This is a genomic window from Flavobacterium sp. KH_035, assembly GCF_057839565.1.
Window position 1 is genome coordinate 5,131,548 of sequence record NZ_CM174492.1, and the last position, 230,686, is coordinate 5,362,233.

A 230,686-nucleotide genomic window follows, 5' to 3' on the forward strand; every position below is an offset into this window, starting at 1 on the left:
CAGCATCTGGTACAAAATTAGAATCAATTTTACCTGCCATATTTTGTAACATATTATCAACTCCAATATAATTTTTTGAAGTTAATAACGAGGAACTAATCCTTTTACTAGAAAAATCACATAAATCACGCAGTTTTTTACTATCTCCCTTAACTGCACCAATTATGTTTTTAATATTTTCTCTTAATTCTGAGATTCTTTCATTCGCTTTTTGCTCTTGCATTTCCAACACTTCAATTTCAGAAACTATTTTTTCTTGAATTTTAAGCGGTGGTACTGGAATTTTAAAATCCAATAAATCAGTTTTTGATATGTTATATTGAACACTTCCAAAACCTAATCGTTTAAGCTGTTCTCGACTAATACTTGATTTTAAAATTATATTTAAATAATTGGGAGAGATAACCTTTAAATCAAAATTAATAAACTTACCTACTCGCTGGTTTAATAAAAAACTATTACCTGTATTATTTTTAAAAACCGTAGGTATTGCAAGTAAATTTAATTCACTATTCATATCGGTCATTGCTATAATCACATCATTATCACATAAAAGGTAGTCTTTATATTTTCTTTGAAAATCATCGGGAAGAAATGTTTTTTTATATTCTAAATCTAAAACACCTCCAAGTCTAATATTCGCTTGTCTAAAATTCAATGTGTCTGATTTTTCAATATAATCAGAACTTTTAAAAGCAAATCCATTTTGAAGATCAACAAATTCTTTAAGAGATCTCACATCCCATTTACTTTCAATTTTTACTTTTTTTTTAACGGACAGCGAAATATTTTTTTCAAAGTCCACACGGTCAAACGTAAACATATCTACCAAATTATGATAGCTAAGATTTTTTTGTAAATTTTCTGGAAACTGTAAATCAAACTCCCCTAAAAACGCTTTATAAATATAAGTGCTCGCTTTTTCGGCATTAGTAAAACTATCGGCATCAAACAATTGAGTACATTCATCTATACTTTTACTTCGCTGTATGGCGTGAATACCTTCACTACCTCTACGGTTACTAAATTCGTAACCGAGAAATCGTTTTTCTTCGTTTTTTTCGCCTGTTTTTACTAATACTAATTTTTGAGGATAAGCCAAAATAAAATAAAGCAATTTATCTTGCTCGATAGCTAAAATAGCAGTCCAAAGTTCCTGTTCGTTTTTGGCTTTTATTTTCTTGATATATTCCTTATAAATTTCGTGTTGCTCGACGTTCTTATTAGGCGATCTATGCAACAGTGTTTTATAATCTTCGAATGAAATGGAGTCCCAAACGTGAGCTACATATTTTTTAAGCGGTTTTTCAATGCCGTTTATAGTTACATCTTGCAAGTTTACAAAACACTTTTTAATCGCTTCTTCTATATTATATGCATCTGCATTATTTCTGCGTCTTAAAAACAACGTTACGGTATTTGTTCCTGTAGCCATAAAAGTATTGGAACCTAATTCGGCAATACCTAATATTTCAAAATACTTTAAAAGGATTTCTCTTGTCTGGGTATAAATACCAGTATTACTCAAAATACTACTTGGCAAAATGATTCCTGCAACACCTCCGTCTTTTAATAGTTGTTTGGTACGTTCAATAAACAAACATTCTATTTCAGAACTTTGATCGGTTAATCTATTGTATAAATCAAATGCAAGCCTAGATTTTTCTTCATCCATCAAACCCTTGAAAGCAGAAACTGAATAAGGTGGATTTGAGATTATAACATCAAATTGCTTGTTGTCTTGCGGATAGGTTTTGTCGGTCTCCTTCAATAAATCCTTAAACTCTTTTGAAGTTCCAAAATCACCCAAACCATCTCCGTGAATGACTTTAGCCAAACCATCTCCGTGTAAATAACAACTTACTTTTGCTGTTTTTACAAGTCGATAATCTTTTTCAATACCATAAACGTAAGACTCCGCCCAATCAAATTGGTCAACTTTCCATTTTTCAATAGCTCTTTTGGTAGTAGGACTAAAAGAACTTTCATCTAGGCCGTCAATATAATTTTGAACTACTTCCATTGACTCTGTGATAAAATGACCACTTCCTGCCGCATAATCAATTATTGTCGGTAGCAAGTCATTTTTATTTCCAACCTCAATTTTTTGAGCTGTAATTTCTTGAAACGGCAAACTTTTAATTATAAATCGAGCAATAGGAACTGGTGTAAAAAACTGCCCAGATTCTTGTTTCAATCCTGTCGTCAAAAGTAATTCAAAAAAGTCACTTAAAAACTGTTGGCGGTAATTATAGCGTATTTGATATACTTGAAGTAGTTCCACCACTTCTTTTACTACCTTTGCATTTTCCTCAAAAGAAGCATCATCATATACTTCCTTAATTGCAAATTCATTGTTCTTTTTAAGACGTATTTCAGTTAAAATTTCTTTGAATTTATCTTTGTATTGAGATTCAACTTGTAAAAATTGCTTATCAAATTCGCTGTCACTTACATCCGTAACCTTCTTTTCCAAAAGCTCAAGCATTCCTCTATTATACAGATCAGTTAGTCTTTTTTGAAATGAAATATGATCATCTTCTCCTTCAAGCCACTGGAAATGCAATTGATCACTTGTATTTCTGTTTTCATCAACAATTTTACAGAGGAAAAGTGTAAATATTTTATTGAAAGCGTTAGGCTTATCAGAAACGACATTATGTCTTAATATTTCCAAGAAACGATTGAAAATAAAACTACTGTCTTCTTGCCTTAATACTTTTAAATCATTTTTGGTTAATGCCTTACTTTGAAATTCATAAGGCGATACCCAACTATCAAAAACGCCATTTGTCTTTGGTAGTTTATTCCAACGCTCAAAGAAATCTTTCACATTTCCCGCTTGGCGATAATCTTCTTCAATTTTTACAATTGTATTTTTATACTCAACCTTTTTACCGTCTAATTTTGAAGCATATAGCATTAGAACATCAGCATTTTTGTCTTGTTGAAAATAAGTAAATAGTTGACCTCCGTTTTTTTCTAAATTTTTAAGCTCTTTCTCAAACTCAGCTCCCCAAGTCTTGCATTCAATCATTAAATAGGCAGAATTATCCTCTTTAGAAATCAAAATATCTAATCTTCCACTTGTACCGTGTCCAGTTTTCCAAGTTTTTTCTAAAGTAATATTTTGAGGCTGATATCCCTTTTCCAGTAATCTGTCCACACATTCTACAACAACCCAGTTTTCAGCTTGAGAGAAATTTTGAGTAGTTTTACTTTCTCCTTTTATTTTATTACCAAAATTGATAATTTCTTTTTCAAAATCAATTTCAATAGCATAATTATTTGAGTTAGAGTATTTTTTTCGAAAAATCCCAACGGTATTTTCTTTAGGTGTAAATCCTAATGAGAGTATAAGTTTCTTATTATCCATATTTATTAGAATTTTAGTTCACCTTGTTTAACATTCTTATTTTTTAAATATTTTGATTGGTTTTCTGCTACAGCAAAAACAGCATCTGAACAGTTGTATTTATGAGCTTCTTCAACCAACTTGTCAGCAACATATAAATTTTTTAACTCTAAATAGTCTTTCTCTAAAAATTCAGCAAGTGATTCAAGACTTGCAAACGGAAATTTTTTCTTTCCTGTTTCTATTTTAGAAATCTCAGTCATAATAATACCGAAAGACTGTCCAAATTCACTTTGATTCAATCCTCTCTTATTTCTCTCCCCTCTCAAAAACTCTCCAAATGTTGCCATAATTAATACTTGCTAAAATTACACTTGCCAATATATGGCAAATATAGTTAAGATTTTGAACGCTACAATTTTTTTTATCTTAAAGTACAAGTGCAAATGTGCAAGTTTTAATTTTCACGTTATTTTTAATTGGCCAGCTGTAAGCGCTTTTTCTGTTTTCACGTTATTTTGCATTTCTGCAGCTCATTCCTGGTTCTCGTTTTCACGTTATTTTGTACTTCTGAAGAAAAGATCCGGAACGGCTTTTCACGTTATTTACTTATCTACGTAAACAATTCTTTCCATAATACTCTAGAAAAGAAGCCACATCGTACTTAAACTCAAAAGTTGCTTCGATAAACTCTTTCCCCTTTTCATTGTAAAATTCTTTCATTTCCTTATATGAATTAAAAAAATCTTCTATAGCTTCTTTTATAGTTTTCCCAGTTCCATGAATTCCGTAATTTAATGTACTATTTTCAATATACACGCCATAAGTTCCATCATTACCTATTTCAATAAATGCAATGTTTGGTTTTATTTTATTATACATTGTTTGAGGTGTACCAATAATAAGATGTACGTCTTCGTAACTCTTAACTATACTAGAAACTTTATCCAATTCTAAATCTTCATCAGGGGTTAAAAAAGCAAAACCACCTTTTTGGGTAGCTATGTTTAATATCTCATTCATTCTTTTTTCAGCTACTTCAAATTCTTTATTTAACATCTTTTTCAGTTTTTAAGGATTGCACAGTTTCATAACTCATTCAAAAAATCTTTAGCAGGAGTAGTTTTCAAATTACCTTTTTTAGATTGTTTCATTTCCTCCAATCCCTTTTTAATATTTTCTAGAACATCTAATTCAAGTATTAGATAATGTCTGTCTTCATAATCTTTAATTAATAAACATAAAATTCCTAGTTCATCATCTTCAGGTGTATTTGGTTCAGCGTGAAAAATCTCAATAGCTCGTATTACAGCTTTATTGTAATCTTCTTCGGTTTCTATTGCTTCCCATTTCATAAATGATTCTTTTAATTACTTTAAAAATTAGTAGTTCAAGCAAAAAAATCCTACCGAAGCAGGACTTTAAATTTTATTTTAATAAAATGGCAATAAATAAACCAAATATCATTAATGAAACGATAATAAATATGCCTAGCATCCATCTTAATCGTTTTTCTAATTCTTTCTTAGTTACTAAGTCGCTCCTATTTTGCTCTACTTCTTTGTCTATTTTTCGTTCAATGTAAGAAGTCAAACTTAAAGCTGTTTCTTTCCCTACTTTTTCAGACAATAAAGAGTAAAGTTCTGTTAATGTGATACTACTCATTGTTTTATTTTTTTAATTATTTTTTTCAATGTCTAAAGTGCCAATAATTTAAGACCTAAAGATTACAAGAATATTACAATATTCAGAGAATCCGTCTCTTTTATAACCGCTTAAATTCTACGCCTAGTTTTTTTAAAAAAGCTTGTACAATATGCCGTTTATCTTCAAACTCCCAAGTAATGAAAGTCTTTCCGTGAAAGAAGTCAACAAAATTGTCATATAAATATACTGTTTCTCCTTTTTTTATCATTTCTAGTTCCTCTTTTGATAAATTAAAAATATCACCTTTTATTACCAATCTCTCTTTGTCAGATTGTTGTTTTTGTATAGTTTTTTCTATTTTCTGACTTTCTTTATCTAGATTAAAATCTATTGAATTGAGGAACTTTTTTGGCAGAGTGCGAATCATATTCAAATCTATTTTATTTTCAAACTGAATTTTTTTATGAAAAAATTCTACAAGCCCTTTGTATTCAAACCACTCTCCTTTGATTTGATAGTCCTTGAACAACACTTTTAAGGTGCTTTCAAATTGACCAGAATCATGAAAAATATTTGAATAAATCTGATTATCAGGATAGCCTCCAGCATTTTGAATAGTCACTATTCTTTTTTTTGCATTCTCTGAAATGCCAACTTTTATTTTTTGTTGGTCTAATATTTTTACAAAGTATAAATCCATGTTTTTAATTGTTTATGTTCGTTTACTTATTCAGATACAAGATAGTACGTTACTATTCTGTTAGTATAACGTTCGTCGTAGAAACTAAATTTAAGTGTTTGTCTTCCGTCCTTGTAGCTGACAAAAACATCAGTAAGTTCTAAAAGCTCACTTTCTTTTTCTCCTTTGTGAAATATTTCCATAGAAATAGTTTTTTTTGCCTTGTCATAGATGTAATTAAAATAATCGTCAGAAGGCTCTAAGGCATTGCTACAAATATCAGAACCATCAGCCCAAATTCCTTTGTTACCATTGTTAAATGAAAAAGTATCATCAAAACGACAATAGCCACGGTCTTTTTCTTTACTCATATCTGTATTAGCAACTCCATCGTTGTCTAAATCAACAGGTAAATCTGTTATAATTGATTCAATTTTGTAAGAGCCTGCTAGTTTTGGCTCTAAAACATCTACTTCTTTGGTGCAAGCCATTAAAGAAAATATTATCATTAACATTCCGATTTTTCTAATATTTTTTTTCATCTTTATTATATATAATTATATTGTTTATTTAATCTATTTAATTGGTATAATATCTAAGTCCAATTCCTGCAAACGGAACAAATTTTCCCAAATCGGAATTAGCGTGATAATACTCGTTTACTTTTATAAAAAACGTTGTTCTATCATTAATAAGGTAGTCAAAGTCTAATCCCGCATAAGCCCCATAAATGAATTTTGATTCATCCAAAATCAAACTTCCATTGCTTAAATTCAAGTCTTTATTATCGTTGACTATTTCGTAGCCAAGTACTACACCGCTCCCTAAGACAATCCCGAATTTTCTGTTTTGAGTAAGATACAAGGGGACAGAATATCCCAAATTAAGTGTTGTGTCGTTGTAGCCGACTCTATCATCTCCGATTTTGTATTTAGCATCGGTTACTAAAATAGATGCTGAAATTGAGTTGTCTCCGTGAATAAAGTAATTATGACTTAACATTACACCATAACCGTCCTGTGTTGCCCCAATGCCAACACCAAAAGCATTTTTGTAGGTTTGGGAATAACCTTTTGTAAAAGCTGATAGTAATAATACCCCAAGAAATAATTTAGTTTTTTTCATTTGTAATTGATTTTAATTTATAAAAATTGATTTTGAATAATTGTTTTTAACTTGATATAATTTCTTTGCATTCTGCAATGATTTTATAGTAGTTCTCTTGCATCATGCTATCGCTTATTGGTAGCTTTTGATTGATATATTTCCCTTGTATCTCGTCTCTTAAAAATTGAGTTTTTAAAAATTCACGGGGAGTGCCTTCGGCAACGAGACCGTAGAACTCTCCTTGTGCCAAATTGACTATGTCGCTAATCTTCACTCGGTTTCGCTCCTGTATGTTTTCGCTAGTTCCTGAGCTGGTATTACTTCCTAGATGTACAAATTTGCCACTTGTTCCGTCACCAGAACTTTTTGATGTAAATACTTCATCTTTTTTACTGAATAGATTTTGAACCATTTCAGCGGTCTTGTAATTTGTCGTTCTTTCGAAAAATTGATTCCCTAGGTTTGAAATAATAACTTGAGCTTTTCCTTCGCCGTATTTATCTACTAATTGAGCATAATCTTGGACTCCAAATATTGTAGCTATTTTATTGCTCCTTGCAGTAGCGGGGATTTGTTCAATATTTGGGATGAAAATTGTTGGAGCTTCGTCTAATAACACAACTGATTTTTGCTGATTCGGTTGATTCATTTGCCTAAGCGCTACTGAAATAATAAGCGAGATTGCAGGAGTGTAGACGGTAGGTAATGTACTGTCATTCCCAATACATAGAAATTGAGGGTTCTCGGGATTGTTTAAGTGCAAATCAACATCGTTGCTTGAGAGAATCCAAAAAATATCAGGAGCATTAAGAATAGATAAAGCATTTTGAAGGGTTGCAAGCATTCCTGCAATTGTACGGTCTGCATTTCTATCAATAGATTCCTGTAACGCAGCTAACATACCTCTTGCTTCGGGATCTTCCGATATCTTTTGAACTAAAACATCAAATGAAGTTTGAACTATAAATGATATCACATGTGGTAGCGTACATATATCGGGATGCTTTTGTCTTAACCACCAAATGACAGATACTAAAATATTCTTAGCACTACCAAGCCAAAAATCCATTTTCCGAATTGATTCAGGTAAAAGATTGTTGATAATAACCTGACTATAATCATTTGCTATGGCAATTTTGGTTAAATATTTTGGATGTATAGGATTTACTCTGTCACTCAATAAAGGATGCTTAAAATCAATATTCTTGACTTTGATCGAAGTGTTTTCATAACTTAAATAAACTTTTTCGGTTAAGTCCCCTTTAAAATCGTAGCATATTCCCGTAAATAGCTTTTTTGACAATTGCAGTATAATTCTTTCAAATATTGAAGCGCTTTTCCCAGAGCCTGCGCCACCTTGAACATAAATTCCTCTGTAAGGATTTTCTAAGCTTATTTCTCCTTTATTTGTTTTAAAAGTGAATCGGTCATCTTCTTTTTTGGACTTTTCTTTAACCTTATTGAATTTTTCGGTTTGACTCGGTTTGATTCTATTCTTAAACTTTAATAGATAAAGAGCATAAAGAATAGGAGTTATACCGATTATTGTTCCAAAATTTCCAATAAGTGTGCTTAATAATTTCCCTAACATTGCAATCAAAAAGACTATTAAAATGTTGTTGATTAAAGTGCTAATAATTATTCTAGGAAATCGCTTTTGTTTCGCATGATAAAATGAAACATAAACTATCGAGGGAATACATAAAATCACTCCAAAATTTGCCCAATATGGCATCTTACTAGCTACAAATTTTGAAAACAGATACAAGAAGTTATTATATCCATTTGCAAAGTAATTTGGCTTTAATTCCTTTAATTGAAAATTATAAGAATCAGTCCACAAATTAGTTATAGAGAACCCAAACAAATGGGTTTCCAAAAGTATTACACTTGACACTACAGAAATAAGAAAAATTGCTTTCAAAATTTTACCAATAATACCTACAAGTGTGTTTGCTTCCCCGATGCTAAAACCATGATCTGCCATGTTATATCGTTTTAAATATTAATATTAATAGAATTGAAAACAGTAAGATTATTGTCAAAATCAGTAAAATGTATGTTCCTAATCTTTGTTTTTTGTTTTCGTTATCTTGATTATGCTGTAACTCTTGAATTTGATTTTTTTGAGCTGTAAACAGCTGATTCCAGTGCGATATAATTTCTTCAAGACGCTCAGTTCTGGGCTGTATTTCAATTTTTTTCGCTTTTTCCATACAGATAGAAAACTCCTGTACTAAACTTGATTGCTCCGAAACTAATTTTTCTAGTTTTTTAGTTTCATCAGCAATGATTTCCGCTATGATTTCTATGTTTTTCATCTATCTAATTCTAATTTTAAATTATTGTTTGGTTTTTCTATTAGAGAGTCTTCAAGTTTTTGAAGGTTTTTTGCGTATTCAATGTCTTTTGAAATTGAGTCTAAACGTTCTTCTTCAGTATTTTTCATCTCGACTTTTATCAGTGGATTCTGTACATCTTTTATATATTTAAATTCCTCTTTAGTAATTTTCTGTTTTCCTAATACTTGAGCAACTGATTTAGTTCCATTCCTACTGAATTGACTTATTTCTTTTTTAATTTGTTTCGGAATTGTGTTGACTAAGTTTTTATTGGAATGGCTTTTTGATATCTGCTTTCCTTGTACACGTTTCAGAGTAGTATCGAGATTGTGATTTAAGTCGTTTTTTAAGCCACTTTTTATTAAATTGCTACCCGACATAGAGGAATGGATTTTGCTTGCCTTAAACTCTTTATTTGTTTTTAAATCTTTTACTCTAAATCCTTGGATTTCATTTTGGCGATTAATTGTTGGCGTAACTTCAAGTCCCTTTGCTTTCATTTGAGTAATCCAATCTTTCAAGGTTTCCGTTTGTTTTAAAACTTCTTGATGTGTTTTAAATATTTCAGCCTTTAATAAATTATTTGAAACCATAACTTCTTTTGCAGATACCAAACCCATCTCTTTTGCAATTAAATGTGCTTTGTGACTTGTTTTTTTTCCGATGAAAGAGTCGTTATAAGCTTTTCCTCTACTATCTATTCTGTTTATATAAAGATGGAGATGTACATGCTCGCGATCTCGATGGGCAAAACAAATGTGCTGATGCTCTTTTAGGTTCATCTTTTCAAGATAGCTTTCGGTGATCTTTTTAAAGTCTTCGTTTTTTAATCTTCGTCCATCCTCAGTCTCTGGACTTAACACCACTGAAATAGTATTGAATTTTGCATTTGATAGATTTTGATAAACCTTAAACTCATTTTCTATTTCTAGCCCTGTAGTTCCAATCACATTATGTCTTGATATTTCTTCCGCATTCATTTTGTCTTTTCCATAATCAATCGCATTTGATGTATGAGCAATGCTTTTAGCTTTCCCTACCATTACTGAAAATTTTTAAAATTTTATCTGTTTCATTTACCGTCTTCATTACCTGATTGGCAAACAAAGAATCTTTATCTCTTAATAGATTAGTGATTTTTACAAAGCTGTTTCTTATGTAATGTAGATTCTCAAAAGCGACCAATTCTGCCTCTGTAAAAACAGATTTATTTCTTCGCTCCAAAGCAACCATTCTGCAAAAACTAGCAGTATTCATTTTTCTGCTTTTTGCTTTTTTTTCAATTATTTTTTTCTCAATGTTCGTACATCTGAACATTAAAGATTTAGTTCTTATTGGATTCATTAGTTGTTACATTTTGAAATTGTACTTTCATTTTTTTGACCATCGGGATTAAAAAATCAAGAAAGTTTTGAGCGCGACAGCATGCTCTAAACACATCTTGAAATTCTAAACTTTGCGTATATCACTATGCGCGTATAAATTGGGTTAAATCTTTGAAACAGTTTGGTTAACTTCCATGCCGTAGGCTGTGAACCATTCGTTGTAATCCTTAAAATTGCTATAGAGTTGGGAAGAATCTTTCGCATTTGGAAACGTTTCTAAAATTGATTTTGTAGCTCTGAAACCAGCATTGTCTCTGTCAAAAAAGACTTTGATTTCATTAAAGCCTTTTAACTCTAATTTTGCTTTTTCTAATAAAGCGATTGAGTTTAAAACCAATATATTTTCCTCAAATTTTGGATTCATTTCGGCATAGCTTAAAAAGTCCATAAAACCTTCAAACAGCAAAATGATATCTGATTTATTAGGAGATTTTATCAGAGTTATATCTTTCTTTAAAATAGACCCTTTATAGAAGCTATTGCGTAGTTCAAACCCCTTTGATTGATTCTCGAATCCGATAGCATATAAATGTTTTGTGGCGATTGTAAATTTTACTTCTTTTAGGTAATTCCAATTTTTACTCGAAATACCACGCCCTATTAAGTACTTTTTTAAATTGTAATTTTTTAAATCACTTATTTCTGTAATTTCAATATTTTTTTGAGTCGTATTTTTTTGCTGATCAAAAGAAAAAGAAAACTTTTTTTCACTAGCCCAGCCTAATGCCTCTCGAACATTACATTTTAAATACCTTATAATAAAATCAGTGTTTTTCCCACCAATACCTTCAGAAAACAAATACCATACGTTTTTGTTTCTATCAACTTTGAAAGAGGCTTCGGTTTCTATTCCGAATGGATTAAGAAACCAAGCTTCTTTTTCATTGCTTTTGACTGGATGGTGTCCGAGTGAAGCAAGGACATCTTCCAATCTTATTTTTTGATTTAACTCTTCACATTTCATACTCATATTGTTTTATAGCTTAAATAATTTTCCTTTTTTTCTTTTTCATAAGCAAAAAATCTAAACTGTTTTTTACGTTTTCTACTTACCTACTTACCCAAGCCAATAGTAGTGGGGGTGGTAAGATTTTTTTCTCTTTACTTTATTCTTACCCATCCTACCCATAAATCAAATAAACCATTGATTATATGCCATTTAATCTCCTTGGGTAAGATGGGTAACTTTAGGTAAGAACATCTATATTTTAAGTTACCCAAGAAAGCATCAATGATTTATGGTGTTCTCAATACTTTGGGTAAGTTGGTAAGAAGAAACCAAGTTTTTCTATTTCTTTTAGTTTGTTGGAAATAATGGTAAAACCGAAACTGTATATCCGTAAACACGCCTTTCCTTATCTTTAATGCGTTCAAAACCTAAAGAGATCATTGCTTTACCAATATTTATATGATTTAAACGCTGGTACTTTATAGACAAATAGTGCATAATATCGCTTGAAGTCATGAACTGTTCTTTTGAACTCTTTTCTGGAATTAAAAAATATTTACTAATAATTTCATATTCTACCGACAATGTTGTGTATTTGGAATTTCTCTTTTCATTCTCTTGAACATCTTGAAATGTGAGTTCACAATCAAAATCACTCATTGCCAAGGCATATGCTTGTGCCCAAACAGCATTTATGTCAACTTCTGTTTTATAGGCAAAGTTTATTGGCTTTATGAGTTCAAAACAGAGCCAGCGAACACTACCAGTTTCATCGTTTAAAAATGTTGCCATATTGGTTGAACCAATAAACGAGCATACTCGTGATAAGATGCTGTTTTTACGATCATAAGGAAGTCTTTCGTTAATATGTGTTTTTGAGAAATATGATTTCAGTTGATTTATTTCTTTTCGACTTAAAACCGCTAATTCATCTAGATTTAGAAGAAAGTTCTTAGCTAATAGGATTCTAGCATCTTTGTCACTACTAATATCTTCAGCTATATAATTTGCCAATGCAGGAGGACACATAAACCGACAAAAAGTTGACTTTCCACTACTTTGTCCTTTGTGAACCAGTATAAAAGCCTGCTTGTTAAAATAATCGTCTAAGAATACACATTTCACACTTCGTACACACCATTTTACAAAATGATATTCGAATTGTTTTTTATCTAGAGTTGTTAGATAGCTCGCTAATTTCTCGATATGAGCTGTTCCATCCCATTTAGGCAGTGATAAAAAATATTCTTTTATAGGATTAAAGTTTGTTACGAAATCACTGCGCAAAATTGCTAAGAGATTATTTATAGAAATTTTTATTCCTTTTTTCTGTAACTCGATGTATAACGAATTCTCGTTTAGTGCTCCCCATTTGCCAGAGTTTATTTTTTTACATTCAATTTCTAGTGCAATTTCATTGTATCGAAAAATATATCTTTTGGCTAAATATATTTCTGTCATATCAAATATATTCTGTACAAATTCTTTGGGTTCTTCCTGTTTATTTTCCATTGTAATATGTTTATATGGAAAACTTTGCGTAAATTCGCATCGTCTTCAATTAGAAAATTATCATAGACGTAAAAAGCTTTTAGCGAGGTGTTTTTACGTCTTTTTTCTTTTACTAGTTTTCGTCGTTTAAATTGTTCGTTATTGCTTTTCCGTAAAGAATAATAACAATACAGTTCAGAAGCATTAATGCTGGGACTAAGGGAAAAGGTTTATATTCATAGTTAAACAAGAAGAAAATTTGAACTATTGCAAGCGTAAGAAATATGCTCAGAAGTACTAATAATTTGATTGATTTAGTTTCCATAAAAAAAAGATTTTAGATTAAACAAAAAAGACAAGCATAGAAATCACAGTTTCTATGCTTGTCTTTTATATTTTAAAGATTTGATTTGATTCAGAGAATCATATAATTCAGAGTGAGAAATCAAAATGCGAGTGCGCGCACCCATCTGTTCCGCTTTTATGCTCCCTTTTTTAATATAGTTACTAATTGTTTGAGTATCTACATTAAAGAGCGCGGCTGCTTGTTTTAAAGTATACTTTTTTTGAGATAAATCTTCTTTAGGTTCAGTAAGTAGCTGAGTAACTAAACCTTTTAATTCCTTCAATTCTGATTGAATTGTTTCGAATGGATTTTGCATAACATTGTCGTTTTAAATTTCGACAATATTATTATTGTTTATGGTTGAGTTTACTTTATAAAGTATAATAAAGTAAGATAAAGTGGCTATTTGCCAATATGTTATATATCTTTAGTTATAAGAATTTTTAAAAAATCATTATACAGTTGATAGTATAGTGAATTCTGGTTCAATCGAAGAATATTATTATTCTTTTTATCAAATTCGAAAAGATCTTTTTTAATATTTGAAAAGTAAGATTCTGTAAAGTCAATTTTATCTCTAAATTCTTTATCTCCTAATGAAAATCCGTTTTTAAAATTTTCTTTAAAAGCCAGTAAAAATTTATTTTGTGGTACATTGGAAAACTTATGCTTATGAGAATCAAATTTTATAACACACAATATTACTGCCAATTGTGTTTTACTCTCAAAGCTATAACGCTCTAATCCAAAATTTCCTTTTCCTTTTTTATAAATTTCATTCTCAGAAAACATTTCAAAAATTCCCGTCATCAAATTATCCTCATTATTGCTATTTTTTTGACTTTCTTCATTAGATTCAACTTTATATAATTCATCAGTTATTTTATATTTTTTGTTTTTAATCCATGAAACAAAATAATATGATAATACAAATCCTGCAAGCCCAGACAGGATAAGAAAAACTTCTACCCATATATTGATGTTTTCTGTAAAAAGTACAGAGACAAGATAAATCGAACAAAACAGGAGTAAAATAGGCATTAAAAATAAAGTTACTTGATAATATATATTTTCAACCTCCTTATGAAGTTTACTTATATTATCTGCAAAACTATCTATGTGAAAAAATTTAAAAAAACTCATAACTATACAATTTTCATTTTAAGGTCAATATTAAACACTTCGTCCATTGCTTCTTTTTTTTCATCATCATTTACCTGATAATATTGATTCAAAGTTTTCATGTCATTGTGACCTGTTATAGAAGCAATAAGTTTATCGCTTTTACCTTGTCTTTTCATCATAGTAATAAATGTTCGGCGAGCAGTATGGGTACTTATTCTGTTGTAAAAAAACATATCTTCTTTGATATTCTCTTTTCCTTTCGTTGTTACTTTTTGCACCATGTTAGTGTATTCCATTTCTTGAAAACAATCTTTGATATACTTGTTCTGTTTTTGGTTTGCAATAAGAGGCAATTTATAATTATATTTCAATAAAATATATCTTGAAAGATTTGTTAAAGGTATTTCCCTTGCTTCCTTTGTTTCGTCTTTATCTTCTTTCAGCATAATGCATTTTTCTGAAACATTACTTTTTGAAATTAAAGATAATTCCCCAAAACGCATTCCTGTAACACAAGCAAAAACAAAAACATCCCTAACTCGCTCCAAACTTTCGGTTTTAAATTTATGTTGCATTAAGTTGTTAAGATCGTCAATAGTCAATGCAATTTGATTAGTGATAACTTTTGGAACTTTCTTAAATCCTAGAAACGCATTGTTGAATGTGTATTTCTTTTCAAATGACCAGTACATAAATGATTTAAACAACGTCAAATTTCTTGCGTAAGTATTATTGATATGCTTCAAATCTCCCATACAATAAGAAGTAAACTCATCATGAAACGTCTTGTTTATTCTGCTGTAAGTAAGTTTGTATTTCCTGGCTTTCTCAAAGTTTTTGAGTATGTTCTTGATATTATCATATCTCTTAATTGTCGCTTTTGCCCATGCTTGTTGCTTTTTCTTCTCTGCCATAAATTCATCGAAAGCATCAAAAAAAACATTCTTTCCAGAAACTGTCTTTTTAAATTCCTCGTCGAATACCTTTTTTAAAATAGTTGAAGTCAAAGTCTCTCCAATTCTTTTATAAAGGCTGTAAGTTTCAAGAAACAAATCAGAATAGCGGTTTAATTGCCGTTTGATGGTCTCAGCTGTCTTTCCCTTTTTACTCCCCGAAATAAACGGAAATTTATTTTCCTTATCCCAATATTTTGGGAGTATAGATTCTCCAGTTGAGTAAACGAACTTTTTATTCTCCTCTTTAAAACTACAAGTAAACAGGATTAATGTTTCTTTCTCTGAATTGGGTTCTTTAAGTTTAAAAGTGTACTTCATTTTGAGGAGTATTTGAGGTCAAAATCGTTGCCGTTTTCGTTGCCATTTTTGTCAAAAAATAATCAGTTGCCGTTTTCGTTGCCGTTTTTTTTATAACTCGTTATAATTACTTTATTGTAACAAATATAAAAATTTCATTGTTTACAAGGTACTTATAGAAATAAATATTAATTAACAGCAAAATATATAATAAGAAGTTCAAGAACCGGCGACTCCACAAAAAAGCCTGTAAACCTTTTGTTTACAGGCTTTTTTCATACTTAATATTAAACCATCAAAAGACAAATCAGGCGTTCAACAATAGAAAATCCCTCAACTGTAATCTCTTCAAAAAATACTTTCAAACTTAATTTGAATCAAGATATTCTTTAAACACTGCATTAATCTCTCCAAATATAAATGAATCACACACAGTTTTTTTTTAAAATCAAGTAAACTCAGAAATAGTCCATTATATTTTCAAGCAAAACAATTCGAAAAGTAAACAAAAGAGTAATCTCACGTTCTAAAGATCCAAGTACAACAAAAAACTACTACTCAACATTCTCTGTAACTTTTCACATTAATCTTCATCCATTAAAAAAAAGTAAATCCCGACCTGCTTTACAAATCATTTAACCGATTTCTTTACAAATAAATTTTCTATCTCATCAATAATTTTTAATCCTTCAGCAATCTCTTTTGTTGTATGAGATTTTTTTACATTTGTTTGAAGTGACAAAAACTCAATTTTACTTTTATAAAATTCTATTTGCTCTAATAAAAAATCATTTTTTTCTTTCAGAAGACTATTCTCCGCCATTATCATTTTACTCTCTAATTCCTGATCCTGGGCCGCACTTTTACGATCTTCACTTTTACACGCGTTAATTTCAACCTCATCAGAAAGCAGATACTCGAAACCTATCCCGAATAAGTCATGCAACTTAACTATAAAATCAAGTTTAGGCATAGTCCGCTTCCTGTAATTACGAATGTTTGTCTCGCTTGTATTCACCGCTTTAGCAAAAGAACTATTATTCCCCTTAAATTCCCTAATTGCTATTTCATCAATCTTCTCATTTATCGTGCTCATCTATACAAGTCTTACGAAATAATATCTAAAAGAATTCGATATTCGTTTCGGGTTATTAACAAATTTAAAAAAATAATAGGATATAGCCTTCAAAAAGAAATCAAATTACTTTCACGCTATACCTTTCCGCAAACCTCTACATCATCGTATTAACACGAATACTAGCTTTTATAAGCGCCAATGCCGATATTTTGGAAATATGAATATCCTTTGACTGATGATGCGAATTTTGACTTACCAATTTCACATACTCCAAACCCAGATCAGATTTCTGAACATACTTTACCGTAATATACTCTTCCCAATCATTCAATTTTACACTCAAAAGATACATCTCCCCAAAGAAAATATTTTCAAATTCAGTTTCTTTATACAAAATAATATCTCCGGACTTCAACAATGGATACATACTATCCCCTGTTACCGAAATCGCACCGTCGCATTTAGGCAAATTCGGAATTTTTATAGTATCCAAAACCCTACGCGACTCTGCACTGTTAAACAATTCTCTAAGTCCAGCAACAGCTTCAAGATCATACAATGGTATTTCCTGATTTACACAAATAGAATCTACCGTTTTTCTGTCATTATTCATAATCAATACACTTGTATTATCTTCCTTTATCATAGGCCCATTTCCCGTCAAAAGCCACTCTGAATTAATTTCAGGATATTGATGTAAAATTTTACACGCCTTATCCGTTCCCATATTACTACTATTATCTAAAAATTTGTTTGAAAAACCCAAGTCAATACAAAACCTATACCTGCTAATCCCTTTGTAATCAAGATACTCCCTTACTCTTTCAGTTGACCCCATAAAAGCATGTATTTTTTTACGTTAAAAATTTGTTTTAATGTATTATTTTACATTACATTTGCAAAGGAAAGAAAAATAAAATTCAAAAACAACAGAAACACCAATAAAATCATATGACTCATGGATTATAGACACAAAACAAATATAAAATACCTACATATTAGACAGAAATAAAACCATCAAAACCCATAATATCAACCTACAAACATAAAACCTCCTGTTCAACACCTAACAAATACCAAAAGATGAAAACAAATCCAAGAAAAAATTCAATAGCCAAAAAATCAACTTATCGAGAAACCAAACAGCCCTAAAAAAGTGCAATGTAACCTGATATCGAACAAAAAAATCTCAATAAACAAATCATGAATAAAAATCAAATCGAAACTCGCATAGCTCAATTGTACCTCGCACTTCAATATTGTTCCGAACGAACAAAAACTTTTACACCCGGTGAAAGAATCTGTATCAATCAAGAGCGTTTTCAATGGATGCATATCCTGGACGACGAAACCATTACTCCACGACCTGTTCCTCAAAATATTGAAAACAAATTAAAAGAAGTTTCCAAACTTGCGGCCAAATACAATTTCAAACCTTATTATGGTGATCCATTTAAAGATGAAATTGTACTACACAACTAAATTACATTAACCTAAAAATAAAACTATTATGATCACACCATTAACAAACACAATCAACCCTACTATGGATTTATCACAATTTTCTGCGCAAGAACTAAAAGAAGCATTGAGCCGAATTGAAAACAAAAAAAACGAAGAAAGGGATGCTTATAAAAAATTGGTAGCTGAAACTATCCCTAGAGCACTTTCAAGACTACACGAAACCTCTGAAATGATGAGAATCGCCAAAACTGAAACCTTCCAGCTATTTGAAACTATTCTGGATTTAAAAAATCAAGTTTACGGTTTTAAAGAAAAGCAAATGTCACATACTTTCTCTAATGACAACGAAGAAATTACAATTGGGTATCGCATTAATGAAGGATGGGATGACACCGCAACCATTGGGATTGAAAAGGTACAAAATTACATATCATCGCTTTCAACCAGTAGAGAAACGGCAGCATTAGTTAAAATTGTTTTTAATCTACTAAAGAAAGATGCCAAAGGAAACCTAAAAGGGTCAAGGGTTTTGGAACTTCAAAAACTAACAAAAGAATTCAACAATGAAGAATTTACCGATGGCGTTGAAATAATCGCTTCATCTTTTAAACCTGTTCGTTCAAGCTGGTTTATTGAAGCAAACAAAATTGATTATAATGGAATAAGAACCAATATACCATTATCGATGTCATCCGTTGATTTTTTACAAGGATATGCTTTTGATTTCTTTAACCAGTCAAATAAACAAAATTATGCAGCCTAATAATGATATCTATGCTTCAGCTCTATTAACATTCTTACTTATTGCAACCAATTGGAAACCAATTCTAATATTTCGAGAATGGTTAAGCTTTAAAATAAACACAAGATACAAACAATATCAAAACGAACGCAAAAAGAAAACTAATATCTAATCTTAAATACCACAAAACGAATAATTGCAATTCATATTCTGCAACCTTTTCTAAAAAAAAGACCATCTTTAATCATTTAATTCATCTTTAATCATTTTACTATGCCAATATCTAATCAAAGAAGCCTGGGAATTCAGAAAAACAAATTACTCCGATATAAACTAATAAAAGAGCTATATCAAAAACACAAAACAGAAGACATCCCTACAACGGTAGTCTGGCGCAAATACGTATATCCAATCTATCCCATTTCCAGAACTACATTATACGAAATCCTCTGTACTCCTATAACAATCGAACTTAAAAAAATCGAAGAGCTATACCAAAAAACAGCTTCGTAACTTATAATATCAATCAATAGCTAAACCTATCTAGCTTAAGTTTCCTGAACAAGATTGTAAAAACATCGAACATTAATGTTCAATCACCTGTCATGCATTTTTATTAAGCATTATATCCTTCCATCTTTACCTTCTCAAATTTAAATTAAAAACTTAAACTCAAATTTCCTGTATCATTCAGACTTGCTAAATCAATAAAACAATTTTCAAAAGAACATTCAAAAGTTCTAAGCATCTTAACGAAATTATCACAAAAACAAAAAGCCTGTAAATAGACAATTACAGGCTTTTTATTCCAAACGATTTATATTTCATATTCAACTTGTTTTTTTTTGAATAATCAAATGTTAAATAAATAATAAAGACAACTTAAAATGCAAAAAAAGAAAATCAAAAACTAGTACACCCAAAGCAGCCTCCAGCAATATAGACATTTCAATTAAAACTCACTTTTAGCTGTGATTTACAAAGAAAAAACAAACATTCTTTCACTCTAAATGCAAAAAAAGCAAAAACCAAGCTCTAATTGCAAATGTTAATTTTCAAACCAATTCCGAGAGATGAGAGACCTAAAGAAAATAGGTTACGGGAAACCTCAAATATTGGACGCTGAATATTACGAATTTTATTACTTAATCTATAAACATATAACCATGCTTACTAAAAAACAAGAGTACATAAAATTATTGCGGAAATTATTCCTGGAAGGAAAAATCAGTATCGAATTATTGGAAGTTTTATTGATCTGCGAAAAAGAATCTTTAAACTGATTTTATTACAGAAACATTTCAAAAAACTAAAATAGTTTTAGCCCATCCATAAATTTCTTTTGCGATCTGGGCTTTTTCACATTAATTCAGGATGGCAAAACTTCACTAATCAACCAGTCCTATATACCTGAACCAAAAAACAATCTCAAACCAAATGAGATATTTTCCTGCTTAATTTACCAAAACTAGCACAGGCTCACAAAAACGAAACATTTTTCGATAAAACATTACGCCCTACAAAAATAACCGCTCCAAATTAGTTAGTTTTTATAAATAGCAAGCAATAATACGGCAAAAAATAAAAACTAATGTGCACATAATTAACTTTTAAAAACAAAAAGTTAAAAAACAAATAGCCTACAGAGTAAATCGAAAAAAGATTCGATTTATTCTGTATATTCGAAATAAATTTCGATATTTGTAAGAACTTACAAATATACTTTCGAAAAAATGCTATACATTTTTATATCTCATGACTCTAACTACGAAAAAACTTTTTATTAATCATAAATATAAATCCAAATGACTATTTCAAAAATTATTGAAAAGATACAGGTACTAGAATCCTGGTTAATTAAAAACCCAGCCAGTGTCGAAAGAAACCTTATCGAATATGATCTAAAAAAATTACAAACTATTTTACAATTACGACAAAATGAATCAAAAGCAAATTAAAGAGCGGATCGCACAACTTTATATCACACTTCAGTTCTGCTCCGAAAAAATCAGAACATTTACAGCCGGAGAACGTATTTGTATCAATCAAGAACGTTTTCAGTGGTTTCATATTCTGAACAATCCTGAAGCTGAACCAAGACCCGTCTCATTGCTAATTGAAAGTAAGATCGGAGAAGTGACCAAACTTATCAGCAAGTACCATTTTACGCCTTATTATGAAAACCCATTTATTGAAGAGGACGAACCCGCATCTATTTTAGAAAATACTATGTCCTGATTTAAGCTCAAAACATATCCAATTAATTACCAAAATAACCCAAAAATCTATAAATCAATGCATCCAAACAATGATATTTATGCCTCTTTACTTTTAGGGGCCCTATTAATCGCAACAAATTTAAAACCTATAATTACTTTTCGTGAATGGATGAATTTTAAGATCAATTCAACTTTCAAACAATATCAAAATGAGCGTAAAAATAAACCTCATCACAAATTCTGAAAATTACAGGGTTAACATAGTATTGAAATAGATTTCATCTAAAATTGTTTTTAAGAATCTTTTATCTTCTATAGAAAGAAGTCATTCTACATTTTAATTGTTTTCAAATGTAAATCTATTCATTGAATACACTGTGCTACCCTTAACAAAAAAAACTCCTGTTTTTCTTAAAAGATAAAGAAAAACAGGAGCCAAAAAAGCGGGCGCTTACTGCCCTAATCAAATAACTCAAAACCATTCTTTTTCCCGGAATGCTCCAGTGTTTTATCACTCTGGAACAAAATTATTGTGCGGACTCTGCAGACTTAAATTATTAAGTTCTTTTTGCAGAATGACTTCAGGACGAAGTTCCGGACAAGCTCGGCATTAGAAGAAGAGTAGCCATTGATATATAAGGATCAAATGGTTTTGGTTATCTGTGATAAAATTTATAATTACTTATTTATGCCTCTAATGGCAATATTGCTTTTACATAAAAACAATTCTTTTAATCATTCTCATCTTTCTCATTATGGCAATCTCAAACAATAGAAGTCTCGGAATCCAAAAAAATAAACTTTTACGCTATAAGCTTATCAAAGAATTGTATCAAAAACACAAAACCGAAGATATTCCAACTACTGTGGTTTGGCGCAAATATGTCTATCCGGTCTATCCTATTTCCCGTACTACTTTGTACGAGATTCTTTGTACTCCGATTACCTCTGAACTCAAAAAAATTGAAGAACTGATGTTGAATCAAACTAAAACATCGTAAGTAGTTAAACTTGTTTTAACAACTACATTTGATCTGAATTGCTTTGCAAAGATGTGTCTTTTTTTACTTAAAAAAAGGCACATGTTCGTTCACTGAACAACTCTGTAAAGAACCAGAATACAAGTGTTTAAGCACCTATCATTTGTTTTTTTTACTGCTTTTTTAAGACAATCTTTGTACCCACAAAAGGAAACAACCACAGCGCTTATAACAGAAAATTAAGTCCCATTTTCTTAAAAATCAACACTCCAAAAAGCTGTTTCACCGAAAACAAAATTCAATTCTAACATATATTTTTAACATTAAATGGAACAGTTTTTATACCCCACTCTAACCGCATTCTTCGCCGCATTTATCACATGGTTTTTCTCAATGAGAAAATCATTAGCCCAAGACAGAGCCGCCGAACTCGACAACACTGTTAGCGCTGTAAAATATTACCGTGACTTACTCGATGATCTTACCGCCCGGTTAACTACAGCAACCGAAACCATAAAAAAAATGGAAATACAGCACAAAGAACTCATGCTAATCAATCAGCAGTTGGTTGATGAACTACAAAAATTTAAACAACTAAACGGAAAACAACAATGACATTAGCCCAAAAAACCTTAGAAATTGCAATTGCTCAGGTTGGTGTTGAAGAAATGCCACGAAATAGTAATTCCGGTCCTGAAGTCGAGATTTATTTAAGAAGTGTCGGACTCACAAAAGGATATCCCTGGTGTATGGCTTTTGTTTACTGGTGCGCTCAAAAAGCAGCATTACAATTAGGAGTAAAAAATCCTTTAAAGAAAACTGGCGGTGTACTAGACCAATACAATTCAAGCAAACCTTTGGTAAAAAAGGAGCCACAGCCCGGTGACGTTTTTATCCTGGACTTTAAAAACGGAACAGGTCACACCGGAATTGTAGATAAAGTCGCCGGAACTCTTATCTACACCATTGAAGGAAATACGAATGACATGGGAGGTCGTGAAGGCTATAAAGTAGCCCGAAGAAAAAGAGAAATTAAAAGCGTTAAAAGTTTTTTAAGACTCTAAAAACGAACAATAATCAAATTATAACTTATGATGAATAATTTCAAACGTCTTGTTTTTTTGTTTTTTTTAGTCTTAGTTCTGGTTTCGTGCAAAAGCCCGAAACCGGTTCTAAGTGAAGAAAAAGCAAAAACTATTACAATCAAAGAAACAGTACATGATACTGTTTTTAAAATTCAGAAAGACAGCAGCTCTTATAGGGCATTGCTGGAATGTCAAAACGGAAAAGTAGTTGTTAAGAATGTTACTCAGGCCGAACCAGGGCGTAACTTAAAAAGCCCAAAGGTTCGTCTTGAGAACAACAAACTAAACGTAGACTGCGAACTCAAAGAGCAGGAACTCTACGCCCGCTGGAAATCACAACAGGTAAAAGAAACCGAAGTAAAAACCATCAACACCACCAAGTTTGTAAACTACTTGACTTTTTGGCAAAAGGTACAGATTTGGCTGGGGAGAATTTTGCTTTTGGGGTTGGTTTATTATGCTATCAAACCCATTGCCAGATTCTACAGGTTTTTCTAGAATCAGCTAAACAATTTAAAAAATAATTCACTCTAAAATTTTCAAATGAATTTTAGGATTTAAAAACAAACCTATGTCAAAAATATTTTTTTTCACAAAAGAGAGTTCGATAGAAACGGATCAATTAGCAGAATTAGCTTTTGGACAACAACCCGACGTTGGGAATGTTGAAAAATACAATTTAGATAATAATTTTTCTGTTTCTGAGAATGCTCCTGCTTATGCCATTACAAAGTCCTTAGTACTGGCAATGCCAAATGCTAATCCTGCATTGTTAAACATCGCATTACTCCCATTAAATACTTACGTTAGTGGCTTCCCCGCAAAAATATTCATTTACAGAGGAATTAAAAAATCCTCATTAGTCGATAATCTCGGAAATATCCCTGAAACAGATGGCTCGTGGGATTCTAGTAATATTCTTAAAGTAATAAAAGAGATACAGAATAAACTAAATGCAAAAAATAGTACCACTTTAATTGCTAAGTCAGATTGCTTAGGTTTAGGTTTTTCAAACCTTCCCGATAGTACTTTTGTCGAAAAAATTTTCTTCGATGATACAGACAATTTCCATCCTTTAATCGTAGAAGGCGGGTGTCAAATTGGAAAATTTGCCGGTGGATCAACTCTCGCAGGAATCGAAGTCATATTGGATATGATTGGTTATGAACCAACCTTAAAGTTATTAAAAGCTTCTAACCACACTCTTGAAATTGAAAAGTTAAACATTGGCAGTACTTTAACCGAAGTTGAAAAACTTAAACTAAAATTCAACAATAGATTCAAAAAAGAAGAGATCTTAAGTTATCTTGACATCACAGCGCTCTATGGTGCTACAAAAAATCAAGGATTAAGAGTAAAAGGAGCCGATAATGGTAACAACTTCTTACAGAAATTTTACAATAAAAATACTGTTTACGTCGACATCAGAGACGATTGGGGTTTCTCATACAATCACTTCTTTAAGTTCAAAGACGACCTAAAAGTTGGTTTTTATTCTGCAGATAGTAATATAAAGGATGCTGTATATACTGATATGAACTATTATACCAATTGGCCTATTCTAAAAATTACCAATCAAACTTATAATAACAGTAAAAAATGGTTTCATGTCAAAATTCCTATTGGAATTGGAAGCCCTGTAAATGCAAACTTTTTATCTTCTTATGTTGGTAAGATTTCAACAGAAAAGGATACTACTCAAAAAAAACATTTCATAATTGCTAGTGATGACAATACTAATTCAATAGAATTGGAACAATCAGAAGCTATAAAATTAAAGAACTGGAGATATGATGATAACAAATTAGGTGCAAATTATTATCTCTTAAAAAAATCAACAAAAGGAAATAGAAATGACAAAAAAAACATTTCATCAATATGGAATAATTTTTTCTCCTTAAAGATGAACAATATTTTTGGTTTTGATAACCTTCGCGATGGCGATTTTAGAGTCTATACTTATTCTTCTATAAATTCACCAGTCATTATTGATTCATCAAAAGGCGAAGCATATTTACCCACTTCAGGTATTGCAGTTGACAAAAATCACGTAACCTTCTTTAGTTTCAAAGATAGTACTCTTTATAAAAGCACCAAAAACAGGCCCGATAGCCCAATTTCATTAATCGGAAAAGGAAAATTTAATTTAAGTTTCAAAACATCGGATTATGACTATGAAAATACTACAAATCCACACATAGGATTTTTAAATCAGATCGTAAAAACTTCAAACAATTTAAACTTCGAATTACGCAAATTTTCAATTCCAGATCCTCAAAATGAAAACAATATATTCAAATTTCTTTCTTATTCAAGATCAGGGGATTTAAGTGAATATGATTCTATTTTTCAAACCTTTGAAGCTATTACTTTCACTCACAATGAGTACAATGCTTTAAAAACATATCAACAAACAGAAGGCGAATTTCCTAGTCATCCTTTATATGTAAAATGTAAGGAACATACCTATCAAAATTATGAAAAATATACTTTGGAGAACTATGTTTTAACATTAGGAACGCCCGTTTTGGTGGAAAATGAGGATGCTACATTGTTTTACTTAGATATTTCAAATTCTACAAATGACATCACGTACAATAGTTTACCTATTAGTTTAACGAGTGCAAATTAGGTACAAATTCAAAAAATAATAAAATTTAAACTATGCCAATATATATATCAAAAGATGCTATACGTAATATTCCATTAGCAGAACAAAACCTTGTCAATAGTAATAATGGAGGTACCCTTCAGAATGTAATTTTTCGCAATAATCCTTTTTTAGTAAGGCTTGCAAAAAATGATACAATAAATAGTCCATTAAAAATAGGAGTTGAAAATGAGGCTGTAAAATTAATCAAAGTCGCACTAAATTTTATCAATGAGCGAAATGATATATATCCTAATTATGTCATTACTAAATTGGATACTAATACATTTAAATTTGACTTAAATTTAAAGGATGCTATAGAGAAATTTCAAGACTGGGACGGAATCCGAAAAACAGGGACAGTAAATTCTGAAACATTACTTGCAATTGACCGAAAATTTTTTGGTAATGAATTCTTTGATGCAGAAAACAAAAAATACATCGGAAGCTCCTCTAAAAAACAATTAAATTTCAAACAATCATTTAATAATAACAAATATGAATATTTTGTTTCATTAAGCGAAAATGGTGAAATGCTAAAAGTTGTAACTGATTCTGTCATTACAGGGTCCGTTGTACACAAAGATGGTAACGATAATAAGATTACAATAGTAAATCCTTCTCACAAAAGTAGAAATGAACTTTTAAAGAATCAACAAATTCAAAAATTTATCCAAGAAAAAAAAATTGACAATTCTGAACTAACAGTTGGTTTAAAAACTATAGACACTAACCTTGAATTTTCTAACACAGAAATTCCTCTCGTACATTTTTCTTTAGAAGAAGAAAATACGCCTCCTTTATTATTTGATGACGATAATGCTAAGTTACATAAAGTAGAGAAAGGCGATACTCTTTCACAAATCGTAATAGACAATTACTATAGCGGTGATCTTAACGGATTTCCTATAATAAATCCATACGATAATTCAATTATTTTCACATTACCTAAGAGAGAATTATTTCCTAAAGATAAAAGAAGCGAAGATGCTCGATATCAGTTTTATCTTAATCTGATTTATTATTATAATATAGAACAAGTAGGAGAAGAAGTAAAGGAATGGGGAGTAATAGGAGACAATGGCTATGAAAGATATAAAATTAGTCATCTTGACGATGTAAATATTTTTAATGTTAAAACAACTGATTCTGAATCAGCTCTTCCAAATTACAATCGCTTTTTAAAAAAAATGGAAGGTTTGAATCCAAAGGCCAAAATTAATTTTGATACTGAAGGAAATACTACTTCTTTTAAAATGGTTGAGGGCAAAAATATTAGAATCCCCTCAAGACAGTTTGCAGATTCAATGTTTTATTTTTTAAGTTTTAGATATAATGAAATGTTAGTTCCTGTTGTTTTACCTCCTATATTTCCGGGGGCTCCTCCGACATCAATAATGGATTATGTTGTTGATCATGGGTTAGATATTCTTATTGACAGTCTCTCTTCTGTAATCAATGAAGTAAAAGATGACGCTAAAAAATTATATGATGAAACTCTTGCCTTTTTTAAGTCTGCTTACAATTTTGCTGTTTCTGTAGCTAGTAAATGGCCCAGAGGGCTCGGTGGTGTACTCGATGCTAAAGCAAATGCTACTTGGGGGCTTCCTATTAATACTAAAGGTGAAATTGAAAAAAGCCTTAAACGTGAGATAACTGATCGAGAGGAACTTAAAATAGTTTACAAAGTAAAATCTACACTAGGCGTTTCTTTAGATGAATATCAGGGATACACTGTAAAGTTAGGCCAAAGGTTTGGACATGGAAGATCTAGAAGAAAATTTGAAATCGGGACAGGTGTTAGTGCTAGTGTTGGTATAGATTTCAGTTTATCGACAGAGTATACTTTTCCAGTAAGAAAAGATGAAACGGCATTATTGACAATGATTATGAGTGTTTTTGCAGGATCAATCATAAGTTCTTTGGCCAAAGTTTTAAATCATTTTGAAATACTTAATCTTGATCCAAATCAATATTTAACAAATATGGAGATTGGAATGGATCCTAGTGTCAGTGCGGGGCTTCTTGCAAAAGTAGGACCAAATAGCGAGAATGCCCTCAGAATGCCTACCGAAAATTCAGAACATCCTGAGGTACAAAATACAAATAGAAGTTATGGAGAGGCTGGCAATATTTTAAATAAGTTACCAAGTTTAAGCATTGATACTAATTTTAATGCAGGTGTTTCCTTAAGTTTTAAAGCAGAATATGGTACAATGCCCTATACCAGTGAAGAAAAGCATAGGGTTTTCGAAAATATTGAAATAGATTGCAAAAACTATGTTAAAGCTGTTCTAGATACTGATATAAAAATGGGACTTCTTAATAGACTTTTCGCTGGAATTACCCCAATTGGAGGCGTAACATCTTTTATAACTAATCTCTTATCATTTGACGTGGGATTAATGTATGGAATAAACTGGAAACTTAATAGAAAATCAAGTCCCAACTTAATAAATGCATTAGATTTTGCTTTTAATCATATAGATCTTGATGCCATTACTTCAACAAATAATAGATCTCTCAAATATAAACGAAGTGATAATTTAGATAATAATGTTGAAACCGAGGTATCAATATATTTTGCGACTTATACTGGTGATGTAGACAGTCTTTGTCAACCAGGTACAGAAGTAAAATATAATATTGACATGGGGGTTCTATTCGATATGTTTAAAGGAGGAGCTAGTCATGATTATAATTTTGAAAGTATTTTTAAATTGGTTAAAAGCATTGAATATCACAAAAAAATTGGGTATTTACATGATAATAGAGGAAAAAAATTATTAGTTGAAAAAGTTGTCAATGATAATAGTCTTACAAATAGGACTGTTGACGCATATAATTCAGGGGATAAAGGAAATACAGAAATACAATTGACTACAACCATATTAAATGCAACCCTAGAGAACATAAGTCCCGATAATCTTTTCGTTATAGCTGGTTTAGGACTTGATATGAAAATGGAGATTAATCCAAGCTTAATTCGTCAAGTTGTTGAATTTAATTTAAAAAAACTATATTTAAAATACATCGTTAACTCGGAGGTATCTGATCAAAAGAAAGTTGATGCAGATATTTTAAAATACAGAATTCAAATCGAAAATGCTATCAAAGATTATAATAAAAATGAGAATCATAAAAAAAAGATAGATGGTGAATTATACTACACCTATCTGTATGGGAAAGATCGAATTCCCGGAAGCCAGATCAGAGGTCTTTTATGGAAAATAGATAGAATGATTGACGATGAAGATGACAGCAAAAAACCAACAATTAATACATATTTGAATGTTTTTAAAAAATATGTTAAAGGTGTAATAGATGCCAATTTGTATATGGATGGAGAACAGCCAAAAGATTTAGATTACAATACCTCTGATATTATAGACTTTTTTAGTTTCATTAGCGATTTAGGAAAACTTGATATAACACTGGAAGGCACGCTAGGTGGTGGATTTGGTGGAGTTGTAAAAGGAGGCGGAGCACTATTAACCGCTGGTGTTGGACTAGATGCATCCGCAACATTAACTTATGAAGCAAAGTTATATGAAAAAGGTGCAATTTCTTATTTCAAAGAAGACGATCCCTTACGTTTTATTTATCAAAACATTCGCGATATATTCGTACCATCAGGTACCAATGCCCGTATAGAGGGAAAAAAAGTTTTTAAACGATTAGAAGAATAATCTCAAAAAATCATTAAAAAAAATGAGCATAAAATCAGGTTAATATCTTTATCTTTAAATAATTAATACTACATTTATAAAAAAACCAAGACGATATTTATGAAATTTTTGCTTTCAATTTTGTTACTCAATATATTACTATTCCCAATTAATGGTAAAGCACAATCTAAACGAGAATATAGCAGTTTACTATCTGAAAAAAGAAATGATTATACCGGTCAAAATCTAAAAGATTCCGTAAAAGTTGTTTATTCAAAAATGGATGTTGCGAAACAAAACTTAATAGAAGCTGAGAAAAGTGACTTTTTGCGTAATAATGATATCCATGGTTATAAATATATACACTTTGATAGACTTGGCCGAATCAAAGAAAGGCTCGGGTCTTCCTTAAGTGAAAACTATGTAATTAATTTCGATAAAAAGAAATTAAAATCTTATGAGTATGATGAGAGCGATTGGATAGAAAAAAACAAGTATAAAATATCACTAAAACAATATATTCCAATACAAAATCATAATTTACTTCAAAAGTTAAACAAAATCAATGTCCCTAAAGATACAGTAATTATTGGAGATAAAATATGGCAGGAATATGATGTAGATGTTTATAATTACATCTATGACAAACAAGGACGAATTCAAGAAGAACAATCTTTTTGCGTTTATCGAGTGGCTCCAATAATAGATGAAAAAAAGCCAAATGATGGAGATTTAAGTACTCGGAAATTGTTTATTTATGATAGAGATGGTCTTGTTATAAACCAAAAAATAATTAGGGGTTCTTTTAGTAAAAACATGGCTTACACAGATATGGGTACAGAAAGTCCTTTTTGCGACGACTTACAATTACAGTATAAATACGATAAGCAAGCTAGGATAATACAAGTAACCATGTATGGTTGTGAAAAAATTGTAGCTAAAGATGAATATATTTATCATCCAACCAAAGATTACGTAGAAAAAGTTAAATGTCTCGTTACCGGACCTGGAGAAATTTCCAATCCAACCAAAAATTTTATACAGATTTATAACGAGCAAGGAGATCTTATACAAAAAGAATTTGTCCCTGACAATCCAGAACAAAACCTCGCAGTAAAAGTTCGTTACTACACCTACGAATACGACAGCCACAACAACTGGATAAAATGCAATATGTTCCTTGAAGGAACACCGAGTGGTGAGCCCACTTTGGTTGCCGAAAGAAAAATCGAATATTACAACTAATCTTTTACAAGATACTATCCCAATACTGCGCTTAAAATAAAGCGCAGTAAAAGGTAGTTTTACTTAACTTAAAGCACAGACAGCTTTTCTGACGTCATCTTTCCGTAAGCGCATTTAAATTCTTATTTCAATTGAGATTCATATCTCTAACTCTTTAAAAAAGCGCTCAATTCGAGCTCACAATCTCAATTTCTAAATATTGAGAAATTCCTCTTTTCTTTTCATTAAAAGACTACCTTTTTCACCGTCCAAAAAGTATAGTTGTTCACTTTCTGTACAACTCTGTCAAGTATTACAATACAAGTGTTCAACAACCTTGCAGTCGTTTTTTAAAGCACTTTTTTTTGTGAATCTTTGCAATATCAAAAAGAAACAAACAGCTAATTAAGAGCTTCATGCATCAAAAAATCTACTTACATATTAAGTAGTAAAACAAATTCAAAAATACTTTTCAAAACCTTTCCTGTCCTCTCTTTCACGAGAGGAATACAGCATACTTATGTCTTTTTCAAAAGACATATTTTGAATCGTAATCTACAAACCACTAACAAAGAAATAAATTTAAAAATATGTCAAATCAAATAATGCACCCGTCATTAAGCCAATTATTACCATTGGACAAGATTCCAAATGAGCTAGAGGCAATTAGAGATGCACTTGCCAGTCTTTTTGATTCTGTATTTGTAAAAAATCTTATTGCCAGTCAAAGCTATGATAATTCCTCTGGCTTTTATAGCATGACATTAACCACGTACAATTCTCTAGGAATTGATATTCCTATAGCGCAGGATTTAAAGTTAGTTTTGAACCCAACTGTCGATGGCAACACTGAAATTCCAATCAGTTTTGATTATTCCTGGATTATTCTAAAATATATCAATGATTTCAACTTTGAATCATTTGATAATACTGTTGAATCTGTTTTACGAATTCTTTTTGAATTAGCCGAAATCAACGAAAAAACATTTTTAAATGAACTTATCAATACATTTTACCCGGGTGCAAATGCACTGGTTGATTTTGTTAATCAGTTTAATAGTGTACATACAGGTGCTTTAGCAACTTTAAATGACACCAATGCATCTTTTGACAATCAGGTAGAGCACTTATCACAGCAAATTGGAAGTTTAGACATTGACTTGCTAAAATTTGCTTACGATAATCTTTTAAATGTAGGCAATGAAGGATTAGATCGTTTAAAGAAATTATTTGCACGCTATTTTGACAATATCGAAAAAAATATCAAAGAAGCTTTAACGCTTCAGTTTAGAATGGCTATTAACGAAATTAGCGTAGGTCTTCAATTTCCTCACAAATGGCTACAGCCCGTTTACACAGGTACCGAAAATGTTACCGGAATAGCACTGGATGATCCATTACCGGAAAACTATTTTAGTTATTTAAAGTTTGATGTTGGAAGCTTAGAATATTCTTCTAATCGCGGATTTATCTTTAATAATATCTCCAGTTTTAGTTTAAACAGATCTATGATTGGAAACACTGGATTGATTGCAGAGTTTTCGGGATTAAAAATAGATTTAAGCAGAGATAAAAATATTCCTGAAGCTGATGCTGACGGAAGAGGAGCTGCATTTAGAGGAGTGTATGCTGAAAAAGCAACAATTAAATTACCTGGAAAATGGTTCAAAAAAGAAAATGATGCTTCACTGCAAATTACTGGAAAACAATTATTAATTGGTACTGAAGGCGGAATCTCCGGAACCATTGGATTAGAATCCTTAGTTGCAACAAACCCTGTTCTTGAAAAAGATTATATGTGGTTCAAATTAGCGAACAGTTTCAAAGTTGGTTTTAATAAGTTTGATATTTCTTTTAAGCAAAACAGAGTTGTTTCTTCTAACATAAAGGGCGCGTTAGAAATTAATAAATTAAAATATCCTAAAGATCATCCATTAGAAAATAAACCTTTTCGTGTTGACATTGAAGGACACTTATACGACGACGGAGATTTTAACTTAACCGCCTCTTTTGATAAAGCGAGCGAACCTAAAGCCAATTTATTTGGCTTGGTAAACTTTGATTTTCATAGTTTCGAACTAGGAAAACAAGATGACGATTATTACGTAGGAACTTCCTGTTATGTTTCATTCCCACAGGATACATTAATGAACAAACTGGCAAAAGGCCAGGGCTTTGATGTAGAGAAACTTCGTATTTACAGCGATGGAAATATTGAAGTCGAAGGCGGTTCGATTCCGATTCCGATTAGTTTGTCTGTAAATCTTGGACCGGTTCAGATGGCGGTGAGCAATATCAACTTTGGTTCAACTCAAATTAACGAGCGTAAATATAATTTCTGGGGATTTGATGGTGCTATCAGTGTCAATCCATTAGGATTAGATGCTCGTGGTGAAGGTATTAAATATTATTATTCTACAGATAATATAGATGGCGACGCTGACAAAAAGCCCGTTTCTTTCATCAGGATTCAGACTATCGAAGTCGATTTGATGATTCCGGGAACGGCTTCTGAGGAATCTGCTATGGCTATCATTCACGGTATGATTTCACTTCCTGAGCCAGGGGTTTCACCGGAATTCATGGGAGAGGTTTCTTTAAAATTACCAAAGCCTAAAATTTCAGGAAGTGTCGGAATGCGTTTTGCTCCAAAATACCCTGCTTTCTTAGTTGATGCAAGTATTGAATTACCAACAGGAATTCCGCTTGGATTTATTTCGATTACCGGTTTTAGAGGTTTACTAGGATTTAGATACGTAGCAACCAAAAAAGCTGCCGGATTAAAAACGGATAATTCCTGGTATGAATTCTATAAACACCCAAAAGCGGGTATCAACATTAGAAAATTCAGCGGTCCGCCGGATTCTTTACAATATGATTCCCCATTTTCAATCGGAGCTGGAGCAACATTTGAAACAACAGGTGGAAGTATCCTGACACTTCGTGCAATGCTATTGCTGTCTCTGCCTACCTTATTTTATATCGAAGCAGGATTAAATGTTCTTGGTGACCGACTTGGTCCTATTGAAAAAGATCAGTCTACTCCTCCATTCTTTGCCATGGTTGCCTTTGGAGATAACTCTCTGGAAATGGCAGCAGGAGCCGATTTTCAAATGCCTAAGCAAGGTGGAGAAATCATTCAGTTACACGCTTTATTAGAGGCTGGTTTTTTCTTTAAAAACCAAAAACCATGGTACATCAACTTAGGATCTAAAAAAGATCCAATCACGGCCAGAATACTGACATTATTTACTGCGAAAGCATTTTTAATGTTGTCTGCTCAAGGTATCGAAGCAGGTGCCAGATTAGATTTTAAACTCGAGAAAAGCTTTGGTCCTGCAAAAGTTAAATTGTGGGCCTATCTTGAAATGGGCGGAAAAATTTCATTCAAACGTCCACAAATGGGTGGTTATATTGCTGCCGGTGGAGGAATTCAGATTAAAATCTGGATCATCAATGTTGAAATTGTTTTAGATACTATATTCTCTGTAGAATCATTCAAACCATTCCTGATTTATGCAAAACTGGAATTAAGTGTACGTGTCAAAATTGCTTTTGTCAGAGTTCGTAAGACATTCTTAATTGAGCTTCAGTGGGATATTAACCGAATTGTTGACCGTACACCTTATAGTCCACTTCCGATGGGAACTCATGGAGACGTTAATGATAACAGAACTGCCGATTCTGTAAAAGGAGTACACATGCTTACCAATGAAGCTTTCTTGCTGAATTATTTTAATACTATGCCTACTCCGGGTTCAATTTGTAAAGTAATCCCATTAGATACCTACATTGATATCAAACTGGCTAAAGGAGTCTTGCCAAATGACAGTCTTTCTAAAATAATTGGAGGATACACGGCTGATGCAAAAAATTATACCGATTTAATGCCTCCTGAAGCGACATCGAAATCAGGTAGAAAACTTCGTCAGGTAAAACATCAATATTCGATTGAATCGATTGAATTGAGCTCTGCGAATGGAAACTCCTGGGTGCCTTATCATCCTTTTAAAGCTGTTGTTGATTCAGATTCCAGAGGGCTTGTAGAGAATTTACCCTGGGCACAATGGCAAAAAGTAGTTGATCAATATGATAGTATTCGTGTTTTGGCAACTAATCCATTTTCATATCTAAGCGCAGGAGAACCAGGCTGGCATGTTCCGGAACAATTCGGAATCACTCCTTCTAAATTGTTCTGTGTATCCGATAAAATTGAGGCGGAGACTGTCAATTTCTTAAACAAAAGAATTGGAAAACGTTATTATGTACCAACTCAATACGAAGCAGACAAGATTAATGGATTGTACTTTAAACTTGTTGGCGAAGTTCCTGAAATTGTAGATGGCGAACTTATTAATGGGGATTTTATGAGTATATCTACAGAAAGTAACCCTTTTCGTTTTAGAAGATCTCTTTCATTCAAAAATTATAACAAACTTGAAATTGTTTTCCCTGAATCTGCAATTGAGCCAAGCCTAAAACTAACAACACATGCCAAACAGGTAAAAATAAGTGCCTATACTTCTGTTTTTAAAGATGGGGACAAATTACCTGGTTATAAATTAGTTCAAATGAGTAAAACTGTCGGGGGAGCAGTTTCTAATGAATTGACCTATACTAAAGCTGAATTGCAAGCGGCTATAACTTTATATGATAGCCAAAGCGATGTTTCATTAAAAAATAAAATTGATAAGATTATAATTAGTCCTGTTGCTGCGAGAGCTGATGCCATTTTAGATGTGAGAAATAAAATTGCAGCCTTATTTAGTCAGTCATACGCTTCAAAGGATGGTGAGTTTATTATGACTGAACCTAGTAATTTAGAAGAATACAATAAATTGTTATTGCAATTGGCTCAATTAAAAACTGATGCCGGTAATGATAATCCGACTGGAGCTCCTACCCCATTAACGTTTACACGTTTCTATGGATACAGAGGAAATGCAATTTATGCCTTTGACAAAATTTTAAAATACGATGACACTTATTTAATTTCATTTCATCCAACTCCAAGCACTACTGTAATTGCACAAATTGATGCTAAAGGACATCTGTTAAGAGAACGCAGGTTGAATGGCTTAGTGACATCAATGCAGGTTGTAAATAATAATCTATTAATTACTCAGGCTTTAGATGCTAATCAATGCAAAGGAATTGGTGAGGCAATTATTGATGATACTTTTATCGTAGGTTGTGTGGCTCCTGCCAAAGCAACTGCAATTATTGAGCTTGATTCTGAATTAAACAAAACCTTCGGAACACAGTATATCAATACTTATTCTACAAGTTTCAACAAATTACTGCCACTACAGAATAACGAATTGCTTTGGATTAATGCATTAGAAAATGGAACTCAAATTAACTGGATTAATGGTACTGACCGTTCTTTTGTTCATCGCATAAAGATTGACGAAGTAGCTCATAAAGTTCTTCAACATGATAATACTGATTTTAGCCTGATTACAAAAAACAAAAAAATCATCCGTATTCGTATTGACCTAAATACAAAAGCAATTGAAATTAAGGATACCAAATTAGTTTCTGAACCGTCAATTTCTGAGATTACAGATGCAGTACTTGCAAATGGTAAAGTTCTGCTTACTGTTAAACTGGCAAACGGACAATTCGGATTGGCTCAAATTGATGGAACTACTATTACTGTTGTTAAAAACGATGTGATTTTTGATTCTGCAATTCATTTGACTAATAATACTCTGGCTGACAACTCGATTATTGCATACAATCAAAAATATCTGTTTGTGTTTAATACTTCATTCGAACTTACAAGACTTATTGAAAGAGGAAGTGCAGACGATAAAGCAACTATTGTTAACATTCAAAACGAACCATCAGCGAATGAAATTCTAATGCTTTCTTCTAAACCAAATGAAAAAGGAATTTATTTTTCACTGTTTAATGATCAATTCGCTAATTGCTCTTTACATCCAATAACGACTGTTTCGGTTGTGTCGTCTACATCTACTTTAACAGGTTCAACTGCAAATCTGGCCGAATTAGACAGCGTAGTTCAATCGGAGTACCTAAAAACAGTCAAGTCTTCGAGATTATTAAGGATTAACGCTGTTGTATGTTCAGCAGGAGGAAATCCAGATGAGGACAATGAAGCAGATTACACTACTTATATTCAACAAATCGGATGGTTAACAAAAGAAAGCGCTGAGCATAATCTAACTATTCCTGGTAGTGAAGCTGTTGCTGAAAACAATAAAGCAATGGGGGCTGCGATTCAAAATACGGTTCAGCCCATTTGGAGACCAAATTCAACTTACTGCTTAAAATTTACTTTAACAGATAAAGTAGACAATAATCCTCCAGTTAAGTTCGATTATTATTACGGATTTAAAACATTAGGTCCTGTTGGTCACTACCCTGTTCCTGATGAAAAACTTGCTGTTGGTCAAAAACCTTCGGTTAAAAATGAATTGACCGAGTTGTCAAAATCGCCACTGACTTCGTTAAGACAGTATTTAGATTACAACCGTTCTTATCCAAATGCTGATGGAAGTTTGTTATTATCTAAACCTTCATTCTACGGAAATGAGCAGTGTAAAGTCTCAATGTTCTTCAAAAATCCTTATGTATACCACATGCTTACCGATTGGGAAGATTATGGAGCAGGCAGACCAAAAATTAAAGGTGTGATGAATCTGATTATTAAAGATCCTTTAAATGACGTTCTTATTCCGTATCCATTACCAACAACAGTAACTAGTTATCCAAAAGCAGAAGAAAGCAATACAAAATGGGTTGACGATAATGATCCTAGAATTCCTTTAAATATTGAAATGCTACAAAACATGATTAAAGGAAGTAGGCCTGAATTGAGATGTTCAATTCAGATTGGAGACATCATTAAGCCAAAATCCTATGGATATGAGGTAAAACTAACCGATTTAAAACCTTCAAAACTATATACCATTTTAGTGAAAAACTATTTTGATGAAAATCAAGATAATACTCCAACTGACAAAGAAAATGTATTGGTACATCAATTTGGATTCCAAACATCCCGATACAGAGACTTTGCAGAACAGGTGAATAGTTATAAACTAAGTGAAGAGCCAGTGCGTAAAGCATTATTTGATGTTCCGTTAAGTTTAAGTGAAGACCAGATCACCTCTTTAAACAATGTAATTCTTGGCGTGAACGATCCGTTAAGCAATGCTTTTGCTTTGAAATATCAGCATTTATTTGATCGCGCTGTAGAGGGAATTTTAAAAATGTCTCCTTTAGATCCTGCTCAGTCTACGGAGGTTAACCGAATTATCAATACTAAAACTAATGAGGTTGTAGCACTTTTAGTTCGTAACCCTGAACCGTTTAATATTCCTAAAATTCCGTTAGACGAAATTAAGAATACTGTTGCAGTGGTCGACAATGCTGGTATGGCTAATACAAACTACAAAGTATTGTATTCTAAAGATTACGCTCAGATGTTAATCATGAATGACAATAAAAAAATTACTGAAAACAGTTTAAAACTGAAATTTGAATACAGAATGTGGAATAACAACGGAAGCACTGGACAACATGCCACCGCATTAACAGTTCGTGTTGGTGAACCGGTAATCTTAACTGTAGAAAATATAAATCTTTAAAAAACAAAAAAAAATGAGTTCTATAAATCTTCAAGAAAGCCAATCCTCAGGTTGCGAAACATATATCGCTATCGTTGTCGATGAATCGGGTTCGATAAATGGTAATGAAGCGCAGCAAATACGTGAAGGGCTGGGTTCATTTATCAATTCTCAGGCTCAGAGCAAAATTACGCTTTCGTTAATCGGAATGTCGAATAGCGACAGCAATTCAAGATCGGAGCATGTTATTCAAAAAAGAATTTCAGGAAATGCATCCAGTTTTTCAAGTTGGATTGATCGTTTTAGTTTAAGATCTGTCGATCCACAATCTGATCACTGGGCATCTGGTTTAGAAGTTGTAAATAACTTAACTGTAATTCCAGACGTCATTGTAGTTGTTACTGATGGTTTGCAGGCAAATGACAGCGATTTACTAAAAAACTTATATCAAGATCTAAATGACAAATCACATATTTTTGTTTACGGTGTAACCAGCACCGTAAACAATGCTTCGGAACTGATAACTCCAATCACTTCTTTTTTAGGGAAACCGCCTGTCGTAAAAAGCAATGGTCTGTCTATGCTAAATACAGATTATATCAGAGTTCCTGACTTTAGTACTTTAGGAGCGGAATTAAATCAGTTAAGTATTGATTTATCAAACGCTCAGATTGGGTGTTTGCCAAATGTGAGTATTACTCAAAATAAATTAGTTTATCCTGTCTTAAGGAAAGGTCTTGCGGTTAATCAAAATGCTGGTTTTTTAACCCTCAGAAATAAAAGCCGTGTTCCTCTTACCCTACCCGCAGGGACAAGAATTCATAATGAGAGCAGCTTAAAGGGACTTGTTTTTACACTTGAAAATACAGTTGTCATTCCTGCTCTTGCAAATGTAGAAGCTGCAATTCGTATAGAGGGAACACCTGCTGCTTTAGGCGACTACAGTGCTAAGATTTTTTTACCGAATGTCAGCAACCTTAAAGGATTTCAAATCAGTTTTAATGTAACTAAAGAAATTCATGTTGTTGACCTTAATTCAGCTAAAACTGCTTTACAATCTACCAGTTTACAAATCGCAGCGGCAGGGTCAAAAGGTATTGACAGTACAGGAGGAATTCATTTGAGATGGCTCTTAACTGGAGAATTAGGGACAAATCATCTTCCAAAAGGAGATTTATATACCGGAGCTAATTCTCATTCTAATTTTAACAAACCTGACGATTTTGTAAAAGTATATAGAGCTGCTTATACCAAAGTTGTCCATAAATTAGACTTAAGGGACAAACCACAATCAGTAGATCGTCAAAAGGCGTTATGGATTTATAAAACGGCAAATCTGCAAAGAGCCATTTATGTTCACTTTAAAAACAAAGCAAAATATTTGCAAACAAGAGCGAGTATTAATCCGATGGAAGATCCATCCGGTTTTATTCGGGCTTATGGTAATGAAATTATTGAAATTGAAAACAAAAGTGAATTATATTTTGCTGCAGAACTTAAATTTAGCGCTGCAGCTAACTCAGGCAGTGTTAAATTAGAAACATTGTCTGTTGCCGAAAACACCATTGTGGCATCAAAAAGGGTTACGAATCGTAAGACCTACTCGTCAGCTCAGATAAATACAATACGTGTGGTTGCTGAGAATGGAAGAAGCATTCGATTTAAAGCAAACGACTGTCTGTTAAACGAAATCAATTTTGAATTTTATGGCGATTTTATTCAACATGCAAATACCAACGGGGTTTGGGATCTAAAAGGAAAATATGCTTTGACTCTTGACGATAATAAAGCATTTGAACAATTAGAGCCAAAATTAAATGCTGTTCACGGAAAATGGTTAAAATTCAATGATGATGAATATGTAAACGTAAACAATTATAAGGATAAATGGAAGCGTGTAACCAATCAGGATGATAAAAACATTAAGCAAGTTGTTAAAAGTTATATTGACTTAAGCTTTGATGGTACAAATCCAACTGCACAGGAAACGATTAAGTTCAAAGATAATATTCCAGTCAATGATCCTCAACCAGGAGAAGAAGCAAAATTTGCTGAAAATTCAACACAGATATCAAATCTGGATTTATTAAACATTGCTGCAAATGACTACCATATTGCCCGAATGTTAGGTTTAGGATGCATTGATATTGATGAAACTGTTCTTTCAGGAGAATACATCTATTTAACAGAATACATAACGTTTAAGAACTTAGAAGGAGGTTTAAATACAAAAGAAGTGCGACACCTTTCTATGAGTATTCCTACTTCTGTAAACACAGAACGTTTATCACTTCCTGTACAATTAAGTAGTTTTTTACCGGGACTTAATGCAGGTTCAGATGAAGATGAACAAACTTCAAAAATCACTGATCCTGATGGATATAGTTTTGATGGTAAGAAAAGATATGTTAGCTTGTTTATGAGTGACATCAAAGATTACAGTGTAAATACTGCTTTCTTTAACTCTACAGAAGAATACGACGGAAGCTCTTTTACATTCCCTATTTACGTCGGGGTAGATTATAAAATTAAAGGTGATGTCAACTGGCAAAAACCGGAATTATCATCGGACACAGCGTATTCTAATGTCAAAAAAGATAGGATTACTCCAGGTTCTTTTGAGCCGGCTCCGATTATTATTCCGGATTCAGGGAAATCATTTTTAAATGTTCGTCAGGAAAAAACGGGCTTACAGACCTATGTTTATCAAGGATATGGAATTAACATCTTCTCAAGAGCAACATCCGGAAGCCAATTAGAAATCACTTCTCATATCAAACCAAAAAATACCTTAATGCCCCCAACCGGTATTAATTCCTTATTGATTACAGAAGAAAATCCGTTGATGTTCACCTCAGTGAGTGAACAGCTTAAACTGAAAACGCTTTTAGACGATAAACTCATAAAAGACAAAACTTATATTAGACTCCTTTTCGAATATTACGCTACCCAGGAATTATTAAACTATACTATTCTTGATGGAGTAAGTAAGGAGGATGCCTTACTTGGCGATAAAATTTTTCCGGATAATGAAGAACTGTTTGCCGATTATTTTAAACTTTATTTCAGGGATAGTCTTCCTCAAATTGAGCATGCCAAAATTGATGATATTTCAAACAGCCTTACAAATGAACTTACTTCAATTATTAGAATTAAGGAATACAAAATCCTTAGTAGCGGTGAAGAAATTAAGATTAACTTAACTGATGCTAATAAAGACAGATTTATTGGAGGTATCTTAACAATTGGGGAGCAAAATTATATCATTCAGAATATTAATGTTTTTACTACTGGTGAAAAATTTAGTTATGCCAATGTTGAAGTACTAAAAAAGGAAGTGACTGACCGTCTTATTTCAGATGGCGATGCTACAATCAATTCTGAACAAATTAAGGATATTAAAAAACCGATAAACGAATTATGTTCTTTAGTTGAGAATATGCTGACACCAGAAAACTGGAACCAGCCAAGTCCAATTGGTTTTAAGGTTCAATTACCTGAAGCTTTAAAAGCTGTTCACAGAGAAATTGTGCAGCAAAAAGACAGTCAGGGCAATGATTCTTTACAAATAGAAAAAACACGAGGAATATGGAATAAAAATGTCATTATCGAAAAAGTTCTGGAAGATGCTTTTCAGGTAGATCAAAAAGGAGAATATGTATTAGATTCAAAAGGAAATCCGATTCCTTTACCTACAACTGAGCAAAAACATTTTGGTTTATACAAACTTACTTTTAGAGGACTAAAATTAGGGCAGCATCCTCAGTTCAATCAAAACAATGGAAATTCTGTTGAATGGATGAATGGTACTGTTCGTTTATTTACTAAAAGTTGTTTTAATGGATCCAATCCTATTCCCGTAAAATCACGAAAAGATTTTAAAGTCGTTCGTGCGGATAATATTGGAACAAATCAAGATTTAATATTAACTATTAATGACCCTCATTTTAAAATTAAAAAAGACGGCACTCAGGAAATGGATCCGGCTTATGATCATATTATCATTGAAAAAAATGAAGAACAGCAACCAAAAGAACAGGAAGTAAATTATTATCCAAATTACAAAGTATATCTTTTTGCAGATCCTACAAACGGAATCACGTCAGCAAAAATTCAGCCTAGAGCAGGAGAAAACACACATTATTCAATTTTTGGAATTAGCAGTCATTCCAATTTATATGGCTTTGATTCTAAAATTAGTGTACCAAATCCAATGTATGCGGTTAGGATTGAAAAACCTGTTAAACCTGAAGATGTTAAAGGACCTCTTTATGCTACAAGACCCGATTTTTTTAACAGATCGACCTACACCTTTACAAGCAGATACACACGCAAACCATACGGAATGCTGCATTACAGGGCAAACGATGATGCTTTATTAAATGCTTTATATGAGACCACAACAATTAAAAAAATTCGCGAGAATCTAAGCAAACTTGGCGGAAACAATGAAACTTATTTTACGAACAGATGGGAGAATTTCTTAAATTTTAACGGGCTTCAAAAAGCAGCGAATTATGCAATTTATCCTCCTGAAAATGTTTCTGCAAAAAATTACCGCTTCCCGGTTCCTGACAGTGTCCTGTTAAAAAATGAAATTAATGAATTCATCAAATGGCATAATACCACACAAAAACAAAATGTTTCGGAGATAGGGGCTTTAACTGCACTCAATCAAATTATTATACCTAAGAGTGCAGGGATAGAAAAAGATCTGCTAGCAATTCACTTTATTGAGCAGGCCATTCATGCCGTTTTTGTACCGCTCACTGAAGTACCAGTGATTTATGAATACATTAAAGACAATAGTTATGTTCCTGTCAATAAAAAACAAACCATTAAAGACAAAAATGGAAATATTCTAAAATACCCTAATCCGGATCTGGACATTGCTCCAATGATGAAAATCACAAAACCTGAAGAATTCAGAACACAATTTACTGATTTTAATCTGGATGGTAATTCACAAAACATTTATTTCTATGGCGTTCGTGAAATGGATATTAAAATGAATTTCAGCGAGTTTAGTACTTTCCTGGGGCCGGTGAAACTAGTGCCTTCAAATCCGCCACAGACACCGGAAATCAAACGAATTATGCCAGTTTTAGAAAATCCGATTTTGGGAATCAAACCTGCTGTTCAAATAGAATTAAACTCTTATAAACCGGAGTACAACATCAGAAAAATAAATATCTATCGTGCAAAAAATGTGCTCGATGCACAATCGATCAGAACGATGACTGCTGTCAAAGAAATTTTGATCGATGAGAATACTTTATCTACTGATTTTGATAGTGTCTGGACTGTTTATGATGAATTTGAAGACTTAGAAAGTGTTCCTTATGGTGATGGTCTTTTTTACAGAGTTACTGTTTCCAGAGAAATTGAATATGCTGACCCGAGTTCGACCGAACTTAATCCAATCATCAATATCGATTATACACCATCGCAGCCATCAAAAATTACTGCCACCGTAATTGCTGATAATGTTGCTCCAAAATCTCCAGTTTTAAAAGCTTCCGGCATTCCAACAGGAGCAAATGAATCTGTATTAAAACCAATTGTTTTCAGTTGGGAAAAAACAGTCCATAATGGTAAATATCATTTGTATAAGATGAATAATCAAGGAAACTGGGATAAACTTCAGGAGAAAATCTCTAATGAAAAAATCGTGACATTGCCTTTACTGGAAACCAAACTGGGAACAGATCAATTGACTATTAAAAATAATGATGGCGAAAAAATTTACCATCATTTCAAAGTACTTGCGGAAAACTCTTCAGGTATGTACAGCAATGAAGAAAAAATTCTAACACTTTAATTTTTCAATGAATCCCAATGAAAATTATTCATTGGGATTAAAAATCAAGCTAATCAAAAATAATATTTACAGAAAGAAAATAAATTTCAAATAACATGGCAACAGACAGAACTAACATTGGCTACAAATTCGAGAACGGCGATATTCCGTCACAGGGAGACTTCCAAGAGGTTTTTAACAGTTTCGTTCATAAAGACGAAGACAAGGCCAATTTTCAAATGGTCGAAACAGGAACCGATGATCAACATTATGTAACACCTGCCCTTTTACGTACAGGTTTACAAAACATTGGCATCATTACCGGAAACAGCTACATGCCTCTTAAAGAATACTTTAACAACTTTATAGACAATAGTCTACGTCTGGACAAACCACCAGTTAACTATAGCGTGAAAGTATTTAAAAACGGACAGTTATTACTGGAAGGAAAAGATTATACTATAAATTACGACACTGCAGTGATCACTTTTGCAGCAAACATTGACAATAGAAATATTGAAGTAGATTATTGGTATAAAAATTTAAGTCCAAATCCAGGTGGAGGTTCCGGCCAGCAAATTGACTTCACCAGCTTTTTGCATACCTCAGGAAATGAAACCAAAAATGGCATCTTAACTTTTAACAACACTACTCCAACTTCAACGAGCGGAATCGTGTTAACCAACAGCGGAGCCGATACCGGTGCAAAAGTACTGGATGTAACTGTAAGTGGAGCTGGAAGTGGAGTCTCTGTTCAAAATACGGCAGCAGGAACCGGCATTAAATTATCCAATACCGGAGCAGGAACCGGTGTACATTTAAACTCCTCGGCAGCAGCAACCGGTGATCCTTTAAAAGTAACTAAAGATAATGTTATAAAAGCCAAAATCGATTCAGAGGGAATTGTAACCGCTAAAAGATTTGTTAGTGAAGAAGGGACAGATGCTAAATTTGTTAAAGGAGATGGTTCTCTTGATCCTACAACTTATGCAGATGATACTAAAGTACTTCATAGACTTGGTAATGAATCTAAAGATGGAGAATTAAAATTAACGCATGATACATCAGCGGATACTGTTTTAACCATTACTAAAAACAATAGTGCTAACTGCTTAAAATTGGTTCAGAACTCCAGTTCTAATGCAACTACTTCAACTATTGATACCAGCACTGATAATGTTAATAGAAAAGCAATCAGTATTCGAAAAAAAGACGTAGAAAAAGCGTTCATTACGCACGACGGGAATGTATCCGGAACCTCTTTTACTACATTAAACGAAAAAGCAGATATCACAGATGGCTTTTTAACCCTAGCCGGTTCTGCTCCTTCTGATCCTGCTCCAACGGCAACAGCAGGTCACGCAAAATTATATGCAAAAACAGCCGGTACTACTGATTTCTATGTTATGGGTAGTGATGGTGTGGAGAAGAAGATTGGTGGTGAAGTTGATTTGTCAGGCAAAGAAAACACTATTACTCCTGGTAATAATACTCAATACTTTAGAGGTGATAAAACTTGGCAGACTCTTGATAAAACGGCTGTTGGACTTTCTAACGTTGACAATACTAGCGATTTGAATAAACCTGTCTCTACTGCTACTCAAACGGCTTTAAATGCTAAACAAGCAACATTAGTTTCAGGTACAAATATTAAAACCGTTAATGGAATTTCTGTATTGGGATCTGGAGATATTTCCATTCCTGGTGGAGGTCTTACAATTAGTGGATCCAGTGGTCGGGTAGCTAAGTTTAATCGATCAGGTAATAATGTCACAGACTCAAATATTACTGATAATGGTTCTCTAGTTACTTTTAGCACACCTGTCTCAATTGACAGTGGTACAGATGGAAATAGTGGGCTAACATTAAGTAAACTTACTTCATCACCAGTGGCTGTAGTATCCACATTTGCTACAGCGGTAGGTACAGTTGGAAAAGGTATAAGTTTGATATTTAAAGATGGAAATTATTATTCAGCAAATCAGGACGGGAATATCTACAAGACATCTAAGTCAACAGGCACTACTACTATTTTCTCTACAATAGGTGGTAATCTAATGTATTTATGTTTAGCAAATGATGGCAATATTTACGTTACCAGACTTGACGGAAAGATATACAGAGTTGATCCTAGTGGAACAGCCACCCTAATTAAAGCAGGACTGGCTCCAAATCTTTATGGTATAGTACAAGGAGTAGATAGCAATTTATATGCAGTTGAACTACATGGCACTATCTATAAACTGACTCTATCAGGTGACCTAACAACCCTAACAACAGTTGCTAATGCGTATGACATTTGTAACGGTATTGATGGTAACTTATATGTAATGAATACAAATTCAGGAGGCATTTTATATAAAATCACCTTAGCTGGAATAGTTACCACATTTGCAACTAACGTTTATGGAGATTCTGGATTTACATTTCCTATAGCTAAATTATCTGATGGATCTTTTGTATCCAATACAAACAATAAGGTTGTAAAGATAAGTAATACTGGAGTTGTTACCACTATTTCTGCTGCAGGGTTGAACTATTCAAATACTATAGTAGTAGATTCAGATGATACTTTTTACTCACTTAGTCAAACTGGTAATATCCAAAAAACATCATTACAATCTTCAAAAGTACTTAAAACGGATAGTACCGGATTAGTGGTAAAATCAACTTACTTAGAAGATGTTCAATATTTGAAACCTTCTGATGTTGATTTATCAAATCTTGTAATTAAAAATAATCTTAAAACCATAAATGGCGTATCCCTTCTTGGATCTGGTGATATTGTTACAACATCAACAGCCGTAGAACCAACACAAATTACCATTACTACAACTGCGAGTATTACGACTGATACGTTAGATACCAATGGAAAAAAACAGCTCGGTAAAAACGTAATCATTAGTAATGGAGCAACTGCAATAAACATTACTGTAAATGGCGGTACGGACTTTAATGCATCGTACTTAAAACATGGTACAGGTGCAATAACATTTGTACAAGCAGCAGGTAGAACATTAGTTCAGGTTAATGCAACTGCAGCACTAAACGGAGCTCCTGGAAGTACTGCCACAATTTCGAGTATCGGAACCACAGATTATTTAAGAATTTCAAACGTATAATTATGAATCCATTATTATTTTATGAATATGGGTTAAGCAAACCCGTTGGTCTTCCATTTATTTCTACTTGGAAAACTGATAATGTTTCAACAGGTTCCAGTAACGCATCCCAAATAAAACTGCCTTTGATTAGCTCTGGTACTTATTCTTTTAATGTCGATTGGGGTGATGGTATGTCAAATTCCATAACTTCATATGATCAAGTTGAAATTATGCATACATACGCTACTTCTGGTACTTACACGATTACGATCACAGGAACTTGTAAAGGCTGGAAATTTAATAATACGGGAGATAAATTAAAAATATTAACCATTTCTAAATGGGGAACATTAAAACTAGGCAAAAATGAAGGAGGTTATTTTAATGGATGTGCAAATCTTACTTTATCATCAGTTGAAGACATATTAGATTTAAGTGAAACCACCTCGTTATCTAATGCATTCAGTTCCTGCACAATACTTTCAACTATAAATAGAGCAAATGAATGGAATGTTAGTACAGTTACTGATATGAGTTCTTTGTTTTACAGTGCAAAAGCATTTAATCAAGACATCTCAAACTGGGATACTAGCTCTGTTACCAATATGAGTGGCATGTTTTTACTTGCGTTCGTATTCAATCAACCTATTGGAAACTGGAATACTAGTAAAGTTACAAATATGATAGAAATGTTTCATACTAATGGTGAGTTCAATCAGCCTATCGGAAATTGGAATACTAGTAATGTTACAAATATGAGTGGTATGTTTGGCTCTTCATATGTAAATTTTACAAAATTCAACCAGGATATTGGATCATGGGACACTAGTAATGTTACAGATATGTCAAGAATGTTTTATCAAGCATTTTCATTCAATAGCCCTATTGGAAATTGGAATACAAGTAAGGTTACAACAATGTATAGCATGTTTGAAAATGCCAATGTATTCAATCAAGCTATAGGAAATTGGGATACCAGTAAAGTTACTAATATGAGATTTATGTTCTACTCGGCATATGCATTTAATAAACCTATAGGAACCTGGAATACATCTTCAATTACTAACATGAGTTATATGTTCACAAATGCTAAAGTCTTTAATCAACCTATTGGAACTTGGGACACATCTAAAGTTACTGATATGACAGCTATGTTTAGTCAGGCATCTGCATTTAATCAACCTATCGGAGATTGGAATACAGGAGCATTAACTAATATAGATCAAATGTTCTCTAATTCACGTACATTCAACCAGCCTATTGGAAACTGGGACACAAGCAAAATTACTAATATGGCACGTGTATTTAGTTCCAGCAGCAATTTTAATCAAAATATCGGTTCTTGGAATATATCGAATGTCACTAATTTTTCAGATTTTATGTATGGTAAAGATACTACAACTTTATCTTCCACAAATTTAGATGCCATTTACAACGGATGGAGCTCCAGACCAGTAAAACCCTCAATATCAATTACATTTGGAGCTGCTAAGTACACGTCAGCTAGTGCAGCTGCCCGAGCAATTCTTACAGGAACTCCAAACACTTGGAGAATTATAGATGGAGGAATCGTAGCATAACATTCATATTTCTAACAATTTTAATAAAAACAAAAATCTAAGTAATAAAAAATGGAAAACGTAACAATCAATAAAGAAGAAACAAAAACAATCAACGCAGAACAATTAAAGAAATTACAGGACTTTAATCTCTTTATGGATAAGGCCAGATTATCGTTGGGGGAATTGTCTATTCAGTATGAATTTCAAAAAGCGGATATCTTAAGTCAGATCGCCGTTCAGCAGCAGAACTTCAATGAACTGGAAAAAACAATTAAAGCCGAATACGGAGATATTCGTGTAAACATTGAAACCGGTGAAATTGTAAAACAAGAACAGGAATAATTCTTGAAAATAATTTTAGAACAGTTAACAGGAACCACAAATTTGTCAGTCAGCCTTACGTGGTTCCTCTTAACTTTTATAGGTGCTTCAACGACGATCTTGATTCGGGCAAAGTTGAAGTACAACTATAGCGATAGAACTCCCTATCGTCGGTCTTGGCCATTATTGTTTCTGGACAATCTCCTTAATTTAATTATTGGCTTTTTCATCTCCTTGACTTTTTTTAGGTTTTCAAACCTATTCTTAAAAACAGAATCCATTATCTGGCTTGCTGCTTTGTTTGGTTTTGTCAGTAATGAATTGGCCATTCTATTGGTGAAGTTCAGTTTTGCAAATAGAAAATAATTTAAATAAGTACTTCAAAAAGGTATAAGCAACAAATTATCTACAAAAAACAATTTGGCTTTTACCTTCTCGAAATTAGCTCTTTGACTGAATAAATCTTCGGCATGAGCTAAGCAAATCATAATCAATTATAAATAAACTATGGAATATTACAATACAGCCAGGTCTTTGACTGCGGCAAAAAATGATTGCGCTGCCGGAGTCATGGGAACTTCCGTCGAACTTACTGCAAATGCCAATCGGTTTGTATCAACTATAAGTGTCGAAGATGCCAATGCAAAAGCAGATGCCTGGTTGGCAGCAAATGTGCAGGCTTATGCCAACAATGCGGGTTCCTGCAGAAAAACAGTTTGGAGAGGAATAAAACCTTCCTGTGTCATTGAACCTACCGTAACACTGTCACCTTTTAACTATATGATTATTAGATACAAATGGGCATTAGGGGCAGGACAGGATTTCGATACTTATACCGGAATCATCAACTCGGGAACTTCTCTGGACAACAAATGGATGGGCTGGAACCACGGATTTAATAATGAGATTCCCGTCAATGCTAATGCTGCCAATTCCTACATTATGTGGGCCGGTGATAATAGACAGACAAATGGTGTCGAAAGCTGTCTGGTAAATTTCAGTAAAATCACAACAGACTATCCTACTTTAAATACCGTTCAGATAAGAATGGCGGGATCATGGTATACTGCTGTCGGAACAGGAAATATCGATGTTGAAATAGTAACCTATATCGGTGGAAAAATGGAAAAATCAGGATACGACATTATTAACGTTGGCGGGACTCTGGTTGACAAAAAAAACTTCTCTAAAAAAGTGCCCGTACAAGGTACCAATTTGCATAGAAATATTGAGGCCGTCACTAACCTTGGATACATTACTTACATCAAAAACTCCTCTACAGGACAAATCGTAATTAAATATTAAAAAACAAAAATATGGGAAATACAGGATATAAATCTTTTGCAGAGCTCGAATTGTATTACGATGACGGAACTCCGACAGGACAGCCAACAAAACCAAATGTAGTTACAGATCCGGATTACATTGCTCCCGTTTTGGATACAACTACCTGCGTACCCAGCACAAGGTATTATAGTGAAGAAAGAAAATTAAGCGCGAAAAGAAATAACTGTGAGAGAGGATATAGTGGAAGTACGGTTGTATATACTTCTTATCCAAATCAATTTTTCTCTACCATAAGTCTGGCAGATGCTAATACTCAGGCAGACGACTGGTTAGCGGCTAATGTGCAAGCGTATGCCAATAACGCCGGAAATTGCGAAATTACCTACGTACCTCCGACTGGAGGTGGCGGTAGTGGCGGATGTCTTGTTGAAGGTACACTTGTCACATTACCTGATGGTTCAAGAAAACCAATTGAAGAACTTACACTGGACCAACTATTACTTTCTGCCGAAATTGAAACACTCAACGATACCAATAATGCTGAAGAGTTGTATAAATGGTCTTGCAGCTATTTGTCTGAAAACCGAATTACTTCTCCAATAACAAAACTTACACACAAAGTTGCTTATAAAACTATTATCGTTAATGACGGTTTATTTGAGGCTACCCCTACTCACCTGCAATTAGTTCAGCGCGATGGCTATTGGAAATTTATTGCATTAGGGGATATTCTTGTTGGAGATCATTTATATACAATAGACAGCGAAATTATACCAGTCACTGCTGTAACAATTAACTTGGAAAAAAGAAACATCTACCCGATGACGTTAAATCCATTTCACACCTTTTTTGCAAATGGAATTTTAACCCATAACTACAAACAAGCAATGTAAACTGATTTTTAAAACAGAAAATCAACTTGACAAACAAAAATAGTTTCTCTTTTTAAAAACTTCACATCACTTTAATCCAAATTCCACAAAAAAAATTATTCTTTTTTATTGACGATCAGAAAATCTTTAGAAGAAAAAAACAATAGGGAATTTGGATTTACGTGTTGAATGATTTTCAAGAAAAAACTTCAAATAGTTTATAATCTAAAAACAACAACAGATGGACACTAATCATAACAGAATAAAAATGGCAGATTTAGAAAAAAATCTGCCCAATAAATTTTTAACTACAAACAGCAAAGGGGAACTAGAATTTAGTGACATCAACACTATTCAGGTAGAAGGTTACAATGCGCTTGATTATGTTGCTACGGGAAAAGTTCTGGATGCAAGACAAGGAAAAGTCCTAAAAGATTTAATCGATGATGTAAACCTTTTGGTTGCTTCTGATAATATCGGTCTTAATACAATTCAGAAAATAGCCGATGCCATCGAAACAGGGCGTATTCAGTTAAATAAAGTACTACTAACAGTTGCTTCCGATAATGTCAATCTTAATACGCTTCAGAAAATAGCGGATACTATTGAAGCAGGACAAGCTTATTTAAATACATTATTATTAAACGATTTAAGTACCGGTGGTACAGCAAAAGCATTAACTGCTGAAATGGGGAAGGTTTTGCAAAATAACAAAGTAGAGAAAATTGCTGGTAAAAGTTTACTTTCTGATACCGAAATTGCGCGACTTGCAGCAGTGTCTAACTATACGCATCCTGCTAATCATCCACCAGAAATTATTTCACAGAATAGTAATAATAGATTTGTAACGGATACTGAAAAAGCAAATTGGAACTCAAAAGCAGATTTGCTTTCACCTTCATTTACTGGCGTACCAACAGCTCCAACCGCCGCCTCAGGATCAAGAACAACACAATTAGCGACAAATGCTTTTGTAGCAAACGCTGTTTTAGCGCTTTCTAATGATACCATTTCTATATATGGCAATCAGAAAAAAACTGGAGTTCTTTCCTTTGATAATGGTCCTAGTCAAGGTTTATCTCAAGGTATACGAACAAATTCCGGAGCGAATACACTTAGCGTGGGAGCCATCTTCGACGCTGCAGGTGGTACAGCAGTTTCATCTACTATTGCTTATGGAGCAACCGGATATAAAATAGACACAGAAGGAACTAATGGTATATTGATAAATTTAAAAGCACCATATATAAATCAAACGGGAATTAAGGTAAATGCTACTCCTGAATCTACTGCTATTCTTTATAGAGGTCAAAACAATGGAGTCGATACTTATACTGTCAATAAAACCGGAGACATCATCGCCAATACATTTACCGGGGGAGCAACCTTAACAGGAGTTCCCACAGCTCCAACTGCAGCACCAGGAACAAATACTACCCAAATTGCAACTACTGCTTTTGTTCAAAGTTTTACCAGACCCTATAAAGTATATACCGCTTTGTTAAGTCAGTCTGGTACCAATCCTCCCGTTGCAACTGTATTAGAAAATACTTTAGGTGGTCTACCAGTTTGGAGCAGAGCTGGTTTAGGCAGTTACTCCTGCACGCTAACGGGAACTTTCGCATCAAACAAAACAGTCGTTTTTGTCACTCGAACAGGGAATGTTAATACTTTATCAGCTTCACAAAATACAGCAGATAGCGTTTCATTAAGCTGTTATAATTCAGGAGGAAGTTCAGCTGAAATGAACTTAAATTTAGTATCATTTGAAATCAGGGTTTACAATTAAAAACACAACTAACATACAGTATCTTATTTTTTTTAAAAACTCATCATTACAAACAACGTTCAAAATAATTTATAATCGTACCCCAATCTTGATGAACAAAAATAACTCCTCCTTTTAAAAACTTTCAAGTATTCAATCCAAATTCTACAGAATAATTATTTTTTAAAATTAATGATCCAAAAATCTTTAGTCAATAGAAATAATGTGGAATTTGGATTTACTTGTATATAATTTCCAAGAAAAATTTCAAATAATTTATAGTTACCCAAAAACAAAAAATGAACACTAATCATAACAGAATAAAAGTGGCTGATTTAGAAAAAAATCTGCCCAATAAAATTTTAACGACTAACAACAATGGCGAATTAGAATTTAGCGATATCAACAATATCAAAATAGAAAGTTATAACTCCCTGGATTATATTCTTCCAGGTAAAGCTTTGGATGCAAGACAAGGAAAAGTCCTAAAAGATTTAATCGATGATGTAAATGAATTGCTTGTTTCTGACAATATCGATTTAAACACACTTCAAAAATTAGGTGATGCAATTGAGGTGGTCCGCAATTCTTTAAGCACAATATTGGTTAATGATTTAACTACCGGCGGCACCGCAAAGGCTTTAACTGCCGAGATGGGTAAAAGTTTGCAAAACAGTAAAATTGATAAAATTGTCGGAAAAAGTTTGCTTTCTGATAGCGAAATTGCCCGTTTGGGAACACTTTCAAATTATGCACATCCCGAAAGTCACCCTGCCAGTATCATCACTCAGGACCCTGCTAATAGATTTGTATCAGATGCTGAAAAAATTTCATGGAATTCTAAACAGTCTGCTTTGGGTTATACTCCTGAAAATACATCTAACAAAAACACTGCTAACGGTTATGCCGGTTTAGGTTTGGACGGAAAATTAATTTCGTCGCAACTTCCTTCTATTACTGTAAATGATACTTTTGTTGTAGCATCACAAGCAGCAATGTTAGCTTTAACTGCAGAAACTGGTGATATTGTGGTAAGAACCGATTTAAACAAATCTTTTATTTTAAAAGGTCAAAATTCAGCTATTTTAAGTAACTGGCAGGAACTATTAACTCCTACCAGCGAAGTGACAAGAGTTTTCGGAAGAAATGGTGCTATTACTTCACAGGCTGGCGATTACAACGCCGATCAAATTACTGAAACTACATCAAGAAAGTTTCAAACTGCAAGTCAGCAGGTTTTTAATGATGCTACAAGTTCAATTCAGACGCAATTAAACTCCAAAGCTTCTACAACAGGTTCGGGAGCTTCTGGTACATGGGGAATTAATATAACAGGGAGTTCCAGTTCTTTAAATAACGGATCTACTAATATTACTTTACAGGACGGGTGGGCCAGAAATCAAACACAATATGGTTACATCGATTTTGGCCCTACAAATAGTAGTCATGGGCACATTTACACTGACAGACCAAATTTTTATTTTAACAAAGAGCTATTGGTTCTAGGAAATACTGTTTGGCATTCAGGGAATGACAGTTCATTACTAAAGGGTTCCCCAAACAGCAGTACTCCGATTAATTCAAACTTTGCAATTGGAACTAATTCAGGTCGAAATTTCATACAATCCCATAATGGAAATCCTCTTGATATTAATCCATTAGGAAATGCCGTCACGATAAATGGAAACACAGCATTGCATTTTGGAAATTTCAATCCAGATAATGTAGTCCAGGGCAAGAATGCAAGAGGCCGTTCAATATCAAAAAACAATGAAAATGCAAATACTTCAAACGAAGCAAATCCATCAGGTTTCTTCTATGGAAATACCGTTACCGGAATGCCTAATAACGATTGGTGGAATTGGATTAACATCGCAGGCTCTGACTGGTCAGGTACTGATGGTTATGGCTTTCAAATTGCTAACTCTTTTTGGAATGGTAATTTATTGAGCAGAAATATGACCTCTGGTTCCTGGTCAGGTTGGAGGACTATTATGGATACTGAAAACTTTACTAATTATGCAGCTAAACTAAATGGCTCTAATGCCTCAGGAAATTGGCCAATAAGTGTGACCGGTAATTCGACTGGTTTTCCTTTTCAACCAGGAAACCAAATAAATACTTTGACAGGTAATATTTCGACAATTATCAGAGAAGAACAGCCATCATCCGGATATTACTATACCTCAACATTGCATATGGGTTCAGGTGATGGTAGACAACAGATGACTATTGCCAGAGATGGCAGCGGCATGAAATTTCGAGGTAGTACTACTCATAATAGTGCTACAGACTGGACATCATGGAAAACTGTGTTAACAGATATTAATTATTCTGCATATTCGGCTTTCTCTGGCACAATTACAGGTTCTTCTTTAACCGTTACTGGAGATGTTACTGCTTTTTCGGATGCCAGAGTTAAAGAAAACATCAGACCTATTGCAAATGTAATTGAGCGAATTCAGGCTTCAAGAGGGGTCTTATATGATAGAATAGATAATGATCAAAAAGACACCATTGGATTTATTGCTCAGGAACTTGAAGAAACTTTTCCTGAATTGGTAATTACACGCGAAGATGGTACAAAAGCTGTTAAATATCAAAATGCAGTTGCTGTACTATTCGAAGCGGTCAAAAAACAACAGATACAAATTGAGGGTCAAGATAAAAAAATGAAACTTATTCTTAAACATTTAAACTTAAAATTATAATGGCACTCTCAACAGCCGGCGCTCTTTCAATGGGAGACATAAATGTAGAATTAGGTCGTTCCAGAACAACATCTATATCTTTAGATGCAGCCGAAAATGGTAGTTATGCTACTATTAATCAAAATAGTAATTCGAAACCCTCCAGTTCAAATCCAGCCACAATTAGCGAATGGCGTGGCTATAATCATACAGCCGTTTCTTCTGGAGGTGGCTCTAGCGGAGGTGGAACCGTTAATACTGGTGTAATATGGAATAATACAGGGCGTACAATTAGCGCAACATATATGGCGATTAAAGCAAATGGTACTAATATTGTTTATATTACCTTACCTACATTAGCCCATGGGGATAGTTTTAAATTTAGTACTTCATATACTAATTTAATATTCTCGAATGGCACATTTGTTATGGATTTATATACACCCACCGTAGGACTAAATTCATCAAACTATTTTTACATGACTGCCGGATCAAATAGTACAAATGGGTACTTTTCAAATACGGGAAGTAGTTTAAGAGCCACTGTTACCTCATCTGGGCCGCAATACAGTATCATTATATATATAAAATAAACAGATGAAAGTAATTTACAGTTACTGGGAAACCGGTAGTGGATTAAAGAAGCCTGGTAACTGGTTTAACTCGAGATTTATGCTATCATCCATGGTAGCATCTGTTCTCAATAGCTATAAACATTATGGCAGAGTTGAAATGGTCACAGATAGTACCAGTAAGGTATGGATAGAAAAATTAGGACTACCATTCGAATCCATTAAAACTGATCTTGATGAATTGGACCGGTATGATAAAAACTCATGGGCATTAGGAAAAATCAAAGCGTACAGTATTCAGAAAGAACCTTTTTTACATATTGATTTAGACGTCATTTTGTTCGAGCCTTTTTCTAAAGAACTCCTTATCAACGAGCTTTATGTTCAAAACATTGAACCATTTTATATAGATTCCTACCATAAAACCTATATGCCTTACATTGAATTACTAGAAAATCTTGGAACAGATTTACCACTTGGATTCTCTGATAAAAAACATGCCGTAAATCTTGGAATTTATGGTTGTAACAATCTTGAATTTAATAAATTATTCTGTGATTCTGTATTTACTTTTATGGATCGTAACGAAAAAAAGCTCAAATCTCTTGTACCGCTTCATAAATTATGCGTTATCTGGGAACAATACTTTTGGGCCGTTATTGCGGATAAATTAAAAATAACCGTAGGTACAATAATAGATCCTTACTACAAATTAGCAACAGAAAACGGATATATGCATTTATTAATTGATAAATACAAGGAAGAAGTAGCTCATAATTTTAATGAGTATGTAAAAAACATATATCCAGCTTATTATCAATCAATAGATACGATTTTAAAATTAAAACATACATAGTAGAAATCTATTCAGATTAGCAACTACATAGCTCTTTATTTATAAATCAATAAAGCCCACCTTAGAAAGTAGAAGTCTTAATTTACGGACTTTTATTAATCCAAAAAAAAAACTTCGCACCTATCAATTCTATAATCTTATCATAAATTGCTATATTCTGATGAACTCCTGATAAATCTCTCAATCCCCGCTATGTAAGCAAAAAACAGGAATTACAAATAAGATTATTGATACTGGAACTTCCGTTTACAATACCTTTTTCGATACTTCCGATAATTAGAGGTAATCTTCCAGTTTATTGATCCACGGTAATGATCACTAGTATTTCCAGCTTCATATGTATAAATTCCATTACCTGCCTGAGTAGTTTATCAAAATCCCGCATTTCCATAACCTTATATTCTACATTATTCCAGAGAGATGAAAACTTCGTTTAATCCAATGGTAGTGTAAAGTATGACAATGTAATGTAGAACATAAATGTGTTTTACTTTAATAATTTAATGTATAAAACATCATGACAGACTTATTAGTAAAAATCGATACTAAAATTGAAGAACAACAAAAAATTAATAATAGTCTTAATGAAAAAGCAAACAATATTCTTGAACATTTAAACTTAAAACAATAATGGAACTACCTCTAAACGGACCTATAACAATGAACCAAATTAATAGTGCATTTGACAAGCCTTCTGGTTCTACAATTTCCTTAAATAGCGCATCAACGGGTGGTCTTGGTACTATAAATACCAATTCACCATACAGGCCAAATGGATCTGCACCACATGCAATGTCAGAATTCCGAGGCTACAATACTGCAGCAACTGCTCGTTCTATAGTCATTACCGGGTTTAGTGGAGGATACCTATATTTCACGGTCAGTGGGACGGGATATAATCCCTCAGAACTAACCATTAGCACAAGAACCGGCTCACAAAGTGGTCCTTGGACAGATAGCAAAGGTTCTTCAACTTCTCCCAGATTTGTCGGAATTCCATCAACCGATAGTTGGTACCAAATATTCGATCTGTCCATTCGAGATCTTTTTTCAAATACTTTTTTTGTAAGCGGTCTAGATACAACAGCACCAAGCGTCCCAACTGGATTAACTTGCGGATCTGGATCGGGTAACCCTCAAACTTCAATAGCCATAGAATGGAATACCTCAACAGATAATATTGCAGTAGCAGGTTATCAACTGCAAAGAAGAGTAAATTCTACCGGAACCTGGTCAACAAGATATACCGGAACCAATTACTATTATCAGGATACTGGTGCTCGTAATACATATTATAATTATCAAGTCCGTGCATTTGACGCTGCAGGAAATTATTCAAATTTCTCTACAATTGCGGGTTGGCAAACTGAAGGAGGTATCTCGTGTTTTGTTGAAGGTACTTTAATTACATTATCAGATGGTACTCAAAAAGCAATTGAAGCATTAACTATAAATGAGTTATTACTTTCTGCTCAAATTGATACTTTAAAAGATACGAATGATACTGATAAATTATATAAATGGTCTTCCGATTATCTAACAGAGAATCGAATTACATCACCCATAACTCATATAGAACCAAAAATTGCACAGAAAATAGTCGTTATTAATGATGGATTACTAGAGGCGACGCCATATCACTCACAATTGATTCAACGTGATGGCCTTTGGAAGTTCATTCCGATAGGTAATGTCATAGTAGGGGATAATTTGTACGGAATTAACAAAGAGATTATACCTGTAACCTCTGTACATATCCATTCGGAAAAAAGAATTATCTACCCTCTGTCAATGAGTCCTTCTCATACTTATTTCGCAAACGGGGTGTTAACTCATAATATAAAACCTGCAGATCCAAAATGAATTATGTAATTAATCGTGATGATCTAAACAATATAAAAATAACAGTTAGTAAAAAGATCTTAACTGGAACGCTAATTGGTATTTGGCTCACTGACAAACCCACGAGTAAAAACTCCAGGTATTTATTCCAAGAGCAGATGGTTAAAGCATGGTGGGAAACAGATGATTTAGGAAGATACTGTAATCATTCTTTCACCCCCAATACCACTGTAATTTTTCAGAGAAATAAATTAATCCTGAAAGCGAACAGACAACTTAATTATGGGGAAGAGATATTGGTTGATTACAGAAAAAGCACAAATCACATAGGATATATCCCAAAAATATTTTTTTAAACGTTAAAAAAGCAAAACAAATGAATACCAATCACAACAGAATAAAAGTAGCAGATTTAGAAAAAAATGTTCCTGAAAAAATCCTGACTACTAATAATGATGGAGAGTTAGAATTTACTGACATCAGTACTCTTAAAATAAATAGTTACAATGCACTAGATTACAATGTGGAAGGAAAAGCACTAGATGCCAGACAAGGTAAAATTTTAAAAGATTTGATTGATAGTATTAATAGATTATTAGTCTCTGATAATGTTAATTTAAAAAACATACAGGAATTAGCTGATGCTATTGAGACAATCCAAAATTCACTAAATAACATTTTAGTAAATGACCTTACTTCCGGGGGAGCGACAAAGGCTTTAACAGCCGAAATGGGGAAAAATTTGCAAAATAATAAAGTTGATAAAGTAAATGGAAAAAGTTTGCTCTCTGATACAGAAATTGCGCGTATTGGAACACTTTCTAACTATGAGCACCCTGAAAATCACCCCGCTACCATCATTTTACAAGATCCAAATAATCGATTTGTAAGTGATCCGGAAAAAGCCATCTGGAACGCCAAACAATCTTCTTTAGGTTTTACTCCTGAAAATATATCTAATAAAAATAGTGCTAATGGATATGCAGGACTTGGTGTTGATGGAAAGTTAATTGCGTCTCAACTTCCTTCTATTACAGTAAACGACACATTTGTAATTGCTTCGCAAGCAGCAATGTTATTGTTAAAAGCAGAAACAGGGGACATTGCTGTTAGAACGGATTTAAGTAAATCTTTTATTCTTAAAGGTTTAAATTCGGCTACTTTAGCTGACTGGCAGGAATTGCTAACTCCTACTAGTGCCGTGACAACAGTATTTGGTCGTAATGGAGCCATAACTTCTCAAACAGGTGATTACTCCGCTGATCAAATTGCAGAAACAACGAGCAGAAAATTTCAATCAGCAAATCAACAGCTGTTTAATGATGCTACAAGTTCAATTCAAACACAATTAAATTCTAAAGCTTCTGCTACAGGTTCTGGCGCATCTGGAACTTGGCCTATTAATGTAACTGGAAATGCAAATACCACCGGAGGACTGGCCGTTCACTCTTCAACAAATAACGAGCCGAATAAAATTGTCAGAACCGATAGTAATGGTTACATTCAGGCCGGATGGATTAATACAACTTCTGGCGATAATGGAACAAATGCAATTAGTAAAATTTATGCATCAGACGATCAATATTTAAGATATTATACTCCGGCAAATTTTATAAACACTTTAGGATTGGCAACAAAATCTGCTACAATTCCTTCAAACATTTATAACGGAACTCCTGTTGCAACTTATTTTATTACTAACGGAGCTGTAGGTGGCTTAAAAGTAAAATTACCATTCGCTTCAAACTCAGGTAAAATGGTTTCATTTACCGTTCGACTGTATCAATCATACGAAGCATATGATATTCAGTTTTCAGGTTATTTATATGAAACCATTAACAGTTGGTATTCTCCGAAAGCCGTTATGATATGTGGTACTAATCCGATAAATGTAATCATGGGTACAGATTCAGACGGAAAGGCCTATGTTTGGCTGGCAGGAGGAAATTATTCAGGCGCAGCAGTCTTAGACGTAGTAGGTGGATATAACACCGCCGATTGGAATAATGGATGGACAATAACAAATGATTCGTCAGTCCCTAATCAGACATTAAATACGACTGTTTATCCTGCAATAAACACAAATAGTTACAAATATTACTCAGCATTTTCTGGAATTGTCAGCTCAGGAAATGGTTTTCAAACTGCTAATTATGCTACTAATACAAGAAATAGAATTTGGTCATTTGGAGATGCTGACCAACATGGCTTAAGCTACTTTCAGGGGACTTCCGGTCAATATGGTACCGACTCTATAGGAATACATTTTGGCAATGCTACAAATGCCACATCAAGATTTATTTTTGCTAGTAATGGCGATTTAAAGACAACTGGATTAACATCCAGTTCGGCTTTTGGAGTTACACAAACAGATGGCTCTGGTCAAGGCCTCTCTCTATATGCTGGTGCTGTAAATGGTAAACCAGCGTATGGCTTAATGTTTGCGACAACTTCTAATTACGGTGGGTACGGGGCTGTTAATGGAGATTGGGCAACCTATCTTACAATGGATGGAGCTACAAATCGAGGATGGATATTCCGCTCCATTAATACAAATGTTGCAAGTATTAGTGCAACTGGCGCATTTACAGGGTCAAACTTTATTGGACCATTATCTGGAAACGCCAGCACATCAACTTTATCTAGCCAACTAAATTGGACCAATTACGGAGGTAGTCATACCATTTTCGATGCATCATCATCATTATCACCTTCAGGTACATCTGTAAACAATGCAAATTCTCAAATTGCCTGGACCGCTACTTATCCTTCACTTATGGGATGGAATGGATCAAATACGTTTGGAGTAAGAGTAGATTCTTCTAGAATTTCAGACAGATCGACACGGGCAAATGGCAATTTCTACATTGATGATAATTATGGAAACGGAATCGTTGGAGTATATTCCTCAATAAGATATCAAGGGATTTATGCTATGGGAGATGCCTATAAGTTAGCGGCAGATGGTTCAGCTACAAATGATTGTTATGGACTAGCCTGGACACACCCTAATGTTGGCGGCCAATCAAAGGCGGGATTAAGTCATCAGTTATTGGTAATGGAGGCTGGAACTACAAAAACGGCAATTGGTACCGGAATTTGGACTTCAGGATCTGTTACGGGATCCCGATTTGCTGCTGGATTTGATGCTGGTGTCGCAAACTCATTTTCTTGTGATGGCTGGTTTAGATCTGGAGGTTCTTCAGGCTGGTATAACTCTTCTTATGGAGGAGGAATATGGATGCAAAACACTACAAACGTAGAAATCTATGGAAATAAACAACTTTTAGTTAATAACAATATAACAGCTACCGGAGACATAATAGCATATTATTCTGATGAGAGGCTAAAAACAAGAAAAGGCAATATCATTAATGCTATTGATAAGATTAAGACTTTGAACGGTTTTTATTACAAAAACAATAGTTTAGCAAAAAGTTTTGGTTATAAATGTACCGACTTGCAAATCGGACTCTCCGCTCAAGAAGTAAAAGAAATTTTACCTGAAGTCGTCACTATGGCACCTTTTGACAGAGAAATCACAGAAAATGGAACTGAGATTTCTAAATCTGGCGAAAACTATTTAACTGTTAATTATGCTAAAATTGTGCCTTTACTGGTTGAAGCAATAAAAGAACAGCAATCTCAGATAGATTATTTATTAACAAAAATAGGCAAATAGGTCGTTCTGCAATAATCTCGTCAAGTTCATAAAAAAGGGAAGATATTTAAACATATCTTCCCTTTTTTATACCTGTTTATTCTATTTTAATTAAAAACAAATTGTAACGACCTAAAGATGTTTTTTAATATAGTCAATAATATCTTTAATTATTTCGTCTACTGCATTTGCTTCAGGGTTAAATGTACTTCCGTCAAAATATCTGGCATCAGTACCATTTCCAGTAGGAGAACGATGATGCACATCAATAGAATCTCTCCAAAAATTAGCATGATTTTTCCATTCTTCCCTATTTACCAAAGCTGGTTCTGTGAACCACAGATTCCATGACAACGTATTTCCCGGCTGAAGCATATTCCCTGAACCAAGATTAAAAGCTTTCATTATTAATTGATTAAAACCATCCACTACTTTATCTTTGGTCAACTTAATATCTCCAATTTCAACTGCAAGGTAGGCCGTGGCAAATGCTTTATCACCATGTAATGCAAACGGAGGATTTTCGAATTCAGGGTTTAATCCGTGTATTACTTTAAAAATCGGCTGATCAGGATTATTCTGCTCATGTGTAGTAACTCTTATTGCGTTCTCTTTATTCAACGGGAATTTTGGAAAACTATATTCCAATAAAGGCCAAATTTCTTTTATCTTATCCCCTTGCTGTTCATTTGGTGTCAACCAAATTTTACCTTCAACAGTCATATCTATTGCCACCTCTTTTGTCACTTCATTGACCCAACCTCTTTGGCCGGTAACGGTGACCTCAACATTTATACAAATTTCGTCTTTAAGCCAGACTCCTTGTTGAGGACAGATAACAGAATATACTCTTCCTTCATCAGTATAACCCGCTCTGGAAATATAAGGCGCAAATTGCTGATAACACCTTTTCGGATTAACGCTACCTTTTTGCGTTTCCCAACTAAACTCCGGCCACTTTACACCAAGCTGACGTTGTAAAAAATTAATATTATCCATATTACCTAACATTGGTAAAGAGGAAAGATCTCTCGTTGGATATAACATAGGGGAACCTGCTGGTGGAAATCCACCGACCCATCCGAGTGGAATGGGTGTATTTTCATTGTTTTGCATAATTGTTGACTATTTAGGTTTAAGTAATAAATCTAACCCAAAATAAAATCTTGCATCTACGTATAACTACGTGATTTTTAAAAATGTAATATTTAAGCTATAAAAAAGTCAAGAATTGAGTACTTTGAAAAGCAAACTCTTTCTAAAACAACTTTAATAAAACTCCAAACTTCTCTTACTATACTGACGAATTTTAACAAAGAAAAACAAGGCCTCAAAAAAAGATAAGCCGTATTGTTTTTCATATACCTATATTATTATTTTTACACGGATTACTAAATCAGTATTATTTAGGTAAATGCATTTTTTGAATGAATAAAATTATGAAAAATTGGCTTCTATTAATTTCCTTACTATCCTCTTTCTTTTGTTTGGCACAAACTTCAATGCAATCCAATAAAAGAAACAAAATTGTTACAACTGAAAACATCAATATCAAAAATGCAGTTGAGACGGCAGCAAGTAAAATGATTAAAAAACCTTTAATTCATTCTACTTCAATAGGAGTTCTTTATCATGGAAAAGAGTTTATTGGTCATTATGGAGAACTAAAAAAAGGGAATAATAGCCCTCCCAATAATGAAACCATTTATGAAATTGGTTCATTAAGTAAAACTTTTACAGGAATACTGGCAGCAAAAGCAGCGATTGATAAAAAACTAAATATTGAAGATGAAGTTCAAAAATATTTACCCGAAGATTATCCAAATCTAAAGTATCAGAACCAACCAATTCTTATAAAGCACCTGCTCTCACATACCAGCGGATTCCCAAATATGCTTCCGTTTGAGGCCAATGAAATTTTACAGGATTTTACAAATCATGATACCCCGGGAAAGATCAATAAAGTCTATAAGAATTACGGCCAAGAAGACTTTTTAAAAGATCTTCATAAAATTAAAATTGATACAATTCCAGGTTACAAATATTCTTATTCGAGCACAGGAACAGAGCTAATTGCCTTTATTTTAGAAAAAGTTTACAACACTAAATTTGAAGAGCTACTAAAAGATTATGTATCAAAAAACATTTCGATGCAGCATACTAAAATCACTTTGTCTGATAAAGAAGCTAAAAAACTAACGGTAGGCTATCACAGTGACAATAGTGTAATTACCACTCCGATGCCAAAACTCCCCTGGGGTGCGTCCGGTAACATAAAATCTACGATTCCGGACATGATGAAGTATGTTGCATTTCAATTGAAAAACAATAAAATTGTTGCCAAATCACATCAAACAATAGTCAAATTTGACAATGAATTTAGTATCGGATATTTTTGGAACATAGCTACTGATGACAAAAAACTGGGAACCTTTTTCCTGCATCACGGTGGAGTACCGCGATCTCAATGTTATATCTACATTATTCCAAAATATGACTTAGGTGCATTTATTATTACAAATCAAAGTGGTGAAAATACAGCCAAAATTATGGAAGATGCATTAACAGAAATATTTGATAAAATACTAAAAAAATCAAAATTATAAATACTAAAAAAGCCCTTCAAAGTGGGATACGCTCCATTGAAAGGCTTTTTGTTTATAGAGACTAATTCAACTATAATTCGGTAATTTCAAGGACAACGCTTGTTTCAACTTTAGAAGAGGAAACTCGTAATCCCACATTCATTAAGTAATCTCCTTTAAAAGATTCTCCGGATTCATCCAAAGATTTCTTTGCTTCGGCCATTAGATTGATTTCTTCCACTTTGTAGGTTTTATTTGGATCTAAGCCCTGAAAACGAACGGAATTATATTGCGGATCGTAAAGTGGATGTAGAGTGTACGAAAACAATACAGCCTTACTTTTTGACTCGTTCACATACATTAATACGGCACGACTTTCGTCATAAGGAGAAATGATTCGGTACAGATCGCCATGCCAGATTACCGGGCTCAGTCGTTTATAGTTGGCCACTGCGTCCTGACAATACTTCAATTCTTTTTCTTTGAGTTCTTTCACATTAATATCAAAGCCCAGCTTACCCATCATCGCTACATCGGTTTTGAATTTAATCGATTGATTTCCCCATGATGTTACGTGATTACAAATCGAGAAAGCCGGAAAAAACTGTGAATAGCCCCATTGTATAAATACTCTATTAAAAGGATCAGTATTATCACTTGCCCAGAACTCCGTAAAGTACTTCAACAATCCGTAATCAGTTCTGCCTCCACCTCCGGCGCAAAGCATCATCGGTAAATTTGGGTATTTCGTTTTAATTCGGTCCAAAACTTTATAGAGGCCTTGCGTATACTCAATAAATAAATGTGATTGCTGGTTTTTTAAATAGGTCGAATATGCATTGGTCATCATTCGGTTGCAATCCCACTTAAAAAAAGCTACTCCTGAATTTGTCTGCATAATATCATCTACGGTTTTGAATACAAAATCCTGTACTTGCGGATTGCATAAGTCCAAAACCAATTGCGTACGGTAATAACTTTCAGGTCTGTTAGGCAATTTCAACACCCAATCCGGATGTTTTTCATACAATTCACTTTTAGGATTAACCATTTCGGGCTCTATCCAGATTCCGAATTTCACTCCTGTTTTTTCTGCTTCCTGCATGAGGAAACCTATACCATTTGGCAATTTTGTTTTAGTAGCCTGCCAGTCTCCAAGACCTGATTTGTCACCACTTCTCGGATATTTATTTCCAAACCAGCCATCATCCAATAAAAACATATCAACGCCTAAAGTTTTGGAATCGGCAAACATGTCTGTCAATTTCTTTTCGTCAAAATTGAAAAAAGTAGTTTCCCAATTGTTCAATAAGGTCAAACGTGATTTTTCGCCATCTTTGACCCCGTATTTTTTAGCCCATGAATGCAAGTTTCTACTCGCCTGCCCTTTTCCTTTATTTGAGAAAGTATAGATAAAAGAAGGAGTTGTAAATACTTTTTCGGGCTGAAGATTATATTCGGAGGCAAATGGATTCATTCCTGAACTGATTCGAAGCGAATTTTTATTATCCAATTCAAAAGCAAACTTAAAATTTCCCGACCAGGCAATTGTCCCGGCTACAAGTTCACCCGAATTTTCATTGGCTTTGGAATTAAGAGACAAAAAGAAAACCGGCGTTTGGTACATGTCGGTACGAACTCCTAATTTTGAGTCAATTACTTTAGTACCACTTGTTAATTCGCTTTCCTGTATACGGGCTTCTTTGGCCCAGTCTCCGTGAAATTGGGTCAACCAATACTTATCGGCATCAAAATGCAGCATCGATGACGCATAATTGTATAACATGACCGGCTTTTTTTCGTGATGCACAATTTCCGTCCACTGCTCAATTGTATTTTCATTAAAAAATGCTTTATAATGCAGCGTAACTTCTACGGGATATGCCGGATCTTTAAGTTTTATAATCGTTTCGGTAGTATTGGCATCTATTTTTTGCGAACTATGACTTACATAATTTAATTCCAAAGAGGGGTTTCCGTCATTATGAGTCATTCTAATTGCTGGCTCAAACAAGTTTTCTGTTCCGTAGGTTGGATAAGCCTGATGCCTTAAATTAACCAAAGGATTTCCATCGTTTATTACAAACGTCTTTGCAGTCTCTTTTGAAACTACAGCATATCCTGAGTTATCTTTGAGTTTCGTTCCTAAATAGGACTGATAAAGTAAGCCATTCTTTCCCACTTTTAAGATCAAAGCTGTATTTTGGGTCTCGATCTGGATTTGTCCCTCTTGCGCGTTAGCTCTACAAAAAAAGATTGTAAGAGCTAATAGAAATAATAGTTTTTTCATAAAATTGTTTGCTAATAGTAAGTGGTTCTTTCTTATTTATGATTTGCAAAATTTGTTGGTAATCCCCCTTCACTCCTTTTCATCCTGAGATCCTTATTGTGAACTAGTGCTTTCTAATTGCACCACTCATTTATTAAAAATGAGTTCCAAAAGTATAATAATAACACGTTTCTCCATACCAGTACCTACCAGTTTATTTCGGTGCATTGTAAAAAGTAGTTTGTTCAAATAATATTAAATTTTTAATTCTAATACTATATTATCCACTTTTGACTGTCAAAAAGGTTAATCTTATCATTAAAGCAAAAAATCTAATGCAATATCATTTTAAAACTTTCTAAAAGAAAATAAACTTTTTTGGCCTTAAAAATTACTCTTTCACAAATCCGGAAAAGGGCTTTATAACAAGAGCATTTTAATATTTCATATCAGATATTCCTTACTTTTTAATTTATCCTGAAAACCACCTCTTTTTTTCTTGTTGCAGGACAATCCAGTCACCACAGGAGCAATAAAAACAAGGAAATTCCTCGATCACAAATGGTTCTAAATTTTATGCTTTATATTCATATATTACCCACTTTACTTTTCATATTAATTTATTTTAAAACATTTTTATAAACATATCGCAAAAAAACTGGTAGGTACTGGTATGTAAAAGTATCGAACATTTATACTTTTGATTTTCACATTGCTCTCTTTTTCACAAACAGACAACAAGTACTCCACGCATCTTGTTCGTTTTTAAAAAGAAAAGAAAGTGATCGGATAGTGCAAATTAGAGAACTCATTACTAACCAAAAAACCACCAAGAAAACCATGAAATTATTAACCAAAGACAAGCCAAAAACCGATTGGCTTACCACTGAGATCTGGAAGGTTACCAAACTAACATCGGGATTTCTATTCGCTATGACCTTACAGGTTTCGACTGCGGCGGAATCTAAAGAAACCAAATTTTCTTCAAAGTTTAATTGCACTCCACTTATTCAGGGTAATGCAACCAACAGAAAATTAGCTATTGCCGGACTAAACACAACCAACAGTTTAGCTCTTTTATTCACAGAACAAAAAACAATTAAAGGAAAAGTAACCGGTACAAAAGGGGAGCCATTACCGGGGGTTAACATTACGATAAAAGGAACCCAAACTGGCGTAACTACAGATTTCGACGGTAATTTTTCAATAGACGTTCCGGATTCTAACAGCATACTGGTTATTTCATTTACCGGTTTTGTAACAAAAGAAGTTAGCGCAGCTAATGCCTCAAATATTCAACTTGAAGAACAAAATCAAACTTTAAATGAAGTAGTTGTTGTAGGATACGGGACCCAGAAAAAAGGTACTACAACCGGAGCAATTGCTTCTATTAAGGGATCGGCTCTGACACAAAATGCTTCCGCAAACGTTTCAAACGGTCTTGCCGGACGTGTGTCGGGAGTAATTGCCAACAATCGTTCGGGAAGACCAGGTGATGACAGTTCCAGCCTTTTGATTCGAGGATTTAATTCCTTTGGAGGAGGTACCAGTCCACTTGTAGTTGTAGATGGTATTCCGGATCGTGATCTGAACAGAATCAATCCCGATGATATTGAATCGGTTACTATCTTGAAAGACGCATCGGCTGCAATCTATGGAGTTCGTTCTGCCAATGGAGTAATTCTTGTTACCACTAAAAGAGGTAAAGTTGGAAAACCAACGATTAAAATTGATGGTTCTTACGGTATTCAACAATTAACAAGAATGGATCAAAGGGTTAACTCCTGGCAATACATGACTTACTACAACGAATTAAATGCTCATAAAGGAACAACATTTCCTTATACGCAATCCGATATAGACAAATATAAGGCAGGCAACGATCCGAATTACACGAGTACAAACTGGCTAAAACAGGTGTATCGCAAGGATGCTCCTCAGGCAAACGTTTCTCTTTCTGTAAATGGAGGTAATGAACAGGTAAAGTATTTCTTTTCTGGTCAGTATTTAAATCAGGAAAGTAACCTTAGAAACAGTGACGAAAGATACAAACAGTTTAACTTAAGATCAAATATTGATGTTAATATCTCTTCCAATTTAAAAGTTAACCTGGATATTGCAACCCGCAAAGAGGATCGAAATTACCCGGCAGTCAGTATTGGAAGCATCATGCACGAAACGGTAAGTATGTACCCTTTTATTCCGGCTTACTGGAAAAATGGTTTGCCATCTTCAGGAATTGCAAACGGAAGAAACCCAATCTTAATGTCTTCTTCGGCGGCGGGTTATGACAAAGTAATAAACTTAATCGTAAACCCAAAAATAGGATTTGACCTAAAATTGCCAAAGATTACGGAAGGACTTTCTTTGAACGGTTATGCTGCCTTTGACTACAATGTTCGCAGTCAGAAAAAGTTCACCAAACCATGGGATGCTTATTCTTACGATAAGACAAATGACAGTTACAACAACATAAAAAACAGTACAAGTATAACGAGTGTATTGCAAAACGAGCAAATTACGAATCAAAATACTTACTTCTTAAAGTTAGCTTACGATCGTAAATTCAACAAACATGCTTTTAATGCATTTGTGGGATACGAGCAAACTACTACTGACAAGACCGAAACAATTGCTTATAGAAGAGACTTGTTAAGTGATCAATTAGATCAAATTTTTACAGGAGGTACCAAAGGACAAAATGCAACCGGAAGTGCTTATCAGGATGGAAGAGAAAGTTACTTAGGTCGTATTGCTTATAATTATGACAATAAATATTTTGCTGAAATTTCTTCTCGTTACAACGGATCTTTCAACTTCCCTTCTGCAACCCGTTGGGGATTATTCCCTGCCATTTCAGCAGGCTGGAAAATATCTGAAGAACCTTTTTTTAAAAACAATATCAAAGCGATCGATCAGCTTAAATTAAGAGCTTCCTGGGGAAAAATGGGTAATGATGATTTGGGTGAATGGATTAACGGTGTGTTTTATCCGAACCAGTATCTTTTCTTAACAAGATATCAATTAACTACAAACCAGCAGAATTATAGCTATTTTGGTTCAGATTATACCTTAAACAACAGCATCTATCTTTCGGCTACACCTAACCCTAATATTACGTGGGAAGTACAGCACTCTACAAACATTGGTCTTGACTTTGGATTCTTAAACAACAAATTAACAGCCACATTTGACTATTTCAGTAACAAAAGATCTGATATTTTAACAGCTAGAAATGCGTCTGTGCCTTTATACACCGGATTAGCGCTTCCTAAAGAAAATATCGGAGAAACGGTTAACAGAGGTGTTGACTGGTCTCTAAATTATGCAGACACAAGTAATCCATTCAAATACAGTGTTGGTTTTAATCTTACCTATGCACAAAGTGAAGTACTGTTTCGTGACGAGGCTTCGAACATTCCTGAATGGCAAAAATCAACCGGAAAAGCAATCGATTCCTGGTTAGTTTACCAAACAAACGGAATTTATCGCACTCAGGCAGATGTGGACAATTCTGCTCATTTTGAAGGTGCAAAACCGGGGGATATTTGGGTAAAAGATACAGATGGTGATGGTAATATAACTTCAAATGATAAAGTTAGAATTCCTCAATCGGCTACGCCAAAAATTGCTTACGGTATTCCGATGAGAGCAGAGTATAAAGGTTTTTCTATTGATTTACTGTGGACAGGGCAATCAAAGGCCAAACAAATGATTCTTCCACAAGGACAAGGAGCAATCGTAGCACCGCCAACATGGTTGTACAATGACAGATATACAGCAGACAATCCGAATTCTAAATATCCTATAGCATTTAATGACTCTGATAATAAAAATAATATTCCGGCCGATTTTTGGCTGAGAGATGCCTCTTTCTTTCGATTAAAATCCTTAGAAGTATCCTATGTTTTGCCTCAAAATGCACTTTCCAGATTTGGTGTATTGAATATGAGAATTTATGCGGGAGGAACTAATTTGTTTTCTATCGATCACATGAAAAAGTACAATCTTGATCCTGAAACAAACAATACAACAGGAATCAATTATCCTCAAACCCGTATCTACAGAGTCGGTGTAACTATTGAATTATAATGGTGCAACAAAAAAAATATCTAGACATGAAAAATTATAAAACCAATACACTAATCACTATAAAAAAGAAGACGCTTATCCTTGCCTCTTTTTTTATCACAATCGCCTCTTTTACTTCCTGCAGTGAAGATCCGCTGGACAAAGTACCTTTGGATTCGTATACCGATGCAACGGTTTGGAATGATCTGAAACTTGCTGAAGCTTTTGCAAACAATCTGTACAATGTTTTACCGAGCACGCAACACAACTGGAACGACAAAACAAACCGCAGCTGGATTTTGTCGACTGCCTGTGACGAAGCTTTTAATAATTTTAACGATTATGACATCTGGAACCTAAATTCAGGAGCGCTGACACCCGATAATGCAAGTGATTTTGATATCTGGAAACCTACCTATGCTACAATTCAAAACTGTAATATCTTTTTGTCCCGAATTGATATCGTTCCGGGTGACGAAGCTGCCCGCAACAGATTAAAAGGAGAAGTGACTTTTTTAAGAGCTTACGCTTATTTTAAACTAACAAGCGATTATGGCGGAGTTCCGTTGATTACAACTCCTTTTGATTTAAACAGTAATTTTAAAGTGGATCGCAGTACCTATGAGCAATGTGTTGATTTTATCGTTACCGAATTAGACAAATCTGCTGAACTATTACCATTAGCTACTTCAAGTCTTGGAAGAATTACAAAAGGTGCCGCACTTGCTATTAAATCAAGAGTATTGCTTTATGCTGCAAGTCCGCAATGGAATACTACTAATGATCTTTCTAAATGGAAAAAAGCATCAGATGCGGCAAAAGCTGTTATTGACTTAAACATCTATCAACTTTATGATAAAAAGTATGAAGATCTTTTTACAACTAATAATTCAGAGATTATCTGCTCTCGTTTGTCCAGCAAAGATCCACAATGGAGTGCTTTTAATGGTGTCGAAATGTTTAATTCTCCGAGTGGTTTTCACGGTTGGGCCAATTTTGCGCCAAGCCAGAGTCATATTGACGCTTACGGAACTGCCGATGGAAAAGACATTACCGATCCATCATCCGGTTATAATCCTCAAAAACCTTATGTAAACAGAGATCCCCGTTTTTACAAAAACATTGTGTACGACGGACGTGCTTATGGAAAACCTGAATTTTTCAAAGATCGTTATGATGTCGGAAGTTCAAATAAAGCCGAGTTTTATGAAGGCGGATTAGATTCTCCTCAAGGTTGGGATACCTGGAATGCCAGTAAAACGCGTTACACGTTTCGTAAATATTGTGACACCACATACAATTACAATAACGAAACACAAACAAACAAATCCTGGATTATTTCCCGCTTAGGTGAAATTTATCTGAATTATGCTGAAGCGCAATTCAAACTGGGCAATGAAGGTACGGCAATACAATACTTAAATGCAATCAGACAGCGTGCCGGAATAACAAATCCGTTGACAGGTTTGACCGGAACAACTTTAGAGAACAAAATTCGCAATGAAAGACAGGTTGAATTATGTCTGGAAGGATTTCGCTATTACGATGTTCGTCGTTGGAAAATTGCCGAGCAGACAGAAAATAAACCTTTGATGGGAGTCGTAATTACCAAAAATGGCGACGGGTCAAAAACCTATACTTATACAAAAGTACAGGATCGTTTTTTTAAACCTCAGCATTACTTATTACCAATTCCGAGGGATGAAACAAACCGAACAAATCTAACTCAAAACCCGGGTTATAATTAGATTTTGTGATTACAGCATCTCTCTAAATATAATTTATAAAAGTTTAATTAAACACATAGAAACATAGGTTTCACTCTTCGTAAAAAAGAATACAAAATTTATATTTCTATGTGTTAAAAAATATTAGGTAAAGGAATTAAAGCATTTTAATAAATTATCAGTGTCATGGTTATAGTCGATCGAAAAAGCTGATAATGCTGCAAACCCACTCTGCAAATTGTGTGGGTTTGCTTTTAAAATTGTACTCCTAATGGTAAAACCAATCCAAATAGAAAATAGAAAGCTCCCCACTCAATCGCGAATTATGTTTTCCTGAAATTACGAAACGATACTTCTGAACAATAAAAAAATTACCGCCAGCCACAAAAAAGATGATAACGGAAATTCCTATACATTTGTTGATGTCCCGCTAGATTCAGGACAAAAAGCGACTGCATCTTTAAAATAATAATAAAACAACTAAAAAATTTATCTGACAAACAACACAAACAAATACTACTAATACGATAAATAATAAGCTGCTGGCGGTAGTTATTTTAAAACACATAGAAACATAGATTTTAACACCCGAAGAAAGACGTTTTACTTAATTAAAAATACAGATAGATTAACTATGTGAAAGAAATGTATTTCTTTAAATACTCTTTTAATTAAAAATAAATACTATGTTTCTAAGTGTTTAAATTAAATTTTACACCTTATAAAAACAACGCACGAAAAACCTTAATTTCAAAATAAACTAAATGATGAGATCCTTTCAAAAAAGACGAAAACACCTTTTATTTGCCATTGTCGCTTTTTGCTTCATGACAAGCAGAGCATTTTCGCAAGAAGACCGTCGCTGGCTAATCGATCAGGATGGTTCTATTTCCTGGCAAATAAACAACAACATTCCGCACGAAGATCATATTGAAATGAGCGGTAAAAAAGTTTCCTGCGTTCTAAGATACGGTGTTGCGGTTGATGGTTCTTTCCACGCTACCCGCAGTTTGGTCTGGCCAATGCTCAGAACAATTCCGAACAATACCCATGCCAGCTTAACACGCCAATTTGCACAGGATGGTTTTAATCTGGTAACCGTGAATTATAAGCCTATTGCAGCAGAAAAAGTGGTTTCGCTAACCCTTAACGGAACATTGCTTGTTAAGAGTAAAACCGGCAATACACTTGAATTAACCAGACAATTTTTCCCATCAACCACTTTGGCAGGGTATTGTGAAATTTATACCCTAAAAAACATCTCTGATAAAAACTGTGTCGTAGAAATTCCAAAATCGAATGCGGTTTATACCACAGATCCGGCAAAAGGAACGGAAGGCAGTTATGCTCTGCATGTAGATCTTTCTAACTCGGGAAACTATACTCTTAAAACAAATGAAACCGTTAGTTTTTCTGTTTTCTACTCGGGTGTCAAAGCAAACGACGAAGCTCCTGTTGCTAATATTGACGAAGAAAAAAACAAACGCATTCAATTTACCAATGAAATATGGAGTAAACTGATCTTAGAAACACCCGATCAGGTTTTGAATACAGAATTTGCTTTTGCCAAAATCAGAGCTTCAGAGAGTATTTTTGAAACCAAAGGTGGTCCTATGCACGGTCCGGGAGGGGAATCTTATTATGCGGCCATTTGGGCAAATGATCAGGCAGAATATATCGGTCCTTTCTTTCCTTTTTTAGGATATGAATATGGCAATCAGGCCTCATTAAATGCTTATCTGCAATTTGCAAAATTCATGAACAAAGAGTACAAACCCATTCCGAGTTCGATTATTGCCGAAGGAACTGATATCTGGGCCGGAGCCGGTGATCGTGGCGACGGAGCTATGATTGCTTACGGAGCTGCACGCTATGCTCTTTCGAGAGGAAATACAGATGAAGCCAAACAATTATGGCCTTTGATTGAATGGTGTCTGGAATATTGTCATAGAAAACTAAATTCTGATGGCGTAGTCACTTCAGATTCTGATGAGCTCGAGGGGCGTCTTCCTGCCGGAAAAGCCAATCTCAACACCTCATCTTTGTATTATGATGCTTTGAATTCTGCCGTTTATCTAGGTAAGGCTTTAGGAAAAAACGAAGCGCAACTGAAAACCTACAAAGCAGAGGCTGAAAAATTAAAAGCAGCTATTGAGAAGTATTTCGGGGCTAAAGTCGAAGGTTTTGAAACCTATAAATACTACAAAGAAAATGATGTTTTAAGAGCCTGGATCTGTACACCGCTCACAATGGGTATGTACGATAGAAAAGAAGGAACTATAAACGCCCTATTCTCGCCACGATTATGGACCAAAGATGGCCTTGCCAGCGTAGCCGGTGATAAAATTTTCTGGGATCGTTCGACTTTATATGCCTTACGAGGAGTTCTGGCTGCCGGAGAAACAGATAAAGCCCTGGATTTTTTACATTATTATTCCAACCGTCGTTTACTGGGAGATCATGTTCCGTATCCTGTAGAAGCCTATCCGGAAGGCGATCAGCGTCACCTTTCGGCAGAAAGCGGTTTGTACTGCAGAATTTTTACAGAAGGATTATTTGGTATCCGACCAACAGATCTGCACCGTTTTGACTTCACACCACGTCTTCCTAAATCCTGGTCCATTATGAAAATGCGCCATATCAACGCATTCGAAAAAGATTTTGACATCACCGTTGAGAGAATTGATAAAAAACTAAAAATAACGGTCTCTGAAGGCAAAAAAATAATAACCAAAACAGTTATTGAAGAAGGAAGTACAGTCAATATCAATCTTCGATAAAGTAAGCCCCAAATTACAAACGACTTCTTATTTTACAAAAACTTTGATGTACCGATCAGATTTCAACTGCTGGTTTTTAGTTCTAATTAATGTTTTGCTATTTAATGTCAGGTATTCATTCTGCCTGAATTGCAAAACATTAATTAGAATTGGTGCATCAAACTATATGAACATCAAAAGAGAAAACCCTACCATCTTATGTTTTTTCTAAATTATTTACAAAAAAATTAACAAGCTAACCCGTCAAATAAAAATATCTTTGTCGTCAACTATGACAAAAAAGTTCTACATACTGCTATTCGTTACGCTTGGTTTCCTTATGGGACCAACGTTTACTTATGCACATGGAACAAAAAAAGAAATGTCATGTTGTAAAAAAGAATCTACGGCAAAAGACTGCTGTAGCAAAAAAGATACGAAAGACAAAAAACATGGCTGCGATAAGAGCTGTATGGGAAATTCCTGTACGCCAACCAGTAGCTGTGGATTCTCGCCAATGGCAATCTTTCATGTAGAAAACCATTCTCTTTTTGTTTTTTCTGAAAAAAAACAAACTTACTTTTATTCAGAAATCTTTATTTCTTCAGATTTCCGTTCGATCTGGCTTCCACCTAAGATAAGCTAGATTTCTTTTCCTGACAGCCCTAGGTCTGTCTTATCCAAAGGGCTTTTTTAAAGTCCACATTCAAAACTATTTTTTAATCCCAATCTGTATCAGAAATAGCTGTATTTGCTATCGTTTCTGCTATACTTTAGGATTAATTCATCCAAAAAAAATTACATACAATGAACTCAATAACAAAATTATTGATGGCAATGTCTCTATTGCTATCAGTTACTTTCGCCAGCGCTCAAATCAAAAATAAAACAACCGAAAAGGTAAAAATAAGCGGTAACTGCAGTATGTGCAAAAAAGTTATCGAAACTGCAGCAAACGTCAATAAAGAAGCAAAAGTAACCTGGAATGAAACCACTAAAATGGCTACTATTACTTATGATGCTCAGAAAACAAATCTTGATGCTATTCTAAAACGTGTTGCGGATGCAGGATATGATAATGAAAAATTTACTGCATCAAATGCTGTCTATGATGAATTGCACGGCTGTTGCCAATACGATAGAGAGGCAAGCGATAAAAAACAAAACAATTCATCATCACATCATTAAAACCAATTTGTTCGTAATGCAGGTACTTAAAACCTCATTACGAACAACTATTAAAAAAAATATCATGTTGAAAATAAAAAATATAATCACCTTATTCACGCTTATTGCAACTGTTTCTATAACAAATGCACAAATAAAAGTAGGAGATCATTTTCCGGATGTTCAGCTTCAAAACAACAAGAATGCTGTAGTTAAACTAAATTCTTTTAAAGGCAAAACAGTCTTAGTAGACTTCTGGGCTTCGTGGTGCGCTCCTTGTCGACTGGCTAATAAAAATTTGGTTAAAATGTACAATCAGTACAAAGGTCAAAATTTTGAAATCGTAGGAATATCGATAGACAACGACAAAACAAAATGGTTAAAGGCCATTGAAAAAGATAAAATGAAGCACCAGCAATTAATTGATCCGAAAGGTTTTGATGCCAAAACGGCCATCACTTTTGGAGTTGATGCCCTGCCTTCTACTTTTCTTTTTGATGCATCAGGAAAACTGATTGCCATAAATCCAACAGAAGCTCAAATAATTGCTCAAATCAAAAAAAACAACAAATAAAATGAAAACCTTACATATAAAATTCATAGCCCTTACACTTATTTTCTTATTAGCAGGTGTAAAATCGTATTCTCAAATTACAAAAGCCGAAATAATGGCTACAGGATTAACCTGTTCTATGTGTTCGAATGCCATAAACAAACAATTAAAATCTTTTACAGAAGTAGATAGCATTGGCACTGACTTAAACACAAATACGTTTACCGTTTATTTCAAAAAAGATAATTCACTGGAACCTAAAGTATTGAAAAAAGCAGTCGAAAAAGCCGGTTTCTTTGTGGGTTCTATGGTTTTAACGGCAAAGTTTCATGTAGATAAAATTGAGGATAATACAACGCTGAAAGTCGATGAAGCCACTTATACTTTTATCGATATAAAAAAACCTGTAGCACATGCAGAAGCCAAATACAGAGTTTTGGACAAAGGTTTCGTAACTCAAAAAGAGTATAAAAAACTCCTTAAATCGTACGCGAAATATCCTGAGTATGCTACAGAAAATGAGAATGATTATTATTTAAAAGCCCTTTAAAAATGAAATATCTATCAATAATCTTCTTATTCCTTGTTTCTTACCAAATAAACGCACAAGAATTATTTGTAGTAACCGAACCCGCCAGTAATGCTCCGGCGGGTTCTATTGGAGTTCGTGTTGGACAATCCTTAATGGAAAAGAAACTTGAAAGCGGTTCCATGTACAATTTAACCCCGGAAGTTACCTGGGGAGTAAATAAAAATTTGATGGTTCGTACCTCAGCTTTTTTAAGCAATCAGGATAACGGACTGGGACTAAAAGGTGGTGGTTTCTATGCAAAATACAGATTCTTTTCTGTAGACGATTTACAAAGTCATTTTAGGATGGCTGCCTTTGGGCGATACAGTTACAATAACTCCTATTTTAATCAGGAAGCGATAGACTTAGCTAACGGAAATTCGGGTTACGAAGCCGGTTTGGTAGCCACTCAGTTAATTCATAAAGTAGCCCTAAGTTCTTCCGTAAGTTATGTACGTGCATTAAACAATGCCGATTACAGTTTTCCGGATATGCTGGGTAAAAATGCCATAAACTACACCTTCTCTGTAGGTAAATTGATGCATCCTAAAAAATATACGAGTTACAAGCAAACAAACATTAATGCCATGTTGGAATTTACAGGACAAACCATAACCGAAAACGGTAGATCATACCTGGATGTAGTTCCTTCGATTCAGTTTATCATCAACAGTCAGGCGAGAATTGACTTGGCTTACAAAAAAGAGTTGTACAGTTCTATGCAGCGTATGGCAACCGATGGTATTTTTCTGAAACTGGAATATACTTTTTTCAATGTAACGAAGTAAATAAATCCCATTACAACCGGAACAAATCGTTCTGATTAAACCTATAAAATGAAAAAAATAATTTATTTATTATTCCTGTTTCTGGCTTTTGCCAAAATACAGGCACAGATTATAAATCCTGTGAAATGGGAAGCTTCGATCGAGAAAAAATCCAACTCGGAATATCAGCTTTCTTTTAAAGGAACAATTGAAAAAGACTGGCATGTATACTCACAATTCACTCCTGAAGATGGGCCTCTTCCTGCCGAATTCCTCTTTCATGATATAAAAAACAATTATGAACTCGTTGGAAAAGCAACTGAAAGCGAAACCAAGCGAGAGTTCAATGAAATCTTTGGCGTAGATGAAATCTTCTTCTCGGACAAAGCTGTTTTTACCCAATTAATCAAACAAACCAATCCGAAAAAAGAAGTCATACAAGTAGAGCTTTCTTATCAGGTATGTAAAGAGAATTGTATTAGCGAAACCAAGTACTTTGAGTTTAATCTTAAAACGCTTGAAGCAACAGAAATACAGGCTGCCGATATTACAAACGAAAAAACTGAGAAAACAACAGTAAATCCCACCATAGAAAAACAAACGGAATCTGAAAAAACGGATTCCAGTTTGTACATGATTTTCATTATTGCGTTCTTATCCGGTTTTGCCGCACTGCTTACCCCTTGTGTGTTTCCTATGATTCCCATGACAGTGAGTTTCTTTACCAAACAAAGTAAAACGAAAGCTAAGGGAATTAAAAATGCTATTATTTACGGAATTTCAATCATCCTTATTTATGTATTTCTAGGAACTGTAATTACGCTAATTTTTGGTGCCGATGCCCTAAACGCTTTGTCGACCAACGTATGGTTTAATATTATCTTTTTTGTCTTACTTGTCGTATTCGCTTCTTCTTTTTTAGGCGCTTTCGAAATCATGTTGCCCAATTCGTGGGCCAATAAAGTAGATCAGCAGGCAGATAAAGCCGGGATCATTGGAATCGTATTTATGGCATTGGCTCTGGCAATTGTTTCTTTTTCCTGCACGGGACCAATTATAGGAACTCTATTGGTCGAAGCAGCTTCTAAAGGTGGAATTGCACCAATTGTGGGAATGTTAGGTTTCTCATCGGCTTTGGCATTACCTTTTATGCTTTTTGCCATGTTCCCGGGCTGGTTAAATACATTGCCAAAATCTGGTGGCTGGCTCAATACCGTAAAAGTGTTTCTAGGCTTTCTGGAATTGGCTTTGGCATTTAAATTTTTATCTAATGCCGATTTAGTGCTACAGCTGCACTGGTTTGAAAGAGAAATCTTCCTGGCCATTTGGATCGCTATATTTGGTACGCTGGCTTTCTATTTATTTGGAAAAATAACCTTGCCACATGATTCTCCTACATCATCCATTTCGGTAGGCCGTTTAGGTGTTGGATTAATCGTATTGACATTTACCATTTATCTGATTCCCGGATTGTGGGGCGCTCCTTTGAAAATAATTAGCGGATTCCCTCCTCCAATGACCTATAGCGAATCTCCGTATGGCGTAGGCGGATCCGGTAAAAACACCTCATCCGCTGAGAAAGCATTACCAGACGGAGCTCATAATGGTCCTCATGACATCATGGCTTTCACGGATTATAAAAAAGGACTGGCCTACGCCAAAAGTGTAAACAAACCTATCCTTTTAGATTTTACCGGATTTGCCTGTGTGAATTGCCGAAAAATGGAAGATTATGTATGGTCTGATCCTCGTATTTTGTCCATCTTAAACAATGAAGTCGTCCTAATTTCTTTATATGTTGACGACAAAAGAGAATTACCTCTTGAAGAACAATATGTATCTAAAGAAACCGGCAAAAAGATTACAACCATAGGAAATAAATGGAGTGATTTTCAAATTACACGCTACAAAGCAAATGCACAGCCTTACTATATTTTATTAGATACGAATGAGCAAAAGCTGAGCAAACCTGCAGGATATACTCCTGACATTACTGAATATGAGCAATGGCTGAAATCCGGTATTGCTAAATTTCAAAAATAAAAGTACCATTTTTTTACATCTGTGCATTTTTTAAACGTTGTGCACAATCGTGGTCTGTGGTTAAGGCCACAACAAAGGGAGATATTCAGGTATCTCCTTTTTTTATTATTACAGATCATCAAACTACAAAACAGAAATTTTATTACAATTTCCCACACGGAGTTGAAGTGTACGAACACATTTTAAAACTATAATTATTATTTTTTTGTACCTAAATATTAATATTATTTTCGATAATTTAGCTTTGATGCAGATTCATAAATTAACAGTTTTGATAAACTCTAAGGATTCCTGTTACTCCCTTTTATCTCTGTCAAAAGAACAAATTTTTAACTTCTAAAAAATAAGTATGGAACAAAGGCATATCAGAAATAGACTTTATATTAGCCCGGAAGAACAGGAATTAATAAAAAACACTCCGATATTATTAGGCGGAGCAGGTATAGGAAGCGCTATTGCTGAATGTTTATTGCGATTAGGTTTTGAAACCCTGACCATTATCGATGGTGATGTTGTCGAATTGTCCAATTTAAACCGACAAAATTATACCGAAAACAATATTGCACAACCCAAAGTAGAGGCACTTAAAGAACGATTATTATCGATCAACAGTCAGGCAAAAATCACGATTCATAACTGCTTTTTAACACCCGAAAATGTTGGCGATTACATAACCGATCATAAAATTGCGATCAACGCACTGGATTTTACTTCTGATGTTCCGCTTATATTCGATTCAATTTGTCAGCAAAAAAACATTCCGGTTTTACATCCCTACAACCTCGGATGGGGCGCATTGGTGTTAGTCATTTCAGAGGATGAAGGTTTAGAAGTTTTAAAAAAGCCAAATGAAAAATTTAGTGAAGTCAATGTGGTCGACTATGTTTTAGAATATATGAGGTACTGGGAAAATCCGCAAAAGTGGCTCGAAGAAATACTGGACAAATACAAAAAGGAAAACAAGAACCTCTCTCCTCCCCAACTCCCTATTGCATCATGGCTGGTAGCGGGAATGTGCACCCACATAGCATTTGACATCGCCACCAACACCCCCGTAAAAACATTCCCGGAGTTTTATCTGACTTCGCTTAAATAGCGAATTTAAAGGAATTTTATCTTTATTATAAAATTTAAAAAAGCTGTATTCAAAATTTTGCTTTTGAATGCAGCTTTTTTAAATCCTTTAACTTATATAATCCTAACTACTAAATCTTTTCTACACCCTTTTAATTGTTTTAAACATCAAATAATTTAACACCGTTGCTTATTATATGCGGTTATTTTACAAACAAAAAATTAAGACCTTTGTTACTTCAATGAAAACAATATCAGCTTGATGAAAACTGTAAAAAAAGAAAAGAACTGGAAAATCCCATCAGAAATTGAACTGATTTATAAAACCAAGATAAAAGCCTCACAACGTCCTCATATCACCTCTTCTGCCACTGCATATAAAGTAGCCATGGAAATCTGGAATCTGAATACAATAGACTTTTTTGAACAGTTTAAAATTCTGCTTCTCAATCAGTCCAACAAAGTACTGGGAGTTTACCAAGTGGCTTCGGGAGGAATATCGGGAGCTTCGATAGATCTTAGGCTAGTTTTTGCCGCAGCGCTCAAAGCAAATGCTTCGGCTCTTATCATGATACACAATCATCCTTCGGGCAAAACACTGCCTTCTCTCGCCGACAAATTGATTACCCAAAAAGCCAGAGATGCCGGCTCTCTTTTAGACATCGCTGTAATTGATCATTTGATTATTACCTCAGAAAGTTATTATTCGTTTGCTGATAAAGGGAATTTATAGCTCTTCTTTAAGTTTTGGATATAAAACAAAAGCTATTCTAACCATCAGCTTTTGTTTTTATAATTATCCGTGCATTTTACAACTATCGAAATAACCACTTATAAATTAAAAACCCTCTTACAAAACCGTAAGAGGGGCTATATCTATACATTTTACATTTTACATCTCACATTTCACACCCTACTTCTTAATAAATTTCTGAACATAATTCGCTTTGTCGGTCATTATATTGATGATGTACATTCCATTGGCAAAATCGCTAACATTAATCTGATTGTTACTGATCTGAGCGTTAATTGATTTACCCGAAATATCATAGACAGTTACTTTTAACACCTCGTCTTCTGTTCTAATATTCAATACGTCAGAGACAGGATTAGGATAAACTGCCAGTTCTAATTTCGTGAATTCACCGGTTCCTAAAGTGCTTGTTGTATTTACGATAATTGATTTTTCAACCAGTTTCCCATTTGAATTAAAACGTATGACAACTGTCGCATTCCCTAAAGCTTTTGGTGTCAAAACCAATTCATCATTGACATTTATGATTGCCGAAACGATTTCCGTATCTCTAACTGACTTTATTGATTTTACAATTGCTGACGACAAATTATCGGCATCCGAAACAATGCTTTTTAAATCGATTACGGCTGGTTCTTTTATGGACACCTCCGAAGGCAAAGTGGTACTCACTACCGGTGCTGCTTTATCCGGAAAAACAGTAATTGCCGGAAACCAATAATAATCATCTAAAACTTTTGTCTGGGTTAAGCTCCCCGTAGTATCAAAAGTATGAACCCAGTTTTTCTGAAAATGTGCTCCAAATCCGTTTTCTGTGGTATTGAGAATCAACTCATCTGAAACTGGATCGATACGCAGGGCCGCACCATAAGGAATCTGCTTAAAAGCATCTGTCTGCCCTGGAATTGTTGCAAAATTCTCATTAAAGCTTTTTGAAGTAACATCAAACTTGACAATTTTTGTTCCTGAAGTAAAAGAGCTTACAGCGTTTATCCAATACAAAGCATTCTGCTGATTGCTGTACGTAAAACTTCCCGCATTCCACGCTCCCCAGGATCCTAAATATTTAGTGGTAGGAATTGCATATTCTGTTAGTGTAAAAGCTGTCGTATTAATATTGATTAATTTCTGATCCTGAATTCCCCATACACTTCCGTCTTTGGCCTGAGCGATCGAGTGAAATTTTCCTGTAATCGTCTTAACCAAAGTATTATTGTTTGGATCAATTACCAGAACTCCTCCATTTTGTGAGACTGCAAATACGTACTGAGAGGTACGAATCATATTGCCTATTTGTCCAACAGTGCTTGTACCTGTTATGACGGTTCCTACCTTTAAGTTGGCGATATCAAAAAGAAAAATTCCCTTTGAGGTACCAATATACCCTGTATTTTCGTTAACCCCTACAAAAGAACGTCCGTCACCTCCACCGATATTGGCGAATCCGGCAATTTTCTTCATGTTTTGTGCATTGGCAACAACTAATCTGCCGCCGGGGCTGAAATTCTGATCTCCTCCGCTTGCAGCCTGTTTTGAAATAAAATAAAATTTATCGCCGTAAATTGTTCCATAACAAGTCGTAACACCAAAAGTTTCATTGTTGTTTGCATTACTATAAATTCGGTAATTAACGCTACCGTTCTTATTGATAAAATTCACGGAACCATTAGTGTGCCCAAACCAGTCTTCGTTTACCATAAAATAACCGTTGGTAAAATCAGTCGCCTCTACATAAGGTGCAACGGGGGTAAAAGTTCCAGCAATAGGCAATACATTCTTCGACGGTGCGTAATTCCAAACATCCCAGGAACCATTCTCTAAAATACGAGTGGACGCTCCTGTGCTGACAGTCCCGAAATTAGAATCAGCAGGATTTTTTCCCCAATAGGACCATTCTCCATTCGTCCATCCGGATTGCCAATGATCGTTTATATCTATTGCTGTGTAGCTGTCAAAATCATAAGCGGTCGTATTCACAAAACCATTTGTTGGATACAGAGGATAAGCATAATCTGTGCCTTTATAAAGTCCGATCGTTTTTACTCCGTCCAAATCAAAGCCCAATCCTCCTACCGAAGATCCCGTTTGTGTTCCTTTATGCAACAGCGCGAAAAAACGACGATCTGTTTTTAGTATGGCTTTTAGCATGTCTTCACCTGTCGCATTACCATCCCATCTGAATCCCCAGACTAAAGCATCGGTATTTTTACCATCATTCCACTGCACTACAAATGCTGCCTTATTAGAACCAGTACCTACCCAATACTGAATATCATCAAAAGTTGCCGCAACCCCCACACTTCTACCAACCTCATTTTTTGCTGCTGTTCTTTGTTTACTAGCATAAAGGGATCTGCCCTCCGGTATTACCTGCCCACGCATTAAAAATGCAAAAAGTAACATCAACAACAAGTAATTTTTCTTCATATTATATTTAATTTAAAATTCTATTATTTAAGGTACAGGTCATAAGCTCCGGCCACATCTGTAGAAACTTCTCCCAGCCAGCCAGCTTCCTGATTGATTGCGGTATGTATTTTAACAAAATCGATTCCCGGAAGTTTTACATATTTTCCGTTTTTGTCTACGGCCCATGAAATATCAATATTAGAGCCTTCATCGCCATTTGGTGCATTATCGGCATAACCAAAATCAAAACCTTTGCCTACCCAATAACTTCCTGTACCACTTTGATCGTAATAATTGTCTTTAATTTTGGTTCCTTTGAGCGTATAGGAAGCCTCTGTAATCCATAGTGGGTAATAGCTTTGTTCATGAAATCCATTTTTAGTTTTGTATCCTGAACTTCCCTGATTGTCTTCCCATTTAATGTACTGTACATCCGTTTGCCAAAAGTCCTGACCTGCTACAGGCAGCTTGTTAGGATCCGGTTTCAAATAGGTGATACTGTAATTCTTCACGGTGGTGTTTTTAAAATACTCGCTTCCGGCTATTTCGTACCATTCGTCTTCATCGGGTTTTCCGTTTTTATTTTTATCGTAAGCCACCTGAATAATTCCGGGTTCGCAAGATCCTGAACGCCCTTCAGCAGCATCGTTAGCCCAAAAAGCATTTCCCATAACTTTAAAATCGCGGCCATTCATATTTGGAATCGTATGATCAAAACCAAATACAACATAACCTCCAAACCCTCCTAAAGAAATCATTGACGCGTTTGAACCTACAAGTGATTTCTTAGCGGCATTAATCAGATTGCTTTCGGTATTTCCGGGTGCATACAGCGGAAGTTCATTAGTAAACTGACCTACTCCGGGACGAAAATCGAACACATTAGAAATGTACTTGTTATAATTCCCAGCCTCTTTTGTTACATTGATAGAAGATTGATATGTTTTTACAACTCCATTCGTTTCAACTTTTAAGGTTAAGGGATAACTCTTTAAATACGGACTTATAAAATCCAGTTGAAGACTTTCTGAAATGACAGAATCTTTAATGCTCCAGGTTAATTTTGAATTAGCGGACATTTTCAGATCGATGTTCAGCACTTTAAAACGATCGATCGTATAGGATTCTTTTAGGGTTTCTCCCTGATTTTCATTTCCAGAATCATCTTCCCGATCGCTTCCGCAGGAGATAAATCCCAGTAAGAGGGTTAATACTAACGTACTTTTTAAAAGTGCAAAAGGGACTCTTTTCATATTTTTTTATTTTTATTCTTTAATGACACATTATTACTGAGGTACAACAAAATAAATTTCCAGTGAGCGTAACATCTAATTCTTCACTCTTTACTCTTTACTCTTTACTCTTTACTCTTCACTCTTTACTCTTTACTCTTCACTCTTTACTCTTTACTCTTTACTCTTTACTCCTCACTCTTTACTCCTCACTCCTCACTCTTCACTCTTCACTTTTTAGTTATAAAAGCAATATGAGCAGGAATATTTCCGGCTGTAGTCTTCCATTTTAATTTTCCTTCGGGAGTAAAACAGTAGATATAACCTGTTACCACATAATTTTGGGCATCGGTGACATATATTTCTTTTGTTTCGGGATTTACCTGCAAGCCATAAGGAATCATGATCTGTTTGTCGGTACCATCCGTAATGATTTTATTATTTATGACTTTTTTGGTCTTTGTATCTAATATTCCATAGGAAACTTTATTGCTATTGGTGAGATAACTCCATGAGACACTGTAGTAATAAAGCAAATCATCGACGAGACATGTTGCCGAAACCGGAATATCAAGCTGCATTTTCTTCTCGTCTGTTTTTGTATCGATCACAAAAAGATTAGAAGGAGTGTTGTAATAATCGCCTCTGGAACTTACGTAGATATCTCCCCTGCTGTCTACCTGCATGCTGTGGAGATTGATCCCCACATCTATTTTTTTTATTTCGGTAAAAGTTTCAAGATCGATTACCGATACAGTTCTGTCATAATTAGGCACTCGGTAACCTCCTGAATTGGCTACATACAATTTTCCGTTATGTACCACCATTTGTTCCGGCTGATAACCAACGGTCACTTTGCGTTTTATTTCTAATGAAGTCGTATCTATTTCTGCTACAAATCCAATTTCGGCATTTGGATCAATGGCAACGGGACCTGAATACGAACTTACGTAGGCTTTGTTTTTGTAAAAAGTGACATACCGACAATTCGGAATGTCTATTTTTTTGATTCGTTTTGCGGACCATTTGTCAATCACCTCCACTTTATTGGAACAGTTGATTACCGCGTACACTTTATTCCCATAAATTTTAATATCGTTCCCTACGTCACCCAGTTCTTTTACTACTGTTGGGTTGCGTTCTGAGTAAATATCGGTGGTATAATTTCCAGTTCTGTAATTGAATACATCAATACTGGCACGGTTCATTCCCATATTGCCTTCGTTCAAAAGATAGAATCCTTCTATGTTGCCATCACCTCTGGGCGCGGCTACGCTTTTATCTGAGGACGGAAAAACAGTTTCTTCTTCCCTGCAGGAAACCAAAAGAAGGGCTACAAATAAAGTAAGCAGGAATTGGGTAGTTCTCTTTTTCATAACGCAATACTGATTATAAATTTTAGTGTACGGCCCGGCATCGGATAGTTGTAAATTACTTCGTACTGCTGGTTGAGGGCATTGTTTAATTCGATTGCCCCTTTTATTTCATGACCCTGAAATGAAAACATTTTCTGAACGGATAAATCGTGTGTATACCAGGGTTGCACCTCATTAATTCTAATGTTATTTACATTTCCGTTGTATCGTTTTCCAACATAGATAAAACTGTAGTTAAAATTCCATGACTTATAATCCGCATTTAGAATTCCGGATCCGCTATGCCATGGGGTGTAAGGAATCTGATCTCCATAAGACGACAATTCTAAACCGGCAAACTTAGTATAATCCCTACTCTCCGAATAAGTATAGCTCAAATGGGCGGTCAGATTTACATTGCTAACATGCATTTTCATGTTAACAACCGATTCGATTCCTTTTCCTTTCACCTGTCCAATATTCGTCATCATCCAGCGGAATAAATTTCCAGTTGGGGCTGCTATTATTTTATCTTTGGTATTGGTGTAGTAGCCATCGACCTGAAGAGAAAACTGGTCTAATAAACCGCTTTCAAATGGTATGTTGTAGGTAAATCCAACATCGTACTGATTCATGTATTCGGGTCTTAAGGTACTGGAACCGACCATCGTATAATACAAATCATTAAAAGTGGGCATTCGGAACATACGTTTCGCAAAAGCTCTTACATTAAAATCGTAGTCTTTAAAGGGTGTATAACCCAAAAATATGGCCGGAGTAAATTCTGTTTTATCAGGAGCTTTGGCATTGTAACGCACTTCTTCCTGCACGTGTGTTCCCACAACGCTTCCCAAAACTTTAAAGCCATCCAGTCGGTAAGAACTTGCCAACGAGAACAAAGCGGTGTAGCGCTCCGGATAAGAGAACAGGGTCTTTATCCCTTTTCTGGTCGCATTAAGCCGGTTATACTGAAAATCAGTCGACAACGAAACGTCCCAGGTGGGTAGAATCTTGTACAGATTAACTGCTGAAAAATAATATTCCTGTTGGTAATAACTATCGTCAGATTGAGCGCCTTCGGTAACTATTTCTCCCAGCACATTAGTGGTATCTCTGGCTACATAATGGGTATAATCATAGGCATATTTTGCCTTAGCCTGAAATTTATATCTTTCGCTAAGGTCTTTTATAAAAGTACCCTGTGCAAAAAAATTCTTGTCGTACTGTCTAAAACCATCCGAAAATTTATTTTCTACAATAGCTCCTGGTGCTCCTCTTTCGGAACCATAATAATACACTTTGGCATCCCAGGTACCGTTCTTCATTTTCCCGTACAGACCAGACTCAAAACGAAATGCTTCTATATCGCTATTGTGCCTGACGGCTGAGGTATCGTAAGCCACAGTTCCGTCAAGATTATTTCTTTTGTATCTGAATTTGTATTCTCCGTTAGATTTTATGTATTCAGAACTCGCGCTCAGACTTATTTTATCACTTAATTTTTGTTCCCATCTAAAAGAAAAATCATTGTAATTGATAGACATGGTTTTATAGCGCAGCAATAGGTTGTTTTTTTTATTATGCTCAAAAACAGGACGCTTGGTACGCAGATAAATAGTAGAAGCTGCTGCAAAGTCTTTAGCTGACTGAAATATTTCACTCTTCTGACCATTATACATGGTGAGCGATTCCATATCATCCAGGGAATATTTTCCCAAATCTGTAACTCCGTTTTGAGCATTTCCCAACTGAATTCCGTCGTAAAAAACGCCCACATGATGGGTACCCATATTTCGTACATCGACCGTTTTGAGTCCGCCCAAACCTCCATAATCCTTGATCTGTACTCCGGCAAAATAACGAAGCGCATCGGCAACATTGTGACTGGCTAAATTTTCGAGTAGTGTTCCTGAAAGGCTTTGTACGGGAATTACTTCCTGATACGGTTTTGCTTTTAGCAATACTTCTTTCAAAACCCGCAAACTGTCCTTAGTAGTTTGAGAACGAAGTACAATAGGAACAAATAATAGAATAAGGAATAAAAGTATTTTTCTGGTATTACACATCACTGATTTGATTAAATAAACTCCGAGGTGTATTAATCAAAAAAGCAATAAGATAGAGTCCTGTTACAAAATAACAGGTCTGTTTATTGTTCTTCAACTTTATTCCACGAAAGTCTTAAACTATGTGACTATGGCAGGTCTCCTGACTTGTTCCATCTTTAAACAACCTTCTCATCCGCCGCGGCGGACAATGGCATTAGTAACGTTTAAAGACTTATATAGAACTTACAGTAGCGGGTCTGTTCAGGATTTACACCTGATTCCCTTTTAACTATTTTCTCTCAAGAAAAAATAGACCAAAATCTGGCCGTAAAGATAGAGTTATCTTTATAAAAACACGAATTATTTAATCTTATTACAGTTTTGACAATAAATGAGACTATATCTCAATAATTAACTAAAGAAAAGCTTTTCAGATCTTGTACACTATTATCAGAAAACTTATAGTCTCGTAAACTTTAAGAAGAAAGTAATCTGAACAAAATAAATCTTGTTAAATCACTAATTATCAGATTATAAAATTCAATTATACCACAAATTAAAAACTCAGATTGGTTTATTTCTTAAGAGATTGAATAACTGAAATAAAATCGTCTAAAAATGCATTTGATTTTATTAATAATGAAGTGAAACAGAAATATTAAAAGTAAATTAACAAATTCCGAGATTTTTGCATCTTTATAATTGTTAAATTGCGCCCCTGTAATTGAAGATGCCCCTCGTACTACATATTCTTCGAAAAACTCTTGTAAAATGGACTGGAGAAAGGTTTTGGGCCGAAAGTCAAAATAAAAAAAACACTAAAAGAGAAACAAAAAAATCAATGAATACAACAAAAGCTTCCATTATTGCTATTGGAGGATATGTACCGGAAACGGTTTTAAGCAATACAGATTTAGAAAAAAGAATAGATACTACAGATGAGTGGATCACTTCACGAACAGGCATAAAAGAAAGACGAATACTAGACGACCCATCACTGGCGACCTCAGATATGGCTTCTTTCGCCATTAAAGATTTAGTAGAAAACTATGGTATAAATCCGCTGGATGTTGATTGTCTTATACTGGCTACTTCAACACCCGATCATATTCTTACTCCCGCTGCCAGTTTGGTATGCGAAAAAGCAGGCCTGAAAAATGCCTGGGGATTTGACCTTAATGCTGCCTGCAGTGGCTTTTTGTACGCTCTTTCGGTAGGCGCAAGTTTTATTGAAAGCGGCAGATACAAAAATGTTATCGTGGTGGGTGCCGATAAAATGAGTTCGATCGTGAACTATGAAGATCGAAACAGCTGTATTTTATTTGGTGATGGCGCAGGCGCCGTACTTTTACAGCCCAATACTGAAGGACACGGTATACAACAGAACATTTTCAGAACGGACGGAACAGGTGCTGAATTCCTTTCTGTACGTGCCGGAGGTTCTCTTTTATCGACCACTGAAGAAACAATCCAAAACAAACAGCACTTTGTACATCAGGAAGGAAGAACTGTTTTTAAACATGCTGTTAGAAACATGAGCGGCACGTCTAAAGAGCTAATGGAAAAAGCTTCATTGACTCCGGATATGATAGACTGGGTAATCCCACATCAGGCTAACTTAAGAATCATTCAGGCAGTAAGTGAAGAAATTGGTATTGGTATTGAAAAATTTAAAGTAAATATTCAAAAATACGGTAACACTACAGCAGCAACTATTCCGCTATGTCTTTGGGATTTCAAAAAAGATTTTAAAAAAGGAGATAACATTGTTATTACAGCTTTTGGAGCAGGATTCTCATGGGGCAGTATGTACATCAAATGGTAAATATTATATAAAAAACATTACACTATATCCTTATGATGAGGTGTCACCTGTCATAAGTTCAAAATCGATTTCAAACAAAAAAACAATCAGTACATTTTGTGCTGATTGTTTTTTTGTTTGAAATTCAGATTAAATATAAAATCCAAACCATTATTCTTTCGCAGGCAACTGTATCTGTTCTGGTCAGCCTATTGACGGTAAGAAATAGGCTTTCAAGTTTTTTTACAAACCGGTCATTTGTCCTGCTATCATTTTACCGTTAAAAAACACCCCTTCTCTTTTTGGTAAGCGGGCTACTGCTTCGGCTGAGCAGCTTGCTTTTACCAAAATAAAGTGAGCATCATCCCCCGCTGCCGGCCATACGCGTACACCTGCATCGTTAAGCGGCAACACCTCGTTTGTGGTGGCGATATGCAAAGCACGGCTCAAATTGTACTCATCTGTCCAGCCATAAAGCTGTGCGCATAATTTTGCTTTTTCCAACATATCACAGGTTCCAAAAGGCATCCAGTGGTCTACAATACTGTCGGTTCCCGTCATCAGTTTCACGCCATACTTCTTTAAAGTCGGAATGGGCATGATGGTTTTTCCGATCGGTACTGTCGAAATAACTCCTATTCCAAGAGCTCCCATCTTTTCGGCTATTCCCTCTAAATCTTTCGGATCCATTCTGGCCAGTGCAAAACCATGACTGATGTATGTTTTTCCTTGTAATTGTTTGTTCTCTTCAGTTCTTTTGATGATATATTCTATAGCGGCTTTTCCTGAAGGAGGCGATTCGTGCAAATGAATATCAATCCCTTTATTATTGTCTATTGCGATCTGGAACATGCTGTCAAGTGATTTCTCCATATTTCCGTCAACCGTTGTAGGGTCAAGACCGCCAATAAAATCTATCCCCATTTTTGCAGCTTCTCTCAGTAAAGGTTCTGATTGTGAATATAAAATTCCATGTTGTGGAAAAGCCACAATCTCCCATCCAAAACTGTCTTTATTATTCTCCAAAGCTGCCAATAAATGCTCCAGACTTTTTAATCCGCTCACAGGATCAATATTACACTGACAGCGCGCAAAATAGCTCCCCTGACTTTTCATCAGCTGAATAGCCTGCTCCGCTTTATATTGAGAATCAACAAGCAATTCCGGAATTATTTTTTGCTCCAGAGTAATCATGTCTTTTACTGTAAATCCTTTTCTGGGAGCAGCATTCCATTTTCCACCGTAAAAGGTTTTGTCGATATGTATGTGCATGTCACGCAATCCCGGAAGCATCAAAAGACCTTTTGCATCTATTCTTTTTAATTTACCATCAGGTTTGGCAGTTGTAATATTTTTAATTTTCCCATCTGCAATGTGTACATTGTACAAACTCGTTTTAGTCGCAATTACTTCTTTTTTTTCATTGTACTCAAAACCATCTTCCAGTCTTACATTGGTTAAAATATATTCCTTCGCACCGGCTGTGATATACTCCGGTTCCTGTATAGAATGTGCCATTGCAGTACCGCCTATTCCGGAAAACAAGGCTGCTCCAGTTGCTGCAGCTCCCATTCTTAAAAATTGTTTTCGATTTATCGTATTGTCGCTCATTGGTTAATAGTGTGAATATCCCCGAGAAACTAGTCCTCAAAAATAATGGTGAACTGCAAAATTCACCTAATTTTTTAAAACTAAAACAGGAAGATTAATGATAAGAATGGTACAGATTATAATTTTCCTTAAAATCAGTTGGTGTTTTCCCTATATATTTTTTGAATACTTTGGCAAAGTAGCCATTATCATTAAAACCCAACTGGTAAGCAATTTCTTTTACCGACAAATCAGTACTGATCAACAATCGTTTGGCTTCAAGAATGGTTCTTTCTTTAATAACATCGCCAGCCGATTTGTTCAGGAATTTTTGGGAGAGAATATTCAGATAATTAGAAGTGACATTCAACTCACCGGCATAAAAATTCACCGAGAATTCTGTTGTAAAATGATCTTCAATCAGTGTCTTGAACTTTTTTATAATTTTTTCTGATTTGGCCGCAACATCATGATCCGGAAATTGCAGGACATAATCTTTTTGTAATAATTTAAACAGCAGATGCAATCTCAGCAGCACTATTTCTTTGGTCAGTAAATCATCTTTAAGCAAATCTGATTCAATTTCTTTCAGATGGTTTTTGATTATCTGAAAACTGCTTTTGTTCAGGGAAAGACAAAAGGGCGAACTCTGTCCGAAAAATGGCAGCTGCGATAAGTTCGAAAAAACAGTCATAATCTCTGGAGAGATCATCAGCTGAAAACCATTAGTATTTACATCAAGTGACCAATTGTGCACCTGTCCGGCCCCTACAAAATGAATCTGATAATCCGCTACCTTCGTTTGTTTAAAATCTACACTATGAAATCCTGAACCATTCTCTACTATAAAAACAAGATAGAAATCATGTTTATGAGGCTGCTCAAACTCATTGCGCCCTTTTACACTGTGCCGAAACAAGGTAATACCAAACGTTTGCTCGCCAAGTATATTTAAAACAGACAAAGTTGGAATTGCATTTTTACTCAAAGGAATCGATAGTGTTAGTTAGATCTTTTCAAAATTATGTAATTAATCCATTAGGTAACCTGTTGTGCTAAATTATTTGTTGCTCATTCTTTTCTGTGATAATTGTTTTAACACATAGAAAAATAGATGATGTAACTTAAACTAAGACGTTTCACTTTAAATAAAAGACATAGCTCTATGTAAAAGAAATGTATTTCTTTTTGACATTCTTTTTAATCTATAAAAAACTATGTTTCTATGTGTTGCATCATTTTTTCACGCAGATTATTTGTTACACATTCTTTTTTTGTGATAATTGTTCTAACACATAGAAACATAGATAATGTAACTTAAAATAAGACGTTTCACTTTAAATAAAAGACATAGCTCTATGTGAAAGAAATGTATTTCTTTTTGACATTCTTTTTAAGCTATAAAAAAACTATGTTTCTATGTGTTGAATCATTTTTTCACGCAAATTGCTCCGCCTGTTCGCTATTCCTCGGGTTAGCAGATTTTTGCTAATCATTTTAATCCTTTAATCTGTAGCTATTACTTCAGCACCTATAAACCTATTTTTTATGGTTTTGACAAAATTCAAAATCACATTTTTACTCAGTCTCCTAAACTGAGCTGCTCGAAACCTTCATTAATTCTATAAAAACAGACTCTTTACACAAATTTGAAAGTTTTATGATAAAAACTGAAAGACGGTTTTAAATCTCAAATCTAACTTCGCTTCAGCAAAGCATTAGAACAAACAGATTATAAATCTAAAAGAGTAAACAATGAAAAAAAAACTAAGCCTATTACTAGCAATCTCTGCTATTACCATAAACACGTTTGCCAATCTCAAACAAGAAGATCCTTCTTTGGTTTGGTTTAAAAAAACAACCGAAACCATTCGCTTCCAGTTAAACAAAGCGGCACAAACTTACAAACCGGGGAAAAATCCGCGTTCTGTAAATCCAAATGGAACTGTGAGATTAGCCGGTTTAACAGACTGGACTACCGGTTTTTTTCCGGGAAGTCTGTGGTACGGCTACGAACTCACGGGCGATAAAGTTTTGGCTGAAGAGGCTAAAAAGTTTACACTTGCTTTAGATTCTATACGGAATATAAAAAACACACATGATGTAGGTTTTATGCTTTACTGTTCTTATGGAAATGCTTACAGAATTACCGGTGACAAGACTTACCTTCCGGCACTGGCTGACGGGGCAGCAAATCTTTATGCCCGTTTTAGTCCCACAGTAGGAGCCATTCGTTCCTGGGATTTCGAGTGGTTGCATTACCCTGTGATTATCGATAATATGATGAACCTTGAATATTTGTATTGGAGTGCCAGCGCTTTTAACAAACCGGAATACGCCACCGCAGCCAATTCTCATGCTCTGACCACCATAAAAAACCATTTTAGAAAAGATTTCAGTTCGTATCATTTGGTTGATTACGATCCAAAAACAGGTAAGGTATTGCGTAAAGGAACACATCAGGGCGTTACTGACGATTCGGCCTGGGCACGAGGTCAGGCTTGGGGATTGTACGGATATACCATGTGTTATGCTAATACCAAAAACCCGAAATTTTTACAACAGGCCGAAAATATTGCCGCTTTCCTTATGAATCATCCGCGTATGCCAAAGGACAAAATACCGGTTTGGGATTTTGATGTGCACAACGCTCTGGACACTGCTGAACTTGCTCCCAGAGATGCTTCGGCAGCAGCCGTAATTGCTTCGGCATTGCTTGATTTAAGTACTCAGGTTAAGGATGGAAAAAAATATGCCAACTATGCCGAAGCCATTTTAAAATCTTTATCATCTGACACTTACCTCGCAAAACCCGGTGAAAACAATTATTTTTTACTGAAACACAGCGTGGGTGCCTTTTTATACAATTCAGAAATTGATACACCGCTTGACTATGCCGATTACTATTATCTCGAAGCTTTAAAAAGATATGCATCTCTCAAAAAAATTGAAATCTGAAAGTAACCGTTATTGCAATAATCCGTTTACGAAAAGAAAAAAATAGGAAGTTATTTAATTTAGAAATTATACAAAAAGTATTGCCCAAACAATTAACCGTTTGCCGAAAAACACTTGTAGCAATATTTTCCGAAAATAATTCCTAACCAAATAACTCCATTTCAAGCCCGCAAAACCTCCGATTCTAACTTCCGGAAGTTTTGCGGGTTAGTTGCTAAGAATATAATACACAATAAATTACCAACCACTAATCTATTAATAACCACTCTTATGCACAAAAAAGTACTTTTATCCGTCGGGCTAATGGCCTTAGTTTTTAACTTCTCGTACGCTCAGTTGAATGTTGTAAACGAGATTGCAGTCAAATATCGAAACTGGCTCACGGGCGAGAATCTCGATTATTCTAAAACACAGGTCAACGAAAGATACAGCCGTTATCTGAGTAATGGTATAGCTGCCAAAAACCTCTCGGCATATGACTTTGCTAATCCTGGACCAGCATGGAATTTTACCGTCAGTGCCGATCAGACTTCCTATCAGGTTTTGGTTGAACAAAAGCTAATCCGCTTAGTCTTTTTGTACCAATTAAAAGGGTCGGCCAGCAGCCCTAATCCCGATTACCACAGCACTGCATTGCGAGATTCTATTTTGGCACTTTTCAACTATATGAAAGCAAAAGGCATCAGCAGTACTACTGATTTTGCTTATCTCTCTATTCCTGCCACCGAAGAAGTGATTACCAGCGGTCACGGGATATGTTTGCGCTCCTCAGGATATGCGACTGCCGTTTTTTTGATGAAAGACGAACTGGTTGCAGCCGGGGAATTTACCCATCATCTAGGAGCTCTTAAAACCTTAACTGCTTTTATTTCTCCTGATTACCCAAATTTCAATTTCACCAATCCCGGTTTCAATTCCGATATTATCCGTTCTTCAATTCAGCAACGATTTTGTTACGTACTGGCTCAGGATGACGCTTCGAGCACAAAAGTGACCGATATGGATTTCCTGAAACGATTTATCGACAATGCTCTCAAAATAAGCAACGGCTGGAATGATTGTATTAAACCTGATTTTATTACCTACCATCACAGAGGTGCTTACTCGAACTCGTACGGTGTGGATGCACTACATCAGTCTTCGATTATGAATATGATGCTGAAAAACACTTCTTATGAATTAAATACCGAAGCACAAAGCAATCTAAAAAACGCCATTTTAACCTACAGTAAATTCAGTAAAGGTTTTGAAATGCCTTTAGGTCTTGCCGGAAGATTTCCTACCAACACTGATGCACTAAACGATTTGAGGCCTGCACTGGCTTTTTTATATGTAGCCGATCCGATTGCAAATCTGGAAGCAGGAAGAGAATTCGTCAGACTCTGGGGGCTCTCTGCAACTGCCAACAGCGCTTTACTAAGACAAAATGCCTTATCAATCACACTGGTTTATACGCCAGGTGGTGTGATGGATCTGCTGCAGACTTTAAATGCAGGAATTAGTCCGCTTCCTGAAATAACAGAAGGACAGTTTAATTTCCCTTTTGCTGGTTTGAGCGTTCACAAATACAATGGTTATCAGGCGAGCATCAAAGGAACCAGTAAACACATCTGGCATTTCGAAGATTCGGCCACAGAGAACGTTTTTGGAAGATATACCTCTGCAGGCGCTATGGATTTACTGACCACCGGAGTTCCAGTGACTCGAATCTCAAACGGTTATATCGAAAATGGCTGGGATTGGTCGCATCTTCCAGGAACAACAGTTGCTTACCTTCCATTAAACATACTTGAAACAGGTAATATGAGAGAGATGAACGGAAAATCATTTCTAGCAGTAGGTTCTTTAGACCATAATGGTGTTTTCGGTATGGATTATAAAGATTATAATTCGGCTACCGGAATGACCGCTTTAAAGTCTAATTTTTTCTTTAAAAATATGATTCTCTGTCTGGGTTCTAATATCAGAGATACTAACGGAAACTATCCTATTCATACCACTTTGTTTCAAACAGCACTGGCCAATACAACAACAGCAACTTATGTAAACGGTACGGCCATTACAGGCAATACTTATACACTTACCCAAACAGGAGCCTTTTGGGCAACAGATGCCTTAGGAAATGGCTACGTTGTTCCAGGTAATTCAAGTAATACTGATGCGATAACCATTAACCGATTGGAGCAAAACTCCCGCAACAACAGCAATACGGCTAATACTTCGGGTAACTTTACTAGTGCCTATATCAATCATGGTACTGCTCCGGTTTCAGCCAAATTTCAATATGCGGTTGTACTACAGGGCGGGCAGACCGCTACGCAGCAACTGGCGGGTAATTTTGCCTCCTACTTTAAAATTTACCATCAAAACAGTCAGGCGCATATTGTACAGTACCTCCCGGACGCCATATTTGGTTATGTTATTTTTACTCCGAATATTGTATTTACTTATGATGTAGTGATAAGCGTAAACAAACCGGCTGCCGTGATGACTCAAAAAACAGACAACGGTAACAAATTAAAAGTCAGTCTTACTAATCCAAACTTAGGTCTTTTGGCTCCCAATGAAACGTACACCTGGAGTCAGATCAGCAGTCAGAACTCAATTCTAAACAGAGTGGCACAAACAGATCCGGTAAAACTAACGTTGGCGGGTCAGTGGGAATTGGCCGCACCAGCCTCAAACATAACTACCACTATCAATGGCGCTAATACAGAAGTTACTTTTAATACACTTAACGGCCTCACGATTCAAACCGACTTAGTAAAATCATCCTCATTGGGTATTAATAATCCGGCGGAACAAGCTGCTAAAGATTTGACAGTAATTGTAGCTCCAAACCCTTCGCAAGCCGATTTTAAAATCAATGTTACAGGTGAACCCGGACAGACTATTTTTGTAAATGTGTTCGACACTTTGGGAAAACGCATCTGCAACCTAAAATCAAACTACGGACAAACAATTGTTCTGGGCAGTGACTGGAGTCCCGGAATATACCTTGCTGAGATACGTCAGGGCAACCAAAAGAAAACCGTTAAATTAATGAAACGATAAACTGAATTTGGAATAAAAAAACAATAACTTAATACTAATGAAAAACCTAAAAAAAACAGTAACCATATTGCTGCTATTTACAACCGTTTATTTTACTCATGCGCAGGAAAAACAGCTCACAAAAGAAAGCTTTGATGTTGTAAACCTCCGCTATCCGGGCTTAGAGAACGTAAATCAGCTTTTTAATTCTGGTAAATATGATGAAGCAGCCAGAGCATTGCTCAATTATTACCGCGAGCGAAGAAACATCAAAAATCCCGATTTTAATGTAGGGGATGAAACCCGATTTAGAGGAAAAGATATCGGAAAAGCCAATCAGTTAAAAGCCGATAATGCTTTATTGCACCAATTTCAACCTCACAAAGGTTATAGCTATTTTGATTACGGAACAGATATTAACTGGGATTACTGGCCCGTAAAAGACAATGAAGTACGTTGGCAGCTGCATCGTGTAACCTGGTGGCAGCCAATGGGAATGGCATACAGAAGCAGTGGAGATGAGAAATATGCCAAAGAATGGGTTTTTCAGTTTCGCGATTGGGAGAAAAAAAACTATTTAGGACGTTCAAAAGAAAATGACCAAATTGCCTGGCGTCCGTTAGAAGTATCAGAGCGTATACAAAGCCTTCCCGGAACCTTCAACTTGTTTGTAGTTTCGCCAAATTTCACACCGGCGTTTTTAATAGAATTTCTAAACAGCTTTTCCAAACAAACGGCCTATATTCCTAAAAATTACAGTAAAGAAGGCAACCACTTGCTGTTTGAAGCACAGCGTGTCCTGAGTGCAGGGGCTTTTTTCCCCGAACTTAAACTGGCAGAAGAATGGCGTAAAAGTGGTATTGAAATACTCAATCGCGAAATAAAACTACAAGTGCTCCCCGACGGCGTACAATGGGAACTTTCACCCATATATCATGTTGCCTGTATCGAAATCTTTTTAAAGGCTTATAACTCGGCTAAAATGGCGGGTGTCGCAAAAGAATTTCCTGAAACCTACAGCAAAACAATCGAAAAAATGATTACCGCAACGGCCAATATCTCTTTCCCAGATTACGGTACACCTATGTTTGGTGATTCCTGGACCTTTGATAAAAATGCGAGAATAAAACAATTTCTAAGTTGGTCAAAAATGTTTTCTGAAAACGCATTCTTCAAATATTTGGGGACAGCTGGTGCCGAAGGACAATTACCCAATTATAAATCTCATGCCTTATCAGACGGAGGTTTCTATACTTTTAGAAACGGATGGAATGAAAAATCAACGGTCATGATTGTTAAAGCGGGGCCTTCTGCCGAGTTCCACGCACAACCGGATAACGGTACGTTTGAACTTTGGGCAAACGGAAGAAATTTTACTCCGGATACAGGCTGCTATATTTACAGCGGTGATGCTGAGGTAACCAAAATGAGAAACTGGTACCGTCAGACCAGAGTACACAGCACCTTAACACTCGACAATCAGAATATGGTCGTTACCAAAGCCAAAGAAAACAAATGGAGCACCTCTAAAAATTTAGATCTTTTAACCTATACCAATCCAAGTTATGCTGACTTAAATCATCAGCGTACCGTTCTTTTTATAGATCAGAAATACTTTTTAATACTTGATAAAGCAATTGGAAAAGCTACCGGAAACTTAGGAGTTCACTTTCAATTAAAAGAAGACAGTAAACCTGTTTTCAATACAACAAACAATAGCGTTACGACCACATATGAAGATGGTAACAATCTTCTGATACAATCCTTAAATACTGATAAAGTGACATTAAATGAAGAAGAAGGTAAAGTTTCTTATCAGTATGCAAAAGAAGTCGCACGCCCCGCTTTTGTTTTTGAAAAGCCAAAAACCAATGCTGCAACACAAAGTTTTATTACGGTAGTTTATCCGTATGATGGAAATAAAGCGCCGGAAATTAGTATAAAGATGAATAAAGCTAATGATTTCGAAAAGGGAATCCTTGATGTGAGTTTGCAAATTAATGGCAAAAAAAGTGAGGTAAAAACAAATCTGAATGACTAAGGAAGTGCAATTTTTCTTTAAAATAATATGTTTTAAAAAGGCGTCTAAATTTAGACGCCTTTTTTTGTGATCACCGAACAATTCCTTATGAATACCCTTGTTTATGGAATCTTCCTTATTATTTCATCTAATAAAATGTATACCACCCCGATGGGGTTCTAATGTGGTGGATACCGTTTTTTCTACAAATATGAAGTCCCTATGGGACTTTGTGTTTATTATTTATGCAATGGATTTTAATCCATTGCATAAATATTATTAGTTCCTTCGGAACTATTGAAAAAGAGCCTTTGGCTCGGTCAATTTTGCAGGGATGGATTTTAATCCATTTAACAAAAATTTCGCCCCCGACATTTGAATTCCGTAGGAATGGCACATATAAAAATTGCCATCCCGATGGTGTTCTAAAATTGGGAATTTTGTTTTCTACAAATATGAAGTCACTCCGGGACTTTATGTTAAATGGTCCTCCTATAAATCTAACCCTCAAAAAAACAGCTCCACAGAAGCAAAATATTTATAACAATTTTATAACCGCACCACCTATAAAGCTCCGACGGAGCGACATATATTTAACAAGCAAATGAAGCTTCCGATTAAATTCCTCTCAAACAATTTCTAAATAACGATAAATCTATTGTCCATTCCTATTCAAAAAATAAAAAACCACAACATTTTTATCAGTTTTATCTGAAAAAGAGAAAACAAACTACTTTCCTTCCCTCCTACTATGCTGTAAAAATTACATCGTTTTCGTTAACCCCTTATGGCATTTAATTTAACTTTTTCCCAACACAAATTATTTCAGAACAGCTCAGTAAAAACAGCACTCTCCTACTGAAAACAGAATCTCAAAAATGCCACCAAACCTTGATTATACAGGGATTTTAAAAGCTTTTAAAAATACAATTAATCAAAATCAATAGCAATTTGGACATTTTCAAAACTGTCCTCTATAGTCGATTTATATATTTGTTTTTATTAAATCGAAAAAAACATGACCAATTCCAAAAAAATGAACCAGCAACCACAAAATCTATTTTTAATTGTCAGGCGGAAAATTCCTCTGCGAATTTCCTCAGTTAATAAATTGTTATAATTTTCGCCTATTAAAATAATGAAGCGATTGGTTAAGCAATAGTATCAAACGGCAGTCGATCCCAAACTTATTACAACAGTAATTCGGAATTTCGGTTACGCTCACGGAACAATCAAAAGATAAACGATTCAGAAGAGTAGTTTATAATTCATAGAGCAAGACCAGATATCAACTTATATAACATCAATTTAGGAAATAAGGTTACCCTTATTCCGATTTAAAAAAAATTATGAAAAGGACTCTATTTTTATTTTTGCTGCTTACCACCTGCAAAGTGATGTATGGGCAGGATATTATTACCGTAAAGGGTGTGGTAACCGATGCTCAGAATATGCCTATGCCCGGAGCAACCGTTTCTGAAAAAGGAACCAAAAATACCACTGTTACTGCTATGGACGGTGATTATCAAATTAAGGTAAAAACAAATGCTATTTTAGTATTTTCGTTCATAGGAACTAAAACTAAAGAAGAACCTGTTAAAAACAGAACACTTATCAATACTAAATTACTGGACGACGCTAATAATCTGGATGAGGTAGTTGTAGTAGGTTATGGAACCAAAGCGAGAAAAGATCTAACAGGAGCTATCTCTTCTGTTAAAGGACAAGAACTTGCCAAAATTCCTGTTCAAAATGTGGCACAGGCATTACAGGGTCGTATTGCCGGTATGCAGGTAACCATGTCTGACGGTACCCCCGGATCTGAACCATCTCTTAGAATTAGAGGCGGAACTTCGATTACACAAAGCAATGAGCCTTTATATGTCGTTGACGGTGTAGCCCAAACCGGCGGATTAAGCTTTCTAGACCCTATGGATATTGAATCTATTGACGTTTTAAAAGATGCTTCATCGACTTCTATCTACGGTGCACAAGGTGCCAATGGAGTAGTTTTGGTGACAACAAAAAAAGCAAAAGGCGGAAAACTGACTTTAAGTTACGATACCTACGGGGGAATAAAAATGATTGCCAAAACAATTCCGGTGATGAATCCTTACCAATACACTCAATTACTTTATGAAGCTGCAACGGATGATGCCAGAATGCAGAAGTTTGTAAGTGCCTTTGGAACTTATGATCAGCTTGAAGGCTTTTACAAAGACAGACCAGGTATCAACTGGCAGGATGAGGTTTTTGGAAATGCAGTAGAAAGTCAATACCACAAACTAAGCATCAGCGGTGGTGAAAATGATACCAAATACAATGCTTTCTACTCGGTGAACAATGATCAGGGGATTATGTTGGGAAGTGCATCGGTAAAAAATATTGCAAAACTAAACGTAACCAATTCGATCAGCAAAAAGGTTACGGTTACCGCAATTGTAAACTATTCCAATCAGAAAGTAACCGGATTAGCGACAAACGATGGCGGAAATGCGCGTTTGAGCATGCTTCAAAACGTATTGCAGTACCGACCTACTATTGGAAAAACAGGATCTGACGAAGATCTTAAAACTTTAACCGTAGATCCGTTAGACAATCAGGACTCTCCAACCTTCCAGAGTCCGTTGATTACCATCGACAGTCAAAAAAGAGAAGCCATTACCAGAGCAATCAACATGAGTTTACAGCTGCAATACAACATAACGCCAAGCTTAATCTATCGTGGATTAATCAGTTATACTGACAACAGCATGAAGAGCAAATATTTCAACGATTCCAGAGGTATACAGGCCATCAGAAGCGGTGGTGCAAACGGCGGGGTGACACACAATATTGGCACCCGATTAAATTACAATAACGTTCTGACGTATAGTAAAACTTTTAACAAAAAACACAAATTTGATGCCTCTCTCGGACAAGAGTACATTTACAATTATGCCGAAGGAATTACCGCTACGGCCTCAGCTTTTCCAGAGGTAAATCTGGGCTGGGATAAATTACAACTGGGTACAATTGCCGGAATTCCGACAACCTACGCAGAAGATGACAAAATATTATCTTTTTTCGGAAGAGCCAACTACTCGTACAAAAACAGATATTTACTGGCCGCAACTTTAAGAGCAGACGGGTCTTCTAAATTCGGGACAGAAAATCAATGGGGATACTTCCCTTCTGTTTCGGCAGCCTGGAGAATTATCGAAGAGCCTTTTATGGAAAAATTACCTGCTTTTTCTGATTTAAAACTTCGTTTAAGTTATGGGGAAGCCGGAAATAACAGAATTGCCAATTATGCCGCTTTGGGTATTTTCAATTCAGGATCTTATCCTTTGAATAATCAAATGAATATCACGGCATTTCAAAACAATCTTCCAAATCCTTTTTTAAAATGGGAGGCTACGAAATCGACCAATATTGGTTTTGACATCGGTTTTTTCAAGCAAAGAATCGCGCTTACCACAGAGTTATACGAAAACCGCTCTAAAGATTTATTATACAACACTCGTGTACCCGCAAGTTCAGGTTTCAAAAAACAATTTCAGAACATCGGAGCTACTTCCAATCGCGGTATAGAATTTACACTGAATACGATAAACGTAAAAACCAATAGTTTTAATTGGAGTACAACTTTCAACATTGCCTTTAACAAAACCAAAGTATTAAGTCTGAGTGAAGGCGAAAATTCGTTGATCACCAACAGTTATACCGATAGGAATGACTACATTTTGCAAGTTGGAAAACCGGTGGGTGTAATGTACGGTTATGTAAGAGACGGACTGTATCAGGTAAGTGATTTTGATTATAATGCTACAAATAGTACGTACACTCTTAAGCCAGGTGTAGTAAGCGATAATATTGTAGCACAGCCCGGTTTTATTAAATTTAAAGACATCAGTGGTCCTAATGGCACCCCGGATGGTGTAATTAATGATTTGGACCGAACTGCTATTGGAGATGCTAATCCGAAATACACAGGAGGTCTTAATAACACCTTTAGCTACAAAGGAATTGATTTGAGCGTATTTCTTGATTTTACGGTAGGAAATGATATCTATAACGCCAACGTATTAAACAATTCAAGACTTAATCTTGATAATTTAAACACAGTAGCGATCTATGCTGACCGATGGACAACCGTTAATGCAGCAGGACAGCGTGTAACCGATCCCGCAGAACTGACTGCTCTAAACGCAGGTAAAACCAATCCGGCCTTCAACGGAAACGCTACCGGACGTTTGTACAGCGATATTATTGAGGACGGTTCGTTTTTAAGAATCAACAATATTAGCCTTGGGTACACCTTACCAAAAGAATGGCTTAAAAAATCTAAAATTTCTAATCTGAGAATTTATTTCACGGCTTACAATCTGTACGTATTTACCAAATATTCAGGATATGACCCTGAGGTTAGTGTACTCAACAATGCCATAACCCGAGGAGTAGATTTTAGTGCCTATCCAAGAAGCAAATCGTTTATCACAGGATTAAATATTTCGCTATAATTTAAAGTTTAAAAAGATGAAAAACAATATATTCTCCCGTAGCACAATTATAGCAGCAGGTATTGCATGCCTCTTACTGCCTCTTAATTCCTGCGATAAAGAACTGGAAGTTACCCCCTATTCTTACTTCACCACTGCTAACTTTTTCTCTGATGCAAACGAAGCCAACATGGCCACCCTTGGTGTTTATGAATCCATGTCGTCACTGGACAGTTATGGCTGGAACATTTCCTTAGTTTTTGATGCTGATACCGATATTGAACAAATGACAGGAATTGGTGCCGATGACTGGAGAACCATAGCACACTATCAGGGAATTTCTCAGACGAATACATTCTACACCGTTTGGAGTAAATTGTATGAGGGAGTAGACAGAGCCAATGTAGTAATCGAAAGAATTCCTCAAATGGAACTCTTTTCAAATGGAAATGCTGCTCAAAAAGAACAGCTGAACCGCTACCTGGGCGAAGCAAAATTCCTTCGTGGTTTCTATTATTCCGAACTTGTACGTTTATGGGGAGATGTTCCTTTTAAAACCAAAAGTTCGCAATCCGGAGACAATCTGAAAGGAGCTCTCGTAGATCGTCAAGAAATATACACCCAGATCATCAAAGACATGACCGAAGCATCGCTTGTGCTTCCGGAACAGCTGCCTACAGACGAACGCATTAACAAATGGGGAGCTAAAGCCATGCTCGCCAGAATAGCACTATTTGCAGGAGGATACTCTTTAAGTTCAGACGGAACAATGAAACGTTCTTCAAACTACAAAGACTATTACAAACTGGCGCAGCAACAGATTAATGATGTGATCGCACAAAACCCGTACAAACTAAATCCATCCTACGCCAAAGTATTTAAAAACCAGTGTCAGCATGTATTAGAACCTACGGAGAATATTTTTCAGGTTGCTTTTTATAATCCATCAGGAAACATAGGAAATGCCTCCTGGGTAGGCAACTTCAATGGTCCGGCTACAGCCGCTGGTTTCTATCCATCCAACATTTCGAGATGTTTAGTCCCAAAACCGTTTTACAATAGTTTTAATGCGGCCGATCAGCGCAGAGATTTTTCGATTGCCACCTATTCCATCAACAATTTGGGCAACAAACTTCCGCTCCTAACCACCAATCAGGACGAAAGATGGACCGTTGGTAAATGGAGCAGAGAATACCAGACTAATGCAACCGCAGAACGTGTTTACACACACATCAATTGGGTAATCATGCGTTATTCAGATTTGCTTTTGATGCGCGCTGAAGTAGAAAACGAATTAAATGAGGGCCCTAATGCCATTGCTTATGATGCCATCAATCAGGTTCGTAAAAGAGCCTTTGGTGCCGATGTACAAGGAAGCCGAATTGCTGTTGACATAAAAACAAAAGGAACCGGATATACAAATGCGGCCAATGTTTTAATACAAATCACGGGCGGCGGCGGTACCGATGCAGCGGCGGCAGTAATTAACCTTTCGGCAGGAGGAATCAATACCATTGGAATGTTGCGTTCCGGCGATGGTTATACCACTGTTCCAACTGTAACCATTACCAGTACAGACGGAAAAGGTACCGGAGCAACCGCAACCGCGAGACTCTTAGCCAAACCAACCACGGCTGAAATGAGCTTAGCAACAGGTCTGAACAAAGACAATTTCCTAAAAGCCGTTCAGCAGGAAAGAGCCTGGGAACTTTCGGGCGAAGGAATGCGAAGAGCCGACTTGATCCGATGGGGAATCTTAGGGGATAAATTGATTGAAACAAGTGCCGCAGTCAAACAAATCCGATCCACTTATTTCTTCCCGGCGATTACCAATTTTGTGGCTGGAAAACATGAATTGTACCCTTATCCACAAAATGAAACAGACGTGAACAAAAACATCACACGTCAGAATCCAAAGTATTAGGCAAATAACCTTCAAAAATTAATGGGTGTAATTATTCTAACACATAGAAACATAGTATACGCAGTAAAAAAAGGCGTTTTACTTTTAATAAATTACGTTAGACTTAAGTGAAAAAATCACGCACAACCCACTAAATAATGACACTTATTTTGAAAAACTTAAATTATTAAAAATAAATGATGCAACATTATTTAGAAATGAATAAGTTTATAACCGTTAATGCAGGACTTTGTTCTGCATTAATTGTTTGTAACAGAAAAGAAAACTACTAAAATAAACAAGGAACAATATGGTTACCAAAAATGATACACAACTATCTAAAACCTATGCAATTGGAATCGACATTGGTGGTACTTCACTTAAATGTGGTGTTGTTAATGAACTCGGAGAAATTTTATTTTCGTTTATAGTATCCTTAAAAGAAGCCCGTACCGAAAAAGAAATTATCAGCTTAATGGTCGATGCAATCACACAATGTACCGATCAGTTAAAAGAACCCATTGTGGGTATCGGAATTGGTTTTCCGGGTCTGATTGAAAATGATGTTATCATTGGCGGTGGTGTAAACTTACCCGGTTTTGAACAATTGCCATTGGGTAAAATTCTAAATGATTTAACGGGACATCATGTTGTAATTGATAATGATGCCAACTTAATGGGGCTTGCCGAATTAAATTACGGGGCAGCCAAAGACAGTACCGATGCTGTTTTTCTAACGATTGGTACCGGAATAGGCGGTGCCATTATGATTAATAAAGGCTTATATAGCGGTTTCAAAAATCGCGGTGGCGAACTCGGCCATACCGTAATTCAACAAAATGGTATCGCCTGTAATTGTGGCGGACGTGGCTGTCTGGAAACCTATGCCTCTGTAACGGCATTAATCAAATACTATCAGTTACAAAATCCTGCCGCAGATGAAAATATTGACGGCAAAACCATCATCGAAAAATACCTTGCAGGAGAAGAGCACGCAATAAAAACCATGCAGCATCATTTTGATTACCTGGCTGCCGGAATTGTCAATTTTGTCAACATCTTTAGTCCGCAAAAAGTAATCATTGGAGGCGGTATCAGCGAAGCAGGTCAGTTTTACATTGATGAACTAACCCAAAGAGTCAAAACCTTTGCTATTCCCGTTGCTTTTGCGCATACCAGCATCGTAGCAGCAGATTTGGGCAACAAAGCCGGACTACTGGGAGCCTGCGCCAATGCTTTTCAGAAATTTAAAGACTTGAAATACAGCACGAACTAAAAAGAAAACACTCGCGAAGTCGCAAAGTCCCAAAGATCTCAGTAAATTGTGTGAATGCCTTGCCTTTCTACAAGTAAGTACTACAAGCAATACTTATCATTTCTACAAACTGCAAAAAACTTTGCGCCTTTGCGTCTCTACGGGCAAATATTTAAAAATCTGAAATACAGCACGAACTAAAAGAATATACTCGCGAAGTCACAAAGTCGCAAAGATCTCAATGGATTGTGTGAATGCCTTGCCATGCCTTTCTTCAATTAAGTACAACAAGAAATACTTATCATTTCTACTAACTGCATAAAAAACTTTGCGGCTTCGCGCCTCCGCGAGCAAATCCACACAAACAACGCATCACTCTAATCCATTTAATCTGTAACAAAAAACTTTGCGACTTTGCGTCTCTGCGAGCAAATATTTTTAAGAATCACCTCACTAATTGCCCATTATTAAAGGTTTTAACTAAAATTAATAGCATTTTGAACAAATTCAAAACCCCAATTGAAGCCCGATGATTAACTTCGTTTTTGCATTTAAGAATTTAAAAGGCAAAACGTAATCTATAAAAATCAGGCCGATATGATATTTCAAAAAGTCATAGAATTTGTTTGTTTCTTGGGAATACTGACTATTCCATTATCCGGCAATGCCCAAACCACTGCACGTCCGAATATCCTGATCATCATGACCGATCAGCAAACTGCCGATGCGATGAGTATTGCAGGAAACAAGGAGCTGAATACCCCTGCAATGGACAAACTGGCCCAAAATGGAGTCCGATTTACGAAAGCCTATTGCGCTCAGCCTTTATGTTCCCCTTCGCGTACAGCCATCATGAGTGGGAAAATGCCTTTTGAAACCGGCTTTGTAGGCAATGCTCCCGAAAAAGACGGTCAATGGCCAGACGATTTACTAATGATGGGGAAAATTTTCCAAAACGGAGGATACAAAACCGGTTATGTAGGCAAATGGCATCTTCCGGTTCCCACTGCCAAGAAAAAACAGCATGGTTTTGAATACATCGAAAACACCAATTTTCAGGATTACAACGATGCGGCGACACCTTCCTTTTGTGCCCGCTTCATTAAAGAAAATAAAAACACTCCTTTTCTTCTGGTTGCCTCTTTTTTAAATCCTCATGACATTTGCGAATGGGCCAGAGACGAAGATTTGAAAATGGATATATTAGAAAAAGCACCTCCGCCAGCTCAGTGTCCACCATTGCCTGCCAACTGGAAAATCCCCGACTACGAACCTAAAATTGTCCGCGAGCAGCAAAAAGTAAGTTTCAGAACGTACCCTACTGTAAACTGGACTGCAGATCAATGGCGTCAATACCGTTGGGCTTATAATCGCTTAGTTGAAAAAGTAGACGGTTATATCGAAATGGTACTCGCCTCTTTGAAAAAATACAACATCGAAAAAAATACGATTATCATTTTTACGGCAGATCATGGTGATGGCTATGCAGGCCATAGTTGGAATCAAAAACAAATACTCTACGAAGAATCTGCTAAAATACCTTTTATCATTTCGAAAATAGGAGAATGGAAACCCCGCACCGATGATCTTCTGGTTTGTAATGGTACTGACATTATCCCAACCATTTGCGGCTTCACCGGAGTACCAAAACCAGCATATTTAAAGGGAATTGACATCAGTAAAAAAATAACCAATCCAACCCAAATCCTGCGGGATACTTTGGTCATCGAAACCGATTTTGCCGATAACGAAGAGCTTTTAAATATTAGCGGACGCGCTGTAATTTCTAAGGATTTTAAATACATCGTTTACAATAAAGGCGATTTAAAAGAACAGCTTTTCAATTTAGCCACGGATCCCGGAGAAATCACCAATTTGGCAGTAAACAAGACCTATAAAAAAGAACTAATTGCCATGCGTCATTATTTAAAACAATGGTGCAAAAAAAACGGAGATGCTTTTCAATCCGGTTTATAAACTTGCCTAAAGAAAAAACAATATGATTCAGAATAAAATAGTCACATTAGCGGCATCCCTTATCATGCTGCCTGTTTTCAGTCAACAATCTCAGGCAACTATAAAACTAACAGCCGAAAAACTACATTCAAGAGTACGCGAATGGCCTTATCCTGTAAACGGAATTACAGTTCCCACCAATGCTCCTGCCCTTCTTTGGCCAGGAACCAATGGAAAAGAAATGGTAACACCAATGGAAAGCGGAAGCGATATTCCTGAAGATCCAAATATTGGCAATGTACGCTACAAAGTGATGCTGGCAAGCGATAAAAACTTTACTAAAAACCAGTTCACCAGTACCGAACAACGTTGGGCGGTCTATCCGTTACATCAGGCTCTAAAAGCCGGGAAATGGTATTGGAAATACGGTTACGCCTTAAAAGGCAGTAATCAATGGACCTGGTCTCCTGCTTACGATTTTGTGGTCGATGCCAAATATACTGCACAAAAAGTATCTCCTCCCATTAGTGAAGTCCTTAAAAGAAATGAAGATGCACACCCACTTTTATGGGATATGAACCACATTGGAGAGGCTTTTTACCGCAACAATCTGGATAATCCGGAAGCTAAAAAATTTATTGCTTTCGCAGAAAAACTGATGCTGGCTCCTCTTCCTACAGAGAAACCCCAAAGAGTGATTGATACAACCGGCAAAAATCCGTTAGAAAAGAAAATTATTGTAGAACGAATGTATCATGGTTTTGGGGATGCTGTAGGGAATCCGGTTCGAAATCTATGTATCGCCTACCAACTAACCAAAGACAAACGTTTCATCCTAGACGCTAAACGCCGGGCCCTAAACATCGCCAATATGGATCCTAATGGATTAGCGACAGGTGATGATTTTACAAGTGGTGCCGTTCTTGAAGCATTAGGTTGGTTTTATGATGCGGGTTATGATTTTTTAACCCCGCAGGAAAAAGAGACCTTCAAAAACATCATCACGATCAGAGCCAAACGAGTTTATAACCATTTACCCAACCGTTTTGAATTGCATGTAAGCGACAATCATGTTTGGCAAATCACATTGCGCAACCTCGCTATCGCGACAGTAGCCGTGATCAATGATGTTCCAGAGGCCAAAGAGTGGTTGACCTATATGTACGAAGTGTGGTCGGCACGATTCCCGGTATTGGGTACTACCGATGGTGGGTGGCATGAAGGAAACGGCTATTTCAGAGTCAACTTTAAATCGATTATTTACCTGTCTCAAATGTTTGGAGACTTTAGCGGTGTTGATTATTTTAAGTTACCGTGGATGCAAAATCTTCCATACTACATGTTGTACACACATCCAAACGGTGCGGCAAGTACTGCCATTGGCGACATGTGGGAAAACATTCCGTACATCGTAAAAGGAGAAGCCTGGTTTGCCGATGCTTTGACTTATCGAATGAATAATCCGTATCTAAACTGGTATGTTGGAGAAATAAAAAGAGACTATCCGGCCTACTATCACGGTACCGATGATTTTTTATTTTTTAGATTATTAAACTACAAACCAAATAGAGATTTACCTGCGACCTCACCTGAAAAACTCCCTAAAACACGCAAATTTGCCGATGTAGGCGTTGTGGCCATGCACGAAGATCTCGCAAAAGTCAATAAAACCCTGAGTAGTTATTTGTTCAGTAGTCCGTTTGGTTCTTCGGGACACGGTCACGCTTCGCAAAATGCCTTTACGATTAATTATAAAGGGAAAGTTCTTTTTGGCGGAACAGGATATTACAGTAATTTCAGCGACAAACACAATCTTTTACATTACAGATCCTCCAAAGCTTATAACACAATTTTAGCCGACAGTCTGAATCAAAAAATTGGAGAAGAAGGTTACGGATGGATTCCGAGAGCCCTCTCTGGACAACACATCCAGTACGCATTAGGAGATGCCAGCAATGCTTATGGCGACATTAAAAGTGATTTCTGGCTCAACCGATTCAAACAAATTAATGTAGTACCCGGCAAAGCAAATGGTTACGGGGAATCCGGTGTAACCTTGTATCGCAGGCATATGCTGCAGCTCGAAGGCGGTTATATTGTTTTGTATGACGAACTGGAAGCTAAAAATCCTGTAAAATGGACCACTCAGTTTCATTGTCCGTATTATACCATTGAAGGACAAAATTCGGCGAATGCCAAACAGCAAAACTTTACGGTACAAACAGATTTAGGAAATGTAAATGCCAGTGTTTTTGCAGACAGTCCATTAAAAATGAACGTACACAATCAATTTTATGAAGCGGCTGTCAACTGGAATAAAGTAACCAATGACGAAGGTGAAATCAAGGACTTTAAAAACCAATGGCACGCGGGAATCACTTCTGAAGCCAAACAAAAATTCAGATACCTGACCATTATACAAGTAAAAGACGGCAAAACGGAAATCATTAAAACAGTATCAGAAAACAGTCGTTTATCACATTTTCAGGTGGGCGACTGGGACATTCAGGTACAATTAGACAGCGAAAAACCGGCTGCTTTACAAGTTACCGGAAAAAGGACAAAATCATTATTCAACTATGGAAGTTTACCCATTACATTTGAAGGTAAAACATTTTCTCCTAAAATTGCAGGAAGTTCGGTCTTACTGGAAATGAATAGTTCCAAAATAGACCAACAGGAAGCTGTTGACGAATTACCGGATGTAGCCAAGTACGACAAAAATTAAAAACAAAAGGGCGTTTGCTTTTTCTTTAAATTTAGAGTTAAATTACTGATAACCTATTAAACACAAACCAAACCATTAAAATTGAAACCTTCATGAAGAAAACGATTGTCATAGCTGTGCTTTTCTATCTTTTACTTTTTACCGCTAAAAGTCAGGCTCAGGTACAGGATAGATACTTCCGTACGATTTCGGTTGATAAGGGTCTCTCGCAAAGTTCTGTTTTTGCCATTGCGCAGGATACACTGGGTTTTATCTGGATTGGTACGCAGGACGGGCTAAATCGTTATGACAGTAAGGGTTTTAAAGTGTATCGCCCGATCAGGAACGTTAAAAACAGTTTGCAATCGTACTACATCCGAAGCTTGTTTACCGATCATAAGGGGCAACTATGGGTGGGCGGTAATCAGGGAATTAGTGTTTACAATTACAATACCGACAGCTTCACCAATTACAAACTTCCACGAAGTATTGGCGAATGGTACATCTCTTCGATAACAGAAGATAGTACACACAAAATCTGGGCTACCTCAATTACCGGTGAAGTTTTTATGCTGGATCCCGATGAGCAAAATTTTACAGCCATCCGATTTAATGCCTCTTCATACGAAATCAAAAAAATTGCCTACATCGGTCTTTGGCAAAAACAAATAATTCTGGGAACAGATGTTGGTCTTTTTAAACTAAACCCTAATTCACATCAGCTGATAAGAATTAATCTGGGGGCTAAAAAACCTTATATCAATGCTGTTTATGTCGATGGTAAGCAGCTGTGGGTAGCCACCGAAGGCGAAGGTGTAATTCGATACAATGCCACAAATGGTCAGGTTACATCTCTGCTCCACACGACTGGAGTTAACAGTACTGCTGACAACAATATTCGATGTGTTGGAAAAGATACGGAAGGAAATATCTGGCTCGGAACTTTTAAGGGGCTTACTATTTTTAATCCTAAAACCAATGCTTTCAGCAACTATTACCATCAAATATCACAGCCTTATACCATCAGTCAAAACTCTGTTCGCTGTTTCTTTAGAGACAAACAAAACGGAATCTGGCTGGGAACTTATTACGGAGGTTTAAATTATTATCATAAAAACGATATTAAATTCAATCTGTTAAGTCAGAACTCCGGGAAACCTTCTTTAAATGATGAGGTTATTGGTGTAATCAAACAAGATACAAAAGGCAATTTTTGGATTGGAAGTAATGACAAAGGTGTAAATTACTGGAATAAGAATGCCAATACAATCAGTTATTTTTCGAATAACGAAAACAACCCAAACAGTTTAAGTTCGAACAATATCAAAGCCATCGAATTTGATGGTAGCGGAAATGTATTAATTGGTACGCACAATGGCGGATTAAATGTACTCAACCCGAATACCGGTTTTGCACAACGTTTTCGCCATGACGAAAACAATCCCAACACAATTGCAGGCGATCTGGTTTATAGTTTATTAAAAGATTCTAAAGGCCGTATCTGGGTGGGTACCCGATCAGGTTTAGACCAGTTTCATCCGGAAACAAAATCCTTTACACACATCCACCTGGACAAGGCCGGAAAGCGACTTGCATCAGATGATATTACATTTCTTTTTGAGGACAGCAAACACCGAATCTGGATTGGAACCACTAATGGCGTAACACTTTTTTATCCGGACACCAATTTATTTGCGGCTATTGGTCATGGCAAGTTAAGTGATGATATTGTAAACTGTGTCACCGAAGATTCAAAACACAGAATCTGGATTGGCACCCGTGAAGGATTGCGTTTGTATGATGAAACTCAGGAATCTTTCAAAACGATTAAAGCCCGAAAAGATTTTGTCAAAGAAACTATTTACGGCATTATTCCCGACGATGAAGGAAGTTTGTGGATTTCAACTAACAGCGGATTAATCAAATTTAATCCAGACAATGGTTTTGTACAGACTTTTGATGAAAGTGACGGTTTACAAAACAAGCAGTTCAACGATTATGCATTTTGTAAAGCCAAAGACGGCATGTTGCTTTTTGGCGGAATTAAAGGGCTCTCTTATTTCTATCCTGCCATGGTAAAACAGCAGCCACTTCCTTTAAAACTAAGTTTTACCGCTTTAGAAGTATTAAATAAAACTGTTGCTGTTGGTGATGATACCGACATACTCGAAGAACATATTGACCAGATCAGTGAATTAGAAATTGGACCTGAATACAAACAATTCAGCCTCTTTTTTAATACGTTTAATTACATTTCTTCCAATCGAACTTATTATTATTACAAGTTGGACGGAATCGACAAGGACTGGCAGCGAACAGATGAATTAAAAGTAAGCTACAGCAACTTGCCCGCAGGAAAATACAACTTCCAAATCAAAGCCATTGGTCCAAATGGAGAAATGAGTGCGGTTCGAAACCTAAAAATTGCCATTCTTCCGCCATGGTACAAAACCATTTGGTTTTCACTATTGTTACTAACCATTATTGGTACTGCAGCCTATATTGGTTTTAAAATCATAAAAGAAAGAATAAAAGCCGTGCAGCAATTAAAACTGGAACGAATCGATAAAGAACGCGTAAACTACATCAATCAGGTCAAAATGGATTTCTTTACCAATGTTTCCCATGAATTAAGAACGCCCTTAACCCTGATCTTAGCGCCCCTGGAAGAACTCTTAAAAATGCCGTTTACCGATAAAGTTTCCAAAAAGAAACATGAATTAATGTTTATCAATGCCAAAAGACTCTATAATTTGGTCGATCAACTTTTTGAGTTTAGAAAAACCGAAATGGGAACCCGCCAACTAAAAGTAGGCAAGGGTGATATTGTGAACTTCACACAAGAAATTTTTGAATCTTTTAAACCGCTTTCGGAGAAAAACAGCATTCACTACACCTATCATTCTGAAGAACCCCAATTGCCGTTTTATTTTGATAAAGATGCAATGGAGAAAATCCTGTTCAATCTTTTATCCAATGCCTTTAAATACACTAAGACAGGGCAAAACATTACGGTAACGTTATTGAAGAAAAATGATACGGTACAAATAAAAGTCACTGACACGGGGGTCGGAATTAGTGCGGAAGATTTATCTAAGGTTTTCGACCGTTTTTATCAGGTAAACAATCGCGAAATGAATTTGGGTTCCGGTGTTGGTTTGGCCTTTACCAAACGCCTGGTCGAATTGCATCATGGTGAAATTACCGCCGAAAGTAAAATGCAGGAAGGAAGCATTTTTACCGTAACCATTCCGATTTCGGATGCTGCTTACAAAAACGATCAGCACGTTGAAGAGTCTGCTTATGACTTGTCTATACTGTCAGATAATGACCTTGAAAATGAAGATGCTTTACTGCCCGAAGAAAATGAGATAATCGAAACCAATCAGCCCGTTAAACTTCTAATTGTGGATGACAACAGGGAGATTTTAGATTATTTGCAGGACTATTTCAGTAAAATATACGACGTTACCGTGGCCTACAACGGGCAAATGGCGCTGGAACTTCTCGAAATTCAGCCATTTGACCTGATCATCAGCGATGTCATGATGCCCGAACTGGATGGCCTGCATTTTTGCAAGCGCGTCAAACAAAACATCAATACGTCGCATATTCCATTGATGCTTTTAACAGCAAGAACCGAAACCAGTCAGCAACTGAAAGGGCTCGAGATGGGTGCCGACGATTATATTACAAAACCTTTTTCGACACCTTTACTGGCAGCGAAAATCACCAATCTGTTGCGCTCCCGCAAACGACTGAAAGAATATTACTCCGTTGGAAAAGAAATGGTTCCTGAAAATATTGCTTTTAATACCCTGGACGAGGAGTTCTTAAAACAGGCCATTCGTATTGTAGAAGACCATTTGGCGAACTCTGAGTTTTCGGTGGATCAGTTTAGTAAAGAAATCGGAATGAGTCGATCGAATCTGTATTTAAAACTAAAAGCCATTACAGGAGAATCGGCTATGGACTTTATCAAGAGAATCCGATTTAAAAAAGCAGTTGAGCTAATGCAGAGCAAACGTTACACCATTGCACAGATTACGTATATGTGCGGCTTCAACTCGCCTTCTTATTTCTCTACGGCCTTTAAACAACATTATGGCTGTATGCCAAGCGAGTATTTGGCGAAAATCGACAATACACAAGAATGATTACAACAACACAAACGACTATACCATGCAAAAAGAACAAAACAAGACCACTAAAACCTGATACTACAACGTTAGCCATCAGCTAAAATAAGGTTTAAAAAAAACCTCAAAACAATCCCTGATTTCAGTTTTGAAAATCATAATCCTGTCCAGATGAAACATTCATTCTGGAACAGGAAGGCCCAAACTATGCCTTAACTGAACTGTTTTATTGAAAAAAACCAATCCCAAATCAACGTTTAAAAATTAAAATACCCTTTATGAAAATAATGAAACTCCTCTTACTAGTGATTCTCGTTTTGCCGATTACTATAACTGCACAAACCAAAGCAACCGTGATCCTTCACAATACTTCGGTTTTAGATCGCAAAGAAACGGTTGTAGCCATCCCCTGGAAAACGGTCCTTTCCTCCTATCCGCAAATTGACACGGCTAACTTTGTCGTATTAAATACCCTCACTAAAAAACAGATCTCGTATCAGTTAGAACATCGTGGGAATACCGCTATTCAAAATCTACTTGTTCAAATTGATCTAAAAGCAAAATCAACGCTGAATCTTTCCATTCAAAAAGGGAAACCGGAACCTTTCGCTGTGAAAACCTTTGCCCGTTATGTCCCGGAACGTTTGGATGATTTTGCCTGGGAAAATGATAAAATTGCTTTCCGTGCCTATGGAAAGGCTCTCGAAAAAACAGAAGGTGATGCTTACGGTTATGATGTATGGGTAAAAAGAGCCGATAAATTAGTCGTAAACGATCGCTACAAACGTAACGATTATCACATCGATCATGGTGATGGATTAGACTATTATCATGTGGGGCACACTTTAGGAGCAGGAAATATGGCTCCCTATGTAAAAGATACCATCCGATATTCGGGCAATTATCACCAATGGAAAATACTGGATAAAGGGCCTTTACGCACCACTTTCCAGCTCACTTTTGATACATGGAATGCCGGCGGTATAAAAGTTAAAGCCACAAAAATCATTTCTATAGATGCCGGTTCACATCTTAATCGAATTGAGAATATTTACACGTTTGATGATAAAAATCCATTACCGGTTGTTGTTGGAATTATCAAACGGGAAAAAGCAGGTATTCTTTCCTTAAACGAACAACAAGGAATAATGGGATATTGGGAACCAGCTTTTGATAAGGAGGGTACTACCGGAATAGGTTCCATACTAACAACTCCGGCAAATGCAATGTGGGTAACCAAAGAGCAATTACTCACCCAAACCACTGTCAGAAATAATGAACCCCTTGTCTATTATACTGGTGCAGCCTGGGACAAGGCCGGAAAAATTACTTCGGACAAACAATGGTTCAATTACCTCGATCATTTTAATGAAGAGCTGAAAAACCCTTTAACGATCAGTGTAAAATAGCAGTAAAACAACTTTGTGTTTATTTTTTTAACACATAGAAACATAGTTTACATGACGTATCAAAGACGTTTCACTCGAAATAAAACACAAAGAACTATGAGAAAGAAATGAGTTTCTCTCTAGTATTCTTTTAGTTCCAAAAAACCTATGTTTCTACGTGTTTACATGAACATACAAGACGAAAACAAATTAAAATTACTAATAACCAAAAACAAACAAAAATGTCAATTAACTTATTTGATTTAACGGGAAAAACGGCACTCATTACAGGAGGAGTTCATGGTTTAGGAATGGCTATGGCCAAAGGACTTGGACATGCAGGAGCAAAAATTGTTGTAAACGACCATTCCTCACAAGAAGCTGTTGATAATGCAATTGCAGAATACAAATCAGAAGGAATTGAGGCCTTCGGATACTTATTTGATGTAACAGACGAAGCTGCTGTAATTGCCGCCATCAGCAAAATTGAAGCTGAAGTAGGTCCGATCGATATTTTAATCAATAATGCCGGAATTATCAAAAGAACTCCAATCATAGAAATGGAAGTTGCCGATTTTGAAGCAGTAATAAAAGTAGATTTAACCGGACCTTTTATTGTATCTAAAAATGTAGCAAAAGGAATGATTGCCCGTGGAGGAGGAAAAATCATCAATATGTGTTCGATGATGAGCGAACTGGGAAGAGACTCTGTAAGTGCTTACGCTTCTGCCAAAGGCGGACTAAAAATGCTAACCAAAAATATGGCTACCGAATGGGCAAAATTCAACATTCAGACTAACGGAATTGGCCCGGGCTATTTTGCCACAAGCCAAACAGCACCTATCAGAGTAAACGGACACCCGTTTAATGAATTTATTATGGGAAGAACTCCCGCAGGACGTTGGGGAGATCCTGACGATTTACAAGGAGCTGCGATCTTTTTAAGTTCAAAAGCAAGTGATTTTGTAAACGGTCATATTGTGTATGTTGACGGTGGAATATTAGCGACAATAGGAAAACCTTCTAATGAAGAATAGTTATCTAAACCTTTGAACAGCAAATTTAAAAAGGTCAAAAATAAATTAAAATGATAAAAAGCACCATAGATAAAGCAACGGGCTTCGAGAAACGATTTGAAAATATCAATACAGTTGTTTTCGAAAATTCAACGGAAGCCTCGAAAGCAGTAGCACAACAAATCGCAGCGCTAATTCAATCGAAACAAAAAAACAACGAATCCTGTATATTAGGCTTAGCCACAGGTTCTTCTCCGAAAGGTTTGTATGCCGAACTGGTTCGTTTGCACAAAGAAGAAAGCTTAAGTTTTAAAAACGTAATTACTTTCAATCTGGATGAATATTATCCGATGGAACCGGACTCCATCAACAGCTACGTTCGATTTATGAAAGAGTTGCTGTTGGATCAGGTGGATATTTTACCTGAAAACTACCATATCCCTGACGGAACATTATCCAAAGAAGAAATTGCTGATTACTGCCACAATTACGAAGCCAAAATCGAAGCTTTGGGGGGCATCGATCTGCAAATTCTTGGAATTGGCGGAAACGGTCATATTGGATTTAATGAATCCGGATCGTTACAAAACTCCAAAACACGACTGGTAGCACTGGATCATATTACAAGAGTCGCAGCCAGCGGAGATTTTTCGGGTCTAAGCAACACGCCAAGAACGGCCATTACACTTGGAGTCAAAAAAATAATGGAAGCCAAACAGGTCGTTTTAATGGCCTGGGGAGAAGGGAAATCCAATATCATTAAAAAATCGGTTGAAGAAGAAGTGACCAATCAAATTCCGGCTTCATTTTTACAGGAACACAACAATGCCATTTTTGTGCTGGACAGAGAAGCTTCCTCAAAACTAACCCGTATCAACAGACCCTGGCTGGTCGAAAAAATTGTCTGGACTGATAAACTAATCCGAAAAGCAGTTTTAGGATTGGCACTGGATTTAAAAAAACCAATTTTGATGCTTACCGATGCCGACTATATCGAGAACGGAATGAGCGACTTACTGGCCGATTCAGGTCCGGCATACGACATCAACATCAAAATATTCAACAAACTTCAAAATACAATTACAGGCTGGCCGGGAGGCAAACCAAATGCTGAGGATACTAATCGCCCGGAAAGAGCAGAACCAGCCAGAAAAAAAGTTTTGATATTTAGTCCGCATCCAGATGATGACATTATCAGTATGGGTGGAACTTTTATGCGCCTTCAGCAGCAAGGACACGAAGTACATGTTGCCTATCAAACCTCTGGTAATATTGCCGTTGCTGATGATGAAGCCCTTAGATTTGCCCGATTTGTTTGCGATTACAATGACAAGTTTGGAATAAAAAATACTGAAGCCCAAGACATCTACAAAAAGGCCTTAAACCTTTTAAAAAATAAAAAAGCAAGTGAAATAGATATTCCGGAAGTTCGGCATTTAAAAGGATTAATCCGAAAAGGTGAAGCACGTGCCACCAGTCATTTTGTAGGCTTACCGGACGAACAGATTCATTTTATGGAACTTCCCTTTTACGAAACCGGGACGATTGAAAAAAAACCTTTAGGCAAGGAAGATATTCAACTGACTATCGATTTAATTGAAAAAATCAAACCACACCAAATCTATGCCGCAGGAGATTTAGCCGATCCGCACGGAACGCATAAAGTATGTCTTGACGCGATCTTTGAAGCTGTAAAAGCACTGAAACCAAAACCTTTTATAAATGATTGCTGGGTCTGGCTGTATCGTGGGGCATGGCAGGAATGGGGAATCGATGAGGTCGAAATGGCGGTACCCATGAGCCCCGATCAAGTGCTCGAAAAACGCCACGGAATCTTCAAACATCAATCTCAAAAAGACGGTGTTGTCTTTCAGGGAACCGACGCCAGAGAGTTTTGGCAAAGAGCCGAGGACCGAAACAGCGAAACAGCTCAATTATACAATCAATTAGGTTTGTCGCGCTACGCCGCAATGGAAGCTTTCGTGCGCTGGGAATTTTAGCTCACTCATTCAATATAGTACCTTTATTTTGTTCACAAGTTGGTCGATTGCAAGATCACCTGCTTAAAAAGGGGCCTCCTCAAATTATTTTTTGGGGAGGTTTTTTGATTTTAAAATTCACCCAATACTTTCACAATCAAAACAAAATGAAATGTGTAGATTGGCGTTTTTAATATGTGCCATTCCTACGGAATTCAAATGCTCCGACAAATTTATTATTGGATGGATTAAAATCCATCCCTACAATATTGGTCGAGCCAATGGCTCTTTTGCAAAAAAAGCTATTTACCACTTTCAAAAAGTTCTGACGGAACAACTCATCTTGTAACAACGGATTCTAATTCATCGAAAATAAAAGCAAACACAACATCAAAATTCCATAAAGTTCCAAAGGAACGACTCATATTGTAGGGATGGATTAAAATCCATTCCAAAATAAAACAAACAGATCATCAAAATTTCATATAGTTCCGGAGGAACGACCGATATTGTAACAACGGATTTTTAATCCGTTGAAAATAAAACCGACACAACATTTGAATTCCGTAGGAATGACCCATATTAAAAAAAAATTGGTAACTTTTCAGCCCATTTTGAGTCAAACCATTAAAAACCAATGACAACAGACATTATAGAATTAAATGATTTTATCGTTTTAATCGAACAATCCAACACCTCCAAACCTTTCATACAGCAATGTGAAATCGACGGAGATGCTGTTGGCTTTGCCTTTTATGGTTCCGGCAATGTCGAACTGGAGATCAAACATAACGATCAGACTAAATACCTGACCAATACAACCGGCTTGGCAATTTGTTTTTTTGGCAATCAAAAGGTAGCGTTCTCTCATAAAATAGAACCGGACAAACCTTTGCAGTCCATTAGTATCTTTACCAAACCAAAACATTTAAGTTCTTTGCCTCAGGCAGAAAAAGAAATTTTCGAGAATTATCTTCCGGAATTATTAAATCCGCAAGAACATTTTGTTCAGGGCCCTTCCTTTTATATGACCTTGGAAATGCAATTGGCTGTTCAGAAAATTTTCAACACAACATATACCGGCAATACAAGATTGTTGTTTTTAAAAAGTCAGATCAATGAGCTTTTGGCCCATTTCTATGCGCTTCTGGCAACAGGTACCAAAGTTGACCTTTCGGAAATTGATAAAAACAAGCTTTTTAAGGCAAAAGAAATTGTAACCAATAGCTATTCGAAACCGCCATCGATCACACAATTATCACAAATGGTAGGTTTAAACAGCAATAAACTAAAAAAGAATTTTAAAGAGCTTTTTGGAATCCCCGTCTTCAAATTTGTTCAGGAAGAAAGACTTCACAAAGCTTACGAATTACTTCGTGACAACGAAAAAACAGTTCAGGAATCGGCTTGGGAAGTTGGTTATGACAGTTTGAGTTCTTTTTCGAATGCCTTTCATAAAAAATTTGGTATGCGTCCAAATGAAGTTCGGCAACAATTCTTTTCAAACAAATCATAATTCTTTTCAGACAAATGATTCCGTTTTAATCTAAACAACTTTGTATCAGTAATCATTTAAAAAAAACTGATATGAAAAATACGAAAATTTTAGTCCTGGGGTCAAATGGGAAAACAGGACGCAGAGTAGTCGAAAGATTAGAACAAATTAATGGTATCGAAGTCCGTTTGGGTTCTCGAAATGAAAAGCTACCATTCGACTGGGAAAAACCGGAAACTTGGGAGACTGTTCTTCAGGGCATCGAAACGGTTTATATTACTTTTCAGCCTGATTTAGCCATTCCATCGGCGGTGGATACTATTCAGAATTTTACGCGTCTTGCTACAAAATCAGGTATTCAAAAAATGGTTTTACTTTCCGGAAGAGGGGAAAAAGAAGCACAGCTCTGCGAGGACATCGTGAAGTCTACAGCTAAAAACTGGACCATTGTTCGAGCCAGCTGGTTCAATCAAAACTTTAGCGAAAGTTTCTTTCTAGATCCCATATTAGCCGGAATTGTTGCCTTACCAAGAGCTGAAGCACTGGAACCTTTTACCGATGCCGACGATATTGCCGACGTTGTGACCGCAGCTCTTTTAGAGGACAAACACAACGGAAAAACGTACGAACTGACTGGTCCCAGATTACTGACTTTCAAACAAGCCGTAAACGAAATTGCCGATGCCAGCGGCCGAAATATTACTTTTCAGGGATTATCTTTAGAAGAATACATTCAGCTATTACAGGAGTATCAGGTTCCGGAAGATCATATCTGGCTGATCAACTATCTTTTTGAACAAGTTTTGGATGGCCGAAATTCGAGTATCACCTCAGATATAGAAAATATTCTGGGAAGAAAAGCAAAGGATTTTTCTGTTTACGCAAAAGAAACAGCTAAGACAGCAATCTGGAACTCCTAAAACTAAGATTATGAAATATAGCAGAGGAATATTTTCAGGGTTTATAGTTTGGTTGTGCGTTAGTATTTCTTTTTATCTTTTAGGTAATACTCCACTTCTTAAAGATTATTTTCTAATACAAGCCGCAATCGTTATGGTACTTATTATTTTTTACGCCATAGTTGGTGCAAAATTTTATTATCAGAAAAAATACGGCACCAATGGTCTTACACTTGGAGTATTAATGTCAGGAACAGCATTGTTTTTGGACGTTTTGATAACCGTTCCTTTTGTTGAAATTCCCGAAGGACGAAGTTATGAGAGCTTTTTCACCAGTCCAATTTTATGGACACTGGCTATTATAAACGCTTTTTCGGTGTATATGTATTGGAATAGAAAAATTAAACCTTAATCATCGACTCCCAGTTTAGTGGTACAACAAAGAACAGATAGTATTGTTTTAAATACTTCCTTTTATTCGACGCGGATAAAACGGGTTTACTTCGTAAAACGCGAATGAAAACGGATTCTTTCCTCATTTAAAAGATTTTTAATTTTAAAATCCGTTTTTATCAGTGTCTTCGCGATAGCGAATCCGTTAAATCAGCGTTGAATTAATATTCATAATTTTTATTGATCAGGCAGAAACTACTTTTCGATTATAATTCTATCTAAAATGCTTATACAAAAAAAGCTTGTCTTCAACAGACAAGCTTTCTCATGATTAAAAGGTAAAAGATTAAATTTCTAGTTTTTCTGTAGTAACGGTAAGATCAGCTGTATCTTTTGACTGCACCAGCTTATTTACTCTCCATATCAAAAATATTGTCAAAAGTGTAATCACCGCAATTACATATCCTAAAATATCATAGTTTTCCAGGGGAGCTGTTTTTGTTTTCTGATGCACAATAAATCCGGCACAAACCGCTGAGATTCCTCCTGCAATTTGCTGCATTGAAGAAGTTATAGACATATAAGCTCCACGATCTTTCATTTCCGGAATAGCCGTATTTAAAGTCGTTGCAGGAATCATACGGCTCATAATTCCCATAAACATAATCATAGTAAGTACTACAATTTGCCACAATGGTATAGGAGTAAGATTCGTATAAATGATGATCATAATAATCGAAAGTACTGATCCTGCTGTAAACAACCAGAACTTATTTACTTTATCACTTAATTTTCCAACAATAGGCATTATAAACAATACAGAAAGTCCGGTTAAGAAAAATACCATTGGTAAATCCAACTGACTAATACCTAGATTGTTTACTAAAAAAGCACTTCCAAATGGCTGTAGCATAAAACCGCCAACCGAAAGTAATGCAATAGCCGTAAAACCAAGTTGATAACTCTTATTACTTAAGGTATGCCAAAGATGCAAAAACGGGCTTTTATCTGATTGTAATTCTAAATGTTTCGTTATTGCGGGCATTTGTGTGATAATCACCAGCAAAATAATTAGGCCTAAAACTGCAATCATCAGGAAAGAAGAATGCCAGCCCCAATGATTTGCACAATACAGTCCAAGTGGTACTCCTAAAATCTGACTTGCGGCATAAGCCATTTGAATAACCCCCATAACGCGTCCTCTTTGATGAATTATAAATAAATCGGTTACAATTGCCAAAGAAACAGAGCCTATGACGCCACCAAAAAGTCCGGTAACGATTCTTGCTAAAAGTAGCATCGTGTAGCTTGTAGAAAGAGCACAGAAAATGGTACCGATAATAAATCCTGTATAAAAGAAAATCAGGAGTTTTTTACGATCAAATTTATCAGCAAAACCTGCTGCCAGCAATCCTGAGATTCCGGCACTAAAAGCATAGGCAGAAACAGTAAAACCAAAGTTAGCCGTTGTCATATCAAGCGTTTTCATTAAAATATCACCAAGTGGTGAAATAACTATAAAATCAAGTATAACGGTAAACTGTAAAAGTGCCAGTATCGCAATAATGATTTTTTGATTTGTAGAGAAAGCCGTGCTTTCTATAGTGTTTTTTTTCATTCTTTATAAATGTATTAGTTTAGTCTAACTCCTGGCATTCATGGCCAAATTCTGTGACCATACCGATAATTGTTTCGGGTTGTAATGTTTTCGAAACAATCCTGAGTACACAATCAACATCTTCGCAGTCAATGCTCCATTGTTGAATGTCTGAATGATTATTAAGTTTATGACGAATGGGACAATTGGGATCCTGATCCCCAATATTTGTTTTAAAAATATGTATTGTATTTAAATTTGTTTCCATAATTTTTCATGGTTTTAGTCCTTTTACAGTGACCTGAAAGGCTTCTTTCATAATTTCCCGGGTAAGTTTAAAGGGCTTTCCTCCCATACTCTTCCCTTCAGTATGTAAATTTAATAAGGTATACAAAGGCCCGTAGGCAACACACCAAAAAGCCTCAAATGTCATCGGAATCAGCTCGTTATTGCGTAAGCCATTATCAATAAACATTTTCATAATCCTTCTAAAATCTGCAAACTCCTGAATAGAATCCAGAATGATTTCTGAATGAGGTGAATGTTTGACAATTTCAAAAAATGCAACTTCCTTCGGATATTTCATGGTAAAGTTGGCGCGGTTTTCCCACTGTTTCCATAAACCTTCCTCAAATGACATTTCGGGCGAAAAGTTTTTCACGGTGCTGGTAAAAAACTTCAGCGCAATAATGGCACCTATTTTTTGAATCAAATCATCTTTGTCTTTGTAATAAATATAGAGTGTGCCAACAGAAATAGAACAGGCCTTCGCGAGCTTGTTCATACTAAAACCCTGAAATCCTTCCTGGACAATCTGGTCAATTGCCATTTCGATTACCAATTTTTCCTTGTCAACATCTCTTACTCTCATACTGAATATTTTGTTGCAAATATAAAACAATAAATGAATGAACATTCTTTTATTTATGTTTTTTGATAAAAAAAGGAAACAGATTCATAAACCTATTCGAATATCCTCTTTAAAAATCAATCCTATTGGGATTCGACCAGTTATCGGTCCCAGAACTAGTGCGTTTTAAAAACATCTTGGCTAGTAGTCAATTTTATCTGGATAAGGGAATAAGAACTTCTTGATAGCAATCACAAACTCTCTATTTTTCTACACAAAACCTAAAGGCTTTTACACTAATTTAAAAGTCTTTAAGTAAATTCATTCTTATCTTCGTTTTTGACAAAAACTCGGGAAAAGCATCTATTTAAAACTGTAAAACGAACATTTCGTTTGACCGGATTATTTTTTTATTGAGTATATTAGCCCATTTTTTAGATTGTGCTATCCTGAGATAGCTCCAAAATATGAATCAGACAACCAGTTATTACATAAACGATATCAGTTGTTACAAAGTACAAATGAGATAAAACATGTTTTTTTAATTTTGCCCGAAAATTGCCCAAAACGGTACTTTAAAAAAACTATTAAATAACAATAAATTTTTATATATAAACCCCATTTTTACCTACTAATCCTATGAGAAAAACCATTTCTTATTTTCTACCTTTTGCCATTTTCGCGGGTGTACTTTTCGGATGCAGCGATGATGATTCAAAAGGTGATAATTACAAAGCCAATTATTTGCCGGCCATTGATGCGACTACTTTACCAAAAGAAAACCGACCAATGACGATGTTTGAAGACAATGAAAGTTCTTCAAAAATGTATGACAACAAAGACCGCTGGTTCCGTGTTAATCAGCCCATGCAAATTATTCAAAAAGGGAAAGATTCTATACAAATTTCTCTTTACTCTCCGGTTGGACTTACAGATGTAAAAGTCTATGCAAAGTTAGCCAACTACGACAAGCGATTTTTACTTTTCGAATTCACAAAAGTTCCCGCTTTTCACCGTTCTGCGCACCAAATTCCTTTAGTAGACGGAACCCATGACTATCAATTAGAAAATGGAAAAGCCGTTACCATTGATAAAATTGATGGTTTCTCTTCCGGAGCAATCGAATTTTCGGTAGAATCAACGGATCCCTTATTTGCTAAATTCAAAAAAATCAAATCAAATCGATTAGTACAATTCAGCACGCAGTATCACCTTAATAATCCTGCTGATGATCCTGAAAAGTTTTTACCGATGAATCCAGTTTTAGCCAAAGAAGCGGTCACTATGATTATTAATTATTCCTACGCTCTGAGTCATCCTATCTATTATGATACTTTCATGAATTTTGACATCTACAAAAAAGAGCAGGCAACGACAGCGGGGACTGCCATAAACGGTGCACTAAACTGGCATGGAAATGCAGATGATGTTGATGGTGTTTACGATTATCTAACAAAAGCCCAAATCGAACAAGCCTATAACACCTACATTGATAGCCGAACCTTAAACATGGCCATGGTTGGCGGAGGTGCTGCCTGGGGCGGAGGTGCTTTAGCTTCACAATATGAAGGTGGCTATATCGTTGGTCACTGGAAAGGAGACATGTCTCTTTGGTCACACGAATATTCGCACCATAGTGGTTACAGTCATAGTAGTAATTTAGCCAATAGTGGCGAGGGAGGCGGTCAACAGGAAATGTTTGCTCAATTCTATAGATATTTAATACACCTGAATGATCTTCCTTTTACAGATCCTGATGTATTAAAAGGATATACGAAAAAAGAATATCTAAGAGGGACTTATTCTAAACCTGTATTTAAAGTTGACCCAAAAAACCCATTTTTAGTAAAATATAAAGAAGACGGAAAATGGAAATAACCTATAAAACTATCATGAACAAAATACCTTTTTTATTAGTATTACTTTGCCTTTTTGCCGGTTGCAGCGACGATTCTTCAAACGGTAAAGAAGCAACAAAATATGATTATTACTATCCAACTGAAGAAGCTTCCATTACGGCAGCTCAGATTGGATCCGGAACTGGAACTTTTGATCCTAAAGGAATAACCGTTGCCAACAATAAACTGTATGTTTGTAATGGTGATGTCCTTGAAGTTTTTGATGCCACATCAATGGCTTACATCAAAACCATCGCCGCTTACACAAAAGGAGCAACTACAATTCCGTTTACGAAACTTTCATCTGTTTGTGTAGATAGCGGACGTCTATATGTCGGAAGTGTTGATTCAAGACTTTTTGTAATGGATGAAGTTACAAACGCCGGAATAAGCACGGTAGGAAACGGTCAGTGGTGGCAAACTTTTGTTCACGTGTTTGGAGTTGTGGTAAAAGACGGATTGGTATTCGTAAAAGAAAAAGAAACCTCGATTAAAGTTTTCGAAACCTCTCAGATTACCGCAAGCAGCGATTGGAATTTAAAACCTATTGCTAAATTAAACACCTTAAACGGTTTTGACCAAATCTATTCTATGGATGTAGATGCCGGAAATTTAGTAGTAGCAGGAAGAGACACTAAAAGTTATTTGTATTACAATATTGCAGGCATCAAATCTAATTCGGCAAGTTCGCTGACAGAGCCTCTAAAACCCGTAATAGCTGCTTTTACCCCTAAACCTATCGCCATTAACTTTACAAAAGACTGGGCAATAACTTCTGAAAATGTTGGAAGTACAAATTACTTACGTCTTTATCCAAAACCAGAATTTATAGACCGTATTTATACCCCAAGAGTAAATGCTTCTGATGTTATGGGGCAAAATCCTTTTGGAAGTATTGTAGGTGTTGCACAACTTAATGATCGTTTATTTTTGTCTGACAATACCAACAAAAAGATCAGAGTGCTGAAACTTAATAAAGCTACAATTGCAGAACAGCAATAATCGTTATTGCTTTTAAAATATTTGAAACCTCTAAACTTAAAACTTTAGAGGTTTTTTTTGAAACAAGGCCTATTTTTTAGATTGTTTCCCTATACTCCATCATTCGGATAAATCAGTTTTATCACTATCCAGCGATCTCTGCGTAAACCTTTGCGTTCTTAGCGGTTATAAAACAGCACAAGAATCATTCAGATCTGTTTCACGAAAACGTTGGTACATATAGATTCTCTTAAAAGAATATCATAAGGACACAAACTGATCTTTAGCAAATGCAAAAAAATCTGCGTTGATCCATGTGCCTACTTTCTCGAATTCAAATTCCAAATTCTTCTAAAAACAAAAAACTCCCACTCAAATGAGCAGGAGTTCTAAAAAAACAAATCAATTTCTATTTCTTTAATTACAATATTTCTTTTTTAAGCCAATCCACGGGTTAGCCAGCCTTTTTTATTGGCAGTAACAATTGCATACGGTGTAATCCAAAACAAACTAAAAGTATAGAAAACACTATAGGAATACGCCCAAAGCGAATCGGCAAAATTATATCTTTTCGTATAAAACAATACAGGGAAACTTGATACCACTAAAATTGCCAAAAGTGTAGAACTTAAAAACAATAACGGATGCATCGCAATGAAGTAGAACATAAAAAACAAAAACGGATACGCCATAATCATTTTCATAGATTGACTTACAAATAAAAGCCTCGCTCCAAATTTAGATTCTTTTCTGAAATCTGTAAAAACATATTTCGCCATAGCGATATTCTCACGCACATTACTTCTGCTCCATCTGATAAACATTTTGTACAATCCGGTATATTCTTCCGGTACATTCGTAAGTACATAAGCATTTCGCTGAAACAACACATGCTGCCCTTGTCTCAAAATCATATTGGTCATGGCACGGTCTTCACCAATGTCTGATGGCTGTCCCATAAAAGTTTGATTGATCCATTCGTCCAGACAAGCAAAAACCGAAGTTTTTCTATAAGCTGCTGCTGCTCCCGGAGTACAAAGCACTGAACCCAGTCTGCTTTCCGCAGAACGCATGAACTCAAAACTCATCACAAAACTCACATTCAGCATTTTAGGCAGGATTGCTTTTTTGCTGTTCAATACATGAACGTTTCCGGCTACTGCACCACATTTTTCATCTACAACAAACGGACTCACTAAGTTTCTTAGTGTATCTTTTTTTACAATTGAATCACTGTCTACCGTAACAAAGATTTCTCCCGTTCCCAATTCGAATCCACGGTGTAAAGCATGACGCTTTCCTTTGTTTTCAGGTTGTTGAAAAATCGTCAAACGATCTCCTAATTTTATTTTAGCTTGTTGCATCCAATACCAGGTATCATCTTTACTTCCATCGTCAACAGCTAATATTTGCATTTTTTGCTCCGGAAAATCACTCTCTGCCAAACTCATTAAAGTATCCCAAACCAGTTTCCCTTCGTTATACGCCGGAACAATCACAGTGCAAGTTGGTAACATTTCATCCGAAACAGATTCGATTGGTTTGTAAGTAAAATACAAGTATAAATTATACAAAAAAACTCCGGCTTGAAATACAAACAATACACCTGCCAGTATCAGGAAAGGAAATCCCCAGCTTGAATTTATTCGCTCCAGCTGAAACTGATCGAAATCGGCTTGCAAATGATAAGCGGAATAAGCTCCAATAAACAATAAGATAAAAGTACTTACCAATACAAACAATCCTGTCTTGCTTTTGGTACGCTCGCTTACTTTCTTTGAAGCTACATTTGAATTACTAATACGAAAAATGGAACTGTTTAAGCCTTGTTCGGTATTAAGATTTGAATTTGAAGTATAAAACTGTTCTGATGTTAGGGTTTCACTTTTCATATGACACTACTTTTTATTGCTTTCTAATGGCTTTTATTTAATTGCTTCCCTCCGGTGCTACATTTTCATTTATTGGAGAGAATTTTATATAATGCCATTTTGCAAGCGTTGTGCCATAATTAGTTTTCACTGGTTTCTAGCGAATTAGAAGCTTTACGCGTTTTTCAAGTGTGTAATTATTACACGTTTTTGTACACAGTATACAGTTTTTACTAGGATTTTGGGAGGTTTTAAGCTGAGGTTTTGTGGCCTTTGAGTGTGGCGAAGTTTAGAAATAACGTTTTCTGGAGTTTATTATTGTCATCCCGAACAAAGTCAAAAGATTTTTGGAATTTGGACCCGAGCAATAGCAAACAGACAAAGCAATTTGGGATTTGGAATTTGGGATTTGGAATTTTAAAATTTTGGAATTTCTTTTTCTGGAGCTATTTCCTGCTATCCGCTTGTATCTTTTCCTTGCTAAAGGAGCAAGAAAAAGGATACCGCTTCTATCAGGGCTAGGGAAAATATTTTCATAAGATAATCTAGTGAAACTCGATGCCAATAAAACGTAATAATATATTATTTTTCTCACTATTTAGCCAGTATTTTTTTTACTACATTTGCAGTCCTAAACGTAAAAATTATGAACTCGATTAAACTTTTGCCCGTGTGGTATGGTGGCGGTATTGGAAACAACTGCAACGCTTTTTACGGCGTAGGACACCTTAGCTATGCGGGTTTTATATTCCCTAAACGTAAAAATTATGAGTACCAACACCCTTTCAAAAGAAGCCGAAATCAGGCTGATGAATTTCTTCAACAACACAATAGATCCGCTAGAAATGGCTAAATCTATAAGGCAAGTCAATTACGTTCTTGCTTTAGGAGCTTTGAGACAACAAGGAACCCTGCAAAATGAAATCACCAATTTAGAAAACAGTTTCTATTGGCTGAATGAATTAGCTGAGGTTCTGAATCCTTATTTGGATGTAGAATAAAAATTTCGCTTAAAATTAAAAAAACCTCGATTTTAGAAAATCGAGGTTTTTTTGGTTTATTAAGTTATCGAGAAAAAGCTTTGTGCTCAAAAAAGGCATAGATTGTGTGCATACACAAATTCGGAATTTCCGAATTTCAGTAAAAAGCACATAATTATTATTGGTATCGTTCTTGAAAATTAATTTTAAAGGATTAGAGGTTTCCGTAAAGCAAATCCAAAAAATCGCACTATAATTGTAGCTATAAAACAGGGCTGAAATTATTTAAGTTTACGTCTGAAATTTAGAAAAAACAAAATTACTTTATATAATGAATTATATCTTTGAAAATTATAATTTGAATCTTCTAGATTGTGATGACAATACCTGTAAACTACAATTACATCCCAAACAAGGCAATGCACTTTTAAAGGAAAGAAGAAAACTTTATATACTTCATTTTAAGAATGAAATTCTTTACGTAGGAGAAGCTAATAATTCAATTAAAACCAGATTTAAAAGAGGATGCAACTCATTTAATTACTACATTAAAAATGGCTTCGCAAGAAATGGTTATAAAGGTTACAAATGGCTAAACAAAGAAAATCTTTATCGAAATTTATTGGTTACTGTAGTAATATTTAACGCTCGATATGATAATGATAGAAAATTTATCGAAGCTGTTGAGGGAGAACTAGTTTATTTAACTAGCAAATAAATTAAAATACTGGCCTAAGTTTCAAAATGAGATTCATTTTAGCAATTATGAAGGTGCTAAGGAAATAGCAGAAGAAATAATTTCAACTATCATTGAGAATTCCTTTGACTAATAAACGGTAATTTTTGATAGTATTTTAGAAACTATTTACAGTCAAAATAAAGCGGGAATAAATTTTACCCTCGTCAATATAACGAGAGTAAAATTTATAAAAATTACTCTTGAAAACACCAGCAATAAACAAAATATTCAAATCTATAAATAAAGAGAATAACTAAAAATAGTAATTTCCTTTTATTATTAATTGAATTCACGTCATTTATAATTCTGCTAATTCTTTATTTTCGGTTTCCCCAATCAATTCCCATTCTCCCCATTGATTGTATGGGAAGTATGCATTATAATCTTTTAATTCATTATCGAGTATGAATTTTTTTCTTAACCCTCTAAAAGAAAATGTTTCATCTGTTCCAATTATTTTCAAACACTTACTTCCTTTTCTAATAATTTCTGCAACATTTTCAATTCCTTTATTATTTAAAGGAGTATATTTTACTTTGTGGCCAACTAATAATTTTCCTTCATTGAAAAGTTTTGTAATAAACCTGCCATTACGCTTATTCTCGTCTGTAGTATTAAAGATTTCATTGCGCTTAATTAAAAAATTCCTAGCCACCAGTTCTGAATTATCATCTTTATAATAATTGAATGTAACTGCGTTTATATTTAGTCCCTTAGTAGATAAGTAGTTAATCACTCTTTCTGTAATTGCATCAATTTCAGAAGCTACTATTAATAATTTTTGATTTTCATTAATCTCAATTTCTTCACCATCTTCAAAATTCTTGTTTAAAAGTTCGTAAATAGTTTCTTTACGGCCTTGCTTTTGAAGAATAGAGTTAATATCATCAACTTTCAAAGTCGAAGCCCAAGCAGTATAGTCTAAAGCTTGAGCTACTACATCTCTAGTTGTATTTCCTCTTTTTAGTTCGATGATTATTAAATCACCACTACTATCAATTGCTAACAAATCAATCTCTTTAAAATGATCTGTCTTAATTTTTGAGCCTATTAAAATTGCATCAGGAAGAATAATTTTTATGTCATTTTCTATCCATTTATGAATTCGATCTTCATAATCCAAATTAGATTTATTGAGTTCGGTTAAGATATTATGATTTACTTTCCAGATTTTTGTTTCTTGCATTTTTTTTTGTTTTAAAAAAATCTAATAATGGTATTGGTTTTATTTATTAATAATTGCTTTGTTTAAAGGGTCATATTTGAAATTCACAATAGTTTCGTCCAAGATTAAATCAATCACTTTATCAATTATTGTAAATGGCACAACAAACCACTCTCTCGGAGTAATTCTTCTTCCTTTATCATCATGAATATCTACATTCAAACAAACGTCAGCAAAAAACCGATGTAATAGTTGCTCAAATTTCTGTGGATTTACGTTGTAACATTTATATGTTGAAACAATATCAACGTCAGCAAGTAAATATGTAGGTTCTTTAATTGCATTTTTAATTCTTTCTCTTACATCAACTTTAGAAAAACCAATTTTAAATAAATCTTTAATTTCAGAAATTGCTTTGTTACTTGATTTTGATTTTAAAACATAAATCCAACCAGTTTCTAAATCTCCCTCATTTACCAGATTAGCATTTTTAAACAGTTCATTTTCTGAATCTGAATCAGTATCAGAAACTATTCTTCCGTTATTATAAAGTGATTTTGCTAATGAACGATAATACATATTACTAACTGTTCCATTTTCAAAAATGATTCGGGTACGACCATCTTTTCTAATTCGGTCTTTAATTAACCTGTCCTCAATTCCATCATCTTCTAAAAACAGTAAAATCCCATCTAAGATATAATATTTGCCTTTTTCAAGATTTTGCTCTACATCTTTGAATGCGGATAATTTTCTTTTTCCTTGTCTTAATTCTTTATGAACTTCTTTAAACTTATGTTCATAAGGCGCAAAGTCTTTGTCTTTCATAGCTTTTCTTCTAGCTACGAAGTCAGCTTCTTCCCTATCTTTTGAACTTGGAACATTTTTAAGTTTAAATATTTCTAATGTATCATCAGTATCTAATAAACCAAATTCATCATCATTTAAAATATCATCAATTGAATTAATTTCAACTATTACATTACCTAATAAATCATAGGTATCGTATAGTTTTAGTATTTGTGATTTTTTATTGTTTTTTCTTATTTCTTTCAATACAACTCCTAAATTTCTTTCTGAAATAACAAAAACATCTGCTTTCGGTTCTCTTTTGTTCTTTTCAAAAAAGGCATTAATTTCTTGAAACGAATCAATCAATCGTTCATCCTCTGATTTTATGTTTGAAACTTTAGCTTTTGATTCTAATAGTCCAAATTCATCATCGTTAAAAATATCGTCTAATGTTAACTTTTTAGCCATTAGCTTTCTTCTTTCTTAATTGTTCTCTTAAATATATTACAGCTTCAGCCATTCTTTTTTCTTGAGGGTCAAATGACTGAATACTTGGTTCTGCACCTGTCCTAGCTCTCCAATTTTTAATTTTTGGCCACAAAACAACAGCTTCTTCTTCGGTCATTTCAATTCTTGTAGCGTCAATCGTTTCTTGAATCGCTTTGAAAACTGATGCTGTTACTGATTTTGATAAAATTTCAAATGCTTTTTGGAAAGGATTTATTTTGTCAATTAAATCAATATCAATATCATCAATATTTACAAAACTATCAGCCATTCTTATAAAACGTTTGTCTCCTTGCGTTTCAATAGTGCTATTTTTAATAACTGAATCAACTACAACATACTGTCTTACTTCTTCAACTTGTTCTTCAGTTAAATCTGGATAAGTTTCTCGAATAATTTTGGGAATTAAAATGGTATTAATGACTTCTGGGTCAACATTGCCAGGAAGAGCTTTAATCATTTTATCATCTTGAAGAATCTTAGCTTTCAAATCGTTAATATCTGATTCCACAATGTCTTGTACTCTTTGCGATGTTGGTGTTTTAAAGCCTTTTATTCTTATAGTATCATCATCGTCTTCTTCTGATTCTTCTTCATCGGGAAATTTTGGTTTGAATTTGAAATTTGGCGCTAAAACTTGCTCCATCAATAATGAGGCAGTAATAGCTTTCAGCATATTATTAACCGATAATTTAACTTCTCCATCTTCCGCATCTGGTTGTGCAATAAGATTGGTAAATTGTGCATGTGTTTTGTTGTCACTATCTCTAGTGCATCGTCCTATAATTTGTATAATCTCTGTCAATGAGCCTCTGTAGCCTACTGTCAATGCATGTTCACAAAATGGCCAGTCAAAACCTTCCTTGGCCATACCTAATGCAACGATAATATCTACATCATCTGCATTATTAGAAACTCTCAAATAATCTTGAATTTTATCTCTTTCTTTTTGATTATCATTAACTAAATCTGCAATTTTTAATAATATACCCGATTTTCTACTACGAACATATAATAATCCTGTATTTGAATCTTGATACTCTAAATCTCCAATACTATCAATGATTCTATTTACTTCTTCATATTTATCCTTTGTAGACTCACCAGCATTTACACTTGGAATATGTACAATCGTTTTTTTTGTTTCATCTAATATTTCATCAATTGCAGAAGTGTATTTTCCTTGATAAAAATGATAACCAATACCCAATGATTTTAAATGCTCATATCCATTTAATTGTTCATAATAATTATAAGTCACTTTGGTGAATTGAGCTTCTAATTCAGGTAATAATACAGGAACACTATCACCACGAAAATAAGAACCTGTCATTGCAACAATGTGGGCTTTGGATTTTGCCATAATAGAGCGTAGTACTTCTCCCAAACGATTGTTGCCATCTGCTGAAACGTGATGAAATTCGTCGATTGCTATTACTGTATTATCGAAAATCTTTTCATCTATTCCCTCACAAGCAAAACGCAATGTTGCGTGTGTACAAATTAATATTTTTTCTTCGCTACTAAGAAAATTGTTAAATGCTTTTACTTTACTGCCTTCTCCTCCTGGAGTACATAGATTATAAATATCATTTGGTTCCCAATTGGTAAAGAAACCTTCTTTCATTAAATCAGTTCTTAAAAATGAACTACCTATAGAACGCTCTGGAACAGCAACAATTACTTTTTGTATGCCTTGATTTACTAACTTATCTAAACCAATAAACATTAATGCTCGTGATTTTCCTGATGCGGGTGGTGCTTTAATTAATAGATGTTGTGCAGTACGAGCTTCAAAAGCTCGTTCTTGCATTTCTCTCATACCAAAATCATTGGTTTTCTTACTTTTACCAGTTTGGTTGTAGTTTACATGAACTATATTTGGCATAATTAATTTACTTTCTTGATTTTCTTTTCTTTTACAAACAAACTGTTTTTAGCATTCATTTCTTCATACATTTTGAACAGGTATTCTAATCGTTCGGTATCACTTTCAAATGGTTTTAACCGATAACATCTTTCTACAGCAAGGTCTAGTTGATAATGCGCTTCTTTTAATCCAGTTGGCATTTTATCTGGGTCATATAATTGAGCTAGTGTTTTTTCAGAATATTTGGCTCTTTCGTCTAAAACTTCAAAAACATGCAAATTGATTTGTTCTTTTTGTTTGTCTGAAATGGTTGGGAAAGGAAATGTATTGTAACATAATTGTGATGAATATCTGTAGTCTGTTTTTAATCTTCCACCAACAGATTGTACCCAAACCATATGAATTTTAGAAGTAATAACACCAAAAATCCAAGCTTCCGCATTAAAAATAACACTTGCGGCATCTGATACAATTGTACTTCCATCTAAAAATCCCATAGGAATATATTCTCTTCTTTCTGATGATGTTCTTGGAATAATAATTGAATTAGAATTATTATTATGCGCAGAATAATAAAATTTATACGGTAATTTAGCCATTTCTCTTGTACTTGATTCAGTACTTTTTTCTCTAAATTGTCTAACTAAGTCAAATCTTTTTTCAATAGGAGGTATTGAGTTTGCATAAATAAACATTTCGTCTGTAACATATAAACACCATCTTTCCAAACCTCTAATAAACTCAGCAGAACCTAACAGTCTTTTAAATAATTTTTCTGCATCTGGATATACTTTTAATAGTTCAACTTTTTCAACTGTTGAAAAAATTAAATGTCCATTATCCACAATTTTACTTCCATAACTCATAACAGGAATATTGGATAATGGCTTAGTTCTTTTGTTTAGCACAACACTACTTCCTGATGTTAAATAAGGATTAATATTGTTTACTATTTCAAATGAATTTTCTTTAAAAATTTTCTTTTGAGAATTAGATTTTTCTTTAAGACCAATAATTGTGCAATAAACCCCTGCATTTCCTTTTGCATTATTTGTCCATTTGAATGATTGATAAGCAAAAAATATTTCTATTTCTTTTGATAAAATATATGGCCAAAGTAGAGAAACTTGTTCGCCTTGACAAATTGAATTTGTCGTCACAAATGCAAAACTTACATTATAATTTTGGGAATAATTAGCACTTTTAATGAACCAGCAAGCTATATAGTCTAAATCTTTATATGACTTAAAGCCATTACAAACTATTGCTAAATCTTCTTTTTGCTCCTTGTTTTGAAGAAAAGAACCTAGATATGGCGGATTTCCTAAGATATACACTTCATCATTCAAACCAATTGGGCATGCTACTTTCCAATCAATTCTAGTTGCGTTACCTTGAGTAATGTGACCAGCTTCTTTTAAAGGTAAAATAGGCTTTGCTCTACCATAATCGTGTAATTCGTCAACAAAAACTCTGTTCATTTGATGTTCAGCCAGCCAAAGTGATAAAATGGCCATTTCATGTGCAAAATCATCTAACTCAATGCCATAAAATTGTGATAATTTTATCTCAGTAAAAACAATAGAAACCTGACTTTCACTATTGTAAATGTCTTGTAAAATTTCAATTTCTAGTTTCCGTAATTCTTTGTAAGCTATAATTAAGAAATTACCACTACCACAAGCAGGGTCAAAACATTTTATTTTTGAAATTCTATAAATTAATTTTCTTAATTGATTAGGCTTCCCTTTGCTTTTTTCAAATTCTTCACGGAGTTCATTTAAAAACAATGGTTCAATTAATTTCATGATATTTGGCACAGATGTATAATGCATTCCTAAACCACTACGATATGCAGGATTTACTACTGCCTGAATCATAGACCCAAATATATCTGGATTGATTTCAGACCAATCTAATTCACCACATTCCAAAATTATCTTTCTTGCTTTAGATGAAAATTTTGGAGAAACGATAGAACTTCCAAATAAACCTCCATTAACATAAGGAAATACTTGCAAGTAAGTAGGCTCATTGCTATTATTTTCAGTATTTAAAACTTTGAATAATCTATCCAAAAATAAGTTTACATCACTTCCATCAGGTTTGGTATGTTGCCCTAATGTGTTTGTAAAAATACCTTCTTCATTAAAAATACCTGTATCTTCTGCGAAAAAACAAAACAACAATCTTGACAAAAAGATGTTTAAATTATGGCCACCGTCGTCGTAAATATTTGGGTTTTCGTGCACCAAAATATCATACAGTTTGGCCATTTCGTAAGAAGCCTTCCTATCAGCGTGGTTTTCATTTTTAGATTGGTACTTTTCTTGTCCTGCCCAAGGTAAAAAGAAATCAAATCTTTTATTAATTTCAGTAATGGGAGTATCGAGCGTTAGACCTGTTCTAATATCTTTTGCTAAGAGAGTAATATAATCAGTGACAATTACAAAACGAGGATTATGTTTTAAATCTTCTTCATTTTTAGTTAAATCATCAATAGTGGTTAGTAATTTATCAGAAGCAACTTCTTTAAAGAAAACTTTCTTTTTATACAAAACTTCTCCTTCAATTTTTGATAAATTGAAATCACCTTTCTTTAAACGAGTTATTGAAGTTTTGGAAATCCCGTAAGCAATTAATAAATCAAAAATAAAATTTTCATTATTTATTGATTTTACTAATTCATCTACATTTTTTTCGATTTGAGATGCGTTCATTTTTGAGGAAAGATTTATTTATCAAAAATAGCTAATAATTTTTCTAAACGAAATTATATTTATAGATTAAGAATTATGAACACCTTTTTTTTAAAACAAAGCCTCTAAACTATTTTATTATGTTTTAATCAATTTTTTTTTCTACGGAGGACACTAAAAATAGCGTTAAAAATTTACAATAAATAAAAATAGATAGTTTTTTAAGTTACAAATCACTCCTCATACATCTCCATCCACAATCTCGTCTCCTCCAAATCAAGTTCCTTTTCAATTTTCCTAAAAATCTCTTCGTGAACAGAGCCTGTTTTGTGCATGAGCTCCAGTTTGGCGCGTTCTACGTTTAGAAGGTCGATCTGGAGTTTGGTAAAATCGTTGAAGATCTCCCCTCCCAATACATTTCCTTTTCCGAAGAAATTAGCCGGGAGTTCGGTTTTCTGGAGGCGGTTGAATTTAACTTCATATTTGCTTTTGATGTTGTGCAGTAAATCATCGTTAAGCAAAGAAAAATTATCTTCGATATGGGTAATGGTTTGCGAAACGATAGTATTTCGGATCTCGTATTCTTCAGCAAGAATCGAATAGGGCTGCACTTTTAATTTTTTAATCAGCCACGGCAGAGTGAGTCCCTGAATAACCAAAGTCGAAAGTATCACACAAAAAACCAGGTAAATGATGAGGTTTCGCAAAGGGAATTCGGTTGTTTTGTTCATCATTAACGGTAAGGCCAGCGCGGCCGCCATGGATACTACCCCACGCATTCCCGACCAGCCGAAAATAATCATATTGCGATAATCAAATTCTTCTTTGAGACGAATTCTTTTACTAAGCATTCTAGGAAGCAAGGTTGCCGGAACCACCCATAAAAACCGCACCAAAATCACCACTACACTTATCGAAGCACCCCAAACAAACAAGGACCAACCGGAATAATCCCCAATTCCGGCAATAATTTGTCGCAGCTGAAGTCCGATTAAAATAAAAATCAAACCGTTTAAAATGTTAGTCAAAACACTCCAGATCGTTCCGGCCATAATTCGGCTTTCATGCGTAAAAATAGTTCCGGATCGGGCTGACAAATAAAGTCCGGTGGACACAACCGCCAAAACTCCCGAACATTCAAAATGCTCTGCGATTAAATAAGAGGCAAAAGGCGTTAGCAAAGTCAAAGTGGCTTCGATCACCTCATCGCAAACAAATCTCCTGTGAATATAACACATGATATACCCCACAGCCAAACCAATTGCAATTCCCGCTACAGACATTACAACAAAGTTTAACCCCGCCTGCCAAAGCACAAAGTTACCGGCCGTAATTGCGGTTAATGCATATTTATACGCTACCAGACCGCTGGCGTCATTCACCAGACTTTCGCCTTCAAGAATGGAGATTAATCTGGGATGCAAACCCAATCCTTTGGTAATCGAAGTCGCAGAAACCGCATCCGGAGGCGAGACTATCGCTCCTAATAGAAAAGCCAAAGGCCAGGAAATATCATCAATAAGCAGGTGTGCTGCAATCGCTACTGCCACTGTGGTAAACAACACCAAACCTACAGCTGCCAAAGTAATAGGCCGGATGGTTTGTTTAAAATCGGACCAGCTTGTGTACCAGGCAGCGTGATATAAAAGCGGTGGCAAAAAGATAATAAAAACTACCTCAGGACTTAAAGCAATTACCGGAAGTCCTGGAACAATACTAATCACCACACCACAAAGCACCAGTACAATGGGAATTGGAAAATTGTATTTTTTACTAACGAGGCTCAAAAAAGCGACTCCAAATAGTAACATGATGATTACTGTAATATTTTCCATTTTCGAATTGTTTCGGTATTTCGGTTATAACACTACGAATATACTATTTTTAGGACTTTAGTTAGAATTATGTTTCTAGGGGTTCCTTTTTAGCCACGGATTACATGGATTAAAAAGATTCTTTTCACACATGTCTAAAAACTAGGTATCATCAATATTAAAATACTTTTTATACAAAATTTAAAATCCAAATAATCGTTTTAATCTGTGGCAAAAACAATTGCACGTGGTACATAAAATCAAATGAGTTCAAGCTCATTTAACCAAATTTTATTGCATCCGACCTTATAAATACTTTAAAAAAAATTACATTTGAACCTTAATTCATATCCCAAATTATGATCCTGAAAAGAAATTTTATCGGTGTACTCGCCTTACTGGCTGTCTTATTTTATGCACCGATTGCCTATTCTCAAACGACTCCTCCAAAAACAGAAACCAAACCAAAACTATTTGAGGAAACCACTACAGATAGTGATTATCTAATGGCCATCGAAAAAGCCGGAGAAGTTTTGGAATCTGCTCATAACGATACTGAATTTGATGGAAATAGTCATCGTTTGTTCGGTGAAATCAAAGGAACGCAAAGTAAACTTGATCTAATTCTGGCCAGCTTAAAAGGAGCAAATCCGAATGTACGCAACCAGCAAATGTATCGCATTGTACTCAAAGAAATTGAACTGGAACTTGACGAACAAAATACAGCAATCAATTCCCGTAATCTGGCACTTGAAAAAATCAAAAATAGGGTAATTGATTTGCGTAAGGACAAAACCCTGATGGGACTTTTGAAAGATACCGTTCGCCGTAAGCAATTTAAACAGGAATTTGCAAATCTGAAAAAAAGATACCTGAGTACAGATAGTCTGATGACCAAAAACCAAAGTATCTTAAACCATAATAAAAAATTAACTGTTGAAAGAAAAATTGCGGTCTCTAATGCCTTAATTACGGTAGAAAGCAAACTGGAAAAATCCGGAATCAGTATGCTCAAAAAAGAATATCCTGTTTTATGGAGTACCAGTGATTCTACAGCCAAAAAAATAGTAGGCAAAAACATTAAAGCCAAAATAATAATTGAAGAAAACGTTGCGGAATATTACTTGAGTTACAGAGCGGGTGGCTTAATCACATTGCTTTTGTTGATGGGAATATTGGGTTGGTACATTTCCCGCAATTTAAAATACCTCAACAGTAATGCACATGCCGAAAACCTGTCTCAGCTTAACTTCAAATACATCAATAGAGGTGTTGTTATTCCGGTCGCTGTCATTGGTCTTAACATTGCTGTAGTTAGCAATTTATATGCTCCGGCCCTGTTTATTGAATCGATTCAGCTGGTTCTTCTCGGACTACTTACAGTACTTTTTAAAAACAAATGGTCGGCCGTTGCCATGCGTAACTGGTTACTTCTTTTGGTATTGTTTTTTATGCTGTGTTTCTTAGACTTGTTTATCCCTGTTGGATTTATGCAGCGTTGTGCCTTTATTGTAATCAACCTCTTCGGAATCCGCTATGGTTTCGTACAGATTAAAACATTAAAAGATCAGTTGTACATCAAAGGCTTTTTTAAATGGGCCACCATCATTTTTATTGGTTTAAATGCTTTATCCATTTTCGATAATGTTCTCGGAAGGGTTTCGCTTGCCAATATGTTAAGTCTTACCGCTTTTATATCGCTAACACAGATCGTGGCATTGAGTGTACTTTTAAAAATTGTACTCGAAATTATTCTTTTACAAATTTACACCACCCGCATTAAACGTGGTATCGAGAAAATCTTTGACCACGAAAGCTTATCTGATACACTAAAAAGACCATTCATCATCGTCATCAGTTATATGTGGATTGTGGTCATTGCAGCCAATTTAAACATTTGGGAATCACTGCGCACCGGTTTGGGTTCGCTACTAAGTCACCCAAATACCATTGGAAGCATCACTTTTACGTTGGGTAATATTGTCTTATTTTTTATCATCATTTGGGTCGCACATTTATTACAAAATTATGTCGCTTATTTCTTTGGTGAAATTGACGATGAAAACGAAGAAACCATCAATAAAAGACAACATTCTAAATTACTGATTACAAGACTTGTTGTTTTAATCAGTGGTTATCTTTTGGCCGTAGCAGCTTCGGGAATGCCTCTGGACAAACTGAGCATTCTACTGGGAGCCTTGGGTGTTGGTGTGGGTCTTGGACTTCAGAATGTCGTTAATAATTTCGTCTCGGGTATCATCCTGATTTTTGACAAACCAATTCAGATTGGAGATGTAATCGACATTAGTTCCGAATCTGGCCGAGTAAAATCGATGGGATTGCGTACCACCAAAATCAACTCTTCAAACGGTGCCGAAATCATTATTCCGAATGGTAATTTATTATCCCAAAATATTACGAACTGGACGTATACCGACAATTTTAAACTCGTTGAAATTACTGCCGAAGTTACAGGTGATGTTATGCCGGAAGCAATCAATGCGATTATTCTGGAATCGCTTGAAAGTATGGCATTGGTCAATACAACCAAAGTTCCGCAAATTTATTACAGCGCCATTTCTGATGGAAAATTCAAATTGCAAATAAAATTCTGGTGCAGCATTTACCGTACCGAAGAAACGATTAGCAGTGCCAGACAGGTTCTTTTCAGTAACTTCAAAACAAAGGGACTGACACTATCCACCTAAATATTCGACATTCTAAATCCAAAAGGAATAAAAAGCGGAAATGACTTTATTAAAAGTTATTTCCGCTTTTTTTATTTAATCTTCTAATGAACTCATTTATCTCTTTACATATTTATTCAGGATGTAATGTGTTACAGGTCTCAACGGACTATTATTTTCCGGATGTCTTCCATGCGCATCAAAAAAGTCAATTCCATTTGCTGTCTTAGCATACCATACAATTGCTACTCCGTTTTTATCAAAATAAGTTGTCGTATCACAAACCTTAATCTTTTTAAGATGGACAAGCGTTGGGTCTATTATCTCAATATTAGAAGACTTCGCAAAACCTTCTATTTTCAAATTACAATCTACCATTTCATAATGGTCACCTGACCACTGCATGCATTCCTTATCTTGAAAAGCATAATAAGTACTTACACTTATTAAACACAAAAGACCAATAAATCCCATAATGGTAAAATGCATTTTTGTTGGAAATTTAGTCCCAGTATTCTTTTTAACATTTAGATCTACGAGTGAATTGATTTGTGGTTTTATAACTTCAATACCACTTACTTCTTCTCTTCCACTTATTTTTTCTCTTTCTTTTCTCTTTAGAAAATTTTCCAAGATTCCAGGGTTCGCACTTTGTTCCTTTTGGAGATTCAATACTTCTATTTTTTCTTCATCTTCAATTGGATCTTCAACCTCAATTGGGTCTTCATTATCAATCGGACCTTCCTCTTCAAATAACTCCTGAATTCTAAATTTAGTAAAAGGCCTTGCCTTAAAATCAACCAGGATTGCAGCCATATTTATTGCTTCCAAATTTGCGGGATCTGTTTTTCCTTTAAAAAAATTTTCAATTGGTCTGAATTTATCGATTTGCTCCTCAAACCTATTCTTTTTATTCACGTCAAAAGCTAGTCCCAATAAAGAGCTAAAAACATTTAAATCATCCTGATTTCTGTTTTGCTGCTGAAATAACTCCCAACACAAATTACGCAGTTTTGCTCTGGTAGGACCACTCAAATAAACAAAATGGTCGCCGTTTTTTTCTATCTCATATTTCTTTTTAACAGCTTTTTTATAATCTTCAAAAGTATTGTTTGGCATAGGTTTTTAGGATTTTTAAGGATTTGTCAATTGGATTTTCAAGGACTTTTACGGAATTATCAGGACTTCAAAAAATACATCGGAATTCCCGGAATTCCGTATCAATACAGGCTTACAAGGGTCGTTACTTTGCCTTCAGAATTAGTTAACGTTTTGATCTGCAGGTCAAAAACAAAAGTACAAAACTAGTTCAATTAAAAAGTGCGGAAAACCGTAAAACGGAATTTATCCGGGAAGTATAAATGAAAATTTTACTGTCTACGCACTTCACTTCCCAACAAAATTGGCATGGCCATAAAAAGATTCAGAAGAGTTCTGAACAGGGCATGCTACATCTAATTTTTAAATCTAAATATCATGAAAAATTTATATTTGATGGGAGCAATTGTGCTTCTTAGTACCACTTTATTTTCTTGCACTGCTGACGATTACGATACGGCAAAAACGAATGAGAAACCTGCAATACCTGCATATGCTGACGGTCCCGGTGATGGAACTGTTCCGCCACCTCCACCACCTCCAGCGGGTAAATAAATAAAGTAATAATATATAAATAATTACTAATTTCGGGGAAAGTAAGTTTTATGCTACGATCCCCGTTTTTTTGTTTTATAATTTTCCTTTTTCTCTTTTCTTGTAAAGAAAAGAAAACGATATCTATTGACATAAAGCCGAATAAAAAAGAAGCTATTAGTTTCCGACAAAAAGGAATAGAAAACTTTGAAAAGAAAAGCTTTAACGTTTCTTTCTACAATTTTAATAAAGCAAAAATAGCATACGAGACTTTAAAAGACAGCGCTAATATTATTTTTTGCCTTACCAAAATGGCTTCTATACAGCAAATCAATGGTGATTATTATGGAAGCAAAGAAACACTTACTGAAACATTACCCTATATTAAAAAGAGAGATATTTATACTGTTTCTATAAATACTTTTTTTGGTATTGCAGACAAGGAACTTTCACTTTATAATGATGCTATTTATTATTACAAAGAAGCAATGAAAGATTGTACAGATTCGATAACAAGGCAAATACCTTTGAGCAATATTGCTGTTGTGTACATTCAGCAAAAAAAATATGATGATGCAATTACTATTTTAGAATCTATTCTTAACAAAGTACGAAATACAAAAAATACAATATTAAGCAAAGCAAGAATTAAAGATAATCTGGGTTTTGCGTATTTTAAAAAAGGTTTAAATGACAAAGGTCTTTCCTTAATGAATGAAGGACTCGAAATGAGAAAGCAGGATAATGATACTTATGGAAGTATTGAAAGTAATCTTCACTTGGCCGAATTTTATTCAAAGTCAAATTCCCTAAAATCAAACCAATATGCTCAGGCAGCCTATCAGCTTGCTACACATTTCAATAGTGTTGACGAACGTTTAAGGGCTTTGTCCTTTTTAATTTCTAATGATTCAGGAATTAAAAACGTGCAGTATGCTCAAAAGTTCATTTTCATAAACGACAGTATTATTAAAATCCGAAACAACTTTAAAAATAAATTTGCCAAAATAAAGTACGACTCCAAAAAAGAAAAAGACGAAAATCAAAAACTTCGTTTAGAAAGAGCCGAGAACTTATTGTCAATTCAGGAAGCCAAATACCAAAGGTTGTTTTTTATCCTTGGAATTGCTGTTTTGATCCTTTCCTTACTGTATTTGAGAAAATTTTATCAAAACAGAAACCGAATCGGAAAATTAACAGCGGCATACGATACCGAAACCCGAATTGCCAAAGACATTCACGATGAATTGGCAAATGATGTTTTTAACACCATCACCTTTACCCAAACACAGCCTTTGGAAAGTACCAATGTAAAAGACAGTTTAATTCAAAAACTGGATCATATTTACAACAGGGTTCGCAGAATCTCAAGAGAAAATAATGAAATCGATACTAAAGCAAATTATGCCGTCAACTTAAAAGAAATGCTTTCGACTTATAACAGTCCTAATACAAACGTCATTATTAATAATATCGAAAAAGCAACCTGGGACCTCATCGACGACGTTAAAAAGGTTGCTGTATATCGCGTTCTACAGGAATTAATGGTGAATATGAAAAAACACAGCCAGGCATCGATAGTGGTTCTAAAATTTGAAAATGCGACTAACAAAATACTTATCGACTACACCGATAACGGAAAAGGCTGTCAAAAAGATAAAATTATTAAAAATGGTCTTCAAAATATGGAAAACCGTATTCGGGCCATAAAAGGAACTATTACTTTTGACACTGAACCCAATAAAGGTTTTAAAGTAAAAATAACACTGCCTAAATAAGAACTCTATGTTTAAAAAAGTAATAGTTGCCGAAGACCTTGATACGATGAATTTAGGAATCGAACAAGTCTTAAAGGATTTGAATATTATCAATTTTCAACAATCAAAATATTGTGATGAAGCCTTTCTCAAAATACGCAAAGCAATTCAGGATAATGAACCTTATGATTTGTTAATTAGTGACCTTTCCTTCAAAACAGATCACCGCGAAGTAAAAATTGTTAATGGTGATGAACTGGTTCAAAAAGTGCGTGAATTACAACCCAACATTAAAATCATTGCTTATTCGGTTGAAGATAAAAACTACCGGATTAAATCTCTTTTTGACAATGCAAAAGTGGATGCTTTTGTATCAAAAGGTCTCAATAGCATTGAAGAACTAAAAAAAGCGATTAACATTATCTCGACTTCAGATCAAAAGTTTATTTCACCCGAAGTCGCCTCTGCACTTCAGGAAAAAAGCAATTTCGAAATCGATGATTTAGACATACTCATCTTAAAACATCTGTCACTGGGATCACCTCAGGACGATATCATAGAAACCTTCAAAGAGATGGGCGTAAAACCCAACAGTAAAAGTGCAATCGAAAAAAGAATCTCTAAACTAAAAGACTTTTTTAAGGCAAACAATACGATTCATTTGGTTACGATTACCAAAGACATGGGAATTATCTAGAAGTCCCTTGTATTTCATTATAAATTTTAAAAGCTCCTTCGGGGGCTTTTTTTATGGTCCAATTATAAATTTTCCAGATTATGGATTTCCGTAAAATACTGGTTCTTAATGAACCTACATTTGATAAAAATAAAAGAATGATTCGTTCAGATCAGCTATTATTAGAATTACCCGAACGCAAATAATAATTTAAAAAAAACAATTATGATAAACGATTTAAAAAAATTCTTAAACGAAGAACAAGACCCAAAAGCAGTTGAAAAACTATTAACCAAAGTCAATGGATTACTCACATCAGGTGAACAAGTAGAATACATAGCAGTACAAAAAAAACCGGCCTTAAATTTATCACCCGACTGTATTGCCCTAACGAACAAGAGAATAATCTTCTGTAGGCCGAAAAATTTAGGTTTGTCAATGGATTTTCAGGATTATGCCTGGAAAGATATTTTAGATTGTCACATGAAGGAAGGAATTATGGGTGCAACTTTTACGATGAAGACGACCACAGGAAAAATGAACATGCTTGATTATTTACCAAAGTCACAGGCTAGAAAATTGTATCAATTTGCTCAGGAAAAAGAAGAAGAAATGATTGTTTACAGACGCGAACACGATCTTGAAAACAAGAGAGCGATTGCCGGAGGAGGAATAACTGTAAATACCGGGACATTAGCTCCTCAAAGTACAGAGCAAAAAGAAGATCCTATTGAAACACTTAACAAACTCAAAAAATTACTGGAAGGGGAAATCATTTCGCAAATAGAATTTGACTCAAAAAAAACAGAAATATTATCTAAAATGTAAATTATGAAAAATAAACTAACTGCAACAATTTTAACTTTCTTTCTTGGAGGATTTGGAATTCACAAATTCTATTTAGGAAAATCAACACAAGGAATAATGTATATCTTATTTTGCTGGACATTAATCCCCTCGATACTGGCTTTCTTCGAATTTTTCGGATTGTTGTTTATGTCGGATCATTCCTTTAATGTGAAGTACAATAATGGATTCTAGCTTTTAAACACATTAAAAAATATGCTTAATAATTATAGAATCTTCTATAAAATCTCATTCCTGTTTCTAACACTAGGAATGAGCTCCTGCCATAAAAAATTACCTCCTCAAAAAATAAACACTTTTTATCAGGAGGTAATTACTCCGGCAGATCGCCAGACTATTAATCCCGAAGAAGCCAAAACCTACCACGTAGACACTGAATATCAATATAAATACCGAACAGGTACTTCAGGAAATTATGAATACAACTATAACGTAAAAGGGGTTGATGTTAAGGGAGATTCTGTTTTTGGAAACATCAATGTAAAAGGAAAATATGGCGCAGGAATCTTAAAGTTTGATACTATTCCTGATCTCGAAATTAAAACAGAATGGATAGAACATGGAAAACTAAATGCGAAAGATTTAAAAGGTAATACTTATCAACTAGTCGTTCAGTAGCCAATTTCCCAAAAACCTATTCTTATGAAATACACTTTACTTTTTATATTTTTAACCTCTTTTCATTCATTTGAAGCCAAAGTATTTATCTGTGGTCCAACAGGGGCTAAAAAATACCATTACAATGAAAATTGCCGTGGTCTTTCTTCCTGCCGTAATGAAGTTACTAAGGTATCCGTTAAGCACGCACAAGGTCTTGGACTTAGCCTTTGCGGTTGGGAAGATTAATCTTTTTAGCGCAAACCAAAATATTTTAATCATTTGATAACAACCACTTTACATTTAATTCACATTAGTTTTATTAATTTGAATAAAACTAAATATTATGAAATTCTTTAATCTAAATTTTCTGGTTTCATTCAAAGAATGGCTTTTTTTAAGAGCAATGCAATCTTCTTTCCTTCATTAATAAATTACAATTTAAAAAAGGAAAGTACAATTGAATGAATAAAGTTGAGACCTCATTTTTGCACAAAAACCAGTTTGGAGATGATTTCTTGTGGGGTGTTTCAACCGCCGCTTTCCAAATTGAAGGCGCTCCTGATTCCGATGGCAAAGGACGTTCTATTTGGGATGTTTTTACTTCTCAAAAAGGAAAAATAAAAAGCGGACACCACGCCTTAACCGCTTGCGATTTTTACAATTCTTACCAGAGTGATATCGACTTAATCCGCGAATTAAATATTCCGAATTTTCGATTTTCGATCAGCTGGCCTCGAATTATGCCTACTGGAGTTCTTCCAGTAAATGAGGCAGGGATAGCCTATTACAACAAAATTATTGATTCGCTGCTCTCTGCCGGAATAGAACCCTGGATTACACTTTATCACTGGGATTTACCTCATGAATTAGAAATAAAAGGTGGCTGGACGAATCGCGAATCTGTTAATTGGTTTTCAGCGTACGTTGAAGTTTGTGTACAAAACTTTGGTGATCGTGTTAAAAACTGGATGGTAATCAATGAACCTTCGGTTTTTACAGGGGCAGGATATTTTCTGGGCATTCATGCTCCGGGAAAAAAAGGCATTACCAATTACCTGAAAGCCATGCATCATGTAACTTTAGCTACAACTGCAGGTGCCAAAATAATACGAAACCACATACCGGACGCACATATTGGAACCACATTTTCCTGTACACACATTGAGCCGGCAACACAATCTTCAAAAGACGTCGAAGCGGCAAAAAGAGTAGACACGCTATTAAACAGAACTTTTATTGAACCTATTTTAGGATTAGGCTACCCTCAGGCCGATCTTCCGGTATTAAAGAAACTAAATGCCTATATCATAGAAGATGATCTCAACAATTTGTCTTTTGACTTTGATTTTATAGGTCTGCAATGTTATACCCGTGAGGTTGTAAAATCATCTTTGCTCATTCCTTATATTGGTGCCGAACTGATCAGTGCCGAAAAAAGAAATGTCATTTCAACCGACATGGGATGGGAAGTTTACCCTCCTGCTCTTTATGAGGTCCTGAAAAAATTTAACGCCTACAAAGGCATCAAAAAGATCATTATTACCGAAAATGGTGCTGCCTTTCCGGATACACTAAAAAATGGAAAGGTATACGACATCAAACGCACACATTACATTCAGGATCATTTAGAACAAATACTGAAAGCCAAAAAAGACGGTCTTAACGTTGACGGCTATTTTGTCTGGACGCTTACTGATAATTTTGAATGGGCTGAAGGTTACAACGCCCGCTTTGGACTAATACATGTCGATTTCGACACACAGCAAAGAACCATCAAGCATTCAGGATTATGGTTTAAAGATTTTTTGTCTTAGAATTACTTTTTGAAAAAGTAATTCTAGACATTCCAGTTACCCGAAAAAAATAGATTTTATTGGCATACAAATTAGGATTATAGGGCAACAAAACTCCAAAAAAAAACACCAGTTTAACAGTAAAAAAACACCTATTTTCCTTGTATTCATTAGGTTTACTGGTTATTTTTTCTTATCTTTATAGTATAAATAACAGTAAATATATGCCGAAAAACACACTATCTAAACGCCCAAATTATTCCTCAAAAAATTATTCTTTTACTCTCTTCACGCATTTTATTTTTCAAAATGCTTATCAACTTCATTTAGCGACTATTCCGTTTGATCTTTTTTCCGCACAAAGTATAATCGTGCAGAAGACACAAAAGCGACCGCCCCAACTGTAGCCGTAATTATTTTTCTTAGATAGATTTTCTTCACTATTTTTTTAGAGAGTACGTACTTAAAATTATAGAAACGATTTCCCTTTTCAGGATAACTTTCCACAAAACTACTCTCTTCGATGGTTTCTATCTGAGTAGCTGCATTCATTTCGACAACACTTACCATGTGTTTGACCTCATTGATTCTGCACTTTTCATTAAACTTTTTAAAAGGGCGTGGCTGGAAATCAACGATAACAGCTGCAAGATTTATTGCATCAATATTCGATGGATCAGTTTCGCCTTTAAAGAAAGTTTCGATCGGTCTGAACTTGTCTTTTTGTTCATTATACTTATTCTTTCTCGTATGGTCAAAATCCAAACACAATAAGTTTCTAAAAACATTTAAATCATCCTGAGTCGGGTTATTTTCATAAATAATCCAGCACAAGTCGCGGAGTTTTCCACGAGAGGGGTTGTACAAATAATCAAAGTATTCTCCTTCTTTCTCAATCTCATATTTACTCTTAATCGCTTTTTTAAATTCTTCTAAAGTCTGGCTATGCATGTTATTTTTTTAGGATTTTTCGGGATTTCTTGGGAATCTCAGGAAAACGTGGGAATTCTGGGAATCCCCTATCAACAAAGGCTTAAAAGCGTCTTTACTTTGCCATAGAAATTAGTTCAAGTTTTATCTGCAGATTAAAACAAAAATATAAAACTAGTTCAAATTAACAGTGTAAAAAAACAGTAAGACCGAGTTTATTCGGGAAGTGTAAATAACGTCTTACAGTTCTGCACATTGTACTTCCCAAAAAAACCAAATTGGTATTGCCCTAACCAACCTCCGGATCAATTCCGGTCAGCAATACCCATGTCTAATTTCTAAATCTAAATAAAATGAAAAAGCTAATAATTTTTATCGCTTTCACGATACTATTCACTATGTTCTCCTGTACACCAGATGAATACGAAACTCAAACCAAACAGGAAACAAAGAAAACTATTGATCCGGCAAAACCAGCTTTTGCTGATGGACCTGGTGATGGTGGTAACACACCTCCACCTCCGCCAGATAAATAATAAAAATATATTTTAGTATCTAAATTAATTACTAATTTCGGGGAAAGTAAATTTATATGTTACGGTCCCCGTTTTTTTATTTTATTCTCCTTCTTTTTCTATTTTCTTGCAAAAAAAAAGAGGCCTTAAAAACAAATACAGAAGCTATCCGAAAAGAAGCGCTTAGTTTACGAAACAAAGCAATTGAAATTCATGATAAACAAAACTTTAATACTGCTTTTGACCAATTTTATAAATCAAAACAACTTTATGAAACTATAAAAGACAGTGCCAATATCGGTTACATACTTATTGTAATGGGATCTATCCAGCAAGTTAATGGGGATTACTACGGTAGTAAGGAAACAGTTACTGAAGCTTTATCCTATGTAAAAAAAAATAGTGTTTATACTGCTGAAATAAATAATAGATTAGGGATTGCTGACAAAGAACTTTCTCTTTATAATGACGCCATTTTTTATTACAAAGAAGCTGTAAAAGATTATTCAGATCCTGCAGATAAGTTAACTCCCTTAAGTAATATTGCCCCTGTATATATCCAACAAAAAAAATATGACAAAGCTATTGCAATTTTAGAATCAATCTTAAACACTAAAATACTAGACAACAAGACATTATCAAACAAAAAAGCGAGAAATCAAGATAATTTGGGTTATGCTTATTTCAAAAAAGGAATAGATGAAAAAGGTTTCTATTTAATGATTAAAGCGCTCAACACCAGAAATGAAATTAAAGATGCTTATGGCAGTATTGAAAGTTACCTACACCTTGCCGATTACTATGCTAAAAAAGACATCCTGGAATCAAACAAAAATGCTCTTACAGCTTATAACATTGCCACAAAACTAAACAGTGTAGACGAAAGATTAGAGGCACTCCAAATTTTAATTTCGAATGATCACGGTCCTCAAACCAGCAAATACGTACAAAAATATTTCACTTTAAATGACAGCATTATTAAGGTTAGAAACAACTTTAAAAATAAGTTTGCCAAGATTAAATACGATGCTAAAAAAGAAAAGGATGAAAACGCCAAACTTCGTTTAGAAAAAGCCGAAACTCAATTATCCCTTCAAAAAGCCAAATATCTGCGAATTGTATTCGCCATAGTTTTTGTTTTCTTAGTCATTCTAATTATAATTGTAGTACGTTACTATAAAAATAAAAACAGAGCAATCGAATTTAAAACTTCCTATATCACCGAAGCCCGAATCGCTAAAAAAATCCACGATGAACTGGCAAATGACGTATTTCACGTGATTGCTTTTGCCGAGTCCCAGTCCCTATCTAAAGAAAGTACCAAGGAGAATCTGCTCCAGAAATTGGATGATATTTATGGCCGTGTAAGAGGAATTTCGAGAGAAAATAATAAGATTGATACGGGTGTCAATTTTACCCACAGTATCAAAGAAATGCTTTCGACTTACAATACCAACGACAGAAATATCATTGTAACCAACCTAGAAACTATCAACTGGGAAGACATTAACGATACCAAAAAAATTACCATCAGCAGGATTTTACAGGAATTAATGGTAAACATGAAGAAACACAGCCAGGCTAGTATTGTTGGAATAAAGTTTGAAAATAATGAGAAATCAATCTCAATACGCTATACTGATAACGGCAAGGGTTTTGAAAAAGCCACTACGGCAAAAAATGGTCTCCAAAACATGGAACACCGCATTCAGGCTGTTAAAGGAACTATTGATTTTGAGACAGAACCGGATAAAGGATTTAAAGCAAACCTATCCATACCGAAGTAAACATAAATTAAAGTTTAACATTGTAATTGCAATCACTTGATTTCTGGTGAAGTCAAAATAAAAAACCTTTCAAGATTACTCTCAAAAGGTTTCTCCTTCAAAAAACAGGTTATTAAAAAATTCCTGTATGTTATCTTGTGTCTTCTCTTAGTTCAAATCAGTTACGATGTCTTTTTCTAGAACTTCAACGGCTTCTTTCCAGTTGTTTACTCTCAAGTGATGTGTTTGATTAACATTATGGAATGCTGTAAACATGATAGGTTTTCCCATGCAATGGTCTAAATTTTTTCGGTGATCGTCAATCATATAATCCGTATTGATAATTCTTTTGCTTCCGCATAAAATAATATTTTCCCAGGTGATAAAAGGAAAATATTCCGCAAGCCAGGCCACTTTTTCGGCCAGTGATACCGGAAATTCGGTTGCGGCAGAAACAATAAAAATTTCAAAGTTTTCCTGTAATCGACGTAAACTTTCGACTGCATCAGGCATTACAGGCAGACTTCTAAAAAAATTATCGGCATTTAAAACTTCACGCAAAAGTGTTCTGTCTTTAAAAGCATCTTCTTCACTTAACCCCCGAATAGTCTCTTTGGTAAGTGAAGCTCCACTCTCTTTATTGTACTGTTTTATTAATTGTATTTCGATGTCGGCAAGTACGCCATCCATATCAATGGCAATTGTTTTCTTTTTCATTTTGATTTATTTTGCAACAAATTTACGCAAATATTGCAAAGTATTGCAATTTTAACTTATTTTTGCAATATAAATTTGCATAAAATGAAAAAAGAAGAGCGTCAAAAAGTAATTCTAGAGTATTTATCAAAAGAACACCGACTTACTTTAATGGAACTTAGTGCCTATTTAAATGTATCAGAAGACACAATAAGACGAGATGTAAAAGAACTTTCGGATCAGGGATTATTAAAGGCTGTTCGTGGAGGCGCGGTTGCTCCCTCTCCGATTCCGCTGCATTTTAGAAACAGGGAAAAACACGATCTTGAAAACAAAAAGATAATTGCCGAAAAAGCAATCTCTTATTTAAAAGACGGTCAGGTAGTTTTTATCGATGGAGGAACAACTTCTTTGGCTTTAGTAGCCAGCTTTCCTTACGATTTAAAAATCACCGTTATCACAAATAGCTTTCCTGTAGCAGCATTAATCGAAGATTTACCCAATATCGAATTGATTTTTGCAGGTGGTCGAATGTGCAAAACTTCCTTTACTACCGCAAGTATTGAAACGATCGATTTTTTTAGAAACTTCAGAGCCGACATTTGTATTCTTGGACTCTGCAGCATTCATCACGAACGTGGGGTAACTGGAATTTTATACGATGATTCTCAGATAAAAAGAAACATGATTCAACATTCTGATTTTGTTATTGCTTTGGGTTCTATCGAAAAGGTAGGAACAGCCGAATCGTATTCTGTTTGCCCAATTAAGGATATTAATGTACTGGTAACGAATATTGATCCGGAAGATGAAAGTTTAAAGTTTTACAAAGATGCAGGATTGACTATTGTTTAAAATGGTCATATGACGCCAATTCACAACACTTCGATTGCAATACTCCGACTTGTCTTTGCAATTTGTCTGTTTTGCTATTTTAAATTTGTTTTACATTTTTTTCATAACTTTACACCTATCAGCACATTAACAAAACAAACGCCATTTTAAATATTTGAGAAATTAAATTCAGTAAAATGCAATTTCAACATTTTTCACCATCCGAAATTCTAAAACCTTATATCAAACATTACTATATTTTTGAATCAGATTCAGATATAGAATTTGAGGATACGGTATTTCCGAGTGGCGAAATGGAAATAATTTTTAATCTTGGTGATGGTATTTGGGAATCATTGGTTGATAAAAACTTTTACAAAACTCCAAAGATTGAATTATGGGGTCAAATCACTAAACCCCTTGCTATAAAATCAAAAGGAAAACACACCATGCTGGGTATTCGATTTTATACCCATACCGCAGCCTACTTTTTTAAAGATGAAATTGGAGTATTTAACAATCAGATTTTCGACCTGGAAGATATAATTGGTAATCCAATAAAAAAACTACACAATCAGCTTTTAGAAACTTCCGATATTCAAAAAAGAATTGAGCTTATCGAAACATTTTTAATTCAGAAAATAATAACAAATCCTAAGCGATCTGACAAGATTGAAAAAGTAGCTCATATCTTATCCAGTTTGCTAAGCGAACCGACCGAAACTAACATCAGCAGCATTTCGGAAAAATATGGTATAACACCACGCTATCTACATAAATTAGTATTTCAGCATACCGGACTTGCCCCGAAATCGTTCAACAAAATTAAACGTTTTCAACACAGTCTTAAGCTCATTAACAATACCGAATACCCTTTTACCTCTATTGCTTATGATTCCGGTTATTTTGATCAGTCGCATTTTATAAGAGATTTCAAATTCTTTACCGGAACTACACCAACCTCCTATTTAGAAAATCAATTCCCTATCAACCATTTAATTCTTTAAAGGTACTACTGAGCATTAACAACACTATCCCTTAGTAGCTTAGCATCTAAGAACCTTAGCACCTTAATATAAAAAAAAAGTTCCGATTTGTACAATTCAGAAGTTTTTCCCCTTACTACCTTTGATAAAAATAATAGTAAATCTAAAAACTTTTAATATGAATTCTTTTAACAACTCATTGAAATTGAACCAAAAATCAATTTCTTTTTTTTCCCTTTTTTCTAAAGCTTTTTTTAACCGAAATCACATTTATACGGCATCAAAACTCTTTGCAATTACCTTATTACTTTCTGGTTGTAATTCTGTACCAAACACTGAAACAGCAGATTTAAGCGAGGCAAAAAATGCAATTCAAAAAAGCAATGCCATCTATTTTGATTCCTTTAAAAACAATGATCCTTCAATATTTATAGACCGATATGCGGAAGATGCTTCTATTTTACTCCCAAATGCACCTCAGATTTATGGAAAAGAAGATGCTGCCAGTTTTTTTCGAAAAGCCTATGATGAATATGGCTTAAGAGGTGGAAAATTTATCACCACAGCAGTATACGGTGATGGCGTAAAATATGTTACTGAAGAAGGTTTATGGCAGTCGTATAATTCCAAAGGCGAATTAATGGACGATGGTAAATTCCTGGTTCTTTGGAAGAAAACAGACAAAGGCTGGAAAATGTTTCGGGATTCATTTAGTAGTAATCGAAAATCAAAATAAGTAAAAAAACATTTGCTAAAAGCAGTTTCGTAGAATTGCGAAATATCTGATAATCGTCTATTTTACTTTCACAAGAATTTTTATCTTAGCCGAAGGTATACAGGCTCAAAGTTCACAACCTCATAAAGTTGTGAACTTTAACTGTAAAACAAAAAAAGTGATTTAAAACTGTACCAAAAAGCAAATGTATTTAGATAATCAGATTTTATTTTTCTTCAGCGCATTAGGAGCATTTAATTGTACTATCTTGAGTTTGTACTTTTTCTTCTTTACAAAAGAAAAAAACATTTCCAACTTTTTTTTAGGCGGATTATTAGCCGTGCTAAGCATTAGAATCTGGAAGTCAATCTTTTTTTACTTTAACCCCGGGCTTTCAAAAACATACTTGCAAATCGGTTTATCTGCCTGTTTTCTAATAGGACCCTTTTTGTTTTTCTATATTAAGGCTAAACAAAACTCGTTAAATATAGCTTTAGCGAAGTATTCAATTCTTTTTTTATTATTCCTTATTGTCTTTGTGGGAGTATTAGCTCCCTATCAGAATCATTTAGAATTATGGAAAAAATACATTTATTTAATCATCAACTTACAATGGATCGTCTTTATCATACTTTCTGCATTTTCTGTAAAACAAGTATTCGCGAAGATTCTCACTAAGTCCGACAAAATTAATTATGATGAGGTTTGGATACTCTCAGTATTGGGTGGTGTCTTCCTAATTTGGCTCGCTTATTTTACAGCTGCATACACCTCTTATATTTCAGGAGCTCTTTCTCTTTCTTTTGCTTTGTATTTATCGGGTATGGTTGTATTTTACAAACGAAATGAAACTTTTAAAGTACATCCTAAAAAAGAAAAATACGTTAACAAAATAGAGAGCGAAGAAGTCAATTCTATTCTTGAAAAAATACAGATCGCTTTTAACTCAAAGAACATTCACAAAAATCCTAATCTAACCTTAAATCTACTAGCGCAGGAAATCAAAATACGACCTCAACTCTTATCACAATTCTTAAATGACAATTTGAACAAAAGTTATACGCAATTCATAAACGAATACCGAATCGAAGAAGCCAAAAAAATACTCAAGCAGGACAGTAATCTAAAAATGGAAGTTGTAGCCGAGTATTGCGGTTTCAATTCAAGCAGTACTTTTTATAGCGCATTTAAAAAAGCGACAGGCACCACACCTTTAAACTACGCAAAAACCTGATTTTTTCTCTCAATTTATACTTCAGGAGTCTTAAATTATACATTTATTCACATTCAAATTTCACTAACTATAGCTTTGCGGAAAATTAAATTTCAAAAAGCTTATGAAAAAAGTTATCTATTTTATTGCACTATTATTTTCGTCAAGTTATTTATTGGCGCAGACAGAAGAGGAATTGGTCAAAAAATGCATTGAAAATTACATTGATGGCAGTTCTTACAACAGGCCTGATAACATTGAGAAGGCATTTTATTCTGAGGCCAATCTCTTTTTAAGTCATAAAGACAAAGATTTGTGGATTGTGCCTTCCAGCGAATATGCCAAATGGTTTAAAAAAGGTAATCAGGGGGAATTTAATGGTCGAATGGGCAGAATAATTTCACTTGATTTGCATAACGACATCGCTTTAGCTAAAGCCGAAATATTAATTCCTGACAAAAAAACGGAATTTATTGATTTGTTTTTACTCAAAAAGATTCAAGGCGAATGGAAAATAATCAGTAAATCTGCGAGTAGCATAAATACGAACAAATCAGGACAGCACATTCTGTTTATCGTTTCTAATGCTCATTATTATGGCAAATCGAACCTGGCAACGGGCAATAGTTTTTCTGAAATTATAAATGCTTACCATACTTTTAAAACAGGGGGATATACTGTTGATTTTGTAAGCCCGGAAGGAGGAAGTATCCCATTAGCCTATATCAACACATCCGACGCTTTACAAAAGCAATATTTATTTGATTCGGATTTTATGTATGCCCTGAAAAACACTAAAAAACCAGCAGAAATTGATTCAAAAATCTATAAAGCTGTTCATTACATCGGTGGTGGAGCTGCCATGTATGAGGTACCTGAAAATAAAGAAATTCAAGCCATTGCTTTAAGAGTATATGAGGAAAACAAGGGGATTATTTCTTCTGTTTGTCATGGAACTGCAGGAATTGTAAACTTAAAAACAAATGACGGCAATTATTTAGTCGCAGGAAAAAAAATTAGCGGTTATCCCGATTCATTCGAAAAACAAGATGGAGAATATTTTAAATACTTCCCATTCTTAATTCAAAAAACAATTGAAGAAAGAGGAGGTGTCTTTAAATTCTCGGCACGTAACATCTCCCATGTCGAAACGGACGGAAGAATTGTCACGGGACAAAATTTTCAATCGTCAAGTGGAGTGGCTTCAAAGATTATAGAATTAATAAACAATGCAAAAAAAGAGTAATACGCTATCGCAATCATCCAGACCTCTCCGGTCAACTAAAAAAGCCTTTCAGGAATTTACTCCCGAAAGGCTTTTATCTACAAGCTAACTATTATCTCTATTTCCAACCACCGCCTAAGTCTCTGTACACATGGACTGCAGCATTTAACTGTTCTTTTTTGGTATCTACCAATTCTAATTTTGCTTCTAATGCATCACGTTGTGTCATTAAAACTTCAAAATAATCAACTCTGGCCGATTTAAACAAATCGTTAGAAACGTCTATTGAGGTGTTTAGAGCATCAACCTGTTGCGATTTAAGATCATATCCTTTTTGTAAATTTTCGATCTTCGAAAGCTGATTGGACACTTCTAAGTAAGCATTCAAAATGGTACGATCGTAATTGTACAAGGCCTGAAGTTGTCTTGCGTTTGCACTGGCAAATTCTGCTTTAATAGCATTTCTGTTAATTAAAGGCGCAGCAAGATCTCCGGCCAATGAATACAAAATAGATTCCGGAAAAGTAAAAAGGTAAGAAGGTTTAAATGCCTGTACTCCTATCGCAGCCGAAATATTTAAAGATGGATAAAACTCGGCACGAGCCACTTTTACATCTAATTTTGAAGCTACTAATTCTAATTCTGCCTGTTTAACATCAGGACGATTCGCCAATAACTGAGACGGAATTCCAGAACTAACTGCTGCCGGTAATAAACTCAGGAAGTTGTTCGTATTGGTTCTTTTAATTTCCTGCGGATATCTTCCCAATAAAAAGTTGATTTTATTCTCTGCTTCTTTTATCTGCTGAAGAATTCCAAATTCCAGACTTTTTGAGGTTAAAACTTCCGCTTCAAACTTCTTCACGCCTAGTTCAGTAGCTCTGGCAGCCTGCTTCTGAATTTTTACAAGTTCTAAAGCATTAGACTGCAATTTGATGGTTTGTTTTACAATATCCAACTGCGTATCTAAAGCCAGTAATTCGTAATAAGAATCGGCCACTTCAGCAATAAGGTTGGTAATCACAAAGTTTTTACCTTCAACTGTTGCTAAATATCGGTTTAAAGCTGCTTTCTTAGAATTGCGCAGTTTTTTCCAGATGTCTACTTCCCAGTTAGCATAAGCCGAAATGGTAAAATCTCCCAGCGGATCAGGGGTTTCTACACCCGGTTTAATTTCTGTTGTAGCATCACCTGCACCCTGACTGGTGTAACGGCCCACTTTCTCTACTCCGGCTCCGGCACGAACACCAACAGTTGGTAATAGAAGTCCTTTTTTTACACGAATGTCATTTCTTGCAATCTCAATTTCCTGCAAAGTAATGTTTAATTCCTGATTGTTCTTAAGCGCAACATCAATTAGCTCTATCAGATTTTGATCTTTAAAGTAATCTTTCCAGACTAGTGTTGCCGTATTATTGTTTCCATCCTGAGTTTGTGCTGTTGCACCAAACGCTTCAGGAACCGGCGTGCTTGTTACTACAGTCTCAGGAGCAGGGGCTTTACACCCTGCAACCGTAAGACATATACCCAATGCAATACCGTATTGATATGATTTGAATTTATACATGATTGTTATCAATTTCTTCTGTTAATGGATTCTCTTCTTCATGTTTCACCAATTTGTATTTCTCTGCTATTTTTCCAAAGATGTAATACAAGCCCGGAATTACAAACACCCCGCAAATAGTTCCGATAAGCATACCTCCTGCAGCTGCAGTACCAATAGTACGGTTACCAATTTTTCCCGGACCGGTAGCAAAAGCAAGTGGTAATAAACCTGCAATAAAAGCAAATGAAGTCATCAAAATAGGACGGAACCTCGCTTTAGCTCCTTCCATCGCTGCTTCAAGAACTGATTTACCTACAGCATGACGCTGAATTGCAAACTCTACAATCAGTACGGCATTTTTACCCAATAAACCAATAAGCATTACCATCGCCACCTGTGCATAAATGTTATTTTCCAATCCTGTTAATTTCAGTAAAAGGAAAGCTCCAAAAATACCTGCCGGCAAAGAAAGAATTACAGATAGTGGTAAAATAAAACTCTCGTATTGCGCTGCCAGTACCAGATACACAAATCCTAAACAGATCAGGAATACCCAAATCGCCTGATTCCCCTGCGCCACCTCATCGGCAGAAATACCTGCCCAGTCAATGTCATATCCTCTGGGTAATTTTTTAGCAGCTACTTCCTGAATTACTTTAATCGCCGTACCAGAACTATAACCCGGTGCTGCAGAACCACTAATTTGCGTAGAAGTGTACATATTGTGTCGGGTAATTTCAGAAAGCCCGTATACCTTTTCCAATCTCATAAAAGCAGAAAAAGGCACCATTTCATCACGATTATTTTTTACATACAACTTTAAAATATCATCTGGCTGAGCACGATACTCCGGGGAAGCCTGAACAATTACTTTGTAGTTGATTCCGAATTTAATAAAACTAATTTCGTAGTTACTTCCCACAAGAGTTGACAACGTATTCATTGCGTTTTCGATCGAAACTCCTTTTTGCTGTGCCAAATCATTGTCGACTTTCATCATGTATTGAGGGAAACTCGAACTATAAAAACTAAATACATTGGATAATTCCGGATGTCTGTTCAATTCAGCAACAAAATCGTTATTTACCTGCTCCGTTTTTTTGTAATCCCCAGAACCGGTTTTATCTAATAAACGAAGCTCAAATCCCCCGGCAGCACCATATCCCGGTACAGCAGGCGGCTGGAAGAATTCGATATTTGCTCCCGCAATGTCTTTACATTTTTCCTCCATCTCATGCATAATCTCAAGAACAGATTCTTTTCTGTCGTTCCAGTCTTTAAGATTCACCAAACAAGTTCCTGAGTTTGCTCCTGTACCTTCAGACAGAATTTCATAACCTGCCAACGAAGAAACCGATTTCACTCCATCGATATCTTCTGCAATCTTTTGAACTCTTTCTGCAATATTATTAGTTCTTTCTAAAGATGAACCCGGAGGTGTTTGAATAACCGCATAAAACATTCCCTGATCCTCATTCGGAATAAATCCGGAAGGAACTGTGCTGCTTATTAACCATGTTCCGACACAAAATCCTACTAAAGCAACTATAGTAACAGCTCTTCTGTTTACGATTTTAGCTAATACATTTTGATATTTACCCTGAGCCAGGTTAAACTTATTATTAAAACCATCTATAAATACATTAACTGGTGTTTTCTTTTTAGGCTGACCGTGATTATTTTTCAACATCATTGCACAAAGTGCCGGTGTTAACGTCAAAGCCACAATACCAGAAAGTATAATAGCAGTTGCCATAGTAACAGAGAACTGTCTGTAAAATACTCCAACAGGACCAGACATGAATGCAACAGGAATAAATACCGCAGCCATCAGGAACGTAATCGCAATAATCGCCCCCGCAATTTCATGCATCGCTTTTTTAGTTGCTTTAAATGCTGACAGATGTTCTTCTTCCATCTTGGCGTGAACAGCTTCGATTACTACAATCGCATCATCGACGACGACCCCAATTGCCAATACTAAAGCAAACAACGTAATTAAGTTCAACGATATATCAAAGAATGTCATAAACACAAAGGTTCCAATTAACGATACCGGTACTGCAATTGCCGGAATAACCGTCGAACGCCAGTCGCCTAAGAAAAGAAATACGACTAAACCAACCAGAATAAAAGCTTCTACCAATGTGTGAATTACTTTTTCGATAGAGGCATCCAGGAACTTAGAAACGTCATATGAAATCTCATAATCCATTCCTTTTGGAAATTTTTGTTTGATTTTTTCCAATTTAGCCTTTACTTCTTCAATAACCTGATTGGCATTACTTCCAAAAGACTGTTTTAGTACGATAGCCGCAGATGGCTTACCATTTAAGTTGGAGTAAATATCATACATTGAACTGCCAAATTCAATATTGGCAACATCTTTCAAACGTAAAAGTTCTCCGTTAGCATTGGATTTTACGACAATATTTCCATATTGCTCTTTCGTGGTAAAACGTCCGGAATATTTCAATACATATTCAAATGCCTGAGAACGTTTACCTGAACTTTCTCCTGTTTTACCCGGAGAAGCCTCCAAACTTTGACTTGACAATGCTTCCATTATCTCATCGGCAGAAATTTTATACGCCAACATACGATCCGGTTTCAGCCAGATACGCATAGCATATTCACGAGTTCCCAAGATATCTCCGGAACCAATACCATTTACCCTTTTCAATTCTGAAAGTACGTTGATATCAGCGTAGTTGTACAAGAACTTCATGTCGGTATTTTTGTCTGTACTGTAAAGGTTCACGTACATCAACATACTTGGCACTTCTCGGGTAATTTTTATACCCTCTCTAATTACCAATGGAGGTAATTTATTGGTAACCGAAGCTACACGATTCTGAACGTTAACCGCCGCTTGATTGGGATCTGTTCCTAAGTTAAAAACTACTTTTATAGTGGCCTCACCATCATTTCCGGCATCAGAAGACATGTATTTCATTCCCGGAACTCCATTTAAAGCTCTTTCTAAAGGAATAATAACTGCCTTGATCATCAATTCACCGTTAGATCCCGGATAATCTGCAGTAACATTCACCATTGGTGGTGAGATTGTAGGGAATTGGGTAATAGGTAAATTCAATACCGACAATACTCCTAAAAAGACGATTATAAGCGATATTACTATCGACAGTACAGGTCTTTGAATAAATTTGTTAAACATTTTATATTTTTTTAATGATTAAACCTATTCTGCTTTTAAGCGTAAATTGTTCATTACCGCTTTAGGAGATTGGAATTCATATTTGATTTTGTCATTCTCTTTTACTTTCTGAACTCCTTCAAGTAAAATTTTGTCATTTTCGTTAAGTCCGGTTTTGATCACGTACAAATCAGGGATTTCGCCAGTTATAGTGATTTCTCTTGAAGTTACTTTATCGTTTTTATCGATCACAAAAACGTATTTTTTATCCTGGATTTCATAAGTCGCTTTTTGTGGAATCACGATTGCATTTTTAAGCGGTACAAGCATTTGAACCTGCCCGGTCTCTCCATTTCTAAGCAATTTTTCGGAATTAGGAAAACGCGCTCTAAAAGCGATGTTTCCGGTTTCATTGTTAAATTCACTTTCAATAACTTCTACATTTCCTTTTTCCTTAAAAGTTTCGCCATTAGCCAAAACCAGACTTACTTTATTATCAGCACGGTCTTTTACATTGGTTTCATATTGCAGGTATTCAGGTTCTGAAACATTGAAGTAAGCAAACATCTGACTGTTGTCTGAAAGACTCGTCATCAATTCGCCTTCATCAATAAGACTTCCTAATTTTAACGGAATACGATCGATAGTTCCGTCAAACGGAGCTCTGATTTCGGTAAATGATAAATGAAGTTTTGCCAGTGCTACTTCGGCTTTTGCAGATTGCAATTTTGCCTGCGCTACGCTTAGTTCGTTTTTAGAAACGATATTTTTGTCTGCCAGTAATTTGGAATTTTGCAGTTCGATTTCTACTGATTTTTGTTCAGCCTGCGCTTTAAGTAATTCTGCCTGATACATGTTTGGCATAATTTTGAACAACAACTGTCCTTTTTTTACAAATTGTCCTTCATCGACATAGATGTTTTGTAAAAAACCTTTTTCCTGAGCACGAATTTCAATGTTTCGTACGGATTTAATTTGTGAAACATACTGTTTCGTAAACGAAGTGTCTATTTTTACCGGATTGGTAGCGGTAAATTTTTCTACTTCTTCTTTTTCTTCTTTTTTAGCTGTACAACTAGTAAGGCACACTAGGGCAATTAAGCCAGTGAACAAGATAATTCTTTTCATGATTTTATTGGAAATTAAGCGATTGAGTGCTTGGAATACAGAGATTCCTTTGGATGAAAAAATGCATCAGCCAGCCTTAGTCAGAACTTAACTTTCATATAAGATGAGGTAGAAAAAAAATACATCAACAGAATATTCAGATCACAACTTTGGTAACCGATGTATACTGTTGAATCAAATTCTTAAAACTCGTTGAGTAATGTAGATAGGATTTGAGTTGCCAAAAAATGGCAGGAAGATTTTAAAACGATTGTAATCATTTACAGCAGTCTGACTTGCAAAGGAAAGGTACCAACTGTCAAGTAAACTATAGTTTGTTGCAAAAAACTTATTCGTAAGTCCATCTTTAAGATCATCACTTCCAAGATATTCTTCTTCAGTATCAATATCAGCATCTTCAATAATTGAACTGCCCTGCTCCTGATTGGTGAATTTTACCCTGTGCTTTTTCTCAAGATTATGAGGATGAGCATTTTTAGGAGTACCCGCATTAAGATATTGCCCTCCGCCTAACAGAAGCAAATTCATGAATACTAAAAATACTACTAACTTTCTCATTTGGGTGCGAAAGTAAGGAAAGTATCGAAAGAAAAAAAGATTTTTTTATAAGCTTTAACATTTAAAAAAGACGAAAACGTTTTCATGATTTTATTACACACTAATTCTGATAAAAAAACATCCTTTTTTGCTGAAAAATCATAAAAAATTAAGTCCTTATCAGAATCGAATTAATAAGACTCTCCAAATCAATAAAAAAACATCAAAATCGCAAATAACTGACACTGTATGTTTTATTTGCCAAAATTCACTTTATTTTCTATAGTAAAACTTCCATTATCATAAATTCCTTTCCTGCTTTTTTAAAAGTCTGATGGGTATCTTTCATTCCGAATTTCTCGTAAAAAGATTTTTTACTGGTTCGTGCATTGCACCAGACTTTTTTCAAATTTTTCTCTTTTGCGAACTCTAAAATGTACTTTACAAGTTCAGATCCGATGCCTTTTCCCTGATATTCTTCCAGAGTTGCCAATTTTCTGAACTGTAGTTCGTTATTATTCACAAAACAGGAAACTACTGCAACTAATTTTTCTGCTATAAAAACACCAAAATGCAGCCCTAAAACATCTTCTTCTAATTGTACAAACTCAAATGGCTGATCCGGCCACATCACTTCATGTCTGATCTGCCAGGTCTGAGAAGCTTTAATTGTTTTGATTTTCATTATTTTACTTCTTTTGGATTGCATCAAAATTACACGATTTTACAATTGCATTTTATCCTTTCCCAAACAATCATAAATTATTCAATATCATAACCATACAACAAATAAATCGAATTATAAAAATTCATTATTGCAGTAGTATTATCTATAAGTGCAAACGAGTTTCATAAATAAAAAAAGGGAATCAAAATTGATTCCCTTTCTACTATTTTACTTTAACATAAAATCGTTCTGTGTTGTTGCTGGTTATTTTTTCGACAACTCCATCAGTCACTTTGCCCACATTGATGACATGCAGCTCATCTCCATTTTCATTTATCGTACAATTCCAAACGGTTCCGTCAGATAAAAGAATGTCCGAAAACAATGCATCTGAGTTCTCTTTGTTGTAATACACTAATTTCTCAGACTTAATGAGTTTTTTTTCCTGCGTTTTCTTATTTTTCTCATAAGAAAAAATTTCACCGTCCTTGATTTCGATTAAGTCATCAAAATCTTTTTGTGAGGTTGTATTACTTTGATTAACAGCCCAAACTGGCTTATCTCCAACCATCTTCCAGGTTCCTACGGCCAACTTTAGAAGATTTTCTCTCAAAAATGTTCGTAAAGTATCTACTTTTTTAATCGATTCCTGACCTATTGTATTGTCAGGTTTAATTTTGGAAGCAACGTAAAATAAATCAATCGCTTTCTTATAATCGGCTTTTTCGTAGTAGTCTAAAGCTAATTCATATCTGCTTTTCTGAAATGCGATTTTAGCGTTGTTTTGAGCAAAATTTTTACAAGTGATTAATAAAACAATAAAAAATAGTTTCTTTTTCATTAATAATTCAGGTTTTTCATTTTTTTGCAAACGTAGTTTTTTAATATTAAACTTCCGCTTCATTTTTAACTTTTTTCGATTCAAATGTAATAAAAAACCTACCTATAGCGAATCTGAAAAAAGTTAATTTTTTTACCCCCTTGCATTTATTGCTGTTATCCAGTGACTTACATCAATTTAGACCGAAAATAAATTTAAGATCTCCATTGCCTTGTCTGTATCTTTTTGGGCTACAAAAATATGATCGTGATAAAAAGCGGCCACGACATTACAGCTTATTTCATGTTCTGAAAGTGCTTTTGAAAATGCAGCCGTTAAGCCAACTGCTTCTAATGATGAATGCACCGTGAGTGTTATCCATGACATTACAACTGAATAATCGAGCTTTAATGCGTCTGCAATTTCTTTTTTCAAAATCAGAGTAATTGCTTCTTTTTCTTTGAAAAACATCTCAATATCATTCAGTTCTACACCATCTAATTTTTCGACTTTACAAAAAACATAATCCCCCAAATTATGCTCTGGTCTCATGCTTTTAAGTAATTGTTGTAAATCTTTTTCTCCTGACATTTTAAGTTTTTGTTATATCTATTATTTTAATTTCTTTAGTTTTACCTTAGCTTCCGAGAAGTTTTTATCCAGTATCAAAGCCTTTTCATAACTTGCGATTGCATTTTTCTTATCACCATTTGCTTCATAAAAATCTCCAAGCGAATCATGAACATTTGGACTTTGAGGATAATTGGCAACATTTAACCTGAACAGATAACCTGCCAGCTCCATATCTTTTTTACCCAAAGACTGATAACCATAAGCATTTACTGTGTTTTCAGGAACGCTTACCTTGTAACCTAAGTGTTTTGATACATTTTCAAAATGCTTTTCAATTTTAGTAAAAACAGCTTTATTAAAATTAATCTGTTCCGGAATGGAAAGTTTTAACTGATTGAATTTAAATAAAAAACGAAGACCATCGTAAGTTGCAATCAATGGTACAGACCCATGATTATCATCGTTATAATATTGGTACTGATAATTCAAACCACTTTTTTTGTTCTTGCTTAGAAAATCATTGAAATCTAAAATGGAACGGATATGTCTTGTAAAAACCGTTGTATCTTTTCTGACTTTTACAACATTCATACTATCATCCATTGTATTGGCAGCTGCCATAAATAAGGAAACATTTGGCAGTTTTTTGTTTTCTATTTTTTTTTCAGTTGCAGCTAAAAATTTCTGGTGATCCCACCACAAACTCGGATCAATAGCAAGATAAGAATTGAATAAATGAGTATGATTCGTCAGGATATTCAGAGCTGTCAAACCTCCAAAAGAATGTCCTATCAGCGTTTTATAAGGTGTCGTAGGATACTTACCATCGATATACGGAATCAATTCTTTTTCAAGAAATTCAACAAATTTTTCTCCTCCACCAGACTGGTCACTTAAACTTTTTGGCACAAAGGGAGGATCAACTTCTGTATGGGTAGGCGTTAAATCTCGATTCCGATTGGTGTTCGTAATCCCCACTACTATCATTTCCGGACAATTTGTATTTCCGTTTACTTCGCTCATTTCTTCAATTATCCCAACAACTGAGCTAAAGTGTCCTTCGGCATCAAGTAAATAAACGACCGGATATTTTTGTTTTGCAAGGCTCGCATTCTGTGCACTTTTAGGAAGATGAATCCATATTTTTCTATTTTCGTTTAAAACTTTAGAAGAAATACTATCGATCGTTCCTATTTCAATTCTACTTTTATTTTGAGCAAATGCATAACTTGTCAGTAATCCAAATAAACCAACGAAGAGTATTTTTCTTTTAAAAACAATTTGTAAACTATTCATTTCTTATTGACTTTTTTCAATTCGTTACTAAAAATTCAAAACTTATTGTGGTGCTAGTATAAAACACAGAAGTCGCCTTTTTAGTTAAAAAGGCGACTTCTGTTATACTCTTTTATTTTGCTGACCAGGTATTGTCGGCAGGAGTAGCATCCATAAAAATACCTCCATCAAGTACTACTTTTTTAATTTGCTTACTGCTCTTTACTGTAACGGCAGCCAGTGTTTGATTCACCTGCCAAACAGCCGGTGTTTGATGAACTGTTTCTGTTGTATTATCTGCATAGGTCACAATCACATCAAACGGAATTGCAAAACCACCAACATTGGCTACAGAAATAACATTCTTAGCGACCTTTTTAACAGAAAGATCTAAATAGTTATTCGTGAAAAACCAGTTATTAAAAAACCAATTCAGATTTTTACCCGAAGCTGTATTCATCGAATTAAAATAATCCCATGGAACCGGGTGTTTACCATTCCAATTGTCCATATAGGCATGCAATGCTTTTTTAAACAAATCATCACCCAACAAGTCTTTTAAAGCCAGGTATGACAAAGAAGCTTTTCCGTATGAATTATTGCCATAACCAGAATCTGATAACTGCGACGACATAGTAATGATAGGCTGATCTTCTTCTGTAGATGGATCATTTATATATTGTTCTACTCGAAATTCTTTATAAAACTTATCTGCAGCTTCTTTTCCGTGCTCCGCGATTCCTATTAAATATTCAAAAGTTGTCGCCCAGCCTTCGTCCATAAAAGCATAACGTGTTTCGTTGATTCCCATATAAAAAGGAAAATAGGTATGAGCTACTTCATGATCCTGAACCAACTGTGCAAAAACGGGATCTCCCATTTGCGAATCATTACACATCATCGGATATTCCATATCTGCAAAACCCTGAAAAGCCGTCATTTTAGAATATGGATATGGAACTCCCGGCCAATTGTGTGAAAAGAAATCTAAAGCATATTGGTTGTACTTAATAGAATTTTCAAAATCGGTTCCTTTTACATCATAAGCAGCTTGGATACTCGCGCGTCTCTTTGTTTTTTTATCCACAATTACACTTCCGGCATCCCATAAATAATGATCACTTAAACCAAAACAAACATCTGTAATATTTTTAGCTTCAAATTTCCAAACATTCCAATCGCTTTGTTTTGTTACAATACCGCTTTTCATTTCCTGCTCATTGGCAATGTGTAAAATTTCATCTGTTATGTATGATTTTTTTAGACGTGCAGCAAATTCAGGCTGTAAAACCTCATCCGGATTCAATAAATCTCCCGTTCCGTAAACCACATAATTTTTAGGTGCTTTTACAGAATACGTATAATCATTAAAATCATTATAAAACTCCTGACCTGAAGTATGAGGCAGATTATCCCATTTATTGTAATCATCAAAAACAGAAACACGAGGATAACTATAGGCTACAAAAAAAGTAGTGTTATCGATTTGCCCCTCTCTCCCGCTCACTTCTGATAGCGGATAATTCCAATCGATATCAATTGTAATTTTACTATGAGGCGGCATAGGTTTCTTCATTTTTACGCTCCCAACTGTACCCCAGCTTTTAGCATCTTCTTTGTAGACTTCGCCTTCGATTTTTAAATTTGTAATTGTCAATCCTTCTGTAAAAAAACCTTCACTATTTAATACCGCTCGTGGCGAGGTTTTTTTATGAATATTATTCACAAATCTAATTCGTAAATTTCTTAGCGTATCATTACTGTTGTTTTCATACACGATCGTTTCGGTTCCGCTAACTACTTTTGTATTGGCATCTACAGTCAACGCCATGTTATATTTACCATGATTTTGCCAATAATTCTTACCTGGTTTTCCATCCATAGAACGAACACCGTTAGTATAAGATTCTTTAATATTCCTTGGCATGTAAAGTTCCTGCGCAAAACTATTTTGTACTACAAACAAGAAGGCTATAAATAGCAATTGAAGTGATTTTTTTTCCATAAGTTGTTTTAAGATTTTGGTGGTTTGATTGATTATAGTGATTAGATGATTTTTTTTACTTTAAGTTACATTTATTTTGAAAATTTATCTCTAAAAATAAACAATAAACTTAAAACCTCAACTACTCAGGAAATCAAAGATTAAAAAAAATAAAAGCCGCCCAATTCAAAAAGAAAAAGACGGCATCTACAATTAATATATAACTCTGATCTCTACAAAATATAATCGGTATTAATAAAATTTGATTCTTTGCTATTTAGCAATTCCTGCAAAATTTCATTGTTATAAGCGATGTCTTTTGAAGCCACAAACGTACGAATGGAGAAAGAACGTAAGGCATCCGGGATACTTAAAGTTCCTACTGCAGAATCTTTACGACCTGTAAACGGAAATGCATCCGGGCCTCTCTGGCAAGAACTGTTCAGGTTTACTCTGCATACTAAATTTACCAAGGCATCAATAAGCGGCGCCAAAGTTTTAATATCTTTTCCAAAAAGACTCACCTGCTGCCCATAATTAGATTCGGCCATATCTTCAAGCGGTTCGTTGATATCTTTAAATGAAATAATTGGAACTACCGGACCAAATTGCTCTTCATGATACACACGCATCTCTTTGTTTACCGGATACAGAACAGCCGGAAAAATATAATTATCAGTGTGTTTTCCTCCTTTTTCATTCAGTATTTTTGCTCCTTTATGTGTTGCATCATCAATTAGTCCCTGAATATATTTTGGTTTTTCTGTTTCCGGAAGCGGTGTGAGAGCAACTCCTTTTTCCCAAGGATTTCCAAATACTAAACTGTCTACTTTTTCAGCGAAACGTTTATTAAATTCTTCGGCAATAGATTCGTGTACGTACAATACTTTTAAAGCCGTACAACGTTGCCCGTTAAAGGATAAAGATCCTGCGATACATTCCTGAATGGCCAGATCTAAATCGGCATCGGGTAAAATAATCGCCGGGTTTTTAGCCTCCAGACCTAAAATCAAACGCAATCTGTTTTTATTTGGATGCTGATCCTGTAATGCTATGGCTGATTTACTGTTTCCGATTAACGCTAAAACGTCAATTTTTCCCGACTTCATAATAGGCGAAGCTACTTCTCGGCCGCGACCATAAACGATATTAATGACTCCTTTAGGAAAACTACTTCTGAACGCTTCCAACAAAGGCGAAATACATAAAACACCATGTTTTGCAGGTTTAAAAATCACAGTGTTTCCCATAATTAAAGCGGGAATCAACAATGAAAAAGTCTCATTCAAAGGATAGTTATAAGGTCCAAGGCACAAAACTACACCCAGAGGCCCACGACGAATCATCGCATTAACACCCTGCACTTTTTCAAAGTGCGAGCTACGTCCGTTTAGTTCCTTATAACTGTCTATGGTATCCTGAATATATTCAACGGTTCTGTCAAATTCTTTTTGCGAATCGCCGAGGTTTTTTCCTATTTCCCACATCAAAAGCTTCACCACCTCTTCGCGGGTCTCCTTCATTTGCCTTACGAAATTTTCCATGCATTTAATACGGTCAACCACCTTCATCGTTGGCCATAAACCCTGGCCTTTATTATAAGCTGTATTAGCAGCTTCCACCACTTCGGCAGCTTCCTTTTCTTCCATGAACGGAATAGATCCTAACAAGGTTGGCGTGTATTTTTCTGTAGATGAAATGGTAGAAAAAACGGGGGTCGTTTGTCCTGTCCATTGTTTTAATTCGCCATTTACCAAATAGGTATCTTGGTTTATCAAACTTTTAATTTGAAATTCTTCGGGTATTAAACTCATAATTTGGTCTTTTATAGTTTGGTTATTAATAGCGTTTTAAAAAGAAAAAAGAGGCTTTTTAGGCCTCTTCTTCTTTCTTATGGGTTTACGGTTTCACCTTCCCAATCCAGAATTCCACCAAGCAAATTGTAGGCATTACTTATCCCTAACTCATTCATAATCTGACATGCTTTGGCACTTCTGGCACCAGAACGGCAATACACATAATAGTTTTTGTTTTTATCAAGCTCTTCGATTTCATAAATAAACCCTTGTCCTTTATTAATGTCGATGTTTACGGCGTTTTGAATGTAACCGTCATTAAATTCGTCTTCAGTTCTTACGTCCAGTATAACTGCATTCTCGTCAGCAGCCAGCTGATTAACCCAATCTTCTTGTGATAAATTCATAGTAAATGTGTTTTTGTAAAATTACGACGTTTCTATTAATTAAAAACGTGCCAAATGCGATTTCGATTATTATTCTCAGAAAACGTTTTAGAGAAAGTACTATAATCAGTGAAAAACAAATTTACTTACTATTTTTAAAAATATAACCTATAAAATCGATAGAAAATAGGATTTATTCATTTACACAAAACACCTCTTAAATATAACTTTCTGATAATTTATACCATTGCAATCCCCTATCTTTGTAATAAATTATAGATTTTAATTTTAATTTGATAAAATTGCCCGGCGCGAATATTTTTTGTCACTGATTAAAAGGATTGAAAATATTCGCCACGAATTGCACGAATCACGCCGCCTGTTCGCTGTCGCTCGGGTTGTACAAAAAAATAAAATTCAACACATAGAAACATAGATTTAATTTCTAAGTTTAGAACAAAACAAAATAAAATAATACATTATTTACACATAGCTATGTGTGTTCATGTAAAGTGAAACGTCTTTCTTTAAGCTTTAAAAACTATGTTTCTATGCGTCAAAACATTTTGAGCCTTGATTTCAAAAAATAAAATCTGTGTAAACCTGTTCAAACCGTAAAACCCGTGGGCATTAATTCCCTCCTATTATCAATGCAAAACTCACTAAAAAATATATTCCCTAATTTTTCCGACGAACTTATTGCAACAATTGAAGAAAATGGAAGTCCGCAGGATTTTGAAGCCGGAACCATCTTAATGCGAACCGGACAATACATTAAAAACACCGTGTTAATTACCAAAGGGAAAATCAAAATTTACCGCGAAGGCGAAGATGGCGGTGAATTTTTAATGTACTACCTACAACCCGGGCAAGCCTGCGCCATTTCGATGATCTGCACCGCTAAAAGCGAAAAAAGCCAGATAATGGCAAAAGTTGTCGAAGATGTTTCGGTTATGATGATTCCGTTGCAAATGATGGACAAATGGATGATGGAACACCGAACCTGGTATGAGTTTGTAATCGATACCTACCGCAGCCGCTTTGAAGAAGTTCTTGAAGTGGTAGACAATATCGCGTTTCGTTCTATGGATGAGCGTTTAGAGTTTTACCTCAAACGACATTCTGATGCCTGTGGCTGCTCTGAAGTAAATCTTTCGCATCAGGAAATTGCAACCGAATTAAATACTTCTAGAGAAGTTATTTCCCGATTACTCAAAAAAATGGAACAAAGAGGTCTGGTCAAACTCAACCGCAATCAAATTGAGCTATTGAACACAAATTTCACGAATTAGCACAAATTATTTTTATTTTTCTCTGAGCGTAATTTGCTTAACACATAGTGACATAGATTCTATACTATTACAGAAGATGTTTCTCTTTTTTATAAACACGTAGTTATGAAATAGAGAATCTATCCTCATTCCTATTAAAACTAATTCGGAAAAATTCGTGTAATTCGTGGCAGAAAAAAAACTTATGTGATAAATGTTACTGTAGGTTTCTTTCTAACAAAGCATCTTTGCGTTAAAACAAATACAATGGAATATTTAGGGTACTTCGCCTCAATCATTATAGGAATATCACTTGGCTTAATTGGCGGTGGCGGATCTATACTAACCATTCCTATTTTGGTGTATTTGTTCAAAGTAAATCCGGAACAGGCTACTTCTTATTCTTTATTTATAGTGGGATTAACTGCCATGTTTGGAAGTTACAGTCATTACAAAATGGGGAATCTTAAACTTAAGTCGGCTTTGTATTTTGCGATTCCCTCTGTTATTTCGATTTTGATTATTCGGGAAGTTATTTTTCCTCAAATTGCTTCGACCTTATTTTCTATAGCTTCTTACTCTGTATCCAAAGATTTTCTCATTATGATTATCTTCTCGGTATTAATGATTACAGCAGCAATTTCAATGATTCGAAAAAACAAACCCGATATAAAAGCAACCGAAACCAATTATGTTCAATTAAGTCTAATTGGATTTTTAGTTGGAATTGTGACCGGATTTTTGGGCGCCGGAGGTGGTTTTTTAATTATTCCTGCTTTGCTTTTCTTCGCTAATTTACCCATGAAACAAGCCGTTGGAACTTCATTGTTGATTATTACGATTAACTCTTCGATAGGTTTCGGCGGCGATTTATACATCGGAACTCCTATAGATTATACCTTTCTGCTAGGAATTTCTGCAATGGCACTCTTTGGAATGTTTATAGGAAGTCAGCTTTCTAAAAAAATCGACGGGGCAAAACTAAAACCCATTTTTGGATGGTTTGTTCTCGTAATGGGATTTTATATTATTACAAAAGAGGTTTTGTTTTAAAGGTATTTTTTCTCGCAGATAAAGCAGATTTTTTTAAGAATAATCTGAAATAAATTGTATCTTAACGGCTCAACTTGTTATTTACTAAAAACTATTTTTGAAAAGAATTTTTAAATATCTTTGAATTATGAGCACAGCAACAAAACCAACACATATTGGGAGAAATATAAGCCGAATTAGAGAGCTTCGAGGTATTAAACAAGAGGTACTGGCTGAAGCAATTGGCTTAAGTCAACAATCCGTATCAAATATTGAGTCAAGCGAAACAGTTGATTCCGAAAGATTGAAAGAAATTGCAAAAGTGCTCGGCGTATCTGTAGAAGGCATAAATAATTTTTCAGAAGAAAATGTGATAAACTACTTCAATAACTTTTACGATAATAGCGGTCATGGTTTAGGAGCATTTGGTCCAGTTTTCAATTTTAATCCGATCGAAAAGTTGATTGAATCTTATGATGAAAACAAAAAACTTTATGAGCGTTTAGTTCAGGCAGAAAAAGAAAAAGTTGAATATTTAGAGAAAATCATAAAAGATAAGTAGCTACAAACAGTTTATATATACCAAATCCGTTTATTCTTGGAATAAACGGATTTTTTAATTTTGGGCGTTTTCGCCGCGGCGAACGGGCTATTATCAGCTATCCCTAACGAAAAATTTAATCGTCCTAAATAATTTTCTTTATTGTATCAAAAATTGCTTTTGGTGTAAATTCAGGAAAATCATTTATAATTTTTTGAATAATGTCTTTTTTTAATAAATCTTCTCTATTATAACTTTTTAAAAAAGGATATCTTTCTTTATACAAATCTTCAAGCTCATGTCCTTGAAGTAAATTAAATTCTAAAGAGACTTTTAATTTCCAATTATTATATAAATCATAATCCACTTTATTATCAGAATTCAAACCTAGGTCATTTAAAACTTTATCTATTATCATTTGAGCTTCTTCAGCTTCCAGAATTCCGATTTCAGAATATTTAGAAATCCTCTCAATTCCGAATTCAGCCATTTTTATTTTTGTTTCTCTAATAAATAGAAGTCCCATCATCAAGGGATCTAAAAGATAATTCTCAATTGAATAGCGTTCACTTTCACCTACAACAATTAACCTATGTTTACTTTCGTTTTTTCTGTCCCAGTCTATAATTCCATAAATTAGTTCATTTCCACTTTCATATAAATTATTTACTACAGCTATTACGTCTGTACAATTTGATCCGTCTGAAGTTCTTGCAGCTAAATAAATTGGATCTGAATTTATATCATCTATTCGTAAAAGAATGTTTGTAAGAAGCTCATAATAAACCACATCATATTTACTCTCGACAAAAACTTGTCTTCTTTTGTCATTAGAAATTTTCAAAAATGGAATATCACTTGATAATAATTCCACAGCTTTTTGTACTGAAATTGCGTTTGGAATAGGATTTCCTCTTTCAATTTGGTATATGGAAATACCCTCAGATGAAATTATTGTTGTTGGTGAATGAGAAGTTACAATAACCGGTATTCCGCTAACATTAAATATACTATGATTTAAAATTTTTACCATCTTTCTTGACATTGATGGATGTAATGCTGCATCAGGTTCATCAATTAATAAAAAATCGGGTTTATCAACTCCATTTGAATTATAAATTGCTAAAGCTAAAGACATTAACACTTTTTCTCCCGTTGATAAATCTTGAGAAGAAATCTCAGTTTCATTATGTATATCAATCAATTTAAACTTGAAATTTGCTTCTACCCTTGTACCTAACGGCGAATTAACTCTGTACGGAACATTTATTTCTTCAAGTATCGTGTTTACAAAATCCCATGGCGGCAAACCATTTTTTTTAACAAAATCTTCTTCCGACAAAATCTCAGATGTGATTGGGATGTTTTGAGTTTCATAATATTTATTAATATTATTTTCATCAAATAATCGATGATAATTTTTAAAAATTAAGGCAAATTGTGCTGTGAAAAAATCATTCTCTGCCATCATTGATATATCAAAGCAATTAGAGATATCATCATCTGTAATATCTTCAATTTTTTTTTCTATTTTAGAAATAATTTTTGGTCCAGCTATTCTAAAAGATGAATCCGGAGAATACAGATATAAATTTCGCTCTGTCATTTCTACCTTCTTATTTTTCAATGAAGCAAAGGCTCTATTAAATTGATCTGAAAAATTTTTTATCCATTGCGTTATTCTTCCTGGATCACAATCTTCCTGTATGTTTGAATTTAAACCATTGAAAGGAATATATCTAATATTTGAAATCTTACTATCATTGATATAAACTTCACTAAATTCTTTATTTGAGATAGCCTCCAAAAGATGTGTTTTTCCACTACCATTTAATCCAGTTAATACTGAGAAACCAGGAAGTTCAAACTCACATATATTTAAAGATTTATACTTTTTTATAATTTTTACTTTGATCATATCTATAATATTATACTTTTTAAATCTATTAAATGAAATTACTTGTAGATTTTTTTAGCAAAACTCTTAATGTTCCCCATACCCAATATCATCCATCTTCCCGCTAAAAACACGGTATTGAATAATAAAATAGATAATCACCAAAAACAAAGCGATAAAAAACCAACTCATTCCTACATTCAATCCATATTCGCCGGCGGCAGTGTTATAAATAGTTAAGGACGGATTTACATTATTCGTAGAGGGCAAAACATTCGGAAAAATGGAAACGGCAGTTGAGGCAAATCCGCCCACAAGAAACAGCGACGAAAACAAAAAGCCATAACCGTCTTTTTGCCAGGAGCGTACTTTAAACAATCCCAGAATTCCAACAAAAGTCATCAATGGAAAAAACCAGAGAATCGGATTCTCTACAAAATTATGGAAAGGCTTTGGCTCAATAAAATGCCAGATTTGAAGTGAAATACAAACTAAGATCAGCAAGACAATATTGAGTTTAAAAACAACATTTTTAAGCTGCGGATTCAAGGCCGAATTGGTTTTAAAGATTACCCAGTTCGCACCGTGGATGGTTAAAGAAACCACACTCACAATTCCCAGGAAAAGTGTAAACCAGTCTATAATCCCCAATTCACTTGCCTGCGGACTAAAAGTTGGATTCCACAATGGCAAAAAGAAATAATGTGCTTCCTGAGTCGAAACACCGTTGGTTACCATTCCAAGGTTGACACCACGAACGATATTCCCCAAGGCAATTCCGAAGAACAAAGCCAAAAGTAAACTTGCAATTCCGAAAGCCTTATCCCAGATTGCTTCCCACATGGGATGATGTACCTGTCCGCGCATTTCCAAACCAATGGCACGAAAGATCAGTAACCATAAAATCATGATCAAAGGCAGATAAAACCCACTGAAAGAAGAAGCATATAAAGTAGGAAATGCAAAGAACAAAACCCCTCCTGCAGCGATAATCCATACTTCGTTGGCATCCCAAAACGGACCGATTGCATTTGTAATTGCTTTTTTATCTTTTTCTGTTTTGGCAAAAAATAAATGAATAATTCCTGCTCCAAAATCATAACCGTCTAAGACAATATAAACGGCCAAAATTCCCATTAAAACTACGTACCAAAAAAATTCCATACTTATATATTTTCAGTTATGACTTCAGTGTGAGGTCCTTTATTGATAATTTTTCCAATCAAAAGCAAAAACAGCATTCCAAGTAAAAGATACAATCCTATAAATCCCAGCAAAGTAAACAGGGTATTACCTGAAGAAACGGTTGGAGAGGCTCCGGCTGCTGTTCGCATTAAATTATAAACAAGCCAGGGTTGTCTTCCTAACTCGGCCGTGTACCAGCCAGTCGTATTGGCGATGTACGGAAACGGCATCATAAAAAGCAGTGACCAGAGAATCCACTTGGTTTCATACAATTTGCCTCTGATCAATTGAAACAAAGCAAAAGACATCAAACCAATAAACAGCGTTCCAAGTCCAACCATAATATGATAGGCATAGTACAAACCTGAAATATTGGTGGGATGTAAATCTTCTTCAAACTGATCCAGCCCTTTTATTTCCTGCTCCCAATTTCCATAAGTCAGGAAACTTAAAATATTAGGTACGGCAATTTTATTATCCAATTTTTTGTCTTTCACATCGGGCTGACCAATTAAAACAATTTCAGAACCCTTTTTCTCAGTATGGAAAATTCCTTCCATAGCCGCAAAAGTCACAGGTTGGTATTTTACCACATTTTTAGCCAGTAAATCTCCTGTTGGAACAGCCACAATCATACTGGCAATCAATCCGAAGATTACTCCCGTTTTAAGAAACAGTTTCCCGAAAACAATATTCTTTTTGCTTAAAATATAAAAAGAACCAATTCCTGCCACAACAAAAGAACTTGTCACTAAAGAGGCAGCCTGATTATGCAAATAGGACGGCCATAACCACGGATTTAGAAACAGTGCTTTGAAATTGGTCAACACAAATTTTCCGTTCTCTAAAATCTCGTAACCTACGGGATTCTGCATCCACGAATGCGTGGCGATGATTAAATAACCACTGGCCCAGGAACCAATACAAATTAATAATCCGGTGACGAAATGCCATTTATGTCCCAATAATTTTTCTCCAAACAAAAACAGTCCTAAAAAAGAAGATTCTAAGAAGAACGAAAACATACCTTCCATGGCTAATGTCTGACCGATAATTCCTCCAGTTAACTCGGAGAATTTTGCCCAGTTGGTTCCAAACTGAAACTCCATCGGAATTCCGGTTACAACCCCCATCGCAAAATTCAAGGCGAAGATTCTCATCCAGAAATGGGTGGCGTGATTGTATTGTTCGTTTTTAGTTTTTAGATATTTCCATTTGAAGTAAACAATGATCAGCGAAAGACCCATTGTAAGTTGCGGAAAAAGATAGTGGAAAGTAATCGTGAAGGCAAATTGCATTCGGTCATAAAAAAGCATTTCTTCCATAGTGGTATTTTATTTATGAAGTCCCACAAATTTACCCATTAAAACCCGAAATTCCTGCCTTTAAAAAAAGTTTATCCCCTGATAATTGTTAAACTTTTCAACAATTTTGAAAAGTACAAGTTATACTTATATTTTAGTTGCTTCGTTATTATTTATCATTTCGACGACGGAGAAATCTTCACGAGAAGCTCAACAAAGATTGGTTTTACGTTGCGGACTTACTTGCGAAGATTTCTCCTTCGTCGAAATGACAAGATTGTCTATAAATCGTAATTGGAACTATGTGCTTAAAAAATTACTCCTTTTTCAAAATCCCTTTTTCAACGCTTTCATTAATCAAGCCTTCGGCATAATTCCATAATGTTTTAGAGCCTTCTTTTATAACGCTCTTTTTTTCGTAAACCTTATTGTAATTCACTCCAAATTCTTTCCAGGTTCCGCCGTTATTAGATGTATTTTGCAATAAAGGCTCCAGTCTGTCCATTGCTTTTGCGAATTTTGCTTCGTTGGTCTTACCAGCTTCAAATTCTTCCCAAATAGCAATTAGTTCTTCGGCCTGCTTTTCCGGAAGCAAACCAAAAATGCGATTCGCTGCCAATCGTTCCTCCTCCGTATTGTCATGATTCTTTTGCGCATCGTATATAAAAGTATCTCCTGCATCGATTTCTACAATGTCATGTATCAAAACCATTTTTATAACTTTCAAAATATCAATAGGTTCATCTGAATGTCCAGCCAAAACAATCGCCATCAAAGCCAAATGCCAACTATGTTCCGCATCATTTTCATTTCGGTCACTATGAAACAGCTTCGTTTTCCGCTGAATGTATTTTACCTTATCAATTTCTTTTATAAAGGCAATCTGATTCAATAAATCTTCTGTGTTCATCTGTTTAACTGTTTATTTGTTTTAAAATGACATTCGTCATATGCAAAATTATAAGTTAAAGCTTAATTGCTCAAGTTTAACTCAATTAATATAACATCTATGTCAAAATCTACCCATTTTTTCACACAGAAATCAAATTTCTGTAACAATAGTCACTTAATTTCCCGAAAAACAGACTTACCTTTGTGCCACATTATTTTAGATTTCAAATCATGAAAATAGAACAAATTTACACTGGCTGCTTAGCTCAGGGTGCCTATTATATTACTTCAGACGGAGAAGCGGCGATTATTGATCCTTTAAGAGAAATTCAACCTTATTTAGATCGTCTAGAACGCGATAAGGTAAAGTTGAAATACATTTTTGAAACTCACTTTCACGCCGATTTCGTTTCCGGACATGTTGATTTAAGCAAAGAAACACAGGCGCCAATCGTTTACGGACCCAACGCTGCCTGCGAATTTGACTGTATTTCAGCAAAAGACGGACAGGAATTTAAGATTGGAAAAATAACAATTAAAGTATTGCACACTCCGGGACATACCATGGAAAGCACTACTTTTTTACTTATTGACGAAAACGGAAAAGACCATGCAATTTTTTCCGGAGACACTTTATTTATTGGTGATGTCGGACGTCCGGATTTGGCTCAAAAAGCAGCCGGAATGACACAGGATCAATTAGCCGGAATTTTATACCATTCGTTAAGAGATAAAATTATGACTTTGGCTGATGATGTGATCGTATATCCTGCTCATGGTGCGGGAAGCGCCTGCGGAAAAAATATGAGTAAAGAAACCGTTTCGACAATTGGAAATCAAAAAGCTACCAATTATGCGTTACGCGCCAATATGACCGAAGCCGAATTCATTACCGAAGTTACCGATGGTTTATTACCTCCACCATCCTATTTTAGTATGAATGTTGCCATGAACAAACAAGGTTACGAAAGTTTTGAAACTGTTTTGCATAACGGAATGAAAACGATAAAAGTTGAAGAATTTGAGGCTGTAGCCGAAGAGACAGGAGCTTTGATACTGGATACCAGAAGTGCTGCCAACTTTAGTAAAGGTTTTATTCCACAAGCTATTAACATTGGAATCAATGGAGATTTTGCTCCTTGGGTTGGAACTTTAATTGGGGATGTAAAACAACCTATTATATTGGTGACGGAAACCGGTCTTGAAGAAGAAACCGTAACCCGTTTAAGCCGTGTAGGATTTGACACGATTATTGGTCATTTAGAAGGCGGTTTTGAAGCCTGGGAAAAAGCAGGTTACGAAATTGATACTGTAAACAGAATCACTGCTCAACAATTTTCAAATGAGTTCAAATTCGGAGAAGACAAAGTAATCGATATTCGTAAAGAAACAGAATATGCTGCAGAGCACATCGAAGACGCGTACAGCAAACCACTGGCTTATATTAATGATTGGGTAAAAGACATTAACCCCAACGAACATTTTTATCTGCATTGCGCCGGAGGATATCGCAGTATGATTGCTGCTTCAATTTTACAAGCTCGTGGTTTCAGAAATTTTAGCGAAATTGAAGGCGGTTTTGGAGCCATTTCAAAAACAGAAATCCCAAAATCAGATTTTGTTTGTCAAAGTAAAGTATTAAAATAATTTTAAGGTGCTGAATTACTAAGATTCTAAGGTTCTAAGAATTTTGACCTTTATATCTTAGTAACTCAGAATCTTAGTAACTTAGAACCTCAAAAAATGCTAGAAATCTTAAAAGAACCTTGGCCTTGGTATGTTTCAGGCCCGTTAATTGGTTTGACCGTACCCCTTTTATTGATTCTTGGAAATAAATCCTTCGGAATCAGTTCTTCGCTTCGTCATATTTGTGCGGCTTGCATTCCTGCCAATATTTCATTTTTTAAATACGACTGGAAAAAAGAGAGCTGGAACTTGTTCTTTGTTTTCGGAATTTTCCTTGGCGGAGTTATCTCTGCTAATTTCTTAGCCAATCCAAATCCGGTTGAAATTGCACCAGAACTTTCTAACCAATTAGCCACTTACGGCATTACAGATCATTCTGGATTAGTTCCTGCGCAACTTTTCTCTTGGGAAAGTTTATTAACACTTCGCGGATTTATCATGATTGTAGTTGGCGGATTTTTAGTTGGTTTCGGTACGCGTTACGCTGGTGGATGTACAAGTGGTCATGCGATTATGGGAATTTCAAATTTACAATGGCCTTCGTTAGTGGCAACAATTTGTTTTATGATTGGCGGTTTTGTAATGTCGCTTTTTATTTTACCCTATATTCTTTCACTTTAAAATTTCAAAAATGAACAAGTTAGAAAATAAAAATACGGACACAGAAGGAACCAACGGAAGCCAAATCAAAGATTCAGGTTTCTCAAACTTAAAATATCTTGTTGTTGGAATCTTTTTTGGAATTGTATTCGTAAAAGCCGAAATCATTAGTTGGTTTCGTATTCAGGAAATGTTTCACCTGCAATCGTTCTTTATGTATGGTGTGATTGGAAGTGCCGTTGCAGTTGGGCTTATATCAGTACAAATCATCAAAAAATTCAACATTAAAACCATACAGGGAGAAAAAATAGAGATTCAGCCAAAAACTTTCAGTAAAGGACAAATTTATGGTGGATTGATGTTTGGTTTTGGATGGGCTATTACAGGAGCTTGTCCAGGGCCCTTATTTGCTCAAATCGGTACTGGAGTTACGGTAATTGTGGTGACTTTAGTAAGCGCTATTTTTGGAACCTGGGTTTATGGTTTGATTAAAGATAAACTGCCTCATTAATATTCTAACCCCTACTTTATACATATCAAACCCGGCAAATTTTAAAAACATGTCGGGTTTACTGGTACTTAATTTATAGTTTCTTTAAAGATAAATTCCTTACTATTTTTCGTAGCCTAACTGTAAATATCCAAAAAATGAGCAAAATATATTTTAAGATTTTAATTGGTTTACTATTCGCAAGTTGCTCAAATAACAAGAAAACAAACTCTCAAATAGCACATAATACCTATCCTGTTAAACTTGATACGTTAACTTTATTTGACAAATCGAGAAATCGTAAAATTCCGATCGCCATTTTTTACCCAAAAACAGACTCCAAAATTAATAATCAACAGATAATAATTTTTAGTCATGGATACGGAGAGAATAAAGGCGGAGACAATATGATCTATTCTTATTTAACAGAAAATTTAGCTTCAAAAGGATATTTTGTTATTAGTATTCAGCACGAATTACCTACCGACGCCCTTTTGGCAATGGAAGGAGATTTTAAAGTTACAAGAAAACCAAATTGGGAAAGAGGCACTGATAACATTCTACATGTTTTAAACGAATTTAAATCCATAAAGCCTGAATTAGATTTTAAGCATTTAACACTAATTGGTCATTCGAATGGTGGAGATATGACTGCTTTATTTGCAAGTAAATATCCTAAATTCGTTTATAAAATAATAACGATGGACAATCGAAGAATGCCTCTTCCTAGAGTTAACCACCCAATAGTATATACGTTGCGCTCCAAAAACTATTCTGCAGACGAAGGTGTATTACCGACTGAACAAGAACAACAAAAATACGGAATGACAGTTCAATTCACTCCTATCAACCATAGTGACATGGACAATGACGCAACAATGGAAGAACGTAAAATAATAAATACATGTATTGAAAAGTATTTAAACGAATAATAACTTCCGTAAATTAGAAATTTAACCTGAGAGGTTTACTTGATCTTAATTTATAGTTTCCTTAAAGACAAATTCATTAATTTTCCATTTAATAGTTTAATACCCAAAAGATGAACGACACAACAGAAAATTTAATTTTGAGAAAAGCTGATATTGCTGAAGTAACACAAATATGGAGTATCCTACAAGATGCTATTGAACAAAGACGTCTGGACGGAAGTACACAATGGCAGGATGGTTATCCTAATGAGACAACAATAGAGCATGACATAAAAAATGGGCATGCTTATGTGCTGACAGAAAATAACACTATTCTATCTTACGCAGCTATTCTTTTTGACAAAGAACCTGCCTACGAAGTGATAGAAGGTAAATGGCTTACGAATGACGATTATACTGTTGTTCATCGTGTAGCCGTTTCAAAATCAGCAAAAGGCAAAGGTATCGCGACAAAACTTTTTAAGAGCATAGAAGAATTGGCTCTTTCAAATAACATTCAAAGTATTAAAGTTGACACGAACTTTGACAATATTCCAATGCTTAAAATTTTAGACAGATTAAATTATACCTATTGTGGTGAAGTTTTTTTTAGAGGTGCTGCAAGAAAAGCATTTGAAAAAAAGCTAGCTTAATCAAGTAGAACTTCAAAATATTTGATACTAATTTCAAAACACCCGTCAGGTTTTAAAAATCTGACAGGTGTTTTTCTTTCTCTTAAAGCCTGATAAATATTAAACTTAAAAAATTGATTCACTTTGCTTCCAATTCGTTTAGTTTCATTAAGTTTATAACATAAGATCTAATCTTACAAAAACAACCAAACTGATGCTATATGAAACGCTCGGAACAATTGACGCAATTAAAAAACACGGAGAAGTGGGATGTAATTATAATTGGTGGGGGCGCAAGTGGTCTTGGAACTGCTCTTGATGCCGCAAGCAGAGGATACAAAACGATCTTACTTGAAGCAGTAGATTTTGCAAAAGGAACCTCAAGCAGAAGTACCAAATTGGTTCATGGTGGAGTTCGCTATTTGGAGCAAGGTGACATTCACTTAGTTAGAGAAGCCTTAAAGGAGAGAGGCTTATTGGCAAAAAACGCAGGTCATTTAGTTAAAAATCAATCTTTTGTAATCCCAAACTACAACTGGTGGGGCGGTTATTTTTATACGATCGGATTAACCATTTATGATTTACTCGCAGGACGTTTGAGCTTAGGAGCTTCAAAATATATTTCAAAGAAAAAAACCATAGAAATGCTTCCTACCGTCGAAGAAAAAGGTCTGGTAAGTGGTGTTATTTATCACGACGGGCAATTTGACGATTCACGCATGGCCATAAACCTCGCCCAAACTGCAGTAGAAAAAGGGGCTTGCGTTTTAAATTATTCTAAAGTTGTAAACTTACTAAAAGACGATACTAATCAAATTATTGGCGTTGAAGCAATAGACCATGAAACAGGTCACAAGTATGACATAAAAGGCACGGCCATTATTAACGCAACCGGAGTTTTTACAAATGCCATCATGAAACTAAACGACAAGGTTTATAAGAAATATATAGTTCCGAGTCAGGGGATTCATCTCGTATTTGATAAATCCTTTTTACCGAGTGACCAGGCACTGATGATTCCCAAAACTAGTGACGGACGAGTTTTATTTGCAGTGCCCTGGCACAATCGAATTGTAGTAGGAACAACTGATACATTAATTAGAAAACACAGTCTTGAACCTATCGCTCTCGAAAGTGAAATCGAATTTGTTTTGGAAACTGCTCAACGCTTTCTGGCAAAAAAACCTACGAGAGCCGACGTTTTATCTGTTTTTGCAGGTTTACGTCCTTTGGCAGCTCCCGAAGAAGAAGGAAAAAGTACTAAAGAAGTTTCGCGAAGTCATAAAATTATTGTCTCGGAAACTGGCTTAATAACAATTACAGGAGGAAAATGGACTACTTACAGAAAAATTGCCGAAGATATCATCGATAAAGCTATCAAAATAGGCAAATTACCTAAAAAAGCCTGCAATACCGAGCATCTTCCTATTCATGGAAACCAACCTACTACAAATTTAGACCGAATGAATCATTTATATATTTATGGTTCCGATATTCCCAAAATACTTGAACTCCAACAAAATGAGCCAGAATTAAAAGAAAAAATACATTCGGATCACGAATTTGTAATGGCCGAGGTAGCCTGGGCTATTCGATACGAAATGGCCAGAACAGTTGACGATGTTTTAGCAAGACGTGTCCGGTTATTATTCTTAGACGCCCGAGCTGCAATTCAATCATCTGAAAAAGTAGCACGATTGCTCGCAAAGGAATTGGGACATGACGAAACCTGGATCAACAAAGAAATCTCAAACTTCAAAGCAATAGCCAGAGGTTTTCTTTTAAAAGAATTTCAATAGACCATTATTAACTTAAGAAAATATAAGTCATGCAAAATAAACTAATTCTGGCACTCGATCAAGGAACAACTTCCTCCAGAGCTATAGTCTTTAATCATGGAGGAGAAATTGCGAGCATTTCCCAAAAAGCTTTTAAGCAAATTTTTCCAAAACCAGGATGGGTTGAACATAACCCAAACGAAATCTGGTCTTCTCAAATCAGTGTAGCCGCAGAAGTAATTGCTAAAGTGGGAATATCCGGAAGAGAAATAGCCGCAATCGGAATAACCAATCAACGGGAAACTACCATTGTTTGGGATCGGGAAACAAGCGAACCTATTTACAATGCTATTGTTTGGCAAGATCGCAGAACAGCAAAATACTGTGACGAATTAAAAGCACAAGGACATACCGAAATGATTCAGTCAAAAACCGGATTAATTCTGGATGCCTATTTTTCCGGAACCAAAGTTAAGTGGATCTTAGATAACGTTCCCGGAGCTCGAGAAAAGGCGGAACAAGGAAAACTTTGTTTTGGAACCGTAGACACTTGGCTAATATGGAAATTGACCCGTAGTAAATTATTTATGACCGATGTTTCTAATGCCAGCAGAACTTTATTATTCAACATCAACACCTTAGAATGGGATGATGAATTATTAAAATTGTTTAATATCCCCAGAGCCATGCTTCCTGAAGTAAAAGAAAGCAGTACCATTTATGGCGAAAGCTCCACCACCCTGTTTTCAACAAAAATTCCTATTGCTGGTGTTGCCGGAGATCAGCAAGCCGCTCTTTTTGGTCAGTTATGCACCACTCCGGGAATGATAAAAAACACTTACGGAACAGGCTGTTTTGTGTTAATGAATACGGGTGAAAAACCAATTCGCTCAACCAACAATTTATTGACTACCGTAGCCTGGAAAATTAATGGCAAAACAACTTATGCTTTAGAAGGAAGCGTTTTTGTTGGAGGCGCAGCTGTACAATGGTTAAGAGATGGTGCAAAAATGATTAACACATCAGAAGAAATAGAAGCTCTGGCAGCCAGTGTCCCTGATAATGGAGGTGTTTATTTTGTTCCGGCACTAACTGGTTTAGGAGCTCCACATTGGGATCAATATGCCAGAGGTGCAATTCTTGGAATAACAAGAGGAACTACCAGTGCGCATATCGCCCGAGCCACTTTAGAAGGAATTGCTTATCAGGTAAATGATTTACTAAAAGCTATGGAAGCAGATTTTGGAGGAAAGGGAAAAGAATTAAGAGTTGATGGCGGTGCTGCTACAAATAATTTACTAATGCAATTTCAATCAGACATTTACGAAAAAACTGTTACAAGACCAAAAACACTCGAAACAACAGCTTTAGGCGCAGCATATTTGGCAGGACTTGCCGTAGGATACTGGTCAAGTCTCGATGATTTGAAAGAACAATGGTCTATAGATCGCGTATTTTCTCCAAAAATGCCAAAACAAGAAGTAAGTAAATTAGTAAAAAACTGGAATAAGGCCGTTGGGTGCGCATCAGACTGGATCGACGAATAAAACAATTAAAATATAGTAGAATATGACACCTTTTACAGCAGAAATTTTAGGCACTATGATAATGATTTTATTAGGTAATGGCGTCGTTGCAAACGTTGTCCTGAAAGATACAAAAGGAAACAATTCGGGTTGGATTGTTATCACTACAGCTTGGGCATTTGCCGTTTTTACAGGTGTACTTATTGCAGGACCTGTTAGCGGAGCACATTTAAATCCTATTGTTACGTTTGCTTTGGCTCTTATCGGAAAATTCAATTGGAACTTAGTTCCTACCTATATACTTGCGCAAATGATTGGAGCCATGTTGGGCGCCTTTTTTGTGTGGTTATCGCATAAAGACCATTTTGCTTCGACTGAAGATGAAAATGCCAAATTTGCTTGTTTCTCTACATCTCCCGCCATCAAAAACAATTTGTCAAACATAATAAGTGAGATAATTGCAACTTTTGTCTTGATCTTTTCCATTTTTTATATTGCCGGACCAAACCTACAAATAACCACAGATCCAAATGCAACAATAGGTCTTGGAACTATTGGAGCACTTCCTGTAGCCATAGTCGTATGGGCAATTGGCCTATCATTAGGAGGTACAACCGGTTACGCCATTAATCCCGCGAGAGATCTTGGACCAAGAATCATGCATGCAATCCTCCCAATAAAAGGAAGCAGCAATTGGAGTTACGCCTGGATTCCGGTGATAGGTCCGGTAATTGGAGCAAGTTTAGCCGCATTATTATACCTAATACTTAATTAGATCCGTCTATTTTAATCTAAAATTATAGGTGAGCGAACAAACCTGCGGTACGAGAAACCCAACAGGCTTTAAACAGCTGTGAAATCAGGGTATTTATATATGAAGCTGATAATTAATTCTTTAAAAAATCATTAAGCTTTAGAAAATCAATTTTTCAAATAAAATTTATACTATTTTTACAGTAATCCTACAGGGTTTGTATAACTACAAAACGCATATTATCTAAATTAACAAAAAATTAACGATACATTTGTATATACAAATATCAAAAGTTATACATTTGTATATACAAATTATACACTTACGACTATGACAATTGAAGAGGTTATAAAAAGTACAGTTAAGATGGATAATGCGAAAAAAGTTATTCTAAATATCATGTACACGCAAAACGTGATTCAGGATCATTTCAACGAGTTGATAAAACCGTATGATCTGTCCGGAGAACAATATAATGTGCTTCGTATATTAAGAGGGCAAAAAGGAAATCCTGCTAATATGTGTGTGATACAGGAGCGCATGCTGGCCAAAACAAGTAACACAACCCGATTAGTAGACAAACTACTATTGAAAGATTTTGTTACCCGAAATGTTTGTCCTAACAACCGACGAAAAATAGAGGTTCTAATCACTCAAAAAGGATTAGACGTACTAAAAGAATTAGATCCGAAGGTAGATGAGCACGAGCGCACATTTGCTGAGAATATAAGTCCTGAAGAATTAGAATTATTAAATCAATTATTAGAAAAATACAGAACCCAACAAAATTAAAATTATGAGTACATTATTAGACAATTTAAATTGGAGATATGCTACAAAGAAATTTGATGCAACAAAAAAAATATCATCCGAAGATTTAAACACTTTAAAAGAAGCCGTTAGATTAAGTGCTTCTTCATACGGATTACAACCTTATAAAGTTATTATCGTAGAAAATCCGGAAATAAGAGAAAAATTAAAAGCTGCTGCTTACGGACAAACTCAAATTACAGATGCTTCTCAGTTGTTTATTTTTGCAAACGACTTAAATGTTGGAGCAGATTCTGTAGACGCTTACATCAATACAATTAGTGAAACAAGAGGAGTTCCTACTGATGCTTTGGCCGGATTCAGTGACATGATGAAAGGTACTATTGCTAATTTATCTGTTGAGGCTAAAAACATCTGGACAGCTAAACAAACTTATATCGCTTTAGGTACATTATTAACTGCTGCCTCTGAACTAAAAATCGATGCCACTCCAATGGAAGGATTTAATGCTGCAGCATTCAATGAAATCTTAGGATTTGATAAATTAGGTCTAAATGCTTCGGTTATCGCAACGGTAGGTTACAGACATGATGAGGACGAAACTCAGCATTACAAAAAAGTTAGAAAATCACACGAGAATTTATTTATCACTATATAATTATTATTAATCCAAAATCAATTTTAACAAAATGAAAAATTTAAAGACAATTGCAATAGCATTATTCGTAGCAGTAGCTAGCGTTTCAGTAAACGCACAAACTAAAAAAATCGACGTAAAAGCAAGTACGATCAAATGGGTAGGTAAAAAAGTAACCGGAGAACACTCAGGAACAGTAAACTTCAAAGAAGGAGCTGTAGTTTTCAAAGGGAAAAAATTAGTTGGAGGAAGCTTTACTGTTGATATGACTTCATTAACAGCAACAGATTTAACAGGTGAATACCAAGGGAAATTAAATGGTCACTTAAAAGCTGATGATTTCTTTGGAACAGACAAATTCCCAACTGCAAAATTAGTTTTCAAATCTATCGGAGCAAAATCTACTGATGTTTATACAGTAACTGCTGATTTAACTATTAAAGGTATTACTAAACCTGTAACTTTTGATATCACTGTAAGCGGAAATACTGCAACAAGTGCATTAAAAGTTGACAGAACTAAATACGGTATCAAATACAACTCTGGTAACTTCTTTGAAAACTTAGGAGACAAAACTATCAATGACGATTTCGAATTGACTGTAGCTTTAAAATTCTAATAGCTTAAGATACAACAATTCTTAATATTATAAGAAAAACCCCAATAGTTCAAGACTATTGGGGTTTCTTTTTACATTATTCTCAAAAAAATAACATTCTTAATACTCCCCTAACGCTTTCGTAATACCATTCAGGACTTTGATTAACATTGGCCTTCTACTTTTGAACTTATTAAAAATCAAAAACTAGAAATCAAAATCATAGTTATGAAAACAAAAATACAACTTGCAATCATCACTCTTCTAAGTTCTTTTTTCCTACAGGCACAGCAACAGCCCAAAGGAATTTTTGGTAACTCAAACTGGATGAACAACTGGACCAATTTTAAACCTGCGAATACCGAATATAGCGAAGCTACAAACATCATAGCAGGAACCATCGATAAAGACACCAAACTTCTTAAACGCAATACATATCAATTAGTTGGAGTTGTTTATGTAACCAATAACGCCGTACTATCGATAGAACCCGGTACTGTAATAAGAGGAGATGACAAAACATGCGGAACATTGGTTATTACCAACGGATCAAAAATTGTAGCCGAAGGTCTCGAAACAGATCCTATAGTTTTTACTTCCAACAAAGAAATTTTAGAAAGAAAACCGGGAGACTGGGGTGGAATCATCATTCTGGGAAAAGCTCCAATTAATACCTTAGGAGGAATACATGTCCTTCCTTTTGATCTGGAACCAATGTTAAACCATTACGGAGGGCAGGATATCGAAGATAATTCGGGAATTCTAAAATATGTACGTATTGAATATTCCGGCAGAAAACTAAGCGCTGCAAAAGAACTTAACGGACTTTCGCTTGCCGGAGTAGGGAGAAAAACAATTTTAAGCAACATTCAAATTAGTTACTCCAATGATGATTCTTTCGAATGTTATGGAGGAGATTTAAATATGAACAATCTGGTTTCTTACAGGACTACCGATGACGATTTTGATTTCACCCAAGGTGCACAAATCAACATCAATAACAGTATAGCCATTCGTCATCCCTTTTCATCAGATATTTCAGGCTCGAGATGTTTCGAAGTTGACTCTTATGACAAAATAGGAAATACCGATATGAGTAAAAAATTAACCAAAATAAATGCAAACAATATTACTCTGGTAAATCTGGAAGAAAACAATCAGGGCCTTGTGCGAGAATCGATTTATGTTAGAGAAAATAGCTTTTTTAACTTAACCAACAGTATCGTTTCCGGATTTACTCCTTTTGTTTTATTAGAAGGAAATATTGGAAACGGGGAAGTCAATTTAGCCAAAATTACCTTCAAAAACTTAATCGTTAACAATTGCAATGGCGGAATTACAAGTGAAGCCGGTGGTGCAAATCCTGCAATTCAAAGTTTTTACAGTAATCCTGTTTTTGATATTAATTTTACCAAAATCAAAAACAGCGAATTGTTTGCAACGCCCAATATCAAAGGAAATCCAGACTTTAGAATGAACGTAAACAACACCATAGCTATTGGTAATTAAGATATTAAAAAAACTTATTCCCAATAAAATTTAACAATTTTAATCATTTAAAAGAGTTTTTTTTCACTCTATATGTATTGTAATTCAAATTACATTTATATATTTGTGAAATCAATATAAGATATGAAAACAATAACAAACAATACTTGGTGGTGGAAGAATTTACGTCAAACGTCGTGAACAGAGCTTCCTATGGTATTGTAAACTATAAATCTAAAAGGCTTGTCATCACGACAAGCCTTTTTTTTTGATCAAAAAACAAGTAAAAAAATATAGTAAAAATTTAATACACAAAATACTTTGAAACCATTTATACTCAACACACACTACAAACAAATTCTGGCAGATACCATTACACCAGTAAGTGTTTATTTCAAAATCAGGGATAAATTCCCAAATAGCTTACTACTAGAAAGTAGTGATTATCACGGAAATGACAATAGTTTCTCTTACATCTGCTGCAACCCTATTGCGACAATTAAAATTGAAAATGAAACTATTTCAAAAACTTTTCCTGACGGAACTAAAGAACGAATTTCTATTAACGGTACAACGAATATTCCAGAAATAATTCAGGAATTCTCAGGCCAATTTCAGTCAGAGAAAAACGACTTTAAATTCATCAATAATGGTTTATTCGGATACATTTCTTACGATGCCGTTCGTTATTTTGAGAAAGTTTCGATTGCCAAAAAAGACAAGGCAACTTCAATTCCGGACGTTTTTTATGCCGTTTATCAAAACATTATTGCGATCAATCATTTTAAAAATGAAGCCTACATTTTTTGTCATAGCGTTGATGGAAGGAATAACATTTCGGAAATCGAACAATTGTTACAATCCAGAAATATTGCATCATATAAATTTACCAAAGAAGGAGAAGGTTTCTCTAATTTAACCGACGAAGAATTCAAACACAATGTAGCTTTAGCAAAAAAACACTGCTTCCGTGGAGATGTTTTTCAATTGGTACTTTCACGTCGTTTTACTCAAGGTTTTAAAGGAGATGAATTCAATGTATATCGCGCTTTACGAAGTATAAACCCATCTCCATACTTATTTTTCTTTGATTATGGTGACTTCAAAATATTCGGATCTTCACCTGAGGCACAAATCATTGTAAAAAACAGAAAAGCAGAAATTCACCCTATAGCCGGAACTTTTAAAAGAACCGGAAATGACGAACAAGATGCTGTTTTGGCCAAGCAGCTTTCGGAAGATAAAAAAGAAAACAGCGAACACGTAATGTTAGTCGATTTGGCCAGAAATGATTTAAGCCGAAATGGTCATAACGTAAATGTCGAAAAGTATAGAGAAGTCCAGTTTTTCTCACATGTAATTCACCTCGTTTCAAAAGTAACTGGGTATTTACACGAAAAGGCGACAACTATGCAGGTAGTTGCTGACACCTTTCCGGCGGGGACTTTAAGTGGTGCTCCAAAACACAGAGCAATGCAATTGATCGAAGATTATGAAAAAACCAATCGTAACTTTTATGGAGGTGCCATTGGATTCATGGATTTCGAAGGCAATTTTAATCACGCTATTATGATTCGAACTTTCCTAAGCAAAAACCATCAATTACACTGCCAGGCCGGTGCCGGAATTGTTGCCAGCTCTGACGAAGAAAGTGAAATGCAGGAAGTTTACAATAAACTTAGAGCCCTAAACACCGCTTTAGAAATGGCTGAGAAAATATAAGTTTTTTTGTTTCAGGTTTCACGTTGTTGGAATGCAAACAAAACCTGAAACCTGAAACAAAATTAAAAAGCAACCATAAACACAAACTAAAAAACTATGAAGAACATTATTCCATTTTTAATTCTTATTGTATTATTTGCTTCTTGTGAAACTAAAAAAGAATCAGATACACTTCCTTTAAGCGGAACCTGGCGCCTGATATCAGCTGAAACCACAGAAAAAGATTCAACATTCTCAACTTTCAATCCAAAAACAAAAATGATTAAAATTATAAATGATACTCATTTTGCTTTTTTCAATCATGATTTGAACAACGGAAAAGACAGTACCGCTTTGTTCTTCGGCGGCGGAGGAAAATATACTTTAAAAGATAGTACTTATACCGAAAATCTGGAATACTTTAATAACCGTCAATGGGAAAACAATAAATTTGAGTTTGTAGTAAAAATTAAAAATGACACCCTGATTCAAAAAGGAGTCGAAAAAATAGAAAAATTAGGCGTAGATAGAATTATTGTTGAGAAATACGTTCGAGAAAAATAAACAGAAATCAGTTGCCAGTCACAGTATTCAGTCACAAAAAACTTAGAATCTTAGTCACTTAGCAACTTAGAACCTCAAAAAAATGAAAAAAATATTAGTTATAGACAATTACGATAGTTTCACTTATAATTTAGTACACTATCTGGAAGATTTAAACTGTGAAGTTACGGTATACAGAAATGATGAGTTTGATATTGAAGAAATAGCATCTTTTAATAAAATATTACTTTCTCCAGGACCTGGAATTCCGGATGAAGCGGGATTGCTGAAAGCCGTAATTCAAAAATACGCTCCTACAAAAAGTATTCTAGGAGTTTGCCTAGGACAACAGGCTATTGGGGAGGTTTTTGGAGGAACGCTTTCAAACCTCGACAAAGTATATCACGGCGTTGCTACAAATGTAAAAACAGTGGTTACAGATGAACTTTTGTTTGAAGGCTTAGGAAATGAATTTGAAGTAGGAAGATACCATTCCTGGGTAGTCAACAGCAATTTACCAGAAGCTCTTGAAGCCACTTCAGTTGATGAAAATGGACAAATTATGTCGCTAAGACATAAAAAATTTGATGTAAGAGGTGTTCAATTTCATCCCGAAAGTGTTTTGACACCAAAAGGAAAACTGATTTTAGAGAATTGGATAAAGAGTTAAGTATTAGCCAAAAGTTTTAAAGGCGAAAGTCATAAAGTCAAATACTAAAAACTTAGCCTTTCCTATTAAAACTAAAAAACAGTAATCAATTCTAAAAAAACACCAAAGTTTGAAGACTTTAAGACCTTCGACTTTAGACTTTAAGACTAAAAAAAATGAAAAATATACTAAATAAACTAATCAATCATGAAGTACTTTCGAAAGAGGAGGCCAAAGACGTATTGATTAACATCTCAAGCGGTGCTTATAACCCAAGTCAGATCTCGGCGTTCTTAACCGTATTTATGATGCGAAGCATTACGATTGATGAGCTTTCGGGTTTTCGTGAAGCTTTATTAGAATTGTGCGTTCGTGTTGATTTATCAGACTACAACACCATCGATTTGTGCGGAACGGGAGGTGACGGAAAGGATACCTTCAATATTTCTACTTTGGCTTCATTTGTCGCTGCCGGAGCCGGAATAAAAGTTGCAAAACATGGAAATTACGGTGTTTCATCGATTTCCGGATCCAGCAACGTTATGGAAAAAATGGGGATAAAATTCAGTAATGATCCGGCATTTTTAGAAAAATGTATCGATCAGGCAGGAATTTGTGTTTTGCACGCACCATTATTTCATCCCGCTATGAAAAACGTTGGACCAATCAGAAAAGAGCTGGCCGTAAAAACATTTTTCAACATGTTAGGGCCAATGGTAAACCCATCGTTTCCTAAAAATCAACTGGTTGGTGTTTTCAATTTAGAATTAGCCCGAATGTATGCTTATCTGTATCAAAACACCAATGTGAATTTTACAATTCTGCATTCACTAGATGGTTATGATGAAATATCTTTAACAGGTCCGACAAAAATCATTACAAGCGACATGGAAGGCATGTTAAAACCGGAAGATTTTAATGTTCGTCTTTTATCACAAAGAGAAATTGAGGGAGGCAGAACGATTGAAGAATCAGCAGATATGTTTGTCAATATTATTTCCGGAAAAGGAAGTGAAGCACAAAACAATGTGGTTTGCGCAAATGCAGCAATGGCGATTTCTACTGTAACGAAATGTTCTTCCCAAGAAGGTTTTAAACTAGCCAAAGAAAGTCTGTTTTCTGGAAAAGGGTATCAAGCACTTAAAAAATTACAAGAACTAAGCAGGTAAAAAATTGTTTCAAGTTTCAGGTTTCAAGTTATTGGAACGAAACTGAAACTTGAAACCTGAAACAAATAAAACAATGAACATTTTAGATAAAATAATTGTAGATAAAAAAAGAGAAGTCGTTCTCAAAAAATCCATTATTCCAGTTTCGCAATTGGAAGCTTCTGTGTTTTTTGAAAAACAAACCATTTCTCTTAGTCAAAAATTGAGAAAAAGCAATTCAGGAATTATTGCTGAACACAAACGCCGCTCTCCTTCAAAAGCTGTAATTAATCAAAATTTTACAGTTGAAGAAGTTGTTAAAGGATATGAAAATGCCGGTGCATGTGGAATTTCAGTTTTAACTGATGGAAAATATTTCGGAGGTTCTTTAGACGATTTACTTTTAGCAAGAGCTAGTGTAAATATTCCACTTTTACGAAAAGAATTTATCGTTAATGAATATCAGATTTTAGAAGCCAAAGCGTATGGAGCAGATTTAATCCTTCTTATTGCAGCAGTTTTAACCCGGGAAGAAATCAAATCCTTATCGGAATTTGCAAAACAGTTAGATTTAGAGGTTTTGCTGGAAGTCCACAATCAGGAAGAATTAGAAAAATCTATCATGCCAAGTTTAGATATGATTGGCGTGAATAACAGAAACCTGAAAACCTTCGAAGTAAGTCTGGATTTCAGCAAAGAACTGGCTTCTCAGATTCCGAATGATTTTGTTAAAGTTTCAGAAAGCGGAATTTCATCTGTTGAAGCCATTTCAGAATTAAGACCTTATGGTTACAGTGGTTTTTTGATAGGAGAAAACTTCATGAAAACAACGAATGCCGGGCAAGCAGCAACTGAATTTATTAAACGGCTGTAAGCTTTAGGCTATAAGCCGTAAGCCAAAAGCTTATTGCTTAAACTCTAACCAATCGATAAAAAATAATACGGCATGAAGCAAAAGCTTATAGCTTAATGCCCATTGCTTAAAGCATAAAAATAAAAAAAATGAAACTAAAAATCTGCGGTATGAAATATCCCGACAATATACTCGAGACAGGAGCGCTCCTACCCGACTATATGGGATTTATTTTCTGGGAAAAATCTGCTCGCTATTTTGACGGAACGATTCCGGAACTGATTCATACCATAAAAAAGACAGGCGTTTTTGTGGATGAAACTGTTGATAATATTATATCAAAAGCAGACAAATATCATTTACAAGCGGTTCAGTTACATGGAAAAGAATCTGTTGAATTTTGTCAGGAATTAAAAGCTAAAATTGATGTCAAAATTGATGTTACTATCGAAATCATAAAAACATTCTCTATTGATGAAAATTTTAATTTTGAAGTTTTAGCACCTTTTGAAAGTGTATGTGATTACTTTTTGTTCGATACAAAAGGAAAACTACCTGGTGGAAACGGGACCACTTTTGACTGGAAAATTTTAGAAAATTACAAATCTGAGAAACCGATTTTCTTAAGCGGTGGTATTGGAATTGAAGAAATCCCTGCGATAAAAAACCTCAAAATCCCTATTTACGCTATTGATGTAAACAGTAAATTTGAGACAGAGCCTGGATTGAAAAATATAAGTCTATTAAGAAAGTTTCAGAAAAATCTAAAACCCGCAACTTTAAACCCTAAACAACTATACAATGAACTATAATGTTAACGAAAAAGGATATTACGGAGAATTTGGAGGGGCTTACATTCCCGAAATGTTATATCCGAATGTCGAAGAATTGCGTCAGAATTACCTAAAAATAACAAGCGAACCTGATTTTAAGGCAGAGTTTGATCAATTACTAAAAGATTACGTAGGCCGTCCCAGTCCACTTTATTTCGCCAAGCGTTTATCGGAAAAATACAATACAAAAGTTTATCTGAAAAGAGAAGATTTAAATCACACCGGAGCACATAAGGTCAATAATACCATTGGACAGATTTTAGTTGCAAAACGTCTGGGTAAAAAAAGAATTATTGCCGAAACAGGCGCAGGTCAGCATGGTGTGGCAACCGCTACGGTATGTGCTTTAATGGGATTGGAATGTATTGTATACATGGGTGAAATTGACATTGCACGTCAGGCACCAAATGTGGCACGTATGAAAATGTTGGGCGCTGAAGTCCGTCCCGCACTTTCAGGTTCCAAGACTTTAAAAGATGCTACCAATGAGGCGATTCGTGACTGGATCAACAATCCGGTAGATACCCACTACATTATAGGTTCAGCAATTGGACCACATCCTTATCCAGATATGGTGACCCGTTTTCAAAGCGTTATTTCAGAAGAAATCAAATGGCAGTTAAAAGAAAAAGAAGGACGTGAAAATCCGGACTACGTCGTTGCTTGTATTGGTGGCGGAAGCAATGCGGCTGGAACCTATTACCACTTTCTACACGAACCGGAAGTTGGAATCATCGCGGTAGAAGCAGCTGGAAAAGGAGTCGATAGTGGTCACAGTGCCGCAACTAGTAAATTAGGAAAAGTGGGGGTTATTCACGGTTGCAAAACCCTTTTGATGCAAACTCCTGACGGACAAATTACTGAACCGTATTCAATTTCTGCTGGTCTTGATTATCCGGGAGTTGGTCCTATGCATGCACATCTGGCACAAACCGGTCGTGGAGAATTCTTCTCTGTTACCGATGATGATGCTATGAATGCTGGCTTACAGCTTACCAAATTAGAAGGAATTATTCCGGCAATCGAAAGTGCACATGCCTTTGCTGTTTTAGATCAAAAGAAATTCAAACCAACGGATATTGTGGTGATCAGTCTTTCTGGTCGTGGAGACAAGGATTTAGACAATTATATCGAGTATTTTAAATTGTAACACAATAGCAACCATGGAAAAGTTATTCTCTTACGGAACATTACGATCGAAAGAAATTCAGATGCGACTCTTTAATAAATTATTAATTGGTACACCTGATCAGCTGCTTGGTCACAAACTAAAAAGCCTGCAAATAGAGGAAGAATTTGGAATGGCAGACTATGTTGTAGTTGTACCAACGGAAGCCCCTTCAGATCCTATACACGGTGTTGTTTTCAATATTTCGAGTACCGATTTGGCTAAAGTAGATCTATTCGAGTCCAATGCGTATAAAAGAATTCAGGTAACCTTGAATTCCGGAGTAGTTGCCTGGATTTATATCGAAAACTAATAATCGTAAAGAATGATTCTAGTAGCTGCACAAACAAAACCATTACGGGGAGATATTGATTCAAACTTATTAGAGCATTATCGTCTTGTCGATCTGGCCGTTCAAAATGGGGCGCAACTAATTGTATTTCCCGAAATGTCGATCACAGGATACGAAAGAGAATTTGCTCAAAAACTGGCTTTTAATGCAGACGATTCAAGATTGGATCATTTAAAAAAATTAGCCGTCGAAAATAATATTGTTATCATTGCCGGCGCACCAATTCAGATCGCATCAGAATTGTTTATTGGAGAATTTATTATTGCTCCGGACAACTCTGTTTCTATATATACAAAGCAATTTTTGCATGAAGGGGAAGATCAGTTTTTTCAGTCTTCTTTCGATTTTAATCCAATGCTTACTATCGAAAACAAGAAGATTTCCTTTGCCATTTGTGCTGATATTGACAATCCGTTGCATCCCGAAAATGCCTGTAACAGAGGTGCTGATATTTATATTGCCAGTATTTTCTTTTCGCCAAACGGAATTCCAAGTGCTTATTGCGATTTACAAGCTTATGCTCAGAAATATCAAATGAATGTTCTAATGTCAAATTTTAGCGGTGAATCATGGGGATCTCCATCAGCAGGACAAAGCGCATTTTGGAATAACAAAGGAGAATTAATTGCGCAATTGAATGATTCAGATTCGGGAATATTATTAGTCGAAAAAATAAATGAGAATTGGACAAGTAAGATTTAAAAAAAATAAAAAAAAGCCATAGATTTTACAGATTAAATTATTTAAAAAATCATTGAAATCTTTTTAATCTGTGGCACAAAAAAACATAATAAAATGAACAGAATAACTCAAAAATTACAAGAAGATAAAAAGATTCTTTCTATTTATTTCTCAGCCGGATATCCAAACTTAAATGACACCGTTCAAATCATTCAGGATTTAGAAAAAAATGGTGTCGATTTAATCGAAATTGGTTTGCCTTTTAGTGATCCTTTAGCCGATGGCCCAACCATTCAGGCAAGTTCTACTCAGGCACTTCACAATGGAATGACGACTCAAATTCTTTTTGACCAGTTGAAGGACATCCGCGAAAGCGTAAAAATTCCGTTGATTATAATGGGATATTTCAATCCGATGCTGCAATACGGAATCGAAGAATTTTGTAAAAAATGTGCCGAAATTGGTATCGATGGGTTAATTATTCCAGATTTACCGGTAGATGTTTACGCAGACCAATATAAAGCGATTTTCGAAAAATACGGCTTAATCAATATCTTCTTGATTACCCCACAAACTTCAGACGAGCGCATTCGTTTTATCGACAGTGTTTCAAATGGCTTCATCTATATGGTAAGTTCTGCAAGTGTCACAGGTTCTCAGGCAGGTTTTGGAAATATTCAGGAAAGCTATTTCGAAAGAATTGCCCAAATGAATCTTAAAAACCCACAAATTATTGGTTTTGGAATTTCAAATAAAGAAACATTCGATCAGGCTACTAAATTTGCAAAAGGGGCTATTATCGGAAGTGCTTTTATCAAACATCTGAGTGAAAGCGGAAGCAAGAAAATTGAAGAATTTGTTGGGGAAATTAGATAATTAAAAGATGAAAGTTTTTAAATCTTTATTATATCCTTTTATTCTCTTAATTTTCATAAGCTGTGACAGGAGTTGGAATTTATCTGAGTTATATATGCAAAAGATAGAAAATTCTTCAAAAGTCATCTATAAATATGATGCTTGGGGAGGTCGAGATTCTCATATTTTTGGTTATGCTATTCTAGATTCAACAGATGTATTTGATATCGATAATGTCAAACCATTACCTTTTCAATATTTTGAAAGCATTCCAACAAAACGAAATATTTTCGGTGTTATTTGTAAAAAACTCGATGATCAAAAAGTTTCAAACAAAATCTTTTTTCCTTTAGAAATTAAAGTTGATGAAGAAAATGGAATTAAAATCAAAACTAAAATTTTTCAAAATGAAGGTTTTACAATTAGAAATCAAGGTTATAAAAGATATAAATTTGAAACATTTAAAGAATCTCAGGACAGTATTTTCTTTTATAATTTAAATGATGTTAAAAGTTTAGAACCTGAGCATTTAGATATTTTAAAATTAAAAAAAACAAATATTTTTATCGGGACGACAAGTCCAAATGTAATTTCTACAATATCAATTGAAGATTTAAAACTATCACCAAAAAATGAGATTATTTCTAATATTCGATATGAACTAACTCCAAAGAATAAAACCGATATTAGATTATTTTCTAATACTGGAATTTTTAAAGCAGTGAAATTACCCAAAGATTAATTTTCAACAAAAGCCTGAAAGACCTTATTTTTTCAGGCTTTTTTTATTCCCAAACATCAAATTTAGTGGCAAAATTGTCGAAATCGCTTTGTGTTAATATTTTGTTAAAATAAAATTAAACAAACGTTTAATTTAAACGCTTGTTTAATTTTGTACCCGATTAGAAACAATACCATGTCAAACTTCGAATTAAACGATAAAAAAATTCAGATTCTTGAGGTTGCCGAAAAGCTATTCTCTGAAAAAGGATTTGAAGGTACATCGATACGGGATATCTCAAAACATGCCAAGATTAACATTGCCATGGTTTCGTATTACTTTGGTTCAAAAGAAAGATTACTTGAAGCCTTAATCATTTACAAGACTTCTGATTTAAAGTTAAAGCTCGAAAATTTATTACAGGAAAACTTAGAACCTGTTGAAAAAGTCAATAAATTAATCGAAATTTACATTCAGAGAATCAGCTGTAACAAAGGGATTTTCAGGGTCTTACATTTTGAAATAAACGCAAAAAAAAGAGAAAAAAGTTTTATTGCCTTCACAGAACTTAAAAAAGGAAATTTAAAATCTGTTGAAAGTATTATTAAACAAGGTCAGGAAAAAGGAGTTTTCAGGAAAGATGTTGTCATTCCGCTCATCACTCCAACAATTATCGGAACCTTTTTTCACTTTCACATGAACAAACCTTTCTTTGAAGAATTATTGAACTTAAATACCGAAGAATTGTACAATAATTATATAAAAACCAGTCTTACAAAGCACATTCAACAAACTATAAAAGCTCTTCTTGTTTATGAAAATTAATCAATTAATGCTCTTTGGGATTTTCTTTATCGGAATTTCATCAATTGAAGCACAAGAAAAAACAAGTTTAACCTTAGGCGAGGCCGTTAAAATGGCTTGGGAAAAAAGTAACGAAGTTACGCTTGCCAATACTAAGGTAAACACAAAAAAATACGAATTAAAAACCGTAAAAGACAATCAATACCCGGATATTAAAATTTCTGGTCAATACCAACGTCTTACAAAAGCATCGATTAGTATGCCAAATCAAGGCGAAAATGCATCTTTGGCATCTCCGGACAGAGCAATGTTTGGAATGGCAAATTTAAGTCTGCCTCTATTTGCAGGATTCAAGATTCAAAATAGTATTGATGCTTACGATAACTTATACGAAGCAGAAAATGCTACTGCCGCAAAAACAAAAGAGGATGTTGCTTTAAGAGTAATTACCTATTATACTGCTTTATATAAAGCTCAAAAAACACTGGATGTTTTAAATGAAAATCAAAAAAGCGCGAAACAACGTGTTACTGATTTTACAGAACTGGAAAAGAATGGAATTATTCCCAGAAATGATTTATTAAAGTCTCAATTATTAGTTTCAAAAACACAATTATCTATTGATGAAGCTACTAACAATCTTAACAATATCAACTTTTATCTAACCACTTTATTAAAATTAGATCCTAATACAAAACTTCAGGTTAATGAAGATGATTTTTTCAACTTAAAAACAAGTAATGCACCGACATCAGATGCAGTAGCTCTTGAAAACAGAAAAGATCTGGAAGCAATTCGTTTACAGCAAAAAGCTTCTGAATCAAATATCAAAGTAGCAAAAGCAGCATACTATCCTACATTAGCCTTACTTGGCGGTTATACTGCTCTGGACCTTAAAGATATTATAACGGTAAAATATGCCATGAACTTTGGATTAGGTTTAACTTATGACTTATCTGGAATTTACAAAAACAGTGCTCATGTGCGAGTAGCTGAAAGCAAAGCTCTGGAAGTTAAAAATAGTGAAGCTGTGATGACAGATCGTATTAAAATTGAAGTTCAAAAATCTATTGAAGATTATGATTTGGCGATAAATCAAAGTGTGGTTTATGATGAAGCACTACAACAGGCCAGTGAAAATTACAGACTTGTAAAAGATAAGTTTGACAATGGTTTATCAGATACTAATGATTTGGTTGAGGCTGACGTTGAACAATTAAGCGCCAAAATCAATACGGCTGTATCTAAAGCTACAATAATTCAAAAATATTACGAATTACTTTCAGTATCAGGACAATTATCACAATCATTCAATCTTTCTAAAATATAATCGATACCTCTCATGGAAAAGAAAAAAACAAATACTAAATTCATCATCATACTAACCGTTTTGGTTTTAGTGGGCGGAACATACGGAATCTCAAAATACTTACACTCACAAGCTCACGAAGAAACGGATGATGCTCAAATAGAGAAGAAAATGAATCCAATTATTCCTAGAGTATCTGGATATATTAGTAAAGTATATGTTAAAGATAACGACTTTGTAAAAAAAGGAGATACCTTATTTACGATTGACAAAAGAGATTATCAATTAAAAATTGACGAAGCTAATGCCGCTTTATTAGGTGCCGAAGGTCAATACGAAGCTGCAAAAGCTGATATTGGAAGCGCTAATGCAAGCATCTCAGTTTCTGATGCGCAAATGAAATCTGCAACAGGTTCTATCGAAAGTGCAAAAATTAGATTAAGACAAATTACAAACGATTACAACCGTTACAATAATTTATACAAAACACATACGATTACAAAACAACAATACGAGCAGGCTCTATCTGCAAAAGAAGAAGCTGAAAACCAGGTACGTGTTTTACAAGATCAACAAAGAGCTAGTTCTTACCAAAAATCAGTAATTCAATCGAAATCAAAAGTTTCTGACAAACAAACTGAAGTAGCTTCTGCCAATATCAAAAAAGCAAAAACAATGTTAGATGTAGCACATTTAAATCTTAGCTATACTGTTGTAACTGCTGCAATTGATGGTCAGGTTTCTAAAGTAGATATTCAACCTGGACAATTAGTACAACCAGGGCAATCTTTATTTTATATCATCAATAACAATGAAGCTTGGGTTGTTGCTAACTTTAAAGAAACTCAATTAAACAAAATGATTATTGGACAAAAAGTTAGCTTAAAAGTTGACGCTTATCCAAATTACGAATTCAAAGGTACTGTAACCTCATTTTCACCAGCAACAGGATCACGTTTCTCATTACTACCTCCTGACAATGCAACAGGTAACTTCGTGAAAACAATTCAAAGATTACCGGTAAAAATTAGTTTAGACGAATCTAACGATCCGGAAAAAGTAAAATTACTAAGACCAGGAATGAATGTTGATGTAGATGTACATTTAAAATAAAATATGGCAACAGCAGTACAAGCAGATGACGATTTAGTAGAATACGGTTTTAGGCGTGTGATCATTACGATTACTGCAGTACTTTGTGCACTGTTAGAAATTGTAGATACCACTATCGTAAACGTAGCACTAACAGACATGCGAGGTAGCCTTGGTGCTACTTTGACTGATGTGGCTTGGGTAATTACAGCATACGCAATTGCGAATGTTATTGTAATTCCGATGACGAGCTGGCTATCACAACAATTTGGAAGACGTAATTACTTTGTGGCCTCTATCATATTATTTACAGTTTGTTCCTTCTTATGTGGTAATGCCAGTAATATATGGGAACTAGTTGCTTTTAGGTTTGTTCAGGGTATGGGCGGAGGAGCTTTATTAGTTACTGCCCAAACTATTATTACCGAAAGTTATCCCATCGCAAAACGTGGAATGGCTCAGGCTATTTACGGAATGGGGGTAATTGTAGGTCCAACCTTAGGTCCGCCATTAGGAGGATACCTGGTAGATAACTACTCATGGCCTTACATCTTTTACATTAATATCCCATTGGGAATTATAGCTACTATTTTGGCGCTAACTTTTGTAAGAAGCCCAAAATATGGAGAAAAATTAAAAGCCAATCAAGTTGACTGGTGGGGAATTATATTGCTTGCTGCCTTTATCGGATCTTTACAATTCGTTCTGGAGCATGGACAACAAGACGATTGGTTCAACGATTCAACTATCATAACTTTAAGTGTGGTTACAGTTCTTGGATTAATTTTATTTATTTGGAGAGAGCTTACCTATAAACATCCAATCGTAAATCTAAGTGTTCTTAAAGATGGAAATCTTAGAATTGGAACTGTAATGTGTTTCATTCTTGGTTTTGGTCTGTACGGATCTACTTTAATTATTCCAATTTACACACAATCTATTCTAGGATGGACCGCAACGGATGCCGGATTATTATTGATTCCGGGATCTATTACCACAGCAATCATGATGCCTTTTGTGGGGAATATGATTCAGAGAGGGGTTCCTCAGGGATATATGGTTGGAGTAGGATTCCTGGTTTTCTTTTTCTTCACCTATATGATGCAGACCCGAATGACTCCGGATACTGGTGTTGAACACATGTATTGGCCATTGATTTTAAGAGGAATTGGTTTGGGACTACTTTTTGTTCCTATTACTACACTATCACTTTCGACCTTAAAAGGAAAACATATTGGTGAAGGAGCAGCTTTTACCGGAATGATGCGACAATTAGGTGGTTCTTTTGGTATTGCAATTATTACCACTTTTATCACCCGTTTGAGTCAGGAACACAGAGTTAACTTACTAACCAATTTAGATCCTGCAAAATACGATGTACAACAACGTATTGCGGGAATGCAAAGAGCTTTTATGTCTAAAGGATATTCAGCCGATGTTGCACTGAAAAAAGCCTATCAGGCTCTGGAATATTCTGTAATGAAACAAAGTACGGTAATGGCATACATGGATATTTTCATGTATCTCGGAATCATGTTCTTATGCTGTATACCAATTATTCTTTTAATCAAAAAAGGAAAAAACAAGATTAATCCTGCTGATGCAATGCATTAATAATAATTGATTTATAATACGCAAAACGCCGAATTCGATTTTGAATTCGGCGTTTATTTTTTGTTCCTATTTGCATTTTTTTAAAATCGCCTGGGATTAAAAATCCCTCGCTACAATACCTTCCGAGCCTACCAGTTATTCCGCAAAAAAACCTTAGCATCTTAGCCCCTCAGAATCTTTAAAAAAACCTATCTCGTAAAAACCAGATGGTTCCCTTTCGAAAGGTTCGCATCAAACTGATAACCTTCGTAATTAAATCCTTTTAAATCTTCAATCGTTTCGGCATTGGTATCAATAATATAGCGCACCATCATACCCCTCGCCTTTTTGGCAAAGAAACTGATTATTTTAAGTTTTCCATCTTTATAATCTTTGAAGTCTGGTGTAATTACGGGAACTTTTAACGCTTTTACATCTACTGCCGAGAAGTACTCGTTACTGGCCAAATTTACAAACAATTCACCTTTAGTTAATTCTTTATTTAAAGCTTTTGTTACTGTTGGTTTCCAGAATTCATGTAGGTTTTTATACTCGCCTACAGGTAATTTTGTCCCCATTTCTAAACGATAAGCCTGCATTAAATCTAAAGGTTTCAACACTCCGTAAAGCCCTGATAAGATTCGGAGTTTACTTTGTAACACCTCCAGTTTCTCTAGCGGAATGCTATAAGCATCCAGACCAGTATAAACATCTCCATCAAAAGTATACACTGCCGGACGGGCATTTTCGGGCGTAAATGGCGTTTTCCACTCCTGATTTCTTTTCCAGTTCAAATCGGATAATTTATCTGAAATAGACATTAATTCAGATAATTCAGCAGGTTTTTTAGTCTTTAATATTTTATGAACCACACGCGCTTCTTTTAAAAAAGCAGGTTCTGTATATTGAGTAGTAGGTAATTCTTTTTCGAAATTTAATGACTTCGCAGGCGATATAACAATTTTCATGTGTGCATTTTTATATCCTTCAAAAATACAAATTGAAATTCTAAAAATAACAGATCCGAATTGATTTGTTCGATTGTAGTATAAATGTTTCTTTTCGCCACAAATCACACGAATTTGCATGAATTTTTCCTTCTATATACATTGTCGAAATTTTCGCCACAGATTAAAAGGATTAGAAGGATTAAAAAAATCTGTGAAAATCCTTTTAATCTGTGGCAAAAAAAATTGTGTAAATTCGTGTAATTCGTGGCAACCTTTATTCTTTTAACAAAATTCCTGCTCTCAGACTGTGAATTGCTTCATCTCTTCACATTATAAATCTTAATTTTCGCCACAGATTAAAAGATTAGAAGGATTAAAAAATCTGTAAAAATCCTTTAATCTGTGGCAAAAAAAATTGGGCAAATTCGTGTAATTTGTGGCAACCTTTTTTCTTTTAACAAAATTCCTGCTCTCAAACTGTGAATTTATTCAAAAAAGTGAGCGTTAGATTATAATAGGCATTTTCTATGTTGTAAATTTGCCTGCATTTCATTTCTTAGAAATTGAAAATGTTTTTTTATTAAAAAATTAGTGAATTCGTGGCTATACAAACAAATTATAAAACTGCATTACAACCAAAAATCTTCGATATCATTTCGAAAGCATCTCAGGAACTCAACGTCGATAGTTACGTTATCGGGGGGTTTGTTCGGGATTTACTTTTAAACAGAGGCTCTAAGAAAGATATTGATGTTGTTGCTGTAGGTAGCGGCATCGAATTGGCACTTAAGGTTTCTGATTTACTTCCAAATAAACCAAAAGTTCAGGTTTTTAAAACTTACGGAACGGCAATGCTTCGTTTTGAAGATACCGATATTGAATTTGTTGGAGCCAGAAAAGAATCTTATAGTTCTGACAGTCGAAATCCGCTAGTTGAAAACGGAACGTTGGAAGACGATCAAAACCGTCGGGACTTTACCATTAATGCTTTGGCCTTATCCCTGAGCGAAAAAAACTTCGGAGACCTTTCCGATCCTTTTAATGGCTTGACCGATTTAGAAAATAAAATCATCAAAACGCCTTTGGATCCGGATATTACTTATTCTGATGATCCGCTGCGCATGTTGCGTGCGATTCGTTTTGCGACACAGTTGAATTTCGAAATCGAAGAAAATTCATTAAACGCCATCACAAAAAATGCCGATCGCATCAAAATTATCTCTGGCGAAAGAATCGTTGACGAGTTAAACAAAATTCTATCAACTCCTAAACCTTCAACCGGCTTTTTACTTTTGTACAAAACAGGGCTTTTAGATCTAATTTTACCGGAGTTAACGGCATTGAATCAGGTCGAAGAAATTGAAGGTCATACTCATAAAAATAATTTTTACCACACGCTAGAAGTCGTTGATAATATTTGTCCAAATACAGACGATGTCTGGTTGCGTTGGGCAGCTCTACTACACGATATCGGAAAAGCGCCAACAAAACGTTTCAACAAAAAACAAGGCTGGACTTTTCACGGACATGAGTTTTTAGGTGGAAAAATGACCAAAAAGATTTTCGAACGTCTGCACATGCCTTTGAATCACAAAATGAAATTTGTGCAAAAGATGGTTGTAATGAGTTCACGCCCAATTGTCCTGGCTGATGATGTGGTAACCGACAGTGCAGTGCGTCGTTTGGTTTTTGATGCTGGGGAAGATGTCGAAAATTTGATGACTTTGTGCGAGGCAGATATCACAACCAAAAATCCGTCAAAATTTAAAAAATACCATAAAAACTTCGAGCTCGTTCGCAAGAAAATTGTTGAGGTCGAGGAACGCGATCATGTTCGTAATTTTCAACCGCCAATTTCCGGCGAAGAAATTATGAAAATCTTCGATCTGAAACCTTCACGAGAAATCGGGATTTTGAAAGAAGCTGTTAAAGAAGCTATTTTAGAAGGTGATATTCCAAATGAATATCAGGCTGCTTATGATTTTGTTATTAAAAGAGCTGAAAAATTAGGCTTAAAAAAAATATAAGGAATTAAGTATTATTTTATAAAATGAAAAAAGGAAATAAATCAGTAATCATTTGGTTGCTATCAGGTTGTGTTTTATTGTTTTTAATGGTTGTTGTAGGCGGAATTACTCGCTTGACAAATTCAGGTTTGTCTATGACCGACTGGCATTTGGTAACAGATACTTTTCCTCCATTGACAGAAGCAAAATGGAATGAAGCTTTTGAACAGTACAAGAAGTTCCCCGAATATCAAAAAATCAACATACACAACGATTTTCAGCTTTCAGATTATAAATTTATCTATTTCTGGGAATGGTTTCACCGTTTCATCGGTCGTATAATTGGACTAGTTTTCTTTGTCCCTTTTGTGTATTTTTTGATTCGAAAAAAACTGGATCGTCCAACCATAAACAAATGTATTGTTCTTCTGGCAATGGGAGGTTTCCAGGGTTTTCTGGGATGGTTTATGGTACGTAGCGGATTAATAGACAATCCGGATGTTAGCCATTTCAGACTTTCATTACACCTTACTTTTGCCTTTATTACTTTTGCTTACACTTTGTGGGTGGCCTTAGATTTAATTTATCCTGAACGCAATGTTTACAAAGTAATTCCACTTCGTAATATTGCAAGATATGCTCTGGTGGCTTTACTTATTCAAATCATTTACGGTGGGTTTGTTGCCGGGCTTAATGCAGGCTTAATACACAATCACTGGCCTTTGATGAGTGACGGGCAATTTATACACGATTCTGTATTTATTGAACAATCGACTTTGGTCAAAAACTTAATTGAAGGAAAAAGCGGTGTTCAGTTTGTACACCGAACTTTTGCTTATGTAGTAGTAGCTCTTATTCTTTTTTTATATTACAAAGGCACGAAGTTTTCATTGACAAGAAATCAATCGAACGGAATCAAAGTTCTTGTCGTTTTTGTTTTCATTCAATTTCTATTGGGCGTATTTACGCTTTTATACAGTGTTCCTTTGGCATTAGGATTAATTCATCAAATTATGGCTTTTTTCCTTTTGAGTGCCATGACCTATACATTGCACCGATTAAGCAAGTAATCAATACTATTTAGACCAAAAAGAGCCGAAATTTTCGGCTCTTTTTGATTAATATAATGAATGTAGTCTGAACCTACGACTCTCTGGATGCCGAAGGCTCTCTAAAATTTCTACATAACCCCATTTCACATTTCACATCAAACATTTCACAAAAAAACTAACCCAGCCAGTTTTTAAAATCCTGTACTTTCTCCCGGCTCACAATTACCTCATCTTCTTTGTATGTCGGTAAAATTACTTTTAGGCGTGAATTGGTATACACCTGAATTTCTTTTATAGCAGTGAGCGGAACGATAAATTTTCGGCTGACCCGAAAGAAATCTTTTTTATCTATTTCCTGTTCCAGAATTTCTAATGTCGAATCGATTAAGTAATTTCTATTATCAAAAGTATGAATGTAGGTTCCTTTATTTTCACTAAAAAAACACTCGATTTCGTCTGTTGTGATAACTTTTAAATGTTGTCCGATTTTAACTGTAAATCGTTTTTTATAATTCTTTTCAAAGGGGTTTGACAACATTTGTCGAATTTGCTCAAAATCAAGCTGCAAATTTGAAGTTTCTGAGCTTGTTTTTGGTAATCTGGCTTTGAATTTTGCAACAGCAACTTCGAGATCATCTTCGTCAATTGGTTTTAAAAGATAATCAATACTATTTAATTTGAATGCTTTTAAAGCATACTCGTCATAGGCCGTTGTAAAAATGATAGCACTTTGAATATTTATTTTTTCGAAAATTTCAAACGACAAACCGTCGGATAATTGAATATCCAGAAATATTAGATCCGGATGTTCATTATTCGCAAACCAATAAATTGATTCTTCAACAGAGTGTAACATGGTTTCTACAGCAATATCCAGCTTTTCTAGTTTTCGCTGTAACAATCTTGCAGCCGGTTTTTCGTCCTCTATAATTAATGTGGTCATTTAGTTAAAGTGCAAAAATTAAAAATTTAGTTTAAAATTACTCCCATTTATTTCTATTCTGAGCCTCTCTGTCCATATATTTTTGAATTTTCCTTTGTTCCCAATCTTTATTGAAAAAGAGATCAGGTCCAAAAACCGAAAAAGCATGAATAGCTAAAGCAATTCCCCAGAAAAATGCAGTCGAGTAGATTTCCCAATCTCTAAATCCTCTCACTACAAAGTGATCGCCTATATAAGTTTTATTCAGACTCGAAATAATGATGATAATATTCACCATTATATAAACTCTTAAATGCGAATAAAATCCTTTAATTCTTTTTACTTTTTTGTATGCCAAATTGAAACTTTCGTCTGTACTAAATTCGTGTGCATAATCTTCGTACATCTGTCTTCTAAACTGTCCCATTATATTATAATTTAAAAATTATTGCCATTTTGTATTGTTGTTCTGAGCATCTCTTTCCATATATTTCTGGATCTTTCTTTGCTCCCACTTGCTACTGAAAAAAAGATTAGGTCCAAAAACTGTCAGGGCGTCAATTATTAAAGCTATTCCCCAAAATATTGCTACTGAATAGGTACGCCAATCCAATAATGCATTTTCATAAGCACTGTGCCAAAAATAGTCTCTGTTTATATTAGAGACCACAATGATAACATTTACAATTAAATAAACTTCTAAGTGTGTATAAAAGCCTTTAATTCTTTTCACTTTTCTGTATGCCAAATTATAACTTTCGTCTGTACTAAATTCATCTCTGTAATCGTTGTACCTGTCTCTTCTATATCGTCCCATTTTACTTAGATTTTATTATTTCCATTTATTTTTACTCTCCCTCTCTTTCTCCATCAGTTCTTTAATTTTTCGTTCTTCCCAATCTTTTCCAAGAACCGGAAATACTTTAAAAACTTTCAATCCGTGAAAGGCAACTCCAACTCCCCACCACATTAGCGGCCAGTAAAACCATAAATACTCTGGTGATGTATATAAGTTGACAAAAATCAGGACAAGATTTACAGCTACAAATGCTGTTAAATTACCATAAAAACCTTTAATTTCCTCAACTCTCTTTTTTGCGAGATAATATTTATCCTCTTCATTCAAATTTACTTCCATGATTACTCCCATTTTTGCTTTTTTTCTTTTTTCTCTAAAATGCTTTTCATTTTACGTTCTTCCCATTCTTCTCCAAAAATCTTAAAAGAAGCGAATATATCTATTGCCGATACCAGAAAAGCAGTAGTCCAAATACACATCACCAATCCGTTCAAATATTTCACAGGAAAGATATTAAGCGGAAGTCCGACATAATCTTTTAAAATGTAAAGTATAACACCAATGATGTAAAGAAACATATGAGTGTAAAAAGCCTTTAACTCTACGACTTTTTTACTTGCCATTTTTTGAAATTCGAAATCTTCCTGTTCTTTATTAAAATTAGTTTCCATACTTATTTTCAGATTTTCTTAGTCTTTCTTTTTCTAAAATTTCCTTGATTTTCTTTTCTTCCCAGTCTTTTCCAAAAAAAGGCGGAATATTAAATACTGACAATCCGTGCAGTACGACACCTATTCCCCAACCCAGTACGCACCAGACAAACCATAAATAACCAGGCGAAGTCAAGAGATTTATCATTATTAAAATGATGGTTACAAGTATGAAAACGGTCAAATGTTCGTAAAACTCTCTAATTTCTTTTACTTTTTTTCGGGCCCGATAAAGACGTTCTGCTTCTGTATAATCCGGTTCCATAACTATTTCCAGTTTTTTTGCTTGTTTTCGCGCTCCAAAATCTCTCTTATTTTTCGTTCTTCCCAATCTGAGCTGTAACCAAAAACTTTAAAAGCATGCATCACCACTCCAAATCCCCAGCCCAAAGCCGAGAACCAAAACCACTGAAATCCAGGAGAGTACCTCAAATTTATAAAAATTAAAAATGGTACCACACAACAATATGAAATTACGTTACCGTAAAAACCTTTTAGCTCCTCTACTCTCTTTTTAGCTCTGAAATAGGCTTTATTTTCTTCACTATATTCTGCACTTGTTTCCATAACTGTAATTTGTTTGGTTAAAATTGGAATTTTAACGGTGAAATTTTTCTCATTCTGCTCAATCAAAACCTTTCTGTTGGTTACAATTGAATATCGGTTAACAATGTTCTGCAATCCTACCCCCTGTCGGTCCTGCAAAACTTCTTTTTTCTGAAAATCGTTTTGTATTGCCAGATAATCTCCATCTATAAAAATCCTGATATGCAATGGTTTTTGCTCGCTGACAATATTGTGTTTTACGGTGTTCTCTAATAAAAGCTGCAGCGATAGCGGAACTACTTTGGCTTCCGGATTTATATTTGTCGTTGGCAATTCGTAAAACAAGCTATTCTCGAATCGCATTTTGAGCAAATTCATATAGGTTTTAGCAAACGACAATTCATCTTCAACAGAAACCAATTCCTTATCCTTTTGCTCTAAAACGTAGCGATAAATTTTAGATAATGAAGTCGTAAATCGCTGTGCATTATCCGGATTTTCTTCGATTAAAGAACTAAGAACGTTTAAACTATTAAAAAGAAAATGCGGGTCTATTTGATTTTTTAAACTTTCGAATTTTGCATTTGCCGTTCCTGCGATGATCTTTTGTTGTGTTATTTCAAATTTGGATGCCTGTTTCCATTTTACCATAAAACTTCTTGCTTGCAGGAAAGTAGAGACCCCTAAAGACAAAATGATATAAAAAAGATGCACCCAAAGCATTCTTGCCCCAAAAAACACCTCTAAAGTCACATTTTGCAAAACGACAAAAATGAAATAATTTATCCCCAAAACTACCGGAATCGTATATAAAACAGTGCACAAAATTCCATAGTACACTCTCAGATTAGTTTGCTCAAGCCAATCCCATTTTCGGTCCAGAAAAACACTGATGTATCCGTTACCAAATCCCAGTCCGAAAGAATAAAGGCAGCTTACAAAAAAAGTAACAAGAACATTTTTAACAGTTAAATCATCACCCAGAAAAGCGGAGAACAATATTGCAAAGACCATAGAAATCTTGAAACACATTATGGTTCCACTTTTTAAATCAGCAAACGAGTTTCTATGATCTTTCATTCTATACTATTGGTATTAAATTATTTTTTACAATTTTTTTGAGTTTCCAAAGCTCTTTCTAATCCCCATTTTGGAGAAAAAGGTGTCGCTGGTTTAAAAGTAGCAAAAAGTTCGACAGCTTTATCAACTTGTGCACATAACGGTTTCGTATCAACACCTGACCATTTTGCTCCTCCTATTTGGTAATCAGCTTCACCAAAAACAATTCTAGGGTTATTTGGATCAATCGCTTTTCCTTTTGCGTAGGCCTCCATCACTTTAGCCGAATATTTCATTCCGTTTGTCATTGGATCAGCTACTACCCAGGCAGTATAAATCAAAGCTTGCATCGCATACAATTCGGCATTATTCTGATCTTTGATTAACTCAGTATCCAGTGCATCTTGTGCTTTGGTCAATAACAAATCAATTTTTGTTTTATCTTTTTCAGAGAACGCCGCTGTAGTGTTGATTAAGGCTACATAATAGTTAGGCAAATAACTTGTTTTTTCTGCCGCAGCAATTCTTTCAAACATTGCCGAAGCTTCAGCATTTTTTCCTTCTTTCCAAAGCCCAAAAGCTTTCCCCATTCCTTGTTCAAACTGTGTTTGCGCAGATATTAAACTACAAATAAATAAAGTAATAATTGTAATAATCTTGGTCATGATTTCTTGTTTTTAAAGTTGTTACTATTTTAAGATTCTGGAATTCTAAGTTTTTATTGATGATTAAAACTCTCTTTTTTTAGGGTCAAAGGTTCAGAGTTGCAAAGGGGCAAAGTTTTTGATTTTCTTATTCTTAGTCTCTATTTCTGTGTTCCTTTTAATTTACACTTCAAAAGTATATCGGATTTTATTCTTTTAAAATTAAATGATACTGAGTTGTTGATTTTGGTGACTGAATTGTTTTTTTGAGATTCTGAGGTTCTGAGTCTTGTTCTAAATATCTTAGTCCCTTAGCATCTCAGAAACTTAGCCGCTTACAAATTCTTCAACTGATTCTCATTTTTATTCTGGCTGATGGTCCAGAAGAAACCAACGAAGAAAAAACGATCTGCGGTTGGTATCACGGCTTGTCTGTTGTAAACTCCATTTGTATCAGGGTTTCTGGCGTAATCGTATCCGAAAACATTTTGAGTTCCCAATACATTTGAAACAGAGAAATACAGAATCTTTTGAGTCGTTAATAAATAGGCCCAGTTGAAGCTTAAACTATTGTACGCTTTTGTTTTTCCATTCATGAATTGCGTCTGATTCGGGTCATTGTACGGACGTCCTGAACTGAAGCTGTTGGTAAAACCGATCTGAGATTTCCAGTCAGTAATAAAATATTTTGTTACGACAGACAAACTATGATTAGCAATAAAGTTTGGAGTTGTCATAGTTGGAAAGTTCTTGTATTGTCGCTCTGAATCGATATAAGAATAGGAAATCCAATACTCCAGGTTTTTATGCAAATTGCTGTCTCTCCAAAACAAATCTAGCCCTTTGGCATATCCTGAACCGTTATTATTGAAGACTGAATTGTACTGGACATCTCTTGTATTGTACTGTACCAAATTGCTGTAATCTTTATAATAGGCCTCGGCTCTAAATGTTTGTCCCGGTCTGGTAAACTGATAATTTAAAATATAATGCCTTGCCTTTTCACTTTCAAACTGATGGTATTTTGAGTATTTAATATAATCAACTACTGGCGTTTGTGTAAAATCTCCATAGGCAAATGAAAACTGACTGTTTTTGGAAACTTTATAAGCAATAGAAGCTCTTGGAGCAATATTTGTTTCGTCTAACAAACTATTATTCGAAAGTCTGAAACCCACTTTTGCAGCTAGTTTTTTCGAGAATAAAATATCTCCTTCTGTGTAAAAAGCCGCAATGTTTGAATTGTAACCGTTTGCTGTTTTTATAGCAACATTATCCGTATAATTTTCATTAAACTTTGTGATGAAATAATCTGCTCCAAAAGACAATTTAAAATAATTTGAAATATTCTTTCTTAATTTCAATTTTAGCTGCGCTGCATTTTCATTGCTGTCTACATCATTAATATCAAATTTGATTTTGTTTTTGCTGTAGCCGTAACTAACTCCTGACGTCAATTGCCAGCCTGTTCCAAAATCTCCTTTATATGAAGCATTCAGGTAAAAATTGTTATTGTCTAAATCTGTTCTGATTGGATCAACAAAATTGACATTTTTCTGGTTCAGATCGAATTTTTCAGCATCAAAAGCAGCATATAATTTAAAAATACCTCTCTCAAAATGATAGCGATACACCGCTTCTCCTCCTAATGACTGGTATGGATTATTCCAATCTACATTTTGTGGAATCACGGCCTGATAAGGTGCTAAATTGATATAATTAGTATTGATACTAAAAGAACTTTTTTTCCATTTTTGTGTATTTCCTACGCCTAAACCTACAGTCATTAAAGCAATATCGGTTTTATTCTGATCAGGTTCATCCTGTGTGTTCAATAACAAAACACTTGAAAGTGCTTCACCATACTCGGCTGAATACCCTCCGGTAGAGAAAGCAATTCCGCTAAACAAGAACGGAGAGAACCTGCTTCGGGTTGGCAAATTATTTGTAGTTGCTCCGTAAGGTTGTGCCACACGAAGCCCGTCTACAAAAGTTTGTGTTTCGCTCGCTTCACCTCCGCGAACAAACAAACGTCCGTCTTCACCTACAGTCTGGGTTCCCGGTAAAGTTTGTAAAGCCGCAATAATATTTCCGGCTGATCCGGCGGTGGTTACAATATCTAATGGTTTTAAAACCGAAACCCTAGCTTTATCACCTGATTCTAATGTTCCGGCAGTAATCACTACGGCATCAAGAGCATTTACATTTTCTCTAAGTTTTATAATTTGATCTTTATAATTGACTACATCTATTTCCTGTTTAAAAGTTTCAAAAAGCAAAAAACTCACTACTAAAAATTTATTTCCTTTTTCACTGGTTTCAAACGAAAAGTTACCCGTTTCAGAACTTGTAGCGCCATCATAAGTCCCGTCTATATAAATATTAGCACCCTGAACCGGCTTTCCCTTTTGGTCAACAACTTTTCCTGAAATCGTATTTTGCGCAAAAGTAAAAATGCTGAAGAATAATAAAATAAAAGTAATTTTGGTTTTCATGATATTGTTTTTTGATGCAGCAAATGTATTTTAACAATTCCTGTTAAAAAATATTAAATAACCCAATTGTAGAATTTTAAGGATGAGTTGTAAATTACTTATTTGTATCTTAGCTTGTGTGTTTTAAAACTGAAATCAATTATGTCAGAAAGCAAAAGAATTTCGAATCTGTACCAGTCTATTTATAATGGAAATCCCTGGTTAGAAGTTAATCTGATAAATACACTACAAAACGTTAGTGCTGCTCAGGCATACAAAAAAGTCAGCCCAAATTTAAACACGATTTGGGAAATTGTCAATCATCTTATACAATGGCGAAGAAACATTTTAAAACGGGTTCAGGGAGAAACTGTCATAACTCCTGACCACAATTACTTTGTACCTGTTTTAGATGCATCCGAAGCTGCTTGGGAACAGTCACTTCAAAATCTGGGGAAATCGCAGGAATTATGGAATGCATTTTTTGAAGATTTTGATGATAGCGATCTGTCCAAAATATATACAAACAATGGCCATACCTACTACGAGCATATACACGGAATTATCCAGCATGACGTATATCATCTGGGACAGATTGTTATTTTGAAGAAACTGCTTTAAAACAAATATGATATGAAAAAAATATTCTCATTTTTAGCTTTAGTATTATTCAGTACAATTGGGTTCGCTCAGGAAACAGAAGTTAAATTCGATGAAAATCTTGCGAAATCATTGCATGCAGACGAATACGGAATGAAAAAATATGTATTTTGCCTTTTAAAATCCGGAAGCAACACCTCTGCATCCAAAGAAGAAAGCAAAAAACTGTTTGAAGGTCATATGGAGAATATCGGAAAATTAGCCAAAGAAGGAAAACTGGTTGTTGCCGGTCCTTTTATGAAAAACGACCGAAATTATCGAGGCATCTATATTTTTAATGTTGAAACCATAGAGGAAGCAAAAGCATTGGTAGCAACAGATCCTGCCATAAAAGCCAATTTGCTTGAAGCCGAATTAACCCCTTGGTACGCCACAGCAGCTTTGCAGGAAACTTTGAAAATTCACGAAAAAATTGCCAAAACAAAAATATAAGTACATTTTATGAAAACAGAAAAAGAGAAAATGATCTCGGGAGAATATTATGTTGCGGGAGATCCTCTCTTAGTAAAAGAACGTCGAAAAGCCAAGAATTTACTGCATCGATTAAACGTAACGGAATATCGCCTAACGAAAAAAGCCAAAGGAATTTTAGCTGAACTGATTCCGAACACCGGCAAAAGTTTTTATATCGAACCTCCTTTTCACTGTGATTACGGTTACAATATTTCATGTGGCGATAACGTTTATTTTAATGTAAACTGTGTTGTTCTGGACTGTGCGCCAGTAAACATTGGATCAAATGTGTTTTTTGCTCCAAACGTTCAAATTTACACTGCGACGCATCCGCTTGATGCCGAACTTAGAAAAACGCTCGAAAATGCACTACCCATTACTATAGGTGACGATTGCTGGATAGGTGGAAATTCTGTAATCTGTCCAGGCGTAACCATCGGAAAAGGTTGTGTCGTTGGCGCAGGTTCGGTAGTCACCAAAGATATCCCGGACAACTCTCTGGCTGTTGGAAATCCGGCAAAAGTTATTCGAAAATTAAATCAGGAACCCCAATAAAAAAACAATGCTTACCTTAAATAAAGTTCATCATATTGCCATTTTATGTTCGGATTACCAAAAGTCTAAAACGTTCTATACCGAAGTCTTGGGTTTAACCATTATTCGAGAAATCTATCGTGAAGAACGCCAGTCTTACAAACTCGATTTGGCTTTGAATGGTACGTATGTAGTCGAATTATTTTCATTCCCCAATCCGCCAAAACGCCCTTCAAGACCTGAAGCTGTGGGCTTGCGTCATTTGGCTTTCGAAGTCATTAACTTGGAAGAAACCATCGCTTTTTTAGACACCAAAAATATCGAATCGGAGCCGATCCGAATCGACGAAATCACCGATAAACGATTCACTTTTATTGCCGATCCGGATGAACTGCCCATTGAGTTTTACGAACGATAATTCAAAAAACACTAAGAGAATTCCTCTAAACCAGCAACTTTAACACAATATAGGGAGTGATTTATATGAAAAAACGAATTTGATTGGCTAATTTTGTAATCCGCGTGAAAAAATGCGATTTCAAAAATCAACGTCTGATGAACAAAACGGCTAGAATCAAGAAAAATCATCAATTTATTGTCCTTCAAAAATTAGTTATTGTTTCGGTATTAATTGGCTTTCTTTCGGCCTTTTTAGGAATCTCACTCAAAAAAATTACCGAATATTACGAAGAAATTTTCTTTCATGAAGTCTCCGTAAATCCTGTTTTTTATATCATTTTCCCAGTCTTCGGATTGTCTGTCATCTACTTTTTAAGACATTATCTGTTCAAGAAAAAAGAAAACAAAGGCATTAAAGAAGTTTTTGAAAGTACAAAATCCGTTTCCAAAAACTTACCTTCTTATAAAATTCCATCCCACTTTATTAACGGTTTACTGACTGTTGTTTTTGGAGGTTCAACCGGAATAGAAGTCTCCACCGTAGTGGCCACTGCTACCATCGGATCTGTTGCACAACAAAAAGAAAATGTATTTCGTAAATACAAAACCGAACTTATCTGCGCAGGAGTTGCTGCAGGAGTTACCGCTTTATTTAGCAGCCCAATTGCGGGAATCTTATTTGCTTTAGAAGTAATCTCCAGAAAAGTAACCCGTGCTTTTGTTATTTCCAATATCATTGCCGTTTCAATTGCTTTTGGTTTACTTGCCATTTTAAAAGAAGAACCTTTATTCGCGGTCTCCATTACGACCTGGCATTTAAAAGCGATTCCGTATTTTATTCTTTTAGGAATATTAGCTGGGCTAAATTCGGTTTACCTAACTCGTTGTGTGCTATTTTTTAAATCTCAATTCGGAAAAATTGATACACATTATTATAAAATCTTAATTGGTTCTGTCGTTCTAAGTGTTTCCTTGTTTATTTTCCCTCAACTATATGGCGAAGGTTATCATGCCATAAAAGGGATTTTTAACAATTCGGCTGAAATTCCATTGACACTGACTCTCGCTCTCACTTTTATTGGAATTTTAGTCCTGAAACCAATTGTAACCTCTGTAACATTAGCTTCTGGAGGTGATGGCGGCGTTTTTGCACCAAGTCTTTTTATTGGTGCTTTCTTAGGATTGCTACTGGCATCCGTTTTAAACACCTTTTTTCATGTACATGTAATTCCTCTAAACTTTATGATTATCGGAATGGCAGCTGTCTTAAGCGCCAGTATTCACGCTCCTTTTACAGCCATATTCTTAGTTTGCGGATTAACTAACGATTACACTTTGTTTATTCCTATTTTGGTTGTTTGTCTGATATCAAAATATACCGCAAAAATGATCTATCCTTACACCGTATATACTTATTCGACAGATTTAGTAAAATAAATTTTCAAAAACTGATATAACACATCAGTTCGGGTTTCAGTCCCTAATTAAAAAATACCACATCAAATATTTAGCAAATATGCCAACTCCAAAAATAAAAAGAGGCTATCGTAAAACCCGTTATATACTTTACAAAGAAACTTTAATCGATTATAAAGAGCATTTCTGGTCGTTTATAGGATCGTTTGTTGGTATTGGAATACTTTCTTATCTGGAATCTCTTCGTTTTTCCGGCACTGATATTGTTTTCTTAATTGGTTCTTTTGGCGCATCGAGTGTACTGGTGTACGGAATCATTCAAAGTCCGTTCTCGCAACCCCGAAACTTAATTGGAGGCCATGTAATCTCCGCAATTATTGGAGTAACTGTAAACCAATTAATTCCGGACATTGTTTGGCTGTCTGCACCCCTGGCCGTTTCCTTTTCGATTGTTTTTATGCAAATAACAAAAACGCTTCATCCTCCCGGAGGAGCGACAGCACTTATTGCGGTTACAGGTTCTGCTCAGATAAAAGACCTGGGTTATATGTATGTACTTTCTCCTGTTTTAGATGGTGTACTAATTTTATTCCTAACAGCATTAATTTTTAATAATATGACTTCAAGCAGAAGTTATCCGAGCCATAGTACCTATCACAAACATTATCACAAGATCAGGAAAAGATTAATCGGAAAGTAATTGCTTTTTTCACGACAATCATTATGAATCAGGTCAGAGGCTGTTTATTACAAAAGACTCATACTCTGCTACCTTCGACGAATAAAAAATATTTTCAACAAATCGTACTTCACAATTCATAAATCATTATTTATATTTTACCTTTGACCTCTCAATAAAAACAAAGATTATGGTTTATAAATTTAGAGTAATTCTAGACGCCGAAGAAGATATTTTTAGAGACATTGCAATTCTTGAAGACGACACTCTTGAGGATTTACACAATGCAATCTTCAACGCTTTTGGTTTTGACGGAATGGAAGTAGCTTCGTTTTATACCTGCGATGAAACCTGGAATCAAGAGGATGAAATTCCACTTTTTGATACAGGTGATGTTCCTGGTGAACAAAGAACTATGGGCGATTATCCGTTATCTTCTATTTTAGACAAAGAAAACACCAAAATCATCTATGTGTATGATTTCATCAATATGTGGACATTCCTGGTTGAATTAGCTGCTATTGAAGATCAAATCGCAGGAGCTCCATACCCAGAAACACTATTCTCACACGGAGAAATGCCGGACGAAGCCATCGAAAAAAACTTTGAAGCCGACATGCACGACGACATCTATGGAGAATTTGAAGACGATCTTGATGAAGACGATCTTGACATGTTTGAAGGCGACGACAGCTTTGAGGATTACGGATTTGAAGAGAATTGGAATTAATTTAAAGGTTCTGAGGTTCTGAGAGGCTAAGGTTCTGAGTTTTTATTTTGAAAGTTTTTTCTTATTTTTAATTTTTCAAATTAAAAATATTCAAACATGAGTAATTTTAGAAGTTTGCTTATCTGGCAAAAATCGATGGCCCTGACAACCAAAATTTATTTTTCAACAAACAATTTTCCAAAAGAAGAAATCTTCGGATTAACTTCACAAATTAGACGTAGCTCGATTTCTATACCCAGCAATATTGCAGAAGGATTTGGGAGGGAAAGCGATAAAGATCTTTTAAGCTTTTTAAACATTTCAGTTGGGTCATTATTCGAAATGCAGACTCAGCTGGAAATCGCAAAAAACATATCTTATTTAAAAGAAGACGATTTTAACAACTTATATGAGGACAGTCGCGAAGTAGAAAGAATGTTAGTTTCTTTTATTAAAAAAATAAAAAGCAGAAACTAAACCTTAGTAAATTAGTAACTTAGAACCTCAGCACCTAAAAAAATGATCAACTTATTCAACACCCACATCGAGACGCTTGCGATACACCGCGTAGGAAACAAAAGCAGAAACGAAGCGATTTTTTTATCGGAACAGCCATTTAATTTAAATGATGAGATCGTTCCTTTGATAAAAGAGTACTTTTTTAAGCCATTCAGAGAGAAGGAAGAAAACTATTATCAGTTTGCGCATGAAGTCGATTTGGATTACAACGATATGTTTAAATATGCTACAGAGATTTTTGACAATCCCGGAAATTTACAGGAGATTTCAAAAAGAATCACAACACATTTATTCGAACAGTCCAATCACCCACATATTAAAAACGGAGAGGTTTACATTACCTATCTAACTAATTTAAGTATTGACAACAATGTTGTTGATGCAATCGGAATTTTCAAAAGCGAGTTACAGGCTGACTTTTTACAATTTGAAGAAAAAGACAGCAACCTTGAAATGATCCTGCAACAAGGTATCAATCTAAGTAAATTAGACAAAGGCTGTTTGATTTTTAACTATAAAAAAGAAGAAGGATACAAAATCCTTACCGTGGACAGCAACCGTTATGATGCACGTTACTGGTTAGAACACTTTTTATCTGTTGATGCTTTTGAAGATGAAAACTTCATAACTAAAAAATACTTAAAATTCTGTCAGAACTTTGCCAAAGATGTAGTTCTACCGGCAGAAGACAAAAAAGAAGAAGTAATGTTCATGAACCGATCTGTGAATTATTTTGCAAAAAACGATCAGTTTGAAGAACAAAATTTCTTAAACGAAGTATTAGACAATCCAGACTTAATTCCTGAATTCAAAAACTATAAAGTAGATAAAGGAGAAAAATACAGCATCGAAGATGTAACCTCATTCCCTATTGCCAATGCTGCAGTTTCTGACGCACGAAAATCGATTAAAAACGTAATCAATCTGGATACTCACATTCAGATTAAAATGGATTTTATTAATCCGGAAAGTGCTGAGAAATTTGTTGAAAAAGGTTGGGATGAAGAAAAACAAATGTATTACTACTTAGTGTATTTCAATAAAGAAGAAAAAAGCTAAGAGTCATTCATTTTCTATTACTTACTTAAAGCAAAAAACGGCAACTACACTAGTAATTGCCGTTTTTTTTATGTGCCGTTTCAAAATCATAATATTGAGAAAGTTGCTTTTACAATATCGTCATAGACTTGTTTATCCCTTTCCCCAGTTCTGGCCAAAACCCGAATTCCCGAATACGCATTAAAAAGAAACCGTGCTAATACTCTGGCATCATTCTTCTTGGTAATATGTCCTGCATCCTGCCCTTTCTGAACTGCTTTTGTAAAAATCTCTTCCATAGTCTGTCTGTTGTTCTGTACAATTTTTGCAATCCCTACATCATGCATCGCCAGTTCGACAGAAGAATTCACCATAAAACACCCTTTTGTAATACGGTCTTCCAAACTTTCCACCACAGCCTGCTTAAAAACATCCCGCAAAGTTTCTTTAATATTTTCAGACTGATCAAAAAGCTGTGCAATTTGTTCCTGACCATTTTTCTGATAACGCTCTAAAGACCGCACAAAAAGCTGTTGCTTATCTCCAAAAGTATCATACAAACTCGAGCGGCTTAATCCCAAATGAGTTACTAAATCACTTGCCGATGTACCATTGTATCCTTTGTGCCAAAAAATCTCAATCGCTTTCTCTAAAGCCTGATCTTCATTAAATTCTTTTGTTCTGGCCATAACTTCAGTATTAAATTACCATTCAAAGATATAAAAAATACGGAACAATCGTTCCTGAATTGGCCGAAAAAATTACACTAAAGAATTTACTGTAAGTCCACCATCAATAACAATTTCACTTCCTGTAATGAATGATGCATCAGCTGAAGCTAAAAAAAGTACTGTTTTCGCAACTTCTGAAGCCTGGCCAAAACGTTTCAATAAAATTTTCTCACTTAAAATAGCTCCAAAACCTTCAACTTCTGCTTTCTCAAGTCCCAATTTACCATAAAGAGGCGTTTCAACCGGACCAGGTGAAACAGCATTTACCCTAATTTTTCTGGATGATAGTTCTGTAGCAAATACCTTATTCAGAGATAATACTGCAGCTTTGCTTGCCGCATAAACGCTTGAATTTGGCATTCCCACATGAGCGTTTATCGAAGTATTAAAGATAATCGAACCTCCCTCGTTTAAGATTGGCAGCATTTTTTGAACGGTAAAATAAACCCCTTTTAAATTCAAATTCATGATACTGTCATAATGTTCTTCTGACGCTAAATTTACAGGAGCAAAAGCAGCAATTCCAGCATTCAGAAACAGTATGTCAACTTTACCAAATTTGTCTTTTACCTCAGCAACCAAACGATCAATTGATTCTAAATCGGATTGATCCGATACAATTCCCGTCAAGTTCAATTCTGCTTCTGCTTTTGCCAAAGCCTCTTTGTTTCTTCCTGTTACAATTACTTGAGCACCGTTTGCTACAAATTCGGCTGCAGCAGCATACCCTATTCCGCTATTACCACCGGTTACAATAGCCACTTTATTCTCTAACTTTTTCATCTTATTCGTTTTTTAAATTATTGATTATTCAATTATTATGGTACAAAGATATAATAACGGAACGATCGTTCCGTTATTAATTATGTTAATATTTAGTTAAAACAAAAAATCACTTTTAAAACCCGGTTATAACAATGCCTGACCTCTATACTACCATAAACGAAAGAAATAGGAAATTGCAAAAAATTCTTAATTTATGCTTAATTTTACAATCTAAACCAATTTAGATGGATATTCATTTATACAACGAAAGTCCTTTCGAAACGATCATATCCTTTCATAAGCTTATCGAATCTTTTGAGGAAATTGCTTTGTCGGATGTTGATTACAGGGCTAACTATGCAAAAGCCATTTTAAAACAGATCGAATCCATTCCGGAACTTCGAACCGGAATTAAGGAATACTCGATCATTAAAGACAATGAAGCTTTAATCAAAAACCTTTTGGCCGACATTTTTCCGACTGCCTTGACGCATAACGAAATAAAAGCGGTTACTATACCTTTTCAAAATGTATCTTTCAATTATACCGAACGTTTTAAACAAATTCTAAGCAACGCAGGTTCTGAGTTTGATATGGAAATTCGTGATTTCGACGATCATCAGTTCTATGTCAACAACTGTTGTCTAATTTTAGGCGTTTACTACAAACAACGTATTGATTTTAATAAACCTTTTTTCTACGATATTCCTGACGAAAATGGAGTAGAAAAACACTATCGCATTTTGTACAATGCCGATTTTATGGAAATTATTCCAACAGAGAAATCAGTACCCTTAACCCAGGAAGATATTGATTTGCTGCTTGACAACTACAATGACCTTGAACTTTGGAAATCAAAATTTCCTAACGGAAGCTGGATTCTAAAGGGTTTTGGAATTGTTTCTTTATTTGATGCTACAACAGAAAGTGCCATTTCGAATCTAAAAAGCAACTTATTGAAACCTGATTCAAAAACCGTTGCGACAGATGAAATCGTATCCAACATTTTTAAATCTATCTTTAAAATTCCAGATTTAAAGGTTGGATTTATTGTTTACAATCCTGAGGAGGAAAAATTCATAAGACCTGTTAAATTCGATACTCAGTTACAAAGTTTCCTGCTTTCAAAAGATCAGGAGATCGATTGTAAAAACGCTTTTTTTGGATGTACTTTCGAAAAATTATTAGACAATAAAGAACCATTGGTCATTTCTAATGTAGAAAGATTCATTGAACAATCGTCCAATAAAAAACTGGGAGAACATTTATTAAAACAAGGAATCCAAAGCTGCGTTTTTGCTCCAGTTATAAAAGATGGGCATTTATTGGGTGTTGTAGAATTGGTTTCGTCAAAGATAAAAGCACTCAATACTATTAATGCAACAAAACTGGAACTGGTTCTGCCGTATCTGACGGATACTATTGATCGTTACAATACGGACATGCAGCATCAGATTGAAGCCATTATTCAGCGCGAATACACCACAATTCATCCAAGTGTTTACTGGAAATTTAAGCGAGAATCTCAAAACTATTTCCAAAACATCAATCATACGAAGGATTATATTTTTAAAGAAATTTCATTTAAGAATGTATACCCTCTCTATGGACAAATCGACATTAAAGGTTCTTCTGAACATCGAAATGAAACAGTCAAAATCGATCTTAAAAATCAATT

The 230,686-nt window shown here is 34.9% G+C and carries 182 protein-coding genes and 1 riboswitch (2 of these 183 only partly in view); of the genes, 116 read left to right on the forward strand and 66 right to left on the reverse strand.

Annotated elements, in window-relative coordinates; all coding sequences use genetic code 11:
* The 19 genes from AC3IS6_RS20780 to AC3IS6_RS20870 form a co-directional block, all read right to left on the reverse strand.
* Nucleotides 1–3,376, reverse strand: partial view of an N-6 DNA methylase gene (locus tag AC3IS6_RS20780; RefSeq protein WP_489162160.1) — the 5' portion only. 395 nt of this gene lie to the left of the window's left edge; 3,376 of the gene's 3,771 nt are visible here — the first part of the coding sequence; it begins with the start codon at nt 3,374–3,376; the stop codon falls past the left edge of the window.
* A 5-nt stretch (nt 3,377–3,381) separates the two neighbouring features.
* Nucleotides 3,382–3,705, reverse strand: coding sequence for a helix-turn-helix domain-containing protein (locus AC3IS6_RS20785; protein WP_072962611.1), 324 nt, complete (start codon nt 3,703–3,705; stop codon nt 3,382–3,384).
* A gap of 259 nt (nt 3,706–3,964) precedes the next feature.
* Nucleotides 3,965–4,414, reverse strand: a complete 450-nt coding sequence (locus AC3IS6_RS20790; protein ID WP_072962608.1) for a hypothetical protein — start codon at nt 4,412–4,414, stop codon at nt 3,965–3,967.
* Between the two features lie 29 nt (nt 4,415–4,443).
* Nucleotides 4,444–4,710, reverse strand: a complete 267-nt coding sequence (locus AC3IS6_RS20795; protein ID WP_072962605.1) for a hypothetical protein — start codon at nt 4,708–4,710, stop codon at nt 4,444–4,446.
* A gap of 73 nt (nt 4,711–4,783) precedes the next feature.
* Complete coding sequence (locus AC3IS6_RS20800) at nt 4,784–5,020, reverse strand: hypothetical protein (RefSeq protein WP_072962602.1); 237 nt, start codon at nt 5,018–5,020, stop codon at nt 4,784–4,786.
* Nucleotides 5,021–5,120: 100 nt separating this feature from the next.
* A complete protein-coding gene (locus AC3IS6_RS20805; RefSeq protein WP_072962599.1) occupies nt 5,121–5,702 on the reverse strand; it encodes a GIY-YIG nuclease family protein in 582 nt (193 codons plus the stop codon).
* Between the two features lie 26 nt (nt 5,703–5,728).
* Complete coding sequence (locus tag AC3IS6_RS20810; RefSeq protein WP_072962595.1) at nt 5,729–6,223, reverse strand: hypothetical protein; 495 nt, start codon at nt 6,221–6,223, stop codon at nt 5,729–5,731.
* 37 nt (nt 6,224–6,260) lie between these two features.
* Entirely contained in the window at nt 6,261–6,806 is a 546-nt protein-coding gene (locus AC3IS6_RS20815; RefSeq protein ID WP_489162164.1) for a conjugal transfer protein TraO, read from the reverse strand.
* Between the two features lie 46 nt (nt 6,807–6,852).
* A complete protein-coding gene (locus AC3IS6_RS20820; protein WP_489162165.1) occupies nt 6,853–8,775 on the reverse strand; it encodes a type IV secretory system conjugative DNA transfer family protein in 1,923 nt (640 codons plus the stop codon).
* Between the two features lies 1 nt (nt 8,776).
* A complete protein-coding gene (locus tag AC3IS6_RS20825) occupies nt 8,777–9,109 on the reverse strand; it encodes a hypothetical protein (protein ID WP_489162166.1) in 333 nt (110 codons plus the stop codon).
* Nucleotides 9,106–10,173 (reverse strand): relaxase/mobilization nuclease domain-containing protein, encoded by a 1,068-nt coding sequence (locus AC3IS6_RS20830; RefSeq protein WP_489162168.1) that lies wholly within the window; start codon nt 10,171–10,173, stop codon nt 9,106–9,108. Before AC3IS6_RS20830 ends, AC3IS6_RS20825 begins: the two co-directional genes overlap by 4 nt.
* Nucleotides 10,157–10,474, reverse strand: coding sequence for a plasmid mobilization protein (locus AC3IS6_RS20835; RefSeq protein ID WP_489162170.1), 318 nt, complete (start codon nt 10,472–10,474; stop codon nt 10,157–10,159). Before AC3IS6_RS20835 ends, AC3IS6_RS20830 begins: the two co-directional genes overlap by 17 nt.
* A 144-nt stretch (nt 10,475–10,618) precedes the next feature.
* A complete protein-coding gene (locus AC3IS6_RS20840) occupies nt 10,619–11,479 on the reverse strand; it encodes a DUF8464 domain-containing protein (protein WP_489162172.1) in 861 nt (286 codons plus the stop codon).
* A gap of 333 nt (nt 11,480–11,812) precedes the next feature.
* Nucleotides 11,813–12,976: a VapE domain-containing protein gene (locus AC3IS6_RS20845; protein ID WP_489162174.1), complete on the reverse strand. Its 1,164-nt coding sequence runs from the start codon at nt 12,974–12,976 to the stop codon at nt 11,813–11,815.
* Between the two features lie 356 nt (nt 12,977–13,332).
* Nucleotides 13,333–13,617 carry a helix-turn-helix domain-containing protein gene (locus AC3IS6_RS20850; RefSeq protein ID WP_489162176.1) on the reverse strand — a complete coding sequence of 95 codons (285 nt, stop codon included), beginning with the start codon at nt 13,615–13,617 and terminating at the stop codon, nt 13,333–13,335.
* A 101-nt stretch (nt 13,618–13,718) separates the two neighbouring features.
* Complete coding sequence (locus AC3IS6_RS20855) at nt 13,719–14,444, reverse strand: SoxR reducing system RseC family protein (RefSeq protein ID WP_489162178.1); 726 nt, start codon at nt 14,442–14,444, stop codon at nt 13,719–13,721.
* Nucleotides 14,445–14,446: 2 nt separating this feature from the next.
* The gene (locus tag AC3IS6_RS20860; RefSeq protein ID WP_489162179.1) at nt 14,447–15,700 is read right to left on the reverse strand and encodes a tyrosine-type recombinase/integrase; all 1,254 of its coding nucleotides are present in this window, start codon (nt 15,698–15,700) and stop codon (nt 14,447–14,449) included.
* Between the two features lie 610 nt (nt 15,701–16,310).
* A complete protein-coding gene (locus tag AC3IS6_RS20865) occupies nt 16,311–16,775 on the reverse strand; it encodes a hypothetical protein (protein WP_489162181.1) in 465 nt (154 codons plus the stop codon).
* 136 nt (nt 16,776–16,911) lie between these two features.
* A complete protein-coding gene (locus AC3IS6_RS20870) occupies nt 16,912–17,484 on the reverse strand; it encodes a S24 family peptidase (protein WP_489162182.1) in 573 nt (190 codons plus the stop codon).
* 476 nt (nt 17,485–17,960) lie between these two features.
* On the opposite strand from AC3IS6_RS20870, the gene AC3IS6_RS20875 reads away from it, so the two are divergent.
* The 26 genes from AC3IS6_RS20875 to AC3IS6_RS21000 all read left to right on the forward strand — a co-directional run bounded on the left by AC3IS6_RS20875 (nt 17,961) and on the right by AC3IS6_RS21000 (nt 62,743).
* Nucleotides 17,961–18,239 (forward strand): hypothetical protein, encoded by a 279-nt coding sequence (locus tag AC3IS6_RS20875; RefSeq protein ID WP_263361588.1) that lies wholly within the window; start codon nt 17,961–17,963, stop codon nt 18,237–18,239.
* 28 nt (nt 18,240–18,267) lie between these two features.
* The gene (locus AC3IS6_RS20880; RefSeq protein ID WP_489162185.1) at nt 18,268–18,984 is read left to right on the forward strand and encodes a DUF3164 family protein; all 717 of its coding nucleotides are present in this window, start codon (nt 18,268–18,270) and stop codon (nt 18,982–18,984) included.
* A 252-nt stretch (nt 18,985–19,236) separates the two neighbouring features.
* The gene (locus AC3IS6_RS20885) at nt 19,237–19,476 is read left to right on the forward strand and encodes a hypothetical protein (protein WP_173968454.1); all 240 of its coding nucleotides are present in this window, start codon (nt 19,237–19,239) and stop codon (nt 19,474–19,476) included.
* Between the two features lie 560 nt (nt 19,477–20,036).
* Nucleotides 20,037–20,246 (forward strand): hypothetical protein, encoded by a 210-nt coding sequence (locus tag AC3IS6_RS20890; RefSeq protein ID WP_395342772.1) that lies wholly within the window; start codon nt 20,037–20,039, stop codon nt 20,244–20,246.
* 655 nt (nt 20,247–20,901) lie between these two features.
* Nucleotides 20,902–21,201, forward strand: coding sequence for a hypothetical protein (locus AC3IS6_RS20895; RefSeq protein ID WP_489162187.1), 300 nt, complete (start codon nt 20,902–20,904; stop codon nt 21,199–21,201).
* A gap of 736 nt (nt 21,202–21,937) precedes the next feature.
* On the forward strand, nt 21,938–22,183 hold the full coding sequence (locus tag AC3IS6_RS20900) for a hypothetical protein (RefSeq protein ID WP_173968449.1): 246 nt from the start codon (nt 21,938–21,940) through the stop codon (nt 22,181–22,183).
* Between the two features lie 372 nt (nt 22,184–22,555).
* The gene (locus tag AC3IS6_RS20905; protein ID WP_173968448.1) at nt 22,556–22,777 is read left to right on the forward strand and encodes a methyl-accepting chemotaxis protein; all 222 of its coding nucleotides are present in this window, start codon (nt 22,556–22,558) and stop codon (nt 22,775–22,777) included.
* Complete coding sequence (locus AC3IS6_RS20910; protein ID WP_489162190.1) at nt 22,774–23,226, forward strand: CHAP domain-containing protein; 453 nt, start codon at nt 22,774–22,776, stop codon at nt 23,224–23,226. The genes AC3IS6_RS20905 and AC3IS6_RS20910 overlap by 4 nt, the downstream gene beginning before the upstream one ends.
* Before the next feature lie 27 nt (nt 23,227–23,253).
* On the forward strand, nt 23,254–23,745 hold the full coding sequence (locus tag AC3IS6_RS20915) for a hypothetical protein (RefSeq protein WP_489162191.1): 492 nt from the start codon (nt 23,254–23,256) through the stop codon (nt 23,743–23,745).
* 73 nt (nt 23,746–23,818) lie between these two features.
* A complete protein-coding gene (locus tag AC3IS6_RS20920; protein ID WP_489162193.1) occupies nt 23,819–25,879 on the forward strand; it encodes a hypothetical protein in 2,061 nt (686 codons plus the stop codon).
* A 32-nt stretch (nt 25,880–25,911) separates the two neighbouring features.
* Nucleotides 25,912–29,586, forward strand: a complete 3,675-nt coding sequence (locus AC3IS6_RS20925; protein ID WP_489162195.1) for a hypothetical protein — start codon at nt 25,912–25,914, stop codon at nt 29,584–29,586.
* A gap of 99 nt (nt 29,587–29,685) precedes the next feature.
* Nucleotides 29,686–30,810, forward strand: coding sequence for a hypothetical protein (locus AC3IS6_RS20930; RefSeq protein ID WP_489162197.1), 1,125 nt, complete (start codon nt 29,686–29,688; stop codon nt 30,808–30,810).
* Nucleotides 30,811–31,379: 569 nt separating this feature from the next.
* Nucleotides 31,380–38,408, forward strand: a complete 7,029-nt coding sequence (locus AC3IS6_RS20935) for a hypothetical protein (RefSeq protein ID WP_489162198.1) — start codon at nt 31,380–31,382, stop codon at nt 38,406–38,408.
* A 13-nt stretch (nt 38,409–38,421) separates the two neighbouring features.
* A complete protein-coding gene (locus AC3IS6_RS20940) occupies nt 38,422–44,208 on the forward strand; it encodes a hypothetical protein (protein WP_489162200.1) in 5,787 nt (1,928 codons plus the stop codon).
* Nucleotides 44,209–44,303: 95 nt separating this feature from the next.
* Nucleotides 44,304–47,309: a hypothetical protein gene (locus tag AC3IS6_RS20945; RefSeq protein ID WP_489162202.1), complete on the forward strand. Its 3,006-nt coding sequence runs from the start codon at nt 44,304–44,306 to the stop codon at nt 47,307–47,309.
* Nucleotides 47,310–47,521: 212 nt separating this feature from the next.
* Nucleotides 47,522–48,871 carry a BspA family leucine-rich repeat surface protein gene (locus AC3IS6_RS20950; RefSeq protein WP_489162203.1) on the forward strand — a complete coding sequence of 450 codons (1,350 nt, stop codon included), beginning with the start codon at nt 47,522–47,524 and terminating at the stop codon, nt 48,869–48,871.
* A gap of 51 nt (nt 48,872–48,922) precedes the next feature.
* Nucleotides 48,923–49,195 (forward strand): hypothetical protein, encoded by a 273-nt coding sequence (locus AC3IS6_RS20955; RefSeq protein WP_489162205.1) that lies wholly within the window; start codon nt 48,923–48,925, stop codon nt 49,193–49,195.
* Between the two features lie 486 nt (nt 49,196–49,681).
* Nucleotides 49,682–50,479 carry a DUF5977 domain-containing protein gene (locus AC3IS6_RS20960; RefSeq protein WP_489162207.1) on the forward strand — a complete coding sequence of 266 codons (798 nt, stop codon included), beginning with the start codon at nt 49,682–49,684 and terminating at the stop codon, nt 50,477–50,479.
* 11 nt (nt 50,480–50,490) lie between these two features.
* Nucleotides 50,491–51,354 (forward strand): DUF5977 domain-containing protein, encoded by an 864-nt coding sequence (locus AC3IS6_RS20965; RefSeq protein ID WP_489162209.1) that lies wholly within the window; start codon nt 50,491–50,493, stop codon nt 51,352–51,354.
* 220 nt (nt 51,355–51,574) lie between these two features.
* Nucleotides 51,575–53,122 (forward strand): hypothetical protein, encoded by a 1,548-nt coding sequence (locus AC3IS6_RS20970; protein ID WP_489162211.1) that lies wholly within the window; start codon nt 51,575–51,577, stop codon nt 53,120–53,122.
* A 278-nt stretch (nt 53,123–53,400) separates the two neighbouring features.
* Complete coding sequence (locus tag AC3IS6_RS20975; protein ID WP_489162213.1) at nt 53,401–55,812, forward strand: tail fiber domain-containing protein; 2,412 nt, start codon at nt 53,401–53,403, stop codon at nt 55,810–55,812.
* Nucleotides 55,812–56,384: a hypothetical protein gene (locus AC3IS6_RS20980; protein ID WP_489162214.1), complete on the forward strand. Its 573-nt coding sequence runs from the start codon at nt 55,812–55,814 to the stop codon at nt 56,382–56,384. Before AC3IS6_RS20975 ends, AC3IS6_RS20980 begins: the two co-directional genes overlap by 1 nt.
* Before the next feature lie 4 nt (nt 56,385–56,388).
* On the forward strand, nt 56,389–57,219 hold the full coding sequence (locus AC3IS6_RS20985) for a DUF6734 family protein (protein WP_489162216.1): 831 nt from the start codon (nt 56,389–56,391) through the stop codon (nt 57,217–57,219).
* Between the two features lie 630 nt (nt 57,220–57,849).
* Entirely contained in the window at nt 57,850–59,082 is a 1,233-nt protein-coding gene (locus tag AC3IS6_RS20990) for a hypothetical protein (RefSeq protein ID WP_489162218.1), read from the forward strand.
* The gene (locus AC3IS6_RS20995; protein ID WP_489162220.1) at nt 59,079–59,417 is read left to right on the forward strand and encodes an SET domain-containing protein; all 339 of its coding nucleotides are present in this window, start codon (nt 59,079–59,081) and stop codon (nt 59,415–59,417) included. Before AC3IS6_RS20990 ends, AC3IS6_RS20995 begins: the two co-directional genes overlap by 4 nt.
* Before the next feature lie 20 nt (nt 59,418–59,437).
* Entirely contained in the window at nt 59,438–62,743 is a 3,306-nt protein-coding gene (locus tag AC3IS6_RS21000; RefSeq protein WP_489162221.1) for a tail fiber domain-containing protein, read from the forward strand.
* A gap of 111 nt (nt 62,744–62,854) precedes the next feature.
* On the opposite strand, the gene AC3IS6_RS21005 is transcribed toward AC3IS6_RS21000, so the two are convergent.
* On the reverse strand, nt 62,855–63,838 hold the full coding sequence (locus tag AC3IS6_RS21005) for a hypothetical protein (protein ID WP_489162223.1): 984 nt from the start codon (nt 63,836–63,838) through the stop codon (nt 62,855–62,857).
* Between the two features lie 323 nt (nt 63,839–64,161).
* Between AC3IS6_RS21005 and AC3IS6_RS21010 the strand changes: the two genes are divergently transcribed.
* Nucleotides 64,162–65,328, forward strand: a complete 1,167-nt coding sequence (locus tag AC3IS6_RS21010) for a serine hydrolase domain-containing protein (protein WP_489162224.1) — start codon at nt 64,162–64,164, stop codon at nt 65,326–65,328.
* A 70-nt stretch (nt 65,329–65,398) separates the two neighbouring features.
* Here the strand turns inward: AC3IS6_RS21010 and AC3IS6_RS21015 are convergent, their stop codons facing one another.
* Entirely contained in the window at nt 65,399–67,597 is a 2,199-nt protein-coding gene (locus AC3IS6_RS21015) for an alpha-galactosidase (RefSeq protein WP_489162226.1), read from the reverse strand.
* An 819-nt stretch (nt 67,598–68,416) separates the two neighbouring features.
* Here AC3IS6_RS21015 and AC3IS6_RS21020 point away from each other — a divergent pair.
* The 11 genes from AC3IS6_RS21020 to AC3IS6_RS21070 all read left to right on the forward strand — a co-directional run bounded on the left by AC3IS6_RS21020 (nt 68,417) and on the right by AC3IS6_RS21070 (nt 83,041).
* Nucleotides 68,417–71,668: a SusC/RagA family TonB-linked outer membrane protein gene (locus tag AC3IS6_RS21020; RefSeq protein ID WP_489162228.1), complete on the forward strand. Its 3,252-nt coding sequence runs from the start codon at nt 68,417–68,419 to the stop codon at nt 71,666–71,668.
* A gap of 26 nt (nt 71,669–71,694) precedes the next feature.
* A complete protein-coding gene (locus AC3IS6_RS21025) occupies nt 71,695–73,395 on the forward strand; it encodes a RagB/SusD family nutrient uptake outer membrane protein (protein ID WP_489162230.1) in 1,701 nt (566 codons plus the stop codon).
* 743 nt (nt 73,396–74,138) lie between these two features.
* Entirely contained in the window at nt 74,139–76,154 is a 2,016-nt protein-coding gene (locus AC3IS6_RS21030) for a hypothetical protein (RefSeq protein ID WP_489162232.1), read from the forward strand.
* A 271-nt stretch (nt 76,155–76,425) separates the two neighbouring features.
* The gene (locus AC3IS6_RS21035; protein ID WP_489162234.1) at nt 76,426–76,779 is read left to right on the forward strand and encodes a hypothetical protein; all 354 of its coding nucleotides are present in this window, start codon (nt 76,426–76,428) and stop codon (nt 76,777–76,779) included.
* 161 nt (nt 76,780–76,940) lie between these two features.
* The gene (locus AC3IS6_RS21040; protein WP_489162236.1) at nt 76,941–77,321 is read left to right on the forward strand and encodes a heavy-metal-associated domain-containing protein; all 381 of its coding nucleotides are present in this window, start codon (nt 76,941–76,943) and stop codon (nt 77,319–77,321) included.
* Nucleotides 77,322–77,385: 64 nt separating this feature from the next.
* A complete protein-coding gene (locus AC3IS6_RS21045; RefSeq protein ID WP_489162238.1) occupies nt 77,386–77,874 on the forward strand; it encodes a TlpA family protein disulfide reductase in 489 nt (162 codons plus the stop codon).
* 1 nt (nt 77,875) lies between these two features.
* Complete coding sequence (locus AC3IS6_RS21050; protein WP_489162240.1) at nt 77,876–78,403, forward strand: heavy-metal-associated domain-containing protein; 528 nt, start codon at nt 77,876–77,878, stop codon at nt 78,401–78,403.
* Between the two features lie 2 nt (nt 78,404–78,405).
* Entirely contained in the window at nt 78,406–79,212 is an 807-nt protein-coding gene (locus tag AC3IS6_RS21055) for a hypothetical protein (RefSeq protein ID WP_489162242.1), read from the forward strand.
* A gap of 48 nt (nt 79,213–79,260) precedes the next feature.
* Nucleotides 79,261–81,234 carry a protein-disulfide reductase DsbD family protein gene (locus tag AC3IS6_RS21060; RefSeq protein ID WP_489162244.1) on the forward strand — a complete coding sequence of 658 codons (1,974 nt, stop codon included), beginning with the start codon at nt 79,261–79,263 and terminating at the stop codon, nt 81,232–81,234.
* Between the two features lie 349 nt (nt 81,235–81,583).
* Nucleotides 81,584–82,330 (forward strand): HesA/MoeB/ThiF family protein, encoded by a 747-nt coding sequence (locus tag AC3IS6_RS21065; RefSeq protein ID WP_489162246.1) that lies wholly within the window; start codon nt 81,584–81,586, stop codon nt 82,328–82,330.
* A 240-nt stretch (nt 82,331–82,570) separates the two neighbouring features.
* On the forward strand, nt 82,571–83,041 hold the full coding sequence (locus AC3IS6_RS21070; RefSeq protein WP_489162248.1) for a JAB domain-containing protein: 471 nt from the start codon (nt 82,571–82,573) through the stop codon (nt 83,039–83,041).
* 180 nt (nt 83,042–83,221) lie between these two features.
* Here the strand turns inward: AC3IS6_RS21070 and AC3IS6_RS21075 are convergent, their stop codons facing one another.
* The 4 genes from AC3IS6_RS21075 to AC3IS6_RS21090 all read right to left on the reverse strand — a co-directional run bounded on the left by AC3IS6_RS21075 (nt 83,222) and on the right by AC3IS6_RS21090 (nt 90,124).
* Nucleotides 83,222–85,489 (reverse strand): T9SS type A sorting domain-containing protein, encoded by a 2,268-nt coding sequence (locus AC3IS6_RS21075; RefSeq protein WP_489162250.1) that lies wholly within the window; start codon nt 85,487–85,489, stop codon nt 83,222–83,224.
* Between the two features lie 23 nt (nt 85,490–85,512).
* A complete protein-coding gene (locus tag AC3IS6_RS21080; protein ID WP_489162252.1) occupies nt 85,513–86,724 on the reverse strand; it encodes a cell surface protein in 1,212 nt (403 codons plus the stop codon).
* Nucleotides 86,725–86,933: 209 nt separating this feature from the next.
* Nucleotides 86,934–88,079 carry a YncE family protein gene (locus tag AC3IS6_RS21085; RefSeq protein WP_489162254.1) on the reverse strand — a complete coding sequence of 382 codons (1,146 nt, stop codon included), beginning with the start codon at nt 88,077–88,079 and terminating at the stop codon, nt 86,934–86,936.
* On the reverse strand, nt 88,076–90,124 hold the full coding sequence (locus tag AC3IS6_RS21090; protein WP_489162256.1) for a TonB-dependent receptor: 2,049 nt from the start codon (nt 90,122–90,124) through the stop codon (nt 88,076–88,078). Before AC3IS6_RS21090 ends, AC3IS6_RS21085 begins: the two co-directional genes overlap by 4 nt.
* Before the next feature lie 115 nt (nt 90,125–90,239).
* A riboswitch (cobalamin riboswitch) is annotated at nt 90,240–90,440 on the reverse strand.
* Nucleotides 90,441–90,947: 507 nt separating this feature from the next.
* Between AC3IS6_RS21090 and AC3IS6_RS21095 the strand changes: the two genes are divergently transcribed.
* Nucleotides 90,948–91,931 (forward strand): beta-ketoacyl-ACP synthase III, encoded by a 984-nt coding sequence (locus AC3IS6_RS21095; RefSeq protein WP_489162258.1) that lies wholly within the window; start codon nt 90,948–90,950, stop codon nt 91,929–91,931.
* Nucleotides 91,932–92,153: 222 nt separating this feature from the next.
* Here the strand turns inward: AC3IS6_RS21095 and AC3IS6_RS21100 are convergent, their stop codons facing one another.
* Both AC3IS6_RS21100 and AC3IS6_RS21105 read right to left on the reverse strand, forming a co-directional pair.
* Complete coding sequence (locus tag AC3IS6_RS21100; RefSeq protein WP_489162260.1) at nt 92,154–93,521, reverse strand: amidohydrolase; 1,368 nt, start codon at nt 93,519–93,521, stop codon at nt 92,154–92,156.
* A 94-nt stretch (nt 93,522–93,615) separates the two neighbouring features.
* The gene (locus AC3IS6_RS21105) at nt 93,616–94,488 is read right to left on the reverse strand and encodes an AraC family transcriptional regulator (protein WP_489162262.1); all 873 of its coding nucleotides are present in this window, start codon (nt 94,486–94,488) and stop codon (nt 93,616–93,618) included.
* Nucleotides 94,489–95,255: 767 nt separating this feature from the next.
* On the opposite strand from AC3IS6_RS21105, the gene AC3IS6_RS21110 reads away from it, so the two are divergent.
* The 15 genes from AC3IS6_RS21110 to AC3IS6_RS21180 all read left to right on the forward strand — a co-directional run bounded on the left by AC3IS6_RS21110 (nt 95,256) and on the right by AC3IS6_RS21180 (nt 125,141).
* A complete protein-coding gene (locus AC3IS6_RS21110; protein ID WP_489162264.1) occupies nt 95,256–96,458 on the forward strand; it encodes a glycoside hydrolase family 88 protein in 1,203 nt (400 codons plus the stop codon).
* Between the two features lie 270 nt (nt 96,459–96,728).
* Nucleotides 96,729–99,512 carry a polysaccharide lyase family 8 super-sandwich domain-containing protein gene (locus AC3IS6_RS21115; protein WP_489162266.1) on the forward strand — a complete coding sequence of 928 codons (2,784 nt, stop codon included), beginning with the start codon at nt 96,729–96,731 and terminating at the stop codon, nt 99,510–99,512.
* Nucleotides 99,513–99,549: 37 nt separating this feature from the next.
* On the forward strand, nt 99,550–101,532 hold the full coding sequence (hepC, locus tag AC3IS6_RS21120; RefSeq protein ID WP_489162268.1) for a heparin-sulfate lyase HepC: 1,983 nt from the start codon (nt 99,550–99,552) through the stop codon (nt 101,530–101,532).
* Nucleotides 101,533–102,860: 1,328 nt separating this feature from the next.
* The gene (locus AC3IS6_RS21125) at nt 102,861–106,013 is read left to right on the forward strand and encodes a SusC/RagA family TonB-linked outer membrane protein (protein WP_489162270.1); all 3,153 of its coding nucleotides are present in this window, start codon (nt 102,861–102,863) and stop codon (nt 106,011–106,013) included.
* A gap of 16 nt (nt 106,014–106,029) precedes the next feature.
* Nucleotides 106,030–107,916, forward strand: a complete 1,887-nt coding sequence (locus tag AC3IS6_RS21130) for a RagB/SusD family nutrient uptake outer membrane protein (RefSeq protein ID WP_489162272.1) — start codon at nt 106,030–106,032, stop codon at nt 107,914–107,916.
* Between the two features lie 289 nt (nt 107,917–108,205).
* Nucleotides 108,206–109,171, forward strand: a complete 966-nt coding sequence (locus tag AC3IS6_RS21135; protein WP_489162274.1) for an ROK family protein — start codon at nt 108,206–108,208, stop codon at nt 109,169–109,171.
* A gap of 576 nt (nt 109,172–109,747) precedes the next feature.
* Nucleotides 109,748–111,127 (forward strand): sulfatase family protein, encoded by a 1,380-nt coding sequence (locus AC3IS6_RS21140; protein WP_489162276.1) that lies wholly within the window; start codon nt 109,748–109,750, stop codon nt 111,125–111,127.
* Between the two features lie 22 nt (nt 111,128–111,149).
* On the forward strand, nt 111,150–113,834 hold the full coding sequence (locus AC3IS6_RS21145) for a DUF4962 domain-containing protein (RefSeq protein WP_489162278.1): 2,685 nt from the start codon (nt 111,150–111,152) through the stop codon (nt 113,832–113,834).
* A 92-nt stretch (nt 113,835–113,926) separates the two neighbouring features.
* Entirely contained in the window at nt 113,927–117,970 is a 4,044-nt protein-coding gene (locus AC3IS6_RS21150; protein WP_489162280.1) for a hybrid sensor histidine kinase/response regulator transcription factor, read from the forward strand.
* A gap of 260 nt (nt 117,971–118,230) precedes the next feature.
* Nucleotides 118,231–119,361: a BT3233 family polysaccharide utilization protein gene (locus AC3IS6_RS21155; protein WP_489162282.1), complete on the forward strand. Its 1,131-nt coding sequence runs from the start codon at nt 118,231–118,233 to the stop codon at nt 119,359–119,361.
* 221 nt (nt 119,362–119,582) lie between these two features.
* Nucleotides 119,583–120,377: a gluconate 5-dehydrogenase gene (locus AC3IS6_RS21160; RefSeq protein WP_263361638.1), complete on the forward strand. Its 795-nt coding sequence runs from the start codon at nt 119,583–119,585 to the stop codon at nt 120,375–120,377.
* A gap of 50 nt (nt 120,378–120,427) precedes the next feature.
* Nucleotides 120,428–122,356 (forward strand): glucosamine-6-phosphate deaminase, encoded by a 1,929-nt coding sequence (gene nagB, locus AC3IS6_RS21165; RefSeq protein WP_489162284.1) that lies wholly within the window; start codon nt 120,428–120,430, stop codon nt 122,354–122,356.
* 616 nt (nt 122,357–122,972) lie between these two features.
* Nucleotides 122,973–123,851, forward strand: a complete 879-nt coding sequence (locus AC3IS6_RS21170; RefSeq protein WP_489162285.1) for a helix-turn-helix domain-containing protein — start codon at nt 122,973–122,975, stop codon at nt 123,849–123,851.
* 71 nt (nt 123,852–123,922) lie between these two features.
* The gene (locus tag AC3IS6_RS21175; RefSeq protein WP_489162287.1) at nt 123,923–124,750 is read left to right on the forward strand and encodes an SDR family oxidoreductase; all 828 of its coding nucleotides are present in this window, start codon (nt 123,923–123,925) and stop codon (nt 124,748–124,750) included.
* Between the two features lie 10 nt (nt 124,751–124,760).
* A complete protein-coding gene (locus AC3IS6_RS21180) occupies nt 124,761–125,141 on the forward strand; it encodes a DUF5367 family protein (RefSeq protein WP_489162289.1) in 381 nt (126 codons plus the stop codon).
* Nucleotides 125,142–125,468: 327 nt separating this feature from the next.
* Here the strand turns inward: AC3IS6_RS21180 and AC3IS6_RS21185 are convergent, their stop codons facing one another.
* Genes AC3IS6_RS21185 through AC3IS6_RS21195 form a run of 3 tightly spaced genes read right to left on the reverse strand, consistent with a single transcriptional unit; the run spans nt 125,469 to nt 127,590 of the window.
* On the reverse strand, nt 125,469–126,740 hold the full coding sequence (locus tag AC3IS6_RS21185; RefSeq protein ID WP_489162291.1) for an MFS transporter: 1,272 nt from the start codon (nt 126,738–126,740) through the stop codon (nt 125,469–125,471).
* A 19-nt stretch (nt 126,741–126,759) separates the two neighbouring features.
* The gene (locus AC3IS6_RS21190) at nt 126,760–126,987 is read right to left on the reverse strand and encodes a hypothetical protein (protein WP_489162293.1); all 228 of its coding nucleotides are present in this window, start codon (nt 126,985–126,987) and stop codon (nt 126,760–126,762) included.
* Nucleotides 126,988–126,993: 6 nt separating this feature from the next.
* Entirely contained in the window at nt 126,994–127,590 is a 597-nt protein-coding gene (locus tag AC3IS6_RS21195) for a TetR/AcrR family transcriptional regulator (RefSeq protein WP_489162294.1), read from the reverse strand.
* Between the two features lie 618 nt (nt 127,591–128,208).
* Between AC3IS6_RS21195 and AC3IS6_RS21200 the strand changes: the two genes are divergently transcribed.
* Nucleotides 128,209–129,447, forward strand: coding sequence for a hypothetical protein (locus tag AC3IS6_RS21200; protein ID WP_489162296.1), 1,239 nt, complete (start codon nt 128,209–128,211; stop codon nt 129,445–129,447).
* Nucleotides 129,438–130,469, forward strand: a complete 1,032-nt coding sequence (locus AC3IS6_RS21205; protein ID WP_489162298.1) for a hypothetical protein — start codon at nt 129,438–129,440, stop codon at nt 130,467–130,469. Before AC3IS6_RS21200 ends, AC3IS6_RS21205 begins: the two co-directional genes overlap by 10 nt.
* 416 nt (nt 130,470–130,885) lie before the next feature.
* Here AC3IS6_RS21205 and AC3IS6_RS21210 read toward each other — a convergent pair whose 3' ends face one another.
* Nucleotides 130,886–132,340, reverse strand: coding sequence for a glycosyltransferase family 2 protein (locus tag AC3IS6_RS21210; protein WP_281921020.1), 1,455 nt, complete (start codon nt 132,338–132,340; stop codon nt 130,886–130,888).
* Between the two features lie 746 nt (nt 132,341–133,086).
* Between AC3IS6_RS21210 and AC3IS6_RS21215 the strand changes: the two genes are divergently transcribed.
* Together AC3IS6_RS21215 and AC3IS6_RS21220 are read left to right on the forward strand one after the other, a co-directional pair.
* Nucleotides 133,087–133,320, forward strand: coding sequence for a hypothetical protein (locus tag AC3IS6_RS21215; protein ID WP_489162300.1), 234 nt, complete (start codon nt 133,087–133,089; stop codon nt 133,318–133,320).
* A 310-nt stretch (nt 133,321–133,630) separates the two neighbouring features.
* The gene (locus AC3IS6_RS21220) at nt 133,631–134,017 is read left to right on the forward strand and encodes a hypothetical protein (protein ID WP_489162302.1); all 387 of its coding nucleotides are present in this window, start codon (nt 133,631–133,633) and stop codon (nt 134,015–134,017) included.
* A gap of 319 nt (nt 134,018–134,336) precedes the next feature.
* Here the strand turns inward: AC3IS6_RS21220 and AC3IS6_RS21225 are convergent, their stop codons facing one another.
* The 5 genes from AC3IS6_RS21225 to AC3IS6_RS21245 form a co-directional block, all read right to left on the reverse strand.
* Entirely contained in the window at nt 134,337–135,224 is an 888-nt protein-coding gene (locus tag AC3IS6_RS21225; protein WP_489162304.1) for a hypothetical protein, read from the reverse strand.
* Between the two features lie 39 nt (nt 135,225–135,263).
* Nucleotides 135,264–136,463 carry a GIY-YIG nuclease family protein gene (locus AC3IS6_RS21230; RefSeq protein ID WP_489162306.1) on the reverse strand — a complete coding sequence of 400 codons (1,200 nt, stop codon included), beginning with the start codon at nt 136,461–136,463 and terminating at the stop codon, nt 135,264–135,266.
* Nucleotides 136,456–138,390, reverse strand: coding sequence for a DEAD/DEAH box helicase (locus tag AC3IS6_RS21235; protein ID WP_489162308.1), 1,935 nt, complete (start codon nt 138,388–138,390; stop codon nt 136,456–136,458). Before AC3IS6_RS21235 ends, AC3IS6_RS21230 begins: the two co-directional genes overlap by 8 nt.
* Nucleotides 138,391–138,392: 2 nt before the next feature.
* Complete coding sequence (locus AC3IS6_RS21240) at nt 138,393–141,092, reverse strand: class I SAM-dependent DNA methyltransferase (protein WP_489162310.1); 2,700 nt, start codon at nt 141,090–141,092, stop codon at nt 138,393–138,395.
* A 212-nt stretch (nt 141,093–141,304) separates the two neighbouring features.
* Nucleotides 141,305–142,906, reverse strand: coding sequence for a Na+/H+ antiporter (locus AC3IS6_RS21245; protein WP_489162312.1), 1,602 nt, complete (start codon nt 142,904–142,906; stop codon nt 141,305–141,307).
* A gap of 338 nt (nt 142,907–143,244) precedes the next feature.
* On the opposite strand from AC3IS6_RS21245, the gene AC3IS6_RS21250 reads away from it, so the two are divergent.
* A complete protein-coding gene (locus tag AC3IS6_RS21250) occupies nt 143,245–145,593 on the forward strand; it encodes a mechanosensitive ion channel family protein (protein WP_489162314.1) in 2,349 nt (782 codons plus the stop codon).
* Nucleotides 145,594–145,689: 96 nt separating this feature from the next.
* On the opposite strand, the gene AC3IS6_RS21255 is transcribed toward AC3IS6_RS21250, so the two are convergent.
* Nucleotides 145,690–146,691 carry a hypothetical protein gene (locus tag AC3IS6_RS21255; protein WP_489162316.1) on the reverse strand — a complete coding sequence of 334 codons (1,002 nt, stop codon included), beginning with the start codon at nt 146,689–146,691 and terminating at the stop codon, nt 145,690–145,692.
* A gap of 357 nt (nt 146,692–147,048) precedes the next feature.
* On the opposite strand from AC3IS6_RS21255, the gene AC3IS6_RS21260 reads away from it, so the two are divergent.
* The 8 genes from AC3IS6_RS21260 (at nt 147,049) to AC3IS6_RS21295 (ending at nt 152,918) form a co-directional block, all read left to right on the forward strand.
* Nucleotides 147,049–147,225, forward strand: a complete 177-nt coding sequence (locus tag AC3IS6_RS21260) for a hypothetical protein (protein ID WP_489162318.1) — start codon at nt 147,049–147,051, stop codon at nt 147,223–147,225.
* A gap of 290 nt (nt 147,226–147,515) precedes the next feature.
* Nucleotides 147,516–148,982, forward strand: a complete 1,467-nt coding sequence (locus AC3IS6_RS21265) for an ATP-binding protein (RefSeq protein WP_489162320.1) — start codon at nt 147,516–147,518, stop codon at nt 148,980–148,982.
* Nucleotides 148,983–148,989: 7 nt separating this feature from the next.
* The gene (locus tag AC3IS6_RS21270; protein WP_173966421.1) at nt 148,990–149,658 is read left to right on the forward strand and encodes a response regulator transcription factor; all 669 of its coding nucleotides are present in this window, start codon (nt 148,990–148,992) and stop codon (nt 149,656–149,658) included.
* 204 nt (nt 149,659–149,862) lie between these two features.
* Nucleotides 149,863–150,465, forward strand: a complete 603-nt coding sequence (locus tag AC3IS6_RS21275) for a PH domain-containing protein (RefSeq protein ID WP_173966420.1) — start codon at nt 149,863–149,865, stop codon at nt 150,463–150,465.
* A 3-nt stretch (nt 150,466–150,468) separates the two neighbouring features.
* Complete coding sequence (locus tag AC3IS6_RS21280) at nt 150,469–150,678, forward strand: TM2 domain-containing protein (RefSeq protein WP_489162322.1); 210 nt, start codon at nt 150,469–150,471, stop codon at nt 150,676–150,678.
* A gap of 21 nt (nt 150,679–150,699) precedes the next feature.
* Nucleotides 150,700–151,122, forward strand: coding sequence for a hypothetical protein (locus AC3IS6_RS21285; protein WP_489162324.1), 423 nt, complete (start codon nt 150,700–150,702; stop codon nt 151,120–151,122).
* 24 nt (nt 151,123–151,146) lie between these two features.
* A complete protein-coding gene (locus AC3IS6_RS21290) occupies nt 151,147–151,350 on the forward strand; it encodes a hypothetical protein (RefSeq protein ID WP_281920991.1) in 204 nt (67 codons plus the stop codon).
* A 215-nt stretch (nt 151,351–151,565) separates the two neighbouring features.
* Complete coding sequence (locus tag AC3IS6_RS21295; protein ID WP_489162327.1) at nt 151,566–152,918, forward strand: GH1 family beta-glucosidase; 1,353 nt, start codon at nt 151,566–151,568, stop codon at nt 152,916–152,918.
* A 312-nt stretch (nt 152,919–153,230) separates the two neighbouring features.
* On the opposite strand, the gene AC3IS6_RS21300 is transcribed toward AC3IS6_RS21295, so the two are convergent.
* Nucleotides 153,231–153,848, reverse strand: coding sequence for a hypothetical protein (locus AC3IS6_RS21300; protein ID WP_489162329.1), 618 nt, complete (start codon nt 153,846–153,848; stop codon nt 153,231–153,233).
* A gap of 332 nt (nt 153,849–154,180) precedes the next feature.
* On the opposite strand from AC3IS6_RS21300, the gene AC3IS6_RS21305 reads away from it, so the two are divergent.
* Together AC3IS6_RS21305 and AC3IS6_RS21310 are read left to right on the forward strand one after the other, a co-directional pair.
* Nucleotides 154,181–154,363: a hypothetical protein gene (locus tag AC3IS6_RS21305; protein WP_263361669.1), complete on the forward strand. Its 183-nt coding sequence runs from the start codon at nt 154,181–154,183 to the stop codon at nt 154,361–154,363.
* 56 nt (nt 154,364–154,419) lie between these two features.
* Nucleotides 154,420–156,129, forward strand: coding sequence for a tetratricopeptide repeat-containing sensor histidine kinase (locus AC3IS6_RS21310; protein WP_489162332.1), 1,710 nt, complete (start codon nt 154,420–154,422; stop codon nt 156,127–156,129).
* A gap of 147 nt (nt 156,130–156,276) precedes the next feature.
* Here AC3IS6_RS21310 and AC3IS6_RS21315 read toward each other — a convergent pair whose 3' ends face one another.
* The gene (locus AC3IS6_RS21315; RefSeq protein WP_489162334.1) at nt 156,277–156,825 is read right to left on the reverse strand and encodes a 5' nucleotidase, NT5C type; all 549 of its coding nucleotides are present in this window, start codon (nt 156,823–156,825) and stop codon (nt 156,277–156,279) included.
* A gap of 84 nt (nt 156,826–156,909) precedes the next feature.
* Here AC3IS6_RS21315 and AC3IS6_RS21320 point away from each other — a divergent pair, with 84 nt between their 5' ends.
* The 5 genes from AC3IS6_RS21320 to AC3IS6_RS21340 all read left to right on the forward strand — a co-directional run bounded on the left by AC3IS6_RS21320 (nt 156,910) and on the right by AC3IS6_RS21340 (nt 161,798).
* Nucleotides 156,910–157,659 carry a DeoR/GlpR family DNA-binding transcription regulator gene (locus AC3IS6_RS21320; protein WP_173966412.1) on the forward strand — a complete coding sequence of 250 codons (750 nt, stop codon included), beginning with the start codon at nt 156,910–156,912 and terminating at the stop codon, nt 157,657–157,659.
* 176 nt (nt 157,660–157,835) lie between these two features.
* Nucleotides 157,836–158,645, forward strand: coding sequence for a DUF6597 domain-containing transcriptional factor (locus AC3IS6_RS21325; RefSeq protein WP_489162336.1), 810 nt, complete (start codon nt 157,836–157,838; stop codon nt 158,643–158,645).
* A gap of 157 nt (nt 158,646–158,802) precedes the next feature.
* Nucleotides 158,803–159,360 carry a YybH family protein gene (locus tag AC3IS6_RS21330; RefSeq protein WP_489162338.1) on the forward strand — a complete coding sequence of 186 codons (558 nt, stop codon included), beginning with the start codon at nt 158,803–158,805 and terminating at the stop codon, nt 159,358–159,360.
* A gap of 427 nt (nt 159,361–159,787) precedes the next feature.
* Complete coding sequence (locus AC3IS6_RS21335; RefSeq protein ID WP_489162340.1) at nt 159,788–160,573, forward strand: helix-turn-helix transcriptional regulator; 786 nt, start codon at nt 159,788–159,790, stop codon at nt 160,571–160,573.
* 103 nt (nt 160,574–160,676) lie between these two features.
* The gene (locus AC3IS6_RS21340; protein ID WP_489162342.1) at nt 160,677–161,798 is read left to right on the forward strand and encodes a nuclear transport factor 2 family protein; all 1,122 of its coding nucleotides are present in this window, start codon (nt 160,677–160,679) and stop codon (nt 161,796–161,798) included.
* Nucleotides 161,799–161,895: 97 nt separating this feature from the next.
* Here the strand turns inward: AC3IS6_RS21340 and AC3IS6_RS21345 are convergent, their stop codons facing one another.
* The 11 genes from AC3IS6_RS21345 to AC3IS6_RS21395 all read right to left on the reverse strand — a co-directional run bounded on the left by AC3IS6_RS21345 (nt 161,896) and on the right by AC3IS6_RS21395 (nt 175,670).
* Nucleotides 161,896–163,344, reverse strand: coding sequence for a TolC family protein (locus AC3IS6_RS21345; RefSeq protein WP_489162344.1), 1,449 nt, complete (start codon nt 163,342–163,344; stop codon nt 161,896–161,898).
* Nucleotides 163,337–166,504: an efflux RND transporter permease subunit gene (locus AC3IS6_RS21350; protein WP_489162346.1), complete on the reverse strand. Its 3,168-nt coding sequence runs from the start codon at nt 166,502–166,504 to the stop codon at nt 163,337–163,339. The genes AC3IS6_RS21345 and AC3IS6_RS21350 overlap by 8 nt, the downstream gene beginning before the upstream one ends.
* A 24-nt stretch (nt 166,505–166,528) precedes the next feature.
* Nucleotides 166,529–167,611: an efflux RND transporter periplasmic adaptor subunit gene (locus AC3IS6_RS21355; protein WP_489162348.1), complete on the reverse strand. Its 1,083-nt coding sequence runs from the start codon at nt 167,609–167,611 to the stop codon at nt 166,529–166,531.
* 174 nt (nt 167,612–167,785) lie between these two features.
* Nucleotides 167,786–168,169 (reverse strand): hypothetical protein, encoded by a 384-nt coding sequence (locus AC3IS6_RS21360; RefSeq protein WP_489162350.1) that lies wholly within the window; start codon nt 168,167–168,169, stop codon nt 167,786–167,788.
* 259 nt (nt 168,170–168,428) lie between these two features.
* Nucleotides 168,429–168,833: a GNAT family N-acetyltransferase gene (locus tag AC3IS6_RS21365; protein WP_489162352.1), complete on the reverse strand. Its 405-nt coding sequence runs from the start codon at nt 168,831–168,833 to the stop codon at nt 168,429–168,431.
* A gap of 205 nt (nt 168,834–169,038) precedes the next feature.
* Nucleotides 169,039–169,656 carry a hypothetical protein gene (locus tag AC3IS6_RS21370; RefSeq protein ID WP_489162354.1) on the reverse strand — a complete coding sequence of 206 codons (618 nt, stop codon included), beginning with the start codon at nt 169,654–169,656 and terminating at the stop codon, nt 169,039–169,041.
* A gap of 177 nt (nt 169,657–169,833) precedes the next feature.
* Complete coding sequence (locus AC3IS6_RS21375) at nt 169,834–170,226, reverse strand: ACT domain-containing protein (RefSeq protein WP_489162356.1); 393 nt, start codon at nt 170,224–170,226, stop codon at nt 169,834–169,836.
* 21 nt (nt 170,227–170,247) lie between these two features.
* Complete coding sequence (locus tag AC3IS6_RS21380; RefSeq protein ID WP_489162358.1) at nt 170,248–171,504, reverse strand: alpha/beta hydrolase-fold protein; 1,257 nt, start codon at nt 171,502–171,504, stop codon at nt 170,248–170,250.
* A 112-nt stretch (nt 171,505–171,616) separates the two neighbouring features.
* Nucleotides 171,617–173,488 carry a M1 family metallopeptidase gene (locus AC3IS6_RS21385; protein ID WP_489162360.1) on the reverse strand — a complete coding sequence of 624 codons (1,872 nt, stop codon included), beginning with the start codon at nt 173,486–173,488 and terminating at the stop codon, nt 171,617–171,619.
* A gap of 212 nt (nt 173,489–173,700) precedes the next feature.
* Nucleotides 173,701–175,281, reverse strand: coding sequence for an NADP-dependent glyceraldehyde-3-phosphate dehydrogenase (locus AC3IS6_RS21390; RefSeq protein WP_489162362.1), 1,581 nt, complete (start codon nt 175,279–175,281; stop codon nt 173,701–173,703).
* Nucleotides 175,282–175,358: 77 nt separating this feature from the next.
* Nucleotides 175,359–175,670, reverse strand: coding sequence for a rhodanese-like domain-containing protein (locus AC3IS6_RS21395; RefSeq protein WP_263361685.1), 312 nt, complete (start codon nt 175,668–175,670; stop codon nt 175,359–175,361).
* 629 nt (nt 175,671–176,299) lie between these two features.
* Between AC3IS6_RS21395 and AC3IS6_RS21400 the strand changes: the two genes are divergently transcribed.
* From AC3IS6_RS21400 to AC3IS6_RS21410, 3 genes are all read left to right on the forward strand, one after another.
* Entirely contained in the window at nt 176,300–176,941 is a 642-nt protein-coding gene (locus AC3IS6_RS21400) for a Crp/Fnr family transcriptional regulator (RefSeq protein ID WP_374173661.1), read from the forward strand.
* 246 nt (nt 176,942–177,187) lie between these two features.
* A complete protein-coding gene (locus AC3IS6_RS21405) occupies nt 177,188–177,973 on the forward strand; it encodes a sulfite exporter TauE/SafE family protein (RefSeq protein ID WP_489162365.1) in 786 nt (261 codons plus the stop codon).
* Nucleotides 177,974–178,100: 127 nt separating this feature from the next.
* On the forward strand, nt 178,101–178,514 hold the full coding sequence (locus AC3IS6_RS21410) for a helix-turn-helix domain-containing protein (protein WP_489162367.1): 414 nt from the start codon (nt 178,101–178,103) through the stop codon (nt 178,512–178,514).
* A 124-nt stretch (nt 178,515–178,638) separates the two neighbouring features.
* Here AC3IS6_RS21410 and AC3IS6_RS21415 read toward each other — a convergent pair whose 3' ends face one another.
* From AC3IS6_RS21415 to AC3IS6_RS21430, 4 genes are all read right to left on the reverse strand, one after another.
* Entirely contained in the window at nt 178,639–180,411 is a 1,773-nt protein-coding gene (locus AC3IS6_RS21415; RefSeq protein WP_489162369.1) for an AAA family ATPase, read from the reverse strand.
* Nucleotides 180,412–180,477: 66 nt separating this feature from the next.
* Nucleotides 180,478–181,554, reverse strand: coding sequence for a cytochrome d ubiquinol oxidase subunit II (cydB, locus tag AC3IS6_RS21420; protein ID WP_489162371.1), 1,077 nt, complete (start codon nt 181,552–181,554; stop codon nt 180,478–180,480).
* 2 nt (nt 181,555–181,556) lie between these two features.
* On the reverse strand, nt 181,557–182,900 hold the full coding sequence (locus AC3IS6_RS21425) for a cytochrome ubiquinol oxidase subunit I (RefSeq protein ID WP_489162373.1): 1,344 nt from the start codon (nt 182,898–182,900) through the stop codon (nt 181,557–181,559).
* A 295-nt stretch (nt 182,901–183,195) separates the two neighbouring features.
* Nucleotides 183,196–183,789: an HD domain-containing protein gene (locus AC3IS6_RS21430; RefSeq protein WP_489162375.1), complete on the reverse strand. Its 594-nt coding sequence runs from the start codon at nt 183,787–183,789 to the stop codon at nt 183,196–183,198.
* Nucleotides 183,790–184,001: 212 nt separating this feature from the next.
* On the opposite strand from AC3IS6_RS21430, the gene AC3IS6_RS21435 reads away from it, so the two are divergent.
* From AC3IS6_RS21435 to AC3IS6_RS21565, 27 genes are all read left to right on the forward strand, one after another.
* Entirely contained in the window at nt 184,002–185,417 is a 1,416-nt protein-coding gene (locus tag AC3IS6_RS21435) for an MBL fold metallo-hydrolase (protein ID WP_489162377.1), read from the forward strand.
* Between the two features lie 96 nt (nt 185,418–185,513).
* Nucleotides 185,514–186,077, forward strand: coding sequence for a YeeE/YedE family protein (locus tag AC3IS6_RS21440; protein ID WP_489162379.1), 564 nt, complete (start codon nt 185,514–185,516; stop codon nt 186,075–186,077).
* A 10-nt stretch (nt 186,078–186,087) separates the two neighbouring features.
* On the forward strand, nt 186,088–186,567 hold the full coding sequence (locus AC3IS6_RS21445; RefSeq protein ID WP_173966390.1) for a DUF6691 family protein: 480 nt from the start codon (nt 186,088–186,090) through the stop codon (nt 186,565–186,567).
* A 137-nt stretch (nt 186,568–186,704) separates the two neighbouring features.
* Nucleotides 186,705–187,478 carry an alpha/beta hydrolase family protein gene (locus tag AC3IS6_RS21450; RefSeq protein ID WP_489162382.1) on the forward strand — a complete coding sequence of 258 codons (774 nt, stop codon included), beginning with the start codon at nt 186,705–186,707 and terminating at the stop codon, nt 187,476–187,478.
* Nucleotides 187,479–187,588: 110 nt separating this feature from the next.
* On the forward strand, nt 187,589–188,110 hold the full coding sequence (locus AC3IS6_RS21455; RefSeq protein WP_489162384.1) for a GNAT family N-acetyltransferase: 522 nt from the start codon (nt 187,589–187,591) through the stop codon (nt 188,108–188,110).
* A 200-nt stretch (nt 188,111–188,310) separates the two neighbouring features.
* Nucleotides 188,311–189,888 (forward strand): glycerol-3-phosphate dehydrogenase/oxidase, encoded by a 1,578-nt coding sequence (locus AC3IS6_RS21460; RefSeq protein ID WP_489162386.1) that lies wholly within the window; start codon nt 188,311–188,313, stop codon nt 189,886–189,888.
* 29 nt (nt 189,889–189,917) lie between these two features.
* The gene (gene glpK, locus AC3IS6_RS21465) at nt 189,918–191,414 is read left to right on the forward strand and encodes a glycerol kinase GlpK (RefSeq protein WP_489162388.1); all 1,497 of its coding nucleotides are present in this window, start codon (nt 189,918–189,920) and stop codon (nt 191,412–191,414) included.
* A gap of 22 nt (nt 191,415–191,436) precedes the next feature.
* Nucleotides 191,437–192,168 (forward strand): MIP/aquaporin family protein, encoded by a 732-nt coding sequence (locus AC3IS6_RS21470; RefSeq protein ID WP_489162390.1) that lies wholly within the window; start codon nt 191,437–191,439, stop codon nt 192,166–192,168.
* Between the two features lie 309 nt (nt 192,169–192,477).
* Nucleotides 192,478–192,939 carry a MarR family winged helix-turn-helix transcriptional regulator gene (locus AC3IS6_RS21475; protein ID WP_489162392.1) on the forward strand — a complete coding sequence of 154 codons (462 nt, stop codon included), beginning with the start codon at nt 192,478–192,480 and terminating at the stop codon, nt 192,937–192,939.
* A 4-nt stretch (nt 192,940–192,943) separates the two neighbouring features.
* Nucleotides 192,944–193,576, forward strand: coding sequence for an NAD(P)H-dependent oxidoreductase (locus AC3IS6_RS21480; protein WP_489162394.1), 633 nt, complete (start codon nt 192,944–192,946; stop codon nt 193,574–193,576).
* A gap of 31 nt (nt 193,577–193,607) precedes the next feature.
* Nucleotides 193,608–194,174, forward strand: a complete 567-nt coding sequence (locus tag AC3IS6_RS21485; protein WP_489162396.1) for a YceI family protein — start codon at nt 193,608–193,610, stop codon at nt 194,172–194,174.
* 207 nt (nt 194,175–194,381) lie between these two features.
* Nucleotides 194,382–195,662, forward strand: a complete 1,281-nt coding sequence (locus AC3IS6_RS21490) for a hypothetical protein (RefSeq protein ID WP_489162398.1) — start codon at nt 194,382–194,384, stop codon at nt 195,660–195,662.
* 300 nt (nt 195,663–195,962) lie between these two features.
* A complete protein-coding gene (locus tag AC3IS6_RS21495) occupies nt 195,963–197,363 on the forward strand; it encodes an anthranilate synthase component I family protein (protein WP_489162400.1) in 1,401 nt (466 codons plus the stop codon).
* Between the two features lie 96 nt (nt 197,364–197,459).
* Nucleotides 197,460–197,906 carry a hypothetical protein gene (locus tag AC3IS6_RS21500; RefSeq protein ID WP_489162402.1) on the forward strand — a complete coding sequence of 149 codons (447 nt, stop codon included), beginning with the start codon at nt 197,460–197,462 and terminating at the stop codon, nt 197,904–197,906.
* An 82-nt stretch (nt 197,907–197,988) separates the two neighbouring features.
* Nucleotides 197,989–198,555 (forward strand): anthranilate synthase component II, encoded by a 567-nt coding sequence (locus AC3IS6_RS21505; protein WP_489162404.1) that lies wholly within the window; start codon nt 197,989–197,991, stop codon nt 198,553–198,555.
* A 155-nt stretch (nt 198,556–198,710) separates the two neighbouring features.
* Nucleotides 198,711–199,703: an anthranilate phosphoribosyltransferase gene (gene trpD, locus AC3IS6_RS21510; protein WP_489162406.1), complete on the forward strand. Its 993-nt coding sequence runs from the start codon at nt 198,711–198,713 to the stop codon at nt 199,701–199,703.
* A 73-nt stretch (nt 199,704–199,776) separates the two neighbouring features.
* Entirely contained in the window at nt 199,777–200,556 is a 780-nt protein-coding gene (trpC, locus tag AC3IS6_RS21515; protein WP_489162408.1) for an indole-3-glycerol phosphate synthase TrpC, read from the forward strand.
* A gap of 128 nt (nt 200,557–200,684) precedes the next feature.
* Nucleotides 200,685–201,347, forward strand: coding sequence for a phosphoribosylanthranilate isomerase (locus AC3IS6_RS21520; protein WP_489162410.1), 663 nt, complete (start codon nt 200,685–200,687; stop codon nt 201,345–201,347).
* Entirely contained in the window at nt 201,337–202,518 is a 1,182-nt protein-coding gene (gene trpB / locus AC3IS6_RS21525; RefSeq protein ID WP_489162412.1) for a tryptophan synthase subunit beta, read from the forward strand. Before AC3IS6_RS21520 ends, trpB begins: the two co-directional genes overlap by 11 nt.
* A 13-nt stretch (nt 202,519–202,531) precedes the next feature.
* On the forward strand, nt 202,532–202,849 hold the full coding sequence (locus tag AC3IS6_RS21530) for a gamma-glutamylcyclotransferase family protein (protein WP_263361701.1): 318 nt from the start codon (nt 202,532–202,534) through the stop codon (nt 202,847–202,849).
* A 12-nt stretch (nt 202,850–202,861) separates the two neighbouring features.
* On the forward strand, nt 202,862–203,590 hold the full coding sequence (locus AC3IS6_RS21535) for a carbon-nitrogen hydrolase family protein (RefSeq protein ID WP_489162415.1): 729 nt from the start codon (nt 202,862–202,864) through the stop codon (nt 203,588–203,590).
* 93 nt (nt 203,591–203,683) lie between these two features.
* Entirely contained in the window at nt 203,684–204,445 is a 762-nt protein-coding gene (trpA, locus tag AC3IS6_RS21540; protein WP_489162417.1) for a tryptophan synthase subunit alpha, read from the forward strand.
* Between the two features lie 94 nt (nt 204,446–204,539).
* Nucleotides 204,540–205,166, forward strand: a complete 627-nt coding sequence (locus AC3IS6_RS21545) for a hypothetical protein (RefSeq protein WP_489162419.1) — start codon at nt 204,540–204,542, stop codon at nt 205,164–205,166.
* Between the two features lie 174 nt (nt 205,167–205,340).
* Nucleotides 205,341–205,970, forward strand: coding sequence for a TetR/AcrR family transcriptional regulator (locus AC3IS6_RS21550; protein ID WP_173966369.1), 630 nt, complete (start codon nt 205,341–205,343; stop codon nt 205,968–205,970).
* A complete protein-coding gene (locus AC3IS6_RS21555; RefSeq protein ID WP_489162424.1) occupies nt 205,960–207,279 on the forward strand; it encodes a TolC family protein in 1,320 nt (439 codons plus the stop codon). Before AC3IS6_RS21550 ends, AC3IS6_RS21555 begins: the two co-directional genes overlap by 11 nt.
* Before the next feature lie 12 nt (nt 207,280–207,291).
* A complete protein-coding gene (locus AC3IS6_RS21560) occupies nt 207,292–208,371 on the forward strand; it encodes an HlyD family secretion protein (RefSeq protein ID WP_489162426.1) in 1,080 nt (359 codons plus the stop codon).
* 3 nt (nt 208,372–208,374) lie between these two features.
* Nucleotides 208,375–209,964, forward strand: coding sequence for an MDR family MFS transporter (locus tag AC3IS6_RS21565; protein WP_489162428.1), 1,590 nt, complete (start codon nt 208,375–208,377; stop codon nt 209,962–209,964).
* Nucleotides 209,965–210,152: 188 nt separating this feature from the next.
* Here the strand turns inward: AC3IS6_RS21565 and yaaA are convergent, their stop codons facing one another.
* Nucleotides 210,153–210,911: a peroxide stress protein YaaA gene (yaaA, locus tag AC3IS6_RS21570; RefSeq protein ID WP_489162430.1), complete on the reverse strand. Its 759-nt coding sequence runs from the start codon at nt 210,909–210,911 to the stop codon at nt 210,153–210,155.
* Between the two features lie 581 nt (nt 210,912–211,492).
* Here yaaA and AC3IS6_RS21575 point away from each other — a divergent pair.
* Nucleotides 211,493–212,920 carry a CCA tRNA nucleotidyltransferase gene (locus tag AC3IS6_RS21575; RefSeq protein ID WP_489162432.1) on the forward strand — a complete coding sequence of 476 codons (1,428 nt, stop codon included), beginning with the start codon at nt 211,493–211,495 and terminating at the stop codon, nt 212,918–212,920.
* 23 nt (nt 212,921–212,943) lie between these two features.
* Nucleotides 212,944–213,969 (forward strand): COX15/CtaA family protein, encoded by a 1,026-nt coding sequence (locus AC3IS6_RS21580; protein WP_489162433.1) that lies wholly within the window; start codon nt 212,944–212,946, stop codon nt 213,967–213,969.
* Between the two features lie 157 nt (nt 213,970–214,126).
* Here the strand turns inward: AC3IS6_RS21580 and AC3IS6_RS21585 are convergent, their stop codons facing one another.
* From AC3IS6_RS21585 to AC3IS6_RS21625, 9 genes are all read right to left on the reverse strand, one after another.
* The gene (locus AC3IS6_RS21585) at nt 214,127–214,894 is read right to left on the reverse strand and encodes a LytR/AlgR family response regulator transcription factor (RefSeq protein WP_489162435.1); all 768 of its coding nucleotides are present in this window, start codon (nt 214,892–214,894) and stop codon (nt 214,127–214,129) included.
* 37 nt (nt 214,895–214,931) lie between these two features.
* Nucleotides 214,932–215,300 (reverse strand): 2TM domain-containing protein, encoded by a 369-nt coding sequence (locus tag AC3IS6_RS21590; protein ID WP_489162437.1) that lies wholly within the window; start codon nt 215,298–215,300, stop codon nt 214,932–214,934.
* An 18-nt stretch (nt 215,301–215,318) separates the two neighbouring features.
* Nucleotides 215,319–215,690 carry a 2TM domain-containing protein gene (locus AC3IS6_RS21595; RefSeq protein ID WP_489162439.1) on the reverse strand — a complete coding sequence of 124 codons (372 nt, stop codon included), beginning with the start codon at nt 215,688–215,690 and terminating at the stop codon, nt 215,319–215,321.
* Between the two features lie 15 nt (nt 215,691–215,705).
* Nucleotides 215,706–216,011 (reverse strand): 2TM domain-containing protein, encoded by a 306-nt coding sequence (locus AC3IS6_RS21600; RefSeq protein ID WP_489162441.1) that lies wholly within the window; start codon nt 216,009–216,011, stop codon nt 215,706–215,708.
* A gap of 2 nt (nt 216,012–216,013) precedes the next feature.
* Nucleotides 216,014–216,343, reverse strand: coding sequence for a 2TM domain-containing protein (locus tag AC3IS6_RS21605; RefSeq protein ID WP_489162443.1), 330 nt, complete (start codon nt 216,341–216,343; stop codon nt 216,014–216,016).
* Nucleotides 216,333–216,647: a 2TM domain-containing protein gene (locus AC3IS6_RS21610; RefSeq protein ID WP_489162444.1), complete on the reverse strand. Its 315-nt coding sequence runs from the start codon at nt 216,645–216,647 to the stop codon at nt 216,333–216,335. The genes AC3IS6_RS21605 and AC3IS6_RS21610 overlap by 11 nt, the downstream gene beginning before the upstream one ends.
* 2 nt (nt 216,648–216,649) lie before the next feature.
* Nucleotides 216,650–218,008, reverse strand: coding sequence for a 2TM domain-containing protein (locus AC3IS6_RS21615; RefSeq protein WP_489162446.1), 1,359 nt, complete (start codon nt 218,006–218,008; stop codon nt 216,650–216,652).
* A gap of 20 nt (nt 218,009–218,028) precedes the next feature.
* Complete coding sequence (locus tag AC3IS6_RS21620; RefSeq protein ID WP_489162447.1) at nt 218,029–218,652, reverse strand: hypothetical protein; 624 nt, start codon at nt 218,650–218,652, stop codon at nt 218,029–218,031.
* Between the two features lie 314 nt (nt 218,653–218,966).
* A complete protein-coding gene (locus AC3IS6_RS21625; RefSeq protein WP_489162449.1) occupies nt 218,967–221,126 on the reverse strand; it encodes a TonB-dependent receptor in 2,160 nt (719 codons plus the stop codon).
* Nucleotides 221,127–221,267: 141 nt separating this feature from the next.
* Between AC3IS6_RS21625 and AC3IS6_RS21630 the strand changes: the two genes are divergently transcribed.
* The 9 genes from AC3IS6_RS21630 to AC3IS6_RS21670 all read left to right on the forward strand — a co-directional run bounded on the left by AC3IS6_RS21630 (nt 221,268) and on the right by AC3IS6_RS21670 (nt 227,533).
* A complete protein-coding gene (locus AC3IS6_RS21630) occupies nt 221,268–221,726 on the forward strand; it encodes a DinB family protein (protein WP_489162451.1) in 459 nt (152 codons plus the stop codon).
* A gap of 12 nt (nt 221,727–221,738) precedes the next feature.
* The gene (locus AC3IS6_RS21635; RefSeq protein WP_173966352.1) at nt 221,739–222,197 is read left to right on the forward strand and encodes a YciI family protein; all 459 of its coding nucleotides are present in this window, start codon (nt 221,739–221,741) and stop codon (nt 222,195–222,197) included.
* A 9-nt stretch (nt 222,198–222,206) separates the two neighbouring features.
* A complete protein-coding gene (locus AC3IS6_RS21640) occupies nt 222,207–222,773 on the forward strand; it encodes a sugar O-acetyltransferase (RefSeq protein WP_489162452.1) in 567 nt (188 codons plus the stop codon).
* Nucleotides 222,774–222,780: 7 nt separating this feature from the next.
* Nucleotides 222,781–223,170, forward strand: coding sequence for an SMU1112c/YaeR family gloxylase I-like metalloprotein (gloA2, locus tag AC3IS6_RS21645; RefSeq protein WP_173966350.1), 390 nt, complete (start codon nt 222,781–222,783; stop codon nt 223,168–223,170).
* Nucleotides 223,171–223,307: 137 nt separating this feature from the next.
* On the forward strand, nt 223,308–224,588 hold the full coding sequence (locus AC3IS6_RS21650; protein ID WP_489162454.1) for a chloride channel protein: 1,281 nt from the start codon (nt 223,308–223,310) through the stop codon (nt 224,586–224,588).
* A 79-nt stretch (nt 224,589–224,667) separates the two neighbouring features.
* Nucleotides 224,668–225,267 (forward strand): HPP family protein, encoded by a 600-nt coding sequence (locus AC3IS6_RS21655; protein ID WP_489162456.1) that lies wholly within the window; start codon nt 224,668–224,670, stop codon nt 225,265–225,267.
* A gap of 169 nt (nt 225,268–225,436) precedes the next feature.
* Complete coding sequence (locus AC3IS6_RS21660) at nt 225,437–225,976, forward strand: IS1096 element passenger TnpR family protein (protein ID WP_173966347.1); 540 nt, start codon at nt 225,437–225,439, stop codon at nt 225,974–225,976.
* A 96-nt stretch (nt 225,977–226,072) separates the two neighbouring features.
* On the forward strand, nt 226,073–226,432 hold the full coding sequence (locus tag AC3IS6_RS21665; RefSeq protein ID WP_489162457.1) for a four helix bundle protein: 360 nt from the start codon (nt 226,073–226,075) through the stop codon (nt 226,430–226,432).
* 42 nt (nt 226,433–226,474) lie between these two features.
* Nucleotides 226,475–227,533 carry a nucleoid-associated protein gene (locus AC3IS6_RS21670; protein WP_173966345.1) on the forward strand — a complete coding sequence of 353 codons (1,059 nt, stop codon included), beginning with the start codon at nt 226,475–226,477 and terminating at the stop codon, nt 227,531–227,533.
* Nucleotides 227,534–227,619: 86 nt separating this feature from the next.
* On the opposite strand, the gene AC3IS6_RS21675 is transcribed toward AC3IS6_RS21670, so the two are convergent.
* Nucleotides 227,620–228,201: a TetR/AcrR family transcriptional regulator gene (locus AC3IS6_RS21675; RefSeq protein ID WP_489162458.1), complete on the reverse strand. Its 582-nt coding sequence runs from the start codon at nt 228,199–228,201 to the stop codon at nt 227,620–227,622.
* Between the two features lie 72 nt (nt 228,202–228,273).
* On the reverse strand, nt 228,274–229,026 hold the full coding sequence (locus AC3IS6_RS21680; protein ID WP_489162460.1) for an SDR family oxidoreductase: 753 nt from the start codon (nt 229,024–229,026) through the stop codon (nt 228,274–228,276).
* Nucleotides 229,027–229,253: 227 nt separating this feature from the next.
* On the opposite strand from AC3IS6_RS21680, the gene AC3IS6_RS21685 reads away from it, so the two are divergent.
* A protein-coding gene (locus AC3IS6_RS21685) for a GAF domain-containing protein (protein WP_489162462.1) crosses the window boundary here: on the forward strand, nt 229,254–230,686 show its 5' portion. It continues 937 nt past the right edge of the window; 1,433 of the gene's 2,370 nt are visible here — the first part of the coding sequence; it begins with the start codon at nt 229,254–229,256; the stop codon falls past the right edge of the window.

Coding starts and splice junctions, on each gene's coding strand:
- AC3IS6_RS21545 (WP_489162419.1), top strand. CDS start 204,540: ATGCAAAAGATAGAAAATTCTTCAAAAGTCATCTATAAATATGATGCT.
- AC3IS6_RS21380 (WP_489162358.1), bottom strand. CDS start 171,504: ATGAATAGTTTACAAATTGTTTTTAAAAGAAAAATACTCTTCGTTGGT.
- AC3IS6_RS21665 (WP_489162457.1), top strand. CDS start 226,073: ATGAGTAATTTTAGAAGTTTGCTTATCTGGCAAAAATCGATGGCCCTG.
- AC3IS6_RS21585 (WP_489162435.1), bottom strand. CDS start 214,894: ATGACCACATTAATTATAGAGGACGAAAAACCGGCTGCAAGATTGTTA.
- AC3IS6_RS21275 (WP_173966420.1), top strand. CDS start 149,863: ATGATAAACGATTTAAAAAAATTCTTAAACGAAGAACAAGACCCAAAA.
- AC3IS6_RS21435 (WP_489162377.1), top strand. CDS start 184,002: ATGAAAATAGAACAAATTTACACTGGCTGCTTAGCTCAGGGTGCCTAT.
- AC3IS6_RS21620 (WP_489162447.1), bottom strand. CDS start 218,652: ATGACCAAGATTATTACAATTATTACTTTATTTATTTGTAGTTTAATA.
- AC3IS6_RS20880 (WP_489162185.1), top strand. CDS start 18,268: ATGATCACACCATTAACAAACACAATCAACCCTACTATGGATTTATCA.
- AC3IS6_RS21125 (WP_489162270.1), top strand. CDS start 102,861: ATGAAAAGGACTCTATTTTTATTTTTGCTGCTTACCACCTGCAAAGTG.
- AC3IS6_RS21200 (WP_489162296.1), top strand. CDS start 128,209: ATGAGAAAAACCATTTCTTATTTTCTACCTTTTGCCATTTTCGCGGGT.
- AC3IS6_RS21285 (WP_489162324.1), top strand. CDS start 150,700: ATGCTTAATAATTATAGAATCTTCTATAAAATCTCATTCCTGTTTCTA.
- AC3IS6_RS21660 (WP_173966347.1), top strand. CDS start 225,437: ATGGTTTATAAATTTAGAGTAATTCTAGACGCCGAAGAAGATATTTTT.
- AC3IS6_RS20835 (WP_489162170.1), bottom strand. CDS start 10,474: ATGAATCCAATAAGAACTAAATCTTTAATGTTCAGATGTACGAACATT.
- AC3IS6_RS21115 (WP_489162266.1), top strand. CDS start 96,729: ATGCACAAAAAAGTACTTTTATCCGTCGGGCTAATGGCCTTAGTTTTT.
- AC3IS6_RS21360 (WP_489162350.1), bottom strand. CDS start 168,169: ATGAGAAAGTTAGTAGTATTTTTAGTATTCATGAATTTGCTTCTGTTA.
- AC3IS6_RS21480 (WP_489162394.1), top strand. CDS start 192,944: ATGAGTACATTATTAGACAATTTAAATTGGAGATATGCTACAAAGAAA.
- AC3IS6_RS21310 (WP_489162332.1), top strand. CDS start 154,420: ATGTTACGGTCCCCGTTTTTTTATTTTATTCTCCTTCTTTTTCTATTT.
- trpA (WP_489162417.1), top strand. CDS start 203,684: ATGAACAGAATAACTCAAAAATTACAAGAAGATAAAAAGATTCTTTCT.
- AC3IS6_RS20845 (WP_489162174.1), bottom strand. CDS start 12,976: ATGGAAAATAAACAGGAAGAACCCAAAGAATTTGTACAGAATATATTT.
- AC3IS6_RS21020 (WP_489162228.1), top strand. CDS start 68,417: ATGAAATTATTAACCAAAGACAAGCCAAAAACCGATTGGCTTACCACT.
- AC3IS6_RS21225 (WP_489162304.1), bottom strand. CDS start 135,224: ATGCAAGAAACAAAAATCTGGAAAGTAAATCATAATATCTTAACCGAA.
- AC3IS6_RS21100 (WP_489162260.1), bottom strand. CDS start 93,521: ATGAGCGACAATACGATAAATCGAAAACAATTTTTAAGAATGGGAGCT.
- AC3IS6_RS21355 (WP_489162348.1), bottom strand. CDS start 167,611: ATGAAAAGAATTATCTTGTTCACTGGCTTAATTGCCCTAGTGTGCCTT.
- cydB (WP_489162371.1), bottom strand. CDS start 181,554: ATGGAATTTTTTTGGTACGTAGTTTTAATGGGAATTTTGGCCGTTTAT.
- AC3IS6_RS21625 (WP_489162449.1), bottom strand. CDS start 221,126: ATGAAAACCAAAATTACTTTTATTTTATTATTCTTCAGCATTTTTACT.
- AC3IS6_RS21235 (WP_489162308.1), bottom strand. CDS start 138,390: ATGCCAAATATAGTTCATGTAAACTACAACCAAACTGGTAAAAGTAAG.
- AC3IS6_RS21040 (WP_489162236.1), top strand. CDS start 76,941: ATGAACTCAATAACAAAATTATTGATGGCAATGTCTCTATTGCTATCA.
- AC3IS6_RS20790 (WP_072962608.1), bottom strand. CDS start 4,414: ATGTTAAATAAAGAATTTGAAGTAGCTGAAAAAAGAATGAATGAGATA.
- AC3IS6_RS21195 (WP_489162294.1), bottom strand. CDS start 127,590: ATGAGAGTAAGAGATGTTGACAAGGAAAAATTGGTAATCGAAATGGCA.
- AC3IS6_RS21095 (WP_489162258.1), top strand. CDS start 90,948: ATGAATACAACAAAAGCTTCCATTATTGCTATTGGAGGATATGTACCG.
- AC3IS6_RS21450 (WP_489162382.1), top strand. CDS start 186,705: ATGAGCAAAATATATTTTAAGATTTTAATTGGTTTACTATTCGCAAGT.
- AC3IS6_RS20925 (WP_489162195.1), top strand. CDS start 25,912: ATGCCAATATATATATCAAAAGATGCTATACGTAATATTCCATTAGCA.
- AC3IS6_RS21400 (WP_374173661.1), top strand. CDS start 176,300: ATGCAAAACTCACTAAAAAATATATTCCCTAATTTTTCCGACGAACTT.
- AC3IS6_RS20910 (WP_489162190.1), top strand. CDS start 22,774: ATGACATTAGCCCAAAAAACCTTAGAAATTGCAATTGCTCAGGTTGGT.
- AC3IS6_RS21340 (WP_489162342.1), top strand. CDS start 160,677: ATGAAAAAAGTTATCTATTTTATTGCACTATTATTTTCGTCAAGTTAT.
- AC3IS6_RS21250 (WP_489162314.1), top strand. CDS start 143,245: ATGATCCTGAAAAGAAATTTTATCGGTGTACTCGCCTTACTGGCTGTC.
- AC3IS6_RS21505 (WP_489162404.1), top strand. CDS start 197,989: ATGAAAAAAATATTAGTTATAGACAATTACGATAGTTTCACTTATAAT.
- AC3IS6_RS21000 (WP_489162221.1), top strand. CDS start 59,438: ATGAATACCAATCACAACAGAATAAAAGTAGCAGATTTAGAAAAAAAT.
- AC3IS6_RS20860 (WP_489162179.1), bottom strand. CDS start 15,700: ATGAAGTACACTTTTAAACTTAAAGAACCCAATTCAGAGAAAGAAACA.
- AC3IS6_RS20810 (WP_072962595.1), bottom strand. CDS start 6,223: ATGAAAAAAAATATTAGAAAAATCGGAATGTTAATGATAATATTTTCT.
- AC3IS6_RS21190 (WP_489162293.1), bottom strand. CDS start 126,987: ATGGAAACAAATTTAAATACAATACATATTTTTAAAACAAATATTGGG.
- AC3IS6_RS21010 (WP_489162224.1), top strand. CDS start 64,162: ATGAAAAATTGGCTTCTATTAATTTCCTTACTATCCTCTTTCTTTTGT.
- AC3IS6_RS21295 (WP_489162327.1), top strand. CDS start 151,566: ATGAATAAAGTTGAGACCTCATTTTTGCACAAAAACCAGTTTGGAGAT.
- AC3IS6_RS21595 (WP_489162439.1), bottom strand. CDS start 215,690: ATGGGACGATATAGAAGAGACAGGTACAACGATTACAGAGATGAATTT.
- AC3IS6_RS21535 (WP_489162415.1), top strand. CDS start 202,862: ATGATTCTAGTAGCTGCACAAACAAAACCATTACGGGGAGATATTGAT.
- AC3IS6_RS21080 (WP_489162252.1), bottom strand. CDS start 86,724: ATGAAAAGAGTCCCTTTTGCACTTTTAAAAAGTACGTTAGTATTAACC.
- AC3IS6_RS21075 (WP_489162250.1), bottom strand. CDS start 85,489: ATGAAGAAAAATTACTTGTTGTTGATGTTACTTTTTGCATTTTTAATG.
- AC3IS6_RS21305 (WP_263361669.1), top strand. CDS start 154,181: ATGAAAAAGCTAATAATTTTTATCGCTTTCACGATACTATTCACTATG.
- AC3IS6_RS21455 (WP_489162384.1), top strand. CDS start 187,589: ATGAACGACACAACAGAAAATTTAATTTTGAGAAAAGCTGATATTGCT.
- AC3IS6_RS21030 (WP_489162232.1), top strand. CDS start 74,139: ATGATGAGATCCTTTCAAAAAAGACGAAAACACCTTTTATTTGCCATT.
- AC3IS6_RS21045 (WP_489162238.1), top strand. CDS start 77,386: ATGTTGAAAATAAAAAATATAATCACCTTATTCACGCTTATTGCAACT.
- AC3IS6_RS21060 (WP_489162244.1), top strand. CDS start 79,261: ATGAAAAAAATAATTTATTTATTATTCCTGTTTCTGGCTTTTGCCAAA.
- AC3IS6_RS20795 (WP_072962605.1), bottom strand. CDS start 4,710: ATGAAATGGGAAGCAATAGAAACCGAAGAAGATTACAATAAAGCTGTA.
- trpB (WP_489162412.1), top strand. CDS start 201,337: ATGAACTATAATGTTAACGAAAAAGGATATTACGGAGAATTTGGAGGG.
- AC3IS6_RS21590 (WP_489162437.1), bottom strand. CDS start 215,300: ATGGGACAGTTTAGAAGACAGATGTACGAAGATTATGCACACGAATTT.
- AC3IS6_RS20965 (WP_489162209.1), top strand. CDS start 50,491: ATGGGAAATACAGGATATAAATCTTTTGCAGAGCTCGAATTGTATTAC.
- AC3IS6_RS20955 (WP_489162205.1), top strand. CDS start 48,923: ATGGAAAACGTAACAATCAATAAAGAAGAAACAAAAACAATCAACGCA.
- AC3IS6_RS21155 (WP_489162282.1), top strand. CDS start 118,231: ATGAAAATAATGAAACTCCTCTTACTAGTGATTCTCGTTTTGCCGATT.
- AC3IS6_RS20900 (WP_173968449.1), top strand. CDS start 21,938: ATGGCAATCTCAAACAATAGAAGTCTCGGAATCCAAAAAAATAAACTT.
- AC3IS6_RS21315 (WP_489162334.1), bottom strand. CDS start 156,825: ATGAAAAAGAAAACAATTGCCATTGATATGGATGGCGTACTTGCCGAC.
- AC3IS6_RS20850 (WP_489162176.1), bottom strand. CDS start 13,617: ATGCAAAATCCATTCGAAACAATTCAATCAGAATTGAAGGAATTAAAA.
- AC3IS6_RS21345 (WP_489162344.1), bottom strand. CDS start 163,344: ATGTATAAATTCAAATCATATCAATACGGTATTGCATTGGGTATATGT.
- AC3IS6_RS20825 (WP_489162166.1), bottom strand. CDS start 9,109: ATGAAAAACATAGAAATCATAGCGGAAATCATTGCTGATGAAACTAAA.
- AC3IS6_RS20855 (WP_489162178.1), bottom strand. CDS start 14,444: ATGAGTTTTTTTAAATTTTTTCACATAGATAGTTTTGCAGATAATATA.
- AC3IS6_RS20890 (WP_395342772.1), top strand. CDS start 20,037: ATGAGAGACCTAAAGAAAATAGGTTACGGGAAACCTCAAATATTGGAC.
- AC3IS6_RS21370 (WP_489162354.1), bottom strand. CDS start 169,656: ATGAAAAAGAAACTATTTTTTATTGTTTTATTAATCACTTGTAAAAAT.
- AC3IS6_RS21220 (WP_489162302.1), top strand. CDS start 133,631: ATGAATTATATCTTTGAAAATTATAATTTGAATCTTCTAGATTGTGAT.
- AC3IS6_RS21580 (WP_489162433.1), top strand. CDS start 212,944: ATGAAAAAAGGAAATAAATCAGTAATCATTTGGTTGCTATCAGGTTGT.
- AC3IS6_RS20905 (WP_173968448.1), top strand. CDS start 22,556: ATGAGAAAATCATTAGCCCAAGACAGAGCCGCCGAACTCGACAACACT.
- AC3IS6_RS21390 (WP_489162362.1), bottom strand. CDS start 175,281: ATGAGTTTAATACCCGAAGAATTTCAAATTAAAAGTTTGATAAACCAA.
- AC3IS6_RS20995 (WP_489162220.1), top strand. CDS start 59,079: ATGAATTATGTAATTAATCGTGATGATCTAAACAATATAAAAATAACA.
- AC3IS6_RS21215 (WP_489162300.1), top strand. CDS start 133,087: ATGAGTACCAACACCCTTTCAAAAGAAGCCGAAATCAGGCTGATGAAT.
- AC3IS6_RS21460 (WP_489162386.1), top strand. CDS start 188,311: ATGAAACGCTCGGAACAATTGACGCAATTAAAAAACACGGAGAAGTGG.
- AC3IS6_RS21065 (WP_489162246.1), top strand. CDS start 81,584: ATGGAACAAAGGCATATCAGAAATAGACTTTATATTAGCCCGGAAGAA.
- gloA2 (WP_173966350.1), top strand. CDS start 222,781: ATGCTTACCTTAAATAAAGTTCATCATATTGCCATTTTATGTTCGGAT.
- AC3IS6_RS21255 (WP_489162316.1), bottom strand. CDS start 146,691: ATGCCAAACAATACTTTTGAAGATTATAAAAAAGCTGTTAAAAAGAAA.
- AC3IS6_RS21175 (WP_489162287.1), top strand. CDS start 123,923: ATGAAAAATACGAAAATTTTAGTCCTGGGGTCAAATGGGAAAACAGGA.
- AC3IS6_RS21330 (WP_489162338.1), top strand. CDS start 158,803: ATGAATTCTTTTAACAACTCATTGAAATTGAACCAAAAATCAATTTCT.
- AC3IS6_RS21160 (WP_263361638.1), top strand. CDS start 119,583: ATGTCAATTAACTTATTTGATTTAACGGGAAAAACGGCACTCATTACA.
- AC3IS6_RS20960 (WP_489162207.1), top strand. CDS start 49,682: ATGGAATATTACAATACAGCCAGGTCTTTGACTGCGGCAAAAAATGAT.
- AC3IS6_RS21475 (WP_489162392.1), top strand. CDS start 192,478: ATGACAATTGAAGAGGTTATAAAAAGTACAGTTAAGATGGATAATGCG.
- AC3IS6_RS21135 (WP_489162274.1), top strand. CDS start 108,206: ATGGTTACCAAAAATGATACACAACTATCTAAAACCTATGCAATTGGA.
- AC3IS6_RS20805 (WP_072962599.1), bottom strand. CDS start 5,702: ATGGATTTATACTTTGTAAAAATATTAGACCAACAAAAAATAAAAGTT.
- AC3IS6_RS21565 (WP_489162428.1), top strand. CDS start 208,375: ATGGCAACAGCAGTACAAGCAGATGACGATTTAGTAGAATACGGTTTT.
- AC3IS6_RS21670 (WP_173966345.1), top strand. CDS start 226,475: ATGATCAACTTATTCAACACCCACATCGAGACGCTTGCGATACACCGC.
- AC3IS6_RS20865 (WP_489162181.1), bottom strand. CDS start 16,775: ATGAGCACGATAAATGAGAAGATTGATGAAATAGCAATTAGGGAATTT.
- yaaA (WP_489162430.1), bottom strand. CDS start 210,911: ATGAAAATTGTTATATCGCCTGCGAAGTCATTAAATTTCGAAAAAGAA.
- AC3IS6_RS21210 (WP_281921020.1), bottom strand. CDS start 132,340: ATGAAAAGTGAAACCCTAACATCAGAACAGTTTTATACTTCAAATTCA.
- AC3IS6_RS20985 (WP_489162216.1), top strand. CDS start 56,389: ATGAAAGTAATTTACAGTTACTGGGAAACCGGTAGTGGATTAAAGAAG.
- AC3IS6_RS21350 (WP_489162346.1), bottom strand. CDS start 166,504: ATGTTTAACAAATTTATTCAAAGACCTGTACTGTCGATAGTAATATCG.
- AC3IS6_RS21520 (WP_489162410.1), top strand. CDS start 200,685: ATGAAACTAAAAATCTGCGGTATGAAATATCCCGACAATATACTCGAG.
- AC3IS6_RS20885 (WP_173968454.1), top strand. CDS start 19,237: ATGCCAATATCTAATCAAAGAAGCCTGGGAATTCAGAAAAACAAATTA.
- hepC (WP_489162268.1), top strand. CDS start 99,550: ATGAAAAACCTAAAAAAAACAGTAACCATATTGCTGCTATTTACAACC.
- AC3IS6_RS21680 (WP_489162460.1), bottom strand. CDS start 229,026: ATGAAAAAGTTAGAGAATAAAGTGGCTATTGTAACCGGTGGTAATAGC.
- AC3IS6_RS21560 (WP_489162426.1), top strand. CDS start 207,292: ATGGAAAAGAAAAAAACAAATACTAAATTCATCATCATACTAACCGTT.
- AC3IS6_RS21635 (WP_173966352.1), top strand. CDS start 221,739: ATGAAAAAAATATTCTCATTTTTAGCTTTAGTATTATTCAGTACAATT.
- AC3IS6_RS21260 (WP_489162318.1), top strand. CDS start 147,049: ATGAAAAATTTATATTTGATGGGAGCAATTGTGCTTCTTAGTACCACT.
- trpD (WP_489162406.1), top strand. CDS start 198,711: ATGAAAAATATACTAAATAAACTAATCAATCATGAAGTACTTTCGAAA.
- AC3IS6_RS21130 (WP_489162272.1), top strand. CDS start 106,030: ATGAAAAACAATATATTCTCCCGTAGCACAATTATAGCAGCAGGTATT.
- AC3IS6_RS21145 (WP_489162278.1), top strand. CDS start 111,150: ATGATTCAGAATAAAATAGTCACATTAGCGGCATCCCTTATCATGCTG.
- AC3IS6_RS21555 (WP_489162424.1), top strand. CDS start 205,960: ATGAAAATTAATCAATTAATGCTCTTTGGGATTTTCTTTATCGGAATT.
- AC3IS6_RS20975 (WP_489162213.1), top strand. CDS start 53,401: ATGAACACTAATCATAACAGAATAAAAGTGGCTGATTTAGAAAAAAAT.
- AC3IS6_RS20950 (WP_489162203.1), top strand. CDS start 47,522: ATGCATACATACGCTACTTCTGGTACTTACACGATTACGATCACAGGA.
- glpK (WP_489162388.1), top strand. CDS start 189,918: ATGCAAAATAAACTAATTCTGGCACTCGATCAAGGAACAACTTCCTCC.
- AC3IS6_RS20980 (WP_489162214.1), top strand. CDS start 55,812: ATGGCACTCTCAACAGCCGGCGCTCTTTCAATGGGAGACATAAATGTA.
- AC3IS6_RS20870 (WP_489162182.1), bottom strand. CDS start 17,484: ATGGGAACGGATAAGGCGTGTAAAATTTTACATCAATATCCTGAAATT.
- AC3IS6_RS20940 (WP_489162200.1), top strand. CDS start 38,422: ATGAGTTCTATAAATCTTCAAGAAAGCCAATCCTCAGGTTGCGAAACA.
- AC3IS6_RS21205 (WP_489162298.1), top strand. CDS start 129,438: ATGGAAATAACCTATAAAACTATCATGAACAAAATACCTTTTTTATTA.
- AC3IS6_RS20945 (WP_489162202.1), top strand. CDS start 44,304: ATGGCAACAGACAGAACTAACATTGGCTACAAATTCGAGAACGGCGAT.
- AC3IS6_RS21015 (WP_489162226.1), bottom strand. CDS start 67,597: ATGAAAAAACTATTATTTCTATTAGCTCTTACAATCTTTTTTTGTAGA.
- AC3IS6_RS20840 (WP_489162172.1), bottom strand. CDS start 11,479: ATGAAATGTGAAGAGTTAAATCAAAAAATAAGATTGGAAGATGTCCTT.
- AC3IS6_RS21655 (WP_489162456.1), top strand. CDS start 224,668: ATGCCAACTCCAAAAATAAAAAGAGGCTATCGTAAAACCCGTTATATA.
- AC3IS6_RS21385 (WP_489162360.1), bottom strand. CDS start 173,488: ATGGAAAAAAAATCACTTCAATTGCTATTTATAGCCTTCTTGTTTGTA.
- AC3IS6_RS21110 (WP_489162264.1), top strand. CDS start 95,256: ATGAAAAAAAAACTAAGCCTATTACTAGCAATCTCTGCTATTACCATA.
- AC3IS6_RS21170 (WP_489162285.1), top strand. CDS start 122,973: ATGACAACAGACATTATAGAATTAAATGATTTTATCGTTTTAATCGAA.
- AC3IS6_RS21085 (WP_489162254.1), bottom strand. CDS start 88,079: ATGAAAAAGAGAACTACCCAATTCCTGCTTACTTTATTTGTAGCCCTT.
- AC3IS6_RS20800 (WP_072962602.1), bottom strand. CDS start 5,020: ATGAGTAGTATCACATTAACAGAACTTTACTCTTTATTGTCTGAAAAA.
- AC3IS6_RS20920 (WP_489162193.1), top strand. CDS start 23,819: ATGTCAAAAATATTTTTTTTCACAAAAGAGAGTTCGATAGAAACGGAT.
- AC3IS6_RS20785 (WP_072962611.1), bottom strand. CDS start 3,705: ATGGCAACATTTGGAGAGTTTTTGAGAGGGGAGAGAAATAAGAGAGGA.
- AC3IS6_RS21600 (WP_489162441.1), bottom strand. CDS start 216,011: ATGGAAGTAAATTTGAATGAAGAGGATAAATATTATCTCGCAAAAAAG.
- AC3IS6_RS21055 (WP_489162242.1), top strand. CDS start 78,406: ATGAAATATCTATCAATAATCTTCTTATTCCTTGTTTCTTACCAAATA.
- AC3IS6_RS21265 (WP_489162320.1), top strand. CDS start 147,516: ATGGCTTCTATACAGCAAATCAATGGTGATTATTATGGAAGCAAAGAA.
- AC3IS6_RS21035 (WP_489162234.1), top strand. CDS start 76,426: ATGACAAAAAAGTTCTACATACTGCTATTCGTTACGCTTGGTTTCCTT.
- AC3IS6_RS21375 (WP_489162356.1), bottom strand. CDS start 170,226: ATGTCAGGAGAAAAAGATTTACAACAATTACTTAAAAGCATGAGACCA.
- AC3IS6_RS21290 (WP_281920991.1), top strand. CDS start 151,147: ATGAAATACACTTTACTTTTTATATTTTTAACCTCTTTTCATTCATTT.
- AC3IS6_RS21615 (WP_489162446.1), bottom strand. CDS start 218,008: ATGAAAGATCATAGAAACTCGTTTGCTGATTTAAAAAGTGGAACCATA.
- AC3IS6_RS21320 (WP_173966412.1), top strand. CDS start 156,910: ATGAAAAAAGAAGAGCGTCAAAAAGTAATTCTAGAGTATTTATCAAAA.
- AC3IS6_RS21280 (WP_489162322.1), top strand. CDS start 150,469: ATGAAAAATAAACTAACTGCAACAATTTTAACTTTCTTTCTTGGAGGA.
- AC3IS6_RS21070 (WP_489162248.1), top strand. CDS start 82,571: ATGAAAACTGTAAAAAAAGAAAAGAACTGGAAAATCCCATCAGAAATT.
- AC3IS6_RS21140 (WP_489162276.1), top strand. CDS start 109,748: ATGATATTTCAAAAAGTCATAGAATTTGTTTGTTTCTTGGGAATACTG.
- AC3IS6_RS21270 (WP_173966421.1), top strand. CDS start 148,990: ATGTTTAAAAAAGTAATAGTTGCCGAAGACCTTGATACGATGAATTTA.
- AC3IS6_RS21025 (WP_489162230.1), top strand. CDS start 71,695: ATGAAAAATTATAAAACCAATACACTAATCACTATAAAAAAGAAGACG.
- AC3IS6_RS21640 (WP_489162452.1), top strand. CDS start 222,207: ATGAAAACAGAAAAAGAGAAAATGATCTCGGGAGAATATTATGTTGCG.
- AC3IS6_RS20875 (WP_263361588.1), top strand. CDS start 17,961: ATGAATAAAAATCAAATCGAAACTCGCATAGCTCAATTGTACCTCGCA.
- AC3IS6_RS21440 (WP_489162379.1), top strand. CDS start 185,514: ATGCTAGAAATCTTAAAAGAACCTTGGCCTTGGTATGTTTCAGGCCCG.
- AC3IS6_RS20820 (WP_489162165.1), bottom strand. CDS start 8,775: ATGGCAGATCATGGTTTTAGCATCGGGGAAGCAAACACACTTGTAGGT.
- AC3IS6_RS21675 (WP_489162458.1), bottom strand. CDS start 228,201: ATGGCCAGAACAAAAGAATTTAATGAAGATCAGGCTTTAGAGAAAGCG.
- AC3IS6_RS21415 (WP_489162369.1), bottom strand. CDS start 180,411: ATGATCAAAGTAAAAATTATAAAAAAGTATAAATCTTTAAATATATGT.
- AC3IS6_RS21050 (WP_489162240.1), top strand. CDS start 77,876: ATGAAAACCTTACATATAAAATTCATAGCCCTTACACTTATTTTCTTA.
- AC3IS6_RS21605 (WP_489162443.1), bottom strand. CDS start 216,343: ATGGAAACTAATTTTAATAAAGAACAGGAAGATTTCGAATTTCAAAAA.
- AC3IS6_RS20895 (WP_489162187.1), top strand. CDS start 20,902: ATGAATCAAAAGCAAATTAAAGAGCGGATCGCACAACTTTATATCACA.
- AC3IS6_RS20970 (WP_489162211.1), top strand. CDS start 51,575: ATGGACACTAATCATAACAGAATAAAAATGGCAGATTTAGAAAAAAAT.
- AC3IS6_RS20830 (WP_489162168.1), bottom strand. CDS start 10,173: ATGGTAGGGAAAGCTAAAAGCATTGCTCATACATCAAATGCGATTGAT.
- AC3IS6_RS21245 (WP_489162312.1), bottom strand. CDS start 142,906: ATGGAAAATATTACAGTAATCATCATGTTACTATTTGGAGTCGCTTTT.
- AC3IS6_RS21485 (WP_489162396.1), top strand. CDS start 193,608: ATGAAAAATTTAAAGACAATTGCAATAGCATTATTCGTAGCAGTAGCT.
- AC3IS6_RS20935 (WP_489162198.1), top strand. CDS start 31,380: ATGTCAAATCAAATAATGCACCCGTCATTAAGCCAATTATTACCATTG.
- AC3IS6_RS21550 (WP_173966369.1), top strand. CDS start 205,341: ATGTCAAACTTCGAATTAAACGATAAAAAAATTCAGATTCTTGAGGTT.
- AC3IS6_RS21425 (WP_489162373.1), bottom strand. CDS start 182,900: ATGGAAGAAATGCTTTTTTATGACCGAATGCAATTTGCCTTCACGATT.
- AC3IS6_RS21530 (WP_263361701.1), top strand. CDS start 202,532: ATGGAAAAGTTATTCTCTTACGGAACATTACGATCGAAAGAAATTCAG.
- AC3IS6_RS21365 (WP_489162352.1), bottom strand. CDS start 168,833: ATGAAAATCAAAACAATTAAAGCTTCTCAGACCTGGCAGATCAGACAT.
- AC3IS6_RS21325 (WP_489162336.1), top strand. CDS start 157,836: ATGCAATTTCAACATTTTTCACCATCCGAAATTCTAAAACCTTATATC.
- nagB (WP_489162284.1), top strand. CDS start 120,428: ATGATAAAAAGCACCATAGATAAAGCAACGGGCTTCGAGAAACGATTT.
- AC3IS6_RS21300 (WP_489162329.1), bottom strand. CDS start 153,848: ATGCATAGCCAGACTTTAGAAGAATTTAAAAAAGCGATTAAGAGTAAA.
- AC3IS6_RS21005 (WP_489162223.1), bottom strand. CDS start 63,838: ATGCAAAACAATGAAAATACACCCATTCCACTCGGATGGGTCGGTGGA.
- AC3IS6_RS20930 (WP_489162197.1), top strand. CDS start 29,686: ATGAAATTTTTGCTTTCAATTTTGTTACTCAATATATTACTATTCCCA.
- AC3IS6_RS21430 (WP_489162375.1), bottom strand. CDS start 183,789: ATGAACACAGAAGATTTATTGAATCAGATTGCCTTTATAAAAGAAATT.
- AC3IS6_RS21230 (WP_489162306.1), bottom strand. CDS start 136,463: ATGGCTAAAAAGTTAACATTAGACGATATTTTTAACGATGATGAATTT.
- AC3IS6_RS21180 (WP_489162289.1), top strand. CDS start 124,761: ATGAAATATAGCAGAGGAATATTTTCAGGGTTTATAGTTTGGTTGTGC.
- AC3IS6_RS21240 (WP_489162310.1), bottom strand. CDS start 141,092: ATGAACGCATCTCAAATCGAAAAAAATGTAGATGAATTAGTAAAATCA.
- AC3IS6_RS20815 (WP_489162164.1), bottom strand. CDS start 6,806: ATGAAAAAAACTAAATTATTTCTTGGGGTATTATTACTATCAGCTTTT.
- AC3IS6_RS21490 (WP_489162398.1), top strand. CDS start 194,382: ATGAAAACAAAAATACAACTTGCAATCATCACTCTTCTAAGTTCTTTT.
- AC3IS6_RS21410 (WP_489162367.1), top strand. CDS start 178,101: ATGAGCACAGCAACAAAACCAACACATATTGGGAGAAATATAAGCCGA.
- AC3IS6_RS21405 (WP_489162365.1), top strand. CDS start 177,188: ATGGAATATTTAGGGTACTTCGCCTCAATCATTATAGGAATATCACTT.
- AC3IS6_RS20915 (WP_489162191.1), top strand. CDS start 23,254: ATGATGAATAATTTCAAACGTCTTGTTTTTTTGTTTTTTTTAGTCTTA.
- AC3IS6_RS21650 (WP_489162454.1), top strand. CDS start 223,308: ATGAACAAAACGGCTAGAATCAAGAAAAATCATCAATTTATTGTCCTT.
- trpC (WP_489162408.1), top strand. CDS start 199,777: ATGAACATTTTAGATAAAATAATTGTAGATAAAAAAAGAGAAGTCGTT.
- AC3IS6_RS20990 (WP_489162218.1), top strand. CDS start 57,850: ATGGAACTACCTCTAAACGGACCTATAACAATGAACCAAATTAATAGT.
- AC3IS6_RS21630 (WP_489162451.1), top strand. CDS start 221,268: ATGTCAGAAAGCAAAAGAATTTCGAATCTGTACCAGTCTATTTATAAT.
- AC3IS6_RS21150 (WP_489162280.1), top strand. CDS start 113,927: ATGAAGAAAACGATTGTCATAGCTGTGCTTTTCTATCTTTTACTTTTT.
- AC3IS6_RS21395 (WP_263361685.1), bottom strand. CDS start 175,670: ATGAATTTATCACAAGAAGATTGGGTTAATCAGCTGGCTGCTGACGAG.
- AC3IS6_RS21610 (WP_489162444.1), bottom strand. CDS start 216,647: ATGGAACCGGATTATACAGAAGCAGAACGTCTTTATCGGGCCCGAAAA.
- AC3IS6_RS21500 (WP_489162402.1), top strand. CDS start 197,460: ATGAAGAACATTATTCCATTTTTAATTCTTATTGTATTATTTGCTTCT.
- AC3IS6_RS21090 (WP_489162256.1), bottom strand. CDS start 90,124: ATGTGTAATACCAGAAAAATACTTTTATTCCTTATTCTATTATTTGTT.
- AC3IS6_RS21445 (WP_173966390.1), top strand. CDS start 186,088: ATGAACAAGTTAGAAAATAAAAATACGGACACAGAAGGAACCAACGGA.
- AC3IS6_RS21185 (WP_489162291.1), bottom strand. CDS start 126,740: ATGAAAAAAAACACTATAGAAAGCACGGCTTTCTCTACAAATCAAAAA.
- AC3IS6_RS21470 (WP_489162390.1), top strand. CDS start 191,437: ATGACACCTTTTACAGCAGAAATTTTAGGCACTATGATAATGATTTTA.